This window comes from Streptomyces sp. NPDC044984, assembly GCF_040646935.1.
Taxonomy (GTDB): Bacteria; Actinomycetota; Actinomycetes; order Streptomycetales; family Streptomycetaceae; genus Streptomyces.
On sequence record NZ_JBEZBE010000007.1, the window covers coordinates 1 to 226,540 of the forward strand.

A 226,540-nucleotide genomic window follows, 5' to 3' on the forward strand; every position below is an offset into this window, starting at 1 on the left:
GCCGCTCAGAGGTCGAACTCGTGCGGCGGCAGGCCGAGGGCGTAGCACGCCTCGCGGACCACGGCCTGCTCGTCCTTGTCGAAGTCGCCGTCGGCACCGCCGATCACGATGCCGATCTGGATGACCGCCCGCGCCTCGGCGGGCTTCTTCTTCGCCTTGGCGATCTCCTGCATGACGCTCACCTTGCCGAAGGCGAAGTCGGCGGTCAGCTTGCCGATGTTGTCCTCGAAGCGGCGGCGCAGGTCGTCGGCGTCGAAGTTCTGCAGCACCTCGTTGGTGGCGATGAGCTGGGCCACGCGCTGCCGCTCGGACGGATCGACCGTGCCGTCGGCCGCCGCCACCAGAGCGCACATCGCCATGCTCGCGTCGCGGAAGGCGCCGCTCTTGAGGTCGTTCTTCTTCGCCATGAGCTGGGTCTGCATCGTCGACGCGGACTCCTTGAAGCGGTCCCACAGGGCCATGAGAACTCCGTACGTGTCGGGAGGATGCCCGGACCGGGGTGCTCCGGACAGCGCTTTTTCTACAACAATGTAGAAGTTATCAGCAGGGGGCGGATGCATGCGTCCCCCCGCCCCTTGCTGATGCGGCCTTCACCCCTTTCCGGGGCCTGCTGTCAGCCCTCCTCCTCGTCCCCTTCGAAGAAGTCCCCGACCTCGTCGACGACTTCGGCCGCGACCATGCCCCCGACCACCCCGACCGCCAGGCCGGCGGCGCCCGCGGCGACGACGGTGCCCATGCCGGGGCCGGAACGGTGGTGGTCGTCGTGGTGGTCGCCGTGCTCGTAGTGCCCGCCGTGCCCGTGCCCGGCGTACGGGGCGCCGTGGCCGTAGGCGCCGTGGGAGCCGTGCGACGCCCGGTGCTCGACCAGCTGGCGGATCCAGCCGTCGACTTCCGTGTTCCAGTCGCGGGAGTCGTGGTGGCCGACGGTGAAGCGGGTCAGCGCGTCGTGGCCGCCGGAGAAGAGGCCGCCGCGCTTGTCGGCCTCCAGGACGACTTCCATGCCGCCCGGGTTGGCCAGGAAGGTCACCTCGATCTCGTTCACCTGATGCGCGTACTGCGGCGACGGGGTGATCTCGATCTCCTGGTAGAAGGGCAGTTGCTGCCCCGTGCCGCCGATGCGCCCATATTCCAGGTCGGCGGACTTGAAGCCGAAGCCGAGCTGCCCGAGGGCTTCCAGGACGGCCTCCTGGGCGGGCAGCGGCCCGACCGTCAGTGGATCCAGGTCGCCCTTGTCCTTCGCCCCAGCCACCGACAGCTCGGTGCGCACGCCGAGCACGATGCCCAGCGGCTGCCCGTACAACTCGGTGACCGGCGTCTCCCACGGCAGCGTGACGCCGAACGGCACGCTCCGCTGCTCGCCCTCGGCGAGCCGGAATCCGCCACCGACGGTGAAGCGGTCGAAGACGACGACGCCTTCGCTCTCCCCTTCCTCGTACTCGGCCTCGACCCGGGCGACCAGCTCCAGGGTGATGTGTTCGATGTCGAAGTCGGCGCTGCCGCCCTTGAGGTGGACCTGGCCGGCGAGCGTGCCGCCGGGCCGGACGGGACCCGGATCGAGGACCGTGTCGACGGTGGGGCCGCCCACGCCGAGCGAGCCGAGCAGTCGTTTGAACACCATGGTGGCGTCCACTCCTTAAACGTGCGTGTGTTCCATGAGGGTGGTGCCGCCCAGTCGAAGGTGTGCGGCACCACGGCGGTTCGCGGGCCGGTTACCTGGCGGTGTCGAGTGCGGCGAGCGCCTGGGCCCAGCGGGCGTACTTCAACTCGGCCAGGTCCGCTATGGTCTCGACCCCGAACGCCTCCCGCAGCAGTTCGCCGTCGCGGTCGGAGACCCCTTTCAGCGCCGCCACCGGGGCGGCCAGGATGTCGGGCAGGGGCTTGTCCGCCCATGCCTTGTCCAGCACCTTGTCCAGGTCGATCGAAGCCATGTGTGTCGTCTCCAAAGGTGCGGGCCCGGCTCGCGCGGGCCTTCTACAAACGAGTAGAAGCATAGGGTGGTCAGAGCGGGGGAGGGGCCCGGTCCGGGCGGACGCGTCGGGAAAGGCTGAAAACGGGTTCTTGCGCCGGCAGGCGTCGCTGGTCCGGCTCCGGGTGCCTTCGGCATGAAGCCACAGGCGACGCGGGCGCCGGTGCAGCAGGCGCGTTCGTCCGGTGAGCAGGCGGCGCAGGAGCTGCGGCCCGTCGTTCCAGGGGTACCCACCACCACATGGCCGGCGGCGAGGGCAGGACGGGAGTTCTTGCCCGCCTGGCCTCGAACCGATCCGCAACGCCCCCGGCCGGGAGGCCCCGGCCCCCCGCTGATGGCGTGATCTTGCAGGCCGAGAGGTCGACGTGCAGGTGAACGCGTATTTCCACACCCGCACTCGCGCCCCGGCGTACTGGGGGCGGGAACTGGAGCGCACCCTTCCCATGCCGCTCAGGGTGCTGGGCCTGTGAGGGGTTTTACCCCTCCTTTACAGTTGGTGTAGAGACAGGCGATCCTGTTTCCACCCACTGTCTGCATGTGTGTTTCGAGAAGGAGCGACGTTCCCCCAATGGGTGAGCCTCCCAGTACCAGCCGTGCCGTTCCCCGCCGGACTCATGCGATTGAGGGAGCGGGGGTGGCACGGTGACCGAGGTCCTGCTGCTCCTGCTGGCCCTCCTCCTGACACTGGCCTGCGCGGTGTTCGTCGCGGCAGAGTTCTCCCTGACCACCGTCGAGCGCGCCGACCTGGAGCATGCCGCCGAGGCCGGTGAGCGCGGCGCGGACGGTGCGCTGAAGGCCGTACGACGCCTCACTCTGCAGCTCTCCGGCGCCCAGCTGGGCATCACCGTCACCTCGCTGGTGATCGGCATGCTGGCGGAACCGTCCCTCGCCGTGATGCTGCGCGGCCCGCTGCGGGCGATCGGCCTGGGCGGTGCCGCCCCGGCGGTGGCGACCGTGCTGGGCGTGGTCGTCTCCACCGTCGTGCTGATGGTGGCTGGTGAGCTGGTGCCGAAGAACTGGGCGATTTCGCGTCCGGTGGCGGTCGCCAAGGTGGTCGCCGGTCCGCAGCGCGCGTTCACCGCCGCGTTCGGCCCGTTCATCAGGCACCTGAACGGTACCGCGAACCGTTTCGTGCGCCGCTTCGGTCTGGAGCCCGCCGAGGAGCTGGCCTCCGCGCGCACCGCCGAGGAGCTGGGCGCGCTGGCCCGGCACTCGGCTGCGGAGGGCGCTCTGGAAGCAGACTCGGCGGAGTTGTTCGTACGGACCCTTCATCTGAGCGAGCTGACCGCCGAGAACGTGATGACCCCGCGGGTCGACGTCAAGGCCCTGGAAACGCACGCCACCGCCGCCGACGCGGCCAACCTCTCCTACGCGACCGGCCTGTCCCGCTTCCCCGTCTACCGCGACAGCCTGGACGAGGTGGTCGGCACCGTCCACATCCGGGACGTGCTCGCCCTGGAGCCGGAGAAGCGGGCCGCCACGCCGGTCACGGAGCTGACCACGGAGCCCCTGCTGGTCCCCGACAGCCTCCCCGCCGACCGGCTGCTGGAGCGGATGCGCGCGCACCGCACCATGGCCGTGGTCATCGACGAGTACGGCGGCACGGCGGGCGTGGCCACCGTGGAGGACATCGTCGAGGAGGTCGTCGGCGAGGTCCGCGACGAGCACGATCCCCTGGAGACACCCGACCTGATCCCCTCCCCGGCCACGCGGGACGGGCGCGCGGCGTGGGAGGCGGACGGCAGTGTCCGCCTCGACCAGCTCACGGACATCGGACTCACCGCGCCGGAAGGACCGTACGAGACCGTGGCCGGGCTGGTCGCCACCCATCTCGCCCGCATCCCCGGCAAGGGGGACCTCGTGGACCTCGGCGGCTGGCGGCTCGAGGTGCTGGAGGTCGAGCACCACCGCGCCGACCGGATACGCATCACCGAACCGGCTGCCGCGATGACCGTCCGGCTTGTGGAGGAGGTCCGATGACCGCGCTGCAACTGGTCATCGGCGCCCTGACGCTGCTGACCAACGCGTTCTTCGTCGGCGCCGAGTTCGCCCTGGTCTCGGTGCGCCGCAGCCAGATCGAACCGCGCGCCCAGGCGGGCGACAAGCGCGCCCGGATGACACTGTGGGCCCTGGAACACCTTTCGGCGATGATGGCCACCGCCCAGCTCGGCATCACCGTCTCCTCCCTGGTGCTCGGCGCGGTCGCCGAACCCGCCATCGCCCATCTGATGGAGCCCGCCTTCGCGGCGGCGCACCTCCCGCACGGACTGGTGCACCCGATCGCGTTCGTCATCGCGCTCACCCTCGCCACGTATCTGCACATGCTGATCGGCGAGATGGTGCCCAAGAACATCGCGCTGGCCGCCCCCGTGCCCAGCGCGCTGCTGCTGGGCCCGCCCCTGGTGGCGCTCACCCGGGCGCTGCGGCCGTTCGTCTTCGGCATCAACGCCTTCGCCAACGCCCTGCTGAGACTGTTGCGCGTCGAACCGAAGGACGAGGTCGGATCCGTTTTCACCGACGACCAGCTCGCCCGCATGGTCCTCGACTCCAGCGAAGCCGGGCTGCTCAGCCCGGCCGACGGCGAGCGGCTGCGGGACGCTCTGGAGCTGGGCACCCGGCCGGTGGGCGAGATCGCGGTCCCCGCGCAGCGGATGCGCACCGTCGATCACACGATCACCCCCGCCCGGCTGGAACGGCTGGCCTCCGAGGCGGGCTTCTCCCGTTTCCCGGTCACCGGCCCGGACGGCACGGTCCTGGGCTACCTGCACATCAAGGACACCCTCGGCCTGACCGACCGCGGCCGGCCCTTCCCGCGCGGCGCGCTGCACAAGGTCACCCGGGTCCACATCGACACGCCGCTCGACGACACCCTCACCGCCCTGCGCGCCGAGGGCAGCCATCTGGCCGCCGTCGTCGGGGAGGGCGGCACGGTCATCGGCTTCGTGACCATGGAGGACGTACTGTCCGAACTGGTCGGGCCGGCGGCTCCGGCCGCCGCGTGACCGCCGGGTCGCCCCGTGCGCGCCCCCGCACGGGGCGACCCGGTTTGCGTGTGCCCGACCGGCGTGGTGGAGCGGCAGAACAGAGATGTTCTCCAGGGTGCTGACGATGGAGCGGGCCTTTCGGCGGTTCAGGTGACGGCAGCCTCGCCGGCGCAGCACTTGGGCAGCGCCGGGAACGTGATTCCGGCCAGAATCGTTGTCCGGATACACCCCGGATAAAAGGAGCAACCCCTTGTCCGCCAGACCGACGGACCCCCCGGGGCACAGTCCCCGACCATCCCGCCAGGCATTCCCTGAGCACGGCACACGGCGGGATGCCCTCTCGCAATCGATGCGCCGATGAGTGCCGCGAACGCCCTCCTGGGTCTGCTGGCCGTCTTCGTCCTGACCGCCGGCACCGGATACTTCGTCGCCCAGGAGTTCGCCTACGTCTCCGCCGACCGCCTCGCCCTGGCGCGCGAGGCCGAGTCCGGGGACCGCAAGGCCGCCCGCGCCCTGAAGGTGCTGGAGCGGCTGTCCTTCATGCTGTCGGGCGCCCAGCTCGGCATCACCGTGTGCACCCTGGGCCTGGGCTCGGCGTCCAAGCCCGCGATCTCCCAAGAGGGGCACCGAACGACGTGAGCGATCCAGAACGCGCGATGCTGCTGTCCGTCCACCCGCGCTTCGCCAACGCGATCCTGGCCGGCAGCAAGACGGTGGAGGTTCGCCGCCAGCGCGTCGCCGCGCCTCCGGGAACGCCCGTCCTCTTGTACGCGACCGCGCCCACCATGGCGGTGGTGGGCATGGCGCGCATCGCCGCCGTCCATGTCGCCACCCCCGGCGAGGTCTGGTCGGCTCATCGGGGGCAGACCGGGATCACCCGGCGGGAGTACGACGCCTACATGAGCGGTGCGACGCAGGCGAGCGGTCTCACGATGGAGAACCCCGTCTCCTTCGATGAGCCGGTAACGCTCAATGCGTTGCGCTCCGCCGGGCCCTTCCACCCTCCGCAGAGCTACCGCTACATGAAGGGTGACGAGCTTCGACAGGTGGCCGTGGCGGGGCCTGTCGTGGGCACGACTCTTCGCGAGGCACTGGGAGACCTGGTGCCCGCCTAGTGCTGCGCCCCCCGCAGCCGGCGGGGTCGAAGCACCGGATGGGGCCTTAGCGCAGGGCGTGGCGGACCTTCAAGCGTCCGTATCCCATGGCCCCGGAGATTCGAATCGTCGGCCCGCCGGGCCGGGAACGCCGCGGGATCTTGTAGCGCAGATCCTTCCATCCCGTGCTCAAGCCTTCGACGTCAACTACCGCGTCACGAGGCACCGTGATCCTGGCCCCGCCGGTTCCCAGTTGCAGCTCGATGTCGACGACCGGGTGCTCGATGACCGCCCGGGACAGGTCCAGGCGCACCCTTCCATATGCTGACCCGACCTTGAGGACCCGAGGCACCCGCCACGCGCCACGCCGCTTGATCCGTCCACCGGCGGCAGCGATCGTGGCCGTGCTCCCCGGGTGCTCCTCTGGGAGCGAGACCAGAACGGACGCGAGTTCGCTTTGCGTCTTGGCGCTGAGCACCTGGTGAAGGCGCTCGTCCAACACCTCGTGCGCGATGAGCCCTTCCGCATACGCCTCCTGCAGGCGTCGGACGGCTGCATCGCGGTCGTCTTCACCGATCAGCGACGGCGATTCTTCCGGTAAGGAGGTCACGGGTTCACCGTACTGCCGAGTCGGCGAGGTGCACCCGTCAAGGGAGGCCCGGAGGACGGGTCGCCACCTGTCCCGCAAACCATCCTTTGCGTATGCGACTTGGTGACCCTTTGCGCAATATGTGGCGCGGATCACACGAATTGCGTCTCGCGGTATGGGGTGCGGGGTCGGGTCGATGCCTGATGTGGCGTCCGAGCAGTGCTGGTGCGACCGCCCGGACTCGACTTGGGGCACGTTGAGGGCATGCCGCCCTCTGATTGGACTAGACAATAAGTAAGGCCCAGGTCGGTGACCTGGACCTTCTCCATGGAGCGGGTGACGAGAATCGAACTCGCGCTCTCAGCTTGGGAAGCTGATGTTCTACCATTAAACTACACCCGCGTGATCCGGTAGGGCCCGCCCTGAGCGGCGTCCGGATGCTTGGTCACTCTACCCCATGTCGGGCCCCCGGTGTTCAAGCCCGGGGGCCTGATGCTGTTTCAGGGGGTGGATGCGGCTGCGGGGGGCAGAAGTTGGGGCGTACGGTGAGGGTGCGGGGTGCCGCCTGGAGGACCGTTCCTTTGATCCCGTAATGTGGCTTTTGTCGTCAGGGCAGTTCGCCAGACGCGGCCTCTTGGGGAAGGGACTCTTGGACTTGATGGAGCGCACCGTCGTCCGCTGTGCCGATGGGCACGTGTTCACCGCCGCCTCGTTTCCGATGCAGCAGGCCGAGCGACTCGGCCCCGGCCGGCTTCTGCGGTGTCCGCGCTGTGCGCGGCTCCGCAGTGTCGTGCCGGTGAGTCTTCAGAAGCGGTAGCACCGGTCACAGTGGCAGCGCGCGGGGTGGCCGATTGTGGCCGGTCCGCGCGCCTTGCGTATCCTCGGGCCCGTGCTTCTCTCTGACAAGGACATCCGGGCCGAGATCGACGCCGGGCGGGTGCGTATCGATCCCTACGACGACGCCATGGTGCAGCCGTCCAGCATCGACGTACGCCTCGACCGCTACTTCCGGGTGTTCGAGAATCACCGGTACCCCCACATCGACCCCTCCGTCGAGCAGGCGGACCTGACCCGGCTCGTGGAGCCGGAGGGGGACGAACCGTTCATCCTTCACCCCGGTGAGTTCGTGCTGGCCAGTACGTACGAGGTCATCACGCTGCCGGACGACCTCGCCTCGCGGCTGGAGGGGAAGAGCTCGCTCGGGCGGCTCGGGCTGGTGACGCACTCCACCGCCGGGTTCATCGACCCCGGGTTCTCCGGGCATGTGACCCTTGAGCTCAGCAACCTCGCGACGCTTCCGATCAAGCTGTGGCCCGGTATGAAGATCGGGCAGCTGTGCATGTTCCGGCTCAGCTCGCCGGCCGAGCACCCGTACGGGAGCGAGCGGTACGGGTCGCGTTACCAGGGGCAGCGGGGGCCGACGGCCTCGCGGTCCTTCCTCAACTTCCATCGGACGCAGGTGTGAGCGGCATGCGCGAGAACCTCAGCTACGAGCAGTTCGGCGTCGCCGTCCGTGAGCTCGCCCAGACGATCGCCGACGACGGGTACGAGCCCGACATCGTGCTGAGCATCGCCCGCGGCGGTGTCTTCGTGGCCGGCGGGCTCGCCTACGCGCTCGACTGCAAGAACATCCACCTGGTGAACGTGGAGTTCTACACCGGGGTGGGGACCACCCTCGAGATGCCCGTCATGCTCGCGCCCGTGCCCAACGCCATCGACTTCACCGACAAGAAGGTGCTGATCGCGGACGACGTCGCCGACACCGGCAAGACGCTCAAGCTCGTGCGCGACTTCTGCCTCGACGCCGTCGCCGAGGTGCGCAGCGCCGTGGTCTACGAGAAGACGCAGTCGCTGGTGAAGTGCGAGTACGTCTGGAAGCGCACCGACGAGTGGATCAACTTCCCGTGGTCCGTCCAGGAACCCGTGGTCAAGCGGGACGGCCAGGTGCTCGACGCCTGAGGGCGGCGAGGAGGAAAGAAGAGAAGAAAAGGGGGCTCCCGGCGCCGGGAGCCCCCTTCTTCGTGCGCGTCCGTGCTTCGTGCGCGTCCGCGTCAGAACGTGCCCAGCTTCACGATCGACAGCAGGGCGGCCAGCTGGATCGCCGAGGCGCCCAGGGCCTTCGGCCAGGGGAGGTCGTGGGAGCGGCTGACCATGACCGTGAGCAGGGCGCCGGCCGCCACCCAGGTGGCCCAGCCGAGGATCTGGACGAAGGCGGCGTCGCCGCCGGCGAACATGGCGAAGACCAGGCGGGGCGCGTCCGTGAGGGACATGATCAGCATGGAGAGGCCGACCGTGGGCTGCCAGGCGCCGTCGCCGCCGAGCTGGCGGGCCAGGGTGTGGGTGACCACGCCGAGGACGAAGGCGCTGAGCACCATCGCGACGGCCGTCGTCAGGACGATCGGGATCGCGTTCGAGAGGGTCGCGCTGATCGCGTCCTCGCGGGCGGTGTCGAAGCCGAAGACGGCGAGCAGGCCGTAGAGGAAGGTGACGATGAGGGCGGGGCCCCACATCGTGTAGTCGCGCATCCGCAGGAACGTCTGGGCGGGGGACAGGACGATGCCCTTGAGCAGGTCCTTCCAGTGCAGGCGGGGGCCCGTCGGGCCGGCGGGCGGGACCGCGCCGGCCTGGTAGGTGTCGCCCTGGTGGTAGGGGTCCTCGTTGATCGAGAAGGCCTGGGTGTGGCCGGGGTTGTTGGCCGCGTACGGGTCGTGCGGGGCGCCCTGGGCGCCGTGCGGGTACGCGCCGTCGCCGAAGTACTCCGGCTCGCCGTGACCGCCATGACCACCGGGTCCGCCGTGGCCACCGGGTCCGCCCGGGCCGCGGTTCGCGTGCGGCCAGGGGCCGGCGCCGCCACCGCCGTACGACGGCTGCTGCGGGTACGGCTGCGGCGCCTGCGGGTAGCCGTACGACGGCCCCTGCGGCGTCTGCTGCCCGTGCGGGGGGTGTTGCGGTCGCGCGTGAGGAGCGCCGTTGTTGTTCCGGCCGCGTCCGATCCTGAATCCAGCCACGTCATCGAACGTACCTGGTCCCGGGCGGTGACGTACCGGACCCCGGCGTTCGGGGCCGGGTTTGCGGCCGAGCTGTGACATCCCCTAAGGGGTCGTCAGCCGGGTCGTCCGTCCTCCGGAGGGGACCGGGGCGGTCCGGTCCTACGGAGGACGGAGACGCGTCAGTCGAGGAAGCCGCCGCCGAACTCGGGCAGCGGGATGGCGCCGGTGGTCGTCGGGACCGTGCTCGTGCCGCGCAGCACGATGCCGTCGATCGCCAGGTCCGCCCGACCGTCGGCGGTCAGGTCGCGCAGCCGCACGGTGCCACCGAAGGTGGCGTTCTCGTCGGCGGGGCCGGTCACCGTCTGGGCGATCCAGGAGAAGCGGGCGCCGCTGAGCCCGCCCGAGCCGCCGCGGAAGAAGTGGACGCCGCCCTGGTCGGCCCTTCCGTCGACGTCCTCGAACGGCACGCCGACCGCCAGGTCCGCGTGGCCGTCGCCGTTCGCGTCGGCGGCGGACACGGCGTGGCCGAAGCCGTCGTCGGCCTCGGGGCTGCCGGAGACGCCGGAGGTGGCCTGGGTGAACGTGGTGGAGCCGCTCGGGCCGGAGGAGGTGCCGCGCCACACGGTCACGGCGCCCTTGCCGCTGCTCTGGTCGGGCAGGCCGACGGCGATGTCGCCGTAGCCGTTCTTGTCGAAGTCCCCGATGGTGGCGGACCAGGGTTCGGTGCCGAAGGTCTTGTGGGGGCCGGAAGTCAGGCCGGAGGAGGAGCCCTTGAGGAACCAGACGCGGTGGCGCGGCACGTCTCCGGCTTCGTACTGGGTGCCGAGGACGACGAGGTCCGTCCGCCCGTCGCCGTTGACCTTGCCGGCGGCGAGGCCGTGCGAGTACCAGCTGCCGCCCGCCTTGTCGATCTTGCTCACGCTGCCGGTTCCGCCGGCCTTGGTGAACCCCCCGCGGTACAGCCAGGTCTTCTCGTTCCCGATCACCGCGAGGTCGGGCGATCCGTCGCCCGTGAAGTCGCCGGTGGCCACGTCGCGGCCGAAGCGGCCGCCGGCGCCGGACGTGGGATCGAGGTTGGTGCCGCCGGACAGGCCGGACTTCGAGCCCCAGACGATGGTGACGGTCCCGCGGTACTCGGCGCTGCCGACGTGCTCGCTGGGGTTGCCGACGACGAGGTCCGCGTAGCCGTCCTTGTCGAGGTCGGCGCTCGCCAGCGTCTCGCCGAACATGTCGTCCTCCTCGCCGCCCCCCGGTATGCCGGGGCTGTCCTGGTGGATCAGCTGGGGGCGGGCGGTGTCGAGGCCGCCGGCGGTGCCGTACACGACGGTGACGGTGCCGCCGTCGCGGTCGACGTCGTTCAGGCCGCGGTAGGCGAGGTCGCGGCGGCCGTCGCCGTTGAAGTCGTCGTAGTGCTTGGCGACGGCGGCGGAGGCGGGGGCGGCGAGGAGCACGGGGGTCAGGCCCGTCGCCAGGAGGGTGGCGGCCAGGGCGGTGGCGGTGTGTCTGCGCATGCGGTCTCCGTGTGGTTCAGCCGGTGGGGGGCGTCGAACGTGCGGTGGGTACGGGGCTGCCGGCGGGCAGGGCGCGCGGTCGTCACCGGAGGGCCGGTGGACCCGCGGCCGGTGGACACGCGATCGGTGGACACGCGGCCGGTGGACCCGCGGCCGGGCCCGCGGTGGTACGCGGGCCCGGCGCGGGGAGACGTGACGCGGCTCGTTCAGTCGGCGAAGTTGGAGCCGAAGTACGGCGTGCCCGTCGTGGAGACGCCCGAGGTGCTCGGGGAGACGGAGCGGGCGCCGCTCGTGGTGATCTTCGAGCCGGTGGACGGCAGGTAGGTGATCGCGCCGTCGCCGGCGTTCTCGGCGGAGCCGACGATCAGGTCGGCCCTGCCGTCGCCGGTGACGTCGTCGAGCTTGACGTCCAGGCCGAAGCCGTCGTTGTCCTCGTTGGAGCCCGGGACGCCCGCGGTGTTCTGGGAGAAGGACTGGGCGCCGGAGGCGGTGTTCAGGCCGTTCGCGGTGCCGTAGAGGATCGTGACGGTGCCGGTGTCGACCTCGGTGTCGATGTTCTCGCCGGCGACACCGACGGCGAGGTCGAGGAAGCCGTCGGCGTTGATGTCGCCGAGGTCGAGCTCGTAGCCGAAGTAGTCGTTGCCCTCGGACGTGCCGGGGACGTTGCCGGTGTTCTGGGTGATGCCGGTGGCGGAGTCGGTGAGCGGGCCGGCGTCCGAGCCGTAGGTGACCCAGACCTTGCCGCCGTTGGCGGAGTCGGGGACCGTCGTGCCGTCCTCGATGGTGGAGTTCCAGTAGGCGCCGCTGACGATGTCGCCGAAGCCGTCGTTGTCGATGTCGCCGATGGCGGTGATCACGCCGGGCTTCAGGGACGTGGCCGCGGAGGCGTCCAGGCCGCTCGCGGTGCCGGGGATGAAGTAGTTCCGGTTCCAGCCGTACTCGGAGGAGGTCTCGTAGCCGTCGACGATCAGGTCGGTCGCGCCGCCGTTGACGTCGCCTGCGGTCAGGTTCACCGGGCCGTCCGCCTCGCTGCCCAGGATCGGCGGCGTGATGGTGTAGCGGCCGCCGGACTTGCCCGCGGTGGTGAAGCCGCCCTTGTAGACGTAGAGGGTGGCGTCGTTGCTGCCGACGGCCAGGTCGGCGTGGCCGTCGCCGTCGAAGTCGCCGGCGGCGAGGTTCTTGCCCCACTGGTCGTGGGAGGAGCGGGACGGGTCGGTGACGGTGATGCCCTTGCCGGTGATGCCGGAGGCGGAGCCCCACAGGATGGCGAGGGTGCCGCCGTCCTTGTCGCCGTCGACGTCCTCGTACGGGGAGGAGACGGCGACGTCGTCGTAGCCGTCGCCGTTGAAGTCGGCGTAGGCGTGGTCGTAACCGAAGTTGTCCCCGGCCTCGGCGGTGCCCGGGACTCCGGTGGAGTTCTGGCTGAGGGTGTGCCGCTTGGCGGAGGACACCCCGGTGGACGTGCCGTAGAGGACGACGAACTGACCGGCCTCGGCCTTGCCGGAGACGTGGGCGCCGTTGGCCGAGGTGGCCACGTCGCCCCGGCCGTCGCCGTTGAAGTCGGCCAGGGCGACGTCGGTGGAGTCGGCGGCCGTCGCGGGTGAGGCGACGAGGGTGAGCAGACCGCCCGTCAGCGCGACGGCGGTGGCTGAGGCGAGAGCGAGTCTCATGTGTCGGTGCATGCGGGTTCTCCTGCGGCATGCGAGGGATGCCTGGCGGGCATCCGGAGTCGATGAGGTGCCGGGACCGTGCGGGTTCGCCGGGAGTTGTCCCGGCGTTCACCGGACGGTCGGCGATCATGAGACCGGTGGCGGCACGTGAAGGTTGTACGTGAGTCCGGTGATTTCCGAGACGGATGTGACGTCTCAGTCGGCCAGCGCGCCCCCGAAGAAGGGCCGCGCGCCCAGGCCCAGTTCGCCGGGCGTGAGCAGGACCGAGCCCGTGCCGGTCGGACCGGAGGCGGTGCCGGGCAGCAGGTGGAGGCGTCCGGCCTCGTTGGCGGTGGCGGCCAGTTCGGCGCGGCCGTCGTGGTCGAAGTCCCTCAGCAGCACGGAGGTGCCGAGCCAGGCGTCGTTCTCCTCGGCGGGGTCGCCCTCGACGCCGGCGGTGCCGTAGTCGTACTGGCGGGCGCCCTTCCCGGTGATCCCGCCGGAACCGCCGCGCAGCACGGTGAGCGCGCCCGCGCGGAACAGGTTCGACCCGATCACCTCGCAGGGGACGCCCACCGCCAGGTCGGGGTAGCCGTCGCCGTTGGTGTCGGCGGCCGACACGTCGTGGCCGAAGGAGTCGCCGGACTCGCGCACGCCGGGGACCCCGGAGGTGTTCTGGCTGTACGACTTCGCCGTGCCGAATCCGGTGGAGCCGCCCTTGAGGACGTGGACCGCGCCGCCCTTGCCGGAGCGGGGGACGCCGACGGCGAGGTCGCCGTGGCCGTTCTTGTCGAAGTCGGCGATCACGGCGGTGGAGCCGACGATCTCGGAGGAGGCGGGCAGGCCGGTCTTCTTGGACCGGGCCGGGGTGCCGGAGCCGCCCTTGTAGAACCAGACCCGGTGGCTGCGGGTGTCCACGTCGTAGCCGATCACCGCGAAGTCGGCGGTGCCGTCCTTGGTGACCTTGCCGGAGACGACCAGGTGCGGGTTGATGTCCTCGCCGTCGACGGGGTCCAGGTTGGTGGCCTTGCCGCGGGAGCCGGACTTGGTGAAGGGGCCGCGCAGGAACCAGACGTACTCGTCGTCGACCGCGGTCACGTCCGGGCGGCCGTCGGCGTTGAAGTCGCCGACCGCGACGTCCAGGGCGAAGCCGACCTCCTTGCCCGCGGGCGCGGCGTACGAACTCCCGCCGGAGAAGCCCGACCTGGAACCCCACAGAACGGTGAACGTGCCCCGGTTGGCGCCGGTCGCCTCGCCCGGGGAGGTGGCGACGATGTCGGCGTACCCGTCCTTGTCCATGTCCGCGGTGGTGATCTTCGCGCCGAAGCGGTCACCGGTCTCCGCCGCGCCCTCGACGCCCGCGCTGTTCTGCGTGATCACGGTTCTCTTCGCCGGGTCCGGTCCCTTCGCGGTGCCCCAGACGACGACGATCGCGCCCGCTTGCTTCTTGCCGCCCGCGGTGGCGAGTTGATCGCCCAGGGCGAGGTCGCGGTGGCCGTCGCCGTTGAAGTCCTCCGCGTACTTGGCGGTCGCCGCGCCGGCCGGGGCGGCGAGGGCGAGCGGGGTCAGGCCCGAGGCGAGGAGGGTGGCGGCGGCGAGGAGGGAGGTGCGGGTGCGCAAGGGAGAGCTCCATGGGTCCGCTGGGTCAGGTGTGGGCGACGCGTTCGTCAGACGCCCGGAGCGGACCGAAGGTTGTACGTGAACACGCCGAAGGGGCCGCCCTGTCGGACGGCCCCTTCGGGGGTGTGCCGCGTTACTTCACCGGCTCCGGCTGCGGAGCGCTCTCGCTCTCCTCGTCGCCCGTCGGGTCGGCCGGGGTCTTGACGGACTCCAGCAGCAGTTGGGCGACGTCGACGACCTGGACGGACTCCTTCGCCTTGCCATCGTTCTTCTTGCCGTTGACCGAGTCGGTCAGCATGACCAGGCAGAACGGGCAGGCGGTGGAGACGATGTCCGGGTTCAGGGCGAGGGCCTCGTCGACGCGCTCGTTGTTGATGCGCTTGCCGATCCGCTCCTCCATCCACATCCGGGCGCCGCCGGCGCCGCAGCAGAAGCCGCGTTCCTTGTGGCGGTGCATCTCCTCGTTGCGCAGGCCCGGGACCTTGCCGATGATCTCGCGCGGGGGCGTGTAGATCTTGTTGTGGCGGCCCAGGTAGCACGGGTCGTGGTAGGTGATGATGCCCTCGACCGGGGTGACCGGGATCAGCTTGCCCTCGTCGACCAGGTGCTGGAGCAGCTGGGTGTGGTGGATGACCTCGTAGTCGCCGCCGAGCTGCGGGTACTCGTTGCCGAGCGTGTTGAGGCAGTGCGGGCAGGTGGCGACGATCTTCTTCGCCGACTTGGGCTTCTTCGACTCGTCGGTGACCTTGCCGTCGTCGTCCGTCTCCTCGCCGAAGGCGGCGTTGAGGGACATGACGTTCTCCATGCCGAGCTCCTGGAACAGGGGCTCGTTGCCGAGGCGGCGGGCGGAGTCACCGGTGCACTTCTCGTCGCCGCCCATGATCGCGAACTTGACGCCCGCGATGTGGAGGAGTTCCGCGAAGGCCTTGGTGGTCTTCTTGGCGCGGTCCTCCAGGGCGCCGGCGCAGCCGACCCAGTACAGGTACTCGACCTCGGACAGGTCCTCGATGTCCTTGCCGACGACCGGGACCTCGAAGTCGACCTCCTTGGTCCACTCCAGGCGCTGCTTCTTCGCCAGGCCCCAGGGGTTGCCCTTCTTCTCCAGGTTCTTGAGCATCGTGCCCGCCTCGGACGGGAACGCGGACTCGATCATGACCTGGTAGCGGCGCATGTCGACGATGTGGTCGACGTGCTCGATGTCGACGGGGCACTGCTCGACGCAGGCGCCGCAGGTGGTGCAGGACCACAGGACGTCGGGGTCGATGACGCCGTTCTCCTCGGCGGTGCCGATCAGCGGGCGCTCGGCCTCCGCGAGGGCGGCGGCGGGCACGCCGGTCAGCTGCTCCTCGGACGCCTTCTCCTCGCCCTCCATGGTCTTGCCGCCGCCGGCCAGCAGGTAGGGGGCCTTGGCGTGCGCGTGGTCGCGCAGGGACATGATCAGGAGCTTGGGGGAGAGCGGCTTGCCGGTGTTCCAGGCGGGGCACTGCGACTGGCAGCGGCCGCACTCGGTGCAGGTGGAGAAGTCCAGCAGGCCCTTCCAGGAGAACTGCTCGACCTGGGAGACGCCGAAGACGTCGTCGTCACCGGGGTCGGTGAAGTCGATCGGCTTGCCGCCGGACGTCATCGGCTGGAGCGCGCCCAGGGCGGTCCCGCCGGTGGCCTCGCGCTTGAACCAGATGTTCGGGAAGGCGAGGAAGCGGTGCCAGGCCACGCCCATGTTGGTGTTCAGGCTGACCGTGATCATCCAGATCATGGTCGTTCCCAGCTTGATCATCGCGAACAGGTAGACCAGGTTCTGCAGCGTCGCGACGGACAGGCCCTCGAAGGCCAGGACCAGCGGGTACGAGGCGAAGTACGCGGCCTCGTAGTGGTCCACGTGGTGCAGCGCGCCCTCCAGGCCGCGCAGCACGTAGATGGCGAGGCCGATGGTGAGGATGACGTACTCGACGAAGTACGCCTGGCCCATCTTCGAGCCCGTGAACCGCGACTTGCGGCCCGGCCGCGAGGGCAGGCTCAGCAGCCGGACGACGATCAGCACGAGGATGCCGAGGGTCGTCATCGCGCTGATGAACTCGATGTACAGCTCGTACGGCAGGAAGCCGCCCAGCACCGGCAGCACCCAGTCGGCCTCGAAGAGCTGGCCGTAGGCGGTGACGATGGTCGGCGGCAGCGTCAGGAAGCCGACGGCGACGAACCAGTGGGCGATGCCGACGACACCCCACCGGTTCATGCGGGTGTGGCCGAGGAACTCCCGCACCAGGGTCACACTGCGCTGGTAGGGATTGTCGGTCCGGGCGCCGGCCGGTACCGGCTGACCCAGTCTGAAGTACCGGACGAACTGGCCGATCGCGCGTGCGAGCAGCGCGACGCCGACCACGGTCAGGACCAGCGACACGATGATCGCGGCGAGTTGCATGGGGGCTCCTCGGGCCTGCGAGGGGTTTCGAGAGGGACTGTCGGCGGGGGCTCCACTACGGCTTCCCCGAAATTACTAAGCGGTAACTTATGTGGTCCGTTCGAGACTACCCCCATCTCCGGTCGCACTGTAGCCGGGCGCGGGGTGATCTGAATCGCTCAGGGTCGCCTATGGCGGCACCCTCGCGGGTGCCCCGGATGGCGCCCGGGATCCGGTCGTGTTATTCGCGCTAAATCGGTCCATACGCACCTAACTTATATCCGTGCTCTACGGGATCGCCGCCGCCACCATCGCCCTGCTGCTCTCCGCCGTGTTCGCGGAACTGCTGCGGGTCCCCGCCCTGCGCCTGGGGATCCTGGACCGCAGACGCCGCCTGCCGGTGCCGCTGTCCGGGGGAACGGCCGTCGTGCTCGCGACCGGGCTGGTGGCGGGGGTCGGCGACCGGGCGGGACTCGCCCCGCTCGGCACCGGGATCGGGCGGCTGCTGGCCGCCGGGGCCTGGATCGGCGTCCTCGGTCTGGCCGTCGACGTGTGGCGGCTGCGGTGGTGGATCCCGCTCACCGGTACGGCCGTGGCGGCGGCGCTCGTCGTGCCGTACGCGGAGACCGGGACGGTGCAGGGGGTGCTCGCCGTGGGGTGGATCGTGGCGGTCACCGCCGCGTTCCGGGGGCTCGACCACGCGGACGGGCTGGCCGGCACCGTGGGGGCGGTGACCGCGTTCGGGGTGGCGGTCTGCGCGGCGGTCGAGCTGATGGAGGGGATCGCGGTGCTGCTGGGCGTGCTGGCCGCCGGGCTCGCCGGGTTCCTGCTGCACAACTGGCACCCCGCGCGGGCCGGCCTCGGGGCGGGGGGCTCGCTGTTCGCGGGGTTCGTGGTGGCCTCGGCGGCGGTGTTCGTGCGGGCCGGACAGGGAATCGGGGCCGGCGCCGGGGTGTTGTTCGCCCTGACGGCCGTGGCGTGCGCCGACGCCGTACTGGTGGTCCTCGCGCGGCGGCTGTCCCGGTGGCCGCTGACCCGCGGCCGGCCGGATCACCTCGGGCACCGGCTGCGGCGGCTCGGGCTCGCGCCCCGCGCGGTGACCGTCCTGCTCGGTGCGGGAGCGCTGGGCGGGGTGTTCGTGGGGGTGGCCGTCCACACCGGGCGGGTGTCCGGGGGCGCGGTGCTGTGGGTGGTGGCGGTGGCCGCGGTGGTCGTCCTCGCGCTCGTGCGCCTTCCCGTCACCCCTGTTTTCCACGCCCGTCAACGAACTGCCGAGGCATCGCCGCAGGTCATAGAGCGGTTGCGTGTAAGGAACGGATAAGAGTTGAGTCTGCTCGACTCAGCTCTGTTGACCCGGCGCCGGGTGTCATGCATGCTTGAGTCCGTTCCACTCAAGTCAGCTGGAGGAATCGAAATGGCACGTGCGGTCGGCATCGACCTGGGCACGACTAACTCCGTCGTCAGCGTTCTGGAGGGCGGCGAGCCCACCGTCATCACCAACGCCGAGGGCGCCAGGACCACGCCGTCCGTCGTCGCCTTCGCCAAGAACGGTGAGGTGCTGGTCGGCGAGGTGGCCAAGCGCCAGGCGGTCACCAACGTCGACAGGACCATCCGGTCGGTCAAGCGCCACATGGGCACCGACTGGAAGATCGAGCTCGACGGGAAGCCCTTCAACCCGCAGCAGATCAGCGCCTTCGTGCTGCAGAAGCTGAAGCGCGACGCCGAGTCGTACCTGGGCGAGAAGGTCACGGACGCGGTCATCACCGTCCCGGCGTACTTCAACGACGCCGAGCGCCAGGCGACCAAGGAGGCCGGCGAGATCGCCGGTCTGAACGTGCTGCGCATCGTCAACGAGCCGACGGCCGCCGCCCTGGCGTACGGCCTCGACAAGGACGACCAGACCATCCTCGTCTTCGACCTCGGTGGCGGTACCTTCGACGTCTCCCTGCTGGAGATCGGCGACGGTGTCGTCGAGGTGAAGGCCACCAACGGTGACAACAACCTCGGTGGTGACGACTGGGACCAGCGCGTCGTCGACTACCTGGTCAAGCAGTTCCAGTCCGGCCACGGCGTGGACCTCGGCAAGGACAAGATGGCCCTCCAGCGCCTGCGCGAGGCCGCCGAGAAGGCCAAGATCGAGCTGTCCTCGTCCACCGAGACCTCGATCAACCTCCCCTACATCACCGCGTCCGCCGAGGGTCCCCTGCACCTCGACGAGAAGCTGACCCGCGCCCAGTTCCAGCAGCTGACCGCGGACCTGCTCGAGCGCTGCAAGACGCCGTTCCACAACGTCATCAAGGACGCCGGCATCCAGCTGTCCGAGATCGACCACGTCGTCCTCGTCGGCGGCTCCACCCGCATGCCCGCCGTCGCCGAGCTCGTCAAGGAGATGACCGGCGGCAAGGAGGCCAACAAGGGCGTCAACCCGGACGAGGTCGTCTCGATCGGTGCCGCGCTCCAGGCCGGTGTCCTCAAGGGCGAGGTCAAGGACGTCCTGCTGCTCGACGTCACCCCGCTGTCCCTCGGCATCGAGACCAAGGGCGGCATCATGACCAAGCTGATCGAGCGCAACACCACGATCCCGACGAAGCGCTCCGAGATCTTCACCACGGCCGAGGACAACCAGCCGTCGGTGCAGATCCAGGTCTACCAGGGCGAGCGCGAGATCGCGGCGTACAACAAGAAGCTCGGCATGTTCGAGCTGACCGGTCTGCCCCCGGCGCCGCGCGGCGTCCCGCAGATCGAGGTCTCCTTCGACATCGACGCCAACGGCATCATGCACGTGACCGCGAAGGACCTGGGCACGGGCAAGGAGCAGAAGATGACCGTCACCGGCGGCTCCTCGCTGCCGAAGGACGAGGTCGACCGGATGCGCCAGGAGGCCGAGAAGTACGCGGAGGAGGACCACGCCCGCCGCGAGGCCGCCGAGTCCCGCAACCAGGGCGAGCAGCTCGTCTACCAGACGGAGAAGTTCCTCAGCGACAACGCGGAGAAGGTCCCCGGTGACGTCAAGACCGAGGTCGAGACGGCCGTCGCCGAGCTGAAGGAGAAGCTCAAGGGCGAGGACTCCGCCGAGATCCGCACCGCCACGGAGAAGGTCGCCGCCGTCTCCCAGAAGCTGGGCCAGGCCATGTACGCCGACGCCCAGGCCGGCCAGGCGGCCGGTGGCGCGTCCGCCGGTGCCGGCGAGGCCAGGGCCGACGACGACGTCGTCGACGCCGAGATCGTCGACGAGGACCGCAAGGACGGTGCGGCGTGACCGAGGAGACCCCGGGCTTCGACGAGCAGTCGCAGCAGCCCGACGTCCCCTCCGACGAAGCCGAGCCGAAGGCCGCCGCCCAGCCCTCCGCGGAGGAGGCGGCGGCCCCGGCCGGGGACACGGGCCAGGAAGCGGCACTGGTGGCCCAGCTGGACCAGGCGCGCACGGCGCTCAGCGAGCGCACGGCGGACCTCCAGCGCCTCCAGGCCGAGTTCCAGAACTACCGGCGCCGGGTCGAGCGCGACCGGATCGCCGTGAAGGAGATCGCCGTGGCGAACCTCCTGAGCGAGCTGCTCCCCGTGCTCGACGACGTCGGCCGCGCGCGGGAGCACGGCGAACTGGTCGGCGGCTTCAAGTCCGTCGCGGAGTCGCTGGAGACGGTCATCGCCAAGATGGGCCTCCAGCAGTTCGGCAAGGAGGGCGAGCCCTTCGACCCGACGATCCACGAGGCGCTGATGCACAGCTACGCGCCGGACGTCACCGAGACGACGTGCGTGGCGATCCTGCAGCCGGGGTACCGCATCGGCGAGCGCACCATCCGCCCCGCGCGGGTGGCCGTCGCCGAGCCGCAGCCCGGCGCGCAGACGGTCAAGCCGGCCGAGGAGGGCACCGAGGCGCAGGCCGGCTCGGAGAACAAGGAGAGCGGTGGCCCGGACGAGGGCTGACGCGGGAGTCGACGCAGGGAAGGAGGGACGTCGGGGATGAGCACCAAGGACTTCATCGAGAAGGACTTCTACAAGGTCCTCGGCGTCCCCAAGGACGCCACCGAGGCCGAGATCAAGAAGGCGTACCGGAAGCTCGCCCGCGAGTTCCACCCGGACGCCAACAAGGGCAACGCCAAGGCGGAGGAGCGGTTCAAGGAGATCTCCGAGGCGAACGACGTCCTCGGCGACCCCAAGAAGCGCAAGGAGTACGACGAGGCGCGCGCGCTCTTCGGCAACGGCGGCTTCCGTCCGGGGCCGGGCGCGGGCGGCGGCTCCTTCAACTTCGACCTGGGCGACCTCTTCGGGGGTCAGGCCGGCGGCCAGCAGGCGGGCGGCTTCGGCGGCGGCCTGGGTGACGTCTTCGGGGGCCTGTTCAACCGCGGCGGCGCGGGGACCACGCGTACCCAGCCGCGGCGCGGCCAGGACATCGAGTCCGAGGTGACGCTCAGCTTCACCGAGGCGATCGAGGGCGCGACGGTCCCGCTGCGGATGTCGTCGCAGGCGCCCTGCAAGGCCTGTTCGGGCACCGGCGACAAGAACGGCACACCGCGCGTGTGCCCGACCTGCGTCGGCACCGGCCAGGTGGCGCGCGGCTCCGGCGGCGGCTTCTCGCTCACCGACCCCTGCCCCGACTGCAAGGGCCGCGGCCTGATCGCGGAGGAGGCCTGCGAGATCTGCAAGGGCAGCGGCCGGGCCAAGTCCTCGCGGACCATGCAGGTGCGCATCCCCGCGGGCGTCAGCGACGGCCAGCGGATCCGGCTGCGCGGCAAGGGCGCGCCGGGCGAGCGCGGCGGCCCCGCCGGTGATCTGTACGTCGTCGTGCACGTCGGCACCCACCCGGTGTTCGGCCGCAAGGACGACAACCTCACCGTCACGGTCCCGGTGACGTACCCCGAGGCCGTCCTCGGCGGCGAGGTCCGGGTCCCGACGCTGGGCGGTCCGCCGGTCACGCTGAAGCTGCCGCCGGGCACGCCCAACGGGCTCACCATGCGGGCCCGGGGCAAGGGCGCGGTCCGCAAGGACGGCACCCGCGGTGATCTGCTGGTCACCGTGGAGGTGAGTGTTCCCAAGGACGTGTCGGGGAAGGCTCGTGACGCGCTGGAGGCGTATCGCGAGGCGACCGCGGACGACGATCCGCGGGCGGAGCTGTTCCAGGCCGCGAAGGGAGCTTGATCTGCATGGACGGCCGTCGACGCAATCCGTATGAACTGACCCAGGACACCCCGGTCTACGTCATCTCGGTGGCGGCCCAGCTCTCCGGCCTGCACCCGCAGACGCTGCGCCAGTACGACCGGCTGGGTCTCGTGTCGCCGGACCGCACGGCCGGCCGGGGCCGCCGTTACTCGGCCCGTGACATCGAGCTGCTCCGTCAGGTGCAGCAGCTGTCGCAGGACGAGGGCATCAACCTGGCCGGAATCAAGCGCATCATCGAACTGGAGAACCAGGTCGCCGCCCTCCAGGCTCGCGTGGCCGAACTGGAGGGCGCCCTCGACGGGGCGGCCGCGGCGATGCGTCAGCGCGAGGCCGCGGTGCACGCCTCGTACCGCCGCGACCTGGTGCCCTACCAGGAGGTGCAGCAGACCAGCGCGCTGGTGGTGTGGCGGCCCAAGCGGCAGCAGTCGGACTGAGGCGCGGGTGCGGTGAGGCGCCGCGGGAGGCCCGGAGGTCAGTGGATCTCCGGGCCTCCCGGCTTATGTACGCACACGTGTGTGGCTATCGTGTAGCTGCGTGTCCAGATGATCCCCGCCGGACGTCCGCGGGTCTCTCACGAGTTCGGCGCACCGTGCCGTGTCCATCTCGTTAAGCGGACGACCTTGACGCCGACGGGGGCTGAAGCGTTGGCTTTTCAGTCACATGGGCCGCAAAGCTGTGCCCACGTCCAAAACGCACCTGAAGTGAGCCCTCGCATGCGTCGTATCGCCATATCCGTGGCCGCCACCTCCATGTCCGTCATGCTCGCCGGATGCGGCGTGCTCAACGCGACGGGGAGCAGCGACGACGCGAGCCCGGGCAAGGGCGACGACATCACCGTCGGGCTGCTGCTCCCGGAGAAGGAGAACACCCGGTACGAGCAGTTCGACTACCCCATCTTCAAGACGAAGGTGGAGTCGCTCACCAACAAGAAGGGCACCGTCGAGTACGCCAACGCCGAGGCGGACGCCGACAAGCAGGCGAGCCAGATGCAGCAGATGATCGACGACAAGGTCGACGTCATCGTGCTGGACGCGGTCGACGCGCACGCCATCGCGGACAGCGTGCAGAAGGCAGATGACGCGGGCATCCCCGTCATCGCCTACGACCGTCTCGCCGAGGGTCCGATCGACGCGTACATCTCCTTCGACAACGAGCTGGTCGGCGAGGTGCAGGGCCGTTCCCTGCTGGAGTCGCTGGGCGGGGAGGCCGGCATCACCGACAAGATCGTGATGATGAACGGCTCGTCGACCGACCCCAACGCCAAGCAGTTCAAGGCGGGCGCGCTCTCCGAGCTCAAGGGCAAGGTGACGATCGCCAAGTCCTACGACACCAAGGACTGGAAGCCGGAGAACGCCCAGGCCAACATGGCCGAGGCGATCAGCGCGATCGGCGCGGGCGACATCAAGGCGGTCTACTCCGCCAACGACGGCATGGCGGGCGGCATCGTCAAGGCGCTCAAGGCCGCCGGCGTGACCGACCTGCCCCCGATCACCGGCCAGGACGCCGAACTCGCGGCGGTCCAGCGGATCCTCGCCGGCGAGCAGTACATGAGCGTGTACAAGTCCTACCCGGACGAGGCCGAGAACGCCGCGGAGATGGCCGTGGCCAAGGTCCAGGGCAAGGACATCCAGTTCGACGCGCTGGCCCGCGACCGGGTGGACAGCCCCACGACCAAGGACATCCCGGCGCAGCTCGTGCCGGTGGTCGCGCTGACGAAGGACAACATCGAGGACACCGTGGTCGCCGACGCGATCTACGACGTCTCGGACATCTGCACCGCGGAGTTCGCCGCGGCCTGCGAGGCGGCCAAGCTGAAGTAGCCGCCCCGTCGATATCCGGCCACCCGCCGGTCCCCTGACCGGCGGGTGGCCCTGCCCGTGTTGCACAGCCGGTTGTGGCCGCGCATAGTTGCGCTGCGGAAAGTGGCGGAACCGGGGGTGGGATGGGCGATGGCCGGGCACGGGACGGACGGGCATCCACACGGTGCTGACCGACTGTGCGAGGCCGGGGATCGCGTGTATTCCCGGGCCGTACGGCGCGGACGGCTGCCGCGCCGGGACGCGGAGCCGGTGCCCTGCCTGCTGGAACTGGCCCTGCTGCACCCCGATCCCGACGACATGGACTGGCTCGTCCCCACCGCCCCGCAGGAGGTCATGACCCGGCTGCTGCGCGGGATGTACGACGAGGTGAGCGCGAGTCAGCGCCGGGTCGGTTCGGCCGTCGAGGCCTTCGAGCGGTACGCCGGCCTGGGCCGCCGGGTGCCCGCCTCGCCGTCGGCGGCGGAGGGTCCGGCGATCCGGGTGCTGGACGGGCTGGCCCGCATCCAGGCCGCGATGGACGAGGCGACCCAGGCGTGCGCCACCGAGGTGCTCACCGTCCAGCCCGGCGGCATCCGGCGCGAGGCGGAGCTGTCGGAGGGCCTGCACCGGGCGATGGCGCTGCGCGGCCGGGGCGTGCGCATGCGGGACCTGTACACGCATGTCGCCCGGCACGGGCACGGGCTGCTCAGCTACCTGGAGCTGATGGGCGACGCGGTGGAGGCGCGCACGCTGGACGAGGTGATCGAGCGGCTGATCCTCTTCGACCGCACGGTCGCCTTCATCCCCGCCAACGCCGAGCGCACCATGGCGCTGGAGCTGCGCCACCCGGCGCTGGTGGAGTACCTGGGCACGGTCTTCGAACGGCTGTGGCGGCTGGCCATCCCGCTGACCGCCCCGCTGCCCGACACCGGCATCGAGGGCATCTCGCACCGCGAGCAGTCCATCGCGGCGCTGCTGGCGGAGGGCCACCAGGACGCGGTGATCGCGGAGCGGCTCGGCATCAGCGTGCGGACGTGCCGGGCGCACATCGCCCGCCTGTCGGAGACGCTGGGGGCGGCGAGCCGTACGCAGCTGGGGGTGCGGATCGCCCAGGCCGGCCTGGACGGGGCCCGGGGGCCGGCGGTCATTCGGCCCGGTCGAGGATCCCGGACCGCCCGATGAGATAGCCCAGCTGCGCCCGGCTCCGACTGCCCAGCATCGCGGCGAGTTTGGCGATGTGGACGCGTGCGGTGCGGACGTTCATGCCGAGGCGGTCCGCTATGACGGAGTCGGTGTGGCCCTCCACCAGGAAGCGGGCGATGGCCCGTTGACGGACGGTGACGCCGTTGAGGGCCGCCGGTTCGACCGGCCGGGGGTGCATGGGGGTGGCCAGTCGCCAGAAGCTGTCGAACACGCTGACCAGGTACTTGATGATGGACGGGTGGCGGATCTCCAGCGCGACGCTGCGCTGTCTGTCCGCGTCACCGGGAATGTAGGCGACGGACTGGTCGATGACGATCAGCCGGCCGGCGACCTCGTCCAGGGTGCGTGCCTCGGCGTCGCCGTTCAATCGCTCGTACCGGGCGACGACCAGGGGGATGTGGCGCTGGGTGTGCGGGTAGAGGACGCGGATCCGGCCGCCGCGGTCGAGGAACTCCTGGTCGCGGACCAGGGCGGCGGCCTGAGCCGCTCGCGCGACCTCGGAGGTGTGGTAGTTGCTGTGGGGCTGCATGGCGAGGAGTTCCCCCGTCGCTTCCGCCAGTGCCTCGAGGATGGCGCCGTTGATCCGCTCCGAGCCGCTGATGACACGGAGCGACGGGGTGTGCGTCTCCACGGCCAGTTCACCCAACCGCATGAGCGGCTGGAAGGCCTCGGTCAGTCGTGCCTCGCGCCGCCGCTCCGCCGCGACGCGTTCGCCGGAGGACCGCAGCAGCCGGTGCAGGGCGACCGTCGGCGCGACGGGAACCAGTCGTCCCGGGTCGTCGAGGGAGGGCTGGAGCAGCCCGGAGTCGAGCACGCAGGGGGTCTCGTGGGCCTCCTCGGCGGGCACGGGGCCCTCACGCAGTGCCCGGGCGTACAGCTCCGCACCCGCGTCGCACAGGTCCTCGGCTTCGTGATGGTGCGCGGTTGCGGTCACGCGGGGTCCGTACCTCCTCGGCTTCACGGTTCCTGCTTGAGGATTCCCGACTGTGCGATCAGATAGCCGAGCTGGGCGCGGCTGCCGCTTCCGAGGGCGGAGGCGAGCTTGGCTATGTGGGCGCGGCAGGTGCGTACGTTCATGCCCAGACGCCGGGCGATGGCTTCGTCCACGTGGCCCTCGACGAGCAGTTTGGCGATGGAGTGCTGGATGTCGGTGAGGCCGTCGGGGGCCGGTTCGTACGGGGCGCCCGCGTGCAGCGAGACCGCGCGGGTCCACATGAACTCGAAGACCTTGATCAGGTAGCGGACGAGACCCGGGTGGCGCAGCTCCAGGGCGACCTGCCGGTCGTCGCGGGTGGGGATGAAGGCGACGGTCTCGTCGCAGATGATGAGCCGCTCCACCAGCTCGTCGATGGTGCGGTACTCCACCTTGGCGGTGTCGAACCGGGCCACGTACGCCAGTGTCTCGGGACTGTGCCGGGCGGTGTGCTGGTAGAGGGTCCGGATGCGCACCCCCCGCTCGGTCATCTGCCGGTCGCGCTCCAGCGCCTGGGTGAGGGTGTGCTCCAGGCGGCGGCCGCCCGGCTGGACGGAGAGCATCTCGGACCGGCACTGGGAGGTGGCCAGATCGAGGGCGGCGTTGATCCGGTCGAAACCCTCCAGCACCGTCATCGAGTGGGTGCTCATCGTGGTCTGGGCGCTGAGGGTCATGAACGGCTCGAAGGCGTCGGCGAGCTCGATCGACGCCCGCCGGCGCTCGGTGATCTCCCGTTCCAGGGGGTTGAGCCGCTGGGCCAGTGCCACCGCCGGGGCGACCGGACGCAGCCAGGTGGGGTCGTCCGGATCGGGGTGCAGCAGGGCGAGTTCCATCAGGCAGGGGGCGGACTCCGCGTCCGCGCGGGGGACGCGGCCCGCCCGCAGCGCGTCGGCATAGAGGCGGCTACCGGCCTCACACAGTTCGGTCACCGTATGGGGATGTACCTCATTGGTCCGATTCGTAGTCAAATCTCCACCCCCCAGGGTCCTGAACATGCAGGAACATGATGCACCGATTGTGTGGCCATGACGTGCCCGAATGAGCCATCGTCGTACTTGACGGGGGAAGGGTGACTTTCGAGTGAGGACGAAGCCGACTATGCGCAAGAGAACGCTTCGCTCGGTACTTGTCGCCGCCTTCTCTGCCGTCATGGCCTTCGGAGCGCTGAGTGGCCTGGCCGGCACGAAGGGCGACGTCCGGGCTGACAGCAGCTGGGGGCCGGTGGAGGTATCCAAGTCCGCGCCTCCGGACAGCAGCTGGGGCTCGCCGGTGCCTCAGCTCGCGGACGACAGCAGTTGGGGCTGAGTGATGACCACACCACCCGACGACCGTTCCTTCCGCAGGGAGATGGCGACCGCCTACCGGTCCGGATGGCACTTCATCGACCTGGTCACCGCCATCCCCCACAGCGGTGACTCGTTGATGGTGACCGTGTTCGGTGAGCCGGTCGTCGTCACGCGGGACGAGGACGGGGACGTACGGGCGTACCGGTGCCTGCGGCGGCCCAGGGGGGCGCCGAAGCCCGTACGGTGTGCCATCCGGTACGGAATGATCTTTGTGAACCTGGACCAGCGGGACCACCGGCGGGTGGAGTCCGACTCCCCCGCCCCCCGGACCATCTCTGCCACCCCCCGCAGTGCCTGACGCGATTCCCCCGTCGTAAAAGATCGCGCAGGTGCTTCCCCCCGCAGCGGCGTCACCGTGACCTGAACACGGTGACGCCGCTGCAGTTTTCCGGGACATGTCCGGGTATCGGACCGGTCGAGCGATGGCCGGAAGCCATCGCTCGGTGTACGAACCGTACGGGCGTCCTCACCCGCGGCCCATCGCGCGCGTGAGCGCGATTTCGATGACCACCCGTGACGGATTCGGCCGCGGCGTCCGCCCGTAGCGCTCCGTGTACCGCCGCTCCGCCTCCGCGACCCGTTCCCGGTCCGTGCGGACCACCGCCCGTCCCTCCAGCGTCGCCCACCGCCGGCCGTCCACCTGGCAGACCGCGACGGCCGCGCCCTCCGCCCCCGCCGCCCGTACGTGGCGGGCCTTCGCGCTCGTCCCGCTGGTGATCACCCGGGCGAGCCGCGCCTCGGGGTCGTACGTCACCCCGACGGGTACCAGGTGCGGGGTGCCGTCCGGACGGAGGGTGGTCAGCGTGCACAGGTGCTTCTCGCGCCAGAAGCTGAGATACGACGCGTCCGGATCGCCCGGATCTACCGAGTACGTGGTGGCCATGGACCGGAACTTAGCCGCCGTGGCCCTCCCGGGACACACCTTGAGTGGAATAGACTCAAGTTTGTGTACGTTGACCGAGTCAGTCGCGAAGGCCGCTGAAAGGTCACCGCAAGGAGGAGAACGGATACGTGGACGCCGAGCTGACCAACAGGAGCCGGGAAGCGCTGCAGGCCGCCGGCAACCGGGCCGTGACCGAGGGGCACCCCGACCTCACCCCCGCCCACCTGCTGCTCTCCCTGCTCGCCGGGCAGGAGAACGAGAACATCACGGACCTGCTCGCCGCGGTCGACGCCGACCAGGCCGCCGTACGCTCCGGGGCCGAGCGCATCCTCGCCGGCCTGCCGAGCGTCACCGGGTCCACCGTCGCACCGCCCCAGCCCAACCGTGAACTGCTCGCCGTCATCGCGGACGCCCAGTCCCGCGCCCGCGACCTCGGCGACGAGTACCTCTCCACGGAACACCTCGTCATCGGCATCGCCGCCAAGGGCGGAGCCGCCGGCGAGGTCCTCGCCCGGCAGGGCGCCACCGCGAAGAAGCTGCAGGACGCCTTCCAGAAGGCCCGCGGAGCCCGCCGGGTGACCACCGCCGACCCCGAGGGCCAGTACAAGGCCCTGGAGAAGTTCGGCACCGACCTCACCGCCTCCGCCCGCGAGGGCAGGCTCGACCCCGTCATCGGACGCGACCAGGAGATCCGGCGCGTCGTGCAGGTGCTGTCCCGCCGCACCAAGAACAACCCGGTGCTGATCGGCGAGCCCGGCGTCGGCAAGACCGCCGTCGTCGAGGGCCTCGCCCAGCGCATCGTCAAGGGCGACGTCCCCGAGTCGCTGAAGAACAAGCGGCTGGTCGCCCTCGACCTCGGCGCCATGGTCGCCGGCGCCAAGTACCGGGGTGAGTTCGAGGAGCGGCTGAAGACCGTCCTGGCCGAGATCAAGGAATCCGACGGCCAGGTCATCACCTTCATCGACGAACTGCACACCGTCGTCGGCGCGGGCGCCGGCGGCGACTCCGCCATGGACGCCGGCAACATGCTCAAGCCCATGCTCGCCCGCGGCGAACTCCGCATGGTCGGCGCCACCACCCTCGACGAGTACCGCGAACGCATCGAGAAGGACCCGGCCCTGGAGCGCCGCTTCCAGCAGGTGCTGGTCGCCGAGCCGACCGTCGAGGACTCCATCGCGATCCTCCGCGGACTCAAGGGCCGCTACGAGGCCCACCACAAGGTCCAGATCGCCGACAGCGCCCTCGTCGCCGCCGCCACCCTCTCCGACCGCTACATCACCTCCCGCTTCCTCCCCGACAAGGCCATCGACCTCGTCGACGAGGCCGCCTCCCGCCTGCGCATGGAGATCGACTCCTCGCCCGTCGAGATCGACGAACTCCAGCGTGCCGTGGACCGGTTGAGGATGGAGGAGATGGCGATCGGCAAGGAGACCGACGCCGCCTCCCGGGAACGCCTGGACAAGCTGCGCCGCGACCTCGCCGACAAGGAGGAGGAGCTGCGCGGCCTCAACGCCCGCTGGGAGAAGGAGAAGCAGTCCCTCAACCGGGTCGGCGAACTGAAGGAGAAGCTCGACGAGCTGCGCGGCCAGGCCGAACGCGCCCAGCGCGACGGCGACTTCGACACCGCCTCCAAGCTGCTCTACGGCGAGATCCCGGGGGTGGAACGCGACCTGGAGGCCGCCTCCGAGGCCGAGGAGGAGGCCGCGAAGGACACCATGGTCAAGGAGGAGGTCGGCGCCGACGACATCGCCGACGTCGTCGCCTCCTGGACCGGCATCCCGGCCGGCCGCCTCATGGAGGGCGAGACCCAGAAGCTGCTCCGCATGGAGGACGAACTCGGCAAGCGCCTCATCGGCCAGATCGAGGCGGTGCGCGCCGTCTCCGACGCCGTACGCCGCAGCCGCGCCGGCATCGCCGATCCCGACCGCCCCACCGGCTCCTTCCTCTTCCTCGGCCCGACGGGCGTCGGCAAGACCGAGCTGGCGAAGGCCCTCGCCGACTTCCTCTTCGACGACGAGCGGGCCATGGTCCGCATCGACATGTCGGAGTACAGCGAGAAGCACAGCGTGGCCCGGCTGGTCGGCGCCCCGCCCGGCTACGTCGGCTACGAGGAGGGCGGCCAGCTCACCGAGGCGGTGCGGCGGCGGCCGTACAGCGTGGTGCTCCTCGACGAGGTGGAGAAGGCCCACCCCGAGGTCTTCGACATCCTGCTCCAGGTGCTCGACGACGGCCGCCTCACCGACGGCCAGGGCCGCACCGTCGACTTCCGCAACACCATCCTGGTGCTGACGTCCAACCTGGGCAGCCAGTACCTGGTGGACCCGCTCACCACCGAGACGGAGAAGAAGGAGCAGGTCCTGGAGGTGGTCCGCGCCTCCTTCAAGCCCGAGTTCCTCAACCGCCTCGACGACCTGGTCGTCTTCTCGGCCCTCACCAAGCCCGAACTGGAACGCATCGCGCGGCTCCAGCTCGACGGCCTGGCCCGCCGCCTCGCCGACCGCCGCCTCGCCCTGGACGTCACCCCCGAGGCCCTGGCCTGGCTCGCCGAGGAGGGCATGGACCCCGCCTACGGCGCCCGCCCCCTGCGCCGCCTCGTCCAGACCGCCATCGGCGACCGCCTCGCCAGGGAGATCCTGGCCGGCGAGATCAAGGACGGCGACACGGTCCGCGTGGACCGCTTCGAGGACGGCCTGCTGGTGGGCCCGGCCACCGGCAAGTCGCTCTGAGTGACGGTTCCGTTCTCGGGCCCGATGTTCCCCCCGGGAACGTTGGGCCCGACCCGTACCGGGTACCCCGACAGTGACCGGATCGAGTCAGCCCACGGCTGACAGGCCCGTCGGGGCTTGCCACCCCCCTCCCCGCATGGGGGAGGATGGCGGGATCCGTACGAAGGGAAATTCACGGTGACCATCGACCCGTCCTCGATTCCGAATTTCGGGGGTCAGCCCGAGCCGCAGCCCCAAGGACCGGCGGGCCCCGTCGTCCCGGATCAGGACCTCGTGAAGCAGCTCCTCGACCAGATGGAGCTCAAGTACGTCGTCGACGACGAGGGTGACCTCGCGGCGCCGTGGGAGCAGTTCCGCACCTACTTCATGTTCCGCGGGGAGGAAGACCAGCAGATCTTCTCCGTCCGGACGTTCTACGACCGGCCGCACAAGATCGACGAGAAGCCTCAGCTGCTCGAGTCCGTCGACGACTGGAACCGGCGCACGCTGTGGCCCAAGGTCTACACCCACACGCATGACGACGGCACGGTCCGTCTCATCGGCGAGGCCCAGATGCTGATCGGCATGGGCGTCAGCCTGGAGCACTTCGTCTCGTCGACGGTCAGCTGGGTGCGGGCCGCGATCGAGTTCGACAAGTGGCTCGTCGAGCAGCTCGGCCTCGAGCAGGAGGTCAACGAGGCGGACAAGCCCGAGGACGACGAGTAGTCGTCCGGTCCGTTCCCCTCATGTGCGTTCGCCCCTCCCCGCGTGTGCGGGGAGGGGCGAACGCGTGTGGGGCTGCCGTCAGGCCGCGGTGCGGGCCCGTCGGCGGGCCACCCAGCCGGTGGCCGTGAGGGCGGCCGCGAGGGCGGCGACGGACAGGACGGTCACGCCGGTGGAGGCGAGGCTGCCGCCGGTGGAGCCGGTGGAGCCGGTGGTGACGGTGGAGCCGCCCGTACTGCTGCTCGTATCGCCGGTGCCGCTGCTCGTGCCGCCGGTGCCCGGGTCGGTGTCGTCCGGGGTGCCGGTGCCGCCGGTGCCGTCGTCGTCCGTGTCGACCGGGTCCTGGCCGACGAACGCGACCGGGACCTTCACGTCCTGGGAGCGGTCGCCGGAGAGGGTGTGGTCGGCGCGGGTGGCCAGGACGCACTTCGCCTTGAAGCAGTCGGTGTACTCGTCCTTGGCGTCGACGGTGAGCTCGACCTCGAAGGATCCGCCGTCCTCGTACGGGATCGCCAGGTCCTCGCCGTAGTCCGGCGGGTCGGAGGAGATCCAGGCGGAGGAGTGGGAGCCGCCGGTCATGTCGACGCCGCCGATGCACGGAGTGGGCAGTTCGCCCTCTCCGTTGTCGACGCACAGGGCGACGTAGACGCCCTTCCTCTCGTCGTAGCCGGTGCCGGTGACCTTCAGGGTCTGGTTCTCGGTGGCGAGGTGGTTGACCGGGGTCACGGTCAGTTTCTGGCCGTCGGGGCCGGTGACGGTCCTGGAGCCCGAGGGCTCGTCGCCGTCGCCGTCGCCGTCGGTGGGAGGCGTGGAGGGACCGTCGTCGGGGGCTTCCTCCACCGTCAGCGTGACGGGCGCGGTACGGGTCGTGCCGGCCGGGTTGGTGAACTCGGCGCGGTACGCGTAACCGTCCTGGGCGGCCTTGGCGGTGAAGGCGTACGTGTCCTCCGTCGCGCCCTCGACCGCCGACCAGGTCCGGCCGCCGTCGGGACTGACGCTCCAGGCCACCGTGGGCTCGGGGGTGCCCTCGGCGGCGGCCGTGAAGGTGACCTCGTCACCGGGGGCGACGGACCGGTCGGTGGGGGACCGGACGACCTTGGGCGACATGCGCAGGTCAAGCCTGACGACCTCGTTCGCCGTGCCCCTGGTGACGTACACGGAGGTGGCTCCGGGCGCGACGGCGATGCCCGCGTAGGAGGTCGACTCGCTTCCCGGCAGGGTGACCGGGGCCGCCGCCCGCTCGAAGGTCGCGCCGTCCAGGATCTCCAGGGAGCCGTCGTCGTCCCCGGTGCTGTCGGAGAGGTCCTCGCGCAGGACGAAGGCCCGCCCGGTGGCCTTGTCGAAGGCGGCCGCCGAGGGCCGGTCCACGCCGGTGAGCGTGGTCAGCGGCCTGCCGTCCCCGTCGAAGACGAGCACGGACGTGGTGCCGCCCACCCAGACGTTGCCGGTCGCCGGGTCCGTCTCGACGAAGAAGACGGAGTCGTCGGCGGGGATCTCGGTCGTGGCGGTGACCTGGAAGGTGGCGGTGTCCACCCGGCGCAGCACCCTCGTCTCCCCGGCGGTGCCGATGGACCAGGCCACGCCGCGCTCGGCGTCCACCCCGAGCCGGCCGTCGCCCTCCAGCGTGACCGTGTCCGTCACGGCGCCGGTGGCGAGCTCGACGCGGCGCAGCTCGGGGCCGGCCGCGACCAGCACGGAGGAGGTGTCGGCGTCCTGGCCGACACCGGTGAAGGAGGTGCCGTCGTACCAGTGGCCCCGCGCGGCCGTGTCGCCGTCCTTAGCCGTGCCGATGCCGCGCAGCGGGAAGTGGAAGGCGACGCCGTCACCGGCGAGCGGGCCGATGATCCTGCGGACCACCCGGGCGGCCATGGTGCCGCCCGCTCCGGGGGCCTGGGCGATGTGGCTGAGGAGCTCGCCGTTCTCGGGGTCGACGACGTACAGGCCCTGCTCGGCCACGTCGCCGGTGTCGGGGATGTTCTCCGAACCGACGTACAGCTTCCCGGAGTCGGGGTGCAGCAGCAGGTCCAGCGGGCGTCCGACGGTCGTGTACGCGGCGGACCGTACGTAGCTGACCGTCCCGGGCGGTACGTCGACGCCGTCACCGCCGTCGCCGCCACCGGTGTCCTGGCCCTTCCAGGTGACGGGCACGCGCACGTCCTGGGAGCGGTCGCCGGTGTTGCGGTGGTCGACGCGGGTGACGACGGAGCAGGAGTACCGGAGGCAGTCGACGCTCGCGTCCTTGGCCTGCGCCCTGAGCTCGACGTCGAAGGTGCCGCCGGCGCCCCAGGTGGTGGCGAGGACGCCCGCGTACGGGTCGTCCTCGGGGACGATCCAGTGCGAGGCGCCGCCCTCGCCGCTCTGGTCGGCGCCGCCGACGCAGGGGCCGGGGACCTTGCCGTCGCCGTTGTCCCGGCAGAGCGCGACGTAGACGGCCTTGGTCGTGTCGTAGCCCTCGCCGGTGACGCGGAGCGTCTCGCCGGCGGGGTCCAGGTTCGCGGTGGCGGAGACGGACAGTCTCTGTCCGTCCGCGCCCGTTCCGGTCTTGGGGGTGTCGGCGGCCTGGGCGGCCGGGCCCATGGCGAGTGACGCGGTCGTGAGCGCGGCGGCTCCCAGGAGCGCCGCCGGGCGTCTGAGTTGCATGGGGAGTTCCTCACTCGTCCGGTTGGGCCCGGCCGGATGGATGGGTGGGTGGGGCGGGGACGGTTTGTCAGAAGGTGATCGGGACGTGGACGTCGTACTTGCGGTCGTTGGTGTCGAGGTGGTCGGCGCGCGTGACGATGGCGCACTCCACGTCCACGCCGCAGACGCTGCCGTCACCGAGGTCGGGGTTGACGTAGATGTCCACGTCGAAGGTGCCGCCCGCGCCGAACTTGGAGGTGTTGGCGAACAGGCCGCCGAAGGTGTTGTTGACCCAGTGCGAGGCACCGGTCGAGCCGGTCTCGTCCTGACCGCCCAGGCACGGCGACGGCTTCTGCGCGCCCGGGGCGCCGTCGACCACGCACAGGCCGACGTAGATGCCCTGGCCGGGGTTGAAGCCGGAGCCGGTGACGTTGACGACCTGACCGGCCGCGGAGGCCGTGCTCGGGGCGGTCACCGACAGGTTGTACGTGGTGCCGCCGTCGACGACCGTGCGGGTCGACGTCGCGGCGGAGGCGGAGGTCGCCAGGCCCAGGGTGAGGGCGGAGGCGGCGGCGGTGACGAGGGCGGTGCGGGCGGCGAGCTTGGCTCTCATGGGAGGATCACCCTTCTCGTAGGTTAGGTAAGGCAAACCTAAGTATGAGTCCGGGGTGCTTGTCAACGCAGGTGTGGATCTCTCAACTCCCGTGTTCCGCAAGGTCGGTGGGCATGCCTGGGAGCGGGTCGGCCCGACCCGCTCCCGGCCCCGGCCCCGGCCCCGGCCCCGGTCCTGCTCCCGCTCCTGCTTCCGCTCCGGTGAAGCGGCTACTCCGGGGCCCGCACCCCGAACTCCGCGACGGCGCCGCGCCCGCCGGACACCGTGTACAGCTCGACCGTGTGAACGCCCTCGAAGGCCTTGTCGTACACGGGGAAGTCCCTGGTGACACCGCCCTGTTCATCGGCCACCACCTGGTAGCGGGTGTCCTGGTCGATCGACACGAGCACGATCTCGCCCGGCTCGAAGCCCGTGCCGGTGACCTGTTGTCCGGCGCCGGGGGCGAGGGTGGTCCGGGCGACGGTGGCGGTGGGGGCGGCCGCCGTCCGCCCGGCGTCGTCCCGCCCCTCGTCGGCGGGGCGGCTCGCGGGCGGCCCGGATGCCTCGGGCGTGCCGGATGCGCCTGCTGCGCCGGGTGTCTCGTCCGGCGCGGGCGCGGCCCCGGTGGCCCCGCTCCCCGTCCCCACCGTCACGTCCAGCACCCCGAACGCGTCTCCGGCGGCGAACTCCGCCCCGCTCCACTCGGACAGCAGCGCCGCCCCCTCAGCGGAGAGCGACGCCCGAAGTCCGCTCCAGGTCGCACCACTTGAGCGGACGACGGGACCGGAGTCCGACGTCACCTCCGCGAGGGCGCGTTCCCGGGCCTGCCCGGCGACCACCGCCCGCGCGGAGAGGACGCCCGTGTCACCGTCCAGTTCCAGCCGGAGCCCGCCGAGGGGCAGGGAAGCGGACCCCGAGGTCAGCAGCGCGGTACCGCCCAGCTCGATGTCCGCTTCACCGGTCGCGGTGTCCGTGCCGCCGCCGGTCACGGGGAACCAGGAGCGGTCCGCGGACCCTCGTACGGCCGGCTCGGCGACGTCCAGTGCGACGTTCCGGTTCTCGAACCTCAGGACCGCGTAGCCACCGGACACCTCGTCCGGGAACGTGTCCCCGTCCTGGGCCGCCGCGACGCCCGGACACAGCAGTGCGAGCAGCGCGCCGCCCGTCACGGCGGCGGTGCCGGGTCTCTTCGCCATCTTCAAGCCTCCCTGTGGAGTGTGGTGTTGAGGTCGGGGTCAGCCGTCGTGCGCGGCCGTCCGGCGCCTGCGCGCCCACAGCCAGGTACCGGTGCCGGCGGCGACCAGGCCGGCCGCGGTCAGGCCGGCGGCGAGGGCGGTGGAGCCGGTGGAGGCGAGGGGGCCGTCCCCGGTCCTGTCCGAACCGCCGGTGTCGCCACCGGTGCTTCCGCCGGTGGTGTTTTCACCGGTCGTGCCCGCCGGGGCGGTCGCGCCCGGTGTCGGCGTGGCCGTGGAGGATCCGGAGCCCTGGAACGTCACCGGGATCCGCACCGTCTGGCTCTGGTCCCCGCCCCGGGTGTGGTCGTTGCGGGTGATGACGGCGCACTTCACGCCGGACCCGGTGCAGTCGGTGTTGGCGTCCTTGGCGCGGACCTTGATCTGCACGGAGAACGAGCCGTCGTGCCCTTTGCCCTCGTAGGGCTTGGCGAGGCCCTCGCCGTAGGAGGGCGGGTCGGAGGAGACCCACTGGGAGGCCCCGGACTCGCCGGACATGTCGACGCCGCCGACGCAGGGGGTCGGGGTCCTGCCCGCCCCGTTGTCCACGCAGAAGGCGACGTAGATGCCCTTCTCGGTGTTGTAGCCGGTGCCGGAGACGGTGACCGTCTCGCCCGCCGGGTCCAGCCCCGAGCTCTTGGAGACGGTGAGTTTCTGCCCCTCGGGGCCGGTCGCCGAGGACGCCGCGGCGGCCGGTGGAGCCACCGCCAGCACCAGGGCGGCCGCGGCCGCCGTCCCGGCGGAACGGGCAACACCCGGTCCACATAGGCGACTTGATGAAATCAACGCAACACCCCCACCATGAGTTTGTAAGGTAAGCCTAACCTTCCCATGGATCAACCGTGGGGGATGCGGGAGAGTGCGAAGGGATGAGCGATGCGCATGTCCGGTAGACGGCGGGCCGGGGTGTCCGGGCGGCGGCGGGCCCTGGCCCCGTTGGCCCTGGCTCTCGTACTGCTGACGGGAGCCTGTGCGGGCGGCGGCACCGGCACGGCGTCCTCCGGGGCCACACCGGCTTCCGCGGGTGCGCGGGCGGTCGCGGCGGAGGAGCGGCTGGCGGAGAACACCCTCGTGCCGCTGGAGGGCGACGCACCCACCCCGAAGCTGCCGGTGACGGTCGACTCCTCCGACGGACGCAAGGTGCGCGTGCGGGACGCGTCGCGCATCCTGCCGCTCAACGGCGGCATCGCGGAGATCGTCTTCACCCTCGGGCTCGGCGACCGGGTGGTGGGCCGGGACATCACGGCGACCTTCGCGGAGGCCGAGAAGCTCCCGCAGGTCACCAAGGCGCACGACGTGAGCGCCGAGGGCGTGCTGTCGCTGCGCCCGACGGTCGTGCTCGCCGACACCGACACCGGCCCGGGCGAGGCCCTCGACCAGATCCGCGACGCGGGCGTCCCGGTCGTGGTCCTGGACCCGGCGACCGAGCTGTCCGACGTCGCGACGCGCACCACCCGCATCGCCGGGGCACTGGGCGTCCCCGAGGCGGGCGAGGCGCTCAACTCCCGCATGGCGAAGGACCTCGCGGCGGCCAGGGCGGCCGTTCCCGAGGGCAGCGAGCCCAAGGTCGCCTTCCTCTACATGCGCGGCAGCGCGGCCGTCTACCTCATGGGCGGCAGGGGCTCCGGCGCGGATTCCCTGATCGAGGCGGCGGGCGGGGTCGACGCGGGCGTCGAGGGCGGCCTGGACAAGCCCTTCACCCCGCTCACCAGCGAGGCCCTCGTCGCCGCCGCGCCCGACGTGATCCTCATGATGGACAAGGGCCTCGAGTCGGTGGGCGGCGTCGACGGCCTGGTCGACATCCCGGGCATCCGCGAAACCCCGGCGGGCGCGAACCGCCGCGTCGTGAGCCTGGAGGACGGCGTGCTGCTGAGTTTCGGCCCGCGGACGCCGCTGGTCATCGACATCCTCGTGGACAGGCTCCACACCGGCTGAACGACGGCACGGCCGCTCCCCGTTGTCTCCTGGGCCGCGTTCGCAGAGGCGAGTCGAAGGCGATCGGCACCGCGTCCGAGTCGACGGGGCACCGGTCGCAGGCCCTCGTACGGGTCCGCCGGTGCCTCGTCCGCGAGGTTCCGGTGGGCCACTGACCTCCCCAAAGAACCGGGAGAAAGAACTACCCGCCCACCCACCCTCCCGGCCGGAAAGCCCGCCTCACCCGTCCGAGTGACCGGCTTGCAGGCGCGGAACGCGGGCGGCTACGTTCGCCGCAACAACCGCAGACAGATGCGGCCCCCGCCCAGGATTCGCCGTCCCGGAACGAGGGCCTGACCGATCAGGAAGCACCAACCTTCCCAATGGCTGACCCGCAGTCTAACGCGCGCCTGCGCGCCGACGCCGGAGCACCGACTTCCGGCGTGATCCACGTACGCACCCGCCTCACCGCCGACTTCACCGTGATCGCCAACGCCCTCGCCCAGCGGCGCGGCAGCGCGGTCACCGTCGGCGTCGCGGTCTACATCCTCTCCCTGCCCACCGGCACGCCCGTGTCCATCGCCGCCCTGTGCGCGCACTTCACCGAGGGCGAGATCCTCATCTCCCGGGCCCTGCGGGAGCTTCGGCCCGCACCCCGTGGTTGTTCTCACGGTGAACCGGATCGCCGAACCGCTGTCGGCGCTGACCGTCGCCGTGATCACCGGAAAACCCGGTCCGGCCTCCACCCACGTCCCGGTCGGTCCCGATTGCGGAGTGACCAAGTACGACGAGTCATACGTGAACTGCACCGACCTGCACACCGTGGACAAACCGAGACTCAGACGGCGCCTCGGTCTGTTGGCCCCGAGTGAGATGCGGCGTGTGGAGGAGTGCGTGCGTGTGATCCTCGGGCTGGCGTAGTCACCTCCCGCCCCAAGGGATTCCACCTTCCGTACTGCCGCTTGAGTCGGTGCCTTCGAATACAGCTCCGTCCATACCGTCTTGCCCACGGGTCGACGAGGGTGCGGATACGGGCGGCCGCTTTGCGGTGCCGCTTCCTGGGCCGCCTTCCTGTCCGTCCACGGGCCCTCAGCGAGCCAGGCCCGACTCCCAGACCCAGGCCGCTATCTCGACCCTGTTGCGGGCCCCCAGTTTGCTCTGGATGTTGGTGAGGTGCGTCTTCACCGTGCCCGCGCTGATGTGCAGGGCGGCCGCGACCTCCGTGTTGGTGTGTCCGCGGGAGACCAGGACCGCGACCTCCGTCTCCCGCTGGGACAGCGGCGAGGGGGCGGCCGCCGCGGCCGGGCGGGCGAACTCCCGGAGCAGCCGGACGGTGATGGACGGGCTGATCAGGGCCTCGCCGGAGGCGGCGGAACGGACCGCCTCGGCCAGCAGCCGCGGGCCCGCGTCCTTGAGCAGGAAGCCGCAGGCGCCGTTGTGCAGGGCCTGGTGGACGTACTCGTCGTCGTCGAAGGTCGTCACCATGACGACCTTCGGGGTGTGCGGGGCCCCGGGGCGGTGCAGGTGCCGCAGCGCCTCGATGCCGTTCAGGCGGGGCATGCGGATGTCCATGAGGACGACGTCCGGGCGGTGCAGCTCGGTCTGCTGGATCGCCGCGACCCCGTCGGCGGCCTGGGCCACGACCTCGATGTCGTCCTCGGCCGCCAGGATCATGGCCATGCCGGTACGGACGATCGTCTGGTCGTCCGCGAGAAGGACACGGATGGTCATCGACGCACCTGCCGTAGGGGGAGGGGGAGTTGGAGCACGACCTGCCAGCCGCCCCCGGTATCCGGGGCGGTGTCGGCGGCGGGGGCGGGACCCGCGGTCAGTGTGCCACCGGCCGCGTCGGCCACCTCGCGCAGGCCCCGCAGGCCGTAGCCGCCGCCCGTACGGCCGTCCTGCCCACTCCGGCTTCCGTCGTCGGTGATCCGTGCGGTCACCCGGCGACGCGAGACGTCCAGGGACACCCGTGCGACGGTGCAGCCACGGGCGTGCTTGCGGATGTTCGTCAGCGCCTCCATGACCACGCGCTCCACGAGGTGCGCCGCGTCCGCGGGCAGTTCGCCGGCCGGACCGGTCTCGGCGAAGTCCACCCGGGCGCCGGGCAGCACGGCGCCGTCGACCAGGGCGCGGATCCCGTCGGTGCCCGGGGCCCGGGTGTGCGGATCGGCGTCCTCGCGCAGGGCTCCGACCATCTTGCGCATCGCGGTCAGCGCCTCCGCCCCGGTGCTCTCGATCAACCCGAGGGCGTCCCCCACGGCCTGCGGCCTCTTGGCCGCGATCGCCCGCGCGCCCTGTGCCTGCACGACGATGCCCGATATGTGGTGGGCGACGAAGTCGTGCAGGTCACGGGCGAAGGCGAGCCGCTGCTCGAGCCGGATCTGCTCCTCCCGCTGCCGGCGGGAGACGGCGACCAGCCGCGCGGTGAGACCGGCGGCCAGGGCACCACTGGCCACCAGCGTCAGGACGAGCGCGACGATGCTGCTGCCCTCGTCCACCTCGATCACCAGCGGACGCAGGACGACCGCCGCCATGAGCAGCGGCAGGGCGGCGACGGTACCGGCCTTGGAGCCCTGCCGCGCCGTCACGTTCAGCAGCACGATCAGGGCCGTCGGTTCGAACAGGGCGTAGGCGTCGGAGGCATCCTCCAGCGAAGAGCCGTCACGGGCCGCCACCACGCCGAGTCCGGCCGAGCAGGCCAGCGACACCAGGGCCGCGCCGCAGGCCGCCCACGCCAGCAGCCCGCCGGGCAGCCGGATGCCCACGACCGGGAGGACCACCATCCCCGCCGCGCCCGCCGACAGGTACAGCAGGATCCCGGTCCCCGGGTTGCCGAGGGTGCCGGCGCCGAGGTCGACCAGCAGGGCCAGGCCGAGGAGGCAGAGCAGCAGCGCGCCGCCGGCGAACCGGCCGACGGCCGCCGCACGCGGTGATCCGAACATGGTGATCACCCTAAGCGGGCCCGTTCACGGGCCCCTCTGCCGAAAGTCGTAGTCGTCCTCCGCGGAATGGATCCTTCGGGAGATCCGGCGGACCCGGTCCCGGAACGAGGCTGATCCACGTCAGTCCAGCTCGCCCCGACCGAAGGACCCGCCCTCATGGACATCCGATTCGAAGTGGACTCCTCACTCGTCCTCGGCCCGCTGCTCGTCGTGTTCGCCCTCCTCGCCGGCGTCCAGGTGTGGCGGGACGCGTGGAACGTCCGCCGCGCCCTGCTCCAGACGGCCGTCGCCGTCTACGCCGCCGCCGTGCTGTCCCTGACGATCTTCCCGCTGGCCGTGACCTGGGGGACCTACGCCAACCAGGCTCCCTGGATCGGCCAGATCAACTTCGTCCCGCTGATCGGCGCGGACATCACCATGATCCCCAACGTCATCATGCTGATCCCGGCCGGCTTCCTCCTCCCCCTGCTGTCCCGGCGCGCGACCTCGGCGAAGGCGACGACCCTGCTGGCGGGACTGGTCAGCCTGGGCATCGAGGCCGCCCAGCTGCTGTCGTACATCGCCCTGAACAACGGCCGGTCCGTGGACGTCAACGACGTCGTCGCCAACTCGCTCGGCGGATTGGTCGGTTACCTCCTGCTGACGTTCGCCCTGCGCTCCGAGACCCTGCGCAAGCCGCTCCTCGCGGCCTCGCTGCCCCGGTCCGCGGCGCTCCAGGAGGACCGCCGACGGACCACCGCCTCCCCCGACGTACCCGCGTCGGCGCCGATCGGGTGATGGCTCGGCGGGCGGGCATCGGGGGCGGAATGAGCGATATGCGGAACGGCGGAATGAGCGATATGCGGAACGGCGGAATGCGTGATACGCGATATGTGATACGTGATTCGCAGCCGTAGGGCCATGGCTTCACCAGGTAAGTCAAGACTTACCTTCGGGGAATTTCGATCGTATGGTGTGGCTCGAATCGAAGGAGCCCCCTGTTGTCGAAAATGAATGATCCTGCTGTGCGTGCGGTTGAATCGGAGCAGGATTATGTGTCCTCCTTATACGAGTTGCTCACCGAGCGGCTTTCCGAGGCGCGAGCGCACCGGGCGAGCGTGCTGAAGGCCCCGGCGGAAAGCGCCGGTGAGGCATACGAGAGAGAAATCGCCGCCGAGCGTCTCACCAAGGAAATCGGCCGGTTGGAAGGCGCCGAAAAAGGGCTGGTCTTCGGGCGCATCGACTGGACGGACGGCACGGCCCTGCGCATCGGGCGGATCGGACTGCAGACGGAGGAGGACGACCTGCCTCTGCTCGTGGACTGGCGCGCGAACGCGGCGCGGCCCTTCTACGAGGCGACACCGGTCCACCCGATGGACCTGCGGCGGCGCCGGCACCTGCGCCTCGAGGAGCGCACGGTGATCTCGGTGAGCGACGAACTGCTGGACGGGACCGCCCCGACCGACGAGGACGTCGTGGGGGACGGCCCGTTGACCGAGGCCCTGTCGGCACGGCGTACGGGCAGGATGCACGCGGCCGTCGCGACGCTGCAGGCCGAACAGGACGAGATCGTCCGCTCCGCCCACCGGGGGGTGACCGTGGTGCAGGGCGGGCCCGGCACCGGCAAGACGGTGGTCGCCCTGCACCGGGCGGCCTACGTCCTGTACGCGTTCCCGCGCGCCGCGGAGGACGGTGTCCTGGTGGTGGGCCCGAACGCCCGCTTCCTCGACTACATCTCCCAGGTCCTTCCCTCGCTCGGCGAGAACGACGTCGCTCTGACGACCTGCCGGGAACTGGCCGGAGTGCCCACGGACACGGTGGACCCGTTCGACACGGCGCGCCTCAAGGGAAGGCCCGACCTCGCCGACGCCCTGGCCGGCCTGCTGCGCGTCCACCAAGCCCCCGCCGGTGACTTCCCCGTGTGGGTCGGACAGGAACCGGTTCACCTCTCCGGCGAGGAGGTCGCCATCGCACGCGATGCCGCCTTGGCGGCCGTACAGGGGCACAACCCCGCGCGCCAGGTGTTCAAGGAGCTCTTGGTCGACGCCGTCACCGACGCGATGCGACGAGACATGGGCGACCTCCTGGAGCAGATCGACGCCGATGCCGAGAGGATGACGGGCATCGACCTCGACCGGTTCACGGGAGCCGCCCGGCGCCGTGCCGAAGGTGCGGCCGGCCCGGGTCCGGTCCACGAGCTGGACCTGGACGCCATCCGGGCCGATCTGCTCGACGACGCCGGCGTCGACCGGGCGGTCGAGGTGTTGTGGCCGCGGCTGGTGCCCGGTGACCTCGTGAAGGCGCTCCTGACGGACGCCGGCGCCCTCGCCGAGCGCCTGCCCCGCCTGACCGCGCGGGAGCGGTCCCTTCTGCTGCGCGGTCCGGACGCACCGTGGACCGACGCCGATGTGCCGTTGCTGGACGAGGCGGCGAGCCTGCTCGACGGCCCTCCCGGGCGGACGTACGGGCACGTCGTCGTCGACGAGGCGCAGGAACTGACCGCCATGCAGTGGCGGATGATCGTCCGCCGCTGCCCGGCGAGGGCGATGACGCTGGTGGGCGACTTCGCCCAGGCGGGCCCGGTCGCGACGGCACGCGACTGGAAGGGGGCACTGGGCCCCCACGTCGGACCACGGTTCACGCTGCACCACCTGACCGTCAGCTACCGCACCACGCAGGAGATCCTGGAGAGTGTCCGGGACCTGCTCACGCGGATCGCTCCGGACCAGAAGCCCACCCGGTCACTGCGAAGCGGCGAGAGCCCTCGCACCGTGACCACCCCTCCGGACGGGCTGGTCACCGCCGTCGTCCAGGAACTCCGTGCCCAGAGCGCCGCGCACCCGGGCGAGCTTCTGGGCGTGATCTGCGCGGACACCAGGGTGAGCGAGCTGACGGCCCGGGGCATCGCTCACCATGCACGCATCGTGCCGGCGTCCGAATCACGCGGCCTGGAATTCGACGGGGTCGTCGTCGTGAACCCCGAGGAGATCATCACGGCCCGCCCCGGTGGGGAAAGGGACTTGTACGTAGCCCTGACCCGGGCCACCAAGCGCCTCTGCACCGTCACCGTCCAGCCGGCCTGACAGGCTCGGCGTCCGCGTCGTCGCCGCGGACGCGCCCGGCACGGTGCCGGCCACGGCCGTACCCGCCGAGCGCCGAGGAGGACCTGACCACCGCGTCCCGGCTTTCCCTGCCGGTCCCGGCCGGCTCAGGGAGGCGCCTCGTCCGCTGGGTGATGTCGACCGTGGTCCTGGTGCACGCCTCCCCGCGACACCCGAAGGACACCGAACAGCCCGGTGCCCAGGGTCCTACGCGTCCAGTGTCTTGAGTCGTCGGGCGGCCTCCTCCAGTACGGACGTCTTCTTGCAGAAGGCGAAGCGGACGAAGGGGGCGCCCAGTTCGCGGTGGTCGTAGAAGACGGCCGTGGGGATGGCGACGACGCCCGCGCGTTCGGGGAGGGAGCGGCAGAAGGCGATCCCGTCCCTCTCGCCCAGGGTGCGGATGTCGGCGGTGACGAAGTAGGTGCCGGACGGGCGGTAGACCGTCAGGCCGGCCTCCTCCAGGCCCGCCGCCAGGACGTCGCGCTTGGCCCACAGGTCGTCCCGGAACCCGGTGAAGTACGACTCGGGGAGGGCGAGGGCCTCGGCGACCGCGTACTGGAAGGGGCCCGCGGAGACGTAGGTGAGGTACTGCTTGGCCGAGCGGACCGCCGTGACCAGTTCCGGGGGCGCCGTGACCCAGCCGACCTTCCAGCCGGTGAAGGAGAAGGTCTTGCCCGCGCTGGAGATGGTCACCGTGCGCTCCCGCATGCCGGGGAGGGTGGCCAGGGGGATGTGTTCGGCGTCGTCGAAGACCAGGTGTTCGTAGACCTCGTCGGTCACCACGAGCAGGTCGCGTTCGACGGCCAGCTCGGCGATCGCGGTCAGTTCCCCGCGGGTGAGGACGGTGCCGGTCGGGTTGTGCGGGGTGTTGATCAGGAGCAGGCGGGTGCGGTCGGTGACGGCGTCGCGCAGTTCGTCGAGGTCGAGGCGGAAGCGTCCGTCGCGCGGGCGGAGCGTGACGGGGACGCGGGTGCCGCCGGCCATGGCGACGCAGGCCGCGTAGGAGTCGTAGTACGGCTCCAGGGCGATCACCTCGTCGCCCGGCTCCACCAGGGCGAGCAGCGCGGCGGCGATCGCCTCGGTGGCGCCGGCGGTGACCAGGACCTCGGTGTCGGGGTCGTACGAGAGGCCGTAGCGGCGTTGCTGGTGCGCGGCGACGGCGGTGCGCAGTTCGGGGACGCCGGGGCCCGGCGGGTACTGGTTGCCGCGGCCGTCCCGCAGGGCCCGTACGGCGGCCTCCCTGACCTCCTCGGGGCCGTCGGTGTCGGGGAAGCCCTGGCCCAGGTTGATGGATCCGGTCCGCAGGGCCAGGGCGGACATCTCGGCGAAGATCGTCGTCCCGAACTCGGCGAGCCGGCGGTTCAGGAGGGGGCGCGCGCTGGAGGTCATGGCGGTCATCCTGCGCCGAAGCTCTGGAGTTCCTCAACTCTGCTTTGGGCCGCGCGGGCGGAGGGCATCTCCCGGTCACACGCGTGAGCGAGGCGCCCACGGGGGGCCGCTTCGGGGGATCACGGGGGAACGGAAGGAGGGTGACGTCATGGTCATCGGCATCATCCTGGTTGTGCTTTTCGTGCTGCTGGTCGCGGTCGTGAGTGCCGCGCGCCGGCCCGCGCGGCGGGTGGGCGCCGGCCGCCGCGACAGGGTCCGCGACAGCTGGTGGGTGGGCGGCGGAGGCAGCGGCGGGTCCCACTCGTCGTCGAGCTCCGGTGGGGGATCGTCCTGTGGTGGTGGCTCGTCCTGCGGAGGCGGGTCGTCCTGCGGGGGCGGCGGATGCGGTGGGGGAGGCGGCTGACACGGGGCAGCCCGCCTCCCCTGCGGGGGACGACGCATCCGCGACAGCGGGGTCCGCACCTGGGCGGGCCCCGCTGTGCCGTTCCGGGGCGCGGCGCACCGGCGTGCGCCGTCCCCTCGGGGTGTGCGCCGTCACCTTGGGGTGTGCGCCGTCCCCTCGGGGTGTGCGCCGAGGTTGAACAGGTGAGCTGGGGAGCCCCCCAGGGGATGGAAAGCCCACGAATTTGGGTAAAAACGCTGTGGTGGCACCACTGTTCATGATTGCCTATAAATCACCGACTCAGCCCTCGGACTCCCCGCGGACCCTTCTTCCGGCCGGGTGACCGGGCTGACGGGCCGAGTTCTCCGGTGCGACCGGGGCGCGCGGACCCCTCTATCTCCCTCTCCTTGTGTGCTTGCGGAGCCGATCCATGCTCACGACCCTGAACACCGCCTACTCCGATACGCGCGCGGCCGACCTCGCCTGGGCCCTGGGGCGCGAGCCGCTTCCCGCGCTGGCCGCGCTCGACCTCGAACTGGCGGGAAAAAAGCTTCAGTTGAGACTGCTCGGAGCGTCCCACCAGGTGCTGCTCGAGGAGGAGCGGGGGCTCTGCTCGGAGACGGTGGCGTGCATTCCGGGCAGCAGCACGCCGCTTCCGCTGGGGGTGGCCAAGCGGGTGGACGACTGGGAGTACGAGTTCGCCGCCCGGGTGGAGGTGCTCTCCCCGGGGTCCTTCGCGGGCCGCGCCCAGGAGCTGCTGGCCCTGGTGTCCGACCATCCGCAGGGTCTCGCCGGGGTCTTCCCCGGCAGTCCGCACGCGTTCACGGCGATGCTCGCCCAGTGCCATGAGGGCCAGGTGCACTGGCGGACCTGGCACGCCTACCCGCAGGACGGACAGCTGGTGGCGACGCGGACGAGGGTGGGGGTGCGGGTGAGGGAAGCGGTGTGAGGGAGGCGGTGTGAGGCCGGCCGGGGAGGTCATTGCTCGTACCAATAAAGGGCAGGTGTAAACAAGAACCACACGTGTGGGTGACGTTGTGCGGTGTGGGAGTGACGTAACGTCACTGAGGTGATCGAACCGCAGGCCCCCGCACCGCCCGGCTCCGCGCAGTCCTGGGACGGGCCGGGCGGCCCCCTCGGTGACACGGGGGGTGTGCTGCGGCTGCCGGTGCGACAGGGCACCGGGCGGTTCCTGGTCCTCGCGGGTGTGTTCGTCTGCGCGGCCTGCGGACTCGTGTACGAGCTGGAACTGGTCGCGCTGGCCGCGTACTTGATGGGCGACTCGGTCACCCAGGCGTCGGTCGTGCTGTCCGTGATGGTCTTCGCGATGGGCATCGGATCCCTGGCCGTGAAACGGCTGCGGCGGCACGCGGCGGCCGGGTTCGGCGCCGTCGAGGCGGCCCTCGCCCTCGTCGGCGGATGCAGTGCGATGGCGCTGTACGCCGTGTTCGCCTGGACGGGGGACTGGGGCGGCGTGTGGGCGAGCGGCCCGCGCGCGCTGCTGGTCGCCTTCTCCCTGGCCACCGGTCTGCTGATCGGGGCCGAGGTGCCGCTGCTGATGGAGCTGATCCAGCGGATCCGCCGGCAGGACGCGGGGGGCGCGGTGGCCGACCTGTCTGCCGCGGACTACGTCGGCGCGCTCGTCGGCGGGCTCGCCTTCCCCTTCCTCCTCCTGCCGCTGCTCGGCCAGTTGACCGGCGCGCTGATCACCGGCGCGGTCAACGCGGTCGTCGGCGGTGCGCTGGTGCTCGGGCTGTTCCGGCGGGACCTCACACGGCGCGCCCGCCGGCTGCTGACGGCCGCCAACGCGTGCGTGCTCGTGGTCCTCGCCTCGGCCGCCGTCCTCGTCGACGACTTCGAGCGGGCCGCCCGGCACGCCATGTACGGCTCCGACGTACGCGTGGCCCTGCAGACCGACGTCCAGGAGGTGCTGCTCACCGGCGGGCGGGACGGGCGGCCCCTGAACCTGTTCCTCGACGGGCGGCTGCGGGTCAGCGGCCGGGACGAACTCCGGTACCACGAGGCGCTGGTGCACCCCGCGATGCACGGGCCGCACACCCGCGTACTGGTCCTCGGCGGCGGTGACGGGCTGGCCGTCCGCGAGGTGCTGCGCCACACCGGCGTGCGCCGGGTCGACGTCGTCGAGATCGACGCGGGCGTGGTGGAGCTGGCCCGCCGCGATCCGGCGCTGTCCGCGCTGAACGCGCACGCCCTCGACGACCCGCGCGTGCGGGTGACCACCGCGGACGCCTTCGACTGGCTGCGCGGGACGCCCCCGGCGGCGTACGACGTCGTCGTCTCGGACCTGCCGCACCCCGGGATCACCGCGAGCACCAAGCTGTACGCGCAGGAGTTCTACGGGCTGGCCCGGCGGGTACTGGCGCCCGGCGGGCGGCTCGTGGTGCACGGGGGCGCGGTGGAGTCCCGCCCCCGCGACTTCTGGACGGTGGACGCGACGCTCCGCGCGGCGGGGCTGCGTACCGCCGCGTACCGGGTGAGCGGCCGGCGGGCCGGTTTCGCCGCCGGGCCCGACCGGGGCACCGTGGCGACCGCCCACGCCCACCGCGACTGGGGGTTCGTCCTGGCCGCCCGCGGCCTGCCCGAGCCGCGCCTCGACCCCGCCGGACCGCGCCCGCGCACGCTCACCGACGCCTCCCTCGCGGCGGACGTCCGGGCGGCGGAGCGCACCCGGGTGACCGGTCTGCCGCCGTCCACACTGGTGCACCCCCGGTACACCGACTGAGCCCCTTACCGCGTTCCGCGCCGACGCGCCGCGACTTCCCGCCGACGGAGGTGCGGTCCGGCGTGGCGTGGGTAGGCTCCGCACTCATGGAGCACGAGGCGTTCGTTCCGGTCGAGGCGGAGCGGCTCAGGGAGGTGCTGGATGACCCCGCGCGGGTCGCCCGGGCGGTGCCCGGGCTCCAGCACGACGCGGGTGCGGATCCCGCCGATCCCGTCGCCGGCCGGCTGAAGGTCCGCGTCGGCAGCCACTCCGTCACCTACCGGGGTGCCGTACGGGTGTCCGCGCGGGACGACGGTTCCTACGCCGTCGAGGGCGACGCGGCGGAGACCCGCGGCAGCGGCTCGGTGCGGCTCGCGCTGCGGGTGCGGCTGCGGTCCGTGGAGGGCGGTACCACTCTCACGGTCGAGGGCACGGCGACGGCCGACGGCCGGGTCATGGACTTTCCGGCGGACGCGGTGGCCTCGGCGGTGTCCCGCCTGCTGGACCGCTTCGCGGAGAACCTGGGGGCCGACGCGGCGGAGCGGGGCTCCGGGCCGGAGTCGCCCGAGCTGTTGGCGGCGGGGGACTTCGAACCGCGGGCCACGAACGATTTCGAGACCACACCGGATGCGGATGATGCTCCGCCGCCGGCCGCTCCGGGCGGGGAGGACGCCCCGCCGGCCGCTCTGGAGGCGGACGACGCCCCGCCGGCCGCTCCGGAGGCGGAAGACGTCCTGCCGTCCGCTTCGGAGGCGGACGACGTCCTGCCGTCCGCTTCGGAGGCGGATGTCCCGTCCGTCTTCGACGCGGAGGTTCCGCCGTCCTCCCGCGAGCCGGACGACGACTCCGTCGCCGAGGCGGCGCATGCCCGGCGGACGATGATCGGCCGCAGTGCGGAGGAGGTGGACCACGCGCCGCCGCGCGGGCGTTACGCGCCCGTTCCCGCTCCGCAGACCGTCGCCTCCGTGACACCTCTGCGGTGGGCCGCGCCGGCGGCGGCGCTGGCGGTGGCCTCGGTGGTCGTCGCGGTCAGGGCGCTCCGCAGACGTCGCTGAGGTGGTGGGGGTTGCGCGGCCCGGCGTTCGCGGGGTGCCGTCGCGCCCACCCGTGCCGCCCTGCGGCACGACTGCCCGCGGGAACGGGTGGCATGCGGTTGTCCGCGGGTGCGGCGGCACGACTGCCCGCGGGAACGGGTGGCATGCGGTTGTCCGCGGGTGCGGCGGCACGACTGCCCGCGGGAATGAGCGGCATGCGGTTGTTCGCGGGAACGGGTGGCATGCGGTTGTTCGCGGGTGCGGCGGCACGACTGCCGTGGTGACGGGGCGACGTCCTCTTGATCACCCCAGTAGGGTCGTCGCGTGAGTAACGGAGACATCACGCTGACCGCGGGTGACGCGGAGGTGACCGTCCTGCCGGGGAACGGCGGGCGGGTCGGAGGGCTGCGGGTCGGGGGCGTCGAGCTGCTGCGGCAGGGAGAGCGGTTCGGGTGCTTCCCGATGGTGCCCTGGTGCGGACGGATCCGTGACGGACGGTTCCGGGACGGCGCGACCGTGCAGCAGATGCCGCTCAACGCTCCGCCGAACGCCATCCACGGCACCGCCCGCGACGCCGCCTGGCGCACCGCCCGCACCAGCACCGACGAGGCCGTGCTCACGTACGACCTCGTCGAGCCCTGGCCGTACCCCGGGCGCGTCACCCAGCAGATCGCGCTGACCGGGGACTCCCTGACGCTGACGATGAGCGTGGAGACGTACGAGTCGTCCTTCCCGGCGCAGATCGGCTGGCATCCGTGGTTCAACCGCAGTCTTGGCGGTGAGGACGTGGCGATCGGCTTCGCGCCCGCCTGGCAGGAGGAGCGCGGGGAGGACCACCTGCCGACGGGGCACCGGATCGAGCCGAAGCCCGGGCCGTGGGACGACTGCTTCGGGATGCCCGGCGGCGTCGACGTCACCCTCACCTGGCCGGGGCGGCTGGAGCTGAGGGTGACCAGCCGCGAGGAGTGGGTCGTGGTCTACGACGAGCAGCGCGAGGCCGTCTGCGTGGAACCGCAGACCGGGCCGCCGAACGGGCTGAACACCCACCCCCGCCTGGTCACCCCCCTGGAGCCGCTGGAGGCCTCGACCACCTGGACCTGGACCCGCCTCTAAGCTGGCTGTCATGAGCGAAGTACGTGGCGCGCTGCTGCAGCAGATCAAGGACAAGGCCGTGGTGCACGGCAAGGTGACCCTCTCCTCCGGTCTGGAGGCCGACTACTACGTCGACCTGCGCCGCATCACCCTCGACGGCGAGGCCGCCCCACTGGTCGGGCAGGTGCTGCTGGACCTGACCGACGGGCTGGAGTTCGACGCGGTGGGCGGGCTCACCATGGGCGCCGACCCGGTGGCGGCCGCCATGCTGCACGCCGCCGCCGCGCGGGGCCGGAGGCTGGACGCCTTCGTCGTGCGCAAGGCCGCCAAGGCACATGGGCTGCAGCGGCGCGTCGAGGGCCCGGACATCGCGGGCCGCCGCGTCCTGGTCGTCGAGGACACCTCCACCACCGGCGGCTCCCCGCTCACCGCCGTCGAGGCCGTGCGCGAGGCCGGGGCGGAGGTCGTGGCCGTCGCGACGATCGTCGACCGGGCGACCGGTGCCGCCGAGAAGATCCAGGAGGGCGCCGGGGTGCCGTACCTGTTCGCCTACGCCAAGGACGAGCTCGGCCTCGACTGAGGCCGCGCCGAGGCCTCGACCGAGGCCGCACCAAGGCCGTGCCGAGGCCGCACCAAGGCCGTGCCGAGGCCGCGCACCGGGGCCGCAGGGCGACCCGGCACCTCCCGGGAGCCTCCCCGGCACCCCGACATCCTCCGCATAACGACTTGACCTGCGCCGTCGACCGGACGGACAAGTCTGGGAAGATGGCCCCGACAATGACGTCGCATCCAAGGTTCCAGGTCAGGGCCGACCGTACGCAGCACGCCAACCCGCACGCTTAAGGAGCGGACAGATGCCCATCGCAACCCCCGAGGTCTACAACGAGATGCTCGACCGGGCGAAGGCGGAGAAGTTCGCCTACCCGGCCATCAACGTCACCTCGTCCCAGACCCTGCACGCGGCACTGCGCGGCTTCGCCGAGGCGGAGAGCGACGGCATCGTCCAGATCTCGACGGGCGGCGCCGAGTTCCTGGGCGGCCAGCACAAGAAGGAGATGGTGACCGGCGCGGTCGCGCTCGCCGAGTTCGCGCACATCGTCGCCGAGAAGTACGACGTCAACATCGCCCTGCACACGGACCACTGCCCGAAGGACAAGCTCGACGGGTACGTCCGTCCGCTGCTCGCGCTGTCCGAGGAGCGCGTCAAGGCCGGCCGCAACCCGCTGTTCCAGTCCCACATGTGGGACGGCTCCGCGGAGACCCTCGCCGACAACCTCTCCATCGCCCAGGAGCTCCTCGAGCGCGCCCGCGCCGCGAAGATCATCCTCGAGGTCGAGATCACCCCGACCGGCGGCGAGGAGGACGGCGTCTCCCACGAGATCAACGACTCCCTCTACACCACGGTCGACGACGCCGTCCGCACCGCCGAGGCCCTCGGCCTCGGCGACAAGGGCCGCTACCTGCTCGCCGCGTCCTTCGGCAACGTGCACGGCGTGTACAAGCCGGGCAACGTCGTCCTCCGTCCCGAGCTGCTGAAGGAGCTCAACGAGGGCGTCGCCGCCAAGTACGGCAAGCCGGCCGGCTCCCAGCCGTTCGACTTCGTCTTCCACGGGGGCTCCGGCTCCTCCCCGGAGGAGATCCTCACCGCGCTGGAGAACGGCGTCGTGAAGATGAACATCGACACCGACACCCAGTACGCGTTCACGCGTCCGGTCGTCGACCACATGTTCCGCAACTACGACGGCGTCCTGAAGGTCGACGGCGAGGTCGGCAACAAGAAGACCTACGACCCGCGCACCTGGGGCAAGCTGGCCGAGGCGTCCATGTCGGCCCGCGTCGTGGAGGCCTGCCAGAACCTGCGCTCCACGGGCACCCGCATCAAGTAACCCGCCCGCGGCACGCGGGAGCCCGGTACCGCACGCGGTGCCGGGCTCCTTCCGTATGCTCGCCGCATGCCCGACGTCCGGCTGTCCTCCCCGCAGGGCAAGTGGGTCCTGCTCACCACGGTCCTCGGCTCCAGCATGGCGCTGCTGGACTCCACCGTGGTCAACGTCGCCCTCCCGCGCATCGGCCGCGACCTCGACGCCGACCTCGCCGCCCTGCAGTGGACCGTCAACGCCTACATGGTCACGCTGGCCGGGCTGATCCTGCTCGGCGGGGCGCTGGGCGACCGGTACGGGCGGCGGAAGGTGTTCGTCGTCGGGGTGCTGTGGTTCGCCGCGGCGTCCCTGCTGTGCGGCCTCGCCCCGAACGCCGGCGTCCTCATCGCCGCCCGCGCGCTCCAGGGCGTCGGCGGGGCGCTGCTCACCCCCGGCTCGCTCGCCCTCATCCAGGCCACCTTCCACCCCGACGACCGGGGCCGCGCGGTCGGCCTGTGGTCCGGCTTCGGCGGGATCGGCGCGGCGGTCGGCCCGTTCGTCGGGGGCTGGCTGGTGGACGGGCCCGGCTGGCGCTGGGTGTTCCTCCTCAACGTGCCGCTCGCCCTGCTGTGCGCCCCCGTCGCCGTGCGCCACGTCCCGGAGTCGGCGGGCGGAGAGGCCGAGGGCCGGTTCGACGTCCTCGGCGCCGCGCTCGGCGCGATCGCCCTCGCGCTGGTGACGTACGCGCTGATCGAGGCCGACGAGGGCTCCCTCGTGGTCGCCGTCTCCGCCGTCGCCGGACTGGCCGCCGCGGTCGCGTTCGTGCTCGTCGAGAAGCGCCGCCCGCACCCGATGATGCCGCTCGGCATCTTCGCCTCCCGCCAGTTCTCGGCGGTCAACGTGGTCACGCTGTGCGTGTACGCGGCGTTCGGCGGGTTCTTCTTCCTCGCCGCGCTCCAGCTCCAGGTCGTCGTCGGCTGGTCCGCGCTCGCCGCCGGTACGGCCCTGCTGCCCACGACCGCCCTGATGCTGCTGCTCTCCGCCCGCTCCGGCGAACTCGGCGACCGGATCGGCCCGCGCATCCCGCTCACCGCCGGACCGCTGCTGTGCGCGGCCGGGATGCTGCTGATGCTGCGGGTCGGCCCGGACGCCTCGTACGCCACCGAGGTGCTGCCCGCGCTGCTGGTGCTCGGCCTCGGCATGGTCACCCTGGTCGCGCCGCTCACCGCGACCGTCCTCGCCTCCGTGGACACCGCGCGGGCGGGACTGGCCAGCGGCATCAACAACGCCGCCGCCCGCGCGGCCGGCCTGGTGGCGGTGGCGGCGCTGCCGCTGCTCGCCGGGATGGGCCCGGAGGCGTACCGGCTCCCCGACGCCTTCGACGACGCGTTCCGGCGGGCGATGGTCCTGTGCGCGGGCGTCCTGGTGGCCGGAGCGGCGATCGCCTGGGCGACCGTGCGCCGCCCGGCACCCGACTGCAGGCACCCCGAGTGCCACACCCACGGCAGCGTGGCGGTGCCGCCGCTGGAGGCGGGGGAGGAGGACGGGAGCCGGCCCCGCTGATGTACGAGACTGGACCCATGTCGATTCACGAGAACCTCCTCGGGGGTCCGCCCCCGACCCACCTCCCCGACGACCCCGGTCCGCGCGAGCTGCTCGCGTCCGGCACCTCGCCCGCCGATGTCGCCGCCAAGCACCCCACCTCCTCGCTGGCCTGGGCCCGGCTGGCCGACGAGGCCTTCGAGCGGGGCAGCGTCGTGGAGTCGTACGCGTACGCCCGTACGGGCTACCACCGCGGACTGGACGCGCTGCGCCGCAACGGCTGGAAGGGCCACGGCCCGGTGCCGTGGGAGCACGAGCCCAACCGCGGCTTCCTGCGGGCCCTGCACGCCCTCGCCCGCGCCGCGCAGTCGATCGGCGAGCAGGAGGAGTACGAGCGCTGCTCGCAGTTCCTGAAGGACTCCTCGCCGACGGCGGCCCAGGCCCTGGGCTGACCTGCTGACCCGCTGACCTGTGATGTTCCCGGGGCCCGTCTGTGAGCAGGCGGGCCTTGCGGTCGTGGGGGACGATTGCGCAGGATGCACCGTGGGGACCGGGGCCCCCGTGCCGGTAACGGCAGGGGCGGACCGCTACCCGGAGTACACGTACAGGAGACAGCGATGTCCCACGAGGCTCACGAGCAGCCCGAGACCCCGCATCTCGACTTCCAGGGCACGACCCCCTACGAGGACTACGTCAAGGCCGACGTCCTCACCCACCTCCAGCACACCCTCTCCGACGACCCCGGAGAGATGGTCTTCCTGGTCACCACCCAGGTCATGGAGTTGTGGTTCACCGTCATCGTCCACGAGTGGGAGACCGCGGCGAAGGCGCTGCGCGAGGACGACATCCCGACCGCGGTCGACGCGCTGAAGCGGTCCCGGCGGGAGCTGGAGGCGCTGAACGCCTCCTGGAAGCCGCTGAGCGGGCTCACCCCGGCGCAGTTCAACTCCTACCGCGGCGCCCTCGGCGAGGGGTCCGGTTTCCAGTCGGCGATGTACCGGCGCATGGAGTTCCTGCTCGGCGACAAGTCCGCGTCCATGCTGGTCCCGCACCGCGGCGCGCCGCGGGTGCACGCCGAGCTGGAGAAGGCGCTGCACGAGCCGAGCCTGTACGACGAGGTGCTGCGGCTGCTCGCCCGGCGCGGGCACGCGATCCCGGAGGACGTCCTGCGGCGCGACGTGTCGCGGAAGTACGAGCCGTCGGCGCAGGTGGAGGCGGTCTGGACGGCCGTCTACGCGGGCGACGAGCGGGACGAGGTCGCCCGCCTCGGCGAGACGCTGACCGACGTCGCCGAACTGGTGTGGCGCTGGCGCAACGACCACCTGGTCGCCACCCGGCGCGCGATGGGCGCCAAGACCGGCACGGGAGGGTCCGCCGGAGTGGCCTGGCTGGAGAAGCGGGCGCAGAAGAGCGTGTTCCCCGAACTGTGGACGGCGAGGTCGTATGTCTGAGCTCGTGATGAAGGCGGAGAAGCTGGACGCCTCCGACGAACTGGCGGCCAAACGGGCCGGGTTCGTCCTCGACGACGTCGTCTACCTCGACGGCAACTCGCTGGGCGCGCTGCCGGTCGCCGTCCCCGGCCGGGTCGAGGACGTGGTGCGCCGGCAGTGGGGCGAGCTGCGCATCCGGTCCTGGACCGAGGGCGGCTGGTGGACGGCGCCGGAACGGATCGGTGACCGGATCGCGCCGCTGGTCGGCGCGGCGGCCGGGCAGATCGTGGTCGGCGACTCGACGAGTGTCAATGTCTTCAAGGCACTGGTGGGCGCGGTGCGGCTGGCGCGGCCGACGGACGGCGGGGGCCCCGGGCGGGACGAGATCGTGGTCGACGCGACCACTTTTCCCACGGACGGCTACATCGCCGCGTCGGCGGCCCGGATGACCGGCTGCACGCTGCGTCCGGTGCCCCCGTCCGGGATCCCCGACGCGCTCGGTGACCGTACCGCCGCCGTGCTGCTCAACCACGTCGACTACCGCACCGGCCGGCTGCACGACCTGCCGTCGCTGACGGCCGCCGTGCACGCGGCGGGGGCGTACGTCGTCTGGGACCTGTGTCACAGCGCGGGCGCGCTGCCGGTGGGCCTGGACGAGCACGGCGTGGACCTGGCGGTCGGCTGCACCTACAAGTACCTGAACGGCGGCCCCGGTTCACCGGCGTTCCTGTACGTGCGCGCGGATCTGCAGGACCGCTTCGACTCGCCGCTGCCCGGCTGGAACTCCCACGCGGAGCCCTTCGGCATGCGCCCCGGGTACGAACCGGCGGCGGGCGCGGTGCGCGGGCGGGTCGGCACCCCCGACATCCTCTCCATGCTCGCCCTGGAGGCGGCCCTCGAGGTCTGGGACGGGGTGACGATCGACGCGGTGCGGGCCAAGTCCCTCGCGCTGACGGACTTCTTCCTGGAGTGCGTCGAGGAGTACGTCCCCGGGGGCAGGGTCGCATGCGTGACCCCGCGTGCGCACGGGGAGCGGGGCAGCCAGGTCGCCCTGCGCTGCCCGGACGCCGGTGACGTGATGAAGCGGCTGATCGAGCGGGGCGTGGTCGGCGACTTCCGCCACCCGGACGTGCTCCGTTTCGGCTTCACCCCGCTGTACGTCGGGTTCGCGGACGTGGAGCGGGCGGCACGGGTGCTGGCGGAGGTGCTGGCGGAGGTACCGGTGTAGGTACCGGCGCGGGCGGGGGCCGGGGGTGACGGCGTACGGTGTCGCCCCCGGGCCCGCTGACCGAGCGTGACATCCCCATGTCGGCGCACGTGGGCGTGCTGATACCGTCCCGGCCGAACGGCCGCGTTCCCGCATGGTCCGTCACGTACTTCGTATCGCTGAGAGGTTGAGGCATGACGGACGACATCGCAGCCGCCCGGGCCGCCGCCGAGGAGGAGTCGGCCTTCTCCCACCCGCCCGTCGACCCCGACGCCACGGTGGCCTACGGCGACGACCCGGACCAGCTGATCGACCTCTACGCGCCGCGTGCCGAGGGCGGGCCCGCTCCGGTGGTGGTCGTGCTGCACGGCGGTGCCTGGCGCGCGCCGTACGACCGGCGTCACCTCAGCCCGTTCGCGGCGTTCCTGGCCGGGCGGGGCTTCGCCGTGGCCAGTGTCGAATACCGGCGCGGGGCGGGGGAGCCCGGCGGCGGTGAGCCGGTCGCGGGGCGGTGGCCCGACACCTTCGACGACGTCGCCGCCGCGCTGGACGCGCTGCCGGCGCTGGTGCGGGAGCACGTGCCGAGGGCCGACCCGCGGCGCGTCGTGCTCACCGGTCACTCGGCCGGTGGCCACCTGGCGCTGTGGGCCGCCGCGCGGCACGTCCTGCCGGCCGGCTCGCCCTGGCGCACGGACGGGCCCGCGCCGCTGCGCGGCGTCGTCGCCCTCGCCCCGATCGCGGACCTGGAGATCGCCGACAAGCTGGACGTGTGCGGGGGTGCGGTGCGGCAACTGCTGGGCGGCGACGAATACTTTGCCGAGCGTCGGCTGCATGCCGATCCCGGGGTGCTGCTGCCCACCGGGATCGCCACCACCCTGGTGCAGGGGCGTACCGACACCGTGGTTCCGCAGGCGGTCGCCGAGGCGTACGCGGAGGCGGCGGCGAAGGCCGGGGAAGTGGTGGGGCTGACGTTGCTGGAGGACGTCGGGCACTTTCCGCTGATCGATCCGGTGGCGGACGCGTGTGCGGTGGTGGCGGAGGAGATCGCTCAACTCGCTTGGTGAGCGGTTCTCTTGGCCGGAGTGGCCGGAGTGGCCGGTCATACCCGTAGTACCTGAGAGCTACCCCGTGGATGAGTCCTCCGGCGGGACGCGGGTTACCCGCGACGCTCCGTAACTTCCTTTTCTGTCGAGCCCGGTGGGCGGGTGAGCGGACGGGGAGGTACGGCCATCATGGTGCGCGGGCGTGGAGGGGAACCGGCATCGGTGCGGGCCGGGGGGTGTTCGCGCGGCCCGGCGCTTGCGGGGTGCCTCCCCCACTCTCGGCTTCGCTCGAGCGGGGGGACCCCCATCGCCCACCCGTGCCGCCCCTGGGGGTACCTCCCAGGCCGTTCGGGCACTGGGGGAGGCACGACTGCCCGCGGGAGCGGTGGCATGGCTGTCCGCGGGAGCGGCGGCACGACCGCCCGCGGGGTGCGAGTACGGCGTGGGTTGCTTGCGCTGCTTGTCGCCTGCGCCGTGGCCGTACCGCTGGCCGGGGCGGCTCGGGGGCAGGTGCCCGCGCCTTCGCCCGCCGTGCTCGCGGGGACTTCCGCGGCGAGCCTTGACGCGGTCTACGCCGCCAACCGGGCCAACGCCGAGGAAGCCGCCCGCATGGCCGACGAGTACGGGGACCGGCGGCGGGCCGACGCCGATCGCGCGCTGGCCGGGCGGCAGTTGCTGTACTTCGACGGGCGGGGGCCCGGGCTGGTCACCGAGGTGCTCGGGGACCTCGCGCACGCCGACCGTGTCGCCGTCCTCGTCCCCGGTTCCGACACCGGCATCGACACCTACAGCCGGTTCCGCGCCGCCGCCCTCGCACTGCACGAGCGGCTCGGCGCGCGTGCCGCGGTCGTGGCCTGGCTCGGCTACGAGACCCCCGGCACCGTCAGCACCACCGTCGCCACCACCGACCGGGCGGAGGAAGCCGCCCCCGGACTGCGGGAGGCGGTGAGCGGCGTGCGGGCCGTCGCCGGACCGCACGCCCGCATCTCCCTCCTCTGCCACTCCTACGGCTCCGTCGTCTGCGCCGAGGCCGCCGACGGTCTCGACGTCGACGACATCGCCCTCCTCGGCAGCCCCGGCACCGGTGCCGACACCGCCACCGCCCTGCGCACCCGGGCCCGGATCTGGGCCGCCCGGGGCGACGACGACTGGATCGGACACGTCCCGCACCTCAGCGCCGACCTCCTCGGCACCATCGTCGGCTTCGGCACCGACCCCGTCTCCCCGGCGTTCGGCGCCCGGGTCTTCGCGGCCGGCGACGGCGGCCACAGCGACTACTTCGCCCCCGGCTCCACCTCCCTGGCCAACCTCACCCGGATCGTCCTCGGCGAGACCGCGGCGGTGACCTCATGAACCGCCTCACCGCCGCGGTGCGCGGCGCCGCCGAGCGCGTCGACGCGGCCACCCCGGACCATCGCGACCGTGCCGTGGACGCCCTGCGCGCCGGCGCCGTCCTCGGGGTCGTCCTCGGCCACTGGCTGGTCACCGCCCTCGTCGCGGACGGCCGCACCCTGCACACGGCCAGCCCGCTCCAGCACCTGCCGTGGCTGGCACCCGTCTCCTGGGCGTTCCAGACCCTCGCCGTGTTCTTCCTGGTCGGCGGCCATGTGGCGACCCGCGGGTACGCCTCGTCCCGCGCCCGCGGCATCCCGTACCGCCGCTGGCTGCACGGCCGGCTGGTCCGGCTGTTCAAGCCGGTCGCCGCCGTCCTCCTCCTGTGGACGGCCGTCACCGCCGTACTGCTGCTCTCCGGGGCCGAGTACGCGACCGTCCGCACGCTGGTGAAGCTGGCCCTGTCGCCGCTGTGGTTCCTGCTGGTCTTCGCCGCGCTCACCGCCGCGACCCCGCTGCTGGCCCGCCTCCACCCGTTGTGGCCGCTCGCCGTCGTCCTCCACGTCGACCTGCTCCGCTTCGGCCTCGGCGCGCCCGCCTGGCTCGGCTGGCTGAACCTGGCGGCCGGCTGGCTGGTGCCGTACGCCCTGGGCGCGGCCTGGACGCGCGGCGAGCTGGAACGCCGCAGGTCCGGCTGGCTCCTCCTGCTCTGCGGTACGGCCGCCACGGCCGCGCTCGTCGCCTGGGCCGGCTACCCGGCGTCGATGGTCGGCGTCCCGGGCGCCGGTGTCTCCAACCTCAACCCGCCGACGCTGGCCGCCGTCACCTTCGGCCTCGCCCAGTGCGGGCTCGCGCTGCTGCTGCGGGACCGGCTGCGCGGCGCGATGCGGCGTCCCGTCGCGTGGACGGCGGTGGCGCTGGTCAACCTCTCCGCGATGACGATCTTCCTCTGGCACCAGTCCGCCCTGATGGCGACCACCGCCACCGGCCTCCTGGCCGGCCGGCTCCCCGGCCTGCACACCGTCCCCGACGGCCTCGGCTGGGTCGCCGCCCGGCTGGTGTGGCTGCCCGTGTTCGTCGTCGCGCTCGCGGTCTGCCGGTCCGCGTTCCGGTCGTGGGAGCGGGGCGGAGGTGGGGACGGGGACGGGGACGGGCGGCGGCGCGGACGGTCCCGGGTGGTCCGCGTCCACCGGCCGACGACGAAGGACGTACGTCATGTCTAGGCTGAACCGTGTGACGGACAAGGGGGCGGCGGGGTACGTCCGGCGGTGGCTGGGCGTGCTGCGGGACGACCTGTGGACCTGGCGGGCGGATCCGCTGCCCCCTTCGGTGTGGCTGCGCTGGGTGCCGCACGGGTTCGTGTGCCTGGCGGCGTTCGGCGTCTTCCTCGGCGACCTGAACCAGCTCCACGACCACGGCGGGCTGGGCCCCGGGCTCGCCCTGCTGATCGCACTGGGGCAGGGCGGCGCGATGGTGCTGGCGCTGCGGCGGCCGATCCCGGCGTGGTGGCTGTCGCTCACGGTCACGGTGGTCGGGGCGATGGCGGTGCGCGCCCGGATGGCCCCCGGCGAGTACAAGTTCACCTGGCCCTGGACCTCGGCCGGGCTGATCGCCCACCTGTTCGTCCTGCTGCTGCTCGCCCTGCGGGTCCGCACCCGTGTCTCGGTCGAGGCCCTGGCCCTGACCGGGCTGGTCACCTACGTCGTCCAAGGACTGATGGGCGGGCAGAACTACCAGCCCACCGGTCACCTCGCCGTCACCCTGTTCGCCGTCGCCGTCGTCCTCGGCAGCGCCCTGCGCGGCCGTCGCGAGGCCCGCGCGGAGCTGGGGCGGCAGACCACCCTCACCGCCGAGGAACGCGCCCGCCGCACCCTCCTGGAGGAACGCAGCCGCATCGCCCGGGAGTTGCACGACGTGGTCGCCCACCACATGTCGGTGATCTCCATCCAGGCCCAGGTCGCCCCGCACCTCGTCCAGGACCCGCCCGACGAGCTGAGGGAGAACCTCGCCGGCATCCGGCAGAACGCGGTCGAGGCGCTCACCGAACTGCGCCGCGTCCTGGACGTGCTGCGCTCCGAACACCCCGCCCCCGGCGAGCGCGCGGACGCCCCGCAGCCCACCCTCGACCGGCTCGAACCGTTGGTGGAGAACACCCGCGCCGCCGGACTGACCGTGACCACCCAGATCACCGGCGAGCGGCGTCCGCTGCCGTCCGGAGTGGAGCTGTCGGCGTACCGGATCGTGCAGGAGGCGTTGAGCAACGTGCTGCGGCACGCGCCCGGCGCGACCGCCCACGTCACCCTGGCCTACGAGCCGCGGGGGCTGCGGGTCACGGTCGTCGACACCGGCCCGGCCCGGGAGGCGCCGCCGTCCTCCGGCGCCGGACACGGGCTGCTCGGCATGCGGGAACGGGCCGTCATGCTGGGCGGCAGACTGACGGCCGGCCCCTGGGCCGGGAAGGGCTACAAGATCGACGCCTACCTCCCGGTCTCCGCCCCGCCCACCACCGACCCCCCTCCCCAGGACGGCACCGCATGATCCGCGTACTCATAGCCGACGACCAGCAGATGGTCCGGCAGGGCTTCACCGTGCTGCTGAACACGCAGCCCGACATCGAGGTCGTCGGCCAGGCGGTGAACGGAGTGGACGCGGTCACGCGGGTCGCCGAACTCGCCCCGGACGTCGTCCTGATGGACATCCGCATGCCCGAACTCGGCGGCATCGAGGCCACCACCCTCATCACCGACGCCACCCCGGACGTCAAGGTCCTCGTACTGACCACCTTCGACCTCGACGAGTACGTGTACGAGGCGCTGCGCGCCGGGGCGTCCGGGTTCCTGCTGAAGGACGCCTCCGCCGACCAGCTCGCCGAGGCGGTGCGGGTGGTGGCGGCCGGGGACGCCCTCCTCGCGCCCGGCATCACCCGGCGGCTGATCGCCGAGTTCTCCCGGCTGGACGCCAGACCCCGCAGCCCCCTCAAGCAGCGCGTGGGCGACCTCACCGAACGCGAGACGGAGGTGCTCGCGCTGATCGCGCAGGGCCTGTCGAACGCGGAGATCGCGGTACGTCTCGTGGTGGCCGAGCAGACCGTGAAGACGCACGTCGGCCGCATCCTGGTGAAACTGGGCCTCAGGGACCGCACCCAGGCGGCGGTGTTCGCGTACGAGTCGGGACTGGTGCGTCCCTCGGGATACTGACCCCGGGACGGGGGAACAGCCCGCCGTGGCCCGCGTAGTACCTGAGACGGACGCCCGGGAACCCGTCTCAGCGGGGACGACCGCCCTCACCCGGTCGGCCTACCGTGTGAGCGTGACCGAGACGACTCACCAGCAGCCCCCGGCCGCCCCGCGCGGAGCCGGGGCGGGGACCCGCAGCCCGGAGTACCAGGCAGCCCGGAGCACCCTGCGCGGGCTGCGCCAGGACCTGTTCCGCGACCCCTTCGCCTACCGCCCGCTGCCGCCCCGGCGCACGGACGGCCCGTTCGTCCGCCGGCTGCCCGGCCGGCTGCGGTCGGCCGCGCAGCACCTCCCGCACGCGGTGGTGGGGGTGCTGGCGCTGATCGCCCTGTGCGCGGGCGCGGTGGGCGGTGACCTGCCCGGCGGCGACGTACCGGCCCTGCTCACCGGCGTGCTGTGCGCACTCCCGGTGCTCGCCACCCTCGTCCGGCCGGTCGGCGCGTTCTGGCTGTCCCTCACCGCGACCCCGGTGGTCGCGATCATCAACGGCGGCGGATGGGACTGGCCGTGGATGCCCGGCGCGTTCATCTGCCACCTGGCCGTGCTGGTCGTCGTGGCGCTGCGCACCCGGCCCCGCACCGCCGCCTGGATGTGGGTCCTGACCGCCGCGTACGCCTTCCTCTCGGACGTCTTCTTCGGCGGGTCGTACTACTACACGAACAGCGGGCCCATGATGGTGACGTCCGCGTTCGCCCTGCTCGTGGTCTGTCTCTGGCACGTCCGGCGCACCGCCCAGCAGGAGGTGACCGCCCAGCAGACCGTCACCGCGCACGAACGCTCCCGGCGCACCCTGCTGGAGGAGCGCACCACCATCGCCCGCGAGCTGCACGACGTGGTCGCCCACCACATGTCGGTGGTCGCCATCCAGGCCGAGGCCGCGCCGTACCGGGTGGAGAACCCGCCGCCGGAGCTGGAGCGCGCCTTCGCCACCATCCGGGAGAACGCGGTGGCCGCCCTCACCGAGCTGCGCCGCATCCTCGGCGTGGTCCGCGCCGAGGACTACGAGGCCCCGGACGCCCCGCAGCCCACCCTCGCCGATCTGGACGCCCTGCTCGTCAACGTGCGCGACGCCGGTCTCGAGGTGGAGAAGGTGGTGACCGGCGCGGTGCGGGAACTGCCGCAGGGGGTGGAGCTGTCGGCGTACCGGATCGTGCAGGAGGCACTGAGCAACAGCCTGCGGCACGCGCCCGGCGCGAGCGCCCGCGTCGAGATCGGGTACGTCCTCGGCGGACTCGGCGTGCGGGTGGTCAACGGCCCGGCACCCGCACCGAACCTGGTGAAGCCCTCGCCCGGCGCCGGTCACGGCATCACCGGCATGCGCGAGCGGGTCACCATGCTGAACGGCGAGATGACGGCCGGCCCGGCCGACGACGGCGGCTACGAGGTGGCCGTGTTCCTGCCGGTCGCCACGGTGAACGAAGGTGACGCATGACCATCCGCGTTCTGATCGCGGACGACCAGATGATGGTGCGCGAGGGCTTCTCGGTCCTGCTCAACGCGATGCCGGGCATCGAGGTCGTCGGTGAGGCCGTCAACGGCCGCGAGGCGGTGGAGCGGGTCCGCGAACTCGCCCCCGACGTCGTCCTCATGGACATCCGCATGCCCGAGCTGAACGGCATCGAGGCGACGCGGGAGATCATCGCCGCCGACGGCACGGCGAAGGTGCTGGTGCTGACCACCTTCGACCTCGACGAATACGTCTACCAGGCGCTCCGCGCGGGCGCCTCCGGCTTCCTCCTCAAGGACGCCTCCGCCCGCCAGCTCGCCGACGGCGTACGGGTCGTCGCGGCCGGGGAGGCGCTGCTCGCCCCGACGGTCACCCGGCGCCTGATCACCGAGTTCTCCAAGCTGTCCGAGGCCCCGCGCCTGATGCCGTCCGCGCAGGCGGCGTACGGCGATCTGACCGAGCGGGAGACGGAGGTGCTGGTGCTGATCGCGCAGGGCCTGTCCAACGCGGAGATCGCCGGGCGGCTGGTGGTCGCCGAGTCGACGATCAAGACGCACGTCAGCCGCATCCTGGTGAAGCTGGGCCTGCGCGACCGCACCCAGGCGGCGGTGTTCGCGTACGAGGCACGGCTGGTGACACCGGGCTGACCCTGGTCAGGGGGCGGGGCGCCGGGCTACCGTCCGTCCATGGCAGCCCTTGACGACCTCGCGTTCGACCCGTGGGACCCCGCGTTCGTCGCCGACCCGTACCCCGCCTACGCCGAGCTGCGGGAACAGGGCCGGGTGCGGTACTTCGAGCCGACGGACCAGTGGCTGGTCGCCCACCACGCGGACGTCTCGACACTGCTGCGCGACCGGCGCCTGGGACGGGCCTACCAGCACCGCTTCACCCACGAGGAGTTCGGCCGCACCGCCCCGCCGCCGGAGCACGAGCCGTTCCACACCCTCAACGACCACGGCATGCTCGACCTCGAACCGCCGGACCACACCCGCATCCGCCGCCTGGTGTCGAAGGCGTTCACCCCGCGCACGGTGGAGCGCCTCAAGCCGTACGTCACGCGTCTCGCGGAGGACCTGGTGTCCGCGCTGGTCGAGGCGGGCGGCGGCGACCTGCTGAAGGACGTCGCCGAGCCGCTGCCGGTCGCGGTGATCGCCGAGATGCTCGGCATCCCGGAGTCCGACCGGGCGCCGCTGCGCCCCTGGTCGGCGGACATCTGCGGGATGTACGAGCTGAACCCGCCGGAGGAGACGGCGACGAGGGCGGTCCGGGCGTCGGTCGAGTTCTCGGAGTACCTGCGCGGCCTGATCGCCGAGCGCCGCGAGAACCCGGGCGACGACCTGATCTCGGGTCTGATCGCCGCCCACGACGAGGACGACGACCGGCTCACCGAGCAGGAGATGATCTCCACCTGCGTACTGCTGCTGAACGCGGGCCACGAGGCCACCGTGAACTCCACGGTCAACGGCTGGTGGGCCCTGTTCCGCCACCCGGACCAGCTCGCCGCCCTGCGCGCGGACCACTCCCTCGTCCCCTCCGCCGTGGAGGAGCTGATGCGCTACGACACCCCGCTCCAGCTCTTCGAACGCTGGGTCCTCGACGAGATCGAGATCGACGGCCAGGTGATCCCGCGGGGCGCGGAGATCGCGATGCTCTTCGGCTCCGCCAACCACGACCCGGCGGTCTTCACCGACCCGTCCCGCCTCGACCTCACCCGCCGCGACAACCCGCACATCTCCTTCAGCGCCGGCATCCACTACTGCATCGGCGCGCCACTGGCCCGCATCGAGCTGGCGGCCTCGATGACGGCGCTGCTGGAGAAGGCGCCGACACTGCGGCTGGCGGCGGAGCCCCGACGCAAGCCGAACTTCGTGATCAGGGGGCTGGAGGGGCTGGCCGTGGAACTGGGGTGATCACCCGTTCGGCTGATCACCGGCCGACTTCCGGTGAGAGACGTGGACGGCTCGTCAAGCTGGTGTCCGCCTGCGGAGGGAGGCACCATGACGGTTATGGCAGAACGCGCGTCATCCCGGTTGTCGGTGGACATGTTCGAGCGGATCGCCGAGTTCGCCGAGCGTGAGGACGAGACCGTCAGGTTCGAGTTCATCAACGGACGGATCGGGCTCAGGAAAGTGACCAACGGCAATCACGGCGCGATCATCATGTGGCTGGTCCGCCAGTGCATGCAGGCCAGGCCCGAACTCGATCTCAGCCCGGTGCAGGGGCTGAAGGTGGAGTCCTACCGCAAGGGCCGGGCCCGGCCGGACGCGGTGCTCGCCCCCGTCGCCCACTTCGCGGGACAGGGGGACTGGGCGGACACCGAGGGCGTGCTGATGGCCGTGGAGGTCACTTCCTTCGACTCGGACACGCACAACCGCGATCGTGTGGAGAAACCCCAGGCCTACGCCGAAGCCGGGATCCCCGTCTACCTGCTGATCGACCGCGACCGTCTGTCGATCCTCGTACACAGCGATCCGGACCCGAAGGTCGGCTACCGCAACGTCCAGAAGCGCAAGCTGGGTGAGAAGGTCGTGCTTCCCGACCCCGTCGGTATCGCGTTCGACACCGAGGAGCTCAAGCAGTACGTGGACTGAGGGCCACCCGTCACGTCGTCATGTCCCTCCGCCGAAGCCCTGCCAGCCCCGCCGCCACCAGCCCCGCCGCGAGAGCCGTGAGGACGAACACCGGGGCCCACTCCATGCCCCCGCCCGGCAGCTTCGGCAGATGACCGAAGGGCGACAGGTCCAGCACCGCCCGCGGTACGTCCAGCGCCGGTCCGACCCAGCCGATCAGCAGCACCGCGCCGGCCACGCCCCACGCCGCCATCGCCGCCCCGGGCACCAGCCCGTACAGCAGGACCGCGACCCCGCCGATCACCCACACCGCCGGGACCTGCACCAGGCACGCGCCCAGGATCTCCCCCGCCCGCTCGCCGTGGCCGAGCGCGAGACCCGCCCCCGCGAGCAGCATCAGCAGCACCGCCCCGGCGAACGCCACGGTCAGGTGCCCGGCCGCCCAGCGCAGCCGTCCGACCGCCCCCGCGAGCACCGGTTCGGCCCGCCCCGAGGTCTCCTCGCCGTGCAGCCGCAGCACCGACGCCACGACGAACAGGGCGGCCACCAGCCCCAGCATTCCGGCCATCGCCGCGAGGAAAGCGTCCGTCAGGCCGGACTGACCGCCCATCCGCTGGAAGATCTCGCGGGCGTTGTCGTTGTCGCCGACCAGATCGGCCGCTCCCTCCGCCATCCCGCCGTACACCAGCCCGGCGAGCAGGAACCCGAGGCTCCAGCCGAGCACGCCGCCCCGCTGCAACCGCCACGCCAGCGCCCCCGCGCCGCCCAGCCGCCCGGCGGCCGGTCCCGGCCGGCTCGGCAGGAAGCTCATGCCGAGGTCCCGGCGTCCGGCGAGCGCGTACGCCACCGCCCCCTGGGCCAGCACCGCTCCCGCGAACAACCCCAGCACCCACCACCGTTCACCGGCGAACGCCCGCAGGTTCGTCAGCCAGCCGAGCGGTGACGCCCACGTCAGCGGCGACGAACCTCCCCCAGTGCCGAAAGCCTGGGAGGTGCCCCCACCGGTCGCGGAGTCGCCGGCCGCCCGCAGCACGAACGCCGCGCCGAGCACCGCCGCCGTCAGTCCCCGCGCGAGCCGCGCGCTCTCCGTCAGCTGCGCTACGATCGCCGCCATCGTCGCGAACACCATGCCCACGCCCGCGACGCCGAGCCCGAACGCGAGCGCGCCCGCCGCGCCCTGCCCGGCCAGTCCGGCCGTCACCAGCAGTGCCAGCATCCCGTTCGCGACGGCCGCCGCGAGCAGCGCCGCCGTCAGCGAGGCCCTGCGCCCCACCATCCCGGACGCCACCATCTCCTGACGCCCGCTCTCCTCCTCGTCCCGCGTGTGCCGTACGACGACCAGCAGACCGACCACGGCGGCCAGCGCCCCCGCGTAGACCCCGGCCCGCCAGACGGTCAGCGCGCCGAGGGAGTCGCCGAAGACCGGGCCGATCATGGCGCGCAGGGAGGAGTTGCCGGCCGTCTGGGCGACCAGGTCGGCGCGTTCGGCCGGGGTGCCGTACAGGCCCTTCAGCGTGTTCGGCATGGACAGCACCATCAGGGCGTTCACCGCGACCCAGACCGGGATCATCACCCGGTCCCGGCGCAGCGCGAAGCGCAACAGGAGGCCGGTGCCGGCGAGTTGGCGCGAACTCGCGGGCCGTACGGCGAAGGCGGCGGCGCTCATCGGGCGCTCACCCCGCTCTCGGCGGCCTCGTCCTGGTAGTGCCGCAGGAAGAGCTCCTCCAGCGTCGGCGGGGTGGACGTCAGCGACCGCACGCCCGACTCGCTCAGCGAGCGCAGCACCGCGTCCAGCTTGTCGGTGTCCACCTGGAGCCGCACGCGCCGCCCCTGCACGTCGAGGCCGTGCACGCCGGGCAGTCCGGCCAGCCCGTTCGGCGGGCCGGCGAGTTCGGCGCTCACGCTCGTCCGGGTCAGATGCCGCAGCTCGGCGAGCGAACCGCTCTCCACGGTCCGCCCCTTGCGGATGATGCTGACCCGGTCGCACAGCTCCTCCACCTCGCTGAGGATGTGCGAGGACAGCAGCACGGTCCGCCCGCGTTCCCGCTCCTCGGCGACGCAGCGCTGGAAGACCTCCTCCATCAGCGGGTCCAGACCGGACGTCGGCTCGTCGAGGATCAGCAGGTCGACGTCGGAGGCGAACGCGGCGACCAGGGCGACCTTCTGCCGGTTGCCCTTGGAGTACGTGCGGCCCTTCTTCGTCGGGTCCAGCTCGAACCGCTCGACCAGCTCGGCCCGGCGGCGCGGGTCCAGGCCGCCGCGCAGCCTCCCGTACAGGTCGATGACCTCGCCCCCGGAGAGGTTGCGCCACAGCGTCACGTCACCGGGGACGTAGGCGATGCGGCGGTGGATCTCCACGGCGTCCGTCCACGGGTCCCGGCCGAGCACCTGCGCGGCCCCGGAGTCGGCGCGCAGCAGGCCGAGCAGGACGCGGATGGTGGTGGACTTGCCGGAGCCGTTGGGTCCGAGGAAGCCGTGGACCTCGCCGGTCCCGACGCTCAGGTCGAGCCCGTCCAGTGCGTGGGTCCGGCCGAACGACTTGTGCAGTCCGGACACGGTGATGGCCTTCGTCATGCTTCGGAACGTACGCTTCTTTCAGAAATTTGTGAAGTTAAGGAAGCGTATGAACGGTGGCTAGACTGATCCATGGCGTCTGAGCAGGGGAGATGATCGAGGCATGGCGGAACCGAGCGGGGCGGTCCGGGACCCGGAGGTGGTCTCGCGGTTCGTGGAGCACTTCGCGGCGCAACTGGTGGAGGCCGGGATGACGCGCATGCCCGCCCGTGTCTTCGCGGCCCTGCTCGCCTCCGACACCGGTGTCCTGACCTCCGCCGAGCTGGGCGAACAGCTGAAGATCTCGCCGGCGGCGGTCTCCGGCGCGGTGCGCTACCTGTCCCAGGTGCACATGGTGTCGCGCGAACGCGAGCCCGGCTCCCGCCGCGAGCGGTACCGGGTCCACGGCGACCAGTGGTACGAGGCCCTGACCAACCGCGACACCGTCCTCAAGCGCTGGGAGGACGCCCTGAGGGAGGGCGTCACCAGCCTGGGCGCGGACACCCCGGCGGGGCGGCGGCTGACGGAGACGCTGGCCTTCTTCGAGTTCATGGAGGAGGAGGTCGAGGCGATGATGGGGCGCTGGCGGGTGTACCGGGAGGAGCGGTTCGGGAGGGAGTAGTCGATCCGCTGGGCCGAGCGGTGACCGGTCCGTCTCAGGGGGAGGGCGCATCATGACGGTCGGGGCGGAGCGACCGACGGCAGCGGATGCCGGAGCCTGACTCATACGGGCACCGTCAGCCCCCAAGCCCCCTCCCGCACCACCCACGTCCGCGTCCCCACCGGCCCCGACACCGCCGCGTCCGCCCAGTAGCGGAAGTGTGCGCCCGAGACGGTCACCGTCCGCCCCTCCGCCAGCAGCGGGGACGCCTCCGCGCCCACCGACGCCGGGCGCACCTCGACCCGGGCCGCCCCCGCGGCACCGGGCGCGACCGAGACGCCCTCCACCGGCTGCCCCAGGTCGACGAGCGTCGCCCCGTCGACCTCCACCCGCAGCCGCGTCGGCCCCGCCTCGGGGGCGGAGACGATCCCGGACGGCCGCGCCGGCACCAGGGTCCGTACGAGCGACCGGCACGTCCGCAGCCACGGGCGCCCCGTCTCGCCGGCCGCCTCCCGTATCCGCGCCGTGCCGCCGAGCGGCGGGATCCGCAGCGCGCCGAGCACCACCCCGTCGCTGTCGTCCACCAGCAGGTCCATCCGCCGCTCGGCCCCGTCCAGCACGGCCCGCGCCGCCGCCACCGCCCCCGTGGGCACCCCCAGCGACCGGGCGAGGGAGACCGCGCCCCCCACCGGCACCAGCGACAGCGCGCAGTCGGCCAGCTCCCGCTGCCGGTGCAGCAGCGTCACCGCCCGCACCAGGGCCCGGTCGTCGCCGACCACCACCGGCCGCCGCGACCCGCGCCGCGCCAGCACCCGGGCGAACTCCTCCGGCCCGTCCGGCAGGCACACCTTGGCTCCCGCCGCACCCGCGCCGATCACGTCCTTCGCGATCCGGACGGACTCGCCGTCCGCCCGTCGGGCGACCGGGTCGACGACCACCAGGAGCTGATCGGACGTCGCGGAAGAGGTCCTGGAAGTCGCCACCTCGGCCATGCCTCGCTTCCTCGGGTAGCATCTTTGTGCAAGAGCCCCTTGCGCTATTGCGCCAGGGGCTTCGTCTATTCCGGGGCATCCGGTCCGACGGTTGGCGGCCAACGGTGGTCGCGGTGCACGCGGCGGTGATCCTCCGTGTGCGTCCCTGACCTTGGACATGCCCCGCCCGGAAGGGGTGTACGCGCGTGCCCGCACTTGTGCTGCTCGGTGCTCAGTGGGGTGACGAAGGCAAGGGAAAGGCGACGGACCTGCTCGGTGGTTCCGTCGACTATGTGGTGCGCTACCAGGGCGGCAACAACGCCGGCCACACGGTAGTCGTGGGCGACCAGAAGTACGCCCTCCACCTGCTCCCTTCCGGAATCCTGTCCCCCGGCTGCACGCCGGTCATCGGCAACGGCGTCGTCGTCGACCCGTCGGTCCTGCTCTCCGAGCTGAGCGGTCTGAACGAGCGTGGCGTCGACACGTCCAAGCTCCTGATCAGTGGAAACGCGCACATCATCACGCCGTACAACGTGACGGTGGACAAGGTGACCGAGCGGTTCCTCGGCAAGCGCAAGATCGGGACCACGGGCCGGGGCATCGGCCCGACCTACGCCGACAAGATCAACCGCGTCGGTATCCGCGTCCAGGACCTGTACGACGAGTCGATCCTCACCCAGAAGGTCGAAGCGGCCCTCGACGCCAAGAACCAGATGCTCACCAAGCTCTACAACCGGCGCGCGATCGCCGTGGAGCAGGTGGTCGAGGAGCTGCTGGGCTACGCCGACAAGCTCGCCCCGTACGTCGCCGACACGGTGCTGGTGCTGAACGAGGCGCTGGAGCAGGACAAGGTGGTCCTCTTCGAGGGCGGCCAGGGCACGCTGCTCGACATCGACCACGGCACGTACCCCTTCGTCACCTCGTCCAACCCGACCGCGGGCGGCGCCTGCACGGGCGCCGGCGTGGGCCCGACGAAGATCAGTCGGGTCATCGGCATCCTGAAGGCGTACACCACCCGCGTCGGCGCCGGCCCGTTCCCGACGGAGCTGTTCGACGAGGACGGCGAGGCGCTGCGCCGCATCGGCGGCGAGCGCGGTGTCACCACCGGCCGGGACCGCCGCTGCGGCTGGTTCGACGCGGTGATCGCCCGCTACGCCACCCGCGTCAACGGCCTCACCGACTTCTTCCTCACCAAGCTCGACGTCCTCACCGGCTGGGAGCAGATCCCGGTCTGCGTGGCGTACGAGATCGACGGCAAGCGGGTCGAGGAGCTGCCGTACTCGCAGTCCGACTTCCACCACGCGAAGCCGGTCTACGAGATGCTGCCGGGCTGGAGCGAGGACATCAGCAAGGCCAAGTCCTTCTCCGACCTGCCGAAGAACGCCCAGGCCTACGTCAAGGCCCTGGAGGAGATGTCCGGCGCCCCGATCTCCGCGATCGGCGTGGGCCCGGGCCGCGACGAGACGATCGAGATCAACTCGTTCCTGTAGGACCACCCGTTCCGGCCGACCACCGGCGTCCCTCGACGAGGGGCGCCGGTGGTTTCGTCGTAGCGGGCATATCCTGACATTCGGTGCGTGCATCCACGCGGAAGAGGGTGAGTGCGATGCGCGTGATGCTCAAGGCGACGCTGGACACCGAGAAGGCGAACGAGCTGCTGCGCAGCGGGAAGATGGCCGACCAGGTCAAGGGGATACTCGACCGGCTGCAGCCGGAGGCGGCCTACTTCGGTCCGATCGGCGGGCGGCGGACGATGGTGCTGGTCCTCCACATGCAGGACAGCTCGGAGGTGCCCCCGGTGGGCGAACCGTTCTTCACCCACCTGAACGCCCAGGTGGAGATGTGCCCCGTCATGAACGCGGAGGACCTCCAGAAGGGACTCGCGCAGCTGGGCTGACCCCTGCCGTCAGCTGAAGACGATCATCGATCCCTGCGCCAGGCTCCGGGTCGCCGCCGCGTGCAGGCCCAGCCAGACGTGGCGTTCGCGGGCGAAGGGGCTGGGATCGTACGGAGCGGGGACGGCCGGCTCCTCCAACTCGGTCGGACCACGCGGCGGTTCGGGCGCGGCCGGGGGGTTCGCCGGGTCGATGCCGATGGACGGGGCGACCAGCTGCAGCTCCCGCAGCAGCGCGTGGGAGGAGCCCAGCGGGCCGCCGCCCGCGAGGAGTTCGTCGTTGGCGAGGGGGTGCGGGAAGTCGACGGGGACGTACGCGCCCGCGTGGTCGTAGTGCCAGACCAGGTGGGACTGCTGGGCCGTCGCCTCGAACATCTCCAGCAACTGCTCGTAGTCACCGCCCAGTTCGTCCACCGGCGTGACCGGCAGCCCGCACACCTGGAGCAGGTGCGCCCGCCGCAGGAAGTGCAGCGCGTCGTAGTCGAAGCCCGCGACCGGGGCCACCTCGCCGGACAGTCCCGGCATGTACTGGTACACCGGCACCGGTGGCAGGCCGGACTCGGCGAGCACCGCGTTGTACTGCGCGAGTTCCTCGGCGAACGGGTTGTCGGGCGTGTGGCACAACACGTCGACGAGCGGTACCAGCCACAGGTCACAGGCCAAAAGAGGACTCCTCGCACAGCGCGGTGGTCACGGTGGTCGGGAAAGCGTATCGGCGCCCGGCGCGGGCGGCTTCCCCCGTGCGGACCCTGGTGCAGGTCACTTGCGGGTCACTTACCCATCCCACCGGCCGTCAGCCCCTCGATGAGGGAGAGGACGTGCGCGTTGTACGACTCGACGATCGCGCGGGCCGCATCGGTGTCCCGGCGCGACAGGGCGTCGACCAGATCGGTGTGTTCGGCCCACAGGCGCCCGCGCAGATCGGGCAGCCGCCGCAGATGCTGCACCACGCACACCCAGGACTGGACGCGCAGCCGGTGCAGGAAGTCGGTGAGGTACGGATTGCCGAACACGGACCCGAGTTCGCGCCAGAAGCGCAGGTCGTAGCCGATCAGCACGGTGACCTCCCCGGCGAGGGCCGCGCGCTGCGCCTCCTCGCCGCGTCTGCGCACCCCGGCGAGGGCGGCGGCGACCCGGGGCTCGTCCGGCCGGAGATGGGCCAGGTGGCCCTCGGTCAGCGCGTGGAACATCCCGTCGGTCACCAGGGTGCGGGCCTCGAGCATGCCCCGGAAGTCGTCGACGGAGTACTCGTGGACCCGGAAGCCCCGGTGCTGGTCGGCGTCGAGCAGTCCCTGCGCCGACAGGTCGACCAGCGCCTCCCGGACGGGGGTCGCGGACACGCCGTACTGGTCGGCGATCTCCTTGACGGTGAACTCCTGCCCCGGCTGGAGCCGCCCGGCCAGCACCTCGTCACGGAGCGCGTCCGCGATCTGCTGCCGCAGGGTGCTGCGGGTCACGGCACCGCCGCCGCTGAAGCCGGGCATGGTCGGGGCGTCTCCCTCGTCGCGTTCGAGTGACGTGCACACGGATGTGTACGAGCACGCCACCTTACGCGTTCGGACGGGCCCGGGGTGTTCGAAAAGGCGCGAGGGGGAGCCCCCCTCGCGCCCTCTCGCGCCCGTTCACGCCGGTCTCCCGACGCGGTTACTCCACGTAGCCGTCCGCCACGGACAGGGCCGCGTCCAGTGCCGCCAGCCCTTCCTTCAGCTCCGCCTCGCTCGCGTTGCACGGCGGCACCACGTGCGTCCGGTTCATGTTCACGAAGGGCCAGATCCCGGCCTCCTTCGCGGCGGCGGCGAAGGCCGCCATCGGGGCGTTCGCCTCACCGGCCGCGTTGTACGGCACCAGCGGCTCCCGGGTCTCCCGGTCGCGCACCAGCTCCAGCGCCCAGAACATGCCGGTCCCGCGGACCTCGCCCACGCTCGGGTGCCGCTCCGCCAGCTCCCGCAGCCCGGGCCCGACGACGGACGCGCCGAGCGTCGCCGCGTTCTCGACGACGCCCTCCTCCGCCATCACCTCGATCGTCGCGACGGCGGCGGCGCAGGCCAGCGGGTGTCCCGAGTACGTCAGGCCGCCCGGGTACGGCCGCCTGCCGAACGTCTCGGCGATCGCCCCGGAGATCGCGACCCCGCCCAGCGGCACGTACCCGGAGTTCACGCCCTTCGCGAAGGTCATCAGGTCCGGGACGACGTCGTACAGGTCCACCGCGAACCACGTCCCGGTCCGCCCGAACCCGGCCATGACCTCGTCGAGGACGAAGACGATGCCGTACTTGTCGCAGATCTCGCGCACGCCCGCGAGGTAGCCGGCGGGCGGCGGCATGATGCCCGCCGTCCCCGGGATCGTCTCCAGGACGATCGCGGCGACGGTCGAAGGACCCTCGAAGGCGATCGTCGTCTCCAGGTGCTCCAGCGCCCGCGCGCACTCCTGCTCCTCCGTCCCGGCGTAGAAGCGGGAGCGGTACAGGAACGGCGCCCAGAAGTGCACGACCCCGGCCGTGCCGCTGTCGGAGGCCCAGCGGCGCGGGTCGCCGGTGACGTTGACCGCCTGCTGGGTGCCGCCGTGGTACGAGCGGTAGGCGGAGAGCACCTTGGGGCGGCCGGTGTGCAGCCGCGCCATGCGGACGGCGTGCTCCACGGCGTCGGCGCCGCCGTTGGTGAAGAAGATCTTGTCCAGGTCGCCCGGGGTCCGCTCGGCGATCAGCCGCGCCGCCTCCGACCGCGCCTCGACGGCGAACGCGGGCGCGAACGTCGTCATCCGCGCCGCCTGCTCCTGGATCGCGGCGACGACCTTCGGGTGCTGGTAGCCGATGTTGGTGTAGACGAGTCCGCTGGTGAAGTCGAGGTAGCGCCGGCCGTCGTAGTCCCAGAAGTACGACCCCTGCGCCCCGGCGACGGCGAGCGGGTCGATGAGCTCCTGCGCGGACCAGGAGTGGAACACATGCGCACGGTCGGCGGCCTTGACGGCGGCCCCGACCTCGGGGTTCGGCTGAGGGGTCATGGGGCCGAGGGTAGGCCGGGGCCGCGGGGCCGCGACATCGGCGGCCTGTCTGCGGTGGGGGACTTTCCGCGACAGGTTGTCGACGACGTCGATTGACAGCGAGCTGTCGTAATGACAAGATGCTGTCATCTGCTGGCGTACCCACAAGGGAGCGGTCATGACCCGCAAGCCCGTGCACCTCGCCCTCTACGACACCTTCGCCGACTGGGAGACCGGTCACGCCACCGCGCACCTCGCGCGCGCCGGCTACGAGGTGCGTACGGTCACCCCGGCCGGGGAGCCCGTCACCGGCATCGGCGGACTCCGCGTCCTGTCCGACCTCGCGCTCGACGCGCTGCGGCCCGAGGACAGCGCGCTGCTGATCCTCCCCGGCGCCGACCGCTGGGACGAGGGCGACGACCTCGCCCCCTTCGCCCGCACCGCCCGCGCCTTCCTCGACGCCGGTGTGCCCGTCGCCGCGATCTGCGGCGCCACCGCCGGGCTCGCCCGCGAGGGGCTGCTCGACGAACGGGCGCACACCAGCGCCGCCCCCTTCTACCTCGCCGCGACCGGCTACGCGGGCGGCGACCGGTACGTCGAGGCCGACGCGGTCACCGACGGCGGCCTCGTCACCGCCGGGCCGACCGAGCCCGTCGCCTTCGCCCGCGAGATCTTCCGGCTGCTCGGGGTCTACGACGAGAAGGTGACCGACGCCTGGTACCGGCTGTTCCACGACTCCGACCCCGAGGCGTACGCCGAGTACGCGAAGGCCCTGGCGCGGTGAGCCGGGAGCATCAGGACCTGCTCAGCAGGGGCGCGCTCGGCACCTTCCGGCTGAACGGCCAGTTCCTCGCCGTCGCCGAGGAGCTGGCCCGGCCCGCCGGGCTCACCGCCGCCTGGTGGCAGGTGCTCGGCGCGGTCCTCGGTGAGCCGCTGCCGGTCTCCGGGATCGCCAGGGCCATGGGCATCACCCGGCAGAGCGTGCAGCGCGTCGCCGATCTGCTGGTGGAGCGCGGACTCGCCGAGTACCGGCCCAACCCGGCCCACCGCCGTGCCAAACTCCTCGCCCCGACCGAGGAGGGACGCGCGGCGGTCAGCCGTGTCGACCCCGGCCACGCGGCCTTCGCGGAGCGGCTGGCGGAGGCGTACGGAGCGGCGTACGGGGAGGCGGAACTCGCCCGGGCGGTGGAGGCGCTGGAACGCCTGTCCACGGTGCTGGACGCACTCGGACCGCCTGTTACGGAACCGTAGAGGTCACCCGGCTCACCGGGTACCGGCCCCGCACTATTCTCGGAATGTTGCTCACGGGGGGAGGCGGTGCGGCGATGGACAAGCTCGGGCCCGGGGATCCACAGCGCATCGGGGCGTACCGGCTGCTCGCGCGGCTCGGGGCCGGCGGCATGGGGCAGGTCTACCTCGCCCGCTCCGACCGGGGACGCACCGTCGCCGTCAAGCTGGTCCGCCAGGAGCTGGCCCAGCGGGAGGAGTTCCGGTCGCGCTTCCGCCAGGAGGTGCGGGCCGCGCGGCAGGTCGGCGGTGACTGGACGGCGCCGGTCCTCGACGCGGACACGGAGGCGCCCGTGCCGTGGGTCGCCACCGGGTACGTCGCCGGGCCCAGCCTCCAGCAGGTGGTCGCACACGACCACGGGGCGCTGCCCGAGCGTTCGGTACGCATCCTCGCCGCCGGTCTCGCGCACGCGCTGAAGGACATCCACGCCGCCGGGATCATCCACCGGGACCTCAAGCCGTCCAACGTGCTCGTCACCATCGACGGTCCGCGCGTCATCGACTTCGGGATCGCGCGGGCGCTGGAGACGGTGACCGACGGCGGGCTCACCCGCACCGGCGCGCTCGTCGGCTCACCCGGCTTCATGGCACCCGAGCAGGTGCGCGGCGACCGCATCACACCGGCCTGTGACGTGTTCTGCCTCGGCTCGGTGCTCGCCCACGCCGCCACCGGAACGCTCCCGTTCGGCACCGCCCACAGCGGTGTGCACGCGCTGATGTTCCGCATCGCCCAGGAGGAACCCGACCTGGAGCGGGTGCCCGAAGGGCTCGCCGATCTCGTACGCGACTGCCTGCGCAAGGACCCGGCGGCGCGGCCCACGCTGGACGAGGTCCTGCGGCGCACCGGCGCGGACGACACCGTCGCCGACGGCCGCTCCCGCGACCCCTGGCTGCCGGGCGCCCTGGTGGCCCAGCTCGGCCGCCACGCGGTCCGCCTCCTGGACGCGGAGGACCCGGAAACCCCGATGCCCCCCACACCGGCGGGCACGCCTCCGGCCGTCTGGCCGCCGGTGCACCCGGGTGGCCCTGACCCTGCTCCCGCACCGGCGGGCACGCCTCCGGTCGTCTGGCCGCCGGTGCACCCGGGTGGCCCTGATCCTGCTTCGGTGTCGGCGGCTGCGTCTCCGGTCGTCTGGCCGCCGGTACATCCGGGCAGCCCCGACCCCGCTCCGGCGCCGGGGGCCGGGCAGCAGTTGCCGCCCGGGCCGGGCGCGTCCGGTGGGTCCGGGCAGGCCGGTACCGCCGGGGCGGACGATTCCGCGGGGCGTCCCGGCGCACCCGGAGCCGGGCAGTCGGGCGGTGCCCCCGCTCCGGCACCGGCGGGCGGACAGCAGCTGCCGCCCGGGCCGGCGCGTTCCGGCATGCCCGCTGCCGCGCAGACCGGTCCCGCCGGTACGGCCGATGCCACCGGGCAGCCCGGCGGTTCCGCCGCTCCGGCCGCGCCGGCGGCCGGACAGCCGGAGTCGCCCGGGGCGTACCCCGACGCCCCCGCCGCCGGGCACCAGGTGCCGTCCGGGGCGGCACCTCATGGCGCGCCCGTCGGGCCGGGGGTACCGCCCTGGGCGGGCCACCACGCCGGTACCCCCGAGCACGCCCGTGCCGCCGACGACTCCGCCGTGCCGCCCGCGGCCGGCACGGCGTCCCCGCCCCCGCCCGGGCAGCCGGGGGCGAATCATCCGCCCACCCTCGTGGCGGGTCAGAACACCCCCGCCCCACCCCCGGCACCGGGGCCGTACGGGCACCCTCAGCAGCCCGCGTACGGCTACCCCTACGACGGGTACGCCACCGACCGGACCCCGCCCTACGGCCCACCGCCGTTCGGGCCGGCGTCCGAGCCGCGCCGGGACGGTCGTTCCACCGTGCTGCTCGTGGTGATCGCGCTGGTCGTCGCGCTCGCCGCCGGCGGCACTGTGTACGCGCTGATGAGCGGCGAGGGCACTGGCAACCGCGCCGGCGGCGACCCCACCGCGGCCCCGTCGCCCGGCGGCGCGTCCCGAAGCACCGGTCCCACCACCCCGGAGGACACACAGCCGACCGGCACACAGGGGCCGAGCGCCTCCGCGTCCGCGGACGGGGCCGTCCCCGCCGACTACCTGGGCAGCTGGTCCACCACCATCGACAACGCGAGCGGCGAACACACCCGCAGGCTGACCCTCCAGCAGGGCGAGGTCGGTGACACGGTCATGTCCCTCGTCGCCGACGGGCCCGCCGACAGCGGCACCTACCACTGCGTCTTCGAGGCCCGCCTCACCGGCGGCTCCGGCAACCGGCTGGAACTCGGCCCGTCCTCCGTGGCGGTCGGACAGCCGCGCAGCGCCTGCACCCCGGGCTCCGCCAGCGAGATCCTCCTCCTCCCCGACGGTTCGCTCCAGCGCGTGAACACCGGGAACGGCGAACAGCTCACCTACACGCGGGACTGACGCACCGCACCGACTCCGCGTTCATCCGACGGGGTTGAACGTTCGGCGAACTCCGGCGAACGAACACCGCCGACCGCTTCGCACAGCCGTACGGTGACTGCCCGGTCGGACGTGCGGGCAGTGGCGGGGGCGGCACGATGCAGTGGCTGAGCGCGGAGAATCTGGTGGCCGTGGCGACGGCGATCCTCGGTGTCGTCGCCTCCGCCGTCATGGTCTGGTACGAGCGGCGGGTGCCGCGCCGCAAACGCATCGGGTACCGCGTGCAGCTGGACGCCCCGATCGGTGACGGCCAGCGGTCGAGCCGCACCATCCGGCGGGAGGGCTGGTTCGACACGGCGGCGGCGGGGATGACGCACGCCAGCATGGTGCTGCTGCGCATCGAGAACGACGGCTCGCAGACCATCGGCCGCGACGACTACCAGGGTCCGGGAAGCCACGGCCTGACCGTGGAGTTCACGGAGCGCACCATCCTCGGCGTCTCGGTCACCCAGCCCTCGGAGACCAGCCACCTCCTCGAGCACTTCACCCAGGAGCGCGGTTTCGGCTACCAGGACGGCATCCTGCGCCTCCCGCGCGTACCGCTGAACCGGGGCGCCTACTACAAGCTGCTGGTGCTGCTCTCCGGCGGCCGCGTGGGCGACGAGATCCAGCTGAGCGGCGACCTCAGCGAGGGCGACGTGCACCGCAACCGCAGTGCCACCCCGGACGACAAGGCCCCGCTGTTCAGCCGTGCGGCGCGACTGATCACCATCACGCTCACGCTGTGCGTGGTGGCCCTGGCGGTGATCGTCGTGGCCCAGGACGACAGCCCGCCCCCCATCGGCTGCAGGAGCGGCACCCTGACCCTCACCGGCTCGACGGCGTTCGCGCCGGTGCTGCGGGAGGTCGCGGAGAAGTACGAGCGGGACTGCGCGGACGAGGACCCGCGCATCGAGGTGGACCCGCACGGGTCGGCGGCCGGAATCCGGGACCTGGCGGCGGCCGGGGCGGACGAGGAGGGCGGCTCGCCGCCGTTGGTGGTCCTGTCGGACGGACCCAGGCCGAGCGGGCTGTCCGGACTGCGCGGGACCCAGGTGGCGGTGTCGGTGTTCGCGCTGGTGGTGAACGAGGACGTGGGGCTGCGGAACCTGTCGACGACGGACGTACGACGGTTGTACCGGGGCGAGATCGCGAACTGGAACGAGCTCGGCGGCCGGGACCTGCCGGTCCACCTCGTCAGCCGGGACGCCAACTCGGGCACGAGGCAGGTCTTCCAGCGCCGCGTGCTGGGCCGGGGCGAGATCGCCCACTCCTCCGTCGACTGCGTGCACAAGGACGACCCGACCGCCCCCGTCATCCGCTGTGAACTCGACTCCACCGAGCAGGTGCTGGAGACCGTCGCCGGCATCCCCGGCGCGATCGGCTACAGCGAACACGCCCGCGCCTCCCGGGTGAGGGGGCTGCACCGGCTGGACCTCGACGGCGAGGCCCCGTCCGTCGACGCCATCGAGCACGGGACGAGCTCCTACCCGTACCGGGAGATCGAGTACGCCTACACCTACGGGCAGCCGCCGGCGAACTCGCTGGCGTCGGGTTTCCTGACGTACCTCACGCGCGGCATCGGCCAGGAGGTGATCCGCACCCACGGCCACCTGCCGTGCTGGACCCCGGCGGGGATGGAGCTGTGCGAGCGGCCCCTGCCGTGACGAACCGGCTCAGCGCGGCTCGGGCGGACGCTGCCGCGGCATGTTGGGACGGGCCGGCCCCTGCGGGGACGGGAAGCGGCCGGGCGGGAGGGAGCCCTCCGGGCGCCCCGCGCCCGCCACCGCCGTCTGGATGCCCAGCGGCGCGCCGCCCGTGCGGAACTCCACCATCCAGTCGGCCGTCTCGACCCGTACCAGCTCGGTGACGTCCTCCGAGAACCGCCGCAGCACCGACAGGCACCGCTCGGCCGCCTCGCTCGCCGTGCCGTCCGCCGGGCCGAGCACCTCGCGCACGCACTCCGACGCCCAGTCGAACTGGAACGCCTGCAGCCGCCGCTGCACGGCCTGCGCGGTCGCCACGTCCCGCATCCAGCCGGACGTCATCCCGAAGAACCGGTCCCCGGCCACACAGGCCACCCCGAGCAGCAGCGCCAGATAACCCCAGGGCGCGGACCCGTCGGCCACCCCGGTCAGATCGAGCAGCGGCAGCGCGGCCCCGGTCAGCGCGCCCACGGCCGTCCCGGCCCGCAGCGCCCACGCGCACCACCGCTTCCACACCCGGTCCGCGAGATACCAGGCGGCCGTGTCCAGCGCGCCGCGCTCCACCCACCGGTACAGCTCGTCCAGCCGGGCCGCCGGCTCGCCCCAGTCCCCGAGCGGGAACTCCCGCCCCTCCAGGTCGCCCGGCCACAGCCCGGCCGCCTCCTCGCCCCGCCCGTCCTGAGGCCGCCCCTCGGGCTGCATCTCCGGCTGACCCACCCGGTATCTCCCTACTGACCCCTGCTGACTCCGCTTACTGTCCGTCCATGAAGCGTGACGCCACGTGCTCGCGCGCCTGACCCTTCCTACCTCCCAACGGGTGGCGGCGTCGGGGGTTCGGGCTCTTTGTCGCCCGGAAGATGGCCGTGATCAGGTATAGGGCCCCCCTCGCGACTCACTCGAAAGAGTGCCGGGGCAACGGCTCCCGTGACCACGTAGGCTCGTGCCGAACGGTAAAACCCTTACCGACGGACCGACCAAGGAGCCGAATCGTGATCCCCGGTGGTGGCCAGCCGAACATGCAGCAGCTGCTCCAGCAGGCCCAGAAGATGCAGCAGGACCTGGCCAGGGCCCAGGAGGAGCTGGCGAGGACCGAGGTCGAAGGGCAGTCGGGAGGCGGTCTGGTGAAGGCCACCGTCACCGGCTCCGGTGAGCTGCGCGGCCTCGTGATCGACCCGAAGGCGGTGGACCCGGAGGACACCGAGACCCTCGCCGACCTGATCGTCGCGGCGGTCCAGGCGGCCAACGAGAACGCACAGACCCTTCAGCAGCAGAAGCTCGGCCCGCTGGCCCAGGGGCTGGGCGGCGGCGGCATCCCCGGTCTCCCGTTCTGACCTTTCTCAGACGGCCCGCGGGCCTCTACCGTACGTACTGAAGGAACACCAGGAAGGGACGGCAGTCCGTTGTACGAAGGCGTGGTCCAGGACCTCATCGACGAGCTGGGGCGGTTGCCCGGCGTCGGTCCCAAGAGCGCGCAGCGGATCGCCTTCCACATCCTCCAGGCGGAACCGACGGACGTACGGCGTCTGGCGCACGCGCTGATGGAGGTCAAGGCGAAGGTCCGCTTCTGTGCGACCTGCGGGAACGTCGCGCAGGAGGAGCAGTGCAACATCTGCCGCGACACCCGCCGCGACCCGGCCGTCATCTGCGTCGTCGAGGAGCCCAAGGACGTCGTGGCCATCGAGCGCACCCGTGAGTTCCGGGGCCGCTACCACGTGCTGGGCGGCGCGATCAGCCCGATCGACGGGGTCGGCCCCGACGACCTGCGTATACGAGAACTTCTCGCGCGGTTGGCCGACGGTACGGTCACGGAGCTGATCCTGGCCACGGACCCGAATCTGGAGGGCGAGGCGACGGCGACGTACCTCGCCCGCATGATCAAGCCCATGGGCCTGAAGGTCACCCGCCTGGCCAGCGGCCTCCCGGTGGGCGGCGACCTGGAATACGCGGACGAGGTGACCCTCGGCCGCGCCTTCGAGGGGAGACGACTCCTAGATGTCTGATGCCACGCTGCACGCGACGGACCGGAACCCGGACGACTTCGCGGTCCAGATCGCGGACCAGATCGAGAGCTTCCTGGTCGCCGTCACGGAGGTCGCGAAGGGCGACGAGCCGGACTCGGCCGTCCCCTTCCTCCTCCTGGAGGTCTCCCAGCTCCTCCTGGCCGGCGGCCGTCTGGGCGCACACGAGGACATCGTCCCCGAGGAGCGCTACGAGCCCGACCTGGGCCCGGAGGGCGACGTGGACGAACTCCGCGAGAACCTCGCCCGGATGCTCGACCCGATCGACGTCTACTCCGAGGTCTTCGACCCCTACGAGCCCCGCAAGGCCCCGGTCCCGGCCCGTATCTCCGACGACCTCACCGACGTCATCACCGACCTCCGCCACGGCATGGCCCACTACAAGGCCGGCCGCACCACGGAGGCCCTGTGGTGGTGGCAGTTCTCCTACTTCTCCAACTGGGGCTCCACGGCGTCCGCGACCCTGCGCGCCCTCCAGTCGGTGGTCGCCCACGTCCGCCTCGACCAGCCCCTCGCCGAACTCGACGGCCTCGACACCGACCAGGGCATGGGCGACGACACCCTGGAGTTCGAGGCGGGCAAGGTCATGGCCGAGGAGATCGGCACCCCGCTGGGCGTGCGACCGGTCATGTGATGAAAAAGCGTGAGCATAGGGCAGGCGAGTGTCCATTGAGTACTCAAATGAGCGCTCAATGGACGGTGTCGGCCGGTGTGCTCACGCTTTTTTGGGATGGGTGTGTCCCTGCTGGCGTCCGCCGCGTGAGCTGACCGCCCGGTGGCCGTCCGTACCCGGTTACGCGGTGGCGGAGGACGGGGAGACCCGATGAGCCGGCAAGCAGCCGGACAGACGTCGAGAACCGGATCCGGGAGAACCGGCCCGAGGCCCCGACGCCGAGGCGTACCGAGGCCGCAACGTGAGTGTCGGGCGCTACTTGACCAGGTGAAAACCCGGATGCCGCAGCCAGGCCGCCAGGAACTCCACGTCACCGACGTGCCGGAACCACCGACCACCGCCCCCGGTGTCGTAGGAGACCTCCGCCACCCTCCCCGGCAGGGATGTCGCAAGTGCCCTCGCCCGGGTGAGGTCGTCCTCGTCGCACGTCTCATCGCGCGGGGTGGGGTAGCCCAGGACGCCGTCGAAGTCGATCAACGCGTCGAGGCGTTCGGCGAGCGCGAGTGCCAGGTGGCCGAGCATCCGGTGGTTCGCCGGGCCCGAGCAGCCGGAGCCGAGCACCAGCCCTTGTACCGGTGGCCGGGAGAAGGCCGAGTAGTCCTCGTCGTCCGCCGGTATCTCCTCGTCCTCCGACAGGAAGAACACACCGACGCCGGTGGGATCCGACGCGGGCAGACCCATGACCGAACCGTCTCGCACCCAGAAGTCCAGGTCGCTGCCGCCCTTGGTCCCGACCGGCTCGCAGAAGCCTTCCAGCCACGGGGCCACATCGGCCAGGACGTCCCCGAACTCGCGCCGTTCGAAGAGCCACAGCCCGACCACCGGTCCCGACACGCCGCCCCCGAGGATTCGTCTCCCCGTGCCGTCCGGACCCGGTTCTACCAGGTCGGGACGGCAACCGGTCGAGCACCTGTGAGACACGGCCTGGTCCGGGTCCCCCGGATCGAGCGGGGAGGGACCCACGACCTGGAGGCCGTGCGCGCGTACGCGGAGGCTCTCGGGACCGGGATCAGGGTGACGATCGAGTACGGCGACCGAACGGTGGGGCGCTGCCTGAGCGGGGTGTGGAGCAACGGGACCAGTGGTTCACCGCCCTTCGGAGCCGACGGCCCCGGCGGCACGCAGGGCGTCGAGGACGCGTGCGTGGTCCCCGGACCGTTCCGGACGCCACCCCACGTTCTTGCGCGCGCCGGTCAGCGCCCTCGCCGTGGGCTCGGCACCGCGGTCGAGCAGCAGGCGCACCGCCTCCGCCTCCCCGTACGCGGCCGCCCACTCCAGAGGTGACCGGCCCTTGAAGTCCCGGTCCTCGATGTCCGCCCCGCGGTCCAGCAGCAGCCCCATGACCCCCGTGTGCCCGAGGGACGCCGCGAGCGACAGGGGCAGTAGGGGGTCCGGACCGCCTGAGCCCCCAGGGACACCCCGGCGTCGATCAGCACCTCCACGACCGCCGCGCGGTCGGACATCACCGCCGCGATCATGGGCGTCAGCTCGTGGTACGGCCCCGCGTTCCCCCCGGTGTCGGCACCCGCGGCGAGCAGCAACCGGACCACCCCCGCGTGCCCCTCCTGCACCGCCAGGTCCAGCGCGGTCCGTCCCTCCCGGCCGATCGCGTCCACGCCGGCGCCCGCCTCCAGCAGCCGTGTCACCAGCGCCGGGTCGCCGTCCTTCGCCGCCTGCGGCAGTTCGTCCGCTCTCTCCGCGGGCTCCGTCACGGGCCGATCATGCGGCACCGGCGCCCAGCGCCGCACGTCTCCAGCCGGCGGAACAGGAACGGGCACGTTCCGCACCAGGAGCTGAGCTCGAAGGCGGGCTCCCCGTCGACCACGAGCAGCCTGCGGCCCGGCCCGCCCCCGGTCTCCCGCCGCTCCGCCTCGAAACGCAACCGCGCCTCGGACGCCGGTACGCCGAGCCTGCGCGGCCCGCCCGATTCGATCATCACGGGCCGACCGTACGGGACGCCGCGGAACCGAGGGACGGGACCGCGACGAGCGGGTGCTGGAACTGGTCGCTCCGCCGGCGCGGCGGGCCGGAAACGCCCGTGCCGAGGGCCGGTGGCACGATGCCGCCAGGAACGCGCGGGAACCTCAGGCCCGGGTCCTCGAACGTGCGGGCCGCGCCGACGAAGCCGTTCGCGTTCCCGGAGCGGACATGGCCGCAGACCGTTTCCTGGTCCAGAGCGCCCTCACCGCCTGCGCCGAACTCCTCCGGCGCCGAGGACGCATCGAGGACCTGCGTGAACTGGGCACCGGAAAGCACGCACACGCCACTCTCCGCCCCTACGCCCGGGCGCTCGAGGACAGAGGGAGAACCGGGGAGGCCGAGGCCGTCCTGCGTGAGTTCCTCGGCTCCGACGAGTACCCGGCCCCCTTCCGGTGGCCCTTGACCGAGCTACTGGCCCGCCAGGGCCGGCTCGACGACGCCGTCGAGATGGGGCGTCCCACGTTCGACCACCATGACACCTGCCTTCTCGACGGGCTGATCGGCCTCCTCCACGAGGCCCACCGACGCCGTGACGCCGCGGTCCAAGCCGCCTGCGGCCCCGGAGAACCCCCTTCCAGACGGCGCGCCGAGCCGGGGACAGCGGCGCGCATGTGACGCGGGTCGCTTTTCCGAGTGGTCCGCGTTGGGATGGGGCATGAGCCCCCTGCACGGGCGCCGGGGAGTCTCACCATGCGATATCGCGGAGGGGTTTTTCGGGCGCTCGATAGACTGAGCCGACCGCAGCGCACACATATGTGGGCGGACTGTGGAAAACGACGGACTGAGCGAGGAGCGCACGTGGGCCTTGTCGTGCAGAAGTACGGAGGCTCCTCCGTAGCCGATGCCGAGGGCATCAAGCGCGTCGCCAAGAGGATCGTGGAAGCCAAGAAGAACGGCCACCAGGTGGTCGCCGTGGTTTCCGCGATGGGCGACACGACGGACGAGCTGATCGATCTCGCCGAGCAGGTTTCCCCGATCCCTGCCGGGCGCGAGCTCGACATGCTGCTGACCGCCGGAGAGCGGATCTCCATGGCCCTGCTGGCCATGGCGATCAAAAACCTGGGCCACAACGCCCAGAGCTTCACCGGCAGCCAGGCAGGTGTCATCACCGACTCGGTCCACAACAAAGCCCGCATCATCGATGTCACGCCGGGCCGGATCAAGGCCTCGGTGGACGAGGGCAACATCGCCATCGTCGCCGGTTTCCAGGGCGTCAGCCAGGACACCAAGGACATCACCACGCTCGGCCGCGGCGGCTCCGACACCACCGCCGTCGCCCTCGCCGCCGCGCTCGACGCCGAGGTGTGCGAGATCTACACCGACGTGGACGGCGTGTTCACCGCCGACCCGCGCGTGGTGAAGAAGGCCCGGAAGATCGACTGGATCGCGTTCGAGGACATGCTCGAGCTCGCGGCCTCCGGGTCCAAGGTGCTGCTCCACCGCTGTGTGGAGTACGCCCGCCGGTACAACATCCCGATCCACGTCCGCTCGTCCTTCAGCGGACTGCAGGGCACGTGGGTCAGCAGCGAGCCGATGAAGCAAGGGGACAAGCAGGTGGAGCAGGCTCTCATCTCCGGTGTCGCGCACGACACCTCCGAGGCCAAGGTCACGGTCGTCGGCGTGCCGGACAAGCCCGGCGAGGCCGCCTCGATCTTCCGCACGATCGCCGATGCCGAGATCAACATCGACATGGTCGTGCAGAACGTGTCCGCCGCCTCCACGGGCCTGACGGACATCTCCTTCACCCTGCCGAAGACCGAGGGCCGCAAGGCCATCGACGCGCTGGAGAAGAACAAGGGCGCCATCGGCTTCGACTCCCTGCGCTACGACGACCAGATCGGCAAGATCTCCCTGGTCGGCGCCGGTATGAAGACCAACCCGGGCGTCACCGCCGACTTCTTCACGGCGCTCAGCGACGCCGGGGTGAACATCGAGCTGATCTCGACCTCCGAGATCCGCATCTCGGTCGTCACCCGCAAGGACGACGTGCCGGAGGCCGTGCGCGCCGTGCACTCCGCGTTCGGTCTCGACTCCGACAGCGACGAGGCCGTGGTCTACGGAGGCACCGGCCGCTGATGGCCGAGTCCGTACGACCCGGACGTTCCGGGCGGCCGACGCTCGCGGTCGTGGGAGCGACCGGGGCCGTCGGCACGGTCATGCTCCAGATCCTGTCCCAGCGGGCGGACGTCTGGGGCGAGATCCGACTGATCGCCTCCCCGCGCTCGGCCGGCCGCAAGCTGGCCGTGCGCGGCGAGGAGACCGAGGTCGTGGCGCTCACCGAGGAGGCCTTCGACGGGGTCGACGTCGCGATGTTCGACGTGCCCGACGAGGTCGCCGAGCGGTGGGCGCCCGTCGCCGCCGCGCGGGGCGCGGTGGTGGTCGACAACTCGGGCGCGTTCCGCATGGACCCGGACGTGCCGCTCGTCGTCCCCGAGGTCAACCCGCACGCCGTGCGGAGGCGCCCGCGCGGGATCGTCGCCAACCCGAACTGCACCACCCTGTCGATGATCGTCGCGCTGGGCGCGCTGCACGCCGAGTTCGGCCTGCGCGAGCTGGTCGTCTCGTCGTACCAGGCGGTCAGCGGCGCCGGGCACGCGGGCGTGCGGACGCTGCGCGAACAGCTGTCGCTGGTGGCCGGCACGGAGCTGGGGACCAGCCCCGGTGACGTACGGCGGGCCGTGGGGGACAACACCGGGCCGTTCCCGGAGCCGGTCGCGCTGAACGTCGTACCGTGGGCCGGATCGCTGCGGGAGGACGGCTGGTCCTCGGAGGAGATGAAGGTGCGGGACGAGTCCCGCAAGATCCTCGGTCTGCCCTCCCTGCCCGTGGCGGTCACCTGCGTACGCGTCCCGGTGGTCACCACGCACTCCCTCACCGTGCACGCCCGCTTCGAGGGCGAGGTCACCGTCGACAAGGCGCGCGAGATCCTCGCCACGGCGCCCGGAGTGGTCCTGTTCGACAACCCGGCCGCGGGGGAGTTCCCCACCCCCGCGGACGTCGTCGGCACCGATCCGACCTGGGTCGGGCGGGTACGGCGGGCTCTGGACGACCCCACCGCGCTGGAGCTCTTCGTGTGCGGGGACAACCTGCGCAAGGGAGCGGCGCTCAACACCGCGCAGATCGCCGAACTCGTGGCGGTTGAGCGGTGAAAAGTTCTGGATCGCACAGCATTCGTTTGTAGGATCTGTGTAAGTCCTGTGCGTGCCGGATTTCCGGCCCTGGCCACTTGATCAGGCAGTTCCGGCAACGGAGGATTGCGCCAGGCGTGTACGAGGATTCACCTCCCCGTCATCCGCAACCGAGCGGAGGGCGGGGAGCGTCTTTGCGGTCACCCCCTACCGGGGGCACTGGGCGCTGCTTTCCGGACGTGGGGACGTCCGGAACCGGGCGTGGGGACGCCCGTTCATATGGAATACAGGGGAAGAGCGGGACGCATGAGGGCATTTGATGTGCTGTCGGTGGTGCTGCCTGACGCGGGCGGGCGGCCGGCCGCACCGGCCGCCGCGAAAGTGACGCCCGGCGCGTACAACCCTTGCGAGGGGAAGCGTGTCCAACTGGCGTGGCTGAGGTACTCGACTTCACAGCGCCGCGCGGCACGGCCCTCCGGCCGCCCCGCCCGGCTCGCCGACCCCGCATGTCCGGCGCGTCCGGCGGCGGCATGCCGGTGATCGCGCCCATGCCCGCAGCGCGCCCCGCCCGCATTCCCGGTCAGCGTGACGGCGCCGACGACGTCGTGGCGGCCGGCACCACCGTCGACCACCTCACCGAGACCTACCGCGCGCACTACCGCTCGCTGCTGGGCCTCGCGGCGCTCCTCCTCGACGACACCGCCTCCTGCGAGGACGTCGTGCAGGAGGCGTTCATCCGCGTCCACTCCGCCCGCAAACGCGTCCGGGACCCGGAGAAGACCCTGGCCTACCTGCGTCAGACGGTCGTCAACCTGTCCCGCTCCGCGCTGCGCCGCCGCATCCTCGGCCTCAAGCTGCTCTCCAAGCCCATGCCCGACATGGCGAGCGCGGAGGAGGGCGCCTACGACCAGCTGGAGCGCGACTCCCTCATCAAGGCGATGAAGGGCCTTCAGCGCCGCCAGCGCGAGGTGCTGGTGCTGCGCTACTTCGCGGACATGACCGAGGCGCAGGTCGCCGAGACCCTCGGCATCTCGCTGGGCTCGGTGAAGGCGTACGGCTCACGCGGTATCGCGGCGCTGCGGCTGGCCATGGAGGCGCCGGCATGAGCGACGGCAAGGACGCGCGGCGCGAGGAGGACGGGCCCGAGGTCCGGGAGACCTCCCGCCCGTCCGGCGCCGCGCGGGAGTCCGAGGGCGTGCCCGCGCCCGAGGACGTACGGGAATCCGGCGACGAGCACGAACCGAAGCACACGCACGCTGGGAACGGAACTGTGAACGACGGCCTGGACGAACAGGGCTCCAAGGAGTTCGACGCGGACGAGCTGGCACTGCGCACCCTGATGCGGCAGGCGGTGCGGGAGGTGGAGCCGGGCGACGGCACCCTGGACTATCTGCGCCGGGCCGTCCCCGCCCGCCGTGCCCGCAAACGCCAGGCCCTCGTCGGCGCGGCCGCGGCCGCCCTCTTCCTCGGCACCGCGGTCCCCGCCCTCGTCCACGTCTCCGGCGTCACCGGCTCCGACGCCGACCCCTCCGCCGTCGGCCACGCCGCGCAGGCGCAGGGCGGCACCGGCCAGGGCAAGGACCCGAAGGGCGGGGAGAGCACCGCGGGCGGCACCTCGGACCAGGTCGAGGGGACCGACAAGGGCGACAAGAAGGACAAGGAGAAGGGCGGCTCGTCCACCGGCTCCAGTGCGGGTACGACGGAGGGCGCCGACCCCTCGTCCAGCACCGCGGCCGGGGTACCCGCCTGTACCGCCGCCCAGCTCGGCCCGGCGGCCGCGTCCAGCGCCGCCCCCGAATCCACGGGCGCGGTCTACGGCTCCTTCCGGGTCGTCAACGTCTCCACCGCGAGCTGTACCGTCGAGGGCGCCGGCTCCGTGAGCGCGATCCCGCAGGGCGCCGCCGACACCGCCAAGGTGGGTTCGGCGCCGCACGTGGCGGGGGACGCGGCGGCCGGGCTGCCCGACCCCTCCCTGGAGGCCGTCCGGCTGGTGCTCAAGCCGGGTGCGGCGTACGAGGTGAAGTTCGCCTGGGTGCCCTCCGAGCCCTGCACGGATCCGGGCGACAGCACCGGCGGTGGCACCGGCACCGGTGGCGGCACCGGCGGTCCCTCGCCCGATCCGGTACCGACCGACGACCCGACCACGACGACCGGGGTGTCCACGGGCACCGACAGCGGCACGGCCACCCAGCTGGTCAGGGAGGACGGCACGGTGGAGGGCAGCGTCGCGGTGACGTACACGCCGGCCACGGGTTCGGGTTCGGCCACCACGACGGTGAGCAACGCGTGCGCGGGCACGGTGTACTACACGGGGCTGCTGACGACGGTGTGACGGGGGCGGCCCTCGGGTCCGTCGTCAGGCCGCTGACCCGGTCCGTCGTCGTCAGACCGCTGACGGACTCGACCGCTCCGGTTCCCGCTCCCCGTTTCCGGTCCCGGTCCCGTCGGTCCCGTTCCCGTCGGTCCCGTCCTCGTCGGGGACCAGGCCCAGTTCCGCGTCGCGGACGAACTCCAGCTCGCGGCGGAACAGCCGGAACCACATGAAGATCACGAAGCCGACGAAGGCGAACCACTCGGCGGTGTAGCCGAGGTTCTGGAACGCCTTCAGGTCCAGTCCGGTGCCGCCCGGCGCGGTCGCCGGAACCGCCCGCATCCCCGAGTCGCCGCGGTTGAGCGTGATCCAGGCGTCGTACACGTCGTACTCCACGAGGTTCACCAGCGACGCCGAGCTGATCGCCGCCGTCTGCCCCTGCGGCAGGCCGCCGCGGGCGCTGACGCCGTTGCTGCCCGGGGTCTCGGACGCCTGGAGCGCACCGGTGACGGTGACCTCACCGGTGGGCGCCGCGGGCACCTCGGCCGGATCGGGGGTGCCGGGCAGCCAGCCCCGGACGACGGGCAGCGCCCGGCCGGTGTCGGTGCGCAGCAGGGCCAGGACGTAGTAGCCGTCCTTGTCGTCCAGCGTGCGGTCGGGCACCAGCAACTGGGTGTCGTACCGGCCGCTCGCGGTGGCCTGCTTGCCGGAGGTGGCCTTGGTCACGGGCAGCAGGTCGTCCAGGGGCCTGGCCGCCTCCCGCTTGTCCGTGGCGATCCGTGCCTCGGCGTCGCGGTGGCTGTCCACCCGGTCCTCGAACCGGCCCAGCTGCCAGGACCCCATGAAGACGCAGAAGGGGATGGAGAGCAGCAGGAAGACGTTGATCCCCCACCAGCGGGGTGTCAGCAGAAACCGGTACACGCCCTCAACGGTACGGGCCCGCGGGTGGTTCCCGGCCCGCGGGGTGGCCGTGCGGCGGGCCGTCCCCACGAGGGGGTGGTGAAAGATCGGGAAGAAGTTGTCCACAGCCTGGGGACCTCGGCGGCGCGATGCCCCCCGGGACGGGCAGTATGGGGTCATGACTGAGAGCAACGGGTCCGACGCGCCGGACCGGGCGGACCACCAGACCGAGCGAGTGGAACAGGGCGCGGGCATGCCCGACTGGGAGAAGCGCTTCCGGGCACCCCGGGTGTCCCTGCCCGACTGGGCGGAGGACGCCCCCGACCGCTCCCTGTTCGTGTCGAACGCGACGGGGACGTACGAGCTGTACGCCTGGGACCGGGCGACGGGCGAGCAGCGGCAGGTGACGGACCGGCCCAACGGCACGACGGACGGCGTGCTCTCGCCGGACGGCGAGTGGATCTGGTGGTTCGACGACAAGGACGGCGACGAGTTCGGCGTGTGGCGCCGGCAGCGGTTCCCGGGCGGCGAGGACGAACTCGCGGCACCGGGCCTCGACCCTTCGTACCCGGCGGGACTCGCGCTGGGCCGGGACGGCCGTACGGCGGTCGTGGGCCGTTCCACGGACGAGGACGGTACGACGATCCACCTGGCCCGCACGGGCGAGGCGCCCGTGGAGATCTACCGGCACCGCGAGTCGGCGGGCGTCGGCGACCTCTCCCACGACGGTTCGCTGATCGCCGTGGAGCACACCGAGCACGGTGACGCGATGCACTCCGCGCTGCGGGTGCTGCGGCCCGACGGCACGACGGTCGCCGAGCTCGACGACACCGAGGGCGGCACCCGGGAGCTGGGCCTGGAGGTGCTGGGCTTCGCGCCGGTGCCGGGCGACACCCGGCTGCTCGTCGGACACCAGCGGCGCGGACGCTGGGAGCCCCTGGTGTGGGACGTGGCGACGGGGGAGGAGAGCGACCTCGCGCTGGAGCTGCCGGGCGACGTGAGCGCCGAGTGGTACCCGGACGGCACGGGGCTGCTCATCGTGCACGGCTTCGAGGCCCGCGGCGAGCTGTTCCGCTACGACCTGGCCGAGCGCCGACTGGAGAAGATCCCCACCCCGCGCGGCGCGGTCTCGGGCGCGACGGTCCGGCCCGACGGCAGCGTGGAGTACCTGTGGTCGTCGGCGGCCCAACCGCCGGCGGTGCGCTCCACGACGGGCGACGTGGTCCTCGACCCGCCCGGAATGAAGTCGCCCGGGTCGGTGCCGGTGGAGGACGTGTGGGTGGAGGGGCCCGGCGGCCGTATCCACGCCCTCGTCCAGAAGCCGGCCGGCGCGACCGGACCCCTCCCCACGGTCTTCGACATCCACGGCGGCCCCACCTGGCACGACAGCGACTCCTTCGCGGCCGGCCCGGCCGCCTGGGTCGACCACGGCTACGCGGTGGTCCGCGTCAACTACCGGGGCTCCACGGGCTACGGCCGCGCCTGGACCGACGCGCTGAAGCACCGGGTGGGCCTGATCGAGCTGGAGGACATCGCGGCGGTGCGGGAGTGGGCGATCACCTCCGGACTCGCCGACCCGGCCCGGCTGGTCCTCACCGGCGGCTCCTGGGGCGGTTACCTCACCCTGCTCGGCATCGGCACGCAGCCCGACGCGTGGGCGGTGGGCATCGCGGCGGTTCCGGTCGCCGACTACGTCACGGCGTACCACGACGAGATGGAAGCGCTGAAGGCGATGGACCGCACGCTGCTCGGCGGCACCCCGGAGGAGGTCCCCGACCGCTTCGAGGCGTCCTCCCCGATCACCTACGTCGACCAGGTCAGGACCCCGGTCTACATCTCGGCGGGCGTCAACGACCCCCGCTGCCCCATCCAGCAGATCGAGAACTACGTCAAACGCCTGGAGTCCCGCGACGCGGTCCACGAGGTCTACCGCTACGACGCGGGCCACGGCTCCCTGGTGGTCGACGAACGCATCAAGCAGGTCCGCCTGGAACTCGCCTTCGCAGCCAAACACCTGCCCGCGTAACCGCGGGCAGCCGTGCCCGCGTAGTTGCGGGCAGTCGTGCCTCCCCCAGTGCCTGAAGGGCCTGGGAGGTACCCCCAGGGCGGCACGGGTGGGCGGTGGGGGTACCTCCCGCTCGAGCGAAGTCGAGAGTGGGGGAGGCACCCCGCGAGCGCGGGCAAGTGAAGCCCACCCCCGCCCGGCGGCAGCTTCGTGCACCCCGCGAGCGCGGGCAAGTGAAACCCACCCCCGCCCGGCGGCAAGCGTCACGTCGCGCTCCGCGCCCGCCGCCCCAGCAACTCCGCCAGTCCCCGCCGGGTGGCGGCCAGCACCACCCGGTCCTCGGCACGCAGCACATACGTGTCAGGGAGGTCCCACACCAGCCCGGACCCGGGCACTCCCTCCCCGCCGGATGCGGACCCCGCCGTGTCCAGCGCCAGCACCCGCCAGGCCCCCGCCCGGAACGCCTCCCCCACCGTCCGCCCCTCCAACTGCGCGTACCCGCCCACGACGACCGCCGCGAACAGCAGCACCCGCCGCTCCACCGGGATCGCCCCCAGGATCTGCCGCCCCATCATCGCCCCGGCGAACGCGGGCGCGGCCAGATGGGAGACGCTCCGGCTCCGCGTCAGCGCCGAGGGATGCGCGGTCCGCAGCGTCCGGTACACGGCCTTCGCGAAGTCGTCGTCGTACAGCCGCAGCACCACCCGCAGATCGGGCCGTACGGACCGCGCGTACAGCACCGCCTCCAGGTTCGTCGTATCCGCACTGGTCAGTGCCAGCAGCGCGTCCGCACGGTGGATCTTCGCGGACTCCAGCACCCCCTCCTGCGTGACGTCCCCCAGCACCACCGGCACCCGTAGGCGTCGCGCCACGGCCATCCCCCGCGCCTCCGGATCGGCCTCGACGCACACCACCGGAATGTGCAGCTCCCGCAGGCGCGTGAGCACCCGGGTCCCGATCTTGCCCAGTCCGAGCAGCACGACGTGCCCGCTCAGTCCGCGCGGCGGCTTCCGCAGCGCCGACGCCGTGCGGAACGTCCCCAGCGCCTCCAGCACCGCCGCCAGCAGCACCGGCAGCAACAGCAACCCCACCACTCCGGACAACAGTTGGAGCACCTGCCGGCCGGTGGACTCGTGGTGCGCGGGCTCGTTGATCGCGAACAGGTCGAGCAGCGTGACGTACGTGGCGTGCAGCGGATCGTCGTCCGTCACCAGCGCCAGGGCGACCGCGAGCGCGACCGTGGCCGCCACCAGTCCCGCCAGCGACCACCGCAACCGCCGCGAGAACAGCGAGGCGAACGGCGGACCGCCCCGCCCGGACGACAACGAGGGCCCGGAGTAGGACAGTTGCTCCAGCACCACCGTCCCCCGCCCGGTCGCCGCCGCCACCGCCGCCGCGTCGGGCAGCAGTTGCGGGCCCTGCTCGCCGCTGTCCTCCGCACCCTCGTCCCCGGCGGGGTCGTTGCTGGTCGCGGAGAGCAGCGCGAGGGTGCACAGCCCCGGGTCGGCCACCTCGCCCGGTCCCGGAGGACGGCGCTCCACCGCCCGCAGCAGCAGCCCCTCCGCGTCGACGACCTTGCTGGTGCCGACGAGCGCGGTGGCGACCAGCGCGGGCGCGGTGGTGTCGGCGTCGGACAGCACGGTCGTGGCGATGTCGGCCCCGCCGCGTTCCGGCGCGCCGCCACCGCCCGCCAACGCGGCTGCCTGATCGAGGAGTTCCTCGATGTGCTGGCCCAGCCGCCGGTTGTAGAGCCGGAGGACGAGCCGCAGCCGGGGGTTGAGCCGGCGGGCGGTCAGGGCGGCACGGATGTTGGTCTCGTCGTCGTCGTACACCAGCGCCAGCGCGGCGGCACGTTCCACCCCGACCTCGGCGAGCACGGCCTCGGTCGGCTCGGCGGCCTCCACGACCCGTTCACCGGGCGCCAGGGTGTCGTCGGACCCACCGGACCCACCGGACCCACCGGACCCGCTGTTGCCCCGGTTGACGGCGGTCACGACCCGGTCGAGCAGGGCGGCGGAGGCCGCGCGGGCCCGTCCCACCACCGGCTGCCGGCCGCTGCGTCCGGTCGGCGGCACGACGAGGGTCACCTGCTCGCGGTACACACCGCGCAGTTCGGCGGCGAGCCGGTGCGCGAGCCCGTCGTCGCCGCACACCACCATGTGCGCCGACGGATCGCCGGGCAGGGACGGGTTGGGAAGGAGGCTCACCACGGGTGAAGAGACTGCCTCATCGTGACGGGTGGTTCCAGGCCGCCTCTGAACGGCCGCGCCCCGCCCTCCGTACCAAGGGGGAGGGACCCGAGCGCGGCCCCGCCCTCTCGCGCGCGCATCCACCGGAGGTGCACCCGGCCCGTGGCCACCACGAAACCGCCCCCGCGCGGCACCGCCGAACCCGACGACGGCCGGGAGGAGAAGGCGTGCGAGGAGAAGGCGCAGGACGAGAGGAAGACGCACGACGAGGAGAAGACGCACGACGAGGCGTCCCGCCACCTCACCTCCCCCCTCCTCCTCACCCTCGTCCTCCTCACGGCGATGATGTTCCAGGGCCCCGTCCGCCGCGCCCTGGCCGCGCCGGTGATGCAGAGCTGGATGACGGTGTTCGTGGCGGTGGTCCTCCAGGCCCTCCCCTTCCTGGTGCTCGGCGTCCTGCTGTCGGCGGCGATCGCGGTGTTCGTCCCGCCGTCGTTCTTCGCCCGCGCCCTGCCGGGACGCCCCGCGCTGGCCGTACCCGTCGCGGGCGCGGCGGGGGCGGTGCTGCCGGGCTGCGAGTGCGCGTCCGTGCCGGTGGCGGGCGCGCTGGTGCGCAGGGGAGTGGCGCCGGCGGCCGCCCTGGCGTTCCTGCTCTCCGCCCCCGCGATCAACCCGGTCGTGCTGACGGCGACGGCGGTCGCCTTCCCGGGCGACCCGGAAATGGTCCTGGCCCGTTTCGTCGCGAGCCTGCTGGTGGCGTGCGCGATGGGCTGGCTGTGGCAGCGCCTCGGCCGCACCGACTGGCTGCGCCCGCCCTCCCGTTCGTCGTACGACGGGCGGAGCCGGGGCGCGGCGTTCTGGGACTCGGTACGGCACGACGTGATGCACGCGGGCGGTTTCCTGGTGGTCGGCGCGATGGCGGCGGCCACGCTGAAGGCGGTGGTCCCCGCGGAGTGGCTGCGCGCGGCGGCCGGCAGCCCGGTGCTGTCGGTGCTGGTGCTGGCCGTCCTGGCGGTGCTGCTGTCGATCTGCTCGGAGGCGGACGCGTTCGTGGCGGCGTCGCTCACCCAGTTCTCGCTGACGGCCCGGCTGGCCTTCCTGGTCGTGGGACCGATGGTCGACCTGAAGCTCTTCGCGATGCAGGCGGGCACGTTCGGCCGGGCCTTCGCCCTGCGCTTCGCCCCCGCGACCTTCGCCCTGGTGGTGGTCGTCTCGGCCCTGACGGGAGCGGTGCTGCTGTGAAGCCGGCCCTGAACCACCAGGCCCAGGCGGCCCTGCTGTTCCTCCTGGGCGCGACCGTGCTGCACGCCGGCCTGACCGACCTCCACCTGCGGTACGTCAAGGCGGGCCTGCGCCCGCTGCTCCTGCTGTCGGGCGCGGTGCTGATCGCGACGGCGGCGGCGACGGTCCGGTACGCGTGGCGCCGCGGGCCGCACCCGGGGGAGCCGCACCGGGAACCCCGTGTCTCCTGGCTCCTCACCCTCCCCCTCCTCGCCCTGATCCTGGTCGCCCCGCCCGCCCTCGGCTCCTACAGCGCCACCCACACCGGTACGGCCCTGCGGGAACCCCTCGGCTACCCGGAGCTGCCCGAGCGGGGACCCCTGCGCCTGGGAGTCGGGGAGTACGCGGCCCGCGCCGTCTACGACCGGGGCCGTCACCTGCGCGACCGCCCCATCGGCATCACCGGTTTCGTGGCCTTGGACGGCACCGGCACCCCGTACCTGGTCCGCATGGGCCTCGACTGCTGTGCCGCCGACGCCCAGCCGGTCAAGATCGCCCTCACCGGCGCGATCCCCCCGGTCCTGCAGCCGGACACCTGGCTGGAGGTCACCGGCCGCTACACCCCGCGTCGTACGGAGGACCCCGTCAACGGCGGACCGGTCCCGTACTTCGAGGTCACCCGCGCCGAACCGGTCTCGGTCCCGCAGGACCCGTACGACGAGGCGTGGAGCGGCTAGGGCCGCGGCCGGCTACGACTGGTAGGGCTGCTGCTGCGACTGCTGCCCGTACCCCTGTCCGCCGCCGACCGCCTGCGCCTGGAGCTGCTCGGCCTGTTCCGCGGTCACCTTCTGCTCCGCGCCGCAGAAGGTGCACTGCGTCGCGTACTTCGTCGAGACCGGGAACAGCGGCACGAAGAACAGGGTGAACTTGGTGACCCGCTTCCTGAGCGTGTGCGCGGCGGGATTCCCGCACTGCGCGCACACCAGCGTCAGTATCGCGAGCTGATGCAGATACCCCTTGGTACCAAAAATGATCATGTCGTCGATCCTTCCCGGGCCTCGGCCCCCCGAACCACCACACCAGACGGTGAGCGTGGTCGGCAACGTGACCGGCCACCACACTGCCGCACCCCGCACAAGCGCACCAGGCCCGGTGCCGACACGCTGGACCGCGGCGATGCGGGCGCGTCGGCACGCGGCAGTCGCAGCGGCCCCCGACGAGGCGGGCACGGGCGCGGACGCCTAGGGTGGACGCCGTACACCCGGGGCTGGAAGGGGATGGTGGAGATCAGCGGGCAGGCCGACGCCGTCCACCGGACCCGCACCCCCCTGAGCCGGGCGCGGGTGCTGGCCGCCGCCGTCGCCCTGGCCGACGAGGGCGGGGCCGACGCGCTCAGCATGCGGAACCTGGCGCAGGTGCTCGGCGTCGTCCCCATGGCGCTGTACAAGCACGTGGCCAACAAGAACGAGCTGCTGGACGGCATGATCGACGTCCTCGTCGAGGAGATCGACCCGCCGGTCGAGGACACCGACTGGAAGACCGCCGTCCGGCTGCGGGTGCTGTCCGCCCGTCGCATGCTGCTGCGCCACCCGTGGGCGCCCGGGGTCATCGAGGCGCGGATGAAGGCGCGGGCCGCGCCGACCCCCGCGGTGCTGGCGTACCTGGACTCGATGATCGGCGTCTTCCGGGCCGGGGGCTTCCCGCTCGACCTGGTCCATCACGCGATGCACGTCATGGGCAGCCGGCTGCTGGGCTTCTCCCAGGAGCTGTTCGTCGACGGCCCCGGCCGCGAGCCGGACCCGGACGCGCCGCCGCCCGAGGAGATGGCCGCGCGCTACCCCCACATCACCGAACTGGCCAGGGCGGTCGCCCACGACGAGGAGTCCGTCGTCGGCTCCGGCTGCGACGACCAGTACGAGTTCGAGTTCGCCCTGGATCTGACGCTGGACGGCCTGGCCCGGCTGCTGCGCTGACCCGGACGGCCCCCGGCCCGGTTTCCGCCCCGGCCCTTCCCGGCCCCTTCTCGATCCCCTTCCGGTCCCTTCTTGTCTCCTCTCGGCCCCTTTCCGGTCCCTTCCGGTCCCTTCCGGTCCCTTCCGGTTCCTTCTTGTTTCCTCCCAGCCCTTTCCCGACCCCTCCCGGTCCTTGCCAGGTGTACGGCGTACACCCATGATGGTGGGTGTACGCCGTACACCTGTGAGGGGGAGATCCGGATGAAGGCGATCGTCCAGGACCGCTTCGGCCCGCCGGACGTTCTGGAACCGACGGACATCGACCGCCCCGAGCCCGGGGCCGGCCAGGTACTGGTGCGGGTGCACGCCGCCGCGGTCAACCCCTACGACTGGCACATGATGCGCGGCGACCCGTACGCGGCCCGGCTGACCGGGGACGTGGGGCTGACCCGCCCGAAGTCACGGGTGGCCGGGATCGACGCGGCCGGACGGGTCGAGGCGGTCGGCGCCGGCGTGCGCGGGCTCCGGCCCGGCGACGAGGTGCTGGGCTTCTGCCCGGGCGCCTTCGCCGAGTACGCGCGCACCACCGAGGACCTCCTGGTCCCCAAACCCGCGCACCTGACCTTCGAGCAGGCCGCGGCCGTCCCGATGGGGGCGGTGACGGCCCTGCGCGGCGTCCGGACCGTGGGCCGGGCACGGGCGGGACAGCGGGTGCTGGTCAACGGGGCCGGCGGCGGAGTGGGCACGTTCGCCGTGCAGATCGCCGCGGACCTCGGCGCGGAGGTCACCGGCGTGTGTAGCGCCCGCAACGCCGACCTGGTGCGCTCGCTCGGCGCCGCGCACGTCGTCGACTACGCCCGCGAGGACTTCACCGACGCCCGCGGACGCTACGACGTGATCGTGGACAACGTGGGCAACCACCCGCTGGGCCGGCTGCGCCGGGCGCTCACCCCGACGGGCACGCTGGTGGGCAACGGCGGCGGCTCACCCGGCCACGTGTTCGGGGCGATGGGCTCGCTGCTGAAGCTGCTCGCGGCCGGCGCGGTCGTCCGGCAGCGGCTCCGGGTGATCCTCCCGGCGGCCCCGTCCGGCCCGGTCCAGGAGGATCTGCGGGCCGTCACCGCCCTCATCGGGTCCGGCCGCCTCACTCCGGTGGTCGGCCGGACGTACCCGCTGGCGCAGGCGGCCGAGGGCGTGCGCCTGGTGGAAGGAGGACACGCCCACGGCAAGGTCGTACTGACGGTGGGGTGACGGCCGCCGTGGGGGTTCGCCCCGTGGCCTCACGGCTTCCGGCCGGACGTCGTCGTCGAGGGCCCCGACGTCCCCGGGTCCGGGAATTCCCGTCGGCGGAAACGGGTTACCCACGCTTGCAGCGATGACAGCGGGTGGATCGCGGGTGGACCGTGAGTGGACCGCGGGGAGGGACGGACGCCGATGAGCCTTCGTCAGTTCGAGTACGCCCTGGCCGTCGCCGAACAGGGCTCGGTGACGGCGGCGGCGGAACTGCTGCACGTCGCCCAGCCGTCGGTGTCCCAGCAGATCCGCGGCCTGGAGCGGGAACTCGGCGTGAAACTGTTCGTCCGCACGCCGACCGGACTGGTGCCCACCACGGTCGGCCGCGCGTTCCTGCGGGAGGCGGAGGTCGCGGTGAGCGCGTCGCGGCGGGCCAGGGCCACGGCGCGGGCCGGCGCCGACGAGCTGGTGGGCGAGCTGGTGGTCGCGGTGCAGATGGGCTTCGGCACACGGCAGTTGCCGCGTGCGCTGGGTGCGCTGCGCCACCGCTTCCCACGGCTGGAGGTCACCGTCTTCGAGGAGCCGAGCGCCGCGGAGCTGGACCGGCTGTGCCGGCGGGGCGTGCTGGACTTCGCCCTGATGGCGGCGTGCGAGCAGGGCCCCGCCGACGCCCACCACCTCGGCGACGAGGAACTCGTCGTGGTGCTGGGCGCCGGGCACCGGCAGTCGGCCGCGGACCGGGTCGAGCTGGGCGAACTGGACGGGGAGCCGTGGGTGCGGTTCGACCGCGACAGCACGCTCGACGGCGTACTGCTGAGGGTGCTGCGGGACAACGGTCTGGCCCCGGCCACGGCCGCCCGCGTGTCCCAGACGGCGACGGCCGTGCGCTGGGCCGCCCACGGGCTGGGGGTGACCCTCGTCCCGGCCTCGGCGGTGCCGCAGGGGTACGAGCACCTCGTGCGCCCGGTGTCCCCGGCCCTGTCGCAGCCCGTCATCGCCGTGGTCCGGCAGGACGCGGGCCCGGCGGAGACCGCCCTGCTCGAACTCCTGCGTCAGGAGACCTGGTCCGAGCCCGTTCAGAGCTGGGTGTAGCCGCCGTCCACGGCGAGTTCGGCGCCGGCCGTGTACGTGGCGTCGAAGGCGAGGAACGCGGCCGCCCCGGCGATCTCCTCGGGTGTGCCGAAGCGCCGCATGGGATTGTCCGAGACCCGCTCCGCCTTGAACTGCTCGGCGGCCTCCGCCGTCATCGTCCTCTCCAGGATTCCCGTGTCGACGGGACCGGGGCTGACCGCGTTGACGCGGATCCCGCGCGGAAGCAGATCGCGGGAGAGGGTGCGGGCCATCGAGCGCAGGGCCGCCTTTCCGGCCGCGTAGACGCTGGTCTCCGGCAGGCCCATGACGTTCGCGGCGGAGGTGGTGAGGACGACGCCGGCGCCCGTGCTCAGCAGCGGGGCGAGCTTCTGCACGGTGAAGAAGGCGCCCTTGACGTTGATCGCGAACAGCTCGTCGTAGGCCTCCTCGGTCGTCGACTCGAAGGGCGTCGGGAGGGTGACGCCGGCGTTGACGAACAGGGCGTCGACCGTGCCGAGTCCGTCCTTCACACGGCTGGCCAGGGCGTCCAGGTCGGACAGCGAGGCCACATCACCCCGGACGGCCACCGCGTTCTCGCCGAGCCGCTCCCGCGCGGCGTCGAGCGCGTCCTGGGAACGGCCGGTGATCACCACGCGCGCTCCGCCGTCCACCAGCAGTCTCGCCGTCGCGAATCCGATTCCGCTGCCGCCGCCCGTGACCACCGCGTTCTTGCCGCTGTACTCGTTCATGCTCAGAAATCCTTCGTCATTCACTGAAAAGTCGTTCCAGAATTCCTTCGGCGTCAGCCCCTGGGGAATTCCCCGCCGTCCACGACGAGATTGCTCCCGGTCACCCAGCTCGCCCGGTCGGACACGAGGAACAGCACCGCGTGGGCGAGGTCGTCGGGCAGGCCGTCGCGCCCCAGCGGCGTGGTGCCGGTGGCGTCGGCGTCCCCGTTCAGCCGCGCCCACTGCTCCCGCGTCGCCTCGCCGCCGGGGGTGGCGACCCTGCCGGGGGTCACGGTGTTGACCCGGATGCCGGACGGGGCCAGCTCCAGGGACAGTCCCCGGCTGTAGTTCTCCAGCGCCGCCTTCGCCGTGGTGTAGTGCAGGAACGGCCCTGACGCGGTGGGCACCGCGGCCGAGGAGACGTGCACGATCACCCCCGAACGCCGCTCCCGCATCCCCGGCACCAGCAGCGAGTCCAGCCGCACCGACGCCAGGAAGTTCAGGTTCAGCGCGTCCTGCCACTCCTCCTCGGGGATGGCCAGGGCGTCTTCGTGGGGCCGCGCCCCGCCCGCGTTGTGGACCAGGACGTCCACCCCGCCGAGCACCTCCCGCGCGGCCGCGGCGAGCGCCTCCGCGCCGGCCCGGGTCCGCACGTCGGCCGCCACGAAGGAGGCCCCCTCCGGCACCGTGTCCGCCGCGGACCTGGCGGTCGTGAGCACCTCGGCGCCCGCGTCCAGGAACCGGCGCACGACGGCCGCTCCGATTCCGCGCGAACCACCCGTGACCAAGGCTCGTTTTCCCGCGAGTTCCCGCATTCCGTTCCCGTTCGTGGGCATGCCGATGACCCTCTCGATCGCGTGTGTCCGTGCTCGACGGAAAACGTCCTCCGGGTGCGGAAGGGAAATCTCCGAAGATCTCGCGCCGAGCACCTCGTCGAGCTGTTTCACCGTAGATCCGGGAGAGAAAGAGAGGCAAAGACGAAATGTCAGCAAGGGTCATAGGGAATACCTATGGCCCGCGTGCGGCCGGGTGGCGGCCGGCGGTCGGCGGGCGTCGCACTCGAACTGGAGGCGCCCGGGCCCGTGTGCGTGACCGCCGCCCCCGACCACCTGCGCCAGGTCGTCGGCAACGCGCTGCGGGCGACCCCGGCGGGCGGCGGCGTGACACTGGCCCTGACCCGTCGGCGCGAGCCGGCCGTCGTGGAAGTGCGGCACACCGGCAGGGGGAAAGTGCCGTCGGACCGTTGAGTACACGTACTCATGCCCGAACGCGCCCCCCGGCCCATTGTGGAGACCACCGACTCCCCGCCGACCGGAGGCCCCTCGATGCCGACCGCCCACCACCCACGCCGACTTCTCGCCCTCGCCACGGAGAGTCGGCTCGCCCGGGGTTATCTGGCGGTGTGCGCCGTCGGCGTGCTGGTCATGCTCCTCTTCCCGGAGAGCCCCGCCGCGATGGGCCCCATGCTGCTCACGGCACCCCTCTCCTTCCTGACCGTGGCCTTCCCCTTCGGACCCGGCACCGAAGGAAGCGGGACGGCCGAGGCGCTGGCCGCCGGCTCCTGGACCGTATGGCTCCTGCTGTGCGCCCTCGTGAACGCCGCCGTGCTCGGCGCCCTCGCCAAGAGCCCCGCCCCGGCACGCCCCCGCCCGAGGAGGGCACCGGCCCTGCTCGCGCCCGCCGTGGACAACTGGCTCGCACGCGGATACCTCGCCGTGGTCGCGGCGTCGCTGGCCTTCTTCCTGTACGCCGTGCACGTACTGCCGGACCCGGGATTCGCCGGAATATGGCCCCTGATGGCCGCGGCACCGCTCAGCTTCCTCGCCCCGCTGGTGACGACACCCGTGGAGCACTCCTCGCCCACCTGGCTGAGCCCACTGGTCTTCTCGGCCGGCGTCCTCCTGTCCGGCCTGGTCAACGCGGTGCTGATCGGCCTGCTCGCCCGCACGCTGCGGACCCGCCCCGCATAAGACGTTGTCTCATTTGGATTCGTAATCTTGAGGCATGACGATCGTGGAGCGGCTGGTCCCGGACGGGTTGTGGGAGTTGTTCCAGCGGGTGGTGCCACCTGCTCCGACACGGCCGCAAGGTGGTGGGCGGCGCCGGTACGGCGACCGTGAGGTGCTGGCGGCGATCATCCTCGTGGCCACCTCCGGCTGCACCTGGCGGCAGTTGCCGCCGGTCTTCGGCCCGTCGGGGCCGACCGCGCACCGGCGTTTCACCGAGTGGAGTGCCGCCCGGGTCCGGGCGAAGCTGCACCGTCTGGTCCTGGACGAACTGGGCGCGTGCGGGGAGCTGGACTGGTCGCGGTGCGCGATCGACTCGGTGAACATGCGGGCCCTGAAAGGGGGGACCTGACGGGTCCGAATCCTGTGGACCGGGGCAAGAAGGGCTCGAAAATCCACTTGATCACCGAGAGAACCGGTCTGCCCCTCTCGATCGGGATCTCCGGCGCGAACCTCCACGACAGCCAGGCCCTCAAGCCCTTCGTCCGCGGCATCCCGCCGATCCGGTTCCGTCGCGGCCCGCGCAGACGCCGGCCCGCCAAGCTCCACGGCGACAAGGGCTACGACTACGACGACCTGCGACGATGGCTGCGCGAGCGAGGCATCCGGCACCGCATCGCCCGCAAGGGCATCGAGTCCTCCACCCGGCTCGGCCGGCACCGCTGGACCATCGAACGCACCATGTCCTGGCTGGCCGGCTGCCGCCTGCACCGCCGCTACGAACGCAAGGCCGAACACTTCCTGCCTTCACCACCATCGCCTGCACCCTCATCCGCCACCGCAGACACACCAAATGAGACGACGTCTAAGGGCGCTTCCAGGTCGTCCGGCGTGAGCTCACCGCCGAGGGTGAGCATCGCAGTGCCGGAGCCGTCGACCTTCTCGTGGCCGCAGCCGCGGAAGAGGCGGGGCTCACCTTGCCGCATGACGACCGGGACGAGGCGATCAAGCCCTGCGGAAGCTCGATGTCAACCATGAGCGAAGGGCAAGAGCAGGGTCCTCAGCCTGGGAAGCTGCCGCGCCCCGGGGCTGGTTGGAGCGTTGACCTGGCCGAACGGCCCATGCGTGCCGCCTTTGGATCCGACCGCGATCACCGTCGTTCCCCGCTCGGTCCGATGCGCTTGTGGTGCAGAGCCACCTGGCTCCACCTCTTACCTGGCTTCGTGGGCACCCGTTAGGTAGTCAAGTCCAGGACGGGGCGGCCCGCACTGGAGGATCGCGTCCACCGCCGGCCACAGCTCGATGGGCACGGGGTAACAGTGGAGCATCCAGGGATCGTCGGCATCCGGCGTCATCACATCCCGCAACTGGAGAATCTGCTCACGGCTGATGGGATGCTCCGTACGCAAGGTGTCGTCCGCCTTGCTGTACCCCTCAAGGACCCAAATGACTTGAGGCTCTTCCGTAGGCATTCCTTGATCGTAAGGTGCCGCGTTGCGCATGAGCTTGGGAAGCTTGGGTCTCTTGGCGGCGATTGCTGCGCTGACCTGTGGCGGAGTGGCGCCGGAGTCCTGGTCGCGCCCAGGGCAAGTCCCCACCGTTCCCCATGGCTCCCCGCAGGATCTGGCACGCGAATGGTGAACCGTTCCGGGTTCGGTAGAGATCTCAGGTGTTGGGTGTGACCTGGTGTTTCGTGGTTGCGAGGTAGTGGTTGTTCTCGTATTCGACCGGTGGGACGTGGCCTATCTCACCGTGGATTCGCCGGTGGTTGTACCGGTCGACGTATTCGGCGGTGGCGAGCTCGACGTCGGACAGCGTCTTCCATGGCCGCCTGAGCTTGATCAGTTCAGTCTTGAACAGGCCGATCGTGCTCTCCGTCAGGGCGTTGTCGTAGGCGTCGCCCACCGATCCGATGGGGGCGGCGATGCCTGCGGCCTCCAGGTGGTCGGCGAGCCGGAAACTCGTGTACTGCGACCCGGCGTCCGAGTGATGTATCAACTCGCCTGGCTAACCCGGGTGTTGATAGCGGTCGCGTTGCCAGATCGCCATCTCCGGGGCATCCAGCACGAAGACCGTTTCCTTCACGGTCGCTGCGGACCAGCCGACGATCCGGCGGGAGAAGGTGTCCACGGCGAAGGCGACATAGACGACCCCTGCCCAGGTCTTCACGTGGGTGGAGTCCGCGACCCAGCACCGGTTCGGGGCGCCGGCGACGAAGTCGCGGTCGACGAGGTCGGGAGCCCGCCCGGCCTGGCCGCCGGGAAGCATGGTGATCACGCGCCGGCCGCGGACGGCGCCGGTGATGCCGAGCTCGCGCATCAGGCGTTCGACGGTGCAGCGGGCCACGGCCTGGCCCTGCCGGTTCAGCTCCCGCCAGATCTTCCTCGCCCCGTAGACCCGGTAGTTGGCCTCGAAGACCTCGCTGATGTGCTCCTTCAGCTCGGCGTCCCGCACGGTCCTTGCGGACGGCGCGGTCCGGCGTTTGTGGTGGGCGTAGTAGGTGGCAGGGGCGATCTTGCAGCCGTGCATCGTCAGCACGCGGCAGATCGGCTCGACGCCGCCGAAGCCTTCCGCCTCACGCTGACGCTGGCCACACCGTGGACGCTGCGCATCGAGCTGACGGACACACGGGGTGAACGGATGCCGGAACCGGGGCGCAGGGGTGACGAGCCACCGGGCGAGTCGGGGTACGGGCTGTTGCTGGTGGAGGAGCTGGCGACGAGGTGGGGCGTACGCGTCGGCCCACCGCCGTCGAAGACGGTGTGGGCGGAGCTGGACCTCGCCTGCGGGACCACTCGGCCCCGTCATCCACGAGGTGGACGGACAGAGGGGTAGGGGCCGGGCGGCCCGGGGAACAACGCGCTTGTACTTACGGGCAGTTCTGTCCGTCGGCTCTGGCCGGCGCCCGCACCGGCGAGAAACGATCCCCGTCAGAAGCCGGCCGGTGGTCGGTTGCCCTCCTGCCTCGCTCCACTGCCGTGAACGGCGCCCACGTCCCGGTGGACGGCGGCCAGCCCCGGGCGGGCCTCGGTCTCACGCCGGGCCCGGGTTCCGCGTGACAAGTGAGGCAGCGGTGCCTCGCGGCATCGCGGGCCGTCGTCCGAGCCCGCGTCGCGAACGACGTGGCGGCGGAACTGCCCCCGGTGCCGTAGGCGCTTCTGGACCTGGGGGTGGAGTCGCGAGGGGCGGTTTCCCCCTGGAGAGCTACGGGCAATGCCCACGGTGGGGTGACGCTTCCTCAGGCGCGTTCGCATAGCGTTCGGTCATGGCCGCGACGTCCGGGCCGAGGGCCCGGCGAAGGGCCCGTCGTTCACAGATCTGCCTTCCCGTGCTCCCGGAGGACCCCATGAACCGCATGCTCAAAACCACCGCCGTCGCCGCACTGTGCTGCACCGTCGCCGGTACGGGCTACGTGGGCGTGGCGCAGGCCGAGGGACACGGGGGCGGGGCGGACAGGACCACCGCCAGGGTGACCCACCCGGGTCACGCGGGCCGCGCCGACTCCTTCGTCGGGGAGAAGAAGATCGGAGTCCGGGGATACTCCGTGAACGTCTCCTGCTCGGGTCGGCAGACGGGTCACAAGCCCGTGGTGGTGCTGATGGCCGGCCTCGGGGACGGCCTCGACGCGATGGCCGACCTGCAGAAGACGCTGAGCGAGAAGAACCGGGTCTGCTCCTACGACCGTCTGGGCGAGGGCAAGAGCGACAAGCCCCGGGGGCCGCAGAGCCTGGAGGACTCGGGCCGGATCCTCACCGGGGTGATCAACCGGGTCGCCGGCGACTCCCCCGTCGTGCTGGCGGGCCACTCGCTGGGCGGCCTGATCGCCGGCCGCTACGCCCCCGAGCACCGCGACCGCGTCAAGGGCCTGGTCCTGATGGACGCCACCTCCCCGACCATGACCGCGGACATCACCCGCGCGATCCCCGAGTCCGCCACCGGCGACGCGGGCGACCTGCGGGCGCAGACCGTCAGCACGATGCGGGGTGGGAACCCGGAGAGCCTCGTCGTCCCCGACGGCCGGGTCCGCTCCGCCGGACGGATCCCGACCGAGGTGCTCCGCCACGGGCAGCAGTACCTGGCCGCGTTCCCCACGTACGGCCCCACCCTCGAGTCCGACTGGACGAAGGCACAGTACAAGTGGGCCACCGTGTCCCACCGCGGCACGGTCCGCGTCGCCGAGGACAGCGGCCACTACATCTACGTCGACCGCAAGGACATGGCGGTCAAGTCCATCCAGCGCGTCGCCGCCGAGGTCACCCAGCAGAACAGCGGCCGGTGGGGGCACGCGGGACGGTGACGGGGCCCGGGCCGGCCGGCGGGGATTCCCAGGAGCGGTGGCGGAGCAGCTCGGGCGGGTTCGGGCGCGCGAGGCCCACGCCGTCACCCGTCGCCAGGCGGTCCGCCACCGTGAGCTTCGTCCTGGCAGACGGGTTCCGGCTGTCCTGTTCGCCGTGACGGGCCTGAGGACACCACCGGCCGTCCGCCGGGCGGAACGGCACCGTGCGCCGCGGCAGGCGGTGGAGTCGGCGTCGGCCGCCGCCTGATCCGCGCGGATCGCACTCGTCCGACTCCGCGTCGGCAAAGGCACGGCTTTCGCGGGCGTAGCGTGGGTGGTACGACGACGTACGGATCCTTTCCGGGTACGCGGCCCCGGCGTCTGCGTACCACCCCGGCCATACGCCTTGCTCGAGCAGGCGGCGGAAGTGCCAGTTCTGCCCGTAGGCCTCGTCCGCGGTGACCCACGTGGCGGGCAGGCCGGCGGCCAGGCAGCGGCGGACGATGTCCCGGGCCGGCTCTCCCTCGGTCGTGAAGCCGCGTTCGCCGGGGATCTTCGCCGCCAGGCAGCGGTCACGATCAGACGCCCAGGCCTTGGCAGGTCAGCAGCCGCTGAAAGCCGTCCGGCGTGCGGTGACCTGCCCATTCCGCGAGCTGCCGGCCGTTCTTCCGCGCCGCTTGGCCCAGCAGACCGCGGACGTAGTCCCGCATCCGCCACCGCAGATCCGCCCGACCGAACCGGCCCGCCACCCGAGCGAACACCGACTCCAACTCCGCAGCCCGGCAATCGACTTCAGCCATGCCCTCCCTACCAGGAGGGCGATAACCGCCGGCTCAGGACACGATCCGCTGCTGGAGTACCAGGCCTGTCCATCACCCGCGAGCTGGTCGAGGCCCACGGGGGCACCATCGCGGTGACCAGCGAACCGGGCCGCGACACCCGCTTCACCGTCCAGTTGGCGGCAGCGGGCAGTAGCTGACAGAACCCTCCCGGCCTGGAGCTGCCTGCCCCGCCGGGTTGGTCCGGTTCGGCATGATCCTCCGCGACGGATTTGCAAGGGGCGCAGGCAGTGAGATCGGGATGGATCCGGTGCCAGGCGGCCGTGACGAGGTTGCAACCACAGCGAACGCAGCGCCGGCGATTGACGATCGGCATTCGTCGCGCTCGTCGTCGCTGTCGGCGCCGCCGTCGTGTGGTGGGCCAGTCCTCCCAACACCCCGAACGATGTGGGTGCACACCCGAGTACCCGACAAGTCAGGGACATCCGCGAACGGGTCCTCAGCCGGGTCGGCGGCTGACTTCTCACCATGCGTACTCATTTGGCTTGACGCCGCTGTCTGGCCATACCTACCCTAACAGCGTTAGAAGTTCTATCGATGTTAGGAAGCGTCGGCTCGGGGAGGGGATCCAGATGCGTACGCGTGCCGTCGTTCCCGGCCTCTCTGCCGCGGCGCCCTTCGTTGCTGGCACCGCGGTTTCCTCAGCGGCGTCGCCGCGGGAGCGGGTCGCACAGGCCAGGGCGCAGGGGGTATTGAGCGTCCGCAGAGGGCGAGACGAAAGACTCGGTGCCGACGATCGGGCAGCGCTGGGCCGTCGCGTGGATCACCGCTGACAGCCGCGATCTCGCTCGTCCGTACGCAAAGGAGCCTTCGGCGCCACAGGGGACGTCCCGTCACATCGACGGCGCAACCCGCCGGGCGGGTCATGACGGCGCTTCCGAGCAGTACGACTTTGCTGACTTGTCAGCTTGTGGATTGGAGCACGATATGCACACGCTCGTCATGACAGGCGCAACCCGAGGAATCGGACACTTCGCAGCTGCCGCTCTGCTGCACGACGACCCGGAACTCCGGCTCGTCGTCCTTGCGCGTGAGTCCACCAGCGCCGAGGCGATGCGTGAGCTACGGGCCCACGATCGGGTCACGGTCATAAACACCGAACTGGCGAGTATCGACAGCATCGAGTTGGCCGGCCGAGCAGTGTGTGCCCTGCTCGACGCGGGAAAACTGCCGCCGCTGCGAGGGTTCGTCGGCAACGCGGGCGTCCAGTTCACCGATGCCCTGCACACCACACCGGACGGCCTCGAGACCACGTTCGCCGTGAACGTGCTCGCCAACCATCTGCTGCTGCGTGCGCTCGAATCCCGGCTCGTCGGCCCGGCCCGGATCGTGATCACGAACAGCGGCACACACTTCGGGGACCTGCGGCACACTTACGGATTGACCCCGGCGCCACGCTGGGCCGACCCGGCTGTCCTTGCCCGGCCAAGCGCCTTCCCGTCACCGGCGACCACCGCGGCGGGGTACACCGCGTACGCAACGAGCAGGCTCGCGGCGATGTATCTGGTGCACGAGTGGGCGAGGCGCCTGCCCTGCGGCGTGGACATCGTGGCGCACAGCCCCGGCCTGGTCCCGGCCACAGGACATGGCCGGCACGCCAAGCCCTTCGCCCGTTTCCTCGACCGCCGGGTCGTGCCGTTGCTCACGCTGACGCCAGCCGTCGACAACGCCGCAACGGCCGGGCGCAGGCTCGCTGCCACCGTCACCGGCCGTACGGCCGCGCCGTCCGGCTCGTACGTCGACCGCACCCGCGTGACGCCTTCGTCGAACGAGTCCTACGACGTCGAGCGCGAGCGCGCCCTGTGGGACTACCTCGAGGCGGTGCGGCTGCGCAACGTGAACGTATGACCGGCGATGGTGCGGGGTAACCGCAAACCGGATACCACCCATCGCGCGAGTCGAGAACAACAACCTCGCAACCCCGGCCAGAGCAGCGCTGCGGCCGCCAACACGGACCACGAGATGCTCCTCCACGTCGGCGTTGCGCCCACCCGGAACGTGTCGCCGACATTCACGGAGCGAACGGGGCCAGCCGGACGAGCGGGTGGTTGCCGAGGTCCACGGACGGCTCGTGGCGCACCGCTGAAAGCGCGGGAAGAGCGGCTGGTGCCGTGGTCAAGAGTGATCGATGAGGAATTCCTCACGTTGTTAAGGTGGCTGTGTCGTGACGGCGCCGGGGCTCGGCGCCTGGAACCCGCTCGAAGCGAGGTAACAACCGTGCCGACCGGCACCAGGCGCGCCCGTGAACGCGCGAGCACCCGCGCACGGATCATCGAGGCCGCTTTGCACGTCCTGGAAACCGAGGGCGCCTCGGCGCTGACAATCCGACGCATCGCCACCGACGTCGAATACTCCGCGCCCGTCGTCTACCAGTATTTCGCCAACAAGGACGCCCTCGTGCTGGAGTTGGTCGCCCACGGCCACGCCCTGATGATGGCGGAGCTCGAGCAGGCCGCCGAGGAACCCGATATCGACCAGCGCATGATGCGGATCGCGTCCGAGTACGTCCGGTTCGCCGGCGAGCACCCGCACCTGTACCAGGTCATGAACGGCAACGCCGTCGACGCGGAAGAGCGCCGACGCGCTGCGGCCCCCGCCATCGGCGTCCTGAAGGAACTGCTTACCACCTGGTCGGAAGCCCACGACGTGGTGCTGACCGACTTCGACGAAGCCTGCGACATTGTCTGGGGCACGCTGTACGGCATGGCCTCGCTCGGCACCGTCCGTACTGTCGGAAGTGAGCGCGCACGGCGGCTCGCCCAGCAGGCGCTGCGCACGTTGCTCCGAGGCTGGCGGACCAGCCCACCGGAAAACGCGTAGGCACCGAAACGGGTCCGGGTGAGTACTTCGACAGCGAGATCCAGAGCGTAGGCATTCGTAGGCTCAGAGATCGCCCGAACGAGTCCTAGCCGGATCGGGGGTCCTGAGGGTCTGCGTCGCGGCGGCGGGCGATGAGTTCGCGCTCGATGCGTCTGAGTGTGGCGTTGACGGTCTCGATGGTGGCGGGATCGTCGACGATGCCCCGGAGAGTCCGGTCCCAGTTGTCGCGGAGGCATTGCAGATTCTGGTGGGCCTTCTGCGTGGGGTACAGGCACACGCCGCGGGCGTTGCCGCTGTCCACCACGCGGTCCACCAGGCCCTTCTTCTCCAGGCCGCGCAGTACGCGGCTGAAGTTGCTCGAAGGGAGCAGGGCCGCCTCGGCCGCGGCACGCGCGGAGGTACCGGGGTGGTGGTGGATGTGCCGCATGACGCTGATCTCGATCGGCGTGCACGGCTCGAAGGAGGGATCGGACGGGGGCCGCAGCTGCCGCCCCACGGCGAAGATCAGATCGGCCAGCTCGTGGAGGCCGGCGGCTTCAGCATCGCTCATCCCGCGACCACATCCTTCCTATTGCTTGATAGCTATCGCGTGATAGCGTTGATGTTGAGTCTACCGAACGAGTGGCGCCATAGCCATCGCTTCTTCCAGGGAGCCATCCATCCCTGGTCCACAGAGGAGGAACTGTTCATGGACATCAACGGAGCCGTCGTGCTCGTGACCGGAGCGTCGTCGGGTATCGGAGCGGCCACTGCCCGAGCCGCCTGCCTGGCCGGGGCGCGGGTAGTGCTCATCGCGCGCCGCGAGGAGCGCATCGTTGGCCTCGCCGAGGAACTCGGTAAGGACGTGGCCCTCGCCGTGCCCTGTGATGTGACGGACCGCGCGCAGGTCGAGGCGGCCGTGCGCGCTGCGGTGGAGAAGTTCGGGCGGATCGATGTGCTGGTGAACAATGCCGGCCAGGGGTTGCAGGCCACCGTCGACGCCATCGATCCCGACGACTTCCGGGCTCTCCTCGAGCTCAATCTCGTTGCACCCCTGGTGCTGATGCAGGCGGTCCTTCCGCAGATGCGCGAGCGGAAGGGCGGAGCCATCGTCAACGTGAGCTCTGGCATCATCTGGTCGACGCTGCCCGGGTCGGGTGCGTATGCGGCCTCCAAGGCGGCTCTGCAGAAGCTCTCGGCCATCGCCCGTGCCGAGGTCGCCGACGCCGGCATCGCAGTGTCGTCGATGTTCCCGTCTATCACCAAGAGCGAGTTCGTCGGGACGGTCCGCGGGAACGTCGAGGACGCACTGCGGATGGAAGCCTCCACTGGGCTGCAGCCGCAGTCACCCGAGGGTGTCGCCGACGCGATCCTCGACCTGATCAGGAGCGGTGACGAGCAGGCCGACCTGGTCCCGGAGGAGTTCGGTGGCACGGTCAAGGGCTGACGCCCTCTGTGCTCACCAGGCACGGTTGGGGCTTGTTCGGGCGGTCTCTGTGCCTACACTCTGAATCTCGCTGCCGAAGGACTTGCCACGTGCGGTAGAAGGGCGGCATGGACACCGCCGAACTTCAGCGGACGATGGCGTCCCGCTGTGTGCAACGCCAGTGCGTTAAGGGTTCGTGCGCCCTGTCAAGAAGGCGGAACCTCTGATAGTTCGCATGATGTCGAAGCCTTCGCGAGTGTCCCGTAGGTCCCGTTGCCGCGGAATTCTGTCAGCGTCAGGTTCGGTGTGACAGCCCTCGACGTGTACGCGCCCGGCCATCTGGGCGAGTTGACCGAGATCATCGATCCCGAGTCGGTCGATGCGGTCCTGGAGGACACCGGTGCCCGGCAGCAGCGGCTACGGCTGCTCCCCGCCCGCGTCGTGGTGTACTTCGTGCTGGCTCTCGCCTTCTTCGAGCGGTCCTCCTACCAGGCGGTATGGGCCAAGCTCACGGCGGGACCGGGCAACGTGCCCGTGGCCCGTCCGTACGCCTCGTCGCTGGCCCGTGCCCGGCGTCGACTGGGAAGCGAACCGCTGGCCCACCTGTTCTCGATCCTGGCCGGACCCGTGGCCGATCACCGCCAGTCGTGCGCGTTCTACCGGGGCCTGCGCCTGGTCGCCGTGGACGGCACCACCCTGTCCGTTCCCGATGAGAAAGTGGTGACCTGGCGCTGTCCCAAACACATCGGCAGGGTCCGCGCGTTCGGTTACCCGCTGGTCCGCATGGTGGCTCTCGTGGAGTGCGGCACACGCGCTCTGGTGGGCGCGGTCTTCGGCCCCGACGGCGTCGGCGAACTCACCTGTGCACGCCGGCTGCTGGGACGTCTGGATGCATCGATGCTCCTGCTGGCCGATTCCTACTACGACGCGTTCGGCTTCCTCCAGGCCGTGCAGGACACCGGCGCCCGATTCGTGATGCGCTCCACCCGCAAGCGGCGCCCGACGGTGCGCCGCCCGCTGCCCGACGGCTCCTACCTCACCGCCGTCCTGCCGTGCCGCTACCGTGCCAGGGCAAGCGGACAGCGGGTCCAGGTGCGATTGGTGGAGGCGTGGCTGACCGTCGTGCTGGCCGACGGCAGCAGGCGCACGGAGCTGTGGCGGCTGATGACAAACCTCCTGGATGCCGACAGCCATCCCGCAGATGAGCTGCTGCGTCTCTACCACCGGCGGTGGCAGGCGGAGACCTGCTATTTCTCGCTGAAGTCCACGATCTTGGACGGGCGAGTGCTGCGTTCCCGCAGTGTCCCCGGCCTGGAACAGGAGATTCTCGCGCTGCTGACGGTCTACCAGGCGCTGGTCCGCATGACCGGCGATGTCACGACGGCCACGCCGGGGCTGTCCTTCCAGCGGGTGAGCTTCACCGTTCTGTTCCAGGCCGCCGCGGATCAGATCCTCATCGCCCAGAGCGCCGTTCGGGACGGTACGGTGCAGTTGGTCGGGCCCATCGGTCGGGCTGTGCTGGCCCGCCTTCTTCCCGAACACCGCCGTCAGCGCCTGAAGGCCCGCTACCGCAAGACAGCCGGCAAGTACGGATTCCAACGGGACCAGCACCCACGCACCGTGCAGGCATACACACTCGACTTCAAGATGGTCAAGGACGGCGACATTGACGCCGGGCCTGACGGCTAAACGCAACGGCGTTGCACGACGAGGGACATGACCCGTGACACAGCTTCGTCTCGCTGCTCTCGGACCATGACATCTCGCTGGAGCGCACCGCCCGGCTTGTCGGGCACGCCAGCCAGGCGACCACGGAGGCTGTCTGCCGGAAGCAGCGCCGGCCGGTCATCACCGAAGGCGCGGAAGCCATGGACGTGATCTTTGTCCAGAGCCGCGAGGCAACCGCCTGCGAGGCTTGATCAAAACCCTTTGCCCCCCTGTTTGGCTCTCCGAGCACGACAGAGGCCAGGTACTGAATTCAGTACCTGGCCTCTGACCAGCGTCGGGGTGGCGGGATTTGAACCCACGACCTCTTCGTCCCGAAGCAACTTGGCTGGAGGCTCTGCCCTGGACTGGTGTGGCACTCACCTGCGCTGATGGTCCGCAGACGTCCGCGCCCGTCCGCCGTTGTTCGTGGGCGTTGTCACGCAGTTAGACACTCATGGCTGCTGCGCAGCTTGCTTCGCTGCTGCGTTTCGGGCGTGAGCTTCGCGTCGCAGTCGGCGTTCGTAGTCCTCGATCTGGCGAGCTATGGGGATGCTGGTGGCAGTTCGGATCAACCGCTCGTTTCCACGATCCACCAGGAAAGGACCGTTGCCTCCCAACCGAGGGCGCTGGCCGTTCTGACCGTCCCAGACTGCCCCCCAGTGGAAGATCCACCCGAATGGCAAGACCTCCACACGCAGGATCTGAAGGTCGTACGTGACTTGGCTCCGCACGTCGTCGATCTCGGCAAGTACCAGCCGGCGCGCGTCCTCCTCGGTCAGCATCATCCGATGATGGCATGGCGCCCTCACATGCTGGCTCGCGTACACCCGCTTTAGGAGAGAGGCTGGGGGATCTCGCGCCTGACCTGCGGATTCGCCGGCCGAGGCAGCGGGCGGCTACTCGACCGCAGGGCCGCGGTGTTGACCGTGACTGACCCCTGCATCTGGCACGGTTGTGGCACGAACCCCAGCCGACGGCAACCAGCCACGATGGTATGTGCGAAGTGGGAGGGCCTCATGGTTCGCACGGGTCAGTCCTCGGAGCGGGCCCAGCTGATCTACCAGTACTCGACGGCGAAGTACCAGCGCAAGCTGGGCCAGGGGGTCGATGCCGAGGTGCGGCAGCAGCTGCGTGAGCCAGCTGCCAAGCAGGCGGGAGTCAAGCAGACGTAAGGGCGTTTCTGACGGTCTCCGGAGTACCGTGCGCCCCTTGTGCCCCCTTGAGGGACGGCCGTGAATGAGATCAGCTTCCCCTGTATGTAATGACAGGGGAGTTGCGCCGGCAGTCACCGGCCCAACTGGAGGGGGAGCGATGGCGATCAAGTTGGTGGCTGTTTCGCCTGCGCAGGACGAGCTGATCGACAAGGCCGTAGCTCTGGGTGATCGTTACACGAGGACGCTGGGGCTTCTCACACCTCCCGCTTACCGGAAGGCAGCGGAGGACGGCGGCCTTCTGGCCGCCGTTGAAGGGGACAAGATGCTCGGCTACGCGCTGTTCGGACTGCCGAAGAGGAGCGCGCGTATTCGGCTCGCACACCTGTGTGTGGCGGAGGAACAGCGTGGCCGGGGAATCGCCCGCCAGCTGGTGGAGGGCGTCAAAGAGCGGTACCCACAGCGACTCGGGATCAAGGCCAAGTGCCGACGGGACTACAACCTGAGCGGGATGTGGAGGAGTCTCGGCTTCATCCCGGATGGCGAGGTGCGCGGGCGGGGCCGTGACGGCGAGATCCTGGACGGATGGTGGTTGGACCTCGGCCATCCTGACCTGTTCACGGAGATGGAGAGCGACGCGCTCCTAGTGGTAACCGTCGACCATGGAGTGTTCGCCGATCTGCGCGGCCTCGCTGACACGGCCGACGCGGAGGAGTCACGCGCGCTGGAAGCAGGCTGGATGGCGGATCTCGTCGAACTCGCCTATACACCCCAGCTGGTACATGAGATCCGGGATCTCCCGGACACGGCAGAACGTCAACACCAGCGGGCGGCGCTGACCGGCCTGCGCAAGCTCTCCCCGGACTTGGCGGCCGTAGACGAGCGAAGCCGTGAACTGCTCCAAGCCGCTACACAAGCCATGCCCGACCTGACCGTCGACGCTGGACTTCGCGTCCGCCTGCGGTATGTGGCCGAGACGTCGTGCGCCGGTCTGCAAGTCCTGGCGACCCGTGATCCACTGCTGTCCCGCCTGACCGACGTGGCCTGGGAGGTCGCCCGTGTCCGGGTCGTCTCACCTTCTACCGTGACGCTGCACGTGGACGAGTTGCGGCAGGCCCAGGTGTACCGTCCGGCTGATCTGATGGGCACGGAGTTCCGGTCCGGAGAGGTGGTACCAGGTGCGGAGGATGAACTGGTCGCCTTCTTTCACCAATCGGGTGGCGACGACGGGTCGGCCTTCGCCGAGCGGCTGCGGTCGCTGAATGAGGGCGCAGTCGCATGGCGCCGCGAGCTGCTCCGCGATGGTCAGGGCCACCCGGTCGCCCTCTACACATGGGCACTGGACGGACGAACTCTGATTGTCCCCGTCCTCCGCACGGCCGGCCACCCACTGGAACAGACTCTGGCCCGGCAGCTCCTCTTCCTGCTCAAGCGGCTCGGCCGGGACTGCGGTGCAGAGATCATCCGCATCAGCGATCCGCATCCCTCCGAGGCCGCCAGGTCCGCGGCCGGCGACGATGGGTTTTTCGAGCATGATGGCAGGCTCGTCGCTCTCCTCGTGAATGTGTGCGGGACGGCAGCTGAAGTGGAGGCTGTGGCCGGAGGGCTCGCCCGCGAGCTGACTGTCGACACGACCGCGCTCCGCCCCGGCATGCCCGCCGAGGTGGCTGCCGTGGTGGAGCGTGCGTGGTGGCCGGCGAAGGTCATCGACTCGAAGCTGCCGTCCTTCCTGGTGCCCATCAAGCCGCGCTGGTCGACCGAGCTGTTCAACGTGCCCGCCATGCTCATTCCGCGCAGTGATGTCCTGGGCATCAGCAGAGAGCACGTCTACTACCGCTCCTCGGGCCGCCGCGGGGAGAGCGTTCCGGCTCGCCTGCTCTGGTACGTCAGCGAGGGCAACTCCCCGAGCGAAGGACAGATGGTGGTGGGCAGTTCGCGACTCGACGAGGTGCTCATCGACACACCCGACACCCTCTTCTCGAAATTCGAACACCTGGGCGTATATGGTCGGGCTGAGGTTCAAGAAGCCGCCGACGCCTCCGGTCGCGCCATGGCACTCAGGTTCTCGGACACCGAGATCTTCCCGAGGCCGGTGACGCTGCGGCGATTGACCTCCCTGGCGAAAAAACTGGGACTACCGTTGTCGCTGATCTCCCTGTCGAAGATCAGTAACGAGCTGTTCCAGGCGGTCTACCAAGAGGGGCACCGAACGACGTGAACGATCCGGAACGCGCGATGCTGCTGTCCGTCCACCCGCGCTTCGCCAACGCGATCCTGGCCGGCAGTAAGACGGTGGAAGTCCGCCGCCAGCGCGTCGCCGCGCCGCCCGGAACCCCGGTTCTGCTGTACGCAACCGCGCCCACCATGGCTCTGGTGGGCATGGCGCGCATCGCCTCGGTCCATGTGGGCTCCCCCAAGGACGTCTGGTCGGCGCATCATGCCCAGACAGGGATCACTCGACGCGAGTACGACGCTTACATGGATGGTGCTACCCAGGCGAGCGGTCTGACCTTGGAGGATCCCGTGCCCTTCGACGAGCCGGTGTCCCTCAGTGCACTGCGCGCTGCAGGGACCTTCCATCCGCCGCAGAGCTATCGCTACCTGAGAGGTACTGATCTGCGTCAGGTATCAGAGGCCGGGCCCGCAGTGGGCAGTGCGCTTCGGAAGGTGTTGCCGGACGCGGTTCACGCGTAGCGGGCCGAGGCTCCGAGCGATTGATGCGGGTCTGTGCGGCGTTGGTTAGCCGTCGAACACGGCTTGACCTCATGCGCTTGTAGTGCAGGGCTGCCACGCCGCTACCGGGTATCCGTCCCTGCATGCTGGCCATGGCGTAGCGGCCCCACGACGTAGCGACGACCGTGTGGGCGTTCCTGCTGTCGCTTCTGATTAGGCTGATACGTCCGGCGCCGTAGGTAGGTCTGACCACCGCATTAAGAGTTCGGACTGACCGCCTGTCCACCCGTGCTGCGCGGGGCGGCCGTGGCCGTGTCAGACCGCACGGCGCCGCCGCTGTCCGCTGTCGTTGATGTCAGCCATGGATGTCACCGCACACCGGTTGGGTCACTTGCGACGCTTGCGTGTCTTCGCCTTGCGTTCGGCTTCCTTGCGCTTCTCGATGGTGTACGACGACCACTCGCCACGGTGCAGGTTGCATCGCGACGCACCGACCATCGCCAGCCGTCGGCACCGAGTGCCCTTCTCCGTGAGTGCTCCACACCTGGACTGTGTACGAGCCACGTCTCCCACCCCCGGTCTCGACCGTCGTGCGGACCAGTGCAGGATTGCCGGGCACATGTCCTCTGTGGAAGGCGCACTGCTCCGCGCAGTGGTGCACGGCGGCCCAAGGAGGTTGCTCGGGGGCGCACGCTTTCCAACTGTGGTGGTCGGTGTGACAGCTGCGGTTATAGCCGTTCACCTGGGTTCACCGTTGGTCGGCGGCCCGTGTGGGGCCTGGCGCGGAACGCGTCTGAACGCTCGTGGACGTCGATTAATGAGACGGAAACTGAAACGGGCCGCTGCCTGCATGGCCAGCGGCGTCGGCGATGACTCACCGCGGCTTAGTCAGTCGGACCGCGCACCTGGGACACCGATGCTGGGGCCGAGACCAGTGGCGGCGGCCAACGAGTGGGCCGTGGTTTTCAGTTCCTTCTCCCATCCCGGAAGCGCGTCGGGTCCGAGCCATTCGCTGTAGTCCGCTGCGACGGACAGGAACCGTGTCTCCTCCCGGGTGCGGGCTGTGACCGTCATCGACAGTCCATTGCCGACATCCTTGGGGCTCAGCTCGCCTTTCGCGAGGCCGAACGCGAGTCTCACCAGGAGACATCGGCCGGCTGTCTCCTCGTCGGGAAGGGGTATGCCAAGTTCGCGCAAGGCTAGAACGTACAGTTCGCGGACTTCGGCCGGGTCGCTCCGGCGCGGCAGACCGGCCAGCTCGCGCAGGGCAGGGGAATCATGTCCGTCGATAAGCGCATGCGCAGCGAGCATCGGGAGTTCCTCGGGAGGGAGGATCTCCGCCACGTACTGCCAAGCGCTGAACTGCAACCGGTCCATGGGCCCATCGTGGGGGGCGGCGAGACGTCCTGGCCAGCCGATTGTTGTTGTACCCTCGGCTTCTTCTTGCCCTGGGTCTTGCCGGGGATCTTGGTGAGCTGCGTTTTTGCTGCTCAGAGACGGTAGGCCCGTGCGCCTGGTGGTCATCATTGGTCGTCATTGGCCACTGTCGAGCGACCTCGGACGGCCCAGGGACGGCCCAGGGACGGCCCAAGCCTCGGCCTATCAGCCCGCCTCGCGGCTCTCCATGCTCACAACCGGGGTGGTGCCCCAGGTTCAGGCCCCCCGTTTCGAGGGATCGCGTAAACTTCTCGATGAAGCGCGTGGTACGAGGTCGGGTCCGAGCCTCAAGCGCACCTCACACAGCCCAGGGACGCTGAAGCCACTCATTCCCAGCACTACGAAGCCGGATCGGACCGGCGAGCCGTAGGCGGCGGGACATATCCATTCATCATGGAGTTGTCGCCCCGTGTCCTTCCTGTGGCTGTTCGCTCTTTCGCCGTTGCTGATCACGACGGTCGTCGCCATCTGCGCCCTCTTCGCAGCATTCACCTCCGACGCCGGCAAGGCCCGCCGAGCCATTGAGATCGTCAAGTTGCTCCGCGGAAGCCTGCCGCGCATCCGACGGTAAGACCTAGTCCGACTAAGAGTTGGCGCACCCATACCTTTTTGGGTGCGCCACCCGTTACAGCAACAGGGCATGCGTCACGGTGCCAGCACACACCGGCCCAAGAGAGCGCGAGGCGCGGTGACGAACATCAGCTTGGGAAGCTGCGATCATTTGCGGCTGGCTCGGCCGCTGACCTGCATGAATGGTATGGCTGCCGCCTCGTCGACCTCGGCGGCTTTCACCGTGGTTCCCCGCTGTTTCCCGCTCGATCTGGTGCGCTTGTGGTGCAGCGGCGTTGTCAGCGCTCGCCCGTACCCTACGAAGCGTTGGGTCGATCTGCTGCCGTTGTACGGCGAGAGCGCGACCAAGGGGGGTGGCTCAGAAGGGGTCCCCGAGCCACGTTGGTCCGGGACTTCGTGAAGCTCCGACACCATCCCCCTCCCAAGCCTCAGGGGACGTGCACGCTTTCCAACTGTGGTGGTGCCTTGTGGGGCTGCGTACAGGGCTGTTCACCTGCGTTCACGGGTGGCTGCTTGAGAGAGCGGCTACCAGCTTCGATCCTGCCTGAACGGCCGTGAGCGGCGCTGAATGAGACGAAAATTGAGACGGTCAGCTGGCACCGCGACGACGGCTTCCTCGAAGAGACAGCAGTCTGCGGGGTCGTCTGCCCTCGGCGCGTCGTAGCTCCGCGTATCGGGTCACTGAGTCTGGACTCGCAGTCCGCACCCAAACAGGGGCCCCGATCAAAATGCGGTCTGCGCCCCGTCTATTGTCGCGGAAGTCCCAACGACTCTGAGTCAACTCGACATCGGTGTAGATCTGAGCGAACCACTCACAGTCGTGAGCGTGCGCGAGAGTAAGCCCGCGGGTCCAAGGTTCTTCATGATCGGTCCCAGGGTGCTCACTGCCTTGGTTCAGAGCTATGTGCAGCGCCTCAACGGAAAGCGATTCAGGATCGTCCCACTGAGACGTGTTCCGAGTGCCACGGCTCTCCAGCAGCTCCGCAATGGCATACCAAGCGGAGGAGAACCAGCCGGCTGCCGGGGCGTCTGAAGATCGAAAGGGGTGGCCAGGAAAGCTGTCCAGGCTACCGAAAAGGACTAGATCGACTCGTCGTCCTTGGACACTACTTGTTCTGACGTGGAGTACTGCACCCTTGTCTCGCTCCGGCCCACCGATGAACCGCGCGATGTGAACCTGACCGACGCCTTTAGCGAAGCGAGCGGGAGGCGGTGTGCTGAAGGCGGAGACGGCCTGCTCCCCGATCGTTCTTTCGATTTTGCGAGCCTTTTCGCGGCGAGTGAGGCCTGTCCGCTCTCGGCTTCCAACCTCTGCCCCGATGCCTTGAGGGGCGGCCTTGAGGGTCCAGCTCAGCTGACTGTCCCATGTGACGCCGTTGTCGGACGCGATCTCGTCGACGCGGCGCTCTGACCAGTACAGGTAACTACCGGCATCGGCTTCCCTCACCACTACTTACACTTCTCCGATCAAATGATTTCCGTGGATCTTAGCGGCTCGCTTCCAGCCACACGCCGAGCATCGCTCCAGGTAGGCGTACGGAGACGCGTCCATGGCATCGATCTCCGGCATGACTTTGAAGTTTTGCCGGTTGTGCACTCGCCCACAGGGCACATCAGCCGAGTGATACACCGTCAGTTCTGGGCCGGGCGTAATACGCACGAGACAGGGAAGCCTCGCACTGGCATCCCCCAGCTGACTGATCTCTCGATCGATCTCCGAGAGCTCAGAGTTGAGGGCACGCTGCAGTTTCTGAATCCTTTTGTTGTGGTCGTCCAGGATCTTGAGCTTGCGGAGCCGAAGTGCCTGCACTCGGTCAGCGAACGACATGTCCCCCCCTAAGAGGTGCTAAGCAAGATGAATACTTCTTAGTGCCTGGATGCCGGTTGTGTCGCACCGTCGACCGCCTTTGAGGGAACTTCGGTTGTTTCGTGGCACCACTAGGGGGTGTGTGCTATGCGAGCGTCGGCGGGGAAAATTGCGCGTGCTCGCGGACCCTGGCGGCCAGGCGCTATGAAGATGCGGGCACGCCCTGGTGAGCCGGTCCGATCGGCCTACGTCGGCACCGCGCTGGGCTGCCTAGTGGCGCTGCCGTCCGCCGTCGTTGCCGTCAGCGCTGCCGTCACTGCCTCGGCAGTGCTGCCGTGGTTGCGGCATCCGGCATCCGGCATCCGGCATCCGGCAGGCGGTGGGCCTGTTTCCGGACGGGCTACCGCGCCTGTGGGTTCGTGAGCCCCACCGATGAACGCCGCCTCAGAACTACTGGTCGCTAGGCCTACCCGGCCGTGATGCCACGATGCGACCTCCCTGTACGATGCCGCCGCTTTGATCATTCTTAGGCAGTACAAGTCAAACCAGGGGTGGGCATGTCAAAGGTTGCGCGCATATTGGGGATCGCAGGAGTCCTGATGACCGTGGGCTGTGGCAGCACAGTCGATTCTGCGGAAGCACAAGCCGTTCCTTCAGCGAGCGCCACCATGCGCACTGCGCAGAACGTGCCCGCTCCGAAGGAACCGAGTGCGCCCCCAAGCGCCGCAGCTGGACCCCTCCGGCTGGCGGCGTCCCTCAAGTTCGGGGAGCCTTACTCCTTCGAGCACGACTCAAAAATTGACCCCACGTACCCGCTCGATCGTGGCAGCATGACCGTGCTCAGTTACGAGAGCGACGTTGCTCCAGACGAGGACGCTCCAGAAGCTTTGTATGACCACCTCAAGGGTCGCTACTCGTGGTCGGCGCTCAAGGTCAAGATCTGCCACGATGGTGGAACCGTGGATGAGGGTGAAGAGGACTTCGCCACCATTTCAGCATGGCCCTGGCTGCTGGAGCTCTCAGACGAGACTGTTGTCAGCCCGTTCGATGACAACCTGCCTGGCTTCCCGCGCCCTCTCTACCCCACGGAGGAGGAGGACCTCCCGGCGGGAGCATGCCGCACCGGAAACATCATTTTCGCTGTGCCGCACGGCAAGGAGGTCAGCCGGGCGCTGTACGTTCGGGAAGGAAGACTCCCAGTAGTGTGGACGTCTACCGACGCAGGCGGCAAGTAGCCAAGTCGGCGCCCAGACCCATCACCGCGAGGCCGGTGGAGTCTCAATGGGCGTGGCAAGCGCCGGCAACTGCAGTCAGTAGCCGGTCTACTGATCACCGGTTCCGCTGACCAGCGGACCTGACGAAGCCCACGGCTCTGACCAGTTCAGATGCCGTGGGCTTCTGTCGTTGTCAGTCGGCGTTGGCTGACCTCGGACGGCCCAGAGACGGCCCGACCGGCCGCGCCGGGGGTATCCGCTTGTCAGCGGAAGAGCTGCGGCACCGGGCAGACCTCCAAGGGCTTGTCTGGCCGGTCGACCCAGGCCACCAAACCACGCTTGCGCGCTTGTGAATAATGCTGCCTCACCTAAGTGATGCAACATTAGCTACAGTGACCCTGTCCAAGAATTTGGACAGGGCTGCATCCACCGTGAACGGATGAACGCGACGGGCCCGACCCGGTGGCCGCCGGATCAGGCCCTCGCGATGCAGTACGTGAGCCCGGTCGTCCACTATTCGGCCGGGCTCACGCGCGTGAGCGGCCTCAACTCCCGGACCCATACCTCGTGGACAGCTACTGCATAAACTGCCCCACGCAGGCGATGATCGCCACAAGCAACCCCGCCAGTCCGATGTAGAGCTGCGCCTTATCGGCGTTGATCCACTTCTTGCGGGGCTTACCCATGTCAGGGTTCACCGCCACCCCTCCCTTTCCTCATCCCGGCACCTCTCAACGGGTGCCGGTGCCCTTCAACTGCCGCCTGGGTTAGGCCAGTTCGATGGAGGATCAGGTGGAGCATGGCCAATGATAGACGCCCCCTTCTGGATTCCTGCAAGTCGCCAGGTCAGGGGTGCCTTCGATGCGGATCCATCGCCTTAACCGACGGGCACTTAGATGCCATTTAAGTGACCAGCTTAGATGTCACCTAAGTGGCCAACTTGGATGGCATCTAAGTCGCAGAATGGCTTCACGAATAGAGTGGACCGATTAGCGCTCGCGATTTATAACCCGTAACGCTAAACCAGTAATCAGGAGGCGGTAACCAGACGCGTTAACGCGCCGAGATTATATAACAGGTTAGCTTCGTGATATTTGACGGAGGAGTGGATGGTCTACCCGTTGCGAAGCGGTCGGCGGAGCGGCTTTGGGCTGGAGCTGCTTTGGGGCGAGTGATCATGGCCCCGTAAGCTTCCGGCGCGTCGGGCAGTCTGTGGACCTGCCCGTTAGAGCACGACGTTGGGGCCATGATCTTAGAGGCTCGCCCCAAAGTGGCTGCCTAAAGCCGTGGAGCCGACCGCCCCAGCCACAGAGGGTGTCTTCCACCTTCCTGCCCGCAGCCGCCGAGCGCGCCGCCGGGCGCGGCCAGCCGGGGCGAAGACAGGAGGCAGGCCGCGCCGCAGAGGCGGCGCGCGCCCGCGCCGTGCGCGGGCCTTGAACCAGTAGAGAAAGTTTGAATCATGCTCGGACTGCGGGTGGTTGGTACGGCTCGCAATCCCAGCTCCTGCTGGCACGTGGTGTAGAACGCTGGGCATGGGGAGTGAACGGCGGGAGCGGGCGAAGGTGCTCGGGGCACGCCTTCGTGTGCTTCGTGCAGAGGCCGGCCTGACGGGTGCCGCGTTGGCGCAGTGGGCTGGGGTGGGACAGCCGACCGTGTCCAAAGTCGAGACCGGGCGCATGGTGCCGAGTGCCGAAGTGCTCGACAGGCTCTCGCGCGCCCTCGGCCTCGACGAGTCGACTGCGGGCGAAGTTCGGGAGCTCCTGGCCGCGGTGGAAGCTGCGTCCGACTCTGACCGACCGGCGGGCGGTGCTACTCCGGCCGGTATGACGGTCGATGAAGAGGTTCGGTCCGCTCAACTGGTGCGTTCGTTCCAGTGTGTCGTTCTCCCGGCCATGCTCCAGAGTGCGGAGTACGCACGTCACGTCTTCGCGAGCGTGCCGGCCGCGACGCCCGAGGAAGTTGGTAAGGCTGTCGCTGCTCGTGTGGAGCGGCAAGGTGTCCTGTACGAGCCGGGGCGGGAGTCGGTGTTCGTGCTGACGGAAGCTGTGTTGCGGACTTGGCCGGGCACCCCGGCTCTCATGCTTGCCCAGCTCGACCGCTTGCTGGCCGTCGAGAGTCTGAGCACGGTACGGCTCGGAGTCATCCCCTGGCGGCGGCCGGTGCCGGTGCTGCCTCGCCACGGGTTCACGTTGTGCGATCGGCGGGCCGTCGTGGTGGAGACCTTCAGCAGTGAGCGCGTGTCCGGTGATGCTGACGAAGTTGCCTCGTATGAGGAGACGTTCGGCCGCTTCGAGCAGGCCGCGGTCTTCGGTGGCGAGGTGCGGGAGCTGCTGTTGCTCGTGATGAAGGAGTTCCGCGACTTGGGAGACGCCGTCACTCCTTAGAGGAATAATTCCTCACGATGCCTGGCCCGTTGGTCTTGCGTGGGAATACTCTGCCGCTGGGCTGTCTAGTCCCCTAGACGCAGGTGAGGAGATTCCCATGCGTTCCAAGTGGTGCCGTGCCTTCCCCGGGTTGCCTGAGCAAGTGGCGCATGCCCGTCACTTCATCGCCGCCCTGCTGCACGAACAAGGGCCTGTCGACGATGCCGTCCTGGTCGTGAGCGAGCTCGCGACCAACGCCGTGCGGCACACGCTGAGCGGCTCGGCCGGCGGCTGGTTCCTCGTGGTGATCGGCCTCGGCGACGATCTCGTCCGCATCGAGGTGGTGGACCAGGGCGGCGATCGCGTACCGCGCTTGTGCGACTCGACCGGTCAGGAAGAGGGCGGCTGTGGCTTGCGGATGATCGCCGCCTGCGCGAAGGACTGGGGCGTGAAGACCTGGCCGGAAGGTCGCACGGTGTGGGCTGATCTCGCGCGGGAGGGCGTGTGACTGTCCTCAGGTCGACCGCGCCCTTTGGCCGCTTCGCCGGTGGTGGCAGATGAGTCCCCGGGGTGTTCCTCGGCGGCGGGCCAGGTTCTACGTGATCGGTGTTCAGTCGGGACGGCGCCTCCCGCCCATACCGTCTAGAGCCCTAGACTCCTGGTTACTTCTAGGAGGTGAGGTCATGTCGGACGAGCTGCAACGGATCATGGCGATTGACGATCCGTACCTGCTCCTGCGCGAGGTCACGACCCGGTTGGCCGACGCGCAGCAAGAGGTGACCGAACTGGCCCGGCTCCGCCGGCGAGTGGTCCAGGACCTCCACGCGCAAGGGCTGTCGTACGCGCAGATCGCGGCAAAGGCCGGCCTGAGCCGCGGGCGCATTCACCAGATCCGGCACACCGGTCCGGCGCCGGAAGGCGCCTTCCTCGGACGGGGCGCCGTCACCGTCGCCACTCCGTTGCGGCGTGATGACGAGCGGGGGCGGACGGTCGTAGCCGTGGACGACGTCAGCTCCGGCAAGCGTCTGGAAGACCTGGCGCGGTCGTACGGGCTCGACGTCACCTCGGAGCACGTGCCGGTGAGCGGTGAGATCGACCTCAACCGGGACGGCCTGGTCGTCGTCTGCGGGCCGCGCATGTCTCAGGAGATGTGGGAGACGTACGGGCAGGATCCCGTACTGCGCTGGGAGCGCGCGGAAGACGGGCCCTGGACGGTGGTGGACCGTCGTACCGGCACCGTGCACCGGTCGGGCCAGGACAGTGATCCGGCCCGCCCGTACGACGTCGGATACCTCGGCCGGCTGTCCCGCCCGGACGGCTCCGGTTCGCTGCTCGCCATCGCCGGTATCCACACGCAAGGCTCCCTCGGCGTCGTGCAGCTGCTCGCCTCCGACCTCAACACGCTGTGGGGGCAGGTGGGGGACCGCCGCTTCTCCACGCTGGTGGGTGTCGAGTACGACCCGGAGACCAGCGAACCGCAGTCCGTCGAACTGCTCTGCCCCTTGTACCGGCACGACGAGGACACCTCGGCGTGAGGGTCGCCCTCGCCTCGCTACCCGCCGAACCGGACCGGGAGAACGAGGACTTCGCCGCTGCCGCTTCCGGCGCGGCTGTCCTCCTCGACGGTGCCGGCGTCGGCGGTGTTGAGACCGGGTGCACGCACGGCGTTGCCTGGTTCTCCTCGACGCTGGGCGGCCTGCTGCTGCGCAGCATCACCGTGCAGCCGACCCGACCGCTCGCCGACTGCCTGGCCGACTCCATCGGCCTCGTCCGGGCCCTGCACGAGGACACTTGCCATCTGGCCTACCGGGCCAGTCCGACCAGTACGGTCATCGCCGCGCGGGCCGGTGGGGGAGGCCTGGAGTACCTCGTCCTCGGTGACTCCTCACTCCTCCTCGCCCACAGGAGCGGGAGCCTGGACGTGGTCACCGACCGGCGCCTGGACGATGTCGGCAAGCGGCTGCGCGGGCCGGTCGACGCGCTGCCCACCGGAACCTCCGAACACTCCGCCGCGCTCGCCGAGTACCGGGACGCCCTGACGGGCCTCCGCAACCGGCCGGGTGGCTTCTGGATCGCGGGCCCCGAACCGCGGGCGGCCGAACACGCCCTGACGGGGTCGGTGCCGCTGGAATCACTGGCATCCGTGACGCTGATGAGCGACGGCGCGACGCGACTCGTCGACCGCTTCCAACTTGCCGACTGGCGGCAGATCCTGGCCGTCCTCGACTCCTCCGGGCCGGACGAGCTGATCCGCCGCGTGCGCGAAGCCGAGGCCGGCGACCCCGACGGCCGACGCTGGCCGCGCGGCAAGGCACGGGACGACGCCACCGTCCTTCACTGGGCGCTGCCGTAGCGCGTCAGCGGACGCCAAGACACGCACGTATACCCCCCTAGACAGTTGACGGGGTGTCGGTTTACGGTGGTCGTCAACTCCCCTAGACAGATGGGGTGGCCCTCCCTAGTGGTGTCTAGGGGGGTATTCAGTTCGGCGCCCGCACCGAGGAACTGCGGGCACTCACCTGGGACCACGTCTTCCTCAAGGGCAAGCCGGACGCGGATCCGCCGCAGCCTCCGCACATCGCGGTGTGGCGCTCGGTCCGGCGGGGCGGGGACACCAAGACCCGGAAGTCCCGGCGTACGCTCGCGCTGCCGGCGCGCTGCGTCGAAGCCCTCTGGCAGCAGTTCGAGGATCAGGGCTGGGATCGGCTGGCGGCCGGCGACAAGTGGGAGGAACACGGGCTCGTCTTCTCCTCGGCCGTGGGCAAGCCGCTGGACGCGGCCAACGTCCGCCGAGCCTTCCGCCAGGCGCTCAAGGAGGTCGACGGGATCAACGCCGACGAGTGGACGCCCCGGGAGCTCCGGCACAGCTTCGTGTCCCTGCTGTCCGACCGTGGCGTCCCGCTGGAAGTGATCTCCCGGCTCGTCGGGCACTCCGGGACGGCCGTGACCGAGGAGGTCTACCGGAAGCAGATCCGGCCCGTGATCCAGACCGGCGCCGTGGTCATGGACGGCATCTTCGGCGCGCAGGAATAGCGGTCGTAGACACGCGGGAAGCGGTAGTCACGCAGATAGACACACAGGTGGAAACAGGTGAGGCACCTACTCATATGAGTAGGTGCCTCACCTGGTGTTTCGGCTGTCGGGGTGGCGGGATTTGAACCCACGACCTCTTCGTCCCGAACGAAGCGCGCTGCCAAGCTGCGCTACACCCCGATTGTCGCTGCTCTCGCGGCGACGACGTTTACTTTAGCCCAAGGGGAGCCGGAGACGAAATCCGGTTTTGGAGGGGTGGCGGACCGGGTTGGGGCGGGCGTGGTCCAGGGCCACGAGGAGGACGGCCAGGGCGTAGCAGGCAAGGCCCAGGAGGAGAGCGTTGGCGAGGACGTTCCGGTAGCCGTGCCGGGCGACGTCGAGGAAGGGGTGGAGGTAGCGGGTGGGGGAGTCGGGGAGGAGTGCGCCCCGGGCCAGGGTGAAGGCCAGGTAGGCCAGGGGGTACAGCAGCCAGGTGGCGGCCTGGCGGAGACGGGTGCGGGCCGGCGGGGAGAGGAGGAGCCAGTCCAGTACCGCGGCGATGGGGAGCACCGTGTGCAGGGTGTGGGCGGCGAACGGCTCCAGCCAGCCCGTTCCGGCGGTCGTGTGCGTCATCGAGAAGCGCGGGGCCGCGTCCGCCAGGAGGACGTGGTGGGTCAGGGACGCCGTGATCACGTACAGCAGGACAGCCCCCGTGAGAGCGCCCGGCAGGGGGTAGCGGGCGTGCCGGGCGCGGCGGGCCGAGGCGAACATGACCAGTGCCAGCAGGACCGCGCTCTGGACCGCGAAGTGACTCAGGACCCGGGCCGGACTGCCGAGGAGGGTCGCCACCAGCACCGCGCCCGCTGCCAGCAGCGCCACGATCAGGCGGTACGCCGCTGTCAGCGGGCGGCGTACCAGCGGGACGACGGCTCTGGCGGGGGCGAAGAGGGCGGCCGACGCCGGATGCGTACGCGGCAGGGCGGGGAGGTCAGGGAGGTCCCTGGGTATCGGGGCGGTCATGCCCCCCAGCGTGGGCGGATGTCCGGTGCGGGGCGATGCGGGTGGGCCGGACGGGTTACCCGACGGCTCCCTGCTCGCGGCCCACCAGGGTCAGCAGCGTCGCCTCCGGGGGGCAGGCGAAGCGGACCGGGGTGTAGCGGCTGGTGCCGCAGCCCGCGGAGACGTGGAGGTAGGACGTGTGGCCCTCGGACGTGTGCGTGGACAGGCCCTTCACGCGGTCCGTGTCCAGGTCGCAGTTGGTGACCAGGGCGCCGTAGAAGGGGATGCAGAGCTGGCCGCCGTGGGTGTGGCCGGCCAGGATCAGCGGGTAGCCGTCGGCCGCGAAGGAGTCCAGGACGCGCAGGTACGGGGCGTGGACGACGCCCATCGAGAAGTCCGCCCCGTCCGACGGGCCGCCCGAGACCTCCGCGTAGCGGTCGCGCTTGATGTGCGGGTCGTCCAGGCCGGTCAGCTCGATCGACGTGCCCTCGATCTTCAGCGTGCCCCTGGTGTTCGTCAGGTTCAGCCAGCCCGCCGCGTCGAAGCCGTCCCGCAGGTCCTCCCAGGGGTTGTGGACCGCGCCGACGACCGGGGGGTTGCCGTTCAGGCCGTGGCGGCCCTGGACCTTCTCGATCAGGTAGCGGCCGGGATTGCGCAGGGTGGGGCCGTAGTAGTCGTTGGAGCCGAAGACGTACGCGCCCGGGAACTCCATCAGGGGGCCGAGTGCGTCGAGGACCTCCGGCACGCCCTCGGGGTCGGACAGGTTGTCGCCCGTGTTGAGCACGAAGTCGGGGCGCAGGCCCGCCAGGGAGCGCAGCCAGCGCTGCTTCTTGCGCTGGCCGCCGACCATGTGGATGTCGGAGACCTGGAGCACGCGCAGGGGGCGCATCCCGGACGGGAGGACGGGGACGGTCACCCGTCGGAGGCGGAAGGAGCGGGCCTCGAAGCCCGCCGCGTACAGCAGTCCGGCGGCGCCGGCCGCCGTGATTCCCAGGGGGATCTTGTATCGCGCGCGCATGCGTCCATCGTGTCAGACCCGGGCGGGCGCTCCGCACGCCCGTGGGTGCGAGGGCCCTTTAAATCAGCAGGCGTCACGCCTCGCACACCTGCGACAATCTAGCCATGACCACGCTCAAGTCGAAGCTGCAGGAAGACCTCAACGCCGCGATCAAGGAGCGCGACGAGCTCCGCTCCTCGACGCTCCGGCTGACGCTCGCCGCGATCACCAAGGAGGAGGTCGCGGGGAAGGAGAAGCGCGAGCTCTCCGACGACGAGGTGCAGAAGGTGATCACCCGCGAGGCGAAGAAGCGCCGCGAGGCGGCGGAGGCCTTCGCGCAGGGCGGCCGCCCCGAGCAGTCCGAGCGGGAGAAGGCGGAGGGCGAGGTGCTGGCGCAGTACCTGCCCAAGCAGCTGTCCGACGAGGAGCTGGACGCGATCGTCGCCCAGGCCGTCGAGGAGGCGAAGGCGGCGGGTGCGGAAGGACCGCGGGCCATGGGCGCCGTGATGAAGATCGTGAACCCGAAGGTGGCCGGGCAGGCGGAGGGCGGCCGGGTCGCCGCCGCGGTGAAGAAGCTGCTGGCCGGCTGACCGACGGGGCCTGCGCCGGGTGCGACGTGCGGTGCGCGGCCGGCCGGTCGGCAGGCCGGGTCCGCGTCCGCTCCCGTCGCATCGCGGGTATCGGATGTGTCGTACGACGTCGGACGGCCCCTCCCCCCGACAACGGGGGAGGGGCCGTCCGACGTGTCCGGCCGAGGCCGTCAGTCGCGTTCCTCGGGACCGTCAGTCGCGTCCCCCGGGGCCGTCGCCCGCCCCCCGGATGAAGCCCTCCGGGATGGAGAACGTCGGGTCCGGCTCGGTGCCGCCCGTGCCTCCCGTACCGCCCGTACCGCCCGTGCCTCCCGTGGCGTTGCCGCCCCCGTTGGCGTTGCCGCCGCTGATCAGGCCGCCGATGAGACCGCCGTCGCCGTTGTCGCCGTCGTCGTCACGGTTGCCGTCGCCGTCGCCGTTGTCGCCGTCACCGTCTCCGTCGCCGCGGTCAGGGTCCTGGGCGTCCGGGATGTGGACGAGGTTGAAGGACGGGGACTCCTTGCCCGAGAGGGCGCCGGTCATGGCGTCCTTCCAGATGGGACCCGGGACCGCGCCACCGAAGACGAGTGCGTGGGGGACACCGCCGATCGTGATGTTCTTCATCTCGACCTCCTGGCTCGCGCTGCCCACCCACACGGCGCCCGACATGTTCGGCGTGTAGCCGACGAACCAGGCGTTCCTGCGCTCGTCCGTCGTACCCGTCTTACCGGCGTTGTCGCGGTCGCTCAGGCCCGCCTCCTGACCCGTACCGGAGTCGACCACGCCCTGCAGCAGGGTGTTCACCGTGTCCGCGGTCTTCTCGCTCATCGCGCGCGAGCACGTCGACTTCGGGACCTCGAGCGACTTCTGCTCGTTGCCGATCTTCTGGGTGATCGACTCGATGGCGACCGGCGTGCAGTACATGCCCCGGGAGGCGAAGGCGGCGTACGCGCTCGCCATCGTGAGGGGCGACAGGCCGGTGGAACCGAGGGTCATCGAGGAGGGGACCTCGGGGATCTTCTTCCCGTTGCCCTGGACCACGCCGAGCTTGTCGGTCATGGTCACCACCGGGCACATGCCGATGTCCTCGATCATCTGCACGAAGTAGGTGTTGACCGACTTGGCCATCGCCTCCTTGAGCGCGTACGGGCCCACCTCGGACTCGTTCTCGTTCTCCAGTTTGTAGTCGGCGTCGTTCACCCAGGGCTTCTTGCAGCCGCGCACGGTCGACGGGTACGGCATCTCGAACGGGGCGGAGTAGGACTGCGTCGCCGACCGGCCCTCCTCCAGCGCGGCCGCCGCCACGAACGGCTTGAAGGTGGAACCCGTCGGGAAGCCGAAGTTGGAGCCGCCCATGGCGTGGTCGACCGAGAAGTTGATCTCCGTCTCGTCCTTGCCGTAGCCGTACGGCTTCGACTGGCCCATCGCGACGATCTTGCCGGTGCCGGGCTCGACCAGCGTGGACGCCGCGGCGACCGGGTCCGACTGGTAGACGTGGTCCTTCAGCGACTGCTGCACCGAGTCCTGCGCCTGCGGGTCGAGCGTCGTGCGGATGGTCAGGCCGCCCTGGTTCCAGATCTTCGCCCGGTCGGCCTTGGTCTTCCCGAAGACCGGGTCGCTCAGGAACACCTCGCGCACGTAGTCACAGAAGAAGGACGCGCCGTCCACCGCCGTGATGCAGCCGTTCTTCGGCTTGCTGACCTTCAGGCCCAGCGGGCTCTTCGCCGCCGCGTCGGCCTGCTCGCGGGAGATGTCGCCGACCTGGGCCATCCGCGCGAGCACGGTGTTGCGCCGCTTCTTCGCCTCCGCCTCGTCGTTGACCGGGTCGTAGCGGCTCGGTGACTGGACGAGACCGGCGAGGAGGGCGGACTCCTGGAGGTTCAGGTCCTTGGCGGGCTTGGAGAAGTAGCGCTGGGCCGCGGCCTCGACGCCGTAGGCCTGCTGGCCGAAGAAGGTGATGTTCAGGTAGTTCTCGAGGATCTTCTTCTTGCCCAGCTCCTCCTCGACCTGGATCGCGTACTTCAGTTCGGCGATCTTGCGGCCGATGGTCTGCTGGGTGGCCTGCGCGACCTTCGTCGGGTCGTCGCCCGCCTCCTCGACGAAGACGTTCTTCACGTACTGCTGCGTGAGCGTGGAGGCGCCCTCGGAGACCTCGCCGCTGCGCGCGTTCTTGTTGAGCGCGCGCAGGACGCCCTTGAGGTCGATCGCGCCGTGCTCGTAGAAGCGGGAGTCCTCGATCGCGACGATCGCCTTCTGCAGGTACGGCGAGATGTCCTTGAGGTCGACCACCGTGCGGTCACGCGAGTAGACGGTGGCGATCTGTCCGCCGTCGGCGTCGAGGATGGTGGTGCGCTGACTCAGCGGCGGCGTCTTGAGGTTGGCCGGGAGCTCGTCGAAGCTCTCGACCGATCCCTTGGCCGCCAGGCCGAGCGCGCCCACGGCGGGCAGCGCGATGCCGGCCATGACGGCCCCCGCGAGGACACTGACACCGAGGAACTTGGCGGCCTGCTGTGCGGGAGACAGACCACCGCCCGAGCGCTTCTTTGGCATGGGAGCAGCCTACGTTCTCATTTGCCGGACAAGCGTATATGCCTTGGCCTAAGCTGCTCTCAACTGTCACAGCAGTGAGGCCACGTATCAATACGCCCGGCGACCCCGAATCGTTCCGGATCTCCTCGATTTTTTTCGTACGAGTTCACGCCGAGGAGTGTTGAGACCGTGTCCGGATCCGCCTCGTGTGTCATGCGGTGTCCGTTGTGACGCAACGGAACTGACCTGGAATGCCGGGTTCGTCACGCATGTCGCCCCCTCACTCCCCCGGGTGATCTGCCGCTTACCCATAGTCCGTTCGGACCATTCAAGATTGGGCCCGCTGGGGGTGTTGCGCTGTGCCCACCTTCCGTAACGTCCTCAACTGGCGGCGGTGAATATGCCGCTGCCGCCGTGGGGGAGCCTCGATTCGGGAGAGGACGGCGCCGGTATGGGCTGGGTTACCGACTGGAGTGCGCAGGCTGCCTGCCGCACTACCGATCCGGATGAACTGTTCGTTCAGGGAGCAGCGCAGAACAGGGCCAAGGCGGTGTGCACCGGGTGTCCGGTACGCACCGAATGCCTGGCCGACGCGCTCGACAACCGCGTCGAGTTCGGCGTATGGGGAGGCATGACGGAGCGTGAGCGCCGCGCACTGCTGCGCCGGCGGCCGACCGTGACCTCCTGGCGCAGGCTGCTGGAGACCGCGCGCTCGGAGTACGAGCGGGGGTCGGGTGTCGTACCGCTCAACGACGACGAGGTGTACGAGAACTACGCGGCGGTGAGCTGAGGCCCCTCGGGGTTCCTCAGCCGCGCGCCGTTCGGAGCCAGGGCGTCGTCTAGGGCGTTTCGGGCAGCTCCGGCCGGTGGGCCGCGAGCCGGTCGCCGATGTCCCGCAGTCCCGCGAGGTCGTGCACGTCGCCGGGCAGCGCGGCCACCTCGGTCACCGCCACCTCGGGATGGAGCGCGGTGAAGCGGTCGCGTGTGCGCTGCTCGCGCGAGAGCAGCCGCATCCGCTCGGCGTGCAGCCTCAGCAGGCCCGCGGTGAGCCGGTCGACGGACCGGTCCGTGTCGCCGTCCGCGTCCGCATCCGTGCCCTTCGTGCCTGTGCCTTCGGTGTCGTCCGTGGTGGCGGGGGAGCCTGTACCAGGGGCGTCCGAAGCCGGTGTCCCGGGAGCGGGGGATGAACCGGAGGGGTCTGAACTGCCATACGTTTCGGGAGAGTTACGAAGTCCAGCTTTCCCGTCCTCCTGATCCACAATGCGGGAGTCCTCAAGATTTTCCGCGGCGGCCAGCGCACGCTCGGCCGACAGCCGGTCCGCGCCGCTGCCGTGCACCCGGTTGAGGACCAGCCCGGCCAGCGGCATCTCCTCCGCGGCCAGCCGCTCCACGAAGTACGCGGCCTCGCGCAGCGCGTCCCGCTCCGGTGCCGCCACCACCAGGAACGCCGTCCCGGGCGCCTGGAGCAGCTTGTACGTGGCGTCCGCGCGCGTACGGAACCCGCCGAACATCGAGTCCATCGCGGCCACGAACGTCTGCATGTCCTTCAGCAGCTGGCCGCCGAGCACCTTGCCCAGGGCGCCGGTCATCATCGACATCCCGACGTTCAGGAACTTCATGCCCGCCCGGCCGCCGACCTTCGCGGGGGTCAGCAGGACGCGGATGAGCTTGCCGTCGAGGAAGGACCCGAGCCGCTTGGGGGCGTCCAGGAAGTCCAGCGCGGAACGGGACGGCGGGGTGTCGACCACGATGAGGTCCCACTCGTCCCGGGACCGCAGCTGGCCCAGCTTCTCCATCGCCATGTACTCCTGCGTGCCCGCGAAGCCCGCCGAGAGCGACTGGTAGAAGGGGTTGCCCAGGATCGCGGCGGCCCGGTCGGGGTCCGCGTGCCCCTCGACGATCTCGTCGAAGGTGCGCTTCATGTCGAGCATCATCGCGTGCAGTTCACCGCCCGCGGAGTCGTCGATGCCCTTCACCCGGCGCGGGGTGTTGTCGAGCGAGTCGATGCCCATGGACTGGGCGAGCCGGCGGGCCGGGTCGATGGTGAGGACCACCACCTTGCGTCCCCGCTCGGCCGCGCGCAGACCGAGCGCCGCGGCGGTGGTCGTCTTGCCGACCCCGCCCGAGCCGCAGCACACCACGATCCGGGTGGCGGGGTCCTCGATCAGCGGATCGATGTCGAGCGTGCGGGTGGGGGAGAGGCGGTGACGGGCCGGGTCCTGGGCCTGCGCCGGTTCCGGACGACGACTCATGACATCCCCTGCTTCCGGTGCTTCCGACTCGTGACGGGGCGGGTACGGCGGTGGCTGTGGTGGTGGTGCGTGACGGGGCGGGTACGGCGGTGGCGGCGGTTGCCGCCGGGCCGCGCCGTGTGGGCGCGGCCGGTCATGACACGCCCTGTTCGCGCAGTTCCCTGGCCAGTTGGTACAGGCCGGCCAGGTCCATGCCCTCCGCGAGCAGCGGAAGCTCGTGCAACGGCATGTCGAGGGCCGCCAGCACGGCGCGCTGCTCGGTCTCCAGCGCGTACCGCTCGGCGTACTCCTCCGCCTGCGCGAGCAACGGGTCCACCAGCCGCTCGGCGTGTCCCCCACGCCGCGCGCCGCCGAGGCCGGCGGACGACAGTGCCCGCGCGATGGAGGAACGAGGGACCGCCGCCGCGAGTTCCAGGCCGTCCCCGTCCAGCACCTCCGGACGGACCATGTTCACCACGACCCGCCCCACCGGCAGCCGCGCGGCGCGCAGTTCCGCGATGCCGTCGGAGGTCTCCTGTACCGGCATCTCCTCCAGCAGCGTCACCAGGTGCACGGCCGTCTCCGGCGACTTCAGCACCCGCATGACCGCCTGCGCCTGATTGTGTATCGGGCCGATCTTGGCGAGTCCGGCGACCTCGTCGTTGACGTTGAGGAAGCGGGTGATGCGACCGGTCGGCGGGGCGTCCATCACGACGTAGTCGTAGACGAACTGCCCGTGCTTGTCCTTGCGGCGTACCGCCTCGCACGCCTTGCCGGTGAGCAGGACGTCCCGCACGCCGGGGGCGATCGTGGTGGCGAAGTCGATCGCGCCGATCTTCCTGAGGGCCCGGCCGGCGCTGCCGAGCTTGTAGAACATCTGGAGATATTCCAGAAGGGCCAGTTCGGCGTCGATCGCGAGGGCGTACACCTCGCCGCCCCCCGGAGCGACGGCGATCTTCCGTTCCTCGTAGGGCAGCGCCTCCGTCTCGAAGAGTTGTGCGATGCCCTGGCGGCCCTCGACCTCGACGAGGAGCGTCCGCTTCCCCTCCGTGGCCAGGGCCAGCGCGAGGGCCGCGGCCACCGTGGTCTTGCCGGTTCCGCCCTTGCCACTGACGACCTGGAGCCTGCTCACGTCTTCGAGCCTAAAGGCTCACCCCGCGCCCCGGCGGCTCCGGGTGGAGGTTCCCGGCCGTCGCGCCCCGCGCGAGGGGGTGGGACGGGGGCCGCGTCCCGCGCGGACGGGGGCTAGAGTCGGCCGCATGACCAAGTGGGAATACGCGACTGTGCCGCTGCTCGTCCACGCAACGAAGCAGATTCTGGACACCTGGGGCGAGGACGGCTGGGAGCTCGTCCAGGTCGTGCCCGGGCCGAACAACCCCGAGCAGCTGGTGGCCTACCTGAAGCGGGAGAAGCAGGGATGAGCGCCGTCGAGGCGAAACTGGCCGAGCTGGGCCTGAGCCTGCCGGAGGTCGTCCCGCCGCTGGCCGCGTACCAGCCTGCCGTGCGGTCGGGGCGGTACGTCTTCACCGCCGGCCAGCTGCCCATGGTGGAGGGCAAGCTTCCGCTGACCGGGAAGGTCGGCGCGGAGGTCACCCCGGAGGAGGCGAAGGAGCTGGCGCGCACCTGTGCGCTGAACGCCCTCGCCGCGGTCAAGTCCGTCGCCGGGGACCTGGACCGGGTGGCGCGCGTGGTGAAGGTCGTCGGCTTCGTGGCCTCCGCCGCGGACTTCACCGGCCAGCCGGCCGTCCTCAACGGCGCGAGCGAGCTGCTCGGCGAGGTCCTCGGCGACAAGGGCGTCCACGCCCGCAGCGCGGTGGGCGTCGCGGTGCTTCCCCTGGACGCCCCGGTGGAGGTCGAGATCCAGGTGGAGCTCACGGAGGCGTAGCCCGCGCCGGCGGCTCCCGCGACGCGCGGGGCGCGGGACCCGGCGATTTCTGCACCGTACCGGAGGTCCCGGCGTCCGGCGTGACGGCGTGGCCCGGTGACCGGGGCGCCCTGTCGCGCGGGCTCACCGGCGCACCGCCCGGCGGCGTGCGCCGGTGAGCGTGGCATCCGGTGCGCGGTTGCCGCCGTGTCCCGTCCGGCGCCCGCCGTGTCGTTCGCCGGCCCCGCCGTCTCCCTGGGCACTCGAACATCCGCCCGTCACGGGATAGCCTCCGGCCATGGTGAATGCGCAGGCCGGTGGGCAGTGGTATCCACCGGAGTGGCCGGAGCGGATCCGTGCGCTGGCGGGCGGCGATCTCACGCCGGTCGTGCCGAAGCGCGCGGCCACCGTCATGCTGCTCAAGGACACCGGCGACGGGCCCGCCGTGCACATGCTGCGCCGGCGTACGTCCATGGCGTTCGCGGGCGGCGCGTACGCCTATCCCGGCGGCGGCGTCGACCCGCGGGACGACGACCGGCACGTCCGCTGGGCGGGCCCCCCGCGCGCGTGGTGGGCGGACCGGCTCGGCGTCGACGAGGCGGGGGCCCAGGCGATCGTCTGCGCGGCCGTGCGGGAGACGTACGAGGAGGCCGGCGTCCTGCTCGCCGGGCCCACCCCCCACTCCGTGGTCGGCGACACGACCGGCGACGACTGGGAGGCGGACCGTGCCGCGCTCGTCGCGCGGGAGACGTCCTTCGCGGAGTTCCTGGACCGCCGCGGACTGGTCCTGCGCTCGGACCTGCTCGGCGCGTGGACGCGCTGGATCACCCCCGAGTTCGAGCCCCGCCGCTACGACACCTGGTTCTTCGTCGCCGCGCTCCCCGAAGGCCAGCGCACCCGCAACGCCTCCACGGAGGCCGACCGCACGGTGTGGATCACCCCGCGCGCGGCGGCCACCGCGTACGACCAGGGCGAGCTGCTGATGATGCCCCCGACCATCGCCACCCTGCGCCAGCTCACGGCGTACGCCACGGCCGCGGAGACGCTCGACGCGGCGCCCGCGCGGGACCTCACGCCGGTGCTGGCCTCCGCGCGCCTGGTGGAGGGCGAGATCGTGCTCTCCTGGCCGGGGCACGACGAGTTCACCAAGCACATCCCGACCGGTGGAGCCCCCGCATGACGGACGCGAGCACCCTTCCCGGCCAGCCGCGGGGCGGCGTCCTCTCCGGCCCCGCCACCGCGCGTGCCGTCAACGTGCTGGCCCCCAACCCCTCGGCGATGACCCTGGACGGCACCAACACCTGGATCCTGTCGGAACCCGACTCCGACCTCGCCGTCGTGGTCGACCCCGGCCCGCTGGACGACGGACACCTGCGGCACGTCGTGGGCACCGCCGAGCAGGCCGGGAAGCGCGTCGCCCTCACCCTCCTGACGCACGGTCACCCCGACCACGCCGAGGGCGCCGCCCGTTTCGCCGAGCTGACCGGCACGAAGGTGCGGGCGCTGGACCCGGCGCTGCGGCTCGGCGACGAGGGGCTGGCCGCCGGGGACGTCATCACCGTCGGGGGCCTGGAGCTGAGGGTCGTACCGGCCCCCGGCCACACGGCCGACTCCCTGTGCTTCCACCTCCCGGCCGACCGGGCGGTCCTCACGGGCGACACCGTCCTGGGCCGCGGTACGACCGTCGTGGCCCACCCCGACGGCCGCCTCGGCGACTACCTGGACACGCTGCGCCGGCTCAGGTCGCTCACGGTCGACGACGGCGTCCACACGGTGCTGCCCGGCCACGGACCCGTCCTGGAGGACGCCCAGGGCGCCGTCGAGTTCTACCTCGCCCACCGGGCCCACCGCCTCGCCCAGGTCGAGACGGCCGTCGAGGACGGCCACCGCACCCCGGCCGAGGTCGTCGCCCACGTCTACGCCGACGTCGACCGCTCCCTGTGGCCGGCCGCGGAACTCTCCGTTCGCGCCCAGCTGGAGTACCTGCGGGAGCACGGGCTCATCTAGCCGGCCGGGGGCGGTGCGCGGTACCGGCCATACGGATCACTGTGCCGCGCGGAGCACGTCCGGGGCAGGTCGTTCTCCGGGTACGGCGGGGTGAGGGTGCCGTGCGGACACGACGGAGCCCCGCTTCCCACGGGAAGCGGGGCTCCGGTGCCGGGTGTCAGCGGGAGCGCTTCGCCAGGCGTTCGACGTCCAGGAGGATCACCGCGCGGGCCTCCAGGCGGAGCCAGCCGCGCTGGGCGAAGTCGGCCAGGGCCTTGTTGACCGTCTCGCGGGACGCGCCGACCAGCTGGGCCAGCTCCTCCTGCGTGAGGTCGTGCACGACGTGGATGCCCTCCTCGGACTGCACGCCGAAGCGGCGGGAGAGGTCCAGCAGGGCACGGGCGACGCGGCCCGGGACGTCCGAGAAGACCAGGTCCGACATCGCGTCGTTGGTCTTGCGCAGCCGGCGCGCGACGGCCCGCAGCAGCGCCGTGGCCACCTCGGGGCGGGCGCTCAGCCAGGGCGTCAGGTCGCCGTGGCCCAGGCCGAGCAGCTTGACCTCGGTGAGCGCCGTGGCGGTCGCGGTGCGCGGGCCCGGGTCGAAGAGCGACAGCTCACCGATCAGCTCGCCCGGACCGACCACGGCGAGCATGTTCTCGCGGCCGTCGGGGGACGTGCGGTGCAGCTTGACCTTGCCCTCGGTGACCACGTACAGGCGGTCGCCGGGGTCGCCCTCGTGGAACAGGGAGTCGCCCCGTGCGAGGGTCACCTCACTCATGGAGGCGCGAAGCTCGGCGGCCTGCTCGTCGTCGAGCGCCGCGAAGAGCGGATTCCGCCGCAGAACGTCGTCCACGAGTTCTCTCCTTGTCGGCCTGCTCAGGGGATCTTGTTCCCCTACGTACCAGGGGACCGTGGTTCCCATTTTGCCGGACGGTCCAAACAGTGTGATCTGTCACAAGGATGCCGTACGGGCCGGTCGGGGTAAGCGTCAGGGGTCCAATTGGACGCCGGTCTTCGGGGCCCGGGGCGGATGTAGGTGCCGGGTCGTAGGCTGGCCGGGTGTCCAAATCGCCGGTGAGAGCACAGGCCGAGGGAGCTGCGCGAGTGGGTGTACGTCGCGATTCCGCTGTGGGCGAACAGGGCTCCGATGGCGGTAGGGAAACGGCGAAAACGGCAAAGGGGTCGCCGTCGAGGAAGGAACCGACGGCCCGCGCGAGCGGGGCGGCCGGGGAGACGGACACGTCGGCGAAGAAGACAGCGGTGAGGAAGACGGCGGCGAAGAAAGTGACCGGGGCGAAGAAGACAGCCGGGGCGAAGAAGGCGACCGCCGCGCGGAAGACCGAGGCCGAGAAGCCCGAGGCCAAGAAGACCGCCCCCGTCAGGAAGGCCCCGGCCGCCAAGAAGCCGCTCGTCGCCCCCCGGAAGGCGACCGCCTCCGTGCAGGCCGCCCCGGTGAAGACCGTCGGCGAGCCGGTCGGGGACGAGTCGCGCACCGCGCTGGTCCGGCGTGCGCGCCGGATCAACCGCGAGCTCGCCGAGGTGTTCCCGTACGCCCACCCGGAGCTGGACTTCGAGAACCCCTTCCAACTCGTCGTCGCCACCGTGCTGTCGGCCCAGACCACCGACCTGCGCGTCAACCAGACGACCCCCGCCCTCTTCGCGAAGTACCCCACCCCCGAGGACCTGGCCGCCGCCAACCCCGAGGAGGTGGAGGAGATCCTGCGCCCCACCGGCTTCTTCCGGGCCAAGACCAAGTCGGTCATAGGACTGTCGAAGGTGCTCGCGGAGGACTTCGGCGGCGAGGTCCCCGGTCGGCTCGAGGACCTCGTCAAGCTGCCCGGCGTCGGCCGCAAGACGGCGTTCGTCGTGCTCGGCAACGCCTTCGGCCGCCCGGGGATCACCGTGGACACCCATTTCCAGCGCCTCGTGCGCCGCTGGCGCTGGACCGGGGAGACCGACCCCGACAAGATCGAGGCGGCCGTCGGCGCGCTCTTCCCCAAGAGCGACTGGACCGACCTGTCCCACCACGTCATCTGGCACGGCCGCCGCATCTGCCACGCCCGCAAACCCGCGTGCGGCGCCTGCCCCATCGCGCCGCTCTGCCCGGCGTACGGCGAGGGCGAGACGGACCCGGAGAAGGCGAAGAAGCTGCTGAAGTACGAGAAGGGCGGCCTCCCGGGCCAGCGTCTGAAGCCCCCGCAGGCCTATCTGGACGCCGGCGGCAGGCCCGCTCCGCCGCTGGGGGCCGGATGACGGGGCGGCATGCGCGGCGGTTCTCGGAACGATCTCGAGGCCGCCGGGCGTTGAACCGCTGGGACAGGGCCGGACGACGGGGGTGGCGATGACGCGGACGAGCGGTACCCGGGGCGGCCCGGTGACGCTCAGCAGGGAAGGGCTGCCCTCCTGGCTGGACCCGGTGGCCCGCGCGGCGGAGACGGTCGCGCCGAGACAGCTGAGCCGCTTCCTGCCCCCGGAGAACGGCTCGGGTCGCCAGTCCGCCGTCCTCATCCTCTTCGGCGAGGGCGAGCGCGGCCCGGAGCTGCTGCTCATGGAGCGGGCGAGTTCGCTGCGCTCGCACGCCGGGCAGCCGTCCTTCCCCGGTGGTGCCCTCGATCCCGAGGACGGCGACCCGCAGGGTGACGGACCGCTGCGGGCCGCGCTGCGGGAGGCCGAGGAGGAGACGGGGCTCGATCCGTCGGGCGTCCAGTTGTTCGGCGTGCTGCCGAAGCTCTACATCCCGGTCAGCGGCTTCGTCGTCACGCCCGTGCTGGGCTGGTGGCGCGTGCCCAGCCCGGTGGGGGTCGTCGACCCGAACGAGACCGCGCGGGTGTTCACCGTCCCCGTGACGGACCTCACCCATCCCGACAACCGCGCGACCGCGGTTCACCCCAGCGGGCACCAGGGCCCGGCATTCCTGGTCGAATCGGCCCTCGTATGGGGCTTCACCGCCGGGGTCATCGACCGGTTGCTGCACTTCGCGGGCTGGGAGCGGCCCTGGGACCGGGACAGGCGGGTCCCACTGGACTGGCGGTCATGACAGGGTGGGCGCCGTGCTGGGTCGGACGAGGCGAGGCTTGAAGCGGTGAACGTGCTGGACATCCTGTTGCTCGTCGCCGCCGTGTGGTTCGCGGTCGTCGGCTACCGTCAGGGCTTCGTCGTCGGCATCCTGTCGGTGACCGGCTTCCTGGGCGGCGGTCTCGCCGCCGTCTACGCGCTGCCCGTCCTCTGGGACGCCTTGACGGACGACTCCGAGGTCGGTACGACGGCCGCCGTCGTCGCGGTCGTCGTCGTCATAGTCTGCGCCTCCGTCGGCCAGGCACTGACCACCCACCTCGGCAACAAGCTGCGCCGCTACATCACCTGGTCCCCGGCCCGCGCGCTGGACGCCACCGGCGGCGCCCTGGTCAACGTCGTCGCGATGCTCCTGGTCGCCTGGCTGATCGGTTCGGCCCTCGCCGGTACGACGCTGCCGACGCTCGGCAAGGAGGTCCGCGGCTCCAAGGTGCTGCTCGGGGTCTCCCGGGCACTGCCCGACCAGGCCGACACCTGGTTCGCCGACTTCTCCTCCATCCTCGCGCAGAACGGCTTCCCACAGGTCTTCAGCCCCTTCGCCAGCGAGCCGATCACCGACGTCCGGCCCCCGGACCCGGCCCTGGCGGGCAGCCCCGTCGCCCTCCGCGCGCAGCGCTCCATCGTCAAGGTGATGGGTACCGCACCGAGTTGCGGCAAGGTCCTGGAGGGCACCGGCTTCGTCTTCGCCGAGCGCCGCATCATGACCAACGCGCATGTCGTGGGCGGCGTCGACGAGCCGACCGTGCAGATAGGCGGCGAGGGCAGGAAGTACGACGCCACGGTCGTCCTCTACGACTGGAAGCGCGACATCGCCGTCCTCGACGTACCCGAACTCAAGGCGCCCGCGCTGCGCTTCACCACCGAGGACGCGAGCAGCAACGACGGCGCGATCGTCGCCGGCTTCCCGGAGAACGGGGCGTACGACGTCCGTTCCGCGCGGGTGCGGGGGCGCATCACGGCCAACGGCGCGGACATCTACCGCCGGGGCACGGTCCGCCGCGACGTGTACTCCCTGTACACGACCGTCCGCCAGGGCAACTCCGGCGGCCCGCTGCTGACCCCCGAGGGGGAGGTCTACGGAGTGATCTTCGCGAAGTCCAGGGACGACGCGGAGACCGGCTACGCGCTCACCGCGGACGAGGTCCGGGAGGACATCGCCAAGGGCCGCAGCGCGAACCAGCAGGTGGACAGCGACAGCTGCGCGCTCTAGAGCTGGAGCGGCCTCGGTCCCCGTCCCGGCTCCGGGGGACGGTCCTACGGGCCGTCAGCCGCGCGGGTGGCGCAGGCGGACGGAGACCCAGCGGGCCCTGCGGCGGAGGATGCGCGGGATTCCCACCCTGAGGTCCGTACCTGCCATCTGCGGTGCACCGCCTCGCTGGTGGGAACCCCTACCGCCCGCCGAACGGCGGTCGCGGCTTGCGTCACTGTAGTCGTGCGTCCAGCCCATACCCGGACGTCTGCCCCCGCCTCAAGGTCGATAACCGCCTCACGCGCCCCCAATTGGCTTATGCGCCGGGCAATTGGCCGATCGTCAGACAAGCGCTCGGTTCGATCACCGATCGGGTTCGGGATCCTTCAGCCAATTGATCAGTTCCGTTGAGAAAGTGACCGGATCCTCCTCGTGCGGGAAGTGCCCCAGACCGTCGAACAGCCGCCAGCGGTACGGCGCTTCGACGTACTCCCCGGACCCCGCGGCACTGCGCGTGCGCACGACCGGGTCCAGCGAGCCGTGCAGGTGCAGGGTCGGCACCCGCACGGGCCGCTTCATCCTGCGGTTGAACTGGATGCCGTCCGGGCGGGCCAGGGAGCGCACCATCCAGCGGTACGGCTCGATCGAGCAGTGCGCCGTGGAGGGGATGCACATGGCCCGCCGGTAGTTCTCCAGCGCCTCCTCGTCCGGCAGGTGCGGCCCGGACCAGTCCTGGATGAGCTCGGCCACCAGCGCCCCGTCGTCCGCGGTGAGCCGGCGCTCCGGGATCCAGGGCCGCTGGAATCCCCAGATGTGGGACATCGCGGCCGACTGCCTGGCGTCGGAGAGCAGCGCCGAACGCCAGCGCCGCGGATGCGGCATGGACGCGACCGCGAGCCGCCGGACGAGCTTGGGGCGCATCGCCGCCGCCGTCCACGCCAGGTATCCGCCCAGGTCGTGCCCGACCAGCGCGGCGTCCGGCTCGCCGAGGGAGCGGATCACCCCGGTAATGTCCAGCGCGAGGTTGGCCGGGTCGTAACCGCGCGGCGTGCGGTCGCTGCCGCCGACGCCCCGCAGGTCCATGGCGACGGCCCGGAAACCGGCGTCGGCGAGTGCCGTCAGCTGGTGCCGCCAGGTCCACCAGAACTGCGGGAAGCCGTGCAGCAGCAGCACCAGGGGGCCGTCGCCCAGCTCCGCGATGTGGAAGCGGGCGCCGTTGGCGGCGACGTCCCGGTGCGTCAGTCCGGCGCCCCCGGGGATGTCGAGGCGTACGGCCGAAGCGGGCTGCGCCGGAGGTGTGGCGGGTTCCGTCATGAGGACGAGCGTGCCACAGCCTCGACGGCCCGGGGGCCCCGGTCCTCGGGCAGCTCGGGGCGCGGGTGCGGCTTGGCCTTCTGCAGCACGCCCGCCGTCTCCTTCACCGAGGCGGCGACCTTCTGCGGACCCCGGCCCTTCTTCGCCTTCTTCGCGAAGACGATGCCGATCAGCGCGAGGAGCAGCGCGATCAGCACGTTCGCCGCGAAGGAGAGCAGGAAGCAGACCGCGAGGTTCCAGTCACTCCAGGTGCGGATGCCGTAGGCCAGCGCGAAGTTCAGCATCGGCAGGGAGAACAGGAGCAGCACCCCGGCCGCGGTGAACGCGCCGCCGCTGGTCGCGCCCCGCTTGACGTCCTGCTTGAGCTGCGCCTTCGCCAGCGCGATCTCGTCGTGCACCAGCGCCGACATGTCGGCCGTCGCCGAGGCGAACAGCTGGCCGATGCTGCGTTCGGCGCCGACCGGGCTGCCGTCGGGTGCGCTCATCGCGGTCTCCCTCTCCTGCGTACGTCCTGCGTACGTTCCTCATGCCTGCGCGTACGGTTCAGTCTTTTGTACCGTCTCGTCAGATCATGCCGGACCGTCGTGCTCCTCGCCTGCCCCGCCCGTCACTTCGGCAAGCGCGTCCCGCTCGGCGGCCTTCTCCCGGGCGAGCCGCCGGTGCTCCACGGCCTTCCGTTCGTGGATCTCCGCCATGCGCAGGTGGTACGCCGGGTCGTCCTGCTCGTAGACGTCCGGGACGCCGCTGAGGTCCTCGTCGCGCTCCTCCTCCTCGGTCAGCCTGCGGTACTTGGTGTTCCGTATCTTCAGCAGCACCGTCGCGACGACGGTGGCGATCAGCGAGCCGGCCAGGACGGCCGCCTTGACGCTGTCGGTCATCGACGCGTCGCCCTCGAAGGCGAGTTCCCCGATGAGCAGCGAGACGGTGAAACCGATCCCGGCGAGGGTCGCCACCGCGAACACGTCCGCCCAGGCGAGGTCGTCACTGAGCGACGCCCTGGTGAAGCGTGCCGTCAGCCACGTACCGCAGAAGATGCCGAGCGTCTTGCCGACGACCAGTCCGAGCACCACGCCGAGCGTCTCGGGCTGGGAGAACACGTCGGTGAGGGCGTCGCCGGAGACCGTCACGCCCGCGCTGAAGAGAGCGAACAGCGGCACCGCGAGGCCCGCCGAGAGCGGACGGACGAGGTGCTCGATGTGCTCGCCGGGGGAGTGCTCCTCGTCCTCGTGGCGGTGGCAGCGCAGCATCAGGCCCATGGCGACGCCGGCGATGGTGGCGTGGATGCCGCTGTTGTACATCAGCGCCCACACGACCAGCGCGAGCGGCACGTACACGTACCAGCCGCGTACGCCCTTGCGCAGCAGCAGCCAGAAGACGGCCAGGCCGGCGACGGCGCCGCCGAGCGCCGCGAAGTTCAGGTCGTCGGTGAAGAAGACCGCGATGATCAGGATCGCGAACAGGTCGTCGACGACGGCGAGGGTGAGCAGGAAGGCCCGCAGCGCACTCGGCAGGGAGGTGCCGATGACGGCGAGCACGGCGAGCGCGAAGGCGATGTCGGTGGCGGTGGGCACGGCCCAGCCGGCCAGGGAACCGCCGCCCGCACCGCTGGTAAGCGTGTAGACCAGCGCGGGTACGGCCATGCCGCACAGCGCGGCGGCGACGGGGAGCGCGGCTGCCTTGGGGTCGCGCAGATCACCGGCGACGAGCTCGCGCTTGAGCTCGATCCCCGCGACGAAGAAGAAGACCGCGAGCAGCCCGTCGGCGGCCCAGTGCGCCACGGACAGGTCGAGCCCGAGGGCCTCGGGACCGAGGTGGAAGTGGCTGACGCTCTCGTAGCTGTCGTGCAGGCCGGGTACGTTCGCCCAGATCAGCGCGGTGACGGCGGCGAGGAGGAGCAGGATGCCGCCGACGGTCTCGGTGCGCAGCGCGTCCGCGACATATGACCGCTCGGGCAGGGAGAGGCGTCCGAATGCCTTGCGGGGGCTGGGGGTGCGGGGCGCGGTCACGGGGAGTTCCTCTGGTCGGCGGGCAGCACGAATCGTGTGCCGACCAGACTTCCCGGCGCCCCATGAGACAGCTTTTTGCTTAGTTTAGCTAACGTGCTCCTGGGGTGCACCCGGAGTACGCGGCGGCGCGCGTCGGCACCCGGCGCAGGAGTGCGCCGGGTGCCGACGTCCGGCTGGGTCCGGCCGGTGTCGCTCAGTCCTCGCCGGGCGCCTGGGGCAGCTTGGCCTGGATGAGATCCATGACCGTGCTGTCGGTCAGCGTGGTGACGTCTCCGAGCTGGCGGTTCTCCGCGACGTCCCGCAGCAGGCGGCGCATGATCTTGCCGGAACGGGTCTTCGGCAGCTCGGCCACCGGCAGGATCCGCTTGGGCTTGGCGATCGGGCCGAGCGTGGCGCCCACGTGGTTGCGGAGCTCGCCGACGAGGTCCTCGCTCTCCGCCGCCGTGCCGCGCAGGATCACGAAGGCGACGATCGCCTGGCCGGTCGTCTCGTCCGCCGCGCCGACCACGGCCGCCTCGGCGACCGACGGGTGCGAGACGAGCGCGGATTCGACCTCGGTGGTGGAGATGTTGTGCCCGGACACCAGCATCACGTCGTCGACCCGGCCGAGCAGCCAGATGTCGCCGTCGTCGTCCTTCTTGGCGCCGTCGCCGGCGAAGTACTTGCCCTCGAACCGCGACCAGTAGGTGTCGATGAACCGCTGGTCGTCGCCCCAGATGGTGCGCAGCATCGACGGCCACGGCTCGGTCAGGACCAGGTAGCCACCGCCGCCGTTCGGTACCTCGTTCGCCTCGTCGTCGACGACGGTCGCGGCGATGCCGGGCAGCGGGGTCTGGGCGGAGCCGGGCTTGGCGTCGGTCACGCCCGGCAGCGGCGAGATCATGATGCCGCCGGTCTCGGTCTGCCACCAGGTGTCCACCACCGGGGTGCGGTCCGCGCCGATGTTCTTGCGGTACCAGATCCACGCCTCGGGGTTGATCGGCTCGCCCACCGAGCCCAGCACCCGCAGGCTGCTGAGGTCGAACTTGGCGGGGATGTCGTCGCCCCACTTCATGAACGTGCGGATCGCGGTGGGAGCCGTGTAGAGGATCGTCACGCCGTACTTCTGCACGATCTCCCAGAAGCGGCCCTGGTGCGGGGTGTCCGGGGTGCCCTCGTACATGACCTGGGTGGCGCCGTTGGCGAGCGGGCCGTAGACGATGTACGAGTGCCCGGTGACCCAGCCGACGTCGGCCGTGCACCAGTACACGTCGGTCTCCGGCTTGAGGTCGAAGACGGACCAGTGCGTGTACGCGGTCTGGGTCAGGTAGCCGCCGGAGGTGTGCAGGATGCCCTTCGGCTTGCCTGTCGTCCCCGAGGTGTAGAGGATGAACAGCGGGTGCTCGGCCCCGAACGCCTGAGGGGTGTGCTCGGCGCTCTGCCGCTCCACCACCTCGTGCCACCACACGTCCCGGCCCTCGGTCCAGGCCACGTCCTGGCCGGTGCGGCGGACGACGAGGACGTGCTCGACGGTGCCGGCCTTGGCGACCGCCTCGTCCACGGCCGGCTTGAGCGCGGAGGGCTTGCCGCGCCGGTAGCCGCCGTCGGCTGTGATGACGACACGCGCGTCGGCGTCCTGGATACGGGTGGCGAGCGCGTCCGCCGAGAAGCCGCCGAAGACGACGGAGTGCGCGGCACCGATGCGGGCGCAGGCCAGCATCGCGATGGCGGTCTCCGGGATCATCGGCATGTAGACGGCGACCCGGTCGCCCGCCTGGACGCCCAGCTCCAGCAGGGCGTTGGCGGCCTTGGAGACCTCGTCCTTGAGCTGGGCGTAGGTGATGGCGCGGCTGTCGCCCGGTTCGCCCTCGAAGTGGATGGCCACCCGGTCGCCGTGCCCGGCCTCCACATGCCGGTCCACGCAGTTGTAGGCGACGTTGAGCTCGCCGTCCTGGAACCACTTGGCGAACGGCGGGTTCGACCAGTCCAGGGTCTCGGTGGGCTCCTTGGCCCAGGTCAGCCGGCGGGCCTGCTCGGCCCAGAAGCCGAGCCTGTCAGCCTTGGCCTGTTCATACGCCTCCGCCGTGACGTTGGCGTTCGCGGCCAGGTCGGCGGGGGGCGAGAAGCGACGCTCCTCCTTCAGAAGGTTGGCCAGGCTTTCATTGCTCACGGCATCTGCCTTTCCCAGGGTGTCCGTTGTGTCCCAGGCCACAGCTCATCAGACCCGGGGGTGCGCTGACAAGGGCCGACGGAAAATTGGTTTAGACCTGTCGGGTGGGGTGGTGCGAGGCGCGCCACCCCTCCCCACGGGGCCCGGAGCAAGCCGGTTCAAGGTGTGTAACGCCTCTCACACCCGGACGGGCCCCCTCACATCGTCAGGTCCGCGGACCGTACCCGGCCGAACACCTTCTCCTCGTCCCGCTCGGTGAGGAGATACGCCTGGGCCTCACCCACGTGGAAGTACATGCCGTGCAGCTCCAGAGTCCCGTCCTTCATGGCCCGGGCCACCGGTTCATGGGCGCGCAGATGCTCCAGCTGCTGCACCACGTTCGTCAGGCAGAGCTGCTCGACCGCGTCGGCGGGTGCCCGCCCGGCCAGCCGCGACGGGGACCCGCTGTCGTCGCCCATGCGCTGCAGGCTCGGCCGGCCGTGTCGCAGCCAGCGTCTCAGCGGGGTGCGGGCGCCGTCCGGCTCGGTGTCGAGCAGCGCCTGCATCGCACTGCACCCCGAGTGTCCGCACACCGTGATCGACCGGACCGCCAGCACCTCCACGGCGTACTCGATGGCGGCCGCCACCGAGTCGTCGCCGCTCTCCGCGCCCGGCGGTGGCACGAGGTTGCCGATATTGCGCACCACGAACAGATCTCCCGGACCACTTGCCGTGATCATCGAGGTGACCACCCGGGAGTCGGCACAGGTCAGGAACAGATGTGCGGGCCGCTGTCCCTCGCGCGCCAGCCGGGCCAGCTCACCCCGCACCAGGGGGGCGGTGTTGCGCTGGAACGCGCTGATGCCGCGCACCAGTGCGTGGCCGCCGGTTTCGGCCGGCTCCGGTTCCCCTTCGGCGGCTCCGTCCGTCACCTCCGTTCCGTCCGCTCCCTTCGTTCCGTCGGTGCCGCCCGGCAGTGGGTCGCCGCCCGGCAGGGGGTGCGGGCGTTCGCACTGGTGGTTGCGCCAGGCCGTCCAGGGCCGGCAGCGGCAGCCGGTGTCGGACGCGTCGGCCTCCTCGCTCCCGTCGGGCGGGTGCCCGGAGGTGAGGGCCGCGGGTTCGGCGATCCGGACCCCGGCGCGGCGGCCGGTGATCTCGACGGTGCCGCCCCGCGCGGTGTGCGTGCTCTGCCAGTCCTGCAGTGTCTCGTACGCCGCGTGGTCCATGAAGGAGCCGTCCAACGCCACGACCACGTCGGCTCCTTGGGGCACGAGGTGCAGGGCCCGGCTGAGCCGGGGCACCGCGAGGAACGTCAACTGTCCTCGTACGTGTACGTGGTGGACTCCTTCCTGCTCCTCGTGCGTGATCCGGGTGCGGGTGAGCCGGTGCAGGGCCACGCCGACGGCGACGGCGATGCCCAGTGCCACGCCCTCCAGGACACCGAAGGAGACGACGCCGAGGGTGGTCGCGGCGTAGACCAGGACTTCGCGGTGGCGGGTCACCGTGCGGATGTGGTTCAGGGACACCATCTGGATGCCGACGGCCATCACCAGGGCGGCGAGCGAGGCGAGCGGGATGAGCTCCAGGAGCGGGACCATCAGCAGCGCGGCGATCACTACGAGAACGCCGTGCAGCATCGTGGAGTTCCGGCTCACGGCACCCGCTTTGACGTTCGCGGAACTGCGGACCGCCACCCCGGCCACCGGGAGTCCGCCGAGTGAGCCGGAGACGATGTTGGCCGCGCCCTGGCCGAGCAGTTCGCGGTCCAGGTCGGAGCGCCCTACATGGCCGGGCCCTGGGCGGCTGGAGACCAGCTTGTCCACGGCCACGGCGCCGAGCAGCGACTGCACGCTGCACACCAGCGTCGTGGTGAGCACGGCGGCGGCGAGGCCGAGCACGGGCCCTTCGGGCAGCCCGGCCAGGGCGTGGTTGTGCCAGGAGGGCAGATCCACCTTGGGCAGGACGAGGCCGGCCGTGGCGGCGACCGCGGTGGCTCCGGCGACGGCGACGAGCGCTGCCGGAACCGCGCGGAGAACGCGTCCGGCGCGGCCCGGGAGCCGGGGCCAGAGCAGCAGCAGGGCCAGGGTCAGCAGGCTCACCGACAGGGCCGCGGGATGCAGGTTCGCCAACTGCGCGGGAAGAGCGAGCAGGTTGTCGGGGACGGAGCTCTGCGGAGTGCCGCCGAGGACGATGTGCAGTTGGGCGACGGCGATGGTGACACCGATGCCGGCGAGCATGCCGTGCACGATCGCGGGGCTCACGGCGAGCGCGCCGCGCGCCACGCGCAGGCAGCCGAGGCCGAGCTGGGCGAGTCCGGCGAGGACGGTGATGGCGCAGGTCGTCCGCCAGCCGTAGTGCTGGATGAGGTCGGCGGTGACGACGGTGAGTCCGGCGGCGGGACCGCTCACCTGGAGCGGGGAGCCGCCGATCCGCCCGACGACGATTCCGCCCACGGCGGCGGCGACCAGGCCGGCCTGGAGCGGCGCGCCGGTGGCGAGGGCGATGCCGAGGGACAGCGGAAGGGCGATCAGGAAGACCGCGACCGAGGCCGACAGGTCGGCTCCCGCGATACGCGGGCGTGGAGGGCCCGCCGGTGGCGGGCTGTGGGGCGGGTGGGCGCGCTCGGTCCGATCCGAGTCGGCAGCGCGGGCGGGAACGCAGGCTGACACGGTCTCTCCTCTCCCGGATATCAACAATCCGTAAACGGATCGTAATTGAGAGTAAAGGACTGGCATAGACTTTCCGGGCAAATGGATGAATCAATCACTCAAGCGAGTGATGTGGCTATTTCATCGGCTTGTCGTATTAATTCCTTCTCTCTTCCGTGTGACCTTGACGGCGCTGCCGGCGTGGGCCGGCACGGCACCAGGCAAAGCCCTCATCGAGCTCGGCCCGAGAGAAGGAAGAAGGTGGGCGGATGGCCGCCACCCACAGAATCGCCACGGGCACCGTGATCGTCGCGGTCTGCGCCGCCTCGCTCGCCGGCTGCGGGACCGGCACCGACAGCAGCGGCGAGCAGGCCCATGACCGGGAGAAGGCCAAGCCGGCTCCGGCACCGAAGAACGTCGTCCGGCTGATCGGCGACGGCTCCACCGCGTACACCGGCGCGCAGCCTCACCTGCCCCGGCCCGAGCGGCTGAAGCGCGGTGAGAAGCCCCCGCAGTTCGTGGTCTTCTCCTGGGACGGTGCGGGTGAGGACGGCCAGAAGCTCTTCTCGCGTTTCCGCAAGGTCGCCAAGGAGAACGACGCGACCATGACGTACTTCCTGAGCGGCGTGTATCTGCTGCCGGAGGAGAAACGCGATCTGTACCGCCCGCCGCGGCACCTCCCGGGCCGCTCCGACATCGGCTTCAACGACCAGGAGGGCATCGCCGACACGGTGAAGCAGCTGCGCCTCGCCTGGCTCGAGGGCAACGAGATCGGCACCCACTTCAACGGGCACTTCTGCGGCAGCGGCGGTGGGGTCGGCGAATGGTCGGTGGCGGACTGGAAGGACGAGATCGCCCAGGCCAAGCGCTTCGTGAAGACCTGGAAGACCAACGCCGGCATGAAGAACTCGGCCCCGCTGCCCTTCGACTACGACAAGGAGCTGATCGGCGCCCGCACCCCCTGCCTGGAGGGGCAGGAGAACTTCATGAAGGCCGCCCGCGACCTGGGCTTCCGCTACGACACCAGCGGGGTCAACAACCAGGTGTGGCCGAAGAAGAAGCAGGGCCTGTGGGACCTGTCGATGCAGCTCGTACCCTTCCCCGGACACTCCTTCGAGCAGCTCACCATGGACTACAACTTCATGGTCAACCAGTCCGGCACCCCCCAGGGCGACCCCGCCAAGCGCGAGATGTGGGGCGACCAGATGCGGGACGGCCTCCTCCAGGGCTTCGAGCGGGCCTACAAGGGCAACAGGGCGCCCCTGATCATCGGCAACCACTTCGAGTCCTGGAACGGCGGCACCTACATGCGGGCCGTCGAGGAGGTCATCGAGGAGGTGTGCACCAAGTCCGACGTGCGCTGCGTCTCCTTCCGGCAGCTGGTGGACTGGCTGGACGCCCAGGACCCGGAGACCCTGGCGAAACTGCGCACGCTGGACGTCGGCGAGGCCCCGGAGAAGGGCTGGGAGTCCTTCCTGTCCGGCGGTTCCGCACCGGCCCCCAAGGGGGTGCCCGGAGCCCCGGCCCAGAAGCGGTGAGCGTCAGGCGGACGCCGTGACGTCCTCGCCGAGCACGAAACCGGGGTCGATCTGGGCCGCCAGGTCGGTCCCGGTGCGCTCGTCGCCCCACGACCGGGCGTTCTTCAGATGGAAGTGCGCCATCTGGCGGGTGTAACGCTCGCGGTCGCGCGACCCGTACGTCGCGTCGGCGGCCGAGTGCAGCAGGCGCAGCGCGTGCCGGTTGGGCTCCTCCAGGAGGCCGAACCGGGGTGGCCGGCCCTTCTCCATGGCCCGGACCCAGTCCGAGTGCCCCACCGTCACCAGCAGGTCCTCCCCGGTCTCCGCGCGGAGGAAGTCGAGGTCGTCCGAGCCCTGCACCTTGTTGCCGACGACCTTCAGGGTGACGCCGAAGTCGCGGGCGTACTCCTTGTACTGGCGGTAGACGGAGACCCCCTTCCGGGTCGGCTCGGCCACGAGGAACGTGATGTCGAAGCGGGTGAACATGCCGGAGGCGAAGGAGTCCGAGCCGGCCGTCATGTCGACCACGACGTACTCGCCGGGGCCGTCCACCAGGTGGTTCAGGCACAGCTCCACCGCTCCGGTCTTGGAGTGGTAGCAGGCGACCCCCAGGTCGGCGTCGGTGAAGGGGCCGGTGACCATCAAACGGACGGCTCCGCCGTCGAGTTCCACCGGCCGAGCACAGGCGTCGTAGACCGGATTGTCCTCGCACACCCGCAGCAGCCGGGAGCCCTCACCGGGCGGAGTGGTCTTGATCATCGTCTCGGCGGACGCGATGCGCGGATTGGTGCCGCGCAGGTAGTCCTTGATCAGCGGCAGGTGCTCGCCCATCGCGGGCAGTGCGGCCGCCTCCGCCTCGTCCAGGCCCAGCGCGGTCCCGAGGTGCTGGTTGATGTCGGCGTCCACCGCGACGACCGGGGCGCCGACGGCCGCGAGATGACGGACGAACAGGGAGGACAGGGTCGTCTTTCCGCTGCCGCCCTTTCCCACGAAAGCAATTTTCATGTTCACCAAGGGTAATGGAGAGGTGGCTGTGCGTCGCGGCCGGACGTGAAGAAGACCACTCCTTCGTGGGGTGGGCGCCGGGGGTGCGTAGTGTCGTACTCATGAGTACGACAGGCGCGACCGCCGATCCGCTCGCCGCCCTGGGCTCCCTGCCCGGAGTGGCCGACTCCGTGGAGTCCGTGCGCAAGGCCGTGGACCGGGTCTACGGGCACCGGGTCATGCGGCGGCGCAGCAACGAGATCACCTCCGAGGCGGCGCTGCGCGGCGCCCGCGGCTCGGCGGCGCTGTCCGGCGCCGACTGGGCCCTGGAGGAGGTGCGCCGGCGCAGCGACTTCAGTGGTGACGCCGACGCCCGCGCGATGGGCGCGGCGCTGCGGCTGACCGCCGAGGCGGGGCAGTTGCTGTCCATCTGGCGGCAGTCGCCTCTGCGGGTCCTGGCCCGGTTGCACCTGGTCGCGGCGGCCGACAAGGCCGAGCGGGTCGGGCGACCCCGCCAGGAGGGCGAACCGGTCGACGAGCCGCTGATCGGGCTCGCTCTGCCGAGCGCGGCGGAGGCGCACGGCCGGCTGGACGGGCTGTCCGGGCTGATCATCGCGGGCGGTTCCGCCCCGGCGCTGGTGACGGCCGCCGTCGTGCACGGCGAACTCCTCGCGCTGCGCCCCTTCACCTCCCACAACGGCCTGGTCGCGCGTGCGGCCGAACGCATCGTCCTGGTCGGCAGCGGTCTCGACCCCAAGTCGGTCTGCCCGGCCGAGGTCGGGCACGCCGAGCTGGGCCGGGAGGCCTACATCGAGGCGCTGGAAGGTTATGTCTCCGGTACCCCCGAGGGTGTGGCGGCCTGGATCGCCCACTGCGGGCGCGCGATCGAGCTGGGGGCGCGCGAGTCGACGGCCGTGTGCGAGGCGCTCCAGCGCGGGGCCGCGTAAGAGGGGCCGGGCGGAAACCGGACAGAGATGCGGCGGTACGAGTACTCGTACCGCCGCTGGCATGTCCACCGCGTTACCAAGCGTCCTCGATATGTGCCCATCAGGTCGGGGACTTCGCCCGTCACCTGGTGCGGCTGGCCCGTAATCGACGGGTCGACGTCGCGTGGGTTCCCGGTGTCCATGCGCGGTCCGTGGGGCCATGAATGCGTTGGTGAAGGTGATCCTCGCGGATGTCCTCGGTCTCGCGGGCCGTCAAGTCCTTTGTACTCCGGGTTCGAAGCAAGCGGAAGCCCTCGTCCTGCTTCTTTGCTTTTAGTGTCAAACCCGTCTCGAACGGGCACCGGCAGGGCGTTCGTGGCCGGCGATCGGTGAGGCGGCTCGCGGGAGAGGCGGTCAGGCCGGCGTCGTGCGGCGCCGGCTCGCGTACCAGACGAGGCCCGCGGTGGCCGCCGCGGCACCTATGGCGGCCGCCGCGACCAGGGCGGGGCGCGGCGGCACGGAGAACGCGGGGAAGCGCTGTTTGAGCCGTACCGGCCGGTGGAAGTCGAGGATCGGCCACTCCCGCGCGAGAGCCTCCCGGCGCAGCGCGCGGTCCGGGTTCACGGCGTGCGGGTGGCCCACGGACTCCAGCATCGGCACATCGGTCACCGAGTCGCTGTAGGCGTAGCAGCGGGCCAGGTCGTAGCCCTCCGACTCGGCCAGCTCCCTGACCGCCTCGGCCTTGGTCGGGCCGTACGCGTAGTACTCGACCTCGCCGGTGAAGCACCCGTCGTCGCCGACGACCATGCGGGTGGCCACCACGCGGTCCGCGCCGAGCAGTTCGCCGATCGGCTCGACGACCTCGGCGCCCGACGTGGACACGATCACGACGTCGCGTCCCGCGGTGTGGTGCTGCTCGATCAGGGTGGCGGCCTCGTCGTAGATGATCGGGTCGATCAGGTCGTGCAGCGTCTCGGCGACGATCTCCTTGACCTGCTGGACGTTCCAGCCGCGGCACAGCGCGGACAGGTACTTGCGCATCCGCTCCATCTGCTCGTGATCGGCGCCGCCGGCCAGGAACACGAACTGGGAGTACGCGGTGCGCAGGACAGCCCTGCGGTTGATCAGGCCGCCTTGATAGAACGACTTGCTGAACGTGAGCGTGCTCGACTTCGCAATGACCGTCTTGTCCAGGTCAAAGAAGGCGGCTGTGCGGGGCATCGAGTGGTTTTCCACGTCCTTGAGCATAGGCGCAGCCCATTCGGCGTAAGGTGGGGCGTGTGGGTTTGCCTGAGAGGGCTCTCGGGTACACCATGGAAGTCACGGATCGTTCGCGACCGTGCTAACCCGGTCCGACTCCTCCCCCCCCCGAGTCGGCCGTGGGGACGACCCCCGCTCTCCCCCCCGGCGGGGGTCGTCGCATGTCCGGGTGGGTTTTCTTCCCTCTTCTCGCGGTTGGTACGCCTCGTCGGTGCCGGGTGTGTCCTCTTGTGTCATGGGCATGAATAGTTACCCGCGGTAGTTGTCGGACTGCTCTGCGGGAGTCGCACAGGGGGTGCGCGGGACTCACCGGTATGGGTGACCGCGATATTCACAGGCGCCGACTCGTCCACAGTTATCGACCAAGATCCACATGATTTTCCGGATCGCTGCATCGTGATTCCGACGCGCCCGTTCGCCGTGAGTTCACACCCGGTTCCGTTTGTCGGGGCGCGCACGGCCGGTTTCCGCCGGCCGTTCAAAGGAGAACCGCTTGCCGGCTCTTCGCACATCTGGGAATCGCGAGGCCGCAGGGGCTGCGCGAGAGATGCAGCAAAGGGGGACGAACATGTCCGGAACCATCACCCACGATCCGCCGCCGGCCACCGGAGGAGGCAGGCCGGGCGCACCGCTGATCGTCACCGAGGACGCCGGGCTCCTCGACGACCTGCTGCGCCTGTGCGCGGCGGCCGGCGCCACACCGGAGGTCCATCACACGGTGCCGGAACCGAGGGGCAGCTGGGAGGCCGCACCACTCGTCCTGGTCGGGGACGACGCCGCGCGACGGGTGCGCGGGGCGGCACGCCGGCCGGGAGTGGTGCTGGTCGGCCGCGACCAGGACGATCCCGGGGTCTGGCGGCGGGCCGTCGAGATCGGCGCCGACCACGTCCTGATGCTGCCCGACGGCGAGCAGTGGCTGGTCGACCGCATCGCCGACGTGGCCGAAGGTGTCGGCCGGCCCGCCCTGACCGTCGGCGTCATCGGCGGCAGGGGCGGCGCCGGAGCGTCCACGCTCGCGTGCGCGCTCGCCGTCACCTCCGCGCGGGAGGGACTGCGCACCCTTCTCGTGGACGCCGATCCGCTGGGCGGCGGACTCGACGTGGCCCTCGGGGGCGAGACGGCCGAAGGGCTGCGCTGGCCGGCGTTCGCCGCGTCACACGGCCGGGTCGGCGGCGGCGCCCTGGAGGAGTCACTGCCGGAACTGCACTCGCTGCGGGTGCTCAGCTGGGACCGCGGCGACTGTCTCGCCGTACCGCCCAGGGCCGTGCGCGCGGTGCTCGCCGCGGCGCGGCGCGGGGGCGGCACCGTCGTGGTCGACCTGCCGCGCCGCGTCGACGACGGTGTCGCCGAGGTTCTCGCCCAGCTCGACCTCGGGCTCCTCGTGGTCCCCGCGGAACTGCGCGCCGTCGCGGCGGCGGGCCGCGTCGCCTCCGCCGTGGGCATGGTCCTGCGTGACCTGCGGGTGGCGGTGCGCGGGCCGTACGCGCCGGGACTGAACGACCGGGAGGTGGCCCGGCTGCTCGGGCTGCCCCTCGCCGGAGACGTGCCCGTCGAGCCCGCCCTGCGACGCCCGTACGAGGCGGGCCGACCGCCCGGGGCCTCGGGCCGGGGCCCGCTGGCCCGTTTCTGCAAGGAGTTCTGGGAGCGGGCGCTGGTGGAGGCGAGGGCGGCATGAGGAGGCCGGTGATGAGCGCGGCGGTCATGCCTCCCGGCCTGCTCGACGGGGTGCGGCGGTGGCTGGCGGAGAGCGGGGCCGAGCCGACGCCCGCGCGGGTGGCGCAGGCGCTGCGGGACCAGGGGCGGGTGCTCGGTGACGCCGAAGTGCTCGGGGCGGCCGAGCAGTTGCGGTCCGAACTGGTCGGCAGTGGGCCGCTGGAGCGGCTCCTGTCCGAGCCGTCGGTGACCGACGTGCTGGTGTCGGCGCCGGACCGGGTCTGGGTGGACCGGGGCGGAGGGCTGGAACTGACGGAGGTGGCCTTCCCCGACGAGACGGCCGTCCGGCGCCTCGCCCAACGGCTCGCCGCCGTGGCCGGCCGGCGCCTGGACGACGCCCGGCCCTGGGTCGACGCGCGGCTGCCCGACGGGACCAGGCTGCACGCGGTGCTGCCCCCGGTGGCCGTCGGCTGCACCTGCCTGTCGCTACGGGTCGTACGACCGCGTGCCTTCACCCTCGACGAGCTCGTGGCGGCCGGGACGGTCCCGCCGGGCGGGGACCGCGTGCTGCGGGCACTGCTGGACGCACGGCTGTCGTTCCTCGTCAGCGGGGGGACCGGCAGCGGCAAGACGACCTTGCTGAGCGCGTTGCTGGGGCTGGTCGGGCCGGACGAGCGCATCGTCCTGGCCGAGGACTCGGCGGAACTGCGGCCCGATCATCCCCACGTCGTGCGCTTGGAGACCAGACCCGCCAACCAGGAGGGCGCGGGCCTCGTCACCCTCGAGGACCTGGTGCGGCAGGCGCTGCGGATGCGGCCGGACCGGCTGGTCGTCGGCGAGGTGCGCGGCCCGGAGGTGATCCATCTGCTGGCCGCCCTCAACACGGGCCACGACGGCTCGGGAACGGTCCATGCCAACGCCGCCACCGATGTACCGGCCCGGTTGGAGGCGCTCGGCACGGCCGCCGGACTCGACCGGCTCGCCCTGCACAGTCAGGTGGTGGCCGCCCTCTCGGTGGTGCTGCACCTCGTACGCGACCGGAGCGGGCGGCGGCGGATCGCGGAGGTGCACGTGCTGGAACAGGACCGGTCGGGGTTGGTGCGGACGGTGCCGGCGCTGCGGTGGGGCCCGCAGGCCTTCACCCGGGAGCGGGGATGGCAGCGCCTGCGGGAGCTGCTCCGGAACGGGAACGTCGGCGGACCGGGCGAGAGGACCGGGGACGTCGGCGGACCGGGCGAGAGGACCGGGGACGTCGGCGGGCCGGGTGAGAGGACCGGGGACGTCGGCGGACCAGGTGAGAGGACCGGGGGATGAACGGGACGACCGAGGTGTCGACGGGTGCGGCCGTGGCGTGCCTGGGGACCGCGGCCTGGCTGCTGGGCGGCGGGCGTGCCGGGGCCGGGCGGGCGCGACTGCTGCTGGCCGGCGGAGACGAGGTGGGCGGCGGACCGCCGGGGTGGCCCCGGATGATCCGGACGTGGGGACGGGCGCGCGGGCGGCTGCGGGCCGAGTGGTGGTCGTTGGCCGCCGGCCTGGTGTCGGCGGTGCTGGGCGCGTCGCCGCTGCCGGTCGTCGCGGGGGCGGCCGGGGTGCTTCTGCTGAGGCGGGTGCGGCGGGCCGCCGGGGAACGCCGGGCGCGGGAGGACCGTGGCGACGCGGTGATCGCGTTGTGCGGGGCGCTCGCCGGAGAAGTGCGCGCCGGGCGGCAACCGGGTGAGGCGCTGCTGCCGGCCGCGCGGGACTCCGGCGGGCTCGGTGACCTGCAGGCGACGGTGCTGGCGGCGGCGCGCTTCGGTGGGGACGTCCCGGAGGCGCTCGCGGAGGCGGCACGGCAGCCGGGTGCCGAAGGGCTGCGGGGACTCGCCGCGTGCTGGCGGGTGGCGGTGGACCAGGGAGCCGGGCTCGCGGCCGGGCTCGACCGGCTGGAAGCGGCGCTGCGTGCCGAACGGGACCAGCGGGCCGATCTGCGTGCCCAGTTGGCCGGCGCCCGCGCCACGGCGGTGCTGCTCGCCGGGCTCCCGGTCGTGGGCCTGGCGCTCGGTGCGGCTCTCGGCGCCGACCCGCTGCGCGTCCTGCTGCACACACCGTCGGGACTGGCCTGTCTGGCGGTCGGCGGGGTGCTGGAGGGCCTGGGGCTGTGGTGGGCACTGCGGATCATGCGGGGCGCCGAGGAGGTGGCGGCATGAGCGGGGACCTCGTCCACAGGCTGGGGGCAGTGGTGGGAGCGGTGTGCGCGCTCGCCTGGCTGGCGGGGTGGTGGGGCCGCACGCGGCGCGAGCGGAGAGGACGGCGGCGACTGGCCGGGGTGCTGTCCCTGGAGCGGGCGGCGACTGCCCCGCACCTCACGCTGCTGCGCGCCGCGCGGAACTGGCTGCCGTATGTGGGTGTGGCCGGTGCCGGTTGGGTGCTGGTGGGCGGTCCCGTCGGAGCGGTGGTGGGACCGGCCGTCGCGGCCGGACTGTGGCGGTGGCGCCTGCGGCGGACGGCGGCCGCTCCGCACACGCGGGAGCCCGGCACCGTCGGGGCGGAACATCAACTGCCGCTCGCCGCCGATCTGCTGTCCGCCTGCATCGCGGCGGGCGCCGGCCCGGTACTCGCCGCGCAGGCCGTCGGGGAGACCTTGGGCGGGCCGGTCGGGGAGGCGCTGGCGCGGGGCGCGGCGGAGGTGCGGCTCGGCGGTGAACCGGCCGCGGCGTGGCGCCGGCTGGCGTCGTTACCGGGCGCCCGGCCCCTGGCCCGGCTGCTGGAGCGGGCCGATGAGTCCGGACTTCCCCTGGCCGCTCCCGTGGCCCGGCTCGCCGCCGAGGCCCGCGCGGAGTGGACACGCGCGGCGACGGCACGGGCCCGGCGGGCGGCCGTCATGGTCAGCGCGCCGGTGGGGCTGTGTTTCCTGCCCGCGTTCATCGCGGTCGGCGTGCTGCCCGTGGTGATCGGGCTGGCGGGCGAGGCGCTGGGAGGAGGTGGCGCCTGACGGAAGACGACCGGTGGAAGAGACGGGAACTACGAGATCAACGCGATTTCTCCTCACGGGGGTTGAGATGTATCAGGCGGTGCGGGCACGACTGCGTGCCCTGGTGTGCAAGGTGCGTACGGCACGGAGGGACGCCGGAATGGTGACTTCGGAGTAACCGAAGGGTGCCAACTTATCTCCCCTGGGAGCGGCACCCGTGGCAGCAAACCCGCAGGTCAACAGCACTTCACAGACACCCTCTCCGAAGGTCGTGATTCCTGCGACCTTCCGCCCTCAGCTCCGCGCCCTGTCGGCAATCCGCCTGTCGGTGCTGACCGACGAAACCACCTCCCCGGCACGCCAGCGGGAAGCCAACGAGCAAGCCGCCGCGCACATCGGTGCCGAGATCATTGGTGAGGCGGAAGACCTGGACGTGTCCGCCAGTAAGACGACCCCGTGGGAGCGTCCCGAGCTGGGCAAGTGGCTGAACGACCGGGCCGACGAGTACGACGTCATCATCTGGTGGCGGTTCGACCGGGCGATTCGCTCGCAGGGCGACATGCACGAGCTGGCCAAGTGGGCGACCGCGCACCGCAAGATGATCGTCTTCGCTCACGGTGTCGGCGGCGGGGTCCAGAGCTTCGACTTCCGCGACCCGATGAACCCCATGACCACGATGATGCTCAACCAGTTCGCTTTCGCGGCGGAGATGGAAGCGTGGTCCATCCGGGAGCGAGTGAACGGCGCACAGGCCGCCATGCGGAACATGCAGCTTCGCTGGCGGGGTGGTCGTCCGCCGTATGGCTACATCCCGAAGGAACTGCCCGGCGGCGGGCACACGCTGGTTCAGGACCCCGACGCCGTGCGGGTGATTGAGCGCATCATCCGGGATCTGCTCGCCGGAAAGACGATCAGCGCCATAGCCGCCGACCTGAACGAAGAGGGCGTGCCGAGCCCGCGCGACCGGTGGGCCAAGATCAAGGGGCGGAAGACCGGCGGGAAGACCGGCGCGACCAAGGGCAAGAGCGTCACGCGGGAGCGGTTCGACTGGCGGCCCGCCATGCTCGCCCGGATGATGCGCTCTTACGCGCTGATCGGCTGGAAGGTCCACGACGGCAACCCCGTCCGCGACGCCAACGGCGAGCCGATCATGTCGACGGCAGAGCCGATCCTCACCCGCGCTGAGTTCGACCGCATCGGCGCGCTGCTGGACTCCCGTAAAACCAAGATGCCGAAGCGCAAGGACAGTTCGGCGCTGTTGCTCGGAGTGATCTTCTGCGCGTCCTGCGGGGGCCGGGCCTACCTGGACACTCCGAAGCTGGCTTACAAGTGCGGATTCTCGTCCCGTGGGCATCGCTGCGAGCGGCCCGTAAACGTCCGGCGGGAGTGGGCAGACAAGCGGGTGACCGATGCGTTCCTTGACGCTGTGGGCGGCCTGTACGTGACCGAGGTGACCGAGATCCCCGGCTACGACCCGACACCCGAGATCGCCGCCACGCTGGCCGAGTACGAAGAGCACCAGGCGCAAGAGGGACGCCAGCGGAGCAAGGCAGCGCGGGACGCGTGGCAGCGCCGGGCGGACGCCCTTGATGCCCGGCTGGCCGAGCTGGAGTCGCGCGAGAAGACCGAACCCCGCCGGGAGATCGTCAGCACGGGGCGCACCTATGCCGACACGTGGGAGGCCGCCGACGTGGCCGCGCGCCGGGAGATGCTGCAAGAGGCCGGGGCCCGGCTGATGGTGAATCGGCTGGACGCCAAGAAGCCGCACCACCGGTCCCGGTTCGAGCTGACTGACGAGTGGTTCGCTGAGGCTGCGGAGTGGGCGGAGCACACTGCTTCTGACGCCCTGTAGGCCCTGTCAGAAAGCGTCACAGCCCCGGTTGGCCCGATGGGTCAGCCGGGGCCTTTTCATGCCCGTAGGCGGGCGCACAGGGCGTCAAAAATATCTGTAGCCAAACAATCACTTTCCGTAGCCACCAGTCCGGCCGGCTGGAGAGGTGTTATCAAACCGTTATGCGAGGCTGACGGATATCCAGAGTGATTCGCTGCCCGCTCTTTACTCACACCCTCTCTGAATCATGAGGGCGACGGACATGCGCCCAACCTCAGAGCGACAGAAAAAGGCCACTCCGACGGGTGGTCTTTTTTCTGGAGCAATTTAAGACGCGTCTAAAAGGAGGGCTTATGCGTTCCAAGTGCACCTGCGGTAACCCCGTCCCGCCGTACTGCGGAACCGGCGAGCGGCCTAAGTGGTGCTCCCGCCGTTGCCGTAACCGCGCTTACTACCTGCGCAAGACCAAGACCACCAACTGAGCAGAGGGAACATTTCCCCCTGCCCTATGGAGAACAGGACCATGACCAACAAGGACCGACTACCCGGCGGGACGTCTATCACAGACGTTCCGGCCCGCTACATTCCGCCGACCGATCCCCGGTTCAGCTCCGGCACTCTCGTAATTTCCTGCCCTATCTGTGGCGCGCTGCATGAGCACGGCGCGGGAGAGGCAGAACAGCCCGACTATGGGTGGCGGCGCGCGCACTGCAAGAGCGGCCCCGGCGGCACGTACCGGCTAATTCCTGCGGGGGGCAGCAAGTGACTTTCGACCCCGAGGTTTTCAAGAGTCTTCCGCCCGACATGGTTAACGCGATTGTCGCCATGCACAACGCGAACACCATTGGCGACGATTTCGAGGGAGACAGCGACGACGACCTAGCCCGCGCGCTGTTCGACCACATGGGCGGTAATGTGCGCTTCGACCGGTCGACCGGTTGGGCAATCTTCCGCGAGGATGGCCACGCATGGCAGTGGCACCCTAACGGCCTGATCGTTGAGCAGGCCGCACAAGAATTCATCCGCGAATACCGCATGAAGGTGCGGGACCGCATGTCGTCGCACGAATATCGGCAGCTCGGTTCCCGCGCTCGCCGTGACGCCGTGGTGGCAATGCTCCGCACGCTGCCCGGCGTCCTCGCATTCGGCCAGGAATGGGACGCCAACCCTGACGTACTCGCATGCGCGAATGGCGTTGTCGACCTGCGCACCGGCAAGCTCAGCGAGGGGCGTCCGGAAGACCTGATTACCCGCTCTGTGGGAATCGAGTACGACCCGAACGCCACTTGCCCGCGCTGGCTACGGTTCCTCTCGGAAGTCTTCCCCGGCGACCCGGAGCTACCGGCTTACGTTCAGCGGTTTGTTGGCTACGGAATCACCGGCCACACGCGAGAGCAGGTGTTTGCAGTCCTCTACGGAGAGGGCAGTAACGGCAAGTCGGTATTCCTGAATACGATCCGCTGCCTCTTCAGCGAGCACGCCGTAACGGTGCCATTCGACATGTTCACCGGCAACGGTGCCAAGCGTGGCGGTGCCGAGGCTGAGCTACTGCGGGGCGCACGCCTTGCGTTGGCAAGCGAGATCAACCGGGGTGCCATTCTCGACAGCGCGGCAATCAAGAACGCGACCGGCGGCGAGGAAATCAACGTAAATCCAAAGTATCGCGACCCGTATTCGTTCAAGCCGCAGGCGCTCATCCTGCTAGCAACGAACTACCGGCCGGATATCCGCGACCAGGACCACGGCATTTGGCGGCGCGTCAAGCTGCTGCCATTTGAGCGTAAGTTCGAGGCGCACGAGCGCGACTACGGACTAGAAGACACCCTGCGTGCTGAATTCCCCGGAATCCTCGCGTGGGCGGTCCGGGGCGCAATGGAATGGTACGCGCACGGCCTAGGCAACACGCCTTCCGTCGTGGCAGCTACCAAGGAATACCGTGAGGAGTCCGACCCGCTGGCCGGTTTCTTCCCCGGCGTCCTGGTGGCTGATCCAACGGCGGAAACGTCCTCCAGCGTCATTTGGACCGCCTACCAGGAATGGGCCGAGGACAACGGTATTCCGCCGTTCAAGTCATCCAAGACGCTCACCACGGCGCTCAAGGAACGTGACGGTTCCCTCGTGCCATTCCGTTCCGCCAAGGCGCGCGGCCTGCGTGGCGTGCGACTGGCCGACGACAGCAAGCCGGACGGCCCCGGCGTATTCCAGCGAGATGACGCAAGCGAGTGACGATGACGCATGACGTGTCACTCGAAAGCTGACCGGCGAGGAATTTGGCGGTAATGACAGCGAGGGGCGGTGGCAGTGACGCATGATGCGTCATCGTCACCCCCATGCGTCATCGTCCTGCACCCCGGTTGACCTGGAGAAATGACGCACGTGACGCAAGTGACGCTGGATGTCGAAGAGTATTTCTAGAGAGCAAATAGCTATAGAGAAGCTCTGTCCGTTCAAGGGTCACTTGCGTCATCAGCGTCATCCCGGGCCCTCCGCTGTACACGGGGCAGCGACTTAACAGGCAACCTCTCTGGAGAGTAGAGACGACAACGGTTCGTCGTGTTCTCCATAGGTCAAGTCTGTGTCGCCCCCCGCTTTCCCCGGTCTGGTCCACCGGCGAGCAGGGGGCATTTTTTGTTTCACCACCTAGGCCGCCCGCACCTCCCGCCGACCGGCCAGGAATTACAGCGAATCAGCGGATCATCCGCGAATTCCTGTTGCGCGATTCAGCGTGGAAAACCCCTGGAGGTGTCACTTTGCGTGATTAAAGGACCAGGGGGGTACCCCCTTTCCGGACCTTTCCAGACCGTAGTACGTTAGCTCCTCGGATCCTGTACGGGTATACAGCCGTTGAGCCCTCTCGCGCTTACGCAACGTGAGATGACTCCCCGACCACCGCGTAACGTTACGCGGTGCCGTGGGCGTGCTTGACGCCCGGAATGGCCGAACCGTGACCGGCCGGATGTCCGCATGACAGAAGCCCTCTACCCGCTGCCTGATTAGTGGCCGGTAGAAGGCTTCTGCGTTTCTAGCTCGCTGGTTGAGGGCTGGTTATCGCGTTGCCGTTTGGAAACATTACCTTTTCGCCGGCTGTGGGTGCCGGGTGCCGTGACCTGCGATTCTCTGCGCGGCTGACTTTGCGGCTGTCTGCGCTGCTGTTAACCTGCTAAGCCTTGCCTGGGTACCGAGTTCCGTTTTCGTCTGCGAGTTCCGCGTCTTTCGCCCGCTGTACCTCAACTCGCAGCATCGGCCAGGGCATCGGTCCGCTCTCGTGTCCGTCCTGGTAGAGCAAGTGACGGACATACGCACCAACGATGAGGTCACGCTCTATCAGGCGATTCATGTGCGCGAAGATCATTTTTTCTGCGTCACGATTCTCCCGGACACTTACAAGGTCTTGGGATATGTCCATCAGATCCTTGACTAGATCCAGGAAGTCAACTACCAGTTCCTCATCGTCCTCAGACAAGTCCCCCGGCATCGCGTACTCGTGCGCGACACTTTCTTTAATCATGTTCCATAGCGTGTTCCCATTCAGGATTAGCTTCAGAACCTTTGGCTGAGGGTGAAGCGGGTCAGGGACCAGGCGCGGGCGATTGGTATGCGCGCCCGTAATGGAACGCACCCACACCTCATGCTCTGACTTGATGGCCCGCAGTCGTTCCACGGTGTAGTGATTGGGCTGATCATCTACGCGCTTATGGTCCTTGCTGCATAGCAAGATCAGGTTGGAGTGGTGATTCAGCTTGTCCTCAGGCAGTCCGCCAGCCCTCGGGCCGCCACTTGAGCGTGCAACGATGTGAGCCTCTTCGCCGAAAATTGATGGGTCGTCGGAATCAGTTCCGGGGGTGACCACCTGAACCTTGCAGATGGCACACATACCGCCCCCCTGAACCCAGAGGATCTTTCGGCTCTTATCGGAGATTCCCATTCCCGCCCCCACGTGCTCCCGAACCCACTGATTGCTGCCGAGCCAGTATGGCGGATACTGCTGACCGCGCGGGCGAGGTTTGCAGCGCGAACTAGGCATCGGCCAGAAGCGAGCGCAGCGCATTCGGGCGCAGCTATCCGCAGCCGACTGCAATGCATGAGTATTCCGAATTACGCATATTTAAGCCCCGCTTGCCATTCCGGCTCGCGGGGCTTTGGCATATGCCGATGGCCTATTCGCGGTCGTCGCCGGACTCCCACGCGACGAACGTTCCCCACCCCGGCGACGCGGTGACCAGTCCCCGCCGCTTCAACTCGGCTACAGCCTTGGCCACGGTGGACGGCGCTACGGCGAACTCGACGGACAGCGGGACGGCCCCCGGCAAGCGTGACCCCGGCGGGTACGTGCCATCGGCTATCCGCTGTTCGAGCGCTGCGGCTACCCGTCTCCATGGCGGCTGTGCGACATCCGTGCGAGTCATGCTCACTTGCTGCGCAAAGTGCCGCATCTGCACTAACCTCGGTAGCCGCGCTATCCGCGAATGGTGCAATACAAGACGCGATACAAAACAGGTGCCTCACCGGTCCGGCTAAAGACCCGGTGAGGCACCCTGACCGAGAAACGAGGTCTCGGCTGTGCGAAGCCTACTGCTCGCAATCCTGGCGCTGTTCCTGCCCGCACGAGGAAAGCGCCGAGCAACCCCCGCACCGGCATCCGTTCGCCGCTTCACACCCCGTGTTCCGGCGTACCGCGTAGCCGCTGCTAACCCGCCCCATCTGCCCGGCGAGGAGATCGCTCTAGTCCGCCCGTACCTGATCGCATGGGAGCGGGCCAGTGCAGCGGAGCGTGAAGCCATCTTGCGACGGAATCGCCGCATGGACGCTGCGGAGGTGGCGGCATGACTGAGCCGATCCGGTACCCGCAAGAGCCGGTAGAGCTGCCCTACCAGGAACCCCCGCTAGAGCCTGCACCGGTCGAAGGGTGCGCCGGTTGCCGGGAGCTGGCGAACGTCCGTGATCGTGCCCGCGCTGGCAATGATCAGACGACCGTGACGGACTGCAACGTCCTCATGGCGCGGCACCCCGAGGGGCACGGATGACGACGGCCCCGCAGAGGCCGCGTACGGCCCGCAGACGGCGCGCTGTGACGCCCTCGGTCCCCGCGCCGTACCACCCGAAGCCGCGCGCCGGACGGACCGGAGGAGAGGAACCCTGGTCGCTCTGGAAGTGGGGCGACCTCTGCGGCTGCTGTGCTGGACACCGCGCCATCTGGTGTGACGGCTGCTGCGGCTTCACCGGCTGTGCACTATGCGGCTGGACCTACAAGCGCCCGTGCCCCGTATGCGTAGGCGGTGACGCCGAGCCGATCCGCTGGTGAGCACCCCGATACCGGCCCCGTCCCGTGCGACCCCCGCGCGTGGGACGGGGCCTCTGCTGTGTTCAACGGCCGGGCAACGTGCGGGAGTTGATGCGTGTCGGTGCAGGTCAGAGGTACGATGCAACAAGTCTTCACCCTTCGGATACGCGATGGGCATCGTGGCGGCGGTGGCGTTCTCCGTCGTGCTCTACAAGGTGGTCACCAGCGGACCGGTCAGCACGGCGCTGCGGAACATCGTGCAGCAGGCACTCGATGGCCGGATGTGAACGGCGCGCGGACCGCGGGTTCGTGACGGCGGAGTCGGCCATGGTGCTGCCCGTGCTGGTGATGTTCGTGACGGCGCTGGTCTGGGGCCTGCTGGTGGTGGCGGCGCAGATCCAGTGCGTGGACGCGGCCCGCGCCGGCGCCCGCGCGGCGGCCCGGCAGGATGCCCCTGACGCCGTCGTCGAGGTGACCCGCGCGGCGGCACCGCCCGGCGCGAGAGTCACGGTGAGCCGGGAGGCCGATCAGGTCCGGGTGGTCGTCGAGGCCAGGCCCCCGGTCCTGCACGGACTGCCCTTCGGCCTGCGGGAGGAGGCCGTCGCCGCGGTGGAGGAGACGGTGGGGGCGGCGACGTGAGGGCCCGGTTCCGGGAGTGGTGGACGGCATGTGTCCGGCGGCGCACGCGGTGTTCCGACCGGGGGTCGGCGACCGTCTGGAGCGTCGGTGCGATCGCCGTGCTGTGTGTGGTGTCCGGTGTCGTCCTCGCCCTGGGACACGCCGTCGTGGTCCGGCATCGGGCGGCCGGCGGCGCGGATCTGGCGGCGCTCGCGGCGGCGGACCGCTGGACGGAGGGCGCCGCGGCGGCCTGCGCCCGGGCGGACCGGGTGGCCCGGGCACAGGGCACGCGGCTCGTACGGTGCGTGATCACCGGCGAGGTGTCGGACGTGTCGGTGGCGTCGGGCCGGGGGCCGTTCGCGGCGGAGATCAGGGCCCGGGCGGGTCCTGCCGGCCCGGCGGAGCCAGCGCTTCCGGCGCCGGGCCCCGACTACGTCCCAGCAGCCCCGGACGCCCCGGCCGCGCCCTCCTCCTTCGCCTCCTCCGGCTCCGCCGGTGCGCCCTCCAGCAGCACCGTGAGGAGTCGTACCGCGCCTCGCTTGTGCAGCGGATCGTTGCCGTTGCCGCACTTGGGGGACTGGATGCAGGAGGGGCAGCCGGCGTCGCACTCGCAGGAGGCGATGGCCTGACGGGTGGCGGTGAGCCAGGCGCGGGCGGTGTGGAAGGCACGTTCCGCGAAGCCCGCGCCGCCCGGATGGCCGTCGTAGACGAAGACCGTGGGCAGCAGCGTGTCGGGGTGCAGCGGGACCGAGACACCGCCGATGTCCCAGCGGTCGCAGGTCGCGAAGAGCGGCAGCATGCCGATGGAGGCGTGCTCGGCGGCGTGCAGCGCACCGCCGAGGATCTCCGGGTTGATCCGGGCCCGGTCCAGATGGTCCTCGGTGACCGTCCACCACACCGCGCGGGTGCGCAGCGTACGAGGAGGGAGGTCGAGCTTCGTCTCGCCCAGCACTTCGCCGGTGATGACCCGTCGGCGCAGGAAGGAGACCACTTGGTTGGTGACCTCGACGGAGCCGTAGCACAGGCGGCCGTCGCCCCACGGGATCTCGGTGTCCGTCTCCAGCACGGAGATCGACGTCGTGTCCCGGGCCACCGTCGTGTACGTCGGGGTCGCCCGCTCGACCAGGGCGACGGAGTCCTCCAGGTCCAGCGAACGGACGAGATACGTCAGACCCTGGTGCAGGTGGACCGCGCCCTCATGGACGCTCGTGTGCGCCGCGCCCGCGTCGACCGTGCCGAGCAGCCTGCCCGTACCGGCCTCGACGACCTGGACCGGCCGGCCGCCCTGCCCCCGGATGTCGGTCAGGTCGGCGGCCCGCTCCCGGCGGGTCCAGTGCCAGGCCTTCGTCCGCCGGCGCAGCAGCTTCGCGGCCTCCAGTTGCGGGAGCAGCTCCTCGGTGGCCGGGCCGAACAGGTCCAGGTCCTCCTCGGTCAGCGGCAGTTCCTCGGCCGCCGCGCACAGGTGCGGGGTGAGCACGTAGGGGTTGTCGGGGTCGAGGACGGTGGACTCCACGGGCCGGTCGAAGAGGGCCTCGGGGTGGTGGACGAGGAAGGTGTCCAGGGGGTCGTCGCGGGCGACCAGGACGGCGAGGGCGCCCTGCCCGGACCGTCCCGCGCGTCCGGCCTGCTGCCACAGGGAGGCGCGGGTGCCCGGATAGCCGGCGATCACCACGGCGCCCAGACCGGAGACGTCCACGCCGAGTTCGAGGGCGTTCGTCGCGGCGAGGCCGAGCAGTTCGCCGGAGTGCAGGGCGCGTTCCAGGGCGCGGCGCTCCTCGGGGAGGTAGCCGCCCCGGTACGCCGCCACCCGTCGGGACAGCGAGCGGTCGACCTCGGCGAGGCGTTCCTGGGCGATCACGGAGATCAGCTCGGCGCCGCGCCGGGAGCGTACGAAGGTGACCGAGCGGATGCCCTGCACGGTGAGGTCGGTCAGCAGGTCGGCGGCCTCGGCGGTGGCCGTACGGCGGACCGGTGCGCCCCTCTCGCCGTGCAGCTCGGTCAGCGGCGGCTCCCAGAGGGCGAACACCAGTTCACCGCGCGGTGAGGCGTCGTCGGCCACCTCCACGACCGGCAGGCCGGTGAGGCGGCGGGCGGCGACCGCGGGCTCGGCGGCGGTCGCGGAGGCCAGCAGGAAGACGGGCGAGGCGCCGTAGCGGGCGCACAGGCGGCGCAGCCGGCGCAGCACCTGGGCGACGTGCGAACCGAAGACACCCCGGTAGGTGTGGCACTCGTCGACGACGACGTACTTCAGCGCCTTGAGGAAGGAGGACCAGCGGGGGTGGGAGGGCAGGATGCCCCGGTGCAGCATGTCCGGGTTGGTCAGCACGTAGTTGGCGTACTGGCGGATCCACTCGCGTTCCTCGAACGGAGTGTCGCCGTCGTGGACGGCCGCGCGCACCGAATGGCCCAGTGGGTGTGAAAGTTCCTTCACGGACCGGCACTGGTCCGCCGCGAGGGCCTTCGTGGGCGCGAGGTAGAGGGCGGTCGCACCGCGGCCGTTCGGGGCCTCGGCGCCGTCCAGGAGCGTGGACAGGACGGGCACGAGGTACGCCAGGGACTTGCCGGACGCGGTGCCGGTGGCGACCACGACGGACTCGCCGTCCAGGGCGTGCTCGGCGGCGCGTGCCTGGTGGGCCCAGGGGTGTTCGACGCCCGCGGCCCGCACGGCGGCGAGGACCTCCGCGCGGATCCGGTCCGGCCAGACGGCATGGCGGCCCTCGCGCGGGGGCAAGTGCTCCGTATGAGTGATGCGCGAAGCCCGGTTCGGTCCGGACGCGAGCCGGTCCAGGACCACGCCCGGGGCGGGCCCGGACGGGAGGTCCGTCGGGGGTCGATCGGATCGGTGATTCTTGGCCATCGGCACCGAGTGTGTCACTGGCGTGACGGACAATGGGGCCAAGGCGTCGTGCACGCCTGCCGGTAAGTGATTGAATGCCATCGCGGCTGGCGAACCGTCCCGGGGGCTGAGCCGAGATGCCCCAAGGGCGACCGCTCGATAGCTAGGTGCTGGAGGATCCGTGGACCTGTCCCTGTCGACCGAGACCATGGGCGATCGCACGATCGTCAGGGTCGGTGGCGAAATCGACGTATATACCGCGCCCAAGCTGCGCGAGCAGCTGGTCGAGCTGGTGAACGACGGCAGTTTCCACCTTGTCGTCGACATGGAAGGCGTGGACTTCCTCGACTCCACCGGACTCGGCGTGCTGGTCGGCGGCCTGAAGCGCGTCCGTGCCCATGAGGGCTCACTGCGCCTGGTCTGCAACCAGGAGCGTATTCTCAAGATCTTCCGCATTACCGGCCTCACCAAGGTGTTCCCGATCCACACCTCGGTCGAGGAAGCGGTGGCGGCCACCGACTGACCACCCCGTTCCCGGGCCGCGTGCCCGGGCGGCGGAAGAGAACGCAAGAGGAGGGCCGGGCTTTCGGCGGCCCGGCCTCTCCACAGCACGCCCGTAGTCGCGAGGGGGATGCATGGCCACCGTCGAACTCCGCTTCAGCGCGCTGCCCGAGCACGTCAGGACCGCCCGGCTCGTGGCGGCGGCGGTGGCGCGCAGGGCCGGAGTGGACGAGGCCGTCCTCGACGAGGTCAGACTCGCCGTCGGCGAGGCGTGCAGCCGGGCCGTGGGACTGCACCGGGTCGGTGGCATCTCGGCCCCCGTGAAGGTGCTGCTGATCGAGGAGGAGAAGCAGTTCTCCATCGAGGTCGGCGACGAGGCGCCCCATGCGGTCCCCGGCGAGCGGGCGCCCGGTGAGATGCCGGGCGACGCCGACGCGGAGACCGAGGAGGACGAGATGGGCCTCGCGGTCATCAGCGGACTCGTCGACGACGTCGAGGTCAGCGCGGGGGAGCACGGCGGATCGATCCGCATGAGGTGGCCCACCGTGCCGCCGGCCGGCCTCCTCGCCTGACCGCTTCACCCGGACGGCGACTTTTTTCCGAAGGGCCCCCTCGAGGGGGCCCTTCGTCATGTGCGGGTGTCAGTGCCCGCGCTTACAGTGGTCTCGTGCGGTTGATCGCGTGAATTCGTTCACGACCGGCCGTGCTATGGAAATGCGATCACGTGAATGCGTCAAAGGCATTACCGATTTCCGGTCGCCGGGTGCCCGGCGATCATTATCGAAGAGTGCGTGCGGGACATTGGAATTTCCCGCGCTCTGTTTTGACCGGCTTCCGGTACCTACAATCCCGTCCACATCTTGAGCTCAGCCCAAGCGTCAAGGAGGACGAATGGCGGGGCTTTCCATCACACAAGAGTCGGGACCGTCCACATCCCTCGCGGCCGCCGTGCTGACCGACGACAACCGCCTGCTCGTGGTGGTCATCGGCGTCGTCGCGCTGGCGGCGCTGGTGGTCGCGGGAGTCCTGGTGCGCCAGGTTCTCGCGGCCGGCGAGGGCACCGACAGCATGAAGAAGATCGCGGCAGCGGTCCAGGAGGGCGCGAACGCCTATCTGGCCCGCCAGCTGCGCACCCTCGGCGTATTCGCCGTGGTCGTGTTCTTCCTGCTCATGCTGCTGCCCGCGGACGACTGGAATCAGCGTGCCGGACGGTCGGTGTTCTTCTTGATCGGAGCGGCGTTCTCGGCGGCCACTGGCTATATCGGTATGTGGCTCGCCGTGCGCAGCAATGTGCGGGTCGCGGCGGCGGCGCGCGAAGCGACTCCGGCCGCGGGCGAGCCGGAAAAGGATCTCACCGCCGTCTCGCACAAAGCGATGAAGATCGCTTTCCGTACGGGCGGTGTCGTCGGCATGTTCACCGTCGGCCTCGGTTTGCTGGGCGCCTCCTGTGTGGTGCTGGTGTACGCGGCCGACGCCCCGAAGGTGCTCGAGGGGTTCGGTCTCGGGGCCGCGCTGATCGCGATGTTCATGCGGGTCGGCGGCGGCATCTTCACCAAGGCCGCCGATGTCGGCGCCGACCTGGTCGGCAAGGTCGAGCAGGGCATTCCGGAGGACGATCCGCGCAATGCCGCGACCATCGCCGACAACGTGGGCGACAACGTCGGCGACTGCGCGGGCATGGCGGCCGACCTGTTCGAGTCGTACGCCGTGACCCTGGTGGCCGCGCTGATCCTGGGCTCGGCGGCGTTCGGTGACGCCGGGCTCGCCTTCCCGCTGCTGGTGCCCGCCATCGGTGTGCTCACCGCGATGGTCGGCATCTTCGCGGTGGCCCCGAGGCGCGCCGACCGCAGCGGCATGAGCGCGATCAACCGGGGCTTCTTCATCTCCGCGCTGATCTCGCTCGTCCTGGTCGCGATCGCCGTGTTCGTCTACCTGCCGTCGTCGTACGCCGATCTCGACGGCGTCACCGACGAGGCGATCCTGGGCAAGGACGGCGACCCGCGGCTCCTCGCGCTCGTCGCGGTGGCCATCGGCATCGTGCTCGCGGCCCTCATCCAGCAGCTCACCGGCTACTTCACCGAGACCACCCGGCGTCCCGTGCGGGACATCGGCAGGACCTCGCTCACCGGCCCGGCCACGGTCATTCTGTCCGGTGTCTCGATCGGCCTCGAATCGGCCGTCTACACCGCCCTGTTGATCGGCCTCGGTGTCTACGGGGCGTTCCTGCTCGGCGGTGCGTCGATCATGCTGGCGCTGTTCGCGGTGGCGCTGGCCGGCACCGGACTGCTCACCACGGTCGGTGTGATCGTCGCGATGGACACCTTCGGCCCGGTCTCCGACAACGCGCAGGGCATCGCCGAGATGTCCGGTGACGTCGAGGGCGCGGGCGCCCAGGTGCTCACCGATCTGGACGCGGTCGGCAACACCACCAAGGCCATCACCAAGGGCATCGCGATCGCCACGGCCGTACTGGCGGCGGCGGCGCTGTTCGGCTCGTACCGGGACGCCATCACCACCGGCGCGCGGGACGTGGGTGAGAGGCTCAGCGGTGAGGGCGCGCCGATGAGCCTGATGATGGACATCTCCCAGCCCAACAACCTCGTCGGTCTGATCGCGGGCGCGGCGGTCGTCTTCCTCTTCTCGGGGCTGGCGATCAACGCGGTGTCGCGGTCGGCGGGTTCGGTGGTCTACGAGGTGCGGCGGCAGTTCCGCGAGAAGCCCGGGATCATGGACCACAGCGAGGAGCCGGAGTACGGCAAGGTCGTCGACATCTGCACCAAGGACGCCCTGCGCGAGCTCGCCACACCCGGACTGCTCGCCGTGATGGCGCCCATCTTCATCGGGTTCACGCTCGGTGTCGGCGCCCTGGGCGCCTTCCTCGCGGGCGCGATCGGCGCGGGCACCCTGATGGCGGTGTTCCTCGCCAACTCCGGTGGTGCCTGGGACAACGCGAAGAAACTCGTCGAGGACGGCCACCACGGCGGCAAGGGCAGCGAGGCCCATGCGGCCACCGTCATCGGCGACACCGTCGGCGACCCCTTCAAGGACACCGCAGGGCCGGCGATCAACCCCCTGCTGAAGGTGATGAACCTGGTGGCGCTGCTCATCGCGCCCGCGGTCATCAAGTTCTCCTACGGCGCGGACGAGAGCGTCGGGATGCGGGTGCTCATCGCGGTCCTGGCGCTGCTCGTGATAGTCGGCGCGGTGTACGTGTCCAAGCGGCGCGGCATCGCGGTGGAGGACGAGGACGATCCCGAGCCGGAGCCCAAATCGGCGGATCCGGCGGTGGTTTCCTAGAGCCGGACGGCGGACACCGGACCAAGGTACGGGCGGACGGCGCGCATTGAGGCGCCGTCCGCCTTTTCCCCGTACGCGGAACCGATGCCGTGAGCCTTCTCTCGCGTGGTGCAAATGGCTTCAAAAGTTCCCTATCGGATGCTCGACGGGTGGGTGTAGGCCATCTGGCGTGTATGTTCCGGGGCCGAAGGCCATGGAAGGGACCAATCCGGTGAACAAGAAGCTCGCGGCCGCACTGTCCGGCGGTGCGGTACTGGTACTGGCGCTGACGGGATGCGGCGGCGACGACGACAACGAGAAGCTGGACGCCTGGGCGAAGCAGGTCTGCGACGCGGTGCAGCCGCAGGCCGCGAAGATCAAATCGGCCAACGCCGCGATCCAGAAGGAGACCTCGGACAACAGCACGCCGGAAGAGGTCCAGAAGGCCGACTCGAAGGCCTTCCAGGACATGTCCGACGCCTACAAGGCGATCGGTGCCGCCGTGAGCAAGGCCGGGGCGCCGGACGTCGAGAACGGGGAGAAGAAGCAGACGGACGCGGTCAAGGAGCTCAACGGGATCTCCGCGTCGTACGCCTCGCTGAAGAAGCAGGTCGACGGTCTCGACACGGACGACCAGGCGGAGTTCGCCGATGGTCTGAAGGACATCGCCGCCGAGCTGGACAAGCTCGGCAAGAGCGGCAGCGACGCCCTCAGCACGCTGGAGGAGGGCGAGGTCGGCGAGGCGATGTCCCGGCAGCCCAGCTGCCGGACGGCCACCGCGACGGCGGGGGCCACCAAGAGCTGACGCCGCGGCAGCGGCCGCGGGGACGCGCCGGGTGAGGGCGGCGGCCACAATGGAGGGCGTGAGTGACGCCAGCCTGCCGCCCCTGCCCTCGTCCGACCGTCCCGAAGCCGCCGCCCGGCTGCGGGACGCGCTGCTCGGAGCCTCCTTCACCGCCGACGGACTGCTCGAACTGCTCGGCGCGCCCGCATACGCGGCGCTGGCCCGCAGCGAGACCGTGCCCGCCCTGAGGGCCACCCGCGGGGACACGCCGCTGGAGGTGCTCGCACGGCTGTTCCTGCTGCAGCAGCCCGTGCCGCAGGCGCGCGTGGCGGACGTCCTGCCCGTGGACGTCTGCCTGGAGAGCGGGTGGCTCACGCGCGCCGGCGCGAACGATCTCACCGCGACCGTGGACGTACGGCCGTACGGCGGGCCGGGCGGCGAGGACTGGTTCATCGTGTCCGACCTCGGGTGCGCGGTCGGTGGCGCCGGGGGCATCGGCAGCCGCGACGAGGGCGTCGTGCTCGGCGTCGGCGGGGCGTCCACGACCCTGGCCGGCATCACCGTCCGTACGCCCGTGGCCTCCGCGCTCGACCTCGGCACCGGCTCGGGCATCCAGGCGCTGCACGCCGCCCGGCACGCCACGCACGTGACGGCCACCGACGTCAACCCGCGCGCCCTGCACATCACCGCGCTCACCCTGGCCCTCTCCGGGGTCCCGGCCGCCGACCTGCGCGAGGGCTCGCTGTTCACGCCGGTCCGGGACGGCGAGACGTACGACCTGATCGTGTCCAACCCGCCGTTCGTGATCTCGCCGGGCGCCCGGCTCACCTACCGCGACGGCGGGATGGGCGGGGACGATCTGTGCCGCACGATCGTTCAGGAGGCGGGGGAACGGCTGAACGAGGGCGGGTTCGCGCAGTTCCTCGCCAACTGGCAGCACGTCGAAGGGGAGGACTGGCAGGACAGACTCAGGTCATGGGTGCCCCGCGGGTGCGACGCCTGGATCGTGCAGCGCGAGGTGCAGGACGTCACCCAGTACGCCGAGCTGTGGCTGCGGGACGCGGGCGACCACCGCGGTGACCGGGCCGAGTACCGGGCGCGGTACGACGCGTGGCTGGACGAGTTCGAGGCGCGCAAGGTGAAGGCGGTCGGCTTCGGCTGGATCACCCTGCGCAAGTCGGGCTCCGCCGCGGAGTCGATCACGGTGGAGGAGTGGCCGCACCCGGTCGAGCAGCCGCTCGGCGAGACGGTCAGGGCGCACTTCGACCGGCTCGACTACCTGCGGACGCACGACGACGCGGCGCTCCTCGAAGCGCGCTTCGCGCTGGCCGCCGAGGTGGTGCAGGAGCAGGTCGGGCTGCCCGGCGCCGAGGACCCGGAGCACGTCGTGCTGCGGCAGAACCGGGGGATGCGCCGGGCGACCAAGGTGGACACGATCGGCGCGGGCTTCGCCGGCGTGTGCGACGGCACCATGGGCGCGGGCCGGATCCTGGACGCCATCGCCCAGCTCCTGGGCGAGGACCCCGTGCTGCTGCGCGACCGGACGCCGGCCCAGATCCGGCTGCTCGTGGAGCAGGGATTCCTGGAGCCCGTCGGCTGACACGGGCGGCGGCGGTCTCACGGGCACCTCGGCAGGCCAGTCTCATGAGTCACGTCACTGCCTTGTGTCACGTCCTTCACACCGACCACAGCCGCCGCCCCGGCCCTTTCCGAGCGATCCGGAATTTCCGTGAAAGGGCTCCCGGGCCGGTTTCAGGACACTTGATCAGACCTGTAGCCCTCGCGTTCACCTCCGATTCGTCTGCCCGCCGCCCGGGCGTGGCAGCGTCCTCGCGAGGCCGGTGGCGGCGGACGGGAAAGAGGGCATCGGGCGACCATGGAGAGCGGACCGGCGATCTTCGCGGGGATGGTGTTCTGCCTGTTCGGAGGCGGATTGCTGGCCTGGACCGTGACCCGCGCGCGGCAGCACCGCCCCGTCGCCCAGGGTGTGAGTCCCGTCGCATCCGTCACCGTCGCGGGGCTGGTCGCGATGGTCTCCCTGACCCTCGGCGCGTGGTGCCTGACCCGCTTGTGAGAGGCGCGGAACCCCAGCAGCTCCCAGTAACCGGTAGAGCGCGCTCCGCATAAGCACGGGCGGAGTCTGGACACTCCGGGCGGCAGGAACGGTGGTAGTCGGGTTACCGTTCGAGTGGCCGTTGCGGGCTTTTCCCGTTTGACACGAGGGCGGGATGTACCGTCACACTCCGCAGCGTCACCATGACCCGACCCCGGGGAGACCGCCTGGGGAGCCCCAAGCGCCGACCGGAGAGAAGAGCGAAGTTGTCCCCGACCAGCGAGACCGCGAAGGGCGGCCGCCGACTCGTCATCGTCGAGTCGCCTGCCAAGGCGAAGACGATCAAGGGCTACCTCGGCCCCGGCTACATCGTCGAGGCGAGCGTCGGGCACATTCGCGATCTTCCCAACGGCGCCGCCGAGGTGCCGGAGAAGTACACCGGCGAGGTCCGCCGCCTCGGTGTGGACGTCGATCACGACTTCCAGCCGATCTATGTGGTCAACGCGGACAAGCGGGCCCAGGTCAAGAAGCTGAAGGACCTGCTGAAGGAGTCCGACGAACTCTTCCTCGCCACCGATGAGGACCGCGAGGGCGAGGCCATCGCCTGGCACCTGCAGGAAGTGCTCAAGCCGAAGATCCCGGTCAAGCGGATGGTCTTCCACGAGATCACCAAGGACGCGATCCGCGCCGCCGTGGCCAACCCGCGCCAGCTCAACCAGAAGCTGGTCGACGCCCAGGAGACCCGCCGCATCCTCGACCGCCTCTACGGCTACGAGGTCTCGCCGGTCCTGTGGAAGAAGGTCATGCCCCGGCTGTCCGCCGGCCGCGTGCAGTCCGTCGCCACCAGGCTGGTGGTGGAGCGGGAACGCGAGCGCATGGCGTTTCGTTCCGCTGAGTACTGGGACCTGACGGGCACCTTCGCGACCGGCCGGGCCGGGGACGCGAGCGACCCGTCGTCCCTTGTCGCCCGCCTGCAGACCGTCGACGGGCGGCGGGTCGCGCAGGGCCGCGACTTCGACTCCCTGGGACAGCTGAAGAGCGCGAACACCCTCCACCTCGACGAGGCGAACGCCCGCGCGCTCGCCGCCGCCCTGGAGAACACGCGGTTCGCCGTGCGTTCCGTCGAGTCCAAGCCGTACCGCCGCTCACCGTACGCCCCGTTCCGTACGACGACGCTGCAGCAGGAGGCGAGCCGCAAGCTCGGCTTCGGCGCGAAGGCCACCATGCAGGTCGCGCAGAAGCTGTACGAGAACGGCTACATCACTTACATGCGTACGGACTCGACGACCCTGAGCGAGACGGCGGTCGCCGCCGCCCGCGCCCAGGTGACGCAGCTGTACGGCGCCGACTACCTGCCCCCGCAGCCGCGCACCTACGCGGGCAAGGTCAAGAACGCGCAGGAGGCGCACGAGGCGATCCGCCCCTCGGGCGACCGTTTCCGCACGCCCGCCGAGACCGGGCTGACCGGCGACCAGTTCAAGCTCTACGAGCTGATCTGGAAGCGGACCGTCGCCTCGCAGATGAAGGACGCCACCGGCAACTCCGTCACCGTGCGGATCGGCGGCACGGCGGCCGACGGCCGGGACGTCGAGTTCAGCGCGTCCGGCAAGACGATCACCTTCCACGGCTTCCTGAAGGCGTACGTGGAAGGCGCCGACGACCCGAACGCCGAGCTCGACGACCGCGAGCGCCGGCTGCCGCAGGTCTCCGAGGGCGACGCCCTCACCGCCGAGGAGATCACGGTCGACGGGCACGCCACCAAGCCCCCGGCCCGCTACACCGAGGCGTCGCTGGTCAAGGAGCTGGAGGAGCGCGAGATCGGCCGCCCGTCGACGTACGCGTCGATCATCGGCACGATCCTCGACCGCGGCTACGTGTTCAAGAAGGGCACGGCCCTGGTGCCGTCCTTCCTCTCCTTCGCCGTGGTCAACCTGCTGGAGAAGCACTTCGGGCGGCTCGTCGACTACGACTTCACCGCACGGATGGAGGACGACCTCGACCGCATCGCGCGGGGCGAGGCGCGGGCGGTGCCGTGGCTGAAGCGGTTCTACTTCGGCGAGGGCGCGAGCAACGGTGACGCGGCCGACGCCGGCAACGGCGACGGGGACCACCTCGGCGGTCTCAAGGAACTGGTGACCGACCTGGGCGCGATCGACGCGCGCGAGGTGTCGTCGTTCCCGGTGGGCAACGACATCGTGCTGCGGGTCGGGCGCTACGGCCCGTACATCGAGCGCGGCGAGAAGGACACCGAGCAGCACCAGCGCGCCGACATCCCGGACGACCTGGCGCCCGACGAGCTGACCGTCGAGCTCGCCGAGGAACTGCTGGCCAAGCCGAGCGGCGACTTCGAGCTGGGCACCGACCCGGCGACCGGCCACGCGATCGTCGCCAAGGACGGCCGCTACGGCCCGTACGTCACGGAGATCCTCCCCGAGGGCACCCCGAAGACCGGCAAGAACGCGGTCAAGCCGCGTACGGCCTCCCTCTTCAAGTCGATGTCCCTGGACACGGTCACGCTCGACGACGCGCTGAAGCTGATGTCGCTCCCGCGCGTGGTCGGCGCCGACGCCGAGGGCCAGGAGATCACCGCGCAGAACGGCCGCTACGGGCCGTATCTGAAGAAGGGCACCGACTCGCGGTCGCTGCAGTCCGAGGAGCAGCTCTTCACGATCACGCTGGAGGAGGCGCTGGCGATCTACGCCCAGCCCAAGCAGCGAGGCCGGGCCGCGGCCAAGCCGCCGCTGAAGGAGCTGGGGACCGACCCGGTCAGCGAGAAGCCGGTCGTGGTGAAGGACGGCCGCTTCGGGCCGTACGTCACCGACGGGGAGACCAACGCGACGCTGCGCTCCGGCGACAGCGTCGAGGCGATCACGCCGGAGCGCGGATTCGAGCTGCTCGCCGAGAAGCGGGCGAAGGGCCCCGCCAAGAAGACGGCGAAGAAGGCCACCAAGAAGGCGCCGGCGAAGAAGGCGCCGGCGAAGGCCACGGCCGCCAAGAAGACCGTGGCGAAGAAGGCCGTGGCGAAGAAGACCACGACGGCGAAGAAGACCGCGGCGAAGAAGGCGACCGCCTCGAACGCGGCGGAGGACTGAGCCCTCCGGACCACGCCCGGACCTCCTGCCGATCCTTCTGTTCGGTCTTCGCCGGGGGTTCGGAATGCGAACGCCCCGACAACACTTCGATGTCGGGGCGTGAGCATGTCAGGCGCGTCGCGCCGGACTGTCGGTTCGGGCCGATAGTCTGAACGCATGACGCGAGCCGAGCAGCCAACGGCCCCTCAGCCGGCCCCCGACGACGCCCTTGTCGCGGACTCCCGCGAGCGTGCCGTCCGCGCCCTGCTGCGCCGACCGCAGCTGAGACGACTGTGGAGTGCGCAGCTCGTGGGCGGGGTCGGTGATGTCCTCGCCCTCCTGGTGCTGGTCCTCCTGACCCTGCAGGCGGCGGTCGCCGAGGGAGCCTTCGGCGGGGGCTACCGGGGCGTGGCGTTCGCAGTGGCGACCGTTTTCGGGGTGCGCGTCCTGGCGACGCTGCTGTTCGGCGCCGTGCTCCTCGGCCCGCTCGCCTCGCTCACCTCCCAGGACGGACCGCTGGACCGCCGCTGGACCATGGTCGGCGCGGACGGTCTGCGGGCCGCGCTGCTCATCGTGGCGCCGCTGTGGATCGACTGGACGCCCGAGGACGCACCGGCCGTCCTCCTCGTCACGGCCTTCGTGACCGGTGTCGCCGAGCGGTTCTGGACGGTGTGCCGGGAGAGCGCGGCGCCCGCCCTGCTGCCCGCCCCGCCCCCGGAGGGCGCGACCGTGCGCCCGCTGCCCGACCACATGGACGCGCTGCGCCGGCTGTCGCTGCGCACGAGCTTCGTGGCGATACCGCTCGCGGCCGTCACGCTCGTCGTCGCGGCCCTCATCAACAACCTGCTCGGCACCGGGATCGACTGGTTCGGCGAACACCGGGCGGCCCTCGCCTCGTACGTCGCGGCCGGGCTGTTCGCCGCGTCGCTGTCCGTCCTGACCTTCCTGGAACTGCCCGGCACGCGCACCCCGCGTGCCCGGTCGCCGCTGGAGGGACTGCGCCGCCCGAAGAGCGCCGCAGGCTCCGACAAGGGCCGCACCGGCGCGATGCCGCTCCTGGTGTTCGCGTCCGCGTCCGTCGCCGCCGCGGTGGCGGCCGCCGTCGCCGTGTCGGTGCTGCACGCCAAGGACCTGGGCGGCGGCCCCGTGCTGTACGGCCTGCTGGTGGGCGCGCTGACCGGCGGTGTCGTCGTCGGCATCCGTACGGCGCCCGCCCTACTGCCGGCCCTGTCCCGGCGCCGGCTGCTCGCGCTCGCCCTCGCCTTCACGGGCGTCGCGCTGCTGGCGGCAGGACTCGTGCCGGACGTCACCAGCGTGCTGCTGATCATGGCGCTGGCCGGTGTCGGCGCGGGCCTGGCGGCCAACACCGGGCACACGCTGCTCGACCAGGAGACCGAGGAGCAGCGCCGGGCCCGTACGACCGAGCACCTGCACGCCGTGGTCCGGGTCTTCGTGGCGCTCGCCGCGGTGATCGCCCCGATGGTCGCCGCGGCCATCGGACCGCACCGGCTGGAGAACGGCCGGTTCGTCTTCGCGCACGGCGGCGCCGCCTTCACGCTGATGCTGGTCGGCGCGCTGCTGCTGCCGGTGGCCGCGCTGGTGCTGGCCAAGGTCGACGACCGCTCCGGCGTGCCGCTGCGGCAGGACCTGCGCGACGCGCTGCTCGGCGGCGACGACCCGGACCAGACGCCCGCCGCCTCCGGCTTCTTCATCGCGCTGGAGGGCGGCGACGGCGCCGGGAAGTCCACCCAGGCCGAGGCCCTCGCCGATTGGATCAGGGCCAAGGGCCACGAGGTCGTGCTCACCCGCGAGCCCGGGGCGACCCCGGTCGGCAAGCGGCTGCGGTCCATCCTGCTGGACGTCTCCAGCGCCGGCCTCTCGCACCGCGCGGAGGCACTGCTGTACGCCGCGGACCGCGCGGAGCACATCGACACCGTCGTACGGCCCGCCCTGGAGCGCGGCGCCGTCGTCATCACCGACCGGTACATCGACTCCTCCGTCGCCTACCAGGGCGCCGGGCGCGATCTGTCGCCGACCGAGATCGCCCGCATCAACCGCTGGGCGACCGGCGGGCTGGTCCCGAACCTGACGGTGCTGCTGGACGTGTCCCCGGAGACCGCGCGGGAGCGCTTCACCGAGGCGCCGGACCGGCTGGAGTCGGAGCCCGCCGAGTTCCACGCGCGCGTGCGGGCCGGTTTCCTCACGCTGGCCGCGGCCGACCCCGGCCGCTACCTGGTGGTCGACGCCGGCCAGGAACCGGAGGCGGTCACCACGGTGATCCGGCACCGGCTCGACCGGGTGCTGCCGCTGTCCGAGGCCGAGATCCGGGCCCGCGAGGAAGCACGCCGCAAGGCGGAGGAGGAGGCCCGCCGCAAGGCGGAGGAGGAGGCGGCCCGCAAGGCCGAGGAGGAGCGCCTGGAGCGCGAGCGCCAGGAGCAGCTCGCCCGGCTGCGCGCCGAGGAGGAGGAACGCAAGCGGCGCGAGCTTGAGGAAGCCCAGCAGCGCGAGGCGGAACGACAGGCGGAAGAGGCCCGGCAGCGGGCCGAGGAAGCGCGCCGGCGCGCGGAGGAGGAGCGGCAGCGGCTGCTCGCCGAGGAGAAGGCGCGCGCCGAGGAGGAGGCCCGCCGCAAGGCCGAGGAGGAGCGCCGCCGGAAGCAGGCCGAGGAGGAGGCTCGGCTGCGCGCCGAGGCCGAGGCACTGCGCCTGGAGAAGCAGCGCAAGGCCGAGGAGGCGCTGCTGCGCGCGGAGCAGGCCCGGCGGCTGGCCGAACAGGCGGCGGCCGCGGCGGAGGCGGGACCGAGGACGACGGGCGCCCCCGATGCCGCTCCTCGGCGAGCGGCTGACGAAGCGGCGACCGTGCCGACGCCGGTGGTGACGCCGACGAACGCGTCGGGCGGGCCGGTCGACGAGACCGCGGTGCTGCCCCGGGTGCCGGACGAGGGCGCTGGGCAGCGGTCCGGCCGGTCCGGGATGTCCGACGCCGAGGTGACGGCCGAACTGCCGAAGCCGTCGGTTGCGCCGGGCGCGGCGGACGAGACGGCGGTGCTGCCTCCGGTGCGGGAGGACGGGAGGGGATCCGCGGACCGGCTGCCGCCGGGCTACTTCCGGGACGAGCGCCCGGAGAGCGGCCCCGAGGCCACCGACGGTCCCCACGACCGCACGCGCGAACTGCCCCGGATCGACGCCGAGGGCGTGCCCCGCCGCCGGCAGCGTTCGGACTGGGCCGAGGAGACCCCGCTGGGCGACCTGCCGACGCTGGCCGACGAGCTGCTGGGCCCGCACGACGGCGACGACGAGCAGGACGACGAGGGCGAGGGCCGAGGCCGCCGGGGGCGCCGGCGCTGACCGTCCGGTCCGCGGGTGCGGGCGTTGTCGGTGCCCACCCGCACAATGGATCCGGTAAGGCAGACGTGACGGAAGGACCGGCTGACCCATGACCGTGTGGGACGACCTCGTCGGGCAGGAGCGGGTGAGCGAGCGGCTCGCCGGCGCCGCCCGCGACGCGGACGCGCTCGTCACCGCCGCGGCGGCCGGCGCGCCCCCGCCGGAGGCGTCGAGGATGACGCACGCCTGGCTGTTCACGGGCCCGCCGGGCGCGGGAGTGACACAGACGGCACGGGCCTTCGCCGCAGCGCTGCAGTGTGTGAGCCCCGACCGGGCCCTGGGCGGAGCCCCCGGCTGCGGCTTCTGTGACGGCTGCCACACCGCGCTGATCGGCACTCACGCGGACGTCAACACGGTGGTCGCCATGGGCGCGGAGATCCTCTACAAACACATGAAGGAGACCGTCCGCAAGTCGTTCACCTCACCCGCGAACGGTCGCTGGCAGGTCATCCTCGTCGAGGAGGCCGAGCGGCTGAACGAGAAGTCCGGCAACGCCGTCCTCAAGGCCGTCGAGGAGCCCGCCCCCCGTACTGTCTGGCTGCTGTGCGCCCCCTCGATCGAGGACGTCCTGCCGACGATCCGCTCCCGCTGCCGCCACCTCAACCTGAGCACGCCGTCGGTGGACGCCGTCGCCGACATGCTCGTCCGGCGCGAGGGCGTCGAACCGGACGTCGCCGCCGCCGTCGCCCGCGCCACCCAGGGCGACGTCGACCGTGCCCGTCGCCTGGCCACCGACCCGGCCGCCCGCGCACGCCGGGCCGCCGTGCTCAAACTGCCGCTGCGGGTCGAGGACATCGGCAGTGCGCTCAAGGCGGCCCAGGAGCTGGTCGACGTGGCGGCCGAGGACGCCAAGCAGCTCGCCGAGGAGACGGACGCCAAGGAGACCGAGGAGCTGAGGGAGGCCCTGGGCGCGGTCCAGGGCGGCCGGTTGCCACGTGGCACGGCAGGCGTCTTCAAGGATCTGGAAGCCGATCAGAAGCGTCGCAAAACGCGCACACAACGCAACACCCTCGACGTCGCGCTGAGCGACCTGACCAGCTTCTACCGGGACGTGCTCGCCCTCCAGCTCGGCTCCCGCGTCGCCATCGCCAACGGCGACGCCGAGGACGTACTGGAGCGCATGGCCCGCGGCAGCTCCCCGGAGTCCACGCTCCGCCGCATCGAGGCGATCGCGGCGTGCGGCAAGGCCCTGGACCGCAATGTGGCCCCGCTACTTGCGGTGGAGGCGATGACGATGGCCCTCAGAGCGGGCTGACCCAGGGCATCCGCCCAGTGGCTTGACACGGTAACTCGTACGAGGCACGGCGTGCGCACAGAGCACCTGTCCTGTTGCACACAGTTACGCTCACGGTATGCACACAAGGCGTACCCATCGCAGGACCCGCACCGGAACCGGAATCGCTCTGCTCGCAGCCGCCGCACTGCTGATCTCGGGCTGCTCCTCGGGGGACAGCCCGAGCATGGCCAGTGCGGCGGCGGGGGAAGCGGCGGCGGCCCTCGCCCCCCTGCCCCGCTCCACACCCGCGGCCCTCACGCCGTACTACGAGCAGAAACCGGCCTGGCGCGACTGCGGAGTCCCCGGCTTCCAGTGCGCCACGCTGAAGGTCCCGCTCGACTACGCCGAACCGACGTCCGGTGACGTGCGCCTCGCCCTCACCCGCAAGAAGGCCACGGGCCCGGGAAAGCGGCTGGGCTCACTGCTGGTGAACCCCGGCGGCCCGGGCGGCTCGGCGGTCGGCTACGTCCAGGCGTACGCCGGGATCGGCTACCCGTCCGACGTGCGCGCCCGCTACGACATGGTGGCCGTCGACCCGCGGGGCGTCGCCCGCAGCGAACCCGTCGAGTGCCTGGACGGGCCCGGGATGGACGCGTACACGCGGACGGACATCACACCGGACGACGCGAAGGAGACCGGCGCGCTGGTCACGTCGTACAAGAAGTTCGCCGAGGGCTGCGGGGCGGACGCGCCGAAGCTGCTGCGCCACGTGTCCACCGTCGAAGCGGCCCGGGACATGGACATCGTCCGGGCCGCGCTGGGCGACGAGAAGCTGAACTACGTCGGCGCCTCGTACGGCACCTTCCTCGGCGCGACCTACGCCGGCCTGTTCCCGGACCGGGCGGGCCGTCTCGTCCTGGACGGCGCGATGGACCCCTCGCTGCCCGCGCGCCGGCTCAACCTGGAACAGACGGAGGGCTTCGACACGGCGTTCACCGCCTTCGCCGAGGACTGCGTGCGGCGGAGCGACTGCCCGCTCGGCGGCCGGGGCACCGCCCCCGAGCAGGTCGGCAGGAACCTCAAGGCGTTCTTCGAGAAGCTCGACGCCCGTCCGGTCCCCACCGGTGACGCCGACGGCCGCAGGCTCACCGAGTCGCTCGCGACGATCGGCGTGATCGCCGCGATGTACGACGAGGGCGCCTGGCAGCAGCTGCGCGAGGCGCTGACGGCCGCGATGAAGGAGAGCGACGGCGCCGGACTCCTCCTCCTCTCCGACAGCTACTACGAACGTGACGCGAACGGTGACTACAGCAACCTGATGTTCGCCAACGCGGCCGTGAACTGCCTCGACCTCCCGCCCGCCTTCGACTCCCCGGACGAGGTGCGGCGGGCGCTCCCCGCCTTCGAGAAGGCGTCCCCAGTGTTCGGCGAGGGCCTCGCCTGGGCCTCGCTGAACTGCGCGTACTGGCCGGTGCGGGCCACGGGCGAGGCCCGGCGCATCGAGGCGAAGGGCGCGGCCCCGATCGTCGTCGTCGGCACCACCCGGGACCCGGCCACCCCGTACCGCTGGGCCGAGGCCCTGGCCGGCCAGCTCTCCTCGGCCCGCCTCCTCACCTACGAGGGCGACGGCCACACCGCCTACGGCCGAGGCAGCGCCTGCATCGACTCCGCGATCAACACCTACCTGCTCGCCGGCACCCCGCCGAAGGACGGAAAGCGCTGCTCATAGCCGGTGTTACCGGCCCCGGAGGCAGCCGCTCCGGCCCGCCTCCGGGGCCGGTACGAAGCACCCCCGGAAACTGTGTAGACTTACCGACGTCGCTGATCGCACCATGGTGCAGGCAGCGCGCCGCCTTAGCTCAGATGGCCAGAGCAACGCACTCGTAATGCGTAGGTCTCGGGTTCGAATCCCGAAGGCGGCTCATCGCGAACCCAGGTCACACTCCGTGTGGCCTGGGTTTTTTCGTGTTCCGGGGCTGTTCGTCGCGTCCTCTGCCGGGATCGGCGTCGATCCCCTGACTTGCCTTCTGGGAAAGTCGAGGGTTAGCTTTCCTGGCGGGAAAGCAAAAGTGGGGAGGCGATGGTCGTGAGTGTGCCGGTGGACGCCGAGCAGGCCTGGAGGGACCTGCAGCGGATCCGGGTGCCGCAGGAGCGGGTGTACGACGAGGTCGAGCGGAGTGCGTTCGGTGACCCCGGCGCGACCTACGCCACGGCCGTGATCATGTGGGTCTTCCTGGCCGGTCTGGGCCTGGACCTGCCCCGGTGGGGTGTCTGGCTGGCTCTCGCCGGGTACGTCGTGCTGCTGGCCGGAGTGGTCGTGATCCACAATCGCAGGAGCCGGGTGCGGCTGCACCGCACCCGCTACGACTGGCGGGCGTCCGCCGTGTTCCTCGGGGGGATGGCCGTGACCGGCGGGACGGTGCTGCTGTCCGGCCGGCTGGTCGAGGCGCTGCCGTGGGGGCCGATGGCCGCCAGTGCGATCCAGGCCACGGTCTCGGCGAGCGTGTTCGTGCTCTTCGCGGTGCCGGCCAATCGCTGGGCGGTCGGCTCGTTGCGCGGTCGCGGTGAAGCGGCGGCCCGTGCGGGGGAGGGCCGATGAGCACGCCCGCCGGCTTCGACGAGCTGATCCATCCGGCCACCCGGCTGTCGGTGGTCGCGCTGCTCGCCACCACCGAGTGGGCGGACTTCGCGTTCGTCCGCGACAGCCTCTCGCTCAGTGACTCCGCCCTCTCCAAACAGCTGCACACCCTGGAAGAGGCCGGGTACCTGGAGATCCAGAAGGAGGGCGGCGGCCGCAAGCGGCGTACGAAAGTGCGGCTGACGGACCGGGGCCGCACCGCCTTCGACGGTCATGTGGCGGCGCTCCGCGCGATCGTCGAGGGAGCCGGGCGCACGCCACCGGGCGAGGCCGGGGCGGAACAAGGCCGGTCCCATGTGGGGGCAGCGCGGTGACGGCACCCACCGCGACCACCCACCCCGTCGTCCGGGCCCGCGATCTGACCATGGCGTACGGCGATGTCGCCGTCCTCCACGGCGTCGATCTGGAGATCCACCGCGGTGAGGTGTTCGCGCTGCTCGGGCCCAACGGGGCCGGGAAGACCACCACCGTGGAGATCCTGGAGGGCTTCCGACGGCGGTCCGCCGGGGAGGTCCGCGTCCTCGGCACGGACCCGGAGCGGGGCGACGACGCCTGGCGGGGCCGGATCGGACTGGTCCTGCAGTCCTGGCGCGACCACCGCCGCTGGCGGGTCGCCGAGCTGCTGACCCACTTCGCGACGTACTACCCCCACCCGCGCGACCCGGCCGAACTGCTGGCCCTGGTCGGCCTCACCGACCAGGCCGGCCGGCAGGTGGACCGGCTGTCCGGCGGGCAGCGCCGGCGGCTGGACGTCGCGCTCGGCATCGTCGGCCGCCCCGAGCTGCTGTTCCTGGACGAGCCGACCACCGGCTTCGACCCGGAGGCGCGGCACGAGTTCCACGTCCTGGTCGAACGGCTGGCCCGCGACGAAGGCGTCACCGTCCTGCTCACCACCCACGACCTGGCGGAGGCCGAGCGGCTCGCCGACCGGATCGCCATGCTGGTCGGCGGCCGGATCCGGGCCTGCGGCACCCCGGCGGAACTGGCCCGGCGGGCCGCCGCGCAGGCCGAGGTCCGCTGGACGGCCGACGACGGGACGTACCGCCGCGAACGCACCGCGGACCCCTCACGGCTGGTCTGGGAACTCCACCGGGACGCGGACGGCCCGATCGCCGGCCTGGAGGTGCGCCGTCCGACGCTGGAGGACACCTATCTGCACATGGTCCATCAGAAGGACGGCACCACGGACGGGGAGGCGGCGGCCACATGAAGGACGCACAGGAGGACGCACAGGAGGGCATACAGGAGGACGCGCCGGGCGGGACGGGCGGCGGCCCACGCCGCCCCGCCCGCCCCTACTGGCGTGCCGGGTTCCTCCGCGGAGGCATCGAGCTGCGGCACCTCCTGCGCAACTCCAAGGAGATGTCCGGCCATCTGCTCAACGTGGCCGTCGCGCTGCTGGTCGTCGCCTACATCGATGACGACGTCCCCGGCACCCGGACCCCGATGGCCCACCTGGCGCTCGCGGGCTTCGCCGCCTATCTGCTGTTCCAGATCGGGCTGCTCAACCTCCCGCAGATGCTCGTGACCGAGCGGGAGGAGGGAGCCCTGCTGCGGTTGCGCGCCACACCCGGCGGGATACCGGCCTACCTCGTCGCCAAGTGCCTGCTGGTGGTCGTCACGGCGGTGGGCACCCTGGCCCTGTTCCTGGTGGCCGCGGCCCTGCTGGCGGACGGGCCGCTGCCGCAGGGGCCGGACGGCTGGCTGACGCTGTTGTGGGTCACCACGCTGGGGCTGCTCGCCGTCGTACCGCTGGGCGCGGCCCTGGGCGCCGTCCTGCCCAATCCGCGCGAGGCGCTGGCGTTGATCATGCTGCCCGTGATGGGGCTGCTGATCACCTCCGGAACGGCCTTCCCGATCACCTCGCTGCCGGTGCCGGTCCAGCAGGTGGCCTCCGTCTTCCCGCTCAAGTGGATGGCCCAGGGCCTGCGTTCGGCGCTGCTGCCGGATGCCGCGCGGGCCGCCGAGCCGGCCGGTTCCTGGGAACTGCCCATGGTCGCCCTCGTCCTGACCGCCTGGGCGGTCCTCGGCTTCCTCCTCGCGGTCCCCCTCCTGCGCCGCGCCGCCCGCCGCGAGTCCGGCTCCCGCCTGTCCGACCGCCACCGCAAGGCGGAACGGAGCGGGGCGATGCCCGCGTAGGCTCCGGCCGCCCGGACGTCGGCCCCGGCCTCGTGGAGGCCGGGGCCGCGTTGCCGGCCGGGATCCGCTCCAGGGGAACTCCCGTGGACCGGCGGTCGGCTCCGTGTGCTCCCGCCGTGCTCCCACCGCGGTCGGGGCGGCGGACCGTGCTGTGGGGCCGGACGGAGCCGAGTGCGTGAGTGGAGTGCGCCTGCCGGTCCCGGCAGCGAATCCCCCGACGTGGCCGACGGGCGAACGTGATCCCGTGTCGTCCTACGTTCATCCGTTCGGGGTTTGGGCGCAACCAGGTGTAATCCAGAGTTAGTTGAGTGACCCGTGAGTCGCTGGAGCAGCCGTTCGGCCGGGCGCCGTACACCGGTGCCGGCCGGCTCGCCGCGCCGGACCGTTCGGCAGCGTGGGCGCCCCCTGACGACACCGCACCGTCCACCCCCACCCCCGACAAGGAGCAGTGTTCATGCCACGTCAGCACGAACCCCCGGCCGGAGAGACGACGCCTTCCGTGGCCGTCCGCCGTGCGGTTTCCGTGCCCGCGCCGGGCAAGGACCCCGGCGCGGACCTGAGACCGCGTACGCCAGAGCCTGCCCCCGCTCCCGCTCCCGTTCCTGCCTCTGCCGCTGCTCCTGCCCCCGAATCCGACTCCGCTGCCGGTCCGGACGCCTCGGTACCGATCGCGTCGTCCCCCGAGCCCGCCTCCGAGCCCGCCCCTGAACCCGCCCCCGGGCGGCGCATCGGATGGCGCTCCCGGTCCGCCGCCGCGGAACCGGCGGCCGACGAGGAGGGGCGGCGGCAGGAAGAACGACAGCGGCGGCAGGAACCACAGCAGGGGCAGACGGCGGAGTCCGGCGGAGCGGAATCCGAAGCGGCGGCCGGTGTGCTCCTGGCCGGGAAGGGTGACGGCGCGGGCGACGCGAACGCGGACACGGCCGCCGACGAGTCGGCCCCGGGGCGCCTGCGCGGCCCCATGGTCGCCGCGGCCGCCCTCGTGGGCGCGGTACTGATCTGCGTACCCTTCCTGGTACTCGCGCTGAGTGGCGACGACGAGCGCACGGTCGAGACGGCACCGGTCGGCGGAACGACCCTCGACCCCGGTACGTCCGACGACCTCCCGGCCGTCGACTACCAGGCCGAATCCCCGTCACCCTCGGCGTCGTCGAGCAGTCCCGAGGCGAAGGCCGACGCCCGGGCCAAGTCCGCCCCGCAGCCTTCCGTTTCGGTCACCGCGGACGCCGAGGAGGAGAAGGCGGCACCCCGGCCCGACACCGAGAAGACGGCCGAGGGCAAGGCCACGCCGAAGGCGGACAAGTCCCCCGCGATCACCGCCCGGCAACTGGCCAACGCCCTCTCCACCCGGGTCAACGCGCAGCTGAAGAACGTCGCGACCGGCAAGTGCGCCGACCTGCCCTACTTCGACAGGGGTTCGGTCGACGGCCCGGTGAGCCAGTTCGACTGCCGGCCCACCACCCAGGACAACCAGCTCTGGGACCTGGAGGTGGCCGACGCGGACGGCGGACCCCAGGGGGCGAGCCTGTTCGTCATCAGGAACCGCAAGGACGGGATGTGCATGGACCTGCCGAACTACGGCAGTGTCGCCCCCGGGACCAAGGTCACCGAGTACCACTGCAGGCCGGCGGCGGACAACCAGCTCTGGTGGCTGGACCCGCGGCCGGGGGGCTACCGGATCCGCAACGCCGCGAGCGACCTGTGCATGAGTGTGGTCGGCGGCGGTTCCGCCGGGAACGACGCCAGGCTTCAGGTGGTGCGCTGCGGCTCGGGGTCGAGTGCGCTGCGCTGGTCCGTCGTCTCCGTCGTCAAGCCCTCCTGAACGAAGACCTCCGCTCACCTCCTGCTTCCTCACCCCGGCCCGCCCGGTGAACACCGTCCCGCCCCGCTCCGTAGGAGAACGTGCGCCACGCGACGCGGCACGGAGGCGTCCGTGCGGCCTACCACGGGCGGCCGTGGTGTGAACGGCTAGCATCGCGGACGCAGTCGTCGGCCGGGATGGTGAGGTGAGGACGTGGAGACGCCGAGGATCGCCGTCGCCGTGGTGACCATGGGGAACCGGCCGGCTGAGGTGGACGCGTTGCTGGAGTCCGTGGCCAAGCAGGACCTTCCGCCCGCGCGGATCGTGATCGTGGGCAACGGCTGCCCGCTGCCCGAGTTCGCCCGGCGGCTGTCGCTCCCCGGTGAGGTCACCACCGTGGAGCTGGAGGAGAACCTCGGCTGTCCCGGCGGACGGAACGCGGCGATCGCACGGCTGCGGGAGTTCGGGGACGTGGACGTCGTCGTCGAGCTGGACGACGACGGGCTGCTCGTCGACGCCGATGTGCTGCGCCGCGTGGGGGAGTTGTACGCCGCCGACGAGCGGCTCGGGATCGTCGGGTTCCGGATCGCCGACGAACGGGGGGAGACCCAGCGGCGGCATGTGCCCCGGGTCGGGAAGTCGGATCCGATGCGCGGCGGGTACGTCACCGGGTTCCTCGGAGGCGGGCACGCGCTGCGGATGGCGATGCTGGACGAGATCGGCGACTGGCCCGCCGCGTTCTTCTTCGCGCACGAGGAGACCGACCTTGCCTGGCGGGCCGCCGACGCCGGGTGGCGGATCCTCTACGCGCCCGAACTGCTGCTCCAGCACCCGAAGACCTCGCCGGCCAGGCACGCCATCTACTACCGGGTGAACGCCCGGAACCGGGTGTGGCTGGCCAGGCGGCGGCTGCCGCTCGTGCTCGTCCCCGTCCATCTCGGGGTGTGGATGCTGCTCACCGTGGTGCGGAACCGGTCGGCCAGCGGGTTGCGGGCCTGGTTCGGCGGGTTCACGGAAGGGCTGCGGGAGCCGGCCGGGGAGCGGCGGGCCATGAGCTGGCGGACGGTGTGGCGGCTCACCCGGCTCGGACGGCCACCGATCATCTGACCCGTACGGCCACTGGTCGTCCGCCCCGATGAGCCACCGGTCGTCCGCCCCGGCGGGCGGAACGACGAGGGGGCCGGCCGGTGACCTGGTCATTTGGCGTCCGCGTAGCACTCCACCACCGCCGTCGTGAACGGGAACCGCACCGGTGTCTCCCCGAAGGTCAGCCGTCCGGCCAGATCCGAGGCCCGCCGGATCGCCGCCACCACGGTCTCCGCCTCCTCCTCGGGACAGTGCACGATCACCTCGTCGTGCTGGAAGAAGACCAGCTCGGCCGCCATGTCGCTCAGGGTCTGCCGCAGCGCGGCGAGCAGCAGCAGGGCCCAGTCGGCGGCACTGCCCTGGACGACGAAGTTGCGGGCGAAGCGGCCACGGGCGCGGGCGTCGGTCGAGGCGTAGCCCGGAACCCACGGGCGGGCAGCGGACTCCTGGTCCTCCTCGGCGACCGGGATGCCCGCCTCCTCCGTCGCGTCGTCCGTCGTACGGGCGGCCGGCGGGCAGGTGCGGCCCAGCCAGGTCCGTACGAGCCGGCCCTCCTCGCCCGCGCGGGCGGCCTCGTCCACGTAGGCCACCGCCCTGGGGAAGCGGCGGCGGAGCGCGGCGAGGTTCTTCAGGCCGTCGCCGGAGGTCTGGCCGTAGACCGCGCCGAGGACGGCGAGCTTGGCCTGGGCGCGGTCGCCGGAGAAGGCGCGGTCGGACACCGACTGGTACAGGTCGGTCTCCCGGCCGGCCACCTCCATCAGCCCGGGGTCGCGGGAGATCGCCGCCAGTACCCGCGGCTCCATCTGGTCGGCGTCGGCGACGACGAGCCGCCAGCCGGGGTCGGCGACGGCCGCGCGGCGGATCACCTTGGGGATCTGCAGCGCGCCCCCGCCGTTGGTCACCCAGCGGCCGGTCACCGTCCCGCCCGCGAGGAACTCCGGCCGGAACCGACCGTCACGCACCCAGTCCTGGAGCCAGGACCAGCCGTGCGCGACCCAGATCCGGTACAGCTTCTTGTACTCGACCAGCGGTTTGACGGCCGGGTGGTCGACGGACTCGATCTCCCAGCGGCGGGTCGAGGCGATCCTGACGCCGGCCTGCGTGAAGGCCTTCACCACATCGGCGGGCAGGTCGGGCCGGACCCGGCGACCGAAGGCGGCGGACACCTCGTCGGCGAGCTCGGCGAGCCGGCGTGGCTCGCCGCCGCCCGCGTACCGCTCGCCGAGCAGGTCGTGCAGCACCGCGCGGTGCACGTCCGCCCGCCAGGGCAGTCCCGCGCGGTTCATCTCGGCGGCCACCAGCGTCCCCGCCGACTCGGCGGCCGTCAGCAGCCGCATCCGGCCCGGGTGCGCGGTCGCGTCGGTCCGCCGCTGCTGTTCGGCGTAGACCGCGAGGAGGTCCGTCAGCGGCAGCCGGACGCCCTGGGGTTCGAAGAGGGAGGACTGGGCGCCCGGTTCGGCCTGGCGCTGCGGTGGATCGGGCGGTACGGGGCCGCCGCGCAGCCGGGCCAGCGCCGCCGCGGCCGAACGGGGTTCCCCGTACCGCCCCTCGTGGCCGAGGAGGAGCGTCTCGGCGGCCTCGATGTCGTAGGCCCGCTCCACTCGCACCCCCGTGGCGAGCAGACTCGGGTAGACCTCGGCGGTGGACCGCCACACCCACCGCGTGACACCGGGACGGCTCCGGACGGCCTCGGCGAGGTCCGGCTCCCGCAGCACCGGACCGGCGGGCAGCCCGTCCGGACCGAGGGGAGCGACGTCCACGCCACCTTCCTCGGCCGGAGCGAGTGCCCACCGGTCGGCCATGCTGCGAGTGTGGCAGGGGGGTCTGACAACGGCCGGCCCCTGATCGGCCGCTGACCGGCCGGCCCCTGACCGGCCGCTGGAGCTCAGCCCTCCTGCACGGCCTCGCTCCCGCTCTCGTCCTCGCCCTCGCCCTCCGTCCGGGTCTCGACGTACTGCGCCAGCATGTCGGCGACGTACCGCTCGGTGGCGGTCTTGTCGACGCCGAGGCCGCTGAGGAGGCCCTTGCCGTTCTCGTGCTCCAGCAGGGCGAGCAGGATGTGCTCGGTGCCGATGTAGTTGTGGCCGAGGCGGAGGGCCTCGCGGAAGGTGAGTTCCAGGACCTTCTTGGCCGCCGGGCCGTACGGCACCAGCTCGGGGGCGTCCTCGACGGCCGGCGGGAGCGCCGCGCGGGCGGCCTCGCGGACCGCGTCCACGGTGACGCCCTGCTCGGCGATCGCCTTCACGGCGAGTCCCTGGGGCTCGGCCAGCAGACCCAGGACCAGGTGCTCGGGCAGGCCCTCGGCGTTGCGCGCGGCCTGCGCCTCGTTGTGCGCGGCCATGACCGTGTTGCGGGCGCGGGGCGTGTAGCGGTCGAAGCCCTGGTTCGGGTCGAGGTCGTTGCCCTCCTTGGGCACGAACCGCTTCTGGGCCGCCTGCCGGGTGACGCCCATGCTCTTGCCGATGTCCGTCCAGGAGGCGCCCGAACGCCGGGCCTGGTCCACGAAGTGGCCGATCAGGTGGTCGGCCACGTCGCCGAGGTGCTCACCGGCGAGCACCGCGTCCTGGAGCTGTTCCAGGGGCTCCTCGTGGACCTTCTTGATGGCTGCGATGAGGTCGTCGAGACGCACGGATGACTTGATGGTCGGGTTCGTCGTCATGTGTCAACCGTAAGTTGACAGTCAGAGGGTGTCAACCCGAAGTTGACACTTGCGGGTGAATCCCGGGGGCATGGCACGATCGGTCCGTGAGTACGTCCAGCACCGTCGACCGCGCCTTCCGTGCCGCCCTCTACGACACCGGCGACACCGCCCTGGACGCCGGCGCATCCCTGCTCGCCGCCGACCCGGCGGCCGACGCCGAACTCGCCCGTCGGGGGCAGGAGTTCGTGGCGACCGCCTGGCGGCGCGGCTGGCAGCCCGCCGATGTCGTGCGGATCGTCCGGCGCGAGCTGGACGACGTCCACGTACGGCTCGTCTCCGCGCTGATCCGCGCGCAGGCACCGCGCGACGACCGGACGCGCGGGCCCCGGTGGAAGGCCCAGCTGGACGCGCTCGGGGCGGACGACGCCCCGCGCGGCGACCGTTTCCCGTACGCCACGGCCGTCCTGGAGCTGTACCGCCTGCTGCTGCGCCTGCCCGCCCTCGAGCCCCTCGACGAGACGGCCGCCCCGGACCCACGGGACCGGCGGCCGGAGTCCCGCGTGCTCGGCCGCATCCGCGCGCTGCTGGCCAAGGCGGAGGCGACCGGGTTCCCGGACGAGGCGGAGGCGCTCAGCGCCAAGGCGCAGGAGCTGATGGCGCGGCACAGCGTCGACGAGGCGCTGCTCGCCGCGCGGGAGCCCTCGGCCCGGGCGCCGGGCGCCTGCCGGATCGGGGTGGAGCCGCCGTACGAGCAGGCCAAGGCGGTGCTGCTGGACGCGGTCGCCGGCGCGAACCACTGCCGGGCCGTGTGGAACGAACCGCTCGGCTTCTCCACCGTGGTCGGCTTCGCTCCCGACCTGGAGGCGGTGGAACTCCTCTACACCTCACTGCTGGTGCAGGCCACCACGGCGATGACCAGGGCGGAGGCCGCACAGCGGGCGGGCGGACGCAAGCGGACCAAGACCTTCCGGCAATCCTTCCTCGCCGCCTACGCGCACCGCGTGGGCACGCGCCTCGCGGCCGTCGCCGAGACCCAGGTGAGCGACGACCTGCTGCCGGTGCTCGCCTCCCGCGCGGTGGCGGTCACCGAGCGGACGGACCGGCTGTTCCCGGAGACGACGACCACCCGGCTGCGCGGCGTGAGCGACGCGGCGGGCTGGGAAGAGGGTGCCCGCGCGGCGGACGACGCACAGGTCAGGGCGCGCCCGCACCTTCCCCGGGAGTTCTAGTCGCCTTCCCGGGAGTTCTAGTCGCCCGCCTGCTGGTAGGCGCCCACGGAGATCTTGTGGCCGCCCTGGCCGTCGTGTGCGACCGGACCGTACGTCCAGCGGAAGCTCCGGACGCCGGGGCCGCTCGAGTCACCGGGCAGCTCGACCTGCAAGTTCTCGGCGTTGAAGGCGCCGTTGCCACGCGTGCCGCGTTCATAGGTGAGGGTGAAGGACGCGGACTCGCCCTTGGCCAGGGTCAGTTTCTGCGCCTTGGCGCCCTCGGCCGGCGGCACCCCGAAGGTGGCGGAATCGCTGACTCCCACCAGGGTCGCCTTCGGGAAGCCGTCCAGGGTGCAGGCGGCGCTCTGATTGGTGAGGACGACGGGAACCTCACCGGTGTCCCCGGCGGCCGGCGCGACGCTCGCGGGCCCGACCTCCATGCTCACCGTGTCGACCGAGCAGGCGGTGCTCTCCCGCTTCCCGTCGCCGTCCCCGTCGCCGCCCGCGCTGTCGCAGGCGGTCAGCAGGAGGAGCGCGGCAAGGGCGGCGGGGACGGCGATCGGCGTGATGCGCATGAGAGTGATCCTCTGGGGTTTCGTGGAGGTGCCCACCGGTCATCATCACGCACCCGTCACTGCTCCGCCCCGCGGACAGGCGCTAGGAGCCCAGCCCTTCCAGGGGCAGCCCCGTCGGGAGGGAGTCGCCCTCGGCCCTGGTGTACGTCTCGGTGCCGAGGGCGCCCTCCCAGGTGACCTCCAGGGAGTCCTCGCCGACGGAGCCGACCGTGCCGTTCGCCCGTTCCTCGGTGCCGTCGCCGCACTTCAGGCGGATCGAGTGGGTACCGGCCCGCTCCCGCGCGGTGCCGCTGCACACGGTGCCGCCCGTGGCGAAGAGGGCGGCGTCCCCGCCGTTGACCATCAGGACCACGGCCTTGCCGCCGGCCGTGGTGAGCCAGCTTCCCTCCAGCTCGCTCGCCGGGGCCGTGCTCGCGCCGGAGCCCCCGGTGCCGCCGCCGGAGTCCGCGGTCGCCGTGGTGGACGGGGTGGGGCCGGCCGTGGAGTCGTCCGAGCCGTCGGAGCCGCCCCCGCCGCACGCGGTCAGCACGAGCGTGCCGGTCAGCCCCAGGGCCACGGCCACGACCCGAGCGCGCCGTGAGCGCGACCCGCGCGATGACGGCGATGCGGGCTGGTACGTCACCGAAGCCTCCGAAGTCACTGCGAGCCCCCTGGCTGTGGCCGGCCCCGTCGGCCGGACGACAGCCGCCAGCTAACAGGACCCGCCCGGCACCTCACCAGCCTCCGTGACACACCTCGCACCGCATGTTCACGGCGGTTCGGCGGGCCGGCGCGCACGGGAACGACGTCCACGGAACGCGGAGGACACACAAGGAAACACGGTGGAACACAAAGGCCCCCGCGTGCGTCTCTTAGGGAGCGGGGTTCGGTAAAACGTCCGTCAAAGCGGGCGTCACTCGGCCGTCAAGGCTGTAACCGGGGGAACACCCCGCGTGCACGTGCATTTGCTCAAGCATCTGCACGTGAACAAAGCTATGATCCCGGTCAGTTGACCACTGCATCGATGGCCACACCAGCCAGTGCACCAGCGGGGAGCGACCTGTGGACCACGACGTGTACGACGGTGACGTGTACGACGGTGCCGACGCGTCCGGCGTGTACAACGGCATGGCGGCCACCGGGCTGGACGGCGTGGCCTGGCAGAAGAGCCGGCACAGCAACTCGCAGGGTTCCTGCGTGGAATTCGCCCGGCTGCCCGGCGGAGAGGTGGCCGTGCGCAACTCCCGCTTCCCCGACGGTCCCGCGCTCGTCTACACCCGCGCGGAGATCGAGGCCATGCTGCTGGGCGTGAAGGACGGCGAGTTCGACCACCTGGTGGCCGGCTGACCGACGGCGCCGGGCGCTCCGGAAGGGACCGGAGTGGCTCAGGAGCCGCCGACGCGCGTAGAACCGCGGCGCCCGGAAGCGCTGCGGTTCGTCATGAGCCGGGACAGGGGTGGCCGGCGGGGCGCGGGAGCCGGAACAGGGCCCAGACCACCTTGCCGCTCGGCGCGCCGGCCATCGGGTGCCAGCCCCAGCTGTCGCTGAAGGACTCGACCAGGAACAGCCCCCGGCCCGACTCGGCGGAGAAGTCGTCCGACTCGCGGGTCACGGGGCTGTCGTCGCTGGGGTCGCGCACCGCGCACACCAGCCGCTCGGTCCACCGCATCAGGTGCAGCCGTACCGGCAGGTCCGGCGTCGCCGGCCGCGCGGCGCCGGCCGGCAGACCGTGCCGCAGGGCGTTGGTGACCAGCTCGGAGACGACCAGGCACACGTCGTCGAAACGGTCGCCGAGGTCCCACTGGTCGAGGGTCTTGCGGGTGAACTGCCGGGCCTCCCGGACCGCTTCGTAGCGGGCGGGGAGGGCGCAGGAGGCGGCGTCGGACGCGGCCGCGAGGTTCAGCGGCGGAAGGCCCTGCCGTAACGGCTCGAGCATGGTCGATCCATTCGTCCCCATGCGAGGCACTCCCGGGAATTCGCGGTCGTAGCGAGGCTGCGGTGGTGCGGAGACCATGGTTTCGGATGCGTACAGCAGATGCAAGGGCAGATGCACGTGCAGCTGACCGAAATCGTCCCTGCCGTACTGGTTTGTTGGCCAATTTTTCCGTCATCTTCCCTTCCTCTTCCGGCTGTTCCCATGCCTCCTCGTTGCTCCTTCCTTCTCCCTCCGTGCCCGTTCCGTGCCCGTTCCCGGCCGTAACCCTCGGCCGGATTCCGTTTCCGTAACCGGGCGAGTACTGCTCGAAGTGTTTTAGTGGCAGACTGCGGGCCCTGAAGACGTTGGGGAGGCTGGCGAACGTGAGCGCGGGAGAGCCGGGATCGGTGGTGCGGCGCATGCTGCTCGGATCACAACTCAGGCGACTGCGTGAGGCGCGGGGGATCACGCGTGAGGCGGCGGGCTACTCGATCCGCGCCTCCGAATCGAAGATCAGCCGGATGGAGCTGGGCCGGGTGAGCTTCAAGACCAGGGATGTCGAGGATCTGCTGACGCTGTACGGCATCACGGACGAGCAGGAGCGCCTGTCGCTGGTCTCCCTCGCCAGGGAGGCCAACGTGGCGGGCTGGTGGCACAGTTACTCGGACGTGTTGCCGAGCTGGTTCCCCACGTACGTGGGTCTGGAGGGCGCCGCCTCGCTGATCCGGGCGTACGAGGTGCAGTTCGTGCACGGCCTGCTGCAGACGGAGGAGTACGCCCGCGCGGTGGTGCGGCGCGGCATGAAGGGGGCGAGCGAGGAGGACGTCGAACGGCGGGTGGCGCTGCGTCTGGAGCGGCAGAAGTACCTGGTCTCGGAGAACGCCCCCGAGTTCCACGTCGTCCTCGACGAGGCCGCCCTGCGCCGGCCGTACGGCGACCGCGCGGTGATGCGCGGCCAGCTCCAGCACCTCATCGACGTCTCCGAGCGGCCCAACGTCCGGCTGCAGGTGGTGCCGTTCAGCCTCGGCGGGCACTCCGGCGAGTCGGGCGCGTTCACCATCCTCAGCTTCCCCGAGTCCGACCTGTCGGACGTCGTGTACCTGGAGCAGCTGACCAGCGCGCTGTATCTCGACAAGGCCGAGGACGTGGCCCAGTACGAGAAGGCGCTCAAGGAGCTCCAGCACGACAGCCCGGGCCCCGCGGAGAGCCGGGACCTCCTGCGGGGGCTGCTGCACATGTCCTGAGCGCACCGCAACTCCCATAAGACACAAGTACGATGACGTGTGATCAGACCATGCAGTCGATCAGTGCTCCGCTGATGCAGCAAGGGATCGAGGGATCACATGTCGTCGTACTTCACCGACCTGGCTCAGCAGTACATCGACGGTGAGTGGCGCCCGGGCACCGGCTCCTGGGACATCATCGACTTCAACCCGTACGACGACGAGAAGCTCGCGTCGATCACGATAGCCACGGTCGGCGAGGTGGATCAGGCGTACCGGGCGGCCGCCCGCGCGCAGAAGCAGTGGGCGGCGACCAATCCGTACGCGCGCCGCGCGGTGTTCGAGAAGGCGCTCAGACTGGTCGAGGAGCGCGAGGAGGAGATAGCCGCGGCGATCGTCGCCGAGCTCGGCGGCACGCGCCTGAAGGCCGCCTTCGAGCTGCACCTCGCCAAGGAGTTCCTGCGCGAGGCGGTCCACCTGGCGCTGCGCCCCGAGGGCCGGATCGTCCCCTCGCCGGTGGACGGCAAGGAGAACCGCGTCTACCGCGTGCCCGTCGGCGTCGTGGGCGTGATCAGCCCGTTCAACTTCCCCTTCCTGCTCTCCCTCAAGTCGGTCGCCCCCGCGCTCGCGCTCGGCAACGGCGTGGTGCTCAAGCCGCACCAGAACACGCCGGTCGTCGGCGGCTCCCTGGTCGCGAAGATCTTCGAGGACGCGGGCCTGCCCGGCGGCCTGCTCAACGTCGTCATCACCGACATCGCGGAGATCGGCGACGCCTTCCTGGAGCACCCGGTACCGAAGGTCATCTCCTTCACCGGCTCGGACGCGGTCGGCCGTCACGTGGCCACCGTCTGCGCCTCCCTCTTCAAGCGCTCGATCCTCGAACTCGGCGGCAACAGCGCGCTGGTGGTCCTCGACGACGCCGACCTCGACTACGCCGTGGACGCGGCCGTCTTCAGCCGGTACGTCCACCAGGGCCAGGTCTGCATGGCCGCCAACCGCGTCCTGGTCGACCGGTCGGTCGCCGACGAGTTCACCGAGAAGTTCGTCGCCAAGGTCAGGACCCTCAAGGCCGGCGACCCGCGCGACCCGGAGACGGTCATCGGCCCGGTGATCGACTCCCGTCAGGCGGACGCCCTGTCCGGCGTGGTCGAGCAGGCGCTCGCCGAGGGCGCCACCGCCCTGGTCCGGGGCGCGCGCAGGGACAACCTGGTCGAGCCGTCCGTCCTCACCGGCCTGCCCGCGGACTCGGCCCTGCTGCGGCAGGAGGTCTTCGGGCCCGTCGCCTTCCTCGTCCCGTTCGACGGCGAGGAGGAGGCCGTGCGCATCGTCAACGACACCCCGTACGGCCTGAGCGGCGCCGTGCACACCGGCGACATCGAGCGGGGAGTCGCGTTCGCCAAGCGGATCGACACCGGCATGTTCCACGTGAACGACGGCACCGTGCACGACGAGCCGATCGTCCCCTTCGGCGGCGAGAAGCACTCGGGCGTCGGCCGCCTGAACGGCGACACCATGCTGGACGCCTTCACCACGGTGAAGTGGATCTCGGTGCAGCACGGCCGGAGCGGCTTCCCGTTCTGAGCGGGCTCCGAGCGGGCGGGGCAGCCCCCCGGGGCCGGTCCCCGGGGGTCCTAGGCTGGGCACATGTCAGTGATCCGTCTCCTGGTGCTCGGCGCGGTGCGCCAGCACGGGCGGGCCCACGGGTACCAGGTGCGCAACGACCTGGAGTACTGGGGCGCGCACGAGTGGTCCAACGCCAAGCCCGGCTCGATCTACCACGCGCTGAAGCAGATGGCGAAGCAGGGGCTGCTGCACGCGCACGAGATCGCGCCGTCCACGGCCGGCGGTCCGCCGCGCACGGAGTACGAGGTCACCGAGCAGGGCACCGAGGAGTACTTCCGGCTGCTGCGGGAGGCCCTGACCTCCTACGACCAGAAGCCGGACGTGCTGTCGGCGGGGCTCGGACTCATGGTCGACCTGGAGCGCGCGGAGGCCCTCGCGCTCCTCGAGCGGCGGATGCGCGCGATCGGGGAGTGGCGCAAGTCCGTCACCGAGTACTACACGCCCGAGGGCGGCCCCGGCCAGCTGGGCCACATCGGGGAGATCATGGACTTCTGGGTCCACTCCGCCGACACCGGCGCCGAGTGGACCCGGGGGCTCATCGAGCGCATCAGGGACGGCGCCTACACCTTCGCGGGCGAGGGTGAGCCGTTCGTCGGCGTCCTGGCCGAGGGCGAGGAGAACCCGTACGCGTCGGGGGAGCGGCATCCCGGGGACGACCGCTGACCGAGTTCGCCCAATGCGCAGTGAGGTGACCCCAACCGTCCCGATCCGTACCTTCCTTGACGTCCGTGTACACGCGCAGACGGGCGCCCCTGCTCTCCGCGATGCGGCACGCGTCGGTCAGGGACTCGCCCATGCGGGCCAGGAGGTAGCGGAGCTGGACGGCGCTCACGGGCTCGTCGTCGTGGAGCATGTCGGCGAGGTGGGCGAGCAGATCGGCGGCCATGCCGAGCTGGACGCCCTCGACGATGTCGGCGGCCCGGGAGAGGCGTCCGCCGCCGTCGCTCAGGAGGTAGCAGGGCTTGCCTTCGGGGCTCGGCCGGGGCAGGAGGCGGGCGGGGGTGAGGGCGTGGTGTGTCACGCTGATGTCCTTCGAGGATCAGCCACCGTCGGCGTACTCGGAGGGCGTCCAGGTGGGCAAGGTGCACGACTCTCCGTCTGTGGTCACGCGCCTTGAGGGGCCTACGATCCGGCACTGAGCGACGCGCTGCCGCTCAAGGAGTCCACCGCCATGATGCAGGCGATCGCGAAGGAGTGCAGACGTTGTGACTGAGTCCCTCATAGCGGATGGCGCCCTGCTGGACGGCCGGCGGAAGTCGTCGTACAGCGGCCCCGAGGCAGGCAGCTGCCTCGAAGTGCTGGATGGTCACCCCGCGGGGGTCCCCGTGCGCTACTCCAAGGACCCCCAGGGACCCGCTGTGATCGTCCCGGCGTCCGCGTGGTCGGCGTTCGTCACGGCGGTCAGGGGCGGCGGCTTCCCCTTCTGACCGCCTGCGCGGCCCCACCGCTCCTCCGCGGACGAATCGGTAACCGGCTTGCACCTCACGTCGCGTGAGGACCCAGGCTGGAGCGCGTACCGAGAAGGGAGCGGAAGTGAGCTACTCCGTGGGACAGGTGTCCGGCTTCGCCGGCGTCACCGTGCGCACCCTGCACCACTACGACGACATCGGCCTGCTCGTCCCGAGCGAGCGCAGCCACGCGGGGCACCGGCGCTACGGCGACGCCGACCTCGACCGGCTGCAGCAGATCCTGTTCTACCGCGAGCTCGGCTTCCCGCTCGACGAGGTCGCCGTCCTGCTCGACGACCCGGACGCGGACCCGCGCGCGCACCTGCGCCGGCAGCACGACCTGCTGACCGCCCGGATCGAGAGGCTGCAGAAGATGGCGGCGGCCGTGGAGCACGCCATGGAGGCACGCAGTATGGGCATCAACCTCACGCCCGAGGAGAAGTTCGAGGTCTTCGGTGACTTCGACCCCGACCAGTACCAGGAGGAGGTCCAGGAGCGCTGGGGCGACACCGACGCCTACCGCCAGTCGCAGCAGCGGGCCGCCTCGTACACCAAGGAGGACTGGCAGCGCATCCAGAACGAGGCCGACGAGCTCACCCGGCGCTTCGTCGCCCTCATGGAGGCAGGTGAGCCCGCCGGCTCCGAGGCGGCCATGGACGCCGCCGAGGACCACCGGCAGGGGATCGCCCGCAACCACTACGACTGCGGGTACGAGATGCACACCTGCCTGGGCGAGATGTACGTCTCGGACGAACGTTTCACGCGGAACATCGACGCCGCCAAGCCGGGCCTCGCCGCCTACATGCGCGACGCGATCCTCGCGAACGCCGTCCGGCACACCGCCTGAGCGTCGTGGCCCGGCTCACACCCGGGCCACGACCAGCGCGTATTCCGTACGGCACCGGCTCACAGCTTTCTCCGGGGCGGAGGACAGGGCATCCTGGGTACCCCCGCGGAACCTGGGCCCCGACGACTGCGTTCATAATTTGGGCAGTCAGCCCAGCCCTTGACCCCCAGCTGCAGGAGCCACATCCCCGTGACCACGCTTGCGCTCGGCCCTGAGTGGCTGAGCCCGGACTACCTGATCGAGACCTTCAGCCTCCCCGGCATCCTGCTGATCGTCTTCGCGGAGTCCGGACTCTTCGCGTTCCTGCCCGGTGACTCCCTGCTGTTCACGGCGGGTCTCTTCGTGGCCGAGGGCAACTACATCAGCCAGCCGCTGTGGCTGGTGTGCACGCTGATCGTGCTGGCCGCCGTCATCGGCGACCAGGTCGGTTACATGATCGGCAAGTTCTTCGGACCCAAGCTGTTCAACCGGCCGAACTCCAAGCTCTTCAAACAGGAGAACCTGGAGAAGGCGCACGAGTTCATGGAGAAGTACGGCCCCAAGGCGATCGTCCTGGCCCGCTTCGTCCCGATCGTGCGCACGTTCGCCCCCATCGTGGCGGGCGCCGGCCGCATGAAGTACCGCACGTTCTTCACGTACAACCTCATCGGCGGTGTCGCCTGGGGCTGCGGTGTCACCGTCGCCGGTTACTGGCTCGGCCAGATCGAGCTCATCAAGAGCAACATCGAGCCGATCCTCATCCTGATCGTCTTCATCTCCGTGGTGCCGATCATCGTCGAGTACCTGCGCGAGCGCGGGAAGAAGAAGCGCGCCGCCGCCGAGACCCCGGCCGCCGCCCCCGCCCCGCAGCAGCCCCAGTACCCGGTCATGGACGACGCCACGACCCAGCTGCGCCGCATCACCCCGGCCGCTCCGCAGCATCCCCAGCAGCAGCACTACGGCAACCAGGGGTACCCCCAGCAGGGCTACCAGCAGCAGCCCCAGCAGCCGTACGGCAACGACCAGTACTACGACCAGAACCAGCAGCAGCCCTACAACCGGGGCTACTGAAGCGCCCCCGAGGGGCGCGGGGAACCGCGCGACGAACCCCCACCGGCCCGCGGCCGCCCACGCGCACGAGGCCCCGAGCCGGATGGCGCCGGGACCCGAAGGGCGCCCGCGCTAGAAGCCCCGCGTCCGCTTCGCCGCCCGCCGCTTCTCCGCGGACCCGATCCGCAGGAAGATCCGCGAGATCTCCGACCCGAGGTTCACCCCGATCGCGATGGCCATGGCCAGCGCCACGGCCTTCGTGAGGGACGTCAGCCCCGAGTCGACCTCGTTCTGGGCGATGCCCAGCAGGCCGAAGTACGTGGCGGAACCGGGCAGCAGCGGCCCGATCGCCGCCGTGGTGTACGGCAGCGCGGACGCGAACCGGTACCGGGCCAGCAACTGCCCGAACAGGCCCACGAGGCCCGCCGCCGCGGTCGTGGAGACCACCGGCGAGATGTCGCCGGTGTAGTGCATCGCGCCGTACACCACCCAGGCCACCCCGCCGTTCAGGGTCGCCATCAGCACGGTGGACCGTTCCTGCTGGAGCAGCACCGCGAAGGCCAGGGACAGCAGCATCGACGCGGCGATCTGCCACAGCGGGTCGTCGGAGACGCCGAGCGCCGCGTCCGGGTTCAGCCTGGCGCCCAGCTGCACGCCGAAGTACAGCACCGTCAGCACCCCGGCCACGATGCCCACGAAGAAGTACAGGACCTCCAGCAGACGCGCCGACGCCGTGATGTAGAAGCCGGTCAGGCCGTCCTGCACGCCGGCCACCAGCGCCCGCCCGGGCAGCAGCGCGAACAGCCCACCGGTGATCACGGCGGACGCCTTCACGTCCGCGTGCGCCAGCGTCAGCGCCACCCCGATCGCGGCCGGCGGCATCGCGGCCACCGTGAACTGGTAGAACTCCGGCAGTCCGCGCCCCGCGCACAGCCAGGCCAGCCGGTCGCCGAGCATCGCGCCGATCGCGGCCGACACGAACACCAGGAAGCCACCGCCGACGAGCACCGACGCCGCCCCCGCGAGCAGCCCGCTCGCCGCGGTCAGCGCCCAGCCGGGGTACGGATGCCGGTTGCGGCGGATCTCCGCCAGCCGGCGGTAGGCCTCCTCCAGGGAGACGTGCGCCTCGTCGTCGCTGAGGTCGTCCACCAGCCGGTAGACGGCCGCCAGCCGGGTGTAGTCGGGGCTGCGGCGCCGCACCGTGCGCGACGCGGTCACCGGGTCGTCGACCAGGGACGGCTGGTGGGAGATCGACAGCAGGGTGAAGGTGACGTTGGGCTCGCAGCGGTCCAGGCCGTAGGAGCGGCACACGGCGAACATCGCCGCCTCCACGTCCTCGGCGCCCTCGCCGCCCGCCAGCAGCAGCTCGCCGATGCGCAGGGTCAGGTCGAGCACGCGCGGCACGGCCGGCCCGGCCTCGTCGTGCCGCTGCACCGGCTCCGGCGCCGGCCGCTCGGTCACCGGCATGCGCAGCATGGTGCGCATCCGGTCCTGCCACGGCACGTCCTTGGCCAGGCTGACCAGCGGGATCCCGCTCGCCGGGGTGAACGCCGCCGGCTGCTTCGCGCTGTAGGTGCTCGGCGTGCTGAACGCCGACCCCTCCGTCCCGTCCGGGGGCGGCGGGGACACCTCCAGGCCGTCCGGAACGGCGAACTCGGAGGTCGTCTCGGACTCCGTACCGGTCGCCGGGACGGCCAGCCCCTCGGGGACGGCGAACTCGGAGGTCGTCGACGACTCACCCTCGGCCGGCGCCGCGACACCGGAGGGAGGCGTGAACGCGCTCCTCGCCTCGTCCGACTGCGGCTTGCGGTCCTCCGCGTCCCTCACCTGCTCCGCTCTCCCTTTACGACACCGTCCCCGTAAGCCCGTCCGTGAACCTGCCCCGTACAGGCTCAGTATGCGCACGCACAGCAGAACGGGCCGCACGCGCGCGTGCGGCCCGTTCTGCGTCCGGCAGCGGGAGGGCTCAGTGGCCGCCCGTCTCCTTGAAACGCTTGTAGGACCGCTCGATCTCCGCCTCGGCGTCCACCCGGCCGACCCAGTTGGCGCCCTCGACCGACTTGCCCGGCTCCAGGTCCTTGTAGACCTCGAAGAAGTGCTGGATCTCCAGGCGGTCGAACTCGGACACGTGGTGGATGTCCCGCAGGTGCTCCACGCGCGGGTCCGTCGACGGGACGCACAGCAGCTTGTCGTCGCCGCCGGCCTCGTCCGTCATCCGGAACATGCCGATCGCGCGGCAGCGGATCAGGCAGCCCGGGAACGTCGGCTCGTCCAGGATGACCAGCGCGTCCAGCGGGTCGCCGTCCTCGCCGAGGGTGTTCTCGACGAAGCCGTAGTCGGTCGGGTAGGCGGTCGAGGTGAAGAGCCGACGGTCCAGGCGGATCCGACCCGTCTCGTGGTCCACCTCGTACTTGTTCCGCGAACCCTTCGGGATCTCGATCGTGACGTCGAACTCCACCGGACGCTCCTCCATGATCAGCACATAGTTCTGGTGATTAAGTGTCCCTCACGCAGATGTGTGATCGCGAAAGGGGCTGGTGGTCGTGCCAGAGCTGAGGCCTTGGCGGGCCGCGGGACCGCATGTCGCGCGGATCGCGGACGCCGTACGGCCGCGTCTCGCCCGGGCCGCGGAGACCGTACGGCCGCGTCTGGCGCGCGTCGCCGCGGCCGTCGGGCCACGGTCCGCGCGGCCGGACCGGCCGGGATCACCGCGGGTCCCGCGGGTCGCGCGGCCGAAGACCTGGCAGTTCACCGCGACCGCCGCCACCGCCGGTCTGGCGCTGTCCGCGGGTGTGGTGACCGCCGCCGGTCCCTGGGACTCCTCGGGTCAGCGTACGGCCGAGCGGGACCGGGCCGTGGCCATGGAAGCCGCGCGTGGCGCAGATCACGGCGGCACCCGCGCGCACGCCGGTACGCCGCCCCGCGGATCCCAGGCCGTCCCGCCGGCCGTCTCCGTGCTCACCGGCCTCGGCGGCACCGCCACCACCGTGAAGTCGGCGCCCGGCGGCGAGGCCCTCGGCGCCGTCCTCGACCCGCTGCTGAGGGATCCCGCGCTCGGCAGTCGTTCCGTCGCCGTGGTCGACGTGGCCACCGGCGAACGGCTCTACGGCACCGGCTCCGGGAAGGCGCTCACTCCCGCCTCGACCACCAAGATCGCCACCGCCGTCGCCGCGCTCTCCGCGATGGGCGCCGACCACCGCCTCACCACCCGCGCGGTGTACGAACCCGACACCGAGGAGGTCGTCCTGGTCGGCGGCGGCGACCCCACGCTCACCGCGCGGAAGGACGCCGGGGGACTCGCGAGCCTGCGCGACCTCGCCGAGCGCACCGCCGCCGCCCTGGCCAAGCGCGGGGTGCGCGAGGTGACGCTGTCGTACGACACGACCCTCTACAAGGGCACCACGATCCACCCGATCGGGGTCAACCCGAACATCGCGGCCGTCACCCCCCTCATGGTCGACGAGGCCCGCACCGACAACTCCACCAGCGGCCCGGCGCCGCGGGTCGCGGATCCGGCGGCCGACGCCGCGCGGACGTTCGGCGACCTGCTGAAGGAACACGGGGTCAGGGCCACGCCGCCCGGTCCGTCGAAGGCCACCACCCGCGCCTCCACCCTCGCCACGGTCTCCTCGCCCCCGCTGGCCGTCCTCGTCGAGCGGATGCTGACCAACAGCGACAACGACCTCGCCGAGGCCCTCGCCCGCCACACCGCCCTGGCCACCGGCGAGAGCGCCGACTTCGCCGGCGCCGGCGCGGCGATCACCGCCCGCCTGAAGCAGCTCGGGCTGTCTCCGAAGGGCGTGGACGTCAAGGACGGCAGCGGCCTCGACCGACGCGACAAACTCACCGCCGATCTCCTCACCGCCCTGCTCGTCAAGGCCGGCGACCCGGCCCACCCCGAGCTGCGCCCCGCCCTCACCGGCCTGCCCGTCGCCGGCTTCACCGGCACCCTCGCCGGCCGCTACACCGACGGCGCGGCCGGCGTCGTACGCGCCAAGACCGGCACGCTCACCGGCGTGAACACCCTGGCGGGCACGGTCGTCGACAAGGACGGCCGCCTCCTGGCCTTCGCCTTCCTGGCCAACGGCACCACCGCCCCCACGGCAGCCCAGTCCGCCCTGGACAAGGCGGCCACGGCGCTGGCGGCGTGCGGCTGCCGCTGACCCTTGAGGGGCGCGGGGCTGTGCCGATGCGCGGCTCCGCCGCGTGGGCGCGAAGGGGGCCTGGGGGCGAAGCCCCGAGGACGACGGGGGTACCTCCCGCTCGAGCGAAACCGGGAGTGGGGGAGGGAGGGGGCGGCGGGGGCGAGGAACCGGAGACACGACGAACGGCCCGCACCCGGCCGCCGCGCGTCCGGGGCCGGTGACCGGCCACCCCCGCCTCCGTCCACCCCCGCCACCTCGCCACCCTGCCCCGAGCCGGACCACTCACGTACCGTTGACGCATGACGAGCATCGGTGGTGCTGCCTCCTCCGGGATGATCGACTGGAATCTCGCGGTCGCGACCGCGACCCGGCTCATGCGGCCGGGCCCCGACGTGAGCCGCGACGAGGCCCGGGCCGTCGTCGCGGAACTGCGCCGGCACGCGAAGGCCTCGGAGGAACACGTCCGGGGCTTCACTCGTCTGGGCACCGAGGAGACCCACGACACTCCCGTCCTCGTCGTCGACCGCCCCGGCTGGGTCCGGGCCAACGTCGCCGGCTTCCGCGAACTGCTCAAACCGCTCCTCGACAAGATGCAGGAACGGCGCGGCACCGGCCCCGGCAACGTGGTCCTCGGCGCCGTCGGCGGCAAGGTCACCGGCGTGGAACTGGGCATGCTGCTGTCCTTCCTCGCCTCCCGCGTCCTCGGCCAGTACGAGACCTTCGCCCCCGCCACCCGCGACCTCCCGGCCGGCGCGAACGGCGCGGGACGGTTGCTGCTCGTCGCCCCCAACATCGTTCACGTCGAACGCGAACTCGACGTCGAGCCGCACGACTTCCGCCTGTGGGTGACCCTCCACGAGGAGACCCACCGCACCCAGTTCACCGCCGTGCCCTGGCTGCGGGACCACCTGGAGGGGGAGATCCAGTCGTTCCTGGGGGAGACCGACGTCGATCCCATGACCGTCCTGGAACGCGTCCGCGAAGCCGCCCAGTCCCTCGTCGGCGGCCGCCCCGAGGGCGAGGAGGGGGACGACGGACACTCCCTCGTCGAACTCGTGCAGACGCCCGCCCAGCGCGAGATCCTCGGTCGTCTCACGGCCGTGATGTCCCTCCTGGAGGGCCACGCCGACTTCGTGATGGACGGCGTCGGCCCCCAGGTCGTGCCGAGCGTCGCCGAGATCCGGGAGAAGTTCCAGCAGCGCCGCGCCAAGGGCGCCTCCCGCCTGGACATGGCCCTGCGCAAGCTGCTCGGCCTGGACGCCAAACTCCGTCAGTACCGCGACGGCGAACGCTTCGTGCGGGCCGTCGTCGAGGAGGTCGGCATGGACGGCTTCAACCGGGTGTGGACCTCGCCCAACACGCTCCCCACCAAGGCGGAGATCGCCAAACCGGCGGACTGGATCACACGGGTGCACCGCAAACCGGAAGCCTGAGCCCCGCGCACCGTCATGCGCCGCACACGGCCGACGGCAGACAAACGCCCCTTCAATCACCCGTCCGAGGGACCGTGAGCCCTGAGTAGGCGTGCAATGCTCGGGGAACGGCCCGGTTCTGTCACCATCTACACACTCTGAGTGACCGAACCTCGGGCTCAACCCCCCGACAATTTCATGAAGGGAACCGGACATGGGTCCCCATCCTGCGGTCGCGGCGATACGCCTGGCGGTCCGCCGCGTCCTGAACGACATCCTCGACGACCACGGCCGAGCCCCCGGCCGCACACCGCACGAGCGGCCCCCCTCACCGCTCGTGCTCGTGGCCTGCTCCGGCGGCGCGGACTCCATGGCGCTCGCCTCCGCCCTCGCCTTCGAAGCCCCCCGCCTCGGCGTCCGCGCCGGCGGCGTCACCGTCGACCACGGCCTCCAGACGGGTTCCGACCTGCGCGCCGCCGAAGTCGTCTCGCGCCTGCGCGAACTCGGCCTCGACCCCGTCGAGTCCGTCGCGGTCACCGTCGGCCGCGACGGCGGACCCGAGGCCGCCGCCCGGGACGCCCGCTACGCCGCCCTGGACGCCGCCGCCGAACGGCACGGCGCCGCCGCCGTCCTGCTCGGCCACACCCGCGACGACCAGGCCGAGACCGTCCTGCTCGGCCTCGCCCGCGGCTCCGGCATCCGCTCCCTGTCCGGAATGGCCGCGGTCTCGGGGGCCGGCGGCCGTTACCGGCGCCCCTTCCTCCAGCTCGACCGGCAGACCGCCCGCAAGGCCTGCATGGTCCAGTCCCTGCCCGTCTGGGACGACCCGCACAACGCCGACCCCGCCTACACCCGCTCCCGGCTCCGCCACGAGGGCCTGCCCGCCCTGGAGAAGGCCCTCGGCAAGGGCGTCGTCGAGGCCCTCGCCCGTACGGCCCAGCTCTCCCGTGACGACGCCGACGCCCTCGACGCCTGGGCCGGCCGGGCCGAGGCGGGCGTCCGCGACGCCGACGGCCGACTGGAGTGCGCCGCACTGCACGACCTGCCGCCCGCCGTGCGCCGCCGTGTGCTGCGCCGCGCCGCCATCGAGGCCGGCGCGCCGGCCGGTTCGCTGTTCGCCCGCCACATCGAGGAGGTCGACCGGCTGATCACCGGCTGGCGCGGCCAGGGGGCCATCAACCTCCCCGGCCGGGTCGTCGCCCGCCGGCAGGGTGGCAGACTGGTGATTCGGCAGGGCTGAATCCGGACCCCACCGACCCGTACGAGCCGCGGGACGGACCGGACCGGCCGGTGGGACGACCGAAAGTGATGCGGGTGGACGCGAAAGACATGGGTGCCGACCTCGAGAAGGTGCTCATCACCAAGGAAGAGATCGACGCCAAGCTGGTGGAGCTGGCCGCGAAGATCGACGCGGAGTACGCGGGCAAGGACCTGCTGATCGTCGGCGTGCTCAAGGGCGCGGTGATGGTGATGGCGGACCTCGCGAGGGCGCTGTCCACCCCCGTCACGATGGACTGGATGGCCGTGTCCTCGTACGGGGCGGGCACCCAGTCCTCCGGTGTGGTGCGGATCCTCAAGGACCTCGACACCGACATCAAGGGCCGGCACGTCCTGATCGTCGAGGACATCATCGACTCCGGACTGACCCTGTCCTGGCTGATCTCCAACCTCGGCTCGCGCGAGCCCGCCTCCCTCAAGGTGTGCACGCTGCTGCGCAAGCCCGATGCCGCCAAGGTCGCCATCGACGTGGAATGGGCCGGCTTCGACATCCCCAACGAGTTCGTCGTCGGCTACGGCCTCGACTACGCCGAGAAGTACCGCAACCTCCCGTTCGTCGGTACGCTCGCGCCCCACGTCTACGGCGGCTGAACCCGGGGACCCGGTCCGCCGTACGGTGATCGGGAACCCCGGCGGGCTCCGCGGCGTTGGAGCATGCGTGGACGCGATTGCCGGCTGTCCCCCGCAGCTTCGGGGGACAATGCTGGGGTACCGTCCGAAGAACAGTCTTTATCAAACTCACTATGGCAGGAGGGACGGGGCGGCACCGCTCCGTATGGATGGACGTGAAGCGATACTTCCGTGGGCCGGTCATGTGGATCGTGCTGGCCGTCCTCGCCGTGGTCGTGTTGATGCAGGTCGTCGGCTCGTCCGGCGGCTACAAGACGGTGGACACCGGCGAGGTCGTCCAGGCGATCAACGAGAACAAGGTCGAGTCGGCCAAGCTGACCACCGGTGACGAGCAGACCATCAAGGTCCAGCTCAAGGACGGCGTCGAGGTCAAGGACAGCTCGAAGATCCAGGCGAGCTACATCGGCGACCAGGGCGTCACCATCGCCAGCACCCTGCAGGACAAGTTCCAGAACAAGCAGATCCCGGACGGCTACACGGTCTCGCCGTCCAAGCAGAACCCGTTCGTGAGCATTCTGCTGTCCCTGCTGCCCTTCGTCCTCATCGTGGTCGTCTTCCTGTTCCTGATGAACCAGATGCAGGGCGGCGGCTCCCGCGTCATGAACTTCGGCAAGTCCAAGGCGAAGCTCATCACCAAGGACACCCCGAAGACGACGTTCGCCGACGTCGCGGGATCGGACGAGGCGGTGGAGGAGCTCCACGAGATCAAGGAGTTCCTGCAGGAGCCGGCGAAGTTCCAGGCCGTCGGGGCGAAGATCCCCAAGGGCGTCCTGCTCTACGGCCCGCCCGGTACGGGCAAGACCCTCCTCGCGCGCGCCGTAGCGGGCGAGGCCGGTGTGCCGTTCTACTCGATCTCCGGTTCCGACTTCGTCGAGATGTTCGTCGGTGTCGGTGCCTCCCGGGTCCGCGACCTGTTCGAGCAGGCCAAGGCCAACGCCCCCGCGATCGTCTTCGTCGACGAGATCGACGCGGTCGGCCGCCACCGCGGCGCCGGCCTCGGCGGTGGTCACGACGAGCGCGAGCAGACCCTGAACCAGCTCCTCGTGGAGATGGACGGCTTCGACGTCAAGGGCGGCGTGATCCTCATCGCCGCGACGAACCGGCCCGACATCCTCGACCCGGCGCTGCTGCGTCCCGGCCGCTTCGACCGCCAGATCGCGGTCGACCGCCCCGACATGCAGGGCCGCCTCGAGATCCTCAAGGTGCACCAGAAGGGCAAGCCGGTCGCCCCGGACGTCGACCTCTCGGCCGTCGCCCGCCGCACCCCCGGCATGACCGGTGCCGACCTGGCCAACGTGCTCAACGAGGCCGCGCTGCTGACCGCGCGCAGCGATCAGAAGCTGATCGACAACAAGATGCTGGACGAGGCGATCGACCGTGTGGTCGCGGGCCCGCAGAAGCGGACCCGGATCATGTCGGACAAGGAGAAGAAGATCACTGCGTACCACGAGGGCGGACACGCCCTGGTCGCGGCGGCCTCCCCGAACTCCGACCCCGTCCACAAGATCACGATCCTCTCCCGGGGCCGTGCCCTCGGCTACACGATGGTGCTCCCGGACGAGGACAAGTACTCGACCACGCGTAACGAGATGCTGGACCAGCTCGCCTACATGCTGGGCGGTCGCGCGGCTGAGGAGCTCGTCTTCCACGACCCGACCACCGGTGCCGCCAACGACATCGAGAAGGCCACCGGTGTGGCCCGCGCGATGGTCACGCAGTACGGCATGACCGAGCGCCTCGGTGCGATCAAGTTCGGCGGGGACAACACCGAGCCGTTCCTCGGGCGTGAGATGGCCCACCAGCGCGACTACTCGGAGGAGGTCGCCGCGCTGGTCGACGAAGAGGTCAAGAAGCTCATCGAGACCGCGCACAACGAGGCGTGGGAGATCCTCGTCGAGAACCGTGACGTCCTCGACAACCTGGTCCTGGCCCTCCTGGAGCGGGAGACGCTGGGCAAGGAGGAGATCGCCGAGATCTTCGCGCCGATCGTCAAGCGCCCGCCCAGGCCCGCCTGGACCGGCTCCTCCCGCCGTACGCCGTCCACCCGCCCGCCGGTCCTCTCCCCCAAGGAGCTGGCCCTGACGAACGGGGCGAACGGCGCGACGCCGGCCATCACCACCGCCAAGAGCACCGCGGCGGACCCCGCCCCGGCGCCGGAGCGGACCGCGGAGGAACGCCCCGAGAGCTGATCCCGAGGCTCCCGGTGGCCCCACCGGGCCCGGAATGGATGCCGCGCCCCCCTGGTTCTAGCCTGGGGGGCGCGGCATTTCACGTACCCGCAGTTGAGACGCTTGCCCCTCACGCGTGAAGACACAGGAACGAGGCACCCACATGACCGACCCCGTGACGCTGGACGGCATGGCCCCCATCGGAGAGTTCGACGAGAAGCGGGCCGAGAACGCCGTACGCGAACTCCTGATCGCGGTCGGCGAGGACCCGGACCGGGAGGGCCTGCTGGAGACTCCGACGCGGGTGGCGCGGGCGTACCGGGAGATATTCGCGGGGTTGTGGCAGAAGCCCGAGGACGTGCTGACGACGACGTTCGACCTCGGTCACGACGAGATGGTGCTGGTCAAGGACATCGAGGTGTACTCGACCTGTGAGCACCATCTGGTGCCGTTCCGGGGCGTGGCGCACGTCGGGTACATCCCGGCCACCAGCGGCAAGATCACGGGACTGTCCAAGCTGGCCCGGCTGGTGGACGTCTACGCCCGCCGCCCGCAGGTGCAGGAACGGCTCACCACGCAGATCGCGGACTCCCTGATGGAGATCCTGGAGCCGCGCGGGGTGATCGTGGTCGTGGAGTGCGAGCACATGTGCATGTCGATGCGCGGGATCCGCAAGCCCGGCGCGAAGACCCTCACCTCGGCCGTACGCGGTCAGCTGCGGGACGCGGCGACGCGCAACGAGGCGATGAGCCTGATCATGGCGCGCTGACGCGACGTGCGTCACACGCCGACGCGGTCGCGCCCCACACCCAGGGCTGGTGGTGCGGTCGCGCCCGACGCCCCGGGCCGATGTGGGCAGGCCTCACGCCGCCGGAGCCGTGCCCGGGCCGCCCGTGTCGTCGTCCTCCGGGAGCTTGCAGACGCGCTCCAGGAAGATGGCCGCCGCTATGACGCCGATGCCCGCCAGGACCGAGAGGCCGGCGTAGATCGCCTGGTCACGGCGGGCGGGGATGTCCAGGTACTCCAGCAGGAAGACGCCCGTGCCGCCGTACATGCCGGCGACGAGCGCGGCCACCAGGGCGCTGGCCTGCCCGAACACGACCGCGCGGGCCGCCATCAGGGGGTCGACTCCCTTGGCGCCGACCTGCCGCTCGCGCTGGGCCTTGAGGCGGGCGCGCAGGGACAGCGCGGTGGCCGCGAGGACCACCGCGATCAGGGCGAGGACGATGGGCGCGGCCACGGGCACGCTCGGCAGCGTGCCCACGGAGTTCCAGAGGCGGGCGCCGGCCCAGGACAGGATCCCGGCCACGGCGAAGACGCCTGCCAGCACCCTGATGCGCAGCTCTTTCACGGTGTCCCTTCGCGTTCCCCCGGACGGTGCCCCGGAATGTGGTCGTGTCGACCTTAACGGCTACTCGGGCAGCCGGAGTTCCAGGTCCGCGCGGGGCGTGACGCCCTCACGGGTGACCGCGCCGAGGAGATCGGCGACCGGGCCGCGGCCGGGGAGCTCCGCCTCGGGGTCGACGTCGTGCCAGGGGGCGAGCACGAAGGCGCGCTCGTGGGCGCGGGGGTGCGGGAGCGTGAGGTGCGGGTCGTCGGAGTGGAGGTCCGCGTAGGAGACGATGTCCACGTCCAGGGTGCGCGGGCCCCAGCGCTCGTCCCGGACCCGGTGGAAGGCCTCCTCGACCGCGTGCGCCCGCTCCAGCAGGGAGGACGGGGGCAGGGTGGTCTTCAGGACCGCGACCGCGTTGAAGTACGAGGGCTGGCTGCCGGGCTCGACGCCCCACGGCTCCGTCTCGTAGACGGGGGAGACGGCCTTGACCCGGATGCCCGGGGTGTCCTCCAGGGCGTCGACGGCCCCCTGGAGGGTCTCCAGGCGGTTGCCGAGGTTGGCGCCGAGGGAGACCACGGCACGCTTCGGGTTCTGCAGGGTGGCGTCGGCGGCGTCGACCTGCTCGACCACGGAGGCGGGGACGGGCTGGACGGTCGGGTCGGTCTGGCCCTGGGCGGACGGCCTGGTCATACGCGGCTCCGGGTGATGGTGACGGTCACGTCGTCGAAGGGCACGGTGATCGGCGCGTCCGGCTTGTGGACGCACACCTCGACCTCCTGCACCACGTCGTGCTTCAGGCAGACCCGGGCGATGTGCTCGGCGAGCGTCTCGATGAGGTCGACGGGCTCGCCCTGGACGACCGCCACGACCTCTTCCGCCACGATGCCGTAGTGCACGGTCTTCGTCAGGTCGTCGTCGGCCGCGGCCGGCCGGGTGTCCAGGCCGAGGACGAGGTCCACGATGAAGGTCTGGCCCTCCTCGCGTTCCTTGGGGAACACACCGTGGTGCCCGCGGGCCTTCAGGCCGCGCAGCGCGACACGATCCACGCGAATCACTCCTGCAGTCGTCGGTCCGGCCGGTCGGTGCCTGTGCGGGCGGCACACCGGTCTGCACTTGAATCTACCCGCGGACACCGACAGCGCCGGTGGCCCGGGGGTGCGGGCACGGGCCGGTGGCCGGGGAGGTCACCGCCCGTTTTCCCCGGGGAGGCCGGGGGTTCACGGTGGGGCGGTTCCTGTCCGTCCCACCGTGATGCCGGCCACTTCTGGTGAGGGGCGACGGGCCCTGAGGTCCGTCTACCCGTTCAGGCCGGAGTGTCGTCGTCCTCGTCGTCCTCTTCCTCGGCGAGGACCGGGGAGGCGTGGTGGGACCAGAGCTTCCAGCCGGACGGGGTGCGCCGGAACACGTTGGTGGCGACGACGAGCTGGCCGACCAGGGGACCGAGCTCCTCACCGGCCTCGGGGGCGGGGCCGCCGCTGAGGATGTTCTCGGTGCAGGTCACCAGGGCGGTGTCGCCGGTGACGGAGACGTGCGTGTCGGTGAGGAAGAACTGGATGTAGTCGGTGTTCGCCATGATCAGGGCGTACGACCTGAGCACCTCGCCGCGTCCGGTGAGCACGGGCCAGCCGGGGTGCACACAGGAGACCACGCCGGCGTCCGCGGGGTCGTGGTACGACTCGTCGACGCCGAGGTCGGCGGGGGTCAGCCAGAGCGACGCGACCTCTTCGAAGTCGCCCCTTTCGAGTGCCTCGTAGAAGGCGGTGTTGGCGGCCTCGACGTGCTCGACATCGGTGTGGGGCGCGCTCACCGGGCTCCTTCTGCGCCGTGCGCGCCGGGTTCGAGGGGTGTGGTGTCCGCCGTGCGCGCCTGCGCGATGGCGCGGGCGACCCGTACGGCGTCCGCGGTGGCGCGTACCTCGTGCACGCGGACCGCCCAGGCGCCGGCCTGTGCGGCGAGGGCGGAGACGGCGGCGGTGGCCGCGTCGCGTTCCCGCGCGGGCGGGGGCGCGCCGTCCGGGCCGGCCAGGACGTGGCCGAGGAACCGCTTGCGGGAGGCGGCGACGAGGACGGGGTGACCGAGGGCCAGGACCCGGTCGAGGCGGGCGAGGAGGGCCAGGTCGTGGTCGGCGCCCTTGGAGAAGCCGAGGCCGGGGTCGACGATCACACGGTCGGCGGCGATTCCGCCTTCCAGGACGGCCTCCACGCGCGCGTGGAGTTCTTCGGCGACCTCCGCGACCACGTCGGTGTACACGCCCTTGATGTTGCCGCCCTCCAGGAAGCCGCGCCAGTGCATGACGACGAAGGGGGCACCGGCGGCGGCGACGACGGGGATCATGGCGGGGTCGGCGAGTCCGCCGCTGACGTCGTTGACCAGGGCGGCGCCGGCCGCGAGGGACTGTTCGGCGACGGAGGCGCGCATGGTGTCGACGGAGATCGTGACGCCTTCGGCGGCGAGGCCGCGGACCACGGGGATGACGCGCTTGAGTTCCTCGGCCTCGTCGACGCGGGTGGCGCCGGGCCGGGTGGACTCGCCGCCGACGTCGATCAGGTCGGCGCCCTGGGCGACCAGGTCGAGGCCGTGCTTGACGGCGGTCGTCGTGTCGAACCAGCGGCCGCCGTCGGAGAAGGAGTCGGGGGTGACGTTCACGACTCCCATGACCGCGCAGCGGTCCCGGTGAGGAAGGCCCGCGACCTGGCGGGGTCCGCTGTGGTTGCTCATATGTTCAGCGTAGGCCCAGCAAGGGGCGAGGGTGTGGCCCGGGCCGGACGGGGCGTCCAGGGTCCTTCCGGGGCACGGACACGTTGTGCCCGGGTCCCGCGGCCGGCTGTGGCGCGGGAGGAGTCCCGGACGTCCGCCGCCGCCTCGCCGCCGGGTTCCCGGATGTCCGGTCCGGTCTCCCGGGCCCGTGCCTCGCCGCCGTCTCCGAGCGGCCCATGGCGGCGGAGGACGGGGAGCGTGCCCCGGCCGGCCACACCCCGTGGCTCCGCGTGGGGCCTGCGCGCCGATGCCGATTCGGACATCCGGTGACATCGCGCTCTCCGGGGCGGTGTTTCGGGGGAGGGGTTCACCGCGCGGGCAAAGCTGCCGGGGAAACGGGAGTTCACCGGGTGGAGTTCGGCGGGCGGTTCACGGAGCAATAAATGATCTTGATAATTGGGCAATACGTCTATTCACGTGTGGTGTGCGTTCCCTGATGCCCTGTGAAAGCCTCGGTGTGGCTTTGTTTTTACGGGGCGGGGCACCAACATTCGCCTACGCGCGGTAAGTTTCTGGCCATGCCACGTGGACGTCACCGTCATTCCCCTCCCCTGCACAGGATGCTGCCCCCGTCGGCGATCGCAGGCGTGTCCGTCGCCTGCGCCCTGGGGCCCTGGGTGTTCACGCAACCGATGGTGCTCCGTGTCCTGGCCGCGGCCGCCGCGGCCACGGCGATCGGCGGCGCCGTCGTCATGCGGCACTGGGACACCCAGGCGGGCAAACGCGTCGCCGATCTCACGCGCGCGCGTGCGAGCGACGAATGGCGTTTCGAGGAGCGGATCGCCGAACTGGAGTCCGACCTCGAGGAGTCGCGTGAGCTGCGGGCGAAACTGGAGCAGCGGTTGCGCGCCAAGCGCGCGGAACTCGCCGGGCTGCGCAACGAGCACGCGGCTCTGCTGCGGCGGTACGCCGCGTCGGAGGTCGACCGGGCGAGCGTTCTGGAGGAGCGCCGGGTACTCGAGATAGAAGCCGCGGTTCCGGCCCGCGCCCTGCCGGCGGGACCGTCGGAGGCACCCGACGACGCGGAGGCGCCCGCGGCGGCGTTCGGGACGGTGGAGCGGGACGAGGCCGTCGCCGGGGAGGCGCCGGCGGCTCCCTCCGTCTTCTCGCCGGAGGGTTCGAAGCTGTTCCTGCGCGCCGACGCGGCGCTGGCGCGGCTCGCGGACGCCGCGGACGCCGCGGAGGACGGCGCCGGCACGGACGTACGGGCCGACGAGGCGCCCGGCCCGGCCGATGACGCCCGGACCGGTGGCACGCCGAAGGACGACGGCTCCCCGAAGGACGACGGCGCCCCCACGAGCCCTGAGGACGACGGCTCCCCGGAGGGCGACGGCGCCCCCGAGGGTCCCGAGGACGGCGGCCCCGAGTCCACGAGGCGGTCCGAGCAGGAGAGGGCGCAGGAGGGCGAGGCCGAGGGGCGGACCGAGGCGGTCGACGAGCACGAGCGCACGACCGCCTCCCCCGCGTCGGCCGCTTCCCCGGCCCAGCCCGTACGGCAGCCCTCCGGGCACTTCACCGTGCCGACGGCGGTGGCGGTCGTACCGCCGACCACACCGGCACGGCGACCGGTGTCCGAGGGCGGTTTCGACTTCTTCGGGACGAAGAAGGACACGGACGGCGCCGCCCTGGAGGCCGTGCAGAACGAGGACCTCGCCGACGTCGTCGGCCAGGAGGCGCTCGCGCTGCACAAGGCGGACGCCGAGGCGGGGTTCAAGCCCGTCGACGAGGAGGCGCGCGGTGTCGGCCAGGTCATCGACCTGACGGCGCACGACGAGACGGAACACATCGACGTCGAGGGCCTGCGCAGCGCGAGCGCCTGAACCACAGGCCACCCCGACGGGCCCCGCGCACACCGCGCGGGGCCCGTCGGCGTTCCACCGCACCCGCACCCGCACCCGCACCCGCACCCGCACGCGTGCGGACGCGGCCGTCCGACGGCCGGGACGGGCTCCCACGGCCGGTGCGCGGCCTTTCCCCGCCCTCGTGCACCATCCGGGCGGGTCAGGCCATCCAGCGGTCCGGGCGGGCGTCCCTGCGTCCGGTGCGGGAGCGCTCCGCCTGGGACCGCAGGAGGGCGGCCGCCTCCGCCGCGTCCCTCAGGCGGGCCGTCACCGACTTGTTCGCGCCGGTGTCCACGTGGACGTCGGCGACGCCCCGGGCCCGCTGCCAGGGGCCCTGGGCCAGCCGCACGCTCTGCACCTTGGCGTGCGGCACCAGGGACAGGCTGCGTCGCAGCAGTCCGTGGCGGGCGGCGAACACCGCGTCGGTGACGGCGAGTCCGTAGCCCCGCCACCACAACGGGACGCACCACCGCGCGCGGCGCGGCGGCCGGGAGAGCGCCTCGCGCGGGGGCACGCTCACCCCGGGCAGCACCCGTGCGACGACCGACTCGGCGAGCTCGCGCGGAGCGACCGGCAGCAGCAGGGAGTTGGGCGAACCCGCCACGTCCAGCTCCACCCGCACCCAGCCGCGCCGCCGCCACAGCAGCGGCTCGACCAGCCGCACGGTCTGCACGCGCCCCGGCGGCACCGTCTCGTGCGCCCGGTCCAGCAGCCCGTGGTCGATGCGCAGCCCGTCGGGCGACTCGCCCAGCGTCCAGTCGTACTCGGCGACGAACCGGCCCACACTGCTCGCACCCGCGGCGCCGAGCAGCGGCACGGCCGCGGCGAGCACCGTCCACAGACTGTGGGTGGCCGTCCACAGCAGCGGCACCACGACGGCGGCGACGAGGAGCCAGCCCCAGGTCGCCCCGGTCAGCAGCAGGGAGACGGCGAGGACGCCCGGCGGCACCCGCAGCATCTGCCGGGACGGCGCCTCGCCCACCTCGTGCGCGGTCTCCGGCGCGAAACCCGCCGCCCGCGCGAGGAGTTCCGCGCGCAGGGCACGCGCCTCGTCGGCGCCCAGGAAGGCGAGTTCGTCCTTCTTGTCGGTGCCTATGACGTCGAGTCTGAGCTTCGCCACGCCCGCCACCCGCGCGAGCAGCGGCTGGGTGACGTCGATGGCCTGGATCCGCTCGAGGCGGATGTGCGCGGTGCGCCGGAACAGCAGCCCGGTCCGGATGCGCAGCTCGCTCTCGGTCACCGCGAAGTGGGTGAACCACCAGGTCAGGAAGCCGTAGAGGGCGGCCGCCGGGATGAGTACGGCGAGACCGATCAGCAGGGTGGTGGTCGTCAGCCGGGTCAGCTGGCGCTGCGCCTGGTCGGGGTCGTGCAGCGCCCACCCGATCAGCACCGCGACGGGCGCCCACGCCCGCCTGAGCGGCGTGACGGGGTGCAGCCGCCGCTCGGTCACGGGCGGCCGGTCGCGTACGTCCCCGTGGACGTCGGGGGCCGTCACAGCCCCGCCGATCGGGCCTCGCCGAGCTCGGTGAGCCGGTCGCGCAGCCGCTCCGCCTCGGCCGGGTCGAGGCCGGGGATGGTGGCGTCGCTCGCCGCCGCGGCCGTGTGCAGCTGCACGCTGGCCAGCCCGAAGTGCCGTTCCACGGGCCCGGAGGTGACCTCGACCAGCTGCATCCGCCCGTACGGCACGACCGTCTCCTCGCGCCACAGCACGCCCCGGCTGATCAGCAGGTCGTCGGCGCGCTCCGCGTACCGCCAGGAACGCCAGTTCCGCTCCAGCAGCACCCAGCCCCAGACCAGCAGGGCCAGCGGCAGCAACGCGAAGGCGGCCCAGCCGGGCCCCGCCAGCAGCCCCGGCACCAGCGCGGTGGCCAGGGTCAGCAGCCCCAGCCACACCACCAGCAGCAACCTCCGCATCCGCAGCAGCCCCGGGGGCAGCGCGATCCACACCGGCTCCCCGTCGCCCGAGGCCGCCGGCCCGCCCGTTCCCGCCGTCCCCGTACCGTGCGGACTCCCCGTCTCCATAGGGTCAGCGTACGTAGGGGAGACTGTGTTCATGACTCCTACGACGGAGACCATGGTCGGTATCGGCGGCGCGGCGGAGAGCACCGACATGGTGCTCAACATCGGACCCCAGCACCCGTCCACGCACGGCGTGCTGCGGCTGAAGCTCGTCCTGGACGGCGAGCGCATCGTCCGCGCGGAGCCCGTGATCGGCTACATGCACCGGGGCGCGGAGAAGCTGTTCGAGGCCCGCGACTACCGCCAGATCATCATGCTGGCCAACCGCCACGACTGGCTGTCGGCGTTCTCCAACGAGCTGGGCGTGGTCCTCGCCGTGGAGCGGATGCTCGGCATGGAGGTCCCCGAGCGCGCGGTGTGGCTGCGCACGCTGCTCGCGGAGCTGAACCGGGTGCTCAACCACCTGATGTTCCTCGGCTCCTATCCGCTGGAACTGGGCGGCATCACCCCGATCTTCTACGCCTTCCGGGAGCGCGAGGAGCTCCAGCACGTCATGGAGGAGGTCTCCGGCGGGCGCATGCACTACATGTTCAACCGCGTGGGCGGCCTCAAGGAGGACCTGCCGGCGGGCTGGACGGCACGCGCGCGTGCCGCCGTCACCGACGTGCGCTCGCGCATGGACCGCTTCGACGACCTGGTGCTCGGCAACGAGATCTTCCGCGGCCGCACGCGCGGCGTCGGCGTGCTGTCGCCCCGGGCGGTGCACGCGTACGGCGTGAGCGGGCCGATCGCGCGGGGCTCCGGCGTCGACTTCGACCTGCGCCGCGACGAGCCGTACCTCGCCTACGGCGAACTGGGCGACGTCCTGAAGGTGGTGACCCGCGCGGAGGGCGACTGCCTCGCCCGCTTCGAGTGCCTCCTGGAGCAGACCCACAACGCCCTCGACCTCGCCGACGCCTGCCTCGACCGGCTCGCCGAGCTGCCCCCGGGCCCGGTCAACCAGCGGCTCCCGAAGGTGCTCAAGGCGCCCGAGGGGCACACGTACGCGTGGACCGAGAACCCGCTCGGCATCAACGGCTACTACCTGGTCAGCAAGGGCGAGAAGACCCCGTACCGGCTGAAGCTGCGCTCGGCGTCGTACAACAACATCCAGGCGCTCACCGAACTGCTGCCGGGGACACTGGTCGCGGACATGGTGGCGATCCTCGGGTCAATGTTCTTCGTCGTCGGCGACATCGACAAATAGGTCCCGTACGTCCGCGGTCCCCACCGGCTGCACCAGCCACCCGAAGTCGCCGAGTCCGCCCGGCGCGGTGAGTTCGGCGGCCTCGCCGGCGCCCGCGAGGGCGCGTACGTACCCGGCCGGGTCGGTGGATGCCAGCGTGAGCGGGGGGCGTGCGCCGCTGACGCCCAGGGCGCGCAGGGCGTCCCGCTGGGTCAGCAGGCGCGTGCCGGGGAGCGCGGGGGCCGCGGCGCACGCGTCCAGGGCGACGTGCGCGGTGAGGTCGCACGACCCGTCCGGCACGGGCGTCGTCTCCCGCCCCTCCCGGAACGCGGTGAGCGTCCCGAACGGCGGCCGCGCGGCGGCCGTGTGCGCGTAGTCCACGGCGACGGCGAGCCCCCGCGCGAGCGTGCCGACGGCCGACGCCCAGGCCCGGTCCCGGGGCAGCCCGATCTCCGCGCGGAGCCCTTCCCCGGCCCCCAGCGGCCACCACCGTGCCAGCCACTCGGCCGCCGCGCCCGCGACCGGCTCCCCGAGCCGCTCCGTCCCGTCCTCCCGCACCAGCACCAGCCGCGGTACGCCCGAGGGGTCCACCTCGGCGACCTCCACGGGCACGTTGTCCAGCCACTCGTTGGCGAAGAGCAGTCCCGTGATCCCC

General features: G+C 71.2%; 202 protein-coding genes, 3 tRNA genes and 12 pseudogenes (1 of these 217 cut by a window edge). 139 read left to right on the top strand and 78 right to left on the bottom strand.

The genetic code is table 11. The features are described 5' to 3' along the window. Window positions 1-5: 5 nt before the first annotated feature. From AB0A94_RS09490 to AB0A94_RS09500, 3 genes are all read right to left on the bottom strand, one after another. A complete protein-coding gene (locus tag AB0A94_RS09490; RefSeq protein ID WP_361741354.1) occupies window positions 6-461 on the bottom strand; it encodes a TerB family tellurite resistance protein in 456 nt (151 codons plus the stop codon). 152 nt (window positions 462-613) lie between these two features. Continuing rightward, a complete protein-coding gene (locus AB0A94_RS09495) occupies window positions 614-1,618 on the bottom strand; it encodes a sporulation protein (protein ID WP_361741356.1) in 1,005 nt (334 codons plus the stop codon). A gap of 91 nt (window positions 1,619-1,709) precedes the next feature. Next, window positions 1,710-1,928: a hypothetical protein gene (locus AB0A94_RS09500; protein WP_361741359.1), complete on the bottom strand. Its 219-nt coding sequence runs from the start codon at window positions 1,926-1,928 to the stop codon at window positions 1,710-1,712. Window positions 1,929-2,608: 680 nt separating this feature from the next. Between AB0A94_RS09500 and AB0A94_RS09505 the strand changes: the two genes are divergently transcribed. The 4 genes and pseudogenes from AB0A94_RS09505 to AB0A94_RS09520 all read left to right on the top strand — a co-directional run bounded on the left by AB0A94_RS09505 (window position 2,609) and on the right by AB0A94_RS09520 (window position 6,065). Further along, a complete protein-coding gene (locus AB0A94_RS09505; RefSeq protein ID WP_361741362.1) occupies window positions 2,609-3,946 on the top strand; it encodes a hemolysin family protein in 1,338 nt (445 codons plus the stop codon). Further along, entirely contained in the window at window positions 3,943-4,968 is a 1,026-nt protein-coding gene (locus AB0A94_RS09510) for a hemolysin family protein (RefSeq protein WP_361741365.1), read from the top strand. Before AB0A94_RS09505 ends, AB0A94_RS09510 begins: the two co-directional genes overlap by 4 nt. A gap of 339 nt (window positions 4,969-5,307) precedes the next feature. Then, window positions 5,308-5,565: pseudogene (locus tag AB0A94_RS09515) on the top strand (CNNM domain-containing protein); the annotation flags it as partial. 20 nt (window positions 5,566-5,585) lie between these two features. Continuing rightward, a complete protein-coding gene (locus AB0A94_RS09520) occupies window positions 5,586-6,065 on the top strand; it encodes an ASCH domain-containing protein (RefSeq protein ID WP_361741368.1) in 480 nt (159 codons plus the stop codon). 46 nt (window positions 6,066-6,111) lie between these two features. Here the strand turns inward: AB0A94_RS09520 and AB0A94_RS09525 are convergent, their stop codons facing one another. Together AB0A94_RS09525 and AB0A94_RS09530 are read right to left on the bottom strand one after the other, a co-directional pair. Beyond that, the gene (locus AB0A94_RS09525; protein WP_361741370.1) at window positions 6,112-6,654 is read right to left on the bottom strand and encodes a DUF1707 domain-containing protein; all 543 of its coding nucleotides are present in this window, start codon (window positions 6,652-6,654) and stop codon (window positions 6,112-6,114) included. 307 nt (window positions 6,655-6,961) lie between these two features. Beyond that, window positions 6,962-7,035: transfer RNA gene (locus tag AB0A94_RS09530), tRNA-Gly, on the bottom strand. Window positions 7,036-7,522: 487 nt separating this feature from the next. Between AB0A94_RS09530 and dcd the strand changes: the two genes are divergently transcribed. Next, a complete protein-coding gene (dcd, locus tag AB0A94_RS09535; protein WP_073933174.1) occupies window positions 7,523-8,098 on the top strand; it encodes a dCTP deaminase in 576 nt (191 codons plus the stop codon). Further along, window positions 8,095-8,592: a phosphoribosyltransferase gene (locus AB0A94_RS09540; protein WP_361741375.1), complete on the top strand. Its 498-nt coding sequence runs from the start codon at window positions 8,095-8,097 to the stop codon at window positions 8,590-8,592. Before dcd ends, AB0A94_RS09540 begins: the two co-directional genes overlap by 4 nt. Window positions 8,593-8,684: 92 nt before the next feature. On the opposite strand, the gene AB0A94_RS09545 is transcribed toward AB0A94_RS09540, so the two are convergent. The 5 genes from AB0A94_RS09545 to AB0A94_RS09565 form a co-directional block, all read right to left on the bottom strand. Continuing rightward, a complete protein-coding gene (locus tag AB0A94_RS09545) occupies window positions 8,685-9,722 on the bottom strand; it encodes a Yip1 family protein (protein ID WP_361741378.1) in 1,038 nt (345 codons plus the stop codon). 80 nt (window positions 9,723-9,802) lie between these two features. Next, window positions 9,803-11,134 (bottom strand): FG-GAP and VCBS repeat-containing protein, encoded by a 1,332-nt coding sequence (locus AB0A94_RS09550; protein ID WP_361741381.1) that lies wholly within the window; start codon window positions 11,132-11,134, stop codon window positions 9,803-9,805. 206 nt (window positions 11,135-11,340) lie between these two features. After that, the gene (locus AB0A94_RS09555) at window positions 11,341-12,816 is read right to left on the bottom strand and encodes a VCBS repeat-containing protein (RefSeq protein WP_361741384.1); all 1,476 of its coding nucleotides are present in this window, start codon (window positions 12,814-12,816) and stop codon (window positions 11,341-11,343) included. Between the two features lie 183 nt (window positions 12,817-12,999). Beyond that, entirely contained in the window at window positions 13,000-14,403 is a 1,404-nt protein-coding gene (locus AB0A94_RS09560; protein WP_361741387.1) for an FG-GAP and VCBS repeat-containing protein, read from the bottom strand. 133 nt (window positions 14,404-14,536) lie between these two features. Then, window positions 14,537-16,819 (bottom strand): (Fe-S)-binding protein, encoded by a 2,283-nt coding sequence (locus AB0A94_RS09565; RefSeq protein ID WP_361741390.1) that lies wholly within the window; start codon window positions 16,817-16,819, stop codon window positions 14,537-14,539. Window positions 16,820-17,081: 262 nt separating this feature from the next. On the opposite strand from AB0A94_RS09565, the gene AB0A94_RS09570 reads away from it, so the two are divergent. The 7 genes from AB0A94_RS09570 to AB0A94_RS09600 all read left to right on the top strand — a co-directional run bounded on the left by AB0A94_RS09570 (window position 17,082) and on the right by AB0A94_RS09600 (window position 24,936). After that, entirely contained in the window at window positions 17,082-18,119 is a 1,038-nt protein-coding gene (locus AB0A94_RS09570; RefSeq protein WP_361741393.1) for an MraY family glycosyltransferase, read from the top strand. Between the two features lie 93 nt (window positions 18,120-18,212). Further along, window positions 18,213-20,057, top strand: coding sequence for a molecular chaperone DnaK (gene dnaK, locus AB0A94_RS09575; RefSeq protein WP_361741396.1), 1,845 nt, complete (start codon window positions 18,213-18,215; stop codon window positions 20,055-20,057). Beyond that, on the top strand, window positions 20,054-20,722 hold the full coding sequence (grpE, locus tag AB0A94_RS09580) for a nucleotide exchange factor GrpE (RefSeq protein ID WP_361741398.1): 669 nt from the start codon (window positions 20,054-20,056) through the stop codon (window positions 20,720-20,722). The genes dnaK and grpE overlap by 4 nt, the downstream gene beginning before the upstream one ends. 36 nt (window positions 20,723-20,758) lie before the next feature. Next, on the top strand, window positions 20,759-21,934 hold the full coding sequence (gene dnaJ, locus AB0A94_RS09585; protein ID WP_361741401.1) for a molecular chaperone DnaJ: 1,176 nt from the start codon (window positions 20,759-20,761) through the stop codon (window positions 21,932-21,934). 5 nt (window positions 21,935-21,939) lie between these two features. Further along, window positions 21,940-22,389, top strand: a complete 450-nt coding sequence (locus tag AB0A94_RS09590; RefSeq protein WP_361741404.1) for a helix-turn-helix domain-containing protein — start codon at window positions 21,940-21,942, stop codon at window positions 22,387-22,389. A 279-nt stretch (window positions 22,390-22,668) separates the two neighbouring features. Further along, complete coding sequence (locus tag AB0A94_RS09595) at window positions 22,669-23,775, top strand: substrate-binding domain-containing protein (protein WP_361741407.1); 1,107 nt, start codon at window positions 22,669-22,671, stop codon at window positions 23,773-23,775. A gap of 129 nt (window positions 23,776-23,904) precedes the next feature. Continuing rightward, a complete protein-coding gene (locus AB0A94_RS09600; RefSeq protein WP_361741410.1) occupies window positions 23,905-24,936 on the top strand; it encodes a helix-turn-helix transcriptional regulator in 1,032 nt (343 codons plus the stop codon). Here the strand turns inward: AB0A94_RS09600 and AB0A94_RS09605 are convergent. Next, a complete protein-coding gene (locus tag AB0A94_RS09605; RefSeq protein WP_361741413.1) occupies window positions 24,899-25,891 on the bottom strand; it encodes a helix-turn-helix transcriptional regulator in 993 nt (330 codons plus the stop codon). The genes AB0A94_RS09600 and AB0A94_RS09605 overlap by 38 nt on opposite strands. 23 nt (window positions 25,892-25,914) lie before the next feature. Then, entirely contained in the window at window positions 25,915-26,925 is a 1,011-nt protein-coding gene (locus tag AB0A94_RS09610; protein ID WP_361741416.1) for a helix-turn-helix transcriptional regulator, read from the bottom strand. Window positions 26,926-27,238: 313 nt separating this feature from the next. On the opposite strand from AB0A94_RS09610, the gene AB0A94_RS09615 reads away from it, so the two are divergent. Next, window positions 27,239-27,574 carry a hypothetical protein gene (locus AB0A94_RS09615; protein WP_361741419.1) on the top strand — a complete coding sequence of 112 codons (336 nt, stop codon included), beginning with the start codon at window positions 27,239-27,241 and terminating at the stop codon, window positions 27,572-27,574. 168 nt (window positions 27,575-27,742) lie between these two features. Here the strand turns inward: AB0A94_RS09615 and AB0A94_RS09620 are convergent, their stop codons facing one another. After that, window positions 27,743-28,159 carry a TIGR03618 family F420-dependent PPOX class oxidoreductase gene (locus AB0A94_RS09620; protein ID WP_361741422.1) on the bottom strand — a complete coding sequence of 139 codons (417 nt, stop codon included), beginning with the start codon at window positions 28,157-28,159 and terminating at the stop codon, window positions 27,743-27,745. A 128-nt stretch (window positions 28,160-28,287) separates the two neighbouring features. Between AB0A94_RS09620 and clpB the strand changes: the two genes are divergently transcribed. After that, entirely contained in the window at window positions 28,288-30,885 is a 2,598-nt protein-coding gene (gene clpB / locus AB0A94_RS09625) for an ATP-dependent chaperone ClpB (protein ID WP_361741425.1), read from the top strand. 177 nt (window positions 30,886-31,062) lie between these two features. Then, window positions 31,063-31,590: a YbjN domain-containing protein gene (locus AB0A94_RS09630; RefSeq protein WP_361741428.1), complete on the top strand. Its 528-nt coding sequence runs from the start codon at window positions 31,063-31,065 to the stop codon at window positions 31,588-31,590. A gap of 78 nt (window positions 31,591-31,668) precedes the next feature. Here the strand turns inward: AB0A94_RS09630 and AB0A94_RS09635 are convergent, their stop codons facing one another. The 4 genes from AB0A94_RS09635 to AB0A94_RS09650 form a co-directional block, all read right to left on the bottom strand. After that, the gene (locus tag AB0A94_RS09635) at window positions 31,669-34,227 is read right to left on the bottom strand and encodes an immunoglobulin I-set domain protein (protein WP_361741431.1); all 2,559 of its coding nucleotides are present in this window, start codon (window positions 34,225-34,227) and stop codon (window positions 31,669-31,671) included. Window positions 34,228-34,294: 67 nt separating this feature from the next. Next, window positions 34,295-34,819 carry a hypothetical protein gene (locus AB0A94_RS09640; RefSeq protein WP_361741434.1) on the bottom strand — a complete coding sequence of 175 codons (525 nt, stop codon included), beginning with the start codon at window positions 34,817-34,819 and terminating at the stop codon, window positions 34,295-34,297. 209 nt (window positions 34,820-35,028) lie between these two features. Beyond that, entirely contained in the window at window positions 35,029-35,994 is a 966-nt protein-coding gene (locus tag AB0A94_RS09645) for a hypothetical protein (protein WP_361741437.1), read from the bottom strand. Between the two features lie 39 nt (window positions 35,995-36,033). Continuing rightward, on the bottom strand, window positions 36,034-36,735 hold the full coding sequence (locus AB0A94_RS09650) for a hypothetical protein (RefSeq protein ID WP_361741440.1): 702 nt from the start codon (window positions 36,733-36,735) through the stop codon (window positions 36,034-36,036). A gap of 171 nt (window positions 36,736-36,906) precedes the next feature. Between AB0A94_RS09650 and AB0A94_RS09655 the strand changes: the two genes are divergently transcribed. The 3 genes and pseudogenes from AB0A94_RS09655 (at window position 36,907) to AB0A94_RS09665 (ending at window position 38,865) form a co-directional block, all read left to right on the top strand. Continuing rightward, window positions 36,907-37,965 (top strand): ABC transporter substrate-binding protein, encoded by a 1,059-nt coding sequence (locus tag AB0A94_RS09655; protein WP_361741443.1) that lies wholly within the window; start codon window positions 36,907-36,909, stop codon window positions 37,963-37,965. 362 nt (window positions 37,966-38,327) lie between these two features. Next, window positions 38,328-38,588 (top strand): annotated as a pseudogene (locus AB0A94_RS09660) (hypothetical protein); the annotation flags it as partial. A gap of 13 nt (window positions 38,589-38,601) precedes the next feature. Further along, a complete protein-coding gene (locus AB0A94_RS09665; protein ID WP_361741446.1) occupies window positions 38,602-38,865 on the top strand; it encodes a type II toxin-antitoxin system PemK/MazF family toxin in 264 nt (87 codons plus the stop codon). Between the two features lie 168 nt (window positions 38,866-39,033). On the opposite strand, the gene AB0A94_RS09670 is transcribed toward AB0A94_RS09665, so the two are convergent. Then, window positions 39,034-39,675, bottom strand: coding sequence for a response regulator transcription factor (locus tag AB0A94_RS09670; RefSeq protein WP_361741449.1), 642 nt, complete (start codon window positions 39,673-39,675; stop codon window positions 39,034-39,036). After that, window positions 39,672-40,889 carry a histidine kinase gene (locus AB0A94_RS09675; RefSeq protein ID WP_361741451.1) on the bottom strand — a complete coding sequence of 406 codons (1,218 nt, stop codon included), beginning with the start codon at window positions 40,887-40,889 and terminating at the stop codon, window positions 39,672-39,674. The genes AB0A94_RS09670 and AB0A94_RS09675 overlap by 4 nt, the downstream gene beginning before the upstream one ends. Before the next feature lie 156 nt (window positions 40,890-41,045). Between AB0A94_RS09675 and AB0A94_RS09680 the strand changes: the two genes are divergently transcribed. Together AB0A94_RS09680 and AB0A94_RS09685 are read left to right on the top strand one after the other, a co-directional pair. After that, window positions 41,046-41,666, top strand: coding sequence for a VanZ family protein (locus AB0A94_RS09680; protein ID WP_361741454.1), 621 nt, complete (start codon window positions 41,046-41,048; stop codon window positions 41,664-41,666). Between the two features lie 257 nt (window positions 41,667-41,923). Further along, window positions 41,924-43,951, top strand: a complete 2,028-nt coding sequence (locus AB0A94_RS09685) for an ATP-dependent DNA helicase (RefSeq protein WP_361741457.1) — start codon at window positions 41,924-41,926, stop codon at window positions 43,949-43,951. 225 nt (window positions 43,952-44,176) lie between these two features. Here AB0A94_RS09685 and AB0A94_RS09690 read toward each other — a convergent pair whose 3' ends face one another. Further along, window positions 44,177-45,367 carry a pyridoxal phosphate-dependent aminotransferase gene (locus tag AB0A94_RS09690; RefSeq protein WP_361741460.1) on the bottom strand — a complete coding sequence of 397 codons (1,191 nt, stop codon included), beginning with the start codon at window positions 45,365-45,367 and terminating at the stop codon, window positions 44,177-44,179. 803 nt (window positions 45,368-46,170) lie between these two features. On the opposite strand from AB0A94_RS09690, the gene AB0A94_RS09695 reads away from it, so the two are divergent. The 19 genes from AB0A94_RS09695 (at window position 46,171) to AB0A94_RS09785 (ending at window position 66,275) form a co-directional block, all read left to right on the top strand. Next, complete coding sequence (locus AB0A94_RS09695) at window positions 46,171-46,689, top strand: DUF2617 family protein (RefSeq protein ID WP_361741463.1); 519 nt, start codon at window positions 46,171-46,173, stop codon at window positions 46,687-46,689. Window positions 46,690-46,809: 120 nt separating this feature from the next. Continuing rightward, the gene (locus AB0A94_RS09700) at window positions 46,810-48,483 is read left to right on the top strand and encodes a polyamine aminopropyltransferase (protein ID WP_361741466.1); all 1,674 of its coding nucleotides are present in this window, start codon (window positions 46,810-46,812) and stop codon (window positions 48,481-48,483) included. Between the two features lie 86 nt (window positions 48,484-48,569). After that, window positions 48,570-49,517, top strand: a complete 948-nt coding sequence (locus AB0A94_RS09705; protein ID WP_361741470.1) for an SRPBCC domain-containing protein — start codon at window positions 48,570-48,572, stop codon at window positions 49,515-49,517. Window positions 49,518-49,820: 303 nt separating this feature from the next. Continuing rightward, window positions 49,821-50,609 carry an aldose 1-epimerase gene (locus AB0A94_RS09710; RefSeq protein WP_361741473.1) on the top strand — a complete coding sequence of 263 codons (789 nt, stop codon included), beginning with the start codon at window positions 49,821-49,823 and terminating at the stop codon, window positions 50,607-50,609. Window positions 50,610-50,619: 10 nt separating this feature from the next. Continuing rightward, window positions 50,620-51,168: an orotate phosphoribosyltransferase gene (pyrE, locus tag AB0A94_RS09715; RefSeq protein WP_217127187.1), complete on the top strand. Its 549-nt coding sequence runs from the start codon at window positions 50,620-50,622 to the stop codon at window positions 51,166-51,168. 274 nt (window positions 51,169-51,442) lie between these two features. Then, window positions 51,443-52,474 (top strand): class II fructose-bisphosphate aldolase, encoded by a 1,032-nt coding sequence (gene fbaA, locus AB0A94_RS09720; protein ID WP_361741476.1) that lies wholly within the window; start codon window positions 51,443-51,445, stop codon window positions 52,472-52,474. A 66-nt stretch (window positions 52,475-52,540) separates the two neighbouring features. Further along, window positions 52,541-54,010: an MFS transporter gene (locus AB0A94_RS09725; RefSeq protein ID WP_361741479.1), complete on the top strand. Its 1,470-nt coding sequence runs from the start codon at window positions 52,541-52,543 to the stop codon at window positions 54,008-54,010. Window positions 54,011-54,027: 17 nt separating this feature from the next. After that, a complete protein-coding gene (locus AB0A94_RS09730) occupies window positions 54,028-54,441 on the top strand; it encodes a DUF3151 domain-containing protein (RefSeq protein ID WP_361741481.1) in 414 nt (137 codons plus the stop codon). A 165-nt stretch (window positions 54,442-54,606) separates the two neighbouring features. Next, window positions 54,607-55,440 carry a tryptophan 2,3-dioxygenase family protein gene (locus tag AB0A94_RS09735; protein WP_361741484.1) on the top strand — a complete coding sequence of 278 codons (834 nt, stop codon included), beginning with the start codon at window positions 54,607-54,609 and terminating at the stop codon, window positions 55,438-55,440. Continuing rightward, window positions 55,433-56,647, top strand: coding sequence for a kynureninase (kynU, locus tag AB0A94_RS09740; RefSeq protein ID WP_361741486.1), 1,215 nt, complete (start codon window positions 55,433-55,435; stop codon window positions 56,645-56,647). Before AB0A94_RS09735 ends, kynU begins: the two co-directional genes overlap by 8 nt. A 173-nt stretch (window positions 56,648-56,820) precedes the next feature. Beyond that, on the top strand, window positions 56,821-57,690 hold the full coding sequence (locus AB0A94_RS09745; RefSeq protein WP_361741489.1) for an alpha/beta hydrolase: 870 nt from the start codon (window positions 56,821-56,823) through the stop codon (window positions 57,688-57,690). 369 nt (window positions 57,691-58,059) lie between these two features. Further along, window positions 58,060-59,022, top strand: coding sequence for an alpha/beta hydrolase (locus tag AB0A94_RS09750; protein ID WP_361741492.1), 963 nt, complete (start codon window positions 58,060-58,062; stop codon window positions 59,020-59,022). Continuing rightward, the gene (locus tag AB0A94_RS09755) at window positions 59,019-60,224 is read left to right on the top strand and encodes an acyltransferase (protein ID WP_361741495.1); all 1,206 of its coding nucleotides are present in this window, start codon (window positions 59,019-59,021) and stop codon (window positions 60,222-60,224) included. Before AB0A94_RS09750 ends, AB0A94_RS09755 begins: the two co-directional genes overlap by 4 nt. Further along, window positions 60,217-61,539 carry a sensor histidine kinase gene (locus AB0A94_RS09760; protein ID WP_361741498.1) on the top strand — a complete coding sequence of 441 codons (1,323 nt, stop codon included), beginning with the start codon at window positions 60,217-60,219 and terminating at the stop codon, window positions 61,537-61,539. The genes AB0A94_RS09755 and AB0A94_RS09760 overlap by 8 nt, the downstream gene beginning before the upstream one ends. After that, window positions 61,536-62,198: a response regulator transcription factor gene (locus AB0A94_RS09765; RefSeq protein WP_361741501.1), complete on the top strand. Its 663-nt coding sequence runs from the start codon at window positions 61,536-61,538 to the stop codon at window positions 62,196-62,198. Before AB0A94_RS09760 ends, AB0A94_RS09765 begins: the two co-directional genes overlap by 4 nt. 25 nt (window positions 62,199-62,223) lie before the next feature. After that, complete coding sequence (locus AB0A94_RS09770; protein ID WP_361741504.1) at window positions 62,224-63,669, top strand: histidine kinase; 1,446 nt, start codon at window positions 62,224-62,226, stop codon at window positions 63,667-63,669. Beyond that, window positions 63,666-64,331, top strand: coding sequence for a response regulator transcription factor (locus AB0A94_RS09775; RefSeq protein ID WP_361741507.1), 666 nt, complete (start codon window positions 63,666-63,668; stop codon window positions 64,329-64,331). Before AB0A94_RS09770 ends, AB0A94_RS09775 begins: the two co-directional genes overlap by 4 nt. A 39-nt stretch (window positions 64,332-64,370) precedes the next feature. Further along, window positions 64,371-65,594, top strand: coding sequence for a cytochrome P450 (locus AB0A94_RS09780; RefSeq protein WP_361741510.1), 1,224 nt, complete (start codon window positions 64,371-64,373; stop codon window positions 65,592-65,594). Window positions 65,595-65,681: 87 nt separating this feature from the next. Further along, window positions 65,682-66,275 (top strand): Uma2 family endonuclease, encoded by a 594-nt coding sequence (locus AB0A94_RS09785; protein WP_361741513.1) that lies wholly within the window; start codon window positions 65,682-65,684, stop codon window positions 66,273-66,275. Between the two features lie 10 nt (window positions 66,276-66,285). On the opposite strand, the gene AB0A94_RS09790 is transcribed toward AB0A94_RS09785, so the two are convergent. Continuing rightward, window positions 66,286-67,920 carry an ABC transporter permease gene (locus AB0A94_RS09790; RefSeq protein WP_361741516.1) on the bottom strand — a complete coding sequence of 545 codons (1,635 nt, stop codon included), beginning with the start codon at window positions 67,918-67,920 and terminating at the stop codon, window positions 66,286-66,288. After that, complete coding sequence (locus AB0A94_RS09795) at window positions 67,917-68,828, bottom strand: ABC transporter ATP-binding protein (RefSeq protein WP_361741519.1); 912 nt, start codon at window positions 68,826-68,828, stop codon at window positions 67,917-67,919. The genes AB0A94_RS09790 and AB0A94_RS09795 overlap by 4 nt, the downstream gene beginning before the upstream one ends. Before the next feature lie 103 nt (window positions 68,829-68,931). Between AB0A94_RS09795 and AB0A94_RS09800 the strand changes: the two genes are divergently transcribed. Beyond that, window positions 68,932-69,429, top strand: a complete 498-nt coding sequence (locus AB0A94_RS09800; RefSeq protein WP_361741522.1) for a MarR family transcriptional regulator — start codon at window positions 68,932-68,934, stop codon at window positions 69,427-69,429. Window positions 69,430-69,530: 101 nt separating this feature from the next. On the opposite strand, the gene AB0A94_RS09805 is transcribed toward AB0A94_RS09800, so the two are convergent. Then, window positions 69,531-70,400, bottom strand: coding sequence for a diacylglycerol kinase (locus AB0A94_RS09805; protein ID WP_361741524.1), 870 nt, complete (start codon window positions 70,398-70,400; stop codon window positions 69,531-69,533). 185 nt (window positions 70,401-70,585) lie between these two features. Here AB0A94_RS09805 and AB0A94_RS09810 point away from each other — a divergent pair, with 185 nt between their 5' ends. Both AB0A94_RS09810 and AB0A94_RS09815 read left to right on the top strand, forming a co-directional pair. Beyond that, window positions 70,586-71,869, top strand: a complete 1,284-nt coding sequence (locus AB0A94_RS09810; protein WP_217132919.1) for an adenylosuccinate synthase — start codon at window positions 70,586-70,588, stop codon at window positions 71,867-71,869. 116 nt (window positions 71,870-71,985) lie between these two features. Further along, entirely contained in the window at window positions 71,986-72,276 is a 291-nt protein-coding gene (locus AB0A94_RS09815) for a hypothetical protein (protein ID WP_361741527.1), read from the top strand. Between the two features lie 9 nt (window positions 72,277-72,285). Here AB0A94_RS09815 and AB0A94_RS09820 read toward each other — a convergent pair whose 3' ends face one another. The 3 genes from AB0A94_RS09820 to AB0A94_RS09830 all read right to left on the bottom strand — a co-directional run bounded on the left by AB0A94_RS09820 (window position 72,286) and on the right by AB0A94_RS09830 (window position 75,273). Next, window positions 72,286-72,936, bottom strand: a complete 651-nt coding sequence (locus tag AB0A94_RS09820) for a hypothetical protein (protein WP_361741530.1) — start codon at window positions 72,934-72,936, stop codon at window positions 72,286-72,288. Window positions 72,937-73,043: 107 nt separating this feature from the next. After that, on the bottom strand, window positions 73,044-73,757 hold the full coding sequence (locus AB0A94_RS09825) for a GntR family transcriptional regulator (RefSeq protein WP_361741532.1): 714 nt from the start codon (window positions 73,755-73,757) through the stop codon (window positions 73,044-73,046). Window positions 73,758-73,917: 160 nt separating this feature from the next. Further along, on the bottom strand, window positions 73,918-75,273 hold the full coding sequence (locus AB0A94_RS09830; protein WP_361741535.1) for an aspartate aminotransferase family protein: 1,356 nt from the start codon (window positions 75,271-75,273) through the stop codon (window positions 73,918-73,920). A gap of 157 nt (window positions 75,274-75,430) precedes the next feature. On the opposite strand from AB0A94_RS09830, the gene AB0A94_RS09835 reads away from it, so the two are divergent. From AB0A94_RS09835 to AB0A94_RS09850, 4 genes are all read left to right on the top strand, one after another. Then, window positions 75,431-76,036 carry a type 1 glutamine amidotransferase family protein gene (locus tag AB0A94_RS09835; RefSeq protein ID WP_217132906.1) on the top strand — a complete coding sequence of 202 codons (606 nt, stop codon included), beginning with the start codon at window positions 75,431-75,433 and terminating at the stop codon, window positions 76,034-76,036. Further along, complete coding sequence (locus AB0A94_RS09840; protein ID WP_361741539.1) at window positions 76,033-76,503, top strand: MarR family transcriptional regulator; 471 nt, start codon at window positions 76,033-76,035, stop codon at window positions 76,501-76,503. The genes AB0A94_RS09835 and AB0A94_RS09840 overlap by 4 nt, the downstream gene beginning before the upstream one ends. Window positions 76,504-76,577: 74 nt before the next feature. After that, window positions 76,578-78,959, top strand: a complete 2,382-nt coding sequence (locus AB0A94_RS09845) for a protein kinase (RefSeq protein WP_361741542.1) — start codon at window positions 76,578-76,580, stop codon at window positions 78,957-78,959. Between the two features lie 137 nt (window positions 78,960-79,096). Further along, window positions 79,097-80,644: a substrate-binding domain-containing protein gene (locus tag AB0A94_RS09850; RefSeq protein WP_361741545.1), complete on the top strand. Its 1,548-nt coding sequence runs from the start codon at window positions 79,097-79,099 to the stop codon at window positions 80,642-80,644. A 9-nt stretch (window positions 80,645-80,653) separates the two neighbouring features. Here the strand turns inward: AB0A94_RS09850 and AB0A94_RS09855 are convergent, their stop codons facing one another. Then, window positions 80,654-81,400 carry an SLATT domain-containing protein gene (locus tag AB0A94_RS09855; RefSeq protein ID WP_361741548.1) on the bottom strand — a complete coding sequence of 249 codons (747 nt, stop codon included), beginning with the start codon at window positions 81,398-81,400 and terminating at the stop codon, window positions 80,654-80,656. Between the two features lie 272 nt (window positions 81,401-81,672). Here AB0A94_RS09855 and AB0A94_RS09860 point away from each other — a divergent pair, with 272 nt between their 5' ends. The 3 genes from AB0A94_RS09860 to AB0A94_RS09870 all read left to right on the top strand — a co-directional run bounded on the left by AB0A94_RS09860 (window position 81,673) and on the right by AB0A94_RS09870 (window position 83,335). Continuing rightward, the gene (locus AB0A94_RS09860) at window positions 81,673-82,014 is read left to right on the top strand and encodes a YbaB/EbfC family nucleoid-associated protein (RefSeq protein ID WP_361741550.1); all 342 of its coding nucleotides are present in this window, start codon (window positions 81,673-81,675) and stop codon (window positions 82,012-82,014) included. Between the two features lie 69 nt (window positions 82,015-82,083). Next, window positions 82,084-82,683: a recombination mediator RecR gene (recR, locus tag AB0A94_RS09865; protein WP_030863096.1), complete on the top strand. Its 600-nt coding sequence runs from the start codon at window positions 82,084-82,086 to the stop codon at window positions 82,681-82,683. Further along, window positions 82,676-83,335 carry a DUF5063 domain-containing protein gene (locus tag AB0A94_RS09870; protein WP_361741553.1) on the top strand — a complete coding sequence of 220 codons (660 nt, stop codon included), beginning with the start codon at window positions 82,676-82,678 and terminating at the stop codon, window positions 83,333-83,335. The genes recR and AB0A94_RS09870 overlap by 8 nt, the downstream gene beginning before the upstream one ends. A gap of 294 nt (window positions 83,336-83,629) precedes the next feature. Here AB0A94_RS09870 and AB0A94_RS09875 read toward each other — a convergent pair whose 3' ends face one another. The 4 genes and pseudogenes from AB0A94_RS09875 to AB0A94_RS09890 form a co-directional block, all read right to left on the bottom strand. Further along, window positions 83,630-84,208 carry a DUF6368 family protein gene (locus AB0A94_RS09875; RefSeq protein ID WP_361741556.1) on the bottom strand — a complete coding sequence of 193 codons (579 nt, stop codon included), beginning with the start codon at window positions 84,206-84,208 and terminating at the stop codon, window positions 83,630-83,632. A gap of 252 nt (window positions 84,209-84,460) precedes the next feature. Continuing rightward, on the bottom strand, window positions 84,461-84,757 hold the full coding sequence (locus AB0A94_RS09880; RefSeq protein WP_361741974.1) for an ankyrin repeat domain-containing protein: 297 nt from the start codon (window positions 84,755-84,757) through the stop codon (window positions 84,461-84,463). Window positions 84,758-84,789: 32 nt separating this feature from the next. Continuing rightward, window positions 84,790-85,161: pseudogene (locus AB0A94_RS09885) on the bottom strand (ankyrin repeat domain-containing protein); the annotation flags it as partial. Next, window positions 85,083-85,313 carry a hypothetical protein gene (locus AB0A94_RS09890; RefSeq protein ID WP_361741559.1) on the bottom strand — a complete coding sequence of 77 codons (231 nt, stop codon included), beginning with the start codon at window positions 85,311-85,313 and terminating at the stop codon, window positions 85,083-85,085. The pseudogene AB0A94_RS09885 and the gene AB0A94_RS09890, both read right to left, overlap by 79 nt. Window positions 85,314-85,522: 209 nt before the next feature. Here AB0A94_RS09890 and AB0A94_RS09895 point away from each other — a divergent pair, with 209 nt between their 5' ends. From AB0A94_RS09895 to AB0A94_RS09915, 5 genes are all read left to right on the top strand, one after another. After that, entirely contained in the window at window positions 85,523-85,969 is a 447-nt protein-coding gene (locus AB0A94_RS09895) for a hypothetical protein (RefSeq protein WP_361741562.1), read from the top strand. A gap of 183 nt (window positions 85,970-86,152) precedes the next feature. Continuing rightward, window positions 86,153-87,430 (top strand): aspartate kinase, encoded by a 1,278-nt coding sequence (locus tag AB0A94_RS09900; protein WP_149548150.1) that lies wholly within the window; start codon window positions 86,153-86,155, stop codon window positions 87,428-87,430. Further along, window positions 87,430-88,503 (top strand): aspartate-semialdehyde dehydrogenase, encoded by a 1,074-nt coding sequence (locus tag AB0A94_RS09905; protein ID WP_361741566.1) that lies wholly within the window; start codon window positions 87,430-87,432, stop codon window positions 88,501-88,503. Before AB0A94_RS09900 ends, AB0A94_RS09905 begins: the two co-directional genes overlap by 1 nt. Before the next feature lie 509 nt (window positions 88,504-89,012). Beyond that, complete coding sequence (locus AB0A94_RS09910; protein WP_217128295.1) at window positions 89,013-89,588, top strand: SigE family RNA polymerase sigma factor; 576 nt, start codon at window positions 89,013-89,015, stop codon at window positions 89,586-89,588. Beyond that, a complete protein-coding gene (locus AB0A94_RS09915; protein ID WP_361741569.1) occupies window positions 89,585-90,814 on the top strand; it encodes a hypothetical protein in 1,230 nt (409 codons plus the stop codon). Before AB0A94_RS09910 ends, AB0A94_RS09915 begins: the two co-directional genes overlap by 4 nt. Before the next feature lie 51 nt (window positions 90,815-90,865). Here AB0A94_RS09915 and AB0A94_RS09920 read toward each other — a convergent pair whose 3' ends face one another. After that, entirely contained in the window at window positions 90,866-91,714 is an 849-nt protein-coding gene (locus AB0A94_RS09920) for an SURF1 family protein (RefSeq protein ID WP_361741572.1), read from the bottom strand. Window positions 91,715-91,871: 157 nt separating this feature from the next. On the opposite strand from AB0A94_RS09920, the gene AB0A94_RS09925 reads away from it, so the two are divergent. Then, window positions 91,872-93,719 (top strand): prolyl oligopeptidase family serine peptidase, encoded by a 1,848-nt coding sequence (locus AB0A94_RS09925; protein WP_361741575.1) that lies wholly within the window; start codon window positions 91,872-91,874, stop codon window positions 93,717-93,719. Window positions 93,720-93,961: 242 nt separating this feature from the next. Here AB0A94_RS09925 and AB0A94_RS09930 read toward each other — a convergent pair whose 3' ends face one another. Continuing rightward, on the bottom strand, window positions 93,962-95,857 hold the full coding sequence (locus AB0A94_RS09930) for an NAD-binding protein (RefSeq protein WP_361741978.1): 1,896 nt from the start codon (window positions 95,855-95,857) through the stop codon (window positions 93,962-93,964). Window positions 95,858-96,049: 192 nt separating this feature from the next. On the opposite strand from AB0A94_RS09930, the gene AB0A94_RS09935 reads away from it, so the two are divergent. Both AB0A94_RS09935 and AB0A94_RS09940 read left to right on the top strand, forming a co-directional pair. Continuing rightward, window positions 96,050-97,129, top strand: coding sequence for a permease (locus AB0A94_RS09935; RefSeq protein ID WP_361741578.1), 1,080 nt, complete (start codon window positions 96,050-96,052; stop codon window positions 97,127-97,129). Window positions 97,130-97,137: 8 nt separating this feature from the next. Then, on the top strand, window positions 97,138-97,845 hold the full coding sequence (locus AB0A94_RS09940) for a TIGR03943 family protein (protein WP_361741981.1): 708 nt from the start codon (window positions 97,138-97,140) through the stop codon (window positions 97,843-97,845). 12 nt (window positions 97,846-97,857) lie between these two features. On the opposite strand, the gene AB0A94_RS09945 is transcribed toward AB0A94_RS09940, so the two are convergent. Further along, window positions 97,858-98,145, bottom strand: coding sequence for a zinc-ribbon domain-containing protein (locus AB0A94_RS09945; protein WP_361741581.1), 288 nt, complete (start codon window positions 98,143-98,145; stop codon window positions 97,858-97,860). 240 nt (window positions 98,146-98,385) lie between these two features. Between AB0A94_RS09945 and AB0A94_RS09950 the strand changes: the two genes are divergently transcribed. From AB0A94_RS09950 to AB0A94_RS09960, 3 genes are all read left to right on the top strand, one after another. Then, entirely contained in the window at window positions 98,386-99,081 is a 696-nt protein-coding gene (locus AB0A94_RS09950; RefSeq protein ID WP_361741584.1) for a TetR/AcrR family transcriptional regulator C-terminal domain-containing protein, read from the top strand. Between the two features lie 240 nt (window positions 99,082-99,321). Beyond that, the gene (locus AB0A94_RS09955) at window positions 99,322-100,311 is read left to right on the top strand and encodes an NAD(P)-dependent alcohol dehydrogenase (RefSeq protein WP_361741587.1); all 990 of its coding nucleotides are present in this window, start codon (window positions 99,322-99,324) and stop codon (window positions 100,309-100,311) included. Window positions 100,312-100,494: 183 nt separating this feature from the next. Further along, window positions 100,495-101,385 carry a LysR family transcriptional regulator gene (locus AB0A94_RS09960; protein ID WP_361741590.1) on the top strand — a complete coding sequence of 297 codons (891 nt, stop codon included), beginning with the start codon at window positions 100,495-100,497 and terminating at the stop codon, window positions 101,383-101,385. Here the strand turns inward: AB0A94_RS09960 and AB0A94_RS09965 are convergent. Both AB0A94_RS09965 and AB0A94_RS09970 read right to left on the bottom strand, forming a co-directional pair. Then, window positions 101,370-102,113, bottom strand: coding sequence for an SDR family oxidoreductase (locus AB0A94_RS09965; RefSeq protein WP_361741593.1), 744 nt, complete (start codon window positions 102,111-102,113; stop codon window positions 101,370-101,372). The genes AB0A94_RS09960 and AB0A94_RS09965 overlap by 16 nt on opposite strands. Window positions 102,114-102,166: 53 nt before the next feature. After that, entirely contained in the window at window positions 102,167-102,928 is a 762-nt protein-coding gene (locus AB0A94_RS09970; RefSeq protein ID WP_361741595.1) for an SDR family oxidoreductase, read from the bottom strand. 174 nt (window positions 102,929-103,102) lie between these two features. On the opposite strand from AB0A94_RS09970, the gene AB0A94_RS09975 reads away from it, so the two are divergent. The 4 genes and pseudogenes from AB0A94_RS09975 to AB0A94_RS09990 form a co-directional block, all read left to right on the top strand. Beyond that, window positions 103,103-103,339, top strand: a complete 237-nt coding sequence (locus tag AB0A94_RS09975; protein ID WP_361741598.1) for an ATP-binding protein — start codon at window positions 103,103-103,105, stop codon at window positions 103,337-103,339. A gap of 12 nt (window positions 103,340-103,351) precedes the next feature. Continuing rightward, on the top strand, window positions 103,352-104,062 hold the full coding sequence (locus AB0A94_RS09980) for a hypothetical protein (protein WP_361741601.1): 711 nt from the start codon (window positions 103,352-103,354) through the stop codon (window positions 104,060-104,062). Between the two features lie 34 nt (window positions 104,063-104,096). Then, a pseudogene (locus AB0A94_RS09985) lies at window positions 104,097-104,895 on the top strand (IS5 family transposase). A gap of 15 nt (window positions 104,896-104,910) precedes the next feature. After that, window positions 104,911-105,036 (top strand): annotated as a pseudogene (locus AB0A94_RS09990) (VapC toxin family PIN domain ribonuclease); the annotation flags it as partial. A 667-nt stretch (window positions 105,037-105,703) separates the two neighbouring features. Here the strand turns inward: AB0A94_RS09990 and AB0A94_RS09995 are convergent. After that, on the bottom strand, window positions 105,704-106,036 hold the full coding sequence (locus AB0A94_RS09995) for an integrase core domain-containing protein (protein WP_361741604.1): 333 nt from the start codon (window positions 106,034-106,036) through the stop codon (window positions 105,704-105,706). Window positions 106,037-106,045: 9 nt separating this feature from the next. Beyond that, the gene (locus AB0A94_RS10000; protein WP_361741984.1) at window positions 106,046-106,567 is read right to left on the bottom strand and encodes an IS3 family transposase; all 522 of its coding nucleotides are present in this window, start codon (window positions 106,565-106,567) and stop codon (window positions 106,046-106,048) included. Here AB0A94_RS10000 and AB0A94_RS10005 point away from each other — a divergent pair. Further along, complete coding sequence (locus AB0A94_RS10005) at window positions 106,562-106,873, top strand: ATP-binding protein (protein WP_361741607.1); 312 nt, start codon at window positions 106,562-106,564, stop codon at window positions 106,871-106,873. The two genes, AB0A94_RS10000 and AB0A94_RS10005, sit on opposite strands and share 6 nt — an antisense overlap. Window positions 106,874-107,384: 511 nt before the next feature. Further along, window positions 107,385-108,335 carry an alpha/beta fold hydrolase gene (locus AB0A94_RS10010; protein WP_361741610.1) on the top strand — a complete coding sequence of 317 codons (951 nt, stop codon included), beginning with the start codon at window positions 107,385-107,387 and terminating at the stop codon, window positions 108,333-108,335. On the opposite strand, the gene AB0A94_RS10015 is transcribed toward AB0A94_RS10010, so the two are convergent. Next, on the bottom strand, window positions 108,292-108,879 hold the full coding sequence (locus AB0A94_RS10015; protein WP_361741987.1) for a hypothetical protein: 588 nt from the start codon (window positions 108,877-108,879) through the stop codon (window positions 108,292-108,294). The two genes, AB0A94_RS10010 and AB0A94_RS10015, sit on opposite strands and share 44 nt — an antisense overlap. A gap of 13 nt (window positions 108,880-108,892) precedes the next feature. After that, the gene (locus AB0A94_RS10020; RefSeq protein ID WP_361742006.1) at window positions 108,893-109,114 is read right to left on the bottom strand and encodes a hypothetical protein; all 222 of its coding nucleotides are present in this window, start codon (window positions 109,112-109,114) and stop codon (window positions 108,893-108,895) included. A 20-nt stretch (window positions 109,115-109,134) separates the two neighbouring features. On the opposite strand from AB0A94_RS10020, the pseudogene AB0A94_RS10025 reads away from it, so the two are divergent. The 3 genes and pseudogenes from AB0A94_RS10025 to AB0A94_RS10035 all read left to right on the top strand — a co-directional run. Further along, window positions 109,135-109,293: pseudogene (locus AB0A94_RS10025) on the top strand (ATP-binding protein); the annotation flags it as partial. Window positions 109,294-110,080: 787 nt separating this feature from the next. Then, a complete protein-coding gene (locus tag AB0A94_RS10030) occupies window positions 110,081-111,001 on the top strand; it encodes an SDR family NAD(P)-dependent oxidoreductase (protein ID WP_361741612.1) in 921 nt (306 codons plus the stop codon). 369 nt (window positions 111,002-111,370) lie between these two features. Further along, a complete protein-coding gene (locus AB0A94_RS10035) occupies window positions 111,371-111,973 on the top strand; it encodes a TetR/AcrR family transcriptional regulator (RefSeq protein WP_361741615.1) in 603 nt (200 codons plus the stop codon). 85 nt (window positions 111,974-112,058) lie between these two features. Here the strand turns inward: AB0A94_RS10035 and AB0A94_RS10040 are convergent, their stop codons facing one another. Next, complete coding sequence (locus AB0A94_RS10040) at window positions 112,059-112,523, bottom strand: MarR family winged helix-turn-helix transcriptional regulator (RefSeq protein WP_361741618.1); 465 nt, start codon at window positions 112,521-112,523, stop codon at window positions 112,059-112,061. A gap of 138 nt (window positions 112,524-112,661) precedes the next feature. Here AB0A94_RS10040 and AB0A94_RS10045 point away from each other — a divergent pair, with 138 nt between their 5' ends. From AB0A94_RS10045 to AB0A94_RS10055, 3 genes and pseudogenes are all read left to right on the top strand, one after another. After that, window positions 112,662-113,399 carry an SDR family oxidoreductase gene (locus tag AB0A94_RS10045; RefSeq protein ID WP_361741621.1) on the top strand — a complete coding sequence of 246 codons (738 nt, stop codon included), beginning with the start codon at window positions 112,662-112,664 and terminating at the stop codon, window positions 113,397-113,399. Window positions 113,400-113,684: 285 nt separating this feature from the next. Further along, on the top strand, window positions 113,685-115,067 hold the full coding sequence (locus AB0A94_RS10050; RefSeq protein WP_361741624.1) for an IS4 family transposase: 1,383 nt from the start codon (window positions 113,685-113,687) through the stop codon (window positions 115,065-115,067). 38 nt (window positions 115,068-115,105) lie between these two features. Continuing rightward, a pseudogene (locus tag AB0A94_RS10055) lies at window positions 115,106-115,297 on the top strand (site-specific integrase); the annotation flags it as partial. Window positions 115,298-115,537: 240 nt separating this feature from the next. On the opposite strand, the gene AB0A94_RS10060 reads toward AB0A94_RS10055, so the two are convergent. After that, window positions 115,538-115,870, bottom strand: a complete 333-nt coding sequence (locus AB0A94_RS10060) for a hypothetical protein (protein ID WP_361741627.1) — start codon at window positions 115,868-115,870, stop codon at window positions 115,538-115,540. Window positions 115,871-116,101: 231 nt separating this feature from the next. Between AB0A94_RS10060 and AB0A94_RS10065 the strand changes: the two genes are divergently transcribed. From AB0A94_RS10065 to AB0A94_RS10075, 3 genes are all read left to right on the top strand, one after another. Further along, entirely contained in the window at window positions 116,102-116,257 is a 156-nt protein-coding gene (locus tag AB0A94_RS10065) for a hypothetical protein (protein WP_361741630.1), read from the top strand. Between the two features lie 139 nt (window positions 116,258-116,396). Then, a complete protein-coding gene (locus AB0A94_RS10070) occupies window positions 116,397-118,454 on the top strand; it encodes a GNAT family N-acetyltransferase (protein ID WP_361741633.1) in 2,058 nt (685 codons plus the stop codon). Further along, window positions 118,451-118,930, top strand: a complete 480-nt coding sequence (locus AB0A94_RS10075) for an ASCH domain-containing protein (RefSeq protein ID WP_229830236.1) — start codon at window positions 118,451-118,453, stop codon at window positions 118,928-118,930. The genes AB0A94_RS10070 and AB0A94_RS10075 overlap by 4 nt, the downstream gene beginning before the upstream one ends. 867 nt (window positions 118,931-119,797) lie before the next feature. Here AB0A94_RS10075 and AB0A94_RS10080 read toward each other — a convergent pair. Further along, entirely contained in the window at window positions 119,798-120,286 is a 489-nt protein-coding gene (locus tag AB0A94_RS10080; RefSeq protein ID WP_361741636.1) for a hypothetical protein, read from the bottom strand. A 469-nt stretch (window positions 120,287-120,755) separates the two neighbouring features. Here AB0A94_RS10080 and AB0A94_RS10085 point away from each other — a divergent pair, with 469 nt between their 5' ends. Together AB0A94_RS10085 and AB0A94_RS10090 are read left to right on the top strand one after the other, a co-directional pair. Then, on the top strand, window positions 120,756-120,917 hold the full coding sequence (locus AB0A94_RS10085) for a hypothetical protein (RefSeq protein ID WP_361741639.1): 162 nt from the start codon (window positions 120,756-120,758) through the stop codon (window positions 120,915-120,917). A gap of 2,636 nt (window positions 120,918-123,553) precedes the next feature. Beyond that, window positions 123,554-123,958, top strand: coding sequence for a hypothetical protein (locus tag AB0A94_RS10090; protein WP_361741642.1), 405 nt, complete (start codon window positions 123,554-123,556; stop codon window positions 123,956-123,958). Between the two features lie 554 nt (window positions 123,959-124,512). Here the strand turns inward: AB0A94_RS10090 and AB0A94_RS10095 are convergent. Next, window positions 124,513-124,635 (bottom strand): hypothetical protein, encoded by a 123-nt coding sequence (locus tag AB0A94_RS10095; protein WP_361741644.1) that lies wholly within the window; start codon window positions 124,633-124,635, stop codon window positions 124,513-124,515. Between the two features lie 834 nt (window positions 124,636-125,469). On the opposite strand from AB0A94_RS10095, the gene AB0A94_RS10100 reads away from it, so the two are divergent. The 5 genes and pseudogenes from AB0A94_RS10100 to AB0A94_RS10120 form a co-directional block, all read left to right on the top strand. After that, a complete protein-coding gene (locus AB0A94_RS10100; RefSeq protein ID WP_361741647.1) occupies window positions 125,470-126,321 on the top strand; it encodes a helix-turn-helix transcriptional regulator in 852 nt (283 codons plus the stop codon). A 97-nt stretch (window positions 126,322-126,418) separates the two neighbouring features. After that, window positions 126,419-126,808 carry an ATP-binding protein gene (locus tag AB0A94_RS10105; RefSeq protein WP_361741650.1) on the top strand — a complete coding sequence of 130 codons (390 nt, stop codon included), beginning with the start codon at window positions 126,419-126,421 and terminating at the stop codon, window positions 126,806-126,808. Between the two features lie 175 nt (window positions 126,809-126,983). Continuing rightward, window positions 126,984-127,835: a sigma-70 family RNA polymerase sigma factor gene (locus AB0A94_RS10110; protein WP_361741653.1), complete on the top strand. Its 852-nt coding sequence runs from the start codon at window positions 126,984-126,986 to the stop codon at window positions 127,833-127,835. Next, window positions 127,832-128,653 carry an integrase gene (locus AB0A94_RS10115; protein ID WP_361741656.1) on the top strand — a complete coding sequence of 274 codons (822 nt, stop codon included), beginning with the start codon at window positions 127,832-127,834 and terminating at the stop codon, window positions 128,651-128,653. The genes AB0A94_RS10110 and AB0A94_RS10115 overlap by 4 nt, the downstream gene beginning before the upstream one ends. Before the next feature lie 134 nt (window positions 128,654-128,787). Further along, window positions 128,788-129,333 (top strand): annotated as a pseudogene (locus AB0A94_RS10120) (tyrosine-type recombinase/integrase); the annotation flags it as partial. A 106-nt stretch (window positions 129,334-129,439) separates the two neighbouring features. Here AB0A94_RS10120 and AB0A94_RS10125 read toward each other — a convergent pair. From AB0A94_RS10125 to AB0A94_RS10135, 3 genes are all read right to left on the bottom strand, one after another. After that, window positions 129,440-129,513, bottom strand: a tRNA-Pro gene (locus tag AB0A94_RS10125). A 33-nt stretch (window positions 129,514-129,546) separates the two neighbouring features. Then, window positions 129,547-130,332 (bottom strand): Pr6Pr family membrane protein, encoded by a 786-nt coding sequence (locus AB0A94_RS10130; protein ID WP_361741658.1) that lies wholly within the window; start codon window positions 130,330-130,332, stop codon window positions 129,547-129,549. A 55-nt stretch (window positions 130,333-130,387) separates the two neighbouring features. Then, entirely contained in the window at window positions 130,388-131,329 is a 942-nt protein-coding gene (locus AB0A94_RS10135) for a metallophosphoesterase (RefSeq protein ID WP_361741661.1), read from the bottom strand. A gap of 104 nt (window positions 131,330-131,433) precedes the next feature. On the opposite strand from AB0A94_RS10135, the gene AB0A94_RS10140 reads away from it, so the two are divergent. Beyond that, complete coding sequence (locus AB0A94_RS10140; RefSeq protein ID WP_361741664.1) at window positions 131,434-131,898, top strand: GatB/YqeY domain-containing protein; 465 nt, start codon at window positions 131,434-131,436, stop codon at window positions 131,896-131,898. Between the two features lie 192 nt (window positions 131,899-132,090). Here the strand turns inward: AB0A94_RS10140 and AB0A94_RS10145 are convergent, their stop codons facing one another. Further along, window positions 132,091-134,427 carry a transglycosylase domain-containing protein gene (locus AB0A94_RS10145; protein WP_361741667.1) on the bottom strand — a complete coding sequence of 779 codons (2,337 nt, stop codon included), beginning with the start codon at window positions 134,425-134,427 and terminating at the stop codon, window positions 132,091-132,093. A gap of 430 nt (window positions 134,428-134,857) precedes the next feature. On the opposite strand from AB0A94_RS10145, the gene wblA reads away from it, so the two are divergent. Continuing rightward, window positions 134,858-135,196, top strand: coding sequence for a transcriptional regulator WblA (gene wblA / locus AB0A94_RS10150; RefSeq protein WP_217127992.1), 339 nt, complete (start codon window positions 134,858-134,860; stop codon window positions 135,194-135,196). Window positions 135,197-135,245: 49 nt separating this feature from the next. Here wblA and AB0A94_RS10155 read toward each other — a convergent pair whose 3' ends face one another. Together AB0A94_RS10155 and AB0A94_RS10160 are read right to left on the bottom strand one after the other, a co-directional pair. Continuing rightward, a complete protein-coding gene (locus tag AB0A94_RS10155; RefSeq protein ID WP_361741670.1) occupies window positions 135,246-136,658 on the bottom strand; it encodes an ArsA family ATPase in 1,413 nt (470 codons plus the stop codon). Between the two features lie 133 nt (window positions 136,659-136,791). Further along, entirely contained in the window at window positions 136,792-137,769 is a 978-nt protein-coding gene (locus AB0A94_RS10160) for an ArsA-related P-loop ATPase (protein WP_361741672.1), read from the bottom strand. A gap of 127 nt (window positions 137,770-137,896) precedes the next feature. On the opposite strand from AB0A94_RS10160, the gene AB0A94_RS10165 reads away from it, so the two are divergent. From AB0A94_RS10165 to AB0A94_RS10180, 4 genes are all read left to right on the top strand, one after another. Further along, window positions 137,897-138,058 (top strand): DUF4177 domain-containing protein, encoded by a 162-nt coding sequence (locus AB0A94_RS10165; RefSeq protein WP_142194045.1) that lies wholly within the window; start codon window positions 137,897-137,899, stop codon window positions 138,056-138,058. Then, window positions 138,055-138,522: a RidA family protein gene (locus AB0A94_RS10170; protein WP_073936669.1), complete on the top strand. Its 468-nt coding sequence runs from the start codon at window positions 138,055-138,057 to the stop codon at window positions 138,520-138,522. The genes AB0A94_RS10165 and AB0A94_RS10170 overlap by 4 nt, the downstream gene beginning before the upstream one ends. Before the next feature lie 277 nt (window positions 138,523-138,799). Then, the gene (locus AB0A94_RS10175; protein ID WP_361741676.1) at window positions 138,800-139,681 is read left to right on the top strand and encodes an NUDIX hydrolase; all 882 of its coding nucleotides are present in this window, start codon (window positions 138,800-138,802) and stop codon (window positions 139,679-139,681) included. Then, window positions 139,678-140,508: an MBL fold metallo-hydrolase gene (locus AB0A94_RS10180; RefSeq protein WP_361741679.1), complete on the top strand. Its 831-nt coding sequence runs from the start codon at window positions 139,678-139,680 to the stop codon at window positions 140,506-140,508. Before AB0A94_RS10175 ends, AB0A94_RS10180 begins: the two co-directional genes overlap by 4 nt. 157 nt (window positions 140,509-140,665) lie before the next feature. On the opposite strand, the gene AB0A94_RS10185 is transcribed toward AB0A94_RS10180, so the two are convergent. Beyond that, window positions 140,666-141,340, bottom strand: coding sequence for a Crp/Fnr family transcriptional regulator (locus tag AB0A94_RS10185; protein ID WP_006132548.1), 675 nt, complete (start codon window positions 141,338-141,340; stop codon window positions 140,666-140,668). Between the two features lie 431 nt (window positions 141,341-141,771). On the opposite strand from AB0A94_RS10185, the gene nth reads away from it, so the two are divergent. The 3 genes from nth (at window position 141,772) to AB0A94_RS10200 (ending at window position 144,769) form a co-directional block, all read left to right on the top strand. Then, a complete protein-coding gene (gene nth, locus AB0A94_RS10190) occupies window positions 141,772-142,740 on the top strand; it encodes an endonuclease III (protein ID WP_361741990.1) in 969 nt (322 codons plus the stop codon). Between the two features lie 88 nt (window positions 142,741-142,828). After that, the gene (locus AB0A94_RS10195) at window positions 142,829-143,524 is read left to right on the top strand and encodes a CoA pyrophosphatase (RefSeq protein ID WP_361741682.1); all 696 of its coding nucleotides are present in this window, start codon (window positions 142,829-142,831) and stop codon (window positions 143,522-143,524) included. A 45-nt stretch (window positions 143,525-143,569) separates the two neighbouring features. Continuing rightward, a complete protein-coding gene (locus tag AB0A94_RS10200) occupies window positions 143,570-144,769 on the top strand; it encodes a MarP family serine protease (RefSeq protein WP_361741685.1) in 1,200 nt (399 codons plus the stop codon). 54 nt (window positions 144,770-144,823) lie between these two features. Here the strand turns inward: AB0A94_RS10200 and AB0A94_RS10205 are convergent, their stop codons facing one another. The 6 genes from AB0A94_RS10205 to AB0A94_RS10230 form a co-directional block, all read right to left on the bottom strand. Beyond that, window positions 144,824-145,006 carry a hypothetical protein gene (locus AB0A94_RS10205; RefSeq protein WP_361741688.1) on the bottom strand — a complete coding sequence of 61 codons (183 nt, stop codon included), beginning with the start codon at window positions 145,004-145,006 and terminating at the stop codon, window positions 144,824-144,826. 105 nt (window positions 145,007-145,111) lie between these two features. Continuing rightward, window positions 145,112-146,062 carry an alpha/beta hydrolase gene (locus AB0A94_RS10210; protein WP_361741691.1) on the bottom strand — a complete coding sequence of 317 codons (951 nt, stop codon included), beginning with the start codon at window positions 146,060-146,062 and terminating at the stop codon, window positions 145,112-145,114. Continuing rightward, the gene (locus tag AB0A94_RS10215) at window positions 146,059-146,547 is read right to left on the bottom strand and encodes a phage holin family protein (RefSeq protein ID WP_361741693.1); all 489 of its coding nucleotides are present in this window, start codon (window positions 146,545-146,547) and stop codon (window positions 146,059-146,061) included. The genes AB0A94_RS10210 and AB0A94_RS10215 overlap by 4 nt, the downstream gene beginning before the upstream one ends. Before the next feature lie 84 nt (window positions 146,548-146,631). After that, a complete protein-coding gene (nhaA, locus tag AB0A94_RS10220; RefSeq protein WP_361741696.1) occupies window positions 146,632-148,068 on the bottom strand; it encodes a Na+/H+ antiporter NhaA in 1,437 nt (478 codons plus the stop codon). Between the two features lie 193 nt (window positions 148,069-148,261). Further along, window positions 148,262-150,217: an acetate--CoA ligase gene (acs, locus tag AB0A94_RS10225; RefSeq protein ID WP_361741699.1), complete on the bottom strand. Its 1,956-nt coding sequence runs from the start codon at window positions 150,215-150,217 to the stop codon at window positions 148,262-148,264. 197 nt (window positions 150,218-150,414) lie between these two features. Further along, window positions 150,415-152,865 (bottom strand): SulP family inorganic anion transporter, encoded by a 2,451-nt coding sequence (locus tag AB0A94_RS10230; RefSeq protein ID WP_361741701.1) that lies wholly within the window; start codon window positions 152,863-152,865, stop codon window positions 150,415-150,417. Window positions 152,866-153,113: 248 nt separating this feature from the next. Between AB0A94_RS10230 and AB0A94_RS10235 the strand changes: the two genes are divergently transcribed. Next, window positions 153,114-154,382, top strand: coding sequence for a hypothetical protein (locus AB0A94_RS10235; protein WP_361741704.1), 1,269 nt, complete (start codon window positions 153,114-153,116; stop codon window positions 154,380-154,382). Window positions 154,383-154,385: 3 nt separating this feature from the next. Here the strand turns inward: AB0A94_RS10235 and AB0A94_RS10240 are convergent, their stop codons facing one another. After that, window positions 154,386-155,366 (bottom strand): ATP-binding protein, encoded by a 981-nt coding sequence (locus AB0A94_RS10240; protein ID WP_361741707.1) that lies wholly within the window; start codon window positions 155,364-155,366, stop codon window positions 154,386-154,388. 101 nt (window positions 155,367-155,467) lie between these two features. Here AB0A94_RS10240 and AB0A94_RS10245 point away from each other — a divergent pair, with 101 nt between their 5' ends. Then, on the top strand, window positions 155,468-156,292 hold the full coding sequence (locus AB0A94_RS10245; protein ID WP_361741710.1) for an oxidoreductase: 825 nt from the start codon (window positions 155,468-155,470) through the stop codon (window positions 156,290-156,292). Window positions 156,293-156,685: 393 nt separating this feature from the next. On the opposite strand, the gene AB0A94_RS10250 is transcribed toward AB0A94_RS10245, so the two are convergent. Further along, window positions 156,686-157,519 carry an HAD family hydrolase gene (locus AB0A94_RS10250; protein ID WP_361741713.1) on the bottom strand — a complete coding sequence of 278 codons (834 nt, stop codon included), beginning with the start codon at window positions 157,517-157,519 and terminating at the stop codon, window positions 156,686-156,688. Window positions 157,520-158,099: 580 nt separating this feature from the next. Here AB0A94_RS10250 and ssd point away from each other — a divergent pair. The 7 genes and pseudogenes from ssd (at window position 158,100) to AB0A94_RS10285 (ending at window position 166,191) form a co-directional block, all read left to right on the top strand. Then, a complete protein-coding gene (gene ssd / locus AB0A94_RS10255) occupies window positions 158,100-159,206 on the top strand; it encodes a septum site-determining protein Ssd (protein ID WP_361741715.1) in 1,107 nt (368 codons plus the stop codon). A gap of 11 nt (window positions 159,207-159,217) precedes the next feature. Next, window positions 159,218-160,498 (top strand): TadA family conjugal transfer-associated ATPase, encoded by a 1,281-nt coding sequence (locus AB0A94_RS10260; RefSeq protein WP_361741718.1) that lies wholly within the window; start codon window positions 159,218-159,220, stop codon window positions 160,496-160,498. Continuing rightward, window positions 160,495-161,370, top strand: a complete 876-nt coding sequence (locus tag AB0A94_RS10265) for a type II secretion system F family protein (RefSeq protein WP_361741721.1) — start codon at window positions 160,495-160,497, stop codon at window positions 161,368-161,370. Before AB0A94_RS10260 ends, AB0A94_RS10265 begins: the two co-directional genes overlap by 4 nt. After that, window positions 161,367-162,155 (top strand): type II secretion system F family protein, encoded by a 789-nt coding sequence (locus tag AB0A94_RS10270; protein ID WP_361741724.1) that lies wholly within the window; start codon window positions 161,367-161,369, stop codon window positions 162,153-162,155. The genes AB0A94_RS10265 and AB0A94_RS10270 overlap by 4 nt, the downstream gene beginning before the upstream one ends. A 67-nt stretch (window positions 162,156-162,222) precedes the next feature. After that, window positions 162,223-162,309 (top strand): annotated as a pseudogene (locus AB0A94_RS10275) (DUF4244 domain-containing protein); the annotation flags it as partial. A gap of 42 nt (window positions 162,310-162,351) precedes the next feature. After that, a complete protein-coding gene (locus AB0A94_RS10280) occupies window positions 162,352-163,986 on the top strand; it encodes a recombinase family protein (RefSeq protein WP_361741727.1) in 1,635 nt (544 codons plus the stop codon). A gap of 741 nt (window positions 163,987-164,727) precedes the next feature. Further along, window positions 164,728-166,191 (top strand): phage/plasmid primase, P4 family, encoded by a 1,464-nt coding sequence (locus AB0A94_RS10285; protein ID WP_361741729.1) that lies wholly within the window; start codon window positions 164,728-164,730, stop codon window positions 166,189-166,191. Between the two features lie 934 nt (window positions 166,192-167,125). Here the strand turns inward: AB0A94_RS10285 and AB0A94_RS10290 are convergent. Together AB0A94_RS10290 and AB0A94_RS10295 are read right to left on the bottom strand one after the other, a co-directional pair. Then, window positions 167,126-167,890, bottom strand: coding sequence for an HNH endonuclease signature motif containing protein (locus AB0A94_RS10290; RefSeq protein WP_361741732.1), 765 nt, complete (start codon window positions 167,888-167,890; stop codon window positions 167,126-167,128). Between the two features lie 232 nt (window positions 167,891-168,122). Further along, entirely contained in the window at window positions 168,123-168,398 is a 276-nt protein-coding gene (locus AB0A94_RS10295) for a winged helix-turn-helix domain-containing protein (protein ID WP_361741735.1), read from the bottom strand. A 390-nt stretch (window positions 168,399-168,788) separates the two neighbouring features. Here AB0A94_RS10295 and AB0A94_RS10300 point away from each other — a divergent pair, with 390 nt between their 5' ends. From AB0A94_RS10300 to AB0A94_RS10315, 4 genes and pseudogenes are all read left to right on the top strand, one after another. After that, window positions 168,789-168,989 carry a hypothetical protein gene (locus AB0A94_RS10300; RefSeq protein WP_344319883.1) on the top strand — a complete coding sequence of 67 codons (201 nt, stop codon included), beginning with the start codon at window positions 168,789-168,791 and terminating at the stop codon, window positions 168,987-168,989. Between the two features lie 286 nt (window positions 168,990-169,275). Next, window positions 169,276-169,533 carry a DUF4244 domain-containing protein gene (locus AB0A94_RS10305; protein WP_361741993.1) on the top strand — a complete coding sequence of 86 codons (258 nt, stop codon included), beginning with the start codon at window positions 169,276-169,278 and terminating at the stop codon, window positions 169,531-169,533. Beyond that, the gene (locus AB0A94_RS10310) at window positions 169,520-169,885 is read left to right on the top strand and encodes a TadE family type IV pilus minor pilin (protein ID WP_361741738.1); all 366 of its coding nucleotides are present in this window, start codon (window positions 169,520-169,522) and stop codon (window positions 169,883-169,885) included. The genes AB0A94_RS10305 and AB0A94_RS10310 overlap by 14 nt, the downstream gene beginning before the upstream one ends. After that, a pseudogene (locus AB0A94_RS10315) lies at window positions 169,882-170,274 on the top strand (Rv3654c family TadE-like protein); the annotation flags it as partial. The gene AB0A94_RS10310 and the pseudogene AB0A94_RS10315, both read left to right, overlap by 4 nt. 20 nt (window positions 170,275-170,294) lie before the next feature. Here the strand turns inward: AB0A94_RS10315 and AB0A94_RS10320 are convergent. After that, on the bottom strand, window positions 170,295-172,802 hold the full coding sequence (locus AB0A94_RS10320; protein ID WP_361741741.1) for a DEAD/DEAH box helicase: 2,508 nt from the start codon (window positions 172,800-172,802) through the stop codon (window positions 170,295-170,297). A 79-nt stretch (window positions 172,803-172,881) separates the two neighbouring features. Here AB0A94_RS10320 and bldG point away from each other — a divergent pair, with 79 nt between their 5' ends. From bldG to AB0A94_RS10405, 17 genes are all read left to right on the top strand, one after another. Then, window positions 172,882-173,223: an anti-sigma factor antagonist BldG gene (gene bldG, locus AB0A94_RS10325; protein WP_003991900.1), complete on the top strand. Its 342-nt coding sequence runs from the start codon at window positions 172,882-172,884 to the stop codon at window positions 173,221-173,223. A gap of 112 nt (window positions 173,224-173,335) precedes the next feature. Then, window positions 173,336-173,773 carry an ATP-binding protein gene (locus AB0A94_RS10330; RefSeq protein ID WP_217127968.1) on the top strand — a complete coding sequence of 146 codons (438 nt, stop codon included), beginning with the start codon at window positions 173,336-173,338 and terminating at the stop codon, window positions 173,771-173,773. 319 nt (window positions 173,774-174,092) lie between these two features. Further along, window positions 174,093-176,498: a sodium-translocating pyrophosphatase gene (locus AB0A94_RS10335; protein ID WP_361741744.1), complete on the top strand. Its 2,406-nt coding sequence runs from the start codon at window positions 174,093-174,095 to the stop codon at window positions 176,496-176,498. Window positions 176,499-176,691: 193 nt separating this feature from the next. Next, window positions 176,692-177,282: a small secreted protein gene (locus AB0A94_RS10340; protein ID WP_361741747.1), complete on the top strand. Its 591-nt coding sequence runs from the start codon at window positions 176,692-176,694 to the stop codon at window positions 177,280-177,282. Between the two features lie 49 nt (window positions 177,283-177,331). Further along, entirely contained in the window at window positions 177,332-178,861 is a 1,530-nt protein-coding gene (locus tag AB0A94_RS10345) for a class I SAM-dependent methyltransferase (protein WP_361741750.1), read from the top strand. 276 nt (window positions 178,862-179,137) lie between these two features. Beyond that, window positions 179,138-179,335, top strand: a complete 198-nt coding sequence (locus tag AB0A94_RS10350) for a hypothetical protein (protein ID WP_361741753.1) — start codon at window positions 179,138-179,140, stop codon at window positions 179,333-179,335. Between the two features lie 245 nt (window positions 179,336-179,580). Then, window positions 179,581-182,406 carry a type I DNA topoisomerase gene (gene topA / locus AB0A94_RS10355; RefSeq protein WP_361741756.1) on the top strand — a complete coding sequence of 942 codons (2,826 nt, stop codon included), beginning with the start codon at window positions 179,581-179,583 and terminating at the stop codon, window positions 182,404-182,406. A gap of 156 nt (window positions 182,407-182,562) precedes the next feature. Beyond that, the gene (gene tmk / locus AB0A94_RS10360; protein WP_361741759.1) at window positions 182,563-185,730 is read left to right on the top strand and encodes a dTMP kinase; all 3,168 of its coding nucleotides are present in this window, start codon (window positions 182,563-182,565) and stop codon (window positions 185,728-185,730) included. Between the two features lie 88 nt (window positions 185,731-185,818). Then, window positions 185,819-187,024, top strand: a complete 1,206-nt coding sequence (locus AB0A94_RS10365) for a DNA polymerase III subunit delta' (RefSeq protein ID WP_361741762.1) — start codon at window positions 185,819-185,821, stop codon at window positions 187,022-187,024. 97 nt (window positions 187,025-187,121) lie between these two features. Further along, the gene (locus AB0A94_RS10370; RefSeq protein ID WP_361741765.1) at window positions 187,122-188,714 is read left to right on the top strand and encodes an alpha/beta hydrolase; all 1,593 of its coding nucleotides are present in this window, start codon (window positions 187,122-187,124) and stop codon (window positions 188,712-188,714) included. Window positions 188,715-188,833: 119 nt separating this feature from the next. Continuing rightward, window positions 188,834-188,907, top strand: a tRNA-Thr gene (locus tag AB0A94_RS10375). Window positions 188,908-189,065: 158 nt separating this feature from the next. Continuing rightward, window positions 189,066-189,584: a hypothetical protein gene (locus AB0A94_RS10380; RefSeq protein ID WP_361741768.1), complete on the top strand. Its 519-nt coding sequence runs from the start codon at window positions 189,066-189,068 to the stop codon at window positions 189,582-189,584. Continuing rightward, entirely contained in the window at window positions 189,581-189,937 is a 357-nt protein-coding gene (locus tag AB0A94_RS10385) for a transcriptional regulator (protein ID WP_361741770.1), read from the top strand. The genes AB0A94_RS10380 and AB0A94_RS10385 overlap by 4 nt, the downstream gene beginning before the upstream one ends. Before the next feature lie 50 nt (window positions 189,938-189,987). Next, window positions 189,988-190,833 (top strand): ABC transporter ATP-binding protein, encoded by an 846-nt coding sequence (locus tag AB0A94_RS10390; RefSeq protein WP_361741996.1) that lies wholly within the window; start codon window positions 189,988-189,990, stop codon window positions 190,831-190,833. After that, entirely contained in the window at window positions 190,830-191,762 is a 933-nt protein-coding gene (locus AB0A94_RS10395) for an ABC transporter permease (protein WP_361741772.1), read from the top strand. Before AB0A94_RS10390 ends, AB0A94_RS10395 begins: the two co-directional genes overlap by 4 nt. 871 nt (window positions 191,763-192,633) lie before the next feature. Then, on the top strand, window positions 192,634-193,584 hold the full coding sequence (locus tag AB0A94_RS10400; RefSeq protein ID WP_361741779.1) for an RICIN domain-containing protein: 951 nt from the start codon (window positions 192,634-192,636) through the stop codon (window positions 193,582-193,584). Window positions 193,585-193,776: 192 nt separating this feature from the next. Further along, on the top strand, window positions 193,777-194,670 hold the full coding sequence (locus AB0A94_RS10405) for a glycosyltransferase (protein ID WP_361741781.1): 894 nt from the start codon (window positions 193,777-193,779) through the stop codon (window positions 194,668-194,670). Between the two features lie 89 nt (window positions 194,671-194,759). On the opposite strand, the gene AB0A94_RS10410 is transcribed toward AB0A94_RS10405, so the two are convergent. Beyond that, complete coding sequence (locus AB0A94_RS10410) at window positions 194,760-196,451, bottom strand: bifunctional 3'-5' exonuclease/DNA polymerase (protein ID WP_361741784.1); 1,692 nt, start codon at window positions 196,449-196,451, stop codon at window positions 194,760-194,762. An 83-nt stretch (window positions 196,452-196,534) separates the two neighbouring features. Further along, complete coding sequence (locus AB0A94_RS10415; protein ID WP_361741787.1) at window positions 196,535-197,308, bottom strand: Clp protease N-terminal domain-containing protein; 774 nt, start codon at window positions 197,306-197,308, stop codon at window positions 196,535-196,537. An 86-nt stretch (window positions 197,309-197,394) separates the two neighbouring features. Here AB0A94_RS10415 and AB0A94_RS10420 point away from each other — a divergent pair, with 86 nt between their 5' ends. Next, window positions 197,395-198,519, top strand: coding sequence for a DUF2786 domain-containing protein (locus AB0A94_RS10420; RefSeq protein ID WP_361741790.1), 1,125 nt, complete (start codon window positions 197,395-197,397; stop codon window positions 198,517-198,519). Window positions 198,520-198,536: 17 nt separating this feature from the next. Here AB0A94_RS10420 and AB0A94_RS10425 read toward each other — a convergent pair whose 3' ends face one another. Next, window positions 198,537-199,073 carry a DUF4232 domain-containing protein gene (locus AB0A94_RS10425; RefSeq protein WP_361741792.1) on the bottom strand — a complete coding sequence of 179 codons (537 nt, stop codon included), beginning with the start codon at window positions 199,071-199,073 and terminating at the stop codon, window positions 198,537-198,539. An 82-nt stretch (window positions 199,074-199,155) separates the two neighbouring features. After that, entirely contained in the window at window positions 199,156-199,635 is a 480-nt protein-coding gene (locus AB0A94_RS10430) for a hypothetical protein (protein ID WP_361741794.1), read from the bottom strand. Between the two features lie 479 nt (window positions 199,636-200,114). Here AB0A94_RS10430 and AB0A94_RS10435 point away from each other — a divergent pair, with 479 nt between their 5' ends. After that, entirely contained in the window at window positions 200,115-200,399 is a 285-nt protein-coding gene (locus AB0A94_RS10435) for a DUF397 domain-containing protein (protein WP_030225010.1), read from the top strand. Window positions 200,400-200,490: 91 nt separating this feature from the next. Here the strand turns inward: AB0A94_RS10435 and AB0A94_RS10440 are convergent, their stop codons facing one another. Continuing rightward, window positions 200,491-200,988, bottom strand: coding sequence for an ATP-binding protein (locus AB0A94_RS10440; protein ID WP_361741799.1), 498 nt, complete (start codon window positions 200,986-200,988; stop codon window positions 200,491-200,493). Between the two features lie 398 nt (window positions 200,989-201,386). On the opposite strand from AB0A94_RS10440, the gene AB0A94_RS10445 reads away from it, so the two are divergent. The 3 genes from AB0A94_RS10445 (at window position 201,387) to AB0A94_RS10455 (ending at window position 204,476) form a co-directional block, all read left to right on the top strand. After that, window positions 201,387-202,211 carry a helix-turn-helix transcriptional regulator gene (locus tag AB0A94_RS10445; RefSeq protein ID WP_361741999.1) on the top strand — a complete coding sequence of 275 codons (825 nt, stop codon included), beginning with the start codon at window positions 201,387-201,389 and terminating at the stop codon, window positions 202,209-202,211. A 99-nt stretch (window positions 202,212-202,310) separates the two neighbouring features. After that, window positions 202,311-203,771, top strand: coding sequence for an aldehyde dehydrogenase family protein (locus AB0A94_RS10450; protein WP_361741802.1), 1,461 nt, complete (start codon window positions 202,311-202,313; stop codon window positions 203,769-203,771). Between the two features lie 63 nt (window positions 203,772-203,834). Beyond that, window positions 203,835-204,476, top strand: coding sequence for a PadR family transcriptional regulator (locus AB0A94_RS10455; RefSeq protein ID WP_361741804.1), 642 nt, complete (start codon window positions 203,835-203,837; stop codon window positions 204,474-204,476). A gap of 76 nt (window positions 204,477-204,552) precedes the next feature. Here the strand turns inward: AB0A94_RS10455 and AB0A94_RS10460 are convergent. After that, a pseudogene (locus AB0A94_RS10460) lies at window positions 204,553-204,834 on the bottom strand (hypothetical protein); the annotation flags it as partial. On the opposite strand from AB0A94_RS10460, the pseudogene AB0A94_RS10465 reads away from it, so the two are divergent. The 4 genes and pseudogenes from AB0A94_RS10465 to AB0A94_RS10480 all read left to right on the top strand — a co-directional run. Then, window positions 204,830-205,026 (top strand): annotated as a pseudogene (locus tag AB0A94_RS10465) (Scr1 family TA system antitoxin-like transcriptional regulator); the annotation flags it as partial. The pseudogenes AB0A94_RS10460 and AB0A94_RS10465 sit on opposite strands and share 5 nt — an antisense overlap. Further along, complete coding sequence (locus tag AB0A94_RS10470) at window positions 205,019-205,240, top strand: DUF397 domain-containing protein (protein WP_361741807.1); 222 nt, start codon at window positions 205,019-205,021, stop codon at window positions 205,238-205,240. The pseudogene AB0A94_RS10465 and the gene AB0A94_RS10470, both read left to right, overlap by 8 nt. A 106-nt stretch (window positions 205,241-205,346) precedes the next feature. Continuing rightward, window positions 205,347-206,108 (top strand): MerR family transcriptional regulator, encoded by a 762-nt coding sequence (locus AB0A94_RS10475; protein ID WP_361741810.1) that lies wholly within the window; start codon window positions 205,347-205,349, stop codon window positions 206,106-206,108. Between the two features lie 189 nt (window positions 206,109-206,297). After that, window positions 206,298-207,158, top strand: coding sequence for a VTT domain-containing protein (locus AB0A94_RS10480; protein ID WP_361741813.1), 861 nt, complete (start codon window positions 206,298-206,300; stop codon window positions 207,156-207,158). A 111-nt stretch (window positions 207,159-207,269) separates the two neighbouring features. On the opposite strand, the gene AB0A94_RS10485 is transcribed toward AB0A94_RS10480, so the two are convergent. Then, window positions 207,270-208,964, bottom strand: a complete 1,695-nt coding sequence (locus AB0A94_RS10485) for a threonine/serine exporter family protein (RefSeq protein ID WP_361741816.1) — start codon at window positions 208,962-208,964, stop codon at window positions 207,270-207,272. 139 nt (window positions 208,965-209,103) lie between these two features. Next, entirely contained in the window at window positions 209,104-209,595 is a 492-nt protein-coding gene (locus tag AB0A94_RS10490) for an inorganic diphosphatase (RefSeq protein ID WP_030828087.1), read from the bottom strand. A gap of 79 nt (window positions 209,596-209,674) precedes the next feature. On the opposite strand from AB0A94_RS10490, the gene dacB reads away from it, so the two are divergent. The 6 genes from dacB (at window position 209,675) to folE (ending at window position 217,539) form a co-directional block, all read left to right on the top strand. After that, on the top strand, window positions 209,675-211,300 hold the full coding sequence (gene dacB / locus AB0A94_RS10495) for a D-alanyl-D-alanine carboxypeptidase/D-alanyl-D-alanine-endopeptidase (RefSeq protein WP_361741819.1): 1,626 nt from the start codon (window positions 209,675-209,677) through the stop codon (window positions 211,298-211,300). A gap of 281 nt (window positions 211,301-211,581) precedes the next feature. Further along, a complete protein-coding gene (locus tag AB0A94_RS10500; RefSeq protein WP_361741822.1) occupies window positions 211,582-212,715 on the top strand; it encodes a zinc-dependent metalloprotease in 1,134 nt (377 codons plus the stop codon). A 193-nt stretch (window positions 212,716-212,908) separates the two neighbouring features. Further along, entirely contained in the window at window positions 212,909-213,934 is a 1,026-nt protein-coding gene (tilS, locus tag AB0A94_RS10505) for a tRNA lysidine(34) synthetase TilS (protein WP_361741825.1), read from the top strand. A gap of 68 nt (window positions 213,935-214,002) precedes the next feature. Then, entirely contained in the window at window positions 214,003-214,563 is a 561-nt protein-coding gene (gene hpt, locus AB0A94_RS10510) for a hypoxanthine phosphoribosyltransferase (protein ID WP_030224979.1), read from the top strand. Between the two features lie 188 nt (window positions 214,564-214,751). Next, window positions 214,752-216,791 carry an ATP-dependent zinc metalloprotease FtsH gene (gene ftsH, locus AB0A94_RS10515; RefSeq protein WP_361741828.1) on the top strand — a complete coding sequence of 680 codons (2,040 nt, stop codon included), beginning with the start codon at window positions 214,752-214,754 and terminating at the stop codon, window positions 216,789-216,791. Window positions 216,792-216,933: 142 nt separating this feature from the next. Next, window positions 216,934-217,539 carry a GTP cyclohydrolase I FolE gene (folE, locus tag AB0A94_RS10520; RefSeq protein WP_361741831.1) on the top strand — a complete coding sequence of 202 codons (606 nt, stop codon included), beginning with the start codon at window positions 216,934-216,936 and terminating at the stop codon, window positions 217,537-217,539. Between the two features lie 93 nt (window positions 217,540-217,632). On the opposite strand, the gene AB0A94_RS10525 is transcribed toward folE, so the two are convergent. From AB0A94_RS10525 to folP, 5 genes are all read right to left on the bottom strand, one after another. Continuing rightward, window positions 217,633-218,121, bottom strand: coding sequence for a DUF3180 domain-containing protein (locus tag AB0A94_RS10525; protein ID WP_361741834.1), 489 nt, complete (start codon window positions 218,119-218,121; stop codon window positions 217,633-217,635). Between the two features lie 60 nt (window positions 218,122-218,181). Beyond that, entirely contained in the window at window positions 218,182-218,793 is a 612-nt protein-coding gene (folK, locus tag AB0A94_RS10530) for a 2-amino-4-hydroxy-6-hydroxymethyldihydropteridine diphosphokinase (RefSeq protein WP_361741837.1), read from the bottom strand. Then, a complete protein-coding gene (folB, locus tag AB0A94_RS10535) occupies window positions 218,790-219,149 on the bottom strand; it encodes a dihydroneopterin aldolase (RefSeq protein WP_361741840.1) in 360 nt (119 codons plus the stop codon). The genes folK and folB overlap by 4 nt, the downstream gene beginning before the upstream one ends. Before the next feature lie 257 nt (window positions 219,150-219,406). Continuing rightward, window positions 219,407-219,910, bottom strand: coding sequence for a nuclear transport factor 2 family protein (locus AB0A94_RS10540; RefSeq protein WP_361741843.1), 504 nt, complete (start codon window positions 219,908-219,910; stop codon window positions 219,407-219,409). Then, complete coding sequence (folP, locus tag AB0A94_RS10545) at window positions 219,907-220,821, bottom strand: dihydropteroate synthase (RefSeq protein WP_361741846.1); 915 nt, start codon at window positions 220,819-220,821, stop codon at window positions 219,907-219,909. Before folP ends, AB0A94_RS10540 begins: the two co-directional genes overlap by 4 nt. Before the next feature lie 599 nt (window positions 220,822-221,420). Here folP and AB0A94_RS10550 point away from each other — a divergent pair. Then, window positions 221,421-222,680 carry a hypothetical protein gene (locus tag AB0A94_RS10550; RefSeq protein WP_361741849.1) on the top strand — a complete coding sequence of 420 codons (1,260 nt, stop codon included), beginning with the start codon at window positions 221,421-221,423 and terminating at the stop codon, window positions 222,678-222,680. Between the two features lie 181 nt (window positions 222,681-222,861). On the opposite strand, the gene AB0A94_RS10555 is transcribed toward AB0A94_RS10550, so the two are convergent. Then, entirely contained in the window at window positions 222,862-224,196 is a 1,335-nt protein-coding gene (locus tag AB0A94_RS10555) for a PH domain-containing protein (protein WP_361741852.1), read from the bottom strand. Then, complete coding sequence (locus AB0A94_RS10560) at window positions 224,193-224,723, bottom strand: PH domain-containing protein (RefSeq protein ID WP_361741855.1); 531 nt, start codon at window positions 224,721-224,723, stop codon at window positions 224,193-224,195. The genes AB0A94_RS10555 and AB0A94_RS10560 overlap by 4 nt, the downstream gene beginning before the upstream one ends. 31 nt (window positions 224,724-224,754) lie before the next feature. Here AB0A94_RS10560 and AB0A94_RS10565 point away from each other — a divergent pair, with 31 nt between their 5' ends. After that, a complete protein-coding gene (locus AB0A94_RS10565; protein WP_361741858.1) occupies window positions 224,755-225,906 on the top strand; it encodes an NADH-quinone oxidoreductase subunit D in 1,152 nt (383 codons plus the stop codon). Here the strand turns inward: AB0A94_RS10565 and AB0A94_RS10570 are convergent. After that, a protein-coding gene (locus tag AB0A94_RS10570) for an SAM-dependent methyltransferase (RefSeq protein WP_361741860.1) crosses the window boundary here: on the bottom strand, window positions 225,871-226,540 show its 3' portion. The gene runs 374 nt beyond the window's last position; 670 of the gene's 1,044 nt are visible here — the last part of the coding sequence; its start codon lies beyond the right edge, outside the window; the stop codon is at window positions 225,871-225,873. The genes AB0A94_RS10565 and AB0A94_RS10570 overlap by 36 nt on opposite strands.

Bases quoted from the DNA above. Each gene is read 5' to 3' on its own strand.
- AB0A94_RS10415 (WP_361741787.1), bottom strand. From the start codon at position 197,308: ATGACGACGAACCCGACCATCAAGTCATCCGTGCGTCTCGACGACCTC.
- AB0A94_RS10240 (WP_361741707.1), bottom strand. From the start codon at position 155,366: ATGAAAATTGCTTTCGTGGGAAAGGGCGGCAGCGGAAAGACGACCCTG.
- AB0A94_RS09955 (WP_361741587.1), top strand. From the start codon at position 99,322: ATGAAGGCGATCGTCCAGGACCGCTTCGGCCCGCCGGACGTTCTGGAA.
- AB0A94_RS09780 (WP_361741510.1), top strand. From the start codon at position 64,371: ATGGCAGCCCTTGACGACCTCGCGTTCGACCCGTGGGACCCCGCGTTC.
- AB0A94_RS10250 (WP_361741713.1), bottom strand. From the start codon at position 157,519: ATGCTCAAGGACGTGGAAAACCACTCGATGCCCCGCACAGCCGCCTTC.
- folP (WP_361741846.1), bottom strand. From the start codon at position 220,821: ATGAGCAACCACAGCGGACCCCGCCAGGTCGCGGGCCTTCCTCACCGG.
- AB0A94_RS09760 (WP_361741498.1), top strand. From the start codon at position 60,217: ATGTCTAGGCTGAACCGTGTGACGGACAAGGGGGCGGCGGGGTACGTC.
- tmk (WP_361741759.1), top strand. From the start codon at position 182,563: ATGACGCGAGCCGAGCAGCCAACGGCCCCTCAGCCGGCCCCCGACGAC.
- ftsH (WP_361741828.1), top strand. From the start codon at position 214,752: ATGGACGTGAAGCGATACTTCCGTGGGCCGGTCATGTGGATCGTGCTG.
- AB0A94_RS09830 (WP_361741535.1), bottom strand. From the start codon at position 75,273: ATGACCCCTCAGCCGAACCCCGAGGTCGGGGCCGCCGTCAAGGCCGCC.
- pyrE (WP_217127187.1), top strand. From the start codon at position 50,620: ATGAGCGAAGTACGTGGCGCGCTGCTGCAGCAGATCAAGGACAAGGCC.
- tilS (WP_361741825.1), top strand. From the start codon at position 212,909: ATGGGTCCCCATCCTGCGGTCGCGGCGATACGCCTGGCGGTCCGCCGC.
- AB0A94_RS09565 (WP_361741390.1), bottom strand. From the start codon at position 16,819: ATGCAACTCGCCGCGATCATCGTGTCGCTGGTCCTGACCGTGGTCGGC.
- AB0A94_RS10390 (WP_361741996.1), top strand. From the start codon at position 189,988: ATGGCGTACGGCGATGTCGCCGTCCTCCACGGCGTCGATCTGGAGATC.
- AB0A94_RS10445 (WP_361741999.1), top strand. From the start codon at position 201,387: ATGCTGCTCGGATCACAACTCAGGCGACTGCGTGAGGCGCGGGGGATC.
- AB0A94_RS10070 (WP_361741633.1), top strand. From the start codon at position 116,397: ATGGCGATCAAGTTGGTGGCTGTTTCGCCTGCGCAGGACGAGCTGATC.
- AB0A94_RS10560 (WP_361741855.1), bottom strand. From the start codon at position 224,723: ATGGAGACGGGGAGTCCGCACGGTACGGGGACGGCGGGAACGGGCGGG.
- AB0A94_RS10245 (WP_361741710.1), top strand. From the start codon at position 155,468: ATGAGTACGACAGGCGCGACCGCCGATCCGCTCGCCGCCCTGGGCTCC.
- AB0A94_RS09910 (WP_217128295.1), top strand. From the start codon at position 89,013: ATGCCGGTGATCGCGCCCATGCCCGCAGCGCGCCCCGCCCGCATTCCC.
- AB0A94_RS09725 (WP_361741479.1), top strand. From the start codon at position 52,541: ATGCCCGACGTCCGGCTGTCCTCCCCGCAGGGCAAGTGGGTCCTGCTC.
- AB0A94_RS09975 (WP_361741598.1), top strand. From the start codon at position 103,103: ATGGCCCGCGTGCGGCCGGGTGGCGGCCGGCGGTCGGCGGGCGTCGCA.
- AB0A94_RS09870 (WP_361741553.1), top strand. From the start codon at position 82,676: ATGTCTGATGCCACGCTGCACGCGACGGACCGGAACCCGGACGACTTC.
- AB0A94_RS09600 (WP_361741410.1), top strand. From the start codon at position 23,905: ATGGCCGGGCACGGGACGGACGGGCATCCACACGGTGCTGACCGACTG.
- dnaK (WP_361741396.1), top strand. From the start codon at position 18,213: ATGGCACGTGCGGTCGGCATCGACCTGGGCACGACTAACTCCGTCGTC.
- AB0A94_RS10215 (WP_361741693.1), bottom strand. From the start codon at position 146,547: ATGAGCGCACCCGACGGCAGCCCGGTCGGCGCCGAACGCAGCATCGGC.
- AB0A94_RS09845 (WP_361741542.1), top strand. From the start codon at position 76,578: ATGGACAAGCTCGGGCCCGGGGATCCACAGCGCATCGGGGCGTACCGG.
- AB0A94_RS10345 (WP_361741750.1), top strand. From the start codon at position 177,332: ATGGAGGGCGTGAGTGACGCCAGCCTGCCGCCCCTGCCCTCGTCCGAC.
- AB0A94_RS09545 (WP_361741378.1), bottom strand. From the start codon at position 9,722: ATGTCACAGCTCGGCCGCAAACCCGGCCCCGAACGCCGGGGTCCGGTA.
- AB0A94_RS10290 (WP_361741732.1), bottom strand. From the start codon at position 167,890: ATGGGAATCTCCGATAAGAGCCGAAAGATCCTCTGGGTTCAGGGGGGC.
- AB0A94_RS10105 (WP_361741650.1), top strand. From the start codon at position 126,419: ATGCGTTCCAAGTGGTGCCGTGCCTTCCCCGGGTTGCCTGAGCAAGTG.
- AB0A94_RS10205 (WP_361741688.1), bottom strand. From the start codon at position 145,006: ATGGGCTGGACGCACGACTACAGTGACGCAAGCCGCGACCGCCGTTCG.
- folE (WP_361741831.1), top strand. From the start codon at position 216,934: ATGACCGACCCCGTGACGCTGGACGGCATGGCCCCCATCGGAGAGTTC.
- AB0A94_RS10045 (WP_361741621.1), top strand. From the start codon at position 112,662: ATGGACATCAACGGAGCCGTCGTGCTCGTGACCGGAGCGTCGTCGGGT.
- AB0A94_RS09555 (WP_361741384.1), bottom strand. From the start codon at position 12,816: ATGCACCGACACATGAGACTCGCTCTCGCCTCAGCCACCGCCGTCGCG.
- AB0A94_RS10040 (WP_361741618.1), bottom strand. From the start codon at position 112,523: ATGAGCGATGCTGAAGCCGCCGGCCTCCACGAGCTGGCCGATCTGATC.
- AB0A94_RS10565 (WP_361741858.1), top strand. From the start codon at position 224,755: ATGACTCCTACGACGGAGACCATGGTCGGTATCGGCGGCGCGGCGGAG.
- AB0A94_RS09735 (WP_361741484.1), top strand. From the start codon at position 54,607: ATGTCCCACGAGGCTCACGAGCAGCCCGAGACCCCGCATCTCGACTTC.
- AB0A94_RS10170 (WP_073936669.1), top strand. From the start codon at position 138,055: ATGAGCGCCGTCGAGGCGAAACTGGCCGAGCTGGGCCTGAGCCTGCCG.
- AB0A94_RS10440 (WP_361741799.1), bottom strand. From the start codon at position 200,988: ATGCTCGAGCCGTTACGGCAGGGCCTTCCGCCGCTGAACCTCGCGGCC.
- AB0A94_RS10340 (WP_361741747.1), top strand. From the start codon at position 176,692: ATGGAAGGGACCAATCCGGTGAACAAGAAGCTCGCGGCCGCACTGTCC.
- AB0A94_RS10100 (WP_361741647.1), top strand. From the start codon at position 125,470: ATGGGGAGTGAACGGCGGGAGCGGGCGAAGGTGCTCGGGGCACGCCTT.
- AB0A94_RS09980 (WP_361741601.1), top strand. From the start codon at position 103,352: ATGCCCGAACGCGCCCCCCGGCCCATTGTGGAGACCACCGACTCCCCG.
- AB0A94_RS09950 (WP_361741584.1), top strand. From the start codon at position 98,386: ATGGTGGAGATCAGCGGGCAGGCCGACGCCGTCCACCGGACCCGCACC.
- AB0A94_RS09620 (WP_361741422.1), bottom strand. From the start codon at position 28,159: ATGGCCACCACGTACTCGGTAGATCCGGGCGATCCGGACGCGTCGTAT.
- AB0A94_RS10380 (WP_361741768.1), top strand. From the start codon at position 189,066: ATGGTCGTGAGTGTGCCGGTGGACGCCGAGCAGGCCTGGAGGGACCTG.
- AB0A94_RS09670 (WP_361741449.1), bottom strand. From the start codon at position 39,675: ATGACCATCCGTGTCCTTCTCGCGGACGACCAGACGATCGTCCGTACC.
- AB0A94_RS10175 (WP_361741676.1), top strand. From the start codon at position 138,800: ATGGTGAATGCGCAGGCCGGTGGGCAGTGGTATCCACCGGAGTGGCCG.
- AB0A94_RS10210 (WP_361741691.1), bottom strand. From the start codon at position 146,062: ATGACGGAACCCGCCACACCTCCGGCGCAGCCCGCTTCGGCCGTACGC.
- AB0A94_RS09850 (WP_361741545.1), top strand. From the start codon at position 79,097: ATGCAGTGGCTGAGCGCGGAGAATCTGGTGGCCGTGGCGACGGCGATC.
- AB0A94_RS09745 (WP_361741489.1), top strand. From the start codon at position 56,821: ATGACGGACGACATCGCAGCCGCCCGGGCCGCCGCCGAGGAGGAGTCG.
- AB0A94_RS09835 (WP_217132906.1), top strand. From the start codon at position 75,431: ATGACCCGCAAGCCCGTGCACCTCGCCCTCTACGACACCTTCGCCGAC.
- AB0A94_RS09500 (WP_361741359.1), bottom strand. From the start codon at position 1,928: ATGGCTTCGATCGACCTGGACAAGGTGCTGGACAAGGCATGGGCGGAC.
- AB0A94_RS09490 (WP_361741354.1), bottom strand. From the start codon at position 461: ATGGCCCTGTGGGACCGCTTCAAGGAGTCCGCGTCGACGATGCAGACC.
- AB0A94_RS09945 (WP_361741581.1), bottom strand. From the start codon at position 98,145: ATGATCATTTTTGGTACCAAGGGGTATCTGCATCAGCTCGCGATACTG.
- kynU (WP_361741486.1), top strand. From the start codon at position 55,433: ATGTCTGAGCTCGTGATGAAGGCGGAGAAGCTGGACGCCTCCGACGAA.
- wblA (WP_217127992.1), top strand. From the start codon at position 134,858: ATGGGCTGGGTTACCGACTGGAGTGCGCAGGCTGCCTGCCGCACTACC.
- AB0A94_RS09495 (WP_361741356.1), bottom strand. From the start codon at position 1,618: ATGGTGTTCAAACGACTGCTCGGCTCGCTCGGCGTGGGCGGCCCCACC.
- AB0A94_RS10295 (WP_361741735.1), bottom strand. From the start codon at position 168,398: ATGCGGCACTTTGCGCAGCAAGTGAGCATGACTCGCACGGATGTCGCA.
- AB0A94_RS10395 (WP_361741772.1), top strand. From the start codon at position 190,830: ATGAAGGACGCACAGGAGGACGCACAGGAGGGCATACAGGAGGACGCG.
- AB0A94_RS10350 (WP_361741753.1), top strand. From the start codon at position 179,138: ATGGAGAGCGGACCGGCGATCTTCGCGGGGATGGTGTTCTGCCTGTTC.
- AB0A94_RS10310 (WP_361741738.1), top strand. From the start codon at position 169,520: ATGGCCGGATGTGAACGGCGCGCGGACCGCGGGTTCGTGACGGCGGAG.
- AB0A94_RS10090 (WP_361741642.1), top strand. From the start codon at position 123,554: ATGACCGTGCTCAGTTACGAGAGCGACGTTGCTCCAGACGAGGACGCT.
- AB0A94_RS09800 (WP_361741522.1), top strand. From the start codon at position 68,932: ATGGCGGAACCGAGCGGGGCGGTCCGGGACCCGGAGGTGGTCTCGCGG.
- AB0A94_RS09965 (WP_361741593.1), bottom strand. From the start codon at position 102,113: ATGAACGAGTACAGCGGCAAGAACGCGGTGGTCACGGGCGGCGGCAGC.
- AB0A94_RS10260 (WP_361741718.1), top strand. From the start codon at position 159,218: ATGAGCGCGGCGGTCATGCCTCCCGGCCTGCTCGACGGGGTGCGGCGG.
- AB0A94_RS10320 (WP_361741741.1), bottom strand. From the start codon at position 172,802: ATGGCATTCAATCACTTACCGGCAGGCGTGCACGACGCCTTGGCCCCA.
- folK (WP_361741837.1), bottom strand. From the start codon at position 218,793: ATGACCAGGCCGTCCGCCCAGGGCCAGACCGACCCGACCGTCCAGCCC.
- fbaA (WP_361741476.1), top strand. From the start codon at position 51,443: ATGCCCATCGCAACCCCCGAGGTCTACAACGAGATGCTCGACCGGGCG.
- AB0A94_RS09790 (WP_361741516.1), bottom strand. From the start codon at position 67,920: ATGAGCGCCGCCGCCTTCGCCGTACGGCCCGCGAGTTCGCGCCAACTC.
- AB0A94_RS09915 (WP_361741569.1), top strand. From the start codon at position 89,585: ATGAGCGACGGCAAGGACGCGCGGCGCGAGGAGGACGGGCCCGAGGTC.
- AB0A94_RS10265 (WP_361741721.1), top strand. From the start codon at position 160,495: ATGAACGGGACGACCGAGGTGTCGACGGGTGCGGCCGTGGCGTGCCTG.
- AB0A94_RS09805 (WP_361741524.1), bottom strand. From the start codon at position 70,400: ATGGCCGAGGTGGCGACTTCCAGGACCTCTTCCGCGACGTCCGATCAG.
- dnaJ (WP_361741401.1), top strand. From the start codon at position 20,759: ATGAGCACCAAGGACTTCATCGAGAAGGACTTCTACAAGGTCCTCGGC.
- AB0A94_RS09690 (WP_361741460.1), bottom strand. From the start codon at position 45,367: ATGACCGCCATGACCTCCAGCGCGCGCCCCCTCCTGAACCGCCGGCTC.
- AB0A94_RS10270 (WP_361741724.1), top strand. From the start codon at position 161,367: ATGAGCGGGGACCTCGTCCACAGGCTGGGGGCAGTGGTGGGAGCGGTG.
- AB0A94_RS09930 (WP_361741978.1), bottom strand. From the start codon at position 95,857: ATGGTGGTGTGCGGCGACGACGGGCTCGCGCACCGGCTCGCCGCCGAA.
- AB0A94_RS10135 (WP_361741661.1), bottom strand. From the start codon at position 131,329: ATGCGCGCGCGATACAAGATCCCCCTGGGAATCACGGCGGCCGGCGCC.
- AB0A94_RS09705 (WP_361741470.1), top strand. From the start codon at position 48,570: ATGGAGCACGAGGCGTTCGTTCCGGTCGAGGCGGAGCGGCTCAGGGAG.
- AB0A94_RS10455 (WP_361741804.1), top strand. From the start codon at position 203,835: ATGTCAGTGATCCGTCTCCTGGTGCTCGGCGCGGTGCGCCAGCACGGG.
- AB0A94_RS09795 (WP_361741519.1), bottom strand. From the start codon at position 68,828: ATGACGAAGGCCATCACCGTGTCCGGACTGCACAAGTCGTTCGGCCGG.
- AB0A94_RS09925 (WP_361741575.1), top strand. From the start codon at position 91,872: ATGACTGAGAGCAACGGGTCCGACGCGCCGGACCGGGCGGACCACCAG.
- AB0A94_RS10130 (WP_361741658.1), bottom strand. From the start codon at position 130,332: ATGACCGCCCCGATACCCAGGGACCTCCCTGACCTCCCCGCCCTGCCG.
- AB0A94_RS10550 (WP_361741849.1), top strand. From the start codon at position 221,421: ATGCTGCCCCCGTCGGCGATCGCAGGCGTGTCCGTCGCCTGCGCCCTG.
- AB0A94_RS09905 (WP_361741566.1), top strand. From the start codon at position 87,430: ATGGCCGAGTCCGTACGACCCGGACGTTCCGGGCGGCCGACGCTCGCG.
- AB0A94_RS09595 (WP_361741407.1), top strand. From the start codon at position 22,669: ATGCGTCGTATCGCCATATCCGTGGCCGCCACCTCCATGTCCGTCATG.
- AB0A94_RS09615 (WP_361741419.1), top strand. From the start codon at position 27,239: ATGACCACACCACCCGACGACCGTTCCTTCCGCAGGGAGATGGCGACC.
- AB0A94_RS09645 (WP_361741437.1), bottom strand. From the start codon at position 35,994: ATGGCGAAGAGACCCGGCACCGCCGCCGTGACGGGCGGCGCGCTGCTC.
- AB0A94_RS09590 (WP_361741404.1), top strand. From the start codon at position 21,940: ATGGACGGCCGTCGACGCAATCCGTATGAACTGACCCAGGACACCCCG.
- AB0A94_RS10365 (WP_361741762.1), top strand. From the start codon at position 185,819: ATGACCGTGTGGGACGACCTCGTCGGGCAGGAGCGGGTGAGCGAGCGG.
- AB0A94_RS10000 (WP_361741984.1), bottom strand. From the start codon at position 106,567: ATGCACGGCTGCAAGATCGCCCCTGCCACCTACTACGCCCACCACAAA.
- AB0A94_RS09815 (WP_361741527.1), top strand. From the start codon at position 71,986: ATGCGCGTGATGCTCAAGGCGACGCTGGACACCGAGAAGGCGAACGAG.
- AB0A94_RS09510 (WP_361741365.1), top strand. From the start codon at position 3,943: ATGACCGCGCTGCAACTGGTCATCGGCGCCCTGACGCTGCTGACCAAC.
- AB0A94_RS09755 (WP_361741495.1), top strand. From the start codon at position 59,019: ATGAACCGCCTCACCGCCGCGGTGCGCGGCGCCGCCGAGCGCGTCGAC.
- AB0A94_RS10330 (WP_217127968.1), top strand. From the start codon at position 173,336: ATGGCCACCGTCGAACTCCGCTTCAGCGCGCTGCCCGAGCACGTCAGG.
- hpt (WP_030224979.1), top strand. From the start codon at position 214,003: ATGCGGGTGGACGCGAAAGACATGGGTGCCGACCTCGAGAAGGTGCTC.
- AB0A94_RS10080 (WP_361741636.1), bottom strand. From the start codon at position 120,286: ATGGACCGGTTGCAGTTCAGCGCTTGGCAGTACGTGGCGGAGATCCTC.
- AB0A94_RS09695 (WP_361741463.1), top strand. From the start codon at position 46,171: ATGCTCACGACCCTGAACACCGCCTACTCCGATACGCGCGCGGCCGAC.
- AB0A94_RS10410 (WP_361741784.1), bottom strand. From the start codon at position 196,451: ATGGCCGACCGGTGGGCACTCGCTCCGGCCGAGGAAGGTGGCGTGGAC.
- AB0A94_RS09675 (WP_361741451.1), bottom strand. From the start codon at position 40,889: ATGTTCGGATCACCGCGTGCGGCGGCCGTCGGCCGGTTCGCCGGCGGC.
- AB0A94_RS09960 (WP_361741590.1), top strand. From the start codon at position 100,495: ATGAGCCTTCGTCAGTTCGAGTACGCCCTGGCCGTCGCCGAACAGGGC.
- AB0A94_RS09750 (WP_361741492.1), top strand. From the start codon at position 58,060: ATGGCTGTCCGCGGGAGCGGCGGCACGACCGCCCGCGGGGTGCGAGTA.
- AB0A94_RS10425 (WP_361741792.1), bottom strand. From the start codon at position 199,073: ATGCGCATCACGCCGATCGCCGTCCCCGCCGCCCTTGCCGCGCTCCTC.
- AB0A94_RS09655 (WP_361741443.1), top strand. From the start codon at position 36,907: ATGCGCATGTCCGGTAGACGGCGGGCCGGGGTGTCCGGGCGGCGGCGG.
- AB0A94_RS10010 (WP_361741610.1), top strand. From the start codon at position 107,385: ATGAACCGCATGCTCAAAACCACCGCCGTCGCCGCACTGTGCTGCACC.
- AB0A94_RS10030 (WP_361741612.1), top strand. From the start codon at position 110,081: ATGCACACGCTCGTCATGACAGGCGCAACCCGAGGAATCGGACACTTC.
- AB0A94_RS10370 (WP_361741765.1), top strand. From the start codon at position 187,122: ATGCACACAAGGCGTACCCATCGCAGGACCCGCACCGGAACCGGAATC.
- AB0A94_RS10385 (WP_361741770.1), top strand. From the start codon at position 189,581: ATGAGCACGCCCGCCGGCTTCGACGAGCTGATCCATCCGGCCACCCGG.
- AB0A94_RS10065 (WP_361741630.1), top strand. From the start codon at position 116,102: ATGGTTCGCACGGGTCAGTCCTCGGAGCGGGCCCAGCTGATCTACCAG.
- AB0A94_RS10145 (WP_361741667.1), bottom strand. From the start codon at position 134,427: ATGCCAAAGAAGCGCTCGGGCGGTGGTCTGTCTCCCGCACAGCAGGCC.
- AB0A94_RS09765 (WP_361741501.1), top strand. From the start codon at position 61,536: ATGATCCGCGTACTCATAGCCGACGACCAGCAGATGGTCCGGCAGGGC.
- AB0A94_RS09970 (WP_361741595.1), bottom strand. From the start codon at position 102,928: ATGCCCACGAACGGGAACGGAATGCGGGAACTCGCGGGAAAACGAGCC.
- AB0A94_RS10020 (WP_361742006.1), bottom strand. From the start codon at position 109,114: ATGGCTGAAGTCGATTGCCGGGCTGCGGAGTTGGAGTCGGTGTTCGCT.
- AB0A94_RS10235 (WP_361741704.1), top strand. From the start codon at position 153,114: ATGGCCGCCACCCACAGAATCGCCACGGGCACCGTGATCGTCGCGGTC.
- AB0A94_RS10110 (WP_361741653.1), top strand. From the start codon at position 126,984: ATGTCGGACGAGCTGCAACGGATCATGGCGATTGACGATCCGTACCTG.
- AB0A94_RS09680 (WP_361741454.1), top strand. From the start codon at position 41,046: ATGGACATCCGATTCGAAGTGGACTCCTCACTCGTCCTCGGCCCGCTG.
- AB0A94_RS10450 (WP_361741802.1), top strand. From the start codon at position 202,311: ATGTCGTCGTACTTCACCGACCTGGCTCAGCAGTACATCGACGGTGAG.
- AB0A94_RS09825 (WP_361741532.1), bottom strand. From the start codon at position 73,757: ATGCCCGGCTTCAGCGGCGGCGGTGCCGTGACCCGCAGCACCCTGCGG.
- AB0A94_RS09550 (WP_361741381.1), bottom strand. From the start codon at position 11,134: ATGCGCAGACACACCGCCACCGCCCTGGCCGCCACCCTCCTGGCGACG.
- AB0A94_RS10140 (WP_361741664.1), top strand. From the start codon at position 131,434: ATGACCACGCTCAAGTCGAAGCTGCAGGAAGACCTCAACGCCGCGATC.
- AB0A94_RS10060 (WP_361741627.1), bottom strand. From the start codon at position 115,870: ATGATGCTGACCGAGGAGGACGCGCGCCGGCTGGTACTTGCCGAGATC.
- AB0A94_RS09640 (WP_361741434.1), bottom strand. From the start codon at position 34,819: ATGAGAGCCAAGCTCGCCGCCCGCACCGCCCTCGTCACCGCCGCCGCC.
- AB0A94_RS10335 (WP_361741744.1), top strand. From the start codon at position 174,093: ATGGCGGGGCTTTCCATCACACAAGAGTCGGGACCGTCCACATCCCTC.
- AB0A94_RS10155 (WP_361741670.1), bottom strand. From the start codon at position 136,658: ATGAGTCGTCGTCCGGAACCGGCGCAGGCCCAGGACCCGGCCCGTCAC.
- AB0A94_RS09785 (WP_361741513.1), top strand. From the start codon at position 65,682: ATGACGGTTATGGCAGAACGCGCGTCATCCCGGTTGTCGGTGGACATG.
- AB0A94_RS10165 (WP_142194045.1), top strand. From the start codon at position 137,897: ATGACCAAGTGGGAATACGCGACTGTGCCGCTGCTCGTCCACGCAACG.
- AB0A94_RS10500 (WP_361741822.1), top strand. From the start codon at position 211,582: ATGACGAGCATCGGTGGTGCTGCCTCCTCCGGGATGATCGACTGGAAT.
- AB0A94_RS09635 (WP_361741431.1), bottom strand. From the start codon at position 34,227: ATGCAACTCAGACGCCCGGCGGCGCTCCTGGGAGCCGCCGCGCTCACG.
- AB0A94_RS09730 (WP_361741481.1), top strand. From the start codon at position 54,028: ATGTCGATTCACGAGAACCTCCTCGGGGGTCCGCCCCCGACCCACCTC.
- AB0A94_RS09775 (WP_361741507.1), top strand. From the start codon at position 63,666: ATGACCATCCGCGTTCTGATCGCGGACGACCAGATGATGGTGCGCGAG.
- ssd (WP_361741715.1), top strand. From the start codon at position 158,100: ATGTCCGGAACCATCACCCACGATCCGCCGCCGGCCACCGGAGGAGGC.
- AB0A94_RS09895 (WP_361741562.1), top strand. From the start codon at position 85,523: ATGGCCGCAGACCGTTTCCTGGTCCAGAGCGCCCTCACCGCCTGCGCC.
- AB0A94_RS10180 (WP_361741679.1), top strand. From the start codon at position 139,678: ATGACGGACGCGAGCACCCTTCCCGGCCAGCCGCGGGGCGGCGTCCTC.
- AB0A94_RS09610 (WP_361741416.1), bottom strand. From the start codon at position 26,925: ATGTTCAGGACCCTGGGGGGTGGAGATTTGACTACGAATCGGACCAAT.
- AB0A94_RS10300 (WP_344319883.1), top strand. From the start codon at position 168,789: ATGACTGAGCCGATCCGGTACCCGCAAGAGCCGGTAGAGCTGCCCTAC.
- AB0A94_RS10195 (WP_361741682.1), top strand. From the start codon at position 142,829: ATGACGCGGACGAGCGGTACCCGGGGCGGCCCGGTGACGCTCAGCAGG.